Here is a 230,686-nt window from a genome sequence, read left to right on the forward strand (position 1 = left end):
CCGCGAAGGCAAGCGCATACGGGAGTATTGGTTGCACCAGGAGCACGGCGGCAGCACCTACAACCGCAGCGATCGGCTCGACGATCGCCGAGAGCTGCCCATACCAGAACGAACGGAGCGGGCTGAACCCCTCTCGCCGGAGAGGCATCGCAATAGCCAACCCCTCTGGAACGTTTTGTAAAGCAATGCCGATGGCGAGTGCGATCGCTCCGCTCGCTAGTGAGAGCGCCAAGGCGGGATCCATCACCCGCGCTGCGGCCCCAAACGCCACACCGACTGCAAGGCCCTCGGGAACATTGTGCAAGGTGATCGCCAAAATCAAAAGCGTTGTCCGTCGCCAGGTTGTCGAAACCCCTTCGGCGGCTTCGCGAGGGAGGAAGAGATGTAGGTGCGGAAGGTAACGGTCCACGACGCGGAGTCCAATGGCACCAACGACCAAGCCGATGGCAGCCGGAAGCCAAGCGATCGAACCGTTCTGCTCTGCCACCTCCATAGCTGGGATCAAAAGTGACCAAACGCTTGCGGCAACCATGACCCCGGCAGCAAAGCCGAGCATAGCATCCAGGAGCCAACGCGGTACGTCACGCCGGACCAGCACAAGTGCAGCCGCTACCGCTGTTGCCCCCCAGGTGAGCAGACCACCCAAGAGCGCCTGCATCAGCGGATCAAGTGACAAGAACCAGTCAAACATCGGCCTGTCCCTTCTCAGCCTCTCTTCGCAAAATCAAAGATATATATTCGTCTAAACTAATACAGCAGTGAACGCAACCCTGATTGCGACCCGTGCGCTTGCGCTACGGCTTCCGCTCGTCGCGAGTCATCCGCTGCCCGATCCACTCCTCGGCGAGTCGTCGGGCATCGTGCCAGATCTCCCAGAGAGGCAGACCCGTCCGTTGATGAATCGCGAGACAATCGCGGTACTCCGGCACCGCATCAACCACGCGCCCGCCGAACACCTTCAGCTTGACAGTCACCTCACCCCAGCGCGTAGCGATCGGCACGAGCACACGGTCAAGCTTTGTCCGCTCAATCGGCACTGCACGCACCCCGAACGTCGTTGAATGCTCAAAAAGGACCCGTTCGAGCGCTGGCCGATCAGCTGCCCGACAGATGACGCTGACTTCGACTGCGGGCCGCGACCGCTTCATCACGATCGGAGTCAGGTAGACGTCCAGTGCACCGGCTGCGAACAGTCGATCCACAAGCGGCTCCACAAACTGCGGATTCATGTCGTCCAGGTTCGTCTGAAGCAACAACTCAGCCTCGTCCGGATGAGGCGACACAACCGATGCTTCACCGAGCCAAAGCCGTAAGGCATTGGGCCAGGGGAGCTCGCGCGCGCCAAATCCATAGCCGACACGTTCCGGGCGGAAGGGCGGCCATTGGAAACGCGCCAGTGTCACCAGGAGTGCTGCGCCAGTCGGGGTCACGAGTTCGGCGTCAATATCAATTGGCACCGTTGGTACCGCCGCGCTCGCCAGAAGCGCAGCGGTCGCGGGAGCCGGAACCGGCAAGCGGCCATGTGCTGTCTCCACCCAGCCGCGACTCATGGGCAACGGCCCACAGGCAATCTCCTCTACTCCAAGGAGTTCAAACCCCCAGATGACACCGACAATGTCAACAATCGAATCGACAGCACCCACTTCGTGAAAGTGCACCTGCTCTACCGGCACCCCATGAACATGCGCCTCCGCCTCAGCCAGGCGTTGAAAAACAGCTAGCGCCCGCTGACGCACCCGTGGAGGAAGCGCGGAGGATGCCAAGAGTGCCCGAAGGTCATTCCAGTCACGCGCTGGCTGCGGCTCCTCTACCAGTATCCGCACCTGTGTCCCGCGAAGTCCACGGCGGACAACGGGCTCAGCAACGATGCGGTATCCCTCGAGATCGAGTGTCGCAGCGAGCTGGCCGGACAGCTCCTCGACCGCCAGTCCGACATCAACCAGCGCAGCGAGCAACATGTCGCCGCTGGCGCCCGAGAATGGGTCAATCACGGCGATTCGCACATTTTACTCCTCCGAGGCCCCACGCACGAACCCGATCCTGCTCCGCCCACGCCGCGCTTCCTCCTGCGCCCGCAACTGACCGCAAGCAGCGGCGATCTCCACGCCTCGCGAGTAGCGGACCGTGGCTGGGATACCATAATGCTCGAGAACAGCGCGGAACCGCTCGATCCGTTCCGGCCCGGGGCGACGGAACAGGGGCGCGGCAGGTGTTGGATTGTAGGGAATCAGATTCACGTGGCAGAGCAACCCGCGCAAGCGGCGCGCAAGCTCTGCAGCCGTGCGTTCGTCGTCATTGATCCCCTCGATCAGGACGTACTCAAACGTGACGCGTCGGCCGGTCTTGGCAACGTAGCGTCGGCATGCCTCCAGCAGCTCAGCGATCGGCCAGCGCCGATTCAACGGGACAAGTTGCGAACGAAGTGCATCATTCGGCGCGTGAAGGGAGACAGCGAGCTTGACTTGGTAGGGTTCCTCGGCAAGCCGGTCGATGAACGGTACCATTCCCGCCGTAGAGAGCGTGATGTGACGAGCACCGATGCCGAGCCCTTGCCGGTCGTTGACGATGGCGACGAATCGCATCACCTGGTCATAGTTCTGGAACGGTTCGCCCATCCCCATGACGACGATGTTCGAGAGGCGCCGTCCGCGCTCGCGCGCGAGGCGGGCGGCATAGACTACTTGGCTCACTATCTCTCCAGCATCTAAATTCCGGATCAACCCACCCAGCCCTGTCGCACAGAAACTGCACCCAACAGCACATCCAATCTGGCAGGAAACACAGACCGTGGTGCGATCAGGGTAGAACATCAAGACTGTCTCAACAAAATGGTCGTCGGTCGTCCGAAAGAGAAACTTCACCGTCTCACCATCATCAGTGATCCGACGTCGCACTTCCGTCAGACCACTGATCGGTAGTGTTCCAGCGAGCTCGGTCCGCATCGCCTTGGGCAGGACGGTCATCGCATCGTAGTCGAGTGTCAGCTGCTGGTAGGCCCAGTGGAACAATTGCCGTGCGCGGTAACGCGGATACCCTTGTTCCTCAGCCCAGGCCTCCAACTCGCGGAGCGTGAAGTCATGCAGCGTTCGCAAACGAGTTCGCCGCTGCTTCCCTTCTGTTCGTTTTCGCTCTGTTGCTGTCTGCGTCTGCATCGGATACGTCCACCTCGATGGTCTGTTCACTATCCCATCGAGTGTATCAACTCACCCTGGCCGTCTGTAGTTGGTCGAGTTCTGTTCGCCAGCGCCGAATTCGCCTCTCTAACGCCTCCGACTCGAAGGCCGCAAGGTAATATGGCAACCGGTCCCCACGAGCCCGATGCCATTGCCGGTAGGCCCAATCCACGAGCGCAATATCCAGTCGACGACGCAACCAGAGGGCACGCCACCCGACGGTCGTGAGCATCCGAAACTGCCGAGCACGCCGACTCCAGGGGCGCGTCAAGGCCTCAAGATCGTCTGGTGTTGCGAGTCCTTCACTGACGGCCTCTTGGAGATAACGCTGTACGTCGCGGCGACGTCCCCGAGCGGCAACAACCGCCACGATTGCGAGGAGAAGCGCTCCCGGTAGCAGAATCCCGAAAGGATACCCGACCAAGACCAGGAAAACCAGACCGACACTCTGCGTTGCCGCCGTGGCCACAGCAAGGCCGTTCCACAGTGCATGAAAGAACATCGCTCCCGCCAGGCCTCCGAGGGGTGCCAGAACGCGCAGGGGGAGAGATCGTGTCGACCGTGCCAGACCGCAGCCAAGTCCGGTTAACGCGGTGTAGAAGGGATGGCCAAAACCAGCCAGCAGCCCACGGATGACAAAGAGTGCTCCCGTTGCCACGAGCCCTTCTTCAGCAAGTGTCATGAGATAATACGCAAAATCCTCGACGACGGCGAAGCCGAGTCCCACCAACCCCCCGTAGACGATCCCGTCAACAACATCATCGAACTCATGCCGTGCGAGGGCGAACAAGAAGAAGAGAAAAGCGCCTTTGGCAAGTTCTTCGGTGACAGGGGCGAAGATCACGGCGCTCGCCGCGTCACTGATCGCCCCACTCGCTCCGAACAGTCCGCGAGCGATCAGATCAAGGACCAGTGTGGAGAATCCGCCAGCGAGTGTTCCAACGCCCGCACCCCAGAAGAAAGCGATCAGCAGCAGCCATGGAGGTTCGTGCTCAAGCGGATCGAGCCAGAGGAGAAACATCGCATAAAGCGGCGCAACGATGACCGCGAGCACCCCACCGATGAGCACAGCCTCAAGAGATGCCCCGAACACGAGCAGGCCGACGATACAACAGGTGCTGAGCAATACCAGGCCGCCCAGGCAACCGACTGCAATGTTCCAAATCGGTACTCCGACTTGCGGTGTTCCGACTGACACCATACACCTCACGGAAGTGCTCACAGCGTGCTCGATTGCGGTATATCGTAACAGCAGATCGAGGAGTTCGGTCGATCGTCGGAGCGCGATCGCCTAGCGAGGAGAACTGAGAGAGATGCAGGGACACTTGGTCGAGCGCGGTCTCGCATTGCTTCAAGAGATTCCAGAAGTCTGGCCGTCCAAAGCACCAGCACGCATTCATCCGATTTATGACGACCTGAGGACAGCGCTGCGGACGCCGGACGTGCCGTTCGCGTTCCGTTTCCTGGCACACTGGCCGCCGTACTTGGCCTACACCATTCGTCAGTTCAGCCCCTTCGTCCGCTCACGCGCTTTCGAGGATGCTGCGGATACACTCCGTGCCGAAGGAGCGTCGGCATTGGCTCAGACGCCGCAGAATCCCGCCTTCGAGTCGGTTCGTGCGCTCGTCTTGCGTGAGCACTACCTGGCTCCCAAGGTATTGCTCATCCTGACTGCCTTTGCGGTAGGACTCCGCGGACGGACCAGCGAGACAGCACCGCCCCTGGGCACAACGCTGCCGACCCCGGAACCGATTCCGGTACGACCGGCTGAGCTCCCGCGTGCACTCGACGAGCGGATCACTTCCCTGCCAGAAATTGGTTTGAGAAGTGGCAAGGCACAAGCGCTCCTTGACGAACTCGCTGCGCTGCGCGGCATTCCGTCGCTTGACGACCTCAGCCGGGTGCTCGCCGTACAGGATCTCGGCGCCCTGAGCGCGCTGAACGGGTTACGGCGAACGCTGCATGCAGACGCCTTAGAAGCGACACGGCACCTGCTTCTCGAACGAGCAGATCGAGCTACTCGTCGGCTGACGCTACCCGGGAGTAAGGTGCTTCCCGACTTCATGGTGCCGCACTCCGCGCTGCCGGACATCGAGGCAGTCGTTACCGCACTCCAAGCGATCGCGCTGGAAGTCCTCATCGATGCCACACTGGGTCGGGTGGCCATGGACGGTGCGAGTGCTGCACAACGCTCCCCCTACCCGATCACCGTGGGGGCACAACAGGACACAGGCGCGTGAACGGCACTGGCCAAGCTGCAGTTGTCAAGTAATTGGCCACGAGCAGAATCAACACGATCCAAGACAAGCGTCGCAGCATGGCCGCGGCCGCCCTGGCTCGCGCACGAAGCACTGCACCACTCTGTCCTGTCAGTGCCACACTGCTTGCAAGGTCAACAATGAAACTCAGCGCAGCCACTGGGAAGCCAACGAGAGCCCAGCGAGTACTGAGTAATGCACCAGAGTGCATGGCCAGACCGGCCACGATTGGTCCCGTTCAGCCGAACCCCGCTACGCTCTAGCCGCTACCACCCAAGACCGCTTGCCCGAATGAAGCCACCCCGTTCTCTGAACAATCTGACGTCCCCATCGACTCAGCCAGCCAAGCGGGAATGCCCAGACACCGAGTTGCGCGGCTGCCACTGCAAGCAGAACCAGGCCGACAAGTGTCCGTAATAGACGGCCAGGAAGACTGGGGAACGTCACTCCGACCAGGATCTTTCCCGCGCCAAGTGCCACCAGTATCCCAAGGACGGCAAAGAAGGTGCTTGCTCCAAGAGCAAGTCCGAAGGCACGCCAATATAGCCCACCTTGGGACTGGGGCCTTGACACACTCGCGCCGGTACGTATCAGGTTGGTGCTTCCTGGGGCGGGACGACCAGACTAAGACCTTGACACAGTCGCGCCGGTACCACAAGGTCGCCAGGAAGATGGGGAAAACAAATGTGCCAGTCCAGCAAGAACAGCAAGCGGGAAAGGCAGCCCGACATCGAGCGGGGCTCATGCAAATCGCTGATAGTGCACGGAGGCCAATCAGTAGGTAAGCAGAGCCACCATGCCAACAAGGAACGCCGCGATCACGAACATGAGCAGGGTACTCCAGTCTGCGGCTCACCTCATCGTGTCGCCCCCACACGCATACCGACCGACACCGCGTGATCCGCTTCTCATGGTCTAACTGCGGCGAGAGACATCACTTGAAACCACTCGTCTATCATTCCTGCATGGACAGGAGCTCAGAAAGTTGATTTCATTCTACCCCTTGGGGGTATCACGAGAGGGGGTCATGGCGTGGACATCCGAACACTCCAACGGCCGCTCAAGCAACGCTATCGCGAGGAACCCGACGCAGCACGCATCATCTTACGCGCGGTCGCACAGCAGTTCGACTCACCGCTCCGTTGCCGTATCGAGACGACCGGTGGCACAGTGATCAGTGAAGCTCACCCCGGGGTTGGCGGTCCGGGGATGGCCAGCTGCTCCGGCGATCTCTTGCTCGCTGCGCTGGCAGCCTGCGCTCAAATTACCTGCCAGATGGTCGCCAACGCTCTTGCCATCCCCATCGAGCACGTCAGCGTGACAGCCGAAGGCGATCTCGACCTTCGCGGCACGCTTGGTCTCTCGCGTGACGTTCCGGTAGGCTTCCAGGCGATTCGCCTCTGGATCGATCTTCGAGCCCCAGAGGCAACACCGGAACAGCTCGCGAGTCTCCGCGAGAAGACCGAGCAGTTCTGTGTAATCTACCAGACCCTTCGGCAGCCGCCGGAAATGACGGTGCACTGGCCGAGCAATTTCACTCAGCCATAGAGCTCAGCCAAGCGCTCGATGGTGAAGCCAGGTGCCTGACAAGCCTCAATGATCCGACGCTCCCGCGCCTCGACTTCTTTGGCTGCACGATACAGTTCCGAGGCGATCTCGAGCGGGATCTGGATGACGCCGTGCTTATCTCCATGTAGCAGATCACCTGGATACACGGTCAGACCCCCGACCGTCACTGGCGTACCAAACTCCACCACATGGACATACGCATGAGAAACCTGCACTTGGCCGGCAAAGAAGTGGAAACCGAGTCGCTCTACTTCGTCGAGATCACGGACACCACCATTCGTGACGGTTCCGATGCACCCCAGCGCACGATGGATATTTGCATTGACCTCGCCCCAAAAGGAACCGACCGGGGGATCATCAAGGTCTTGAATCACGACGATCCGTGGCTCCGGGATCGTCAGAATGTACTCCCACATCGCACGGCGCGGCACAGCCTCGCCCGGTTGGGGTGCTTGCGCGGCACGGATCTTGGCCGTGACAGCATAGCCGACCATCGTCCCGAGGTGAGGAAACATGCATTTGATGCCTGCGTCCATAAACCCAATGTTACGCGGTCGGACATTGAACGTTTCAATCGCATTGGCTACCGTCGGCGTCGTGAGCGTCTGCAATGCTTTCAGTACCTCCGGTGCGAGCGGCGCTTTCGGCATCGCTCTCCCTCCTCGCTTCGGACCCTTCCCTCGGCGCGCATCATACTGGAGGTGCGACAATCGCGCATCCATCAGGACTCGTCGAACCGATCCGTTCGCAGTAGGATGCGGTGCGGATAACGGTACACCCGCGGAGGGATGTCATGGAGGTCGCCCAGCTTGTGGAGCTCGCTCGTCAGAACCTCGCAGCGCTTGGTATCCCGGTGGCCAAGGAGGAACTGGAGCGCGCCGGTGAGGGTGGATTCTTCGCGACAGCTCTGGCCTTTCACCAGCTACTGGAGAACCAGTCAGCGGACGACGAACCCCCCGATCTCTTCGGCGAGCGCTTGCTTGTCACTCCCGAGCCACCGACTCCGCCCGCGGTCGTGAATGGCACTGCACCCGACATCCTGACACTGGCCGCCGCTCTCCGCCGACGCGAGACGAGTAGCCGCGAACTCGTCCAGCAGGCACTTCAGCACATCGCGCAGCGGGATGGTGAACTCAATGCATTCCAGCTGGTCCTGCCAGAGCAGGCGATGCTGCAGGCCACGCAGGCCGACGAAGAACTTGCTCGCGGGGTCGATCGTGGACCGTTGCATGGCCTACCGGTCGCGCTCAAGGACCTGATCGACCTAGCCGGCACGCCGACGACTGCTGGATCGGCCATCCTCGCCACCACACTCGCCGAGCGTGATGCAACTGTGGTCGAACGCCTCCGCGCAGCAGGAGCGATCATTATTGGCAAAACGCGCCTTCCAGAGTTCGCGTACTCCGGCGCTTCCAACAACCCACACTACGGTCCGGTGCGAAACCCTCGTGCTCCTGAGCGCGATAGTGGTGGCTCGTCCAGCGGCTCGGCCGCAGCCGTCGCCGCTGGAATGGTGGTTATGGCCATCGGTTCCGATACTGGCGGCTCGATTCGCATTCCGGCAGCATACTGCGGGCTGGTCGGTCTCAAGCCGACCTACGGTCGCGTCAGTCTCCTCGGGGTCTTTCCGCTGGCTTGGTCACTCGATCACCTTGGCCCGATCACCCGCACCGTCACCGATGCCGCAGTGTCGCTAGCCGCGATCGCTGGTGTTGACGCCCGTGACCCGCGTACCCGCGACCATCCACTCCGCGACCTGCAAGCAGCCGCCGCAGCAGATCGGATCGAGGGACGTATCGGCATCGTGCGCTCCTTCGGCAGTGAAGAGGCGCTCGCCGAGCCGGCAGTGATTCAGGCCACGAACGCCGCTGTTCAGACACTTGCAGACGCTGGAGCAGAACTCGAGTGGATTGATCTCCCCGAACTTAGCCAGCTTCGTATCCTCAGCGCGACGATCTCGCAGCTTGAAGCTGCCGCAGTGCATGCTTCCACGGCACGCGAGCGCTGGTCGCGATATGGCGACTTCTTCCGGCTCCGCCTCATCGGCTGCTTCGCGTATCCTTCCTGGGCTTATCTTGCTGCCCAGCGACTGGCCAGGCGTGCACGGACGAGCCTCCAACACATCCTCGATGCGCGGCGCCTTCACTTCCTCGCATTGCCCACCGCTCCATCCGTGGCACCACCGCTCGGCCAGTGGTCGCCGCGCGCGAGCTGGTTGACCTCGCCGTTCAATCTCCTCGGCTGGCCGGTTATCAGCGTGCCGGCAGGCCAAGACGACAGTGGACTCCCGATCGGGCTCCAGCTTGTCGCGCGCCCCTGGCGCGAAGACCTGGTGATCACTGCCGCTCGCATTGTCGAACAAGGAGCGAAGATTGGGTCGTGACGCAAGAGGCCTCAACATCAGGTGACAACACGAGACCTGCCACAGTCGCTGAAGCCGTTCACGCAGCGAGGCGAGAGCTCCACTGGCTACCGGATCCCAGCCAGAACTTCCCCACCGCATCTCAGCGGCTCAAGCAGCATGTGCAGAACGGGAGCGCCCCAGAAGAGGTGCAAAGGCACAATCCGAATCACCTAGAGAAAGAACGCGCCGAATCACGTGAATACGTACGGCCGTGGATAGCCGCGCCCCTCACTGCCTCCTCACGAGATGAGTTGGGGTGCGAGAATCACCGGACGCCCTTTCCATTTCCAAGGCTGTGGGTCATACTTCAACCGAGCGGTGCTCTTAGCTCGTCCAGAAGAGGATCGTCTCTTGGCACCGCTCACCGGTCGGTTCGACGAGGGAAAGGGAGGGTCACAATGCCGTACGAACTCCCACCGCTTCCGTACCCCTACGACGCGCTCGAGCCATACATCGACGCTCGCACGATGGAGATCCATCACACAGGGCACCACGGTGCTTATGTACGCAACGTGAACGCCGCACTCGAGAAGCATCCGGAACTCCCGGCAATGCCGATCGAGGAGCTTTTGCGTCGCATCAACGAGGTGCCAGAAGACATCCGTACGGCCGTGCGCAATAACGGTGGCGGTCATGCGAACCACACCATCTTCTGGCAGATCATGGGGCCTAATGCCGGCGGGGAGCCAACCGGTGATCTTGCGCAGGCCATCACCGAGACCTTTGGCAGCTTCCAGCAGTTTAAGGAGCAGTTCTCCGCTGCTGCCGCTGGTGTGTTCGGCTCTGGATGGGCATGGCTGGTACTGGATCAGAATGGAAAGCTCCAGATCATCACCCGGCCCAATCAGGACAGCCCATACATGGACAACCTTTATCCGGTGATGGGACTCGACGTCTGGGAGCACGCGTATTATCTCAAGTACCAGAACCGGCGGCCGGAATACATCGCGAACTGGTGGAACGTCGTGAACTGGGACGCAGTCGCCCAGCGTTACCGCGAGGGGCTGAAGCGCTAAACCGCACCTCCACAGTGACGCGGGCGCCGGGAGCATACTCCCGGCGCCCGCATCTTGCTCTCCCCGGGAGACCGTTTATGACTCAACGAGTTCGATTGGTCGCAAGTTTGCTTCGATCTCCGCGCGCAGTGGCTCCAGGAACGGTGGTAACGAAAGTCTTTCGCCAAGATGCTCAACATCCTCGTCCGTCGTAAAACCTGGACCATCGGTCGCCAATTCGTAGAGTACGCCACCTGGCTCTCGGAAATAGAGCGAACGGAAGTAATAGCGGTCGATCTGCGGAGTCACTGGTATGCCAGCCCGCGCGATCCGCCCGCGCCAGGCACGATGCGTTGCATCGTCCGGCACCCGGAATGCCACGTGATGGACGCCTCCTGCTCCGAGTTGTGCCCGCGGCAGATCCGCACGCTCTTCCACCACGACCACTGTTCCCGGTCCCCCAGGACCGGTCTCGTAGATTGCCTGACGGAACCCAACAGAGCGCTCTTCTCGTGGCCGGAAGCCGAGGACCTCCGTCAAGACATGTACCGTCGGCTCGAGAGCCCGGACAACGATCGTCACTCCGAAGATCCCCTTGATCTGGTAGCTTGCTGGCACTGGTGAACGTTCCCAGGGTCGGCCCCCTGGTACACCGCCATCAACAACAAGCGCGAGTCGCTGTCCCTCTGGATCGCGGAACAGCAAGGCCTCACACCCCGCATACTCCCCAGGCTCGATCCCAGGAACACTGTGTCGATTGAGCCACTCACTCCACCACGCTAGTGCTTCACGGCTGTCAACCCGCAACGCGATGCGGGCGATGTCACCGTGCCCCGGTTGATGTGGCGGAAGATGCGACCAGTCGAAGAACGTGACATCCGTCCCTGGACTTCCAACCGCATCGGCATAAAACAGGTGATACGCTGACACATCGTCCTGGTTGACCGTCTTCTTGACAAGTCGCAGACCGAGTACCCGCGTATAGAAGCGCAAATTCTCGGCCGCTTGTCCAGTGACAGCCGTGACATGATGGATTCCCAACAATGCAAGTTCGTTCATCTCTGTACTCCCTCCCGGGTAACGACGTATGTCGAGTGTACCGCTCACGCCAGTCGCATGCCGTCCAGTACCCAGCACTACATTGCCCCCTGTTCATGGCTGTCATGGCGACAGGGGCGAATCAGTCACTCAGTTCCTTGTCCAAAGTGGCATCCCGCTGCTCGCCACACCTGCCCTCGACTGAATCGATGTCAAGGGATGCACTCTCCAACCTCCCGGGGGACCATCGCGTCGCTTCGAAGGCAGCGCTCCCTTTCCCACTGCACCGATCGCCATCCGAGCAGCCAGGGAGACACCTCTCGCGTCGCACCAGAACCAGACGGACACTGTGTTCCCAGCATGCAACAGGCGCTGTATCACGAGCGACGTGTCGTCGATGCAGGCAAGGCAGCCCGGCTCAAAACCCTCTGCAAGCTCTTCTACGCTCTCTCACCTCGCAGAGTGCCAAACCTTTCAGTATTCTCGCGAGATTGTTTGGTGACCGCCTGCCATCGAGCAGTGCACCTCATACCGTGAGCTGGTCGCGGCCGCTCATCACGAAGCCGACACCTTCGTGCAGCCTGGGACGACGCATCGTACAATGCCGTTATGGAACCTAGCCTGATTCGTTTGGGCGCATTTCGGTCATGGTCGCCAAGGAGAATCACCTGCCTAGCACTCGCACCCTGGCGAGCATATGAGTACAATGGCTTCAGCATTGCTTTCGGATGGTCAGCAAGATGGGATAGAGGGGATGGACAAGAAGAATCCTTGCTCACCGATTCCGGTCCGTTCTCGACATCCGGCGGTGCGAGCATGGATTTATCTCATGCGCATCGCCTATCGCACCGAGCGGGAGTCCGCCGCACACGCCTACGAGCATGGTCTCACGTTCGCCCAACTCGATGTGATCTTTCACGTCGGGAAATGTCCCGGCATCACTCAGCAGGAACTTGCGGAGCGGTTGCTCGTGACACCTGGGAATGTCACCCAACTCCTTCAGCGAATGGAGCGTCTTGGGTTAATCCGCCGTGTCCCTGAAGGACGGGCAAAACGCCTCTACCTGACCGAAAAGGGGCAGGACTATTGCGACCGACTGCTGCCGCGTCAGGAGCAGCTCCACATCCAGCAGTTCTCGGGCTTGGCGCCAGAAGAACAGGAGCAGCTCCTCCGCTTGCTGATGAAGCTCGATCGCGCGCAGCGGCGAAAAGTTCGCGCGTTCCGCGAGGCGCAGGAACAGCTCTATCAGGAGCGTTCACACGCCGCAAATGGCTGAGCGGCTCGCCGCTCAACGAGAATCGGATCACCGGGCTGCACGATTCCCGTTCGGAGGACGACCGCGCACACTCCACGCCGCCCGTAGAGCGCCTTAACGAGTTGGGGATGGTACACCCCGACCGTACTACAAGGCTTGTTTTGCGCTGTCACCTCGAGCACGACCGACGCTCCAATGAGGAGGCGATCACCAGGCTCTAGATCGCTCAGATCCCCCAAACCCTCCACGGTCAGGTTCTCACCCAGGAAGCCCGGCTCAAGCTGAATTCCGAGCGTCTCATTGACCTCGTCCAACACTTCTTGGGCCACAATGGTGAGTTGACGCGTGTTCGGTTCTGGATCGCCACCCTTCTTGTGACGATTTACTGGTCCCGCATGGTAATCCCCAACCACCCCATCCGGGCCGACTTCAATCACCAACCGTCGATACTTCGGCACCCCACCCTGTGGGCTAGAACAGACCGCTACGACTCGCCCCCGCTTGCCCACTATTGCATCGCTCATTGTGCTCTTCCCCTCCTCCCAAGTCTGTTGAGTGCCTCCTCCAAGGCTGTCATTGCTTCACTCATCGCACGATAGATCTCTGTCACCTCGCCGCGCGGCTCGACCCGTCGCCAATCCGTCACATCTGCCCGTGCGAGCTCGTCGAGTGATCGCCCGGTGACCCGCGCCAGCGCGACGAGCGCTGCCCCCCGCAATGACGCTTCCGGATCTGGTGCGAGCACAAGAGTGTGTCCCACCGCGTCAGCCACAATCTGCGTCCAACCCGGTGTTCCGAGTAACGCATTTCCGCTCGCAATGAACACGTCAATTCCTGGCTGAATGCGCAGGAGAAGATCAACGACGGTCGCGATACGGCAGGCGATCGCCTCGAGCGCAGCACGGAGGATCGTAATGCCATCATGCCCGAGCCGTAATCCAGTCAGCGTTGCGACCGCGTCTACTGGCCAACGTGGACTTCGCTCCCCGGCAATCGTCGGCACCCAGAGGAGTCCGCTCGCACCAGGCTGCTGTTGGCCAACGAGTTCCCAGAGCTCGGGCTCAGGAGGAAGGACAAATCGACGGCGGATCCAGTCGACAAGATCACCCCCTTCGCTCAGGGCACCACCAGCAAGGACGAATTCGCTGTCCAATCGGTAGAGCCAGGTACCCCAGGGCGGTTCGACTGGACGACCACGCCAGAGGACACGCACGGCGCTGGACGTCCCAATCATGATTGTGGCGCGATCAATCCCAATGCCAGCGCTCCCAACGTTGCTGCACGCACCGTCACCCCACGCCGGGTACCATAACGCCCTGGCGAAGCGTGGCCACCGCTTCCGAAACCGTTCGCTGAGCTCCTGTGGGGCGTCGTTGATCCGCGGCAACTGCGCCGGATCGATACCAACTCGCTCAGCCGTTTCGTCGTCCCAGGCGAGTCGATGCGTATCGAAAAGCCCTGTCCCAGACGCCATGGAGAGAGAGGTACACAGGTCACCTGTCCATCGCGCCAGCAAGAAATCGGGGAAGGCGCACCACCACCGGGTCGCGCGCCAGCACTCTGGCTTTGCTTCCCGTAACCAGGCAAGGCGTGCCACGGGATAACTTGGGTGCAGATAGGCACCGGTTCGGCGATGGTGAGCCTGTGCATCGAGGTCGCGTCGCAGGCGCTTCGCAACATCGCACGCACGTGTGTCCGCCCACATGGTAACGGAGGTCGTTGGACGCCCCTGTTCATCGATCCCCATGAGGCTGTGCCAGAAGCAACTGATCCCGACCGCCGCAACTTGTCCGGTCGCTTTCGCCTGTACGATATCGAGGAGTTCCTCGATCCGCTCTGCGAAGAGGAGGGGATCGAGTTCCGCGCGCCCGTCCGGCCCCGTCTCCAAGCGATACGCAACCCGGCTCAGTGTTCCCTCAATCAGCTGCCCAGTTCCGTCGAACAGTCCAGCTCGGGCAGAGGAACTTCCAATATCCAGTGCGAGCACGGAAAATCCAGCGTCCGCAGCCTGCACGGCTGCTCACCCCTCGTTCACCCACTCTGGGCCTGCAAGACGACGTACTGCTGTCGCTCGTTCGCCGAGTGCTTCCATGAGCACGCGCAACGGAACCTCAAACTGGGGATGAATCAGGTCAGGAGCCAGCTCCACCAGCGGGACAAGCACGAACGACCGCTCGTGCAGCCGCGGGTGAGGCACAACGAGTTCTTCACTCGCCATGACAACCGCATCATAGAGGAGCAGGTCGAGATCAAGCGTCCGTGGGGCATTTGGGAACAACCGTTGTCGCCCCGCCGCACGCTCGATCTCCAGGAGACGATGCAAAAGCTCTTGCGGCTCGAGCGCTGTCTCCAGGATCACCACCGCATTCAAAAACCACGGTTGATCACGATAACCGACTGGCTCGGTCTCATACAGCGATGAGACCGCCGTGACCTGGCCCAAGGTGCGCAGCTGCCCCACGGCTGTACGGAGTGTCGCCCACCGATCACCAAGATTACTCCCGAGCCCGATGTAGGCTGTCACCATGTCCCACGCACCACAGCATCGGTCATGCGCACCACCCGCACCATCTCACGGACATCGTGCACCCGGACGATGTCGGCACCGTTCGCAATGGAGAGTGCGATCGTCGCTGCCGTGCCCTCTAACCGATCCTCAGGAGGCGTCCCGAGTACGTACCCGATTGTCCGTTTGCGTGACGTGCCCACGAGGATAGGACGCCCAAGAACCGTCAAGTCGCGCAAACGGCGGAGCAGGAGCAAATTGAGTTCCGGCTCCTTCCCGAAGCCGAAGCCAGGATCAATGATGATGTGCTCCCAGCGCACCCCAGCCACAAGAGCTCGCTCGATCCGGATCGCCAGATCCCGGATCAGGCGCGGAACGAGTTCGTCCGCCCGTTGAATCTCCAGGTCGTGCATGATGACCACCGGTACACCAGCTCGCGCCGCGACAGCGAGCATATCCGGATCGCCTGCCAGACCGCGTACATCGTTGATCATCGTTGCCCCGGCTAACAGCGCTGCCTCTGCGACGACTGCCTTGTTGGTATCAACGGAGATCGGGACATCAGGCAATGCTTCGCGGATCGCTCGGATCGCTGGGATGACGCGCCGGAGCTCCTCTTCGGCCGGTACCGGAATGTGTCCCGGACGGGTCGACTCCCCTCCCACGTCCAGGATATCGGCACCAGCCTCGACCATCGCCCGAGCTCGGCGGACGACTTCGTCCAGGCGATCGATCAGACCGTCACCGCTGAACGAATCCGGAGTCACATTGATGATCCCCATAACGAATGTCCGACGTCCCCAGGGCCACTGATCAAACGGTGGGGCATCGACGCGTGGCACCTCCACGGTTGTATTCACCATCACACGACCTCCGCCGCATCGCTACCAGATGACCTATTCGCCTGCTCGCTCACGTCGAATCTCCACCCCGACACGCTCTAAGACGGCACCGGCGATCGGGGGAGACAGTTTCCAGACGCGCACCAGGACGGCGCGGATCGCTGGATAGTCCAGGAGCACTCGCTCAGCAATCGCCTCGGCGACCGTCTCTAGGAGCTGACGCGCTTCCCCTTCGACGATCGCTTTCACGGTATGGTACAGCGCACCGTAGTTGACCGTCGTTCCGAGCACATCGCTCTGCCCAGCACGAGCCAGGTCGAGTTCGACCTCCAGATCGACAGCAAACCGCTGACCAAGACGGCGCTCTTCTGGATGCACGCCGTGGTATGCATAGAACTGCATGCCACAGAGCAAAATTCGATCACTCATTCACCGCTCCTCAGTCGACTCGTGCGTACTTGCACGCGGTTTTTGCTCCTCCGGCAACTCAAGAGATGACGTCTGTGACGCTGGAGCAGAGGACATTGCGGCGACCGCCGTACGCTTCGGGAGACCGATCCCGGAGAACGCCGTCCAGACCATTCCCAGCCCCAGGAGCCCAACAACAAGACTCCACCAGAAAGTCCAGCCGAATGGGATGGGCAGCATGCGGAAGAGCAACACGACCGTTGTCCCCACGAGCATTATCAGCCAGAGCGTTAACCGCCGCTCAGCGCGCAGCGCTGGGAATGGCAGCAGTTGGACAAGTGCGATACCGACAAGAACTTGACTCAAATAGAGCACCGCGATGTAGAACCCAAGCACGAAGAGCGCAGCAGGCAGGCCAACCACGGTGACAGCCAGAACGATCGCCAGGATCGGCACCCCAACCAGCAGGCCGACTCCCCAAAGCAGGCTTGCAAGCGGCGCAACGCGCAATGTCTCGGCCACACGCGCTGTCTGACGTGGCAAGGCAAGCACGAGGAGCGTTCCAACAACAAGCGCCCAGGCGAGCCGCAAAAGAACCGTCCCGATCCACTCCAACGCCCGACGCGCAAAGCTCTCACGCTCGCGCTGTTCAGCTCCGGGAGTCGGTGTGTACTCCTGCGGTCCAGCGATACGTGCACCCGGTGCGATACTGGCGGGCTGCGGCGCGCGATAGCGCAGTGCACCACGCACGTCTGCATGATCACGCAGCTCAACCCGATCAGCCTCGATGTCGATGTCCCCCTCGATCTGTCCGTTCACAATAAGTGTCCCCACCGTTCCCTTGACTGATCCACGCACCGTGCCATCGATCGTGACCGTACCCGCCCCGATGATCGCCACATCGTGCCCGATTGTCGCCGTCCGTCCGACGGTCACCGACCCCGCGCCAAGCACCGCGAGATCCCATCCCACGGGTGCCGTGACGTCGATCTCCCCACCGGCCACGCGCACGCTGCCAGCGACCGGTCCGGTGACGCGGATGGTTCCAGCTGCTGCCGTGACGTCACCGCCGACGCGCCCACTCACAATGACGGTGGAGCCGGCAGCGAAGACATCCCGGGTTACCTCACCACCAATCTCGATGGTATTCCCTGCAGCGTAGAGATCGTCGTTGAGTCGCTCGCTGGCTCCAATAACCACTGATGAACCAGCGAGCAACTCGGCCGCCACCACCCGCCCTGGGAGTACCGCGACGATCGTCACCAACACCAGAGCAATCCAAAATCCTACAGACTTTCGCATTGCAGACCTCCCGCTGGCTGGCCCGCCCTTGCCCGATGATACGCGAGCAACGCGACCAGAGCCGTGAGTGGCTCAACCGCCGAATCTCTTCGCTTGTTACCAATCCGTGAAGGTTCTCCCGACTGCAGCAATACCATGAACGCCCAGAGAGCAGGCGTTCATGCTTGGCGACACACAGTGTCCAGCCACGTTATGACAATGAGGGGGCTAACAACACACGAGGAGCAAAGCGGGAAGCACCCGGTGAGAAGCCGTGGGCCGGCAGTGGAGCACTGCCGGCCCACCTGTTCCCGAAATTCTGCGGCGTTAGACGTCACCTTCGCGTACGCCAAGCGCAGCCTGCGCTGCCGCGAGCCGCGCAATCGGTACGCGGTACGGCGATGCTGAGACGTAGTCGAGTCCTACCTCGTGGCAGAAGCGGATACTTGCCGGATCACCCCCGTGCTCACCGCAGATACCGAGCTTGATGTCCGGCCGAGTAGCTCGCCCACCATCCCGCGCGATTTCGATAAGCCGGCCCACACCAGCCCGATCTAGCGTCTGGAACGGATCGGCTGGATAGATGCCGTGCTCCAAGTAATACGGCAGGAACCGGCCAGCATCGTCGCGCGAGATACCGAACGTCATCTGCGTGAGGTCATTGGTGCCGAAACTAAAGAACTCCGCCTCGCGCGCAATCTCGCTGGCTGTCAGGGCTGCGCGTGGCACCTCGATCATCGTCCCGACTGAATACGGAATTTCTCTTCCGGCTGCCTCGAACATCTCCCGGGCGACACGATCGATGATCTCGCGCTGGAGCATGAGCTCGCGCACATCTGAGACCAATGGCACCATGATTTCCGGATGTACTTCGATACCTTCAGCAGCACACTGCAAGGCAGCACGAAAGATGGCGCGGGCCTGCATCTCGGTGATTTCTGGCGCCGTGATCCCCAGCCGGCAGCCCCGGTGACCGAGCATCGGGTTCGCCTCGGTGAGTGCCTGGACTTTGGCGCGAATCGTCTGGGGCGCCACTCCAAGTCGCTCCGCCATGGTCGCGATCTCTTCCTCCGTCTTGGGGAGGAACTCATGCAGCGGAGGATCAAGCGTCCGGATGGTGACCGGGAAACCAGCCATCGCCTTGAAAATACCGATAAAGTCCTCGCGCTGCATCGGCTCGAGCTTGGCCAAAGCTGCACGCCGCTCTTCGGGCGTCGCGGCCATGATCATCTCCCGCATCGCCCAAATGCGGTCGCCCTGGAAGAACATGTGCTCGGTACGACAAAGACCAATCCCTTCGGCCCCAAGCTCCCGTGCTTTGGCAGCGTCCTCCGGTGTATCCGCGTTCGCGCGCACACGCAGCCGGCGGAACTGGTCTGCCCAACTCAGGAGTTCGGCCAGATCGCCACCCACGCTCGGTGGGATCGTCGGGACCTCGCCGAGCAGTACCGCGCCCGTCGAGCCATCAATGGTGATCACGTTGCCCCGTCGGACGACAAGGTCACCAACACGAAACTCCTGACGCTCGTAGTCCACGATGAGTGCCGAACAGCCGACCACGGCCGGTTTTCCGATTCCTCGCGCGACGACTGCGGCATGACTCGTCATGCCGCCCCGTGCGGTCAGGATGCCACGCGCGGCCAACATACCGTGGAAATCGTCGGGTGAAGTCTCAAGGCGCACGAGAATGACCGCCTCACCGCGGTCACCAAGCAGCTTCGCCTCGTCCGCATCAAAGACGACCTTCCCACTCGCCGCACCTGGGCTGGCCGGCAGCCCCTTGGCAATCGGCTCGCCCTTCCAGGAGGGGTCGAGCATTGGGTGGAGGAGTTGATCGAGATGTTCCGGGGAGACACGCAAGACAGCTTCCTGCGGCTGGATCAATCCCTCATGCACCATGTCAACTGCGATCTTGACCGCAGCTCGTCCCGTTCGCTTGCCTGTCCGGGTTTGCAGCATCCAGAGCTTGCCGCGCTCGACCGTGAACTCAAGATCTTGCATGTCCCGATAGTGGCGCTCCAGCCGATCCGCGACTTCGAGCAACTGCTCATATGCCCCACGCAGGAGCGGATCTTTCCCCATCTCCTGGATTGGTTGCGGTGTACGGATACCGGCAACAACATCCTCGCCCTGCGCGTTTGTCAGGTACTCGCCAAAGATCCCCTTCTCACCAGTGCTCGGATTCCGCGTGAAAGCCACACCAGTCGCCGAGTCAGGCCCGAGGTTGCCAAAGACCATCGCCTGCACATTGGCTGCCGTGCCGAGATCGTGCGGAATCCCGTGGGCGTTTCGATAGTCAATCGCGCGCCGATTGTTCCACGACTCGAACACCGCCAGGATCGCCCGCCGAAGTTGATCAAACGGATCCTGCGGGAAGTCCTCACCAGTTGCGCGACGCACGATCCCTTTATAAATCTCGACCAAGTGCTTCAGTTGATCGGCTGGGATCTCATAGTCTTGGAGCACGCCGATGTCGCGCTTGAGCTCGTCCAGCGCATCTTCGAACCGCTCCGAAGGAATATCGAGGACAACCTTACCAAACATCTGGACAAGACGGCGATAACAGTCGTAGGCAAAACGCTCATTGGCAGTCATCGCCGCCAGACCACGCACTGTTTCATCGGTGAGTCCGACATTCAGAATGGTATCCATCATGCCTGGCATGGAGAACTTCGCCCCCGAGCGGACCGAAATGAGGAGCGGTTGAGCTGGATCACCGAAGCGGCGTCCCAACTGTTGCTCGATATCGTGCAGTCCGTCCAGCACTTCTTCCCAGAGCCCCTCCGGCATCCTCCGTCCGCTCTGTAGGTATGCGACGCAGGCACGCGTACTGACCGTGAAACCGGGTGGCACTGGGAGTCCAATTCGCGTCATTTCGGCGAGATTCGCCCCTTTGCCACCAAGCAGGTCACGCATCTGCGCACTGCCTTCGCGGAAGAGGTAGACCCAGCGCCGGCCGGTCGCGACGGATACCATGGCGCTCCCTCCCTCTCTCGATCTCGCCTACTTCCTGTCCTGTTCGACGAGTCGAACGTCTCGCTCTTTCCTGTTTAACCGTCCGTGACGAGCTTGGCAAGACTAGCCAAGAGGATCTTGTTCCCGTGGCGCTTGAACTGCACAGTTACTTCCTGGTCACCAGCCTGGTCCTTTACCGCGAGCACCACACCATCGCCGAAGATTGGATGGAAAACTCGCTGTCCTGGTACGAACCGTGTCTGTGCTCGAGGCGGGGTGGGCACCCGCACGCTGCGCTCCGTGCGAGTTTCCCCCGTCGTACCGCGACCTCGGTCAAGACTGCCTGTTCCACGCACTTCCTCGATGACTTCTGGCGGAAGCGCTTCCAGGAAGTGCGAGGGAAGATTCCGCTCGCGGAGGCCAAAACGGCTGCGCAACTGAGCGTAGCTCAGATACAGACGCTCCTTGGCACGTGTGATGCCTACGTAGAAGAGTCGTCGCTCCTCCTCCAGCTCTGCCTGACTTTCCAGCGAGCGCGCATGCGGGAGCATCCCCTCTTCTACCCCGATCAAGAAGACTACAGGAAATTCCAGCCCTTTCGCCGTGTGCAGTGTCATCAGGCTCACATGATCGCCAGCCTGCTGTTCGTCCACGCTCGTCACCAGTGCAGCCTCTTCCAGGAAGAGTTGCAACCCTTCCCGCGCCGGGAGTTCGTCGTACCGTTCGAGAACCGCGCGGAGCTGGACGAGGTTCTCCCACCGTTCGCGCTCGTTTGGATCGCTTGCCTCGCGGTACCGCTGTGCGAGTCCGCTCCGCTCCAATGCCAGGTCGTACACTGCACTCAACGGCCGGTCAACCAGAGCTCCTCGCAACCGCACCAACTCGCCCCACACCTCGCGCAAGCGTTTGCTGGTCTGAGCAGCAAGCTCCGGCGGCTCGCGATCGAGCTCTCCCACGAGCGCCAGTAAGGCATCGGCCGGAGAACGGCCGTGGCGCAGACCCCAGTGCTCCAGCTGCTGCAGTGTCTTCTCACCGATCTTTTGCCCGAGCGTCGTCTCGCTCAACACCCGCCGCAAGCTGATCCAGTCGTGGGGATTGACCAGCACCCGCAAGAGTGCCAGCGCGTCTTTCACTTCCTTCCGCTCATAGAAGCGGACACCCCCGACAACCTGATAGGGGATCTGCCGCCGCACGAGCGCCTCTTCAAGCGGACGGCTCTGGGCATTGATCCGGTAGAGCACGGCAATGTCCTGGTAGCGTGCCTCACCGCGCGTTACCAACCGCGCGATCTCGGTCGCGACAGTCTCTGCTTCGTGCTGCTCGTCCCAGCAGGCGAAGAGCCGAATCGGTGGTCCCGGAGGGTTCTCGGTCCACAACCGCCGCTCAATGCGGAGCCGATTCGCCCGGATGACCGCATCGGCTGCCGCAACAATCTGCGGCGTCGACCGGTAGTTGCGTCCCAAGCGGATGACCACGGCATCTGGGAAGTCCCGCTGGAACTCAAGAATGTTCCGGATATCGGCCTGCCGCCAGCTATAGATTGACTGGTCAGGATCGCCGACCGCACACAGATTCCGATGGCCCGCTGCCAGCGCTCGTACCAGCAAATACTGCAGGTGATTCGTGTCCTGGTATTCATCGACGAGGAGATACCGCCAGTGTTCCTGATATCGCGCCAGGACGTCAGGATGCTGGTCAAAGAGCTCCACAACGAGGAGCAGGAGATCATCGAAGTCGACTGCCTGGGCACGCTGGAGCAGCTGTGCATAGCGCTCGTAGACTCGAGCGGCAACCTCGTCCCAATAGCTCTGCGCCTGCTGCGCGAAAGCACTGGGGGGAAGAAGCAGATTCTTGGCACGGGAGATCGTGCTGAGCAAGCTCCGCGGCGCAAAGCGCTGCGGGTCGAGACCGAGTTCCTTTAAAGCCTGCTTGACGAGCGCCAGTTGATCATCTTCATCGTAAATCGTGAAGGCTGGGTCGAGCCCGAGCCGTCCCCCATGGCGTCGAAGAACTCGAACACAGGCACTATGGAAAGTACCAGCCCCCACGAGCTCGGCCGGACCAGTTCCGAGAAGCCCCTGCAAGCGCTCCTTGACCTCTCGCGCCGCCTTGTTTGTGAAGGTCACAGCAAGGATCTGCTCGGGACGTGCTCGGCCAGTGGCGATCAGATAGGCCACACGATGTGTCAGCACACGCGTTTTGCCGCTGCCGGGGCCGGCCACGACGAGCACCGGTCCCTCGGTCGTGGTAACCGCTGCCTGCTGCTCCGGATCAAGCCCGGCGAGGATCCGTTCCGCCTCAGAGCACGCGGTGGCAGCATCCTTGTGGTGCCGGAACGGCCCCTCGTCTTCGCCGCTGCGGTGCGCGTCCCGTTCAAGCGCTCCCCATCTGTTCGGCGGGGCCGTTCGCTCGGCCTCCCCACGCCCTTCAGGCATGAGCGGTACCTCCGGTCTGGACGGACACGTTCGGTCGCCGGTTGCTCCGGCTCGGACTTCGAGGATACTCGGTACGGGCCTCTGTTGCCGCCCGAATTTCGATTCCATCCACGGTCTGGCAACACGTGTGAATGGGAGAGCCACTACCGCCACCCTGGTTATAGTACGCGTTTCCCCAGAAGCGTTCGCGACCCGCGACTTGACAGGGCTCCGGAGACGCGCGTATTATCGTGACGGTCGCCGAGTTCATTCGTAAAGGGAAAGATCGAACAGATGGATAGAGTCGTAGCGACCTGCGATGAAGCCGTCGCCGATATTCCAAATGGCGCATTCATCATGATCGGTGGATTTGGGCCACCAGGTATCCCGGTGAACCTCGTTCAGGCGCTTCGTCGCCGCCGTTTGCGCGATCTTGTGCTGATCTACTGCGGCGGGGGCACAGAGGAGGATGGCATCGGCGGCTTGATCGCCGATGGTGCAGTACGCAAGCTGATCACCTCGTACCCTACCCATCCCGGCGCATCCGCTGTGCGAGAGCGTTATCTCCGCGAGGAGATCGAGCTTGAAGTCCTTCCCCAAGGGACATTCGTCGAGCGGATCCGTGCAGCCGGAGCCGGTCTCGGCGGGTTCTATACCCCGACCGGAGTTGGTACCGAACTTGCGGAAGGGAAGGAAGTACGGATCATCGACGGACGTGCGTATCTCTTCGAGTTGCCGCTCCGGGCTGACTACGCATTGATCAAGGCCTACCGGGCCGATCGCTGGGGCAACCTGACGTATCGCCGCACGATGCGCAATTTCAATCCGATCATGGCCACGGCAGCGAATATCGTGATCGCGGAAGTCGATGAACTGGTCCCTGTCGGTGGGCTTTCGCCCGAGGAGATCGAGACTCCATGCATTTTTGTCGATCGAGTAGTCGTGGTGCCACGTGAGGAAATCCGCCGCGTGGCACGAGAGTCACGGTGAGGTGGACAGCAATGCCCTTGACTCGTGAGGGAATCGCCTTTCGGATCGCGCGCGACCTCCCTGACGGGAGTTTCGTGAATCTCGGTGTCGGCATTCCCACACTTGTCGCCCGTTTCGTTCCACCCGATCGGACCATCCTTATTCACAGTGAGAACGGAATCCTGGGAGCCGGCCCCAAAGCAGCTCCGGGGGAAGAGGATCCGGATCTGGTGAACGCCAACGGCGACTACGTCACGCTCATGCCGGGTGCCAGCCTCTTCGACCATGCCCTCTCGTTCACGATGATCCGCGGTGGGCATCTGACACACGCTGTGCTCGGTGCGCTTCAAGTCTCGCGTCGTGGGGACCTGGCGAATTGGCGAATACCTGGGCCGCGCGTTCCTGGGGTCGGTGGGGCGATGGACATCGCCGTTGGTGCACAACAGGTCTGGGTGGCCACGACGCATACCACCGATCAGGGAGAGCCGAAGATCGTCGAGGAATGCACCTACCCACTTACGGCAGCGCGCTGTGTGCGGCGGATCTACACCGACCTTGCGGTGTTGCGGGTTGAGGGCGAGCACCTTGTCCTCGAAGAACTCGCTCCCGGCGTGACGGTCGAGGAGGTGCTCCAGCGAACTAGCACACGACTCACCGTGCCGGATGGAGTTCCGACCATGGAAGTCCCAGCCGAGTTCGCGGGCATCCCGCTGCTCGCCTCCTAATACGTGCGTGCGGAAAGTCGAGCCAGACTCGACGTGAAAGGGGAAGGGGAAAAGACAGAGATGAGTGCTTCGCCGATGATCATCCAGGAAATCGATCGCGCCCTTGATCGGATTAGAGCCGGCCTTGCGCCAGACGGTTTCGAGCTACGGGTTGAACGCGTATCCGAAGATGGCGTCGTGGAGCTCGTACTCCAGGCTCTCCCCGACGCGTGTCTTGACTGTCTCGTTCCCGATCAGCTGCTACACGCGATGCTGCAACAATGTATTGCGCCCGTCTATCCAGAGCTACGCGAGGTGCGGCTCGAGAAGCGGTTGCCAGAGGAGGGATAGCCATGCCGGTACTTGTCGACCCGACCGGTCAAACGACTCAGCTAGTGAAGAGCCGTGCGCCACGCACGAGACGCTCCTTGCGCGGCGCGCGAGTCTGCATGATCGACAACGGGAAGAAGAACGCGGACCTCTTGCTCCAGGCGATCGGTGCACTCTTGCGCGAGCGCTACGGAGTAGCTGAGGTGGTGATGCACCGGAAGCCGAGCATTTCCGTCCCGGTCGAACCGCAGGTGGTCGCGGACCTCAAGACCCAGTGCGACATCGCAATCGCTGCGGTCGGTGACTGAGGATCCTGTAGTGCGGCCAGTGTGGCCGATGCGATTCGCTTCGAAGAACAGGGTGTACCGGCTGCGGCCATCATCACCGACGCGTTTCGAACCACGGCAGATGCGATGGCACAGACGCAGGGGATGCCGGGTTACCCATACGCCGTGATCCCGCACCCCGTGAGTAGTCTGAGCCCAGAGGAAGTGCGACAGCGCGCTGAGCAGGTGCTGCCGGAGGTGTTGCGGCTGCTTGGTATTGAGGAAGGTGTCGAGGAGGCGGAAGATGAGCGTGCAGCCGACAGCTGAACCAACGCTGGAAGCCGTACGGCACGCTCGCGAGGCGATCGAGTACTGCTACGAGCGCAGCTGGACGGACGGCTTGCCTGTTGTTCCACCAGCTGAGGAGTTCGTGGAAGAGTTCTTGGCTGTCGTCGACCGCGATCCCGAGGAGGTAGTGATCGAGCAGGAACATCTTGGTCGCAAGTGCACGGTCCGTCTCGCTGCCGCCAACGCCGTGATGGCCGGTTGCAAGCCAGAATATTTCCCAGTTGTCCTCGCTGCGCTCGAAGCGCTGAATCGGCTGCCAGGTAGCCGCGGCCTCCTCCAGAGCACGACAGGACAGGCTGTCTTTGTTGTCGTCAACGGTCCCATCAGAAACCAGCTCGGCTTCAACACAAAGGACAATCTGTTCAGCCCTGGCGACCGCCCCAACGCGACGGTCGGGCGCGCCATTCGGCTGGTGATTATGAACGCGCTCGGCATCCGGCCACACGAGTTCGATCAAAGCACACACGGGCAACCGGGGAAGTTCAGCCTCTGCATCGCCGAGAACGAAGAAGAGAGTCCGTGGGATCCACTGCACGTCGAGCGCGGTTTCGCACGTGACGAGAGCACGGTCACGGTTGGCCTCGTGCGCGGTACGATGCAGGTCGAGCAACGCGACTCCAAAGAACCTGAGGTGATCCTGGAGACGATTGCCGACTCCATGTCCTACGCCGGAACCTACTTCCCGACACCACGCGGGCATGCTGGGATCGTCGTCATGGGGCCCGAGCACGCGCAGCTCATCGCCGCGGCAGGCTGGAGCAAAGCGCGGGCCCGCGAGTACCTGTGGGAGCATTTCGGTCGGCCAGCAGGCTTGCTCCGCCGTCTCGCTAAGGGGGCACTGCTCGATCCTTCACTACCAGACGATGCCTTTGTCCGCTTCGCGCACAGTCCGGAGACAATTCTCATTGTCGTCGCGGGAGCACGAAATGCGGGCATTTCAACAGTCTGCCCGACATTTATTGGGCAGCAAGTGACGGTACCGATCCGCATGAAGTCCACGTTCCACTGAACGCCCTTCGCTGTCACGCCAGGTAGAGCACCTGGAAGGAATCCGCATGACCAGCGAGTATTGGCTGGAAAGCATGCTTGCTGTTGTAACGAGGCCGGGGCAAGGTAAGAACGAGTGCGGAACGCGAATCGCACGCGGTCTCGCACGACATGGAGCTCCGGCCGACATCAACGATTTGGCCAAGGAACTCCTGCAAGCGAGACTCGATCAGCCCCGGAGTCGCGGTGACGACACCTGGCGGATACCCGGCGAACTCGCTGCTGCTCACGGCGTCCGATATGGCAGTAAGGCTCCTGTGGACGGGCTGTTTCCGGGTGATGAGCGACTCTCGCATGTGCACGGTCGTTGTCTGATCGGTGTCAATTGGAACGATCCATTCTCTCCGAACCGAGCAGCGCTCACAAACAGAATTCTCCCCGGACTTGATCATGTCATCAGCATCGGCTCGCTGGCGAGGTGGCGAACCGCTTCCCGCGGCCCGATGGACACGACCACGAAGAGCGGCCTCCTCAACCTGACACAGCACATGGTATCCGAGGGAGCTTCATTGAGCATGACCATAGGTATCCTGTTGCCAACCGGCATGTTCCGTCCGCGCATCTTTCGGGCCCAACTTGCCCTGTCTTGTCGTGAGAGCAGTTGTTCGGGGCTGCTCGACTCCGCGGAGAGGGGGAAACTGGTCGCGTCTCCCTGGCGCCGCCACGTGAATGCCGCTTCCGGTATCCCACTCGATCGGAGGGGCAGCAACTCAATGAGGAGCATCGTGGAGTCCACGGTCGGCAGCGGAAGGATGAAGGTTGAACTCCACAGGAGCGATTGTCGCAGTCGATCGGAGGCGAGAGAGAGGAGACGATGAATTCACAGCAGTTGTGCAACCTTCACGGTATGGTCGCGCTCGTGACTGGTGCGGGTGGTGGTTCCCGGGGCGGACTCGGGCCGGTCATTGCGCGTACGCTCGCTCGAGCTGGTGCGAGAGTCGCCGTCAACGATCGTACCGCGGAGTGGACACAGGCAACCGTCGAGGAACTCCGGCAACTTGGTCTCGACGTCGAAGGTTTTCCAGCTGACGTGGCTGATCCTGAGCAGGCCGATCGCTTGGTGCAGAGCGTGATCGCACGCTTCGGACAATTGGACATCCTCGTCAACAAGGCCGAAGCGCACGGCAGCGGTCACCGTTCTGATCAGGTGACGGACGACGAATGGGAACACGCGCTCGCAGTCAACGTGCACGCTCCGTTCTACCTGAGCCGCGCCGCGGTCCGGCACATGCGGACACGCCGGTTCGGCCGGATCATCAATGTCTCCAATATTTCGGCGATCCGGACAAGCGTGCTCAACGGGGTTGCCTACGTCGCAACCAAGGAGGCACTGTACGGCTTCACGAGGCATCTCGCAATCGAAGTTGCTCAGCACGGCATCACGGTCAATGCTCTTCTCCCTGGCTTCATTCTCACGCCAAAACTTGCCGGTGAATGGCCGGCAGAGCGAATTGAGAGGCTCGCAGCGACGGTGCCGGCCTTACGCGCCGGCACGCCGGACGAGGTAGCAGCACTTGTTGCCTTCCTCGCCAGCCGTGAGGCCGATTACATCACGGGAGCTGCCATCCCGATCGATGGAGCGGTTTCCGTCGTACCGGGCGGTCGCGCTGCTCCCGAGTCAGCATTCGTATGACAGGAGCTGATCGATGGCACGACTAGCAGGTATGGTCGCGCTGGTCACCGGTGCCGGAGGCGGTGAGATGGGCGGTGGCGGCGCAGGCATCGCCCGTGCTCTTGCCGCAGAAGGTGCTGTGGTTGCAGTGAACGATTTGCACAAGGAGTACGCTCAGGCAACTGTCGAGCAGATCATCAGCAGTGGCGGAGAAGCATTCAGCGTACCTGGGGACGTGTCTGACCCTCGACAAGCGACCGCGATGGTGCGGACGGTCATCGAGCGCTGTGGTCGCCTCGACATCCTGGTGAACAACGCGGCCCGATTGGGTCGCTCTCCAGCCGTCGAGCGGATGTCGGACGACGAGTGGCTCAGCTACCTTGCAGTGAATCTGTCCGGCCCGTTCTACATGAGTCGTGCTGCCTTGCCGCAGATGATGCAACAGGAATATGGTCGCATCATCAACATTGGCTCGCTGGCAGCGCTTCGCTCAAGTTTGAACGGTGGTGCTGGATACACGACATCAAAGCGCGGGCTCCTCGGCTTGACACGCCAAATGGCTGCCGAGTTTTACTCGTATAACATCACAGTGAATGCCCTTTTGCCTGCAGGTATTCTGGGAGGTCGCATGCGGGCCGATATGGGGCCGCAGGCGGATGCACTCGTCCGCGCTCGACGCTGGGCACTTCCGGACGAACTTGGGAAAATCTGCGCCTATCTCGCAAGCCCAGAGGCCCACTTGATCACTGCAGCGGTGATCGTTGTGCCCGGGGTGAACGCGACCGGTCTTGGCGATTTTGCCCAGTACCGCGCTATGGCGAAGCAGATCGGCAAAGACATTGGCGAATGAAGAGGAGAACGTGGGGCATTCGCCACTCACGAATGCCCCGCGTTCACGACCTGATGACGCCGGCTGCGCACTGCGAGGCTGACCAATCAGCCGCTCACCACCTCTGGTACTGTTAGGGTCTGATCGCTCTCTCGGTGGAGATCGCCAGCCACGAGGAGCTCGAGTGCGGACCCTTCTGGCTCCATTGACGCAGTGTGCCGTTGCATGGTACACTTTGCCGCGGGTAATGGGCCGGTGTAGCTCAACGGTAGAGCAGGGGACTCATAAGCCCTTGGTTGGTGGTTCGAATCCGCCCACCGGCACTCGGCGAGCGGCGCAAGGCGCGCCGCTCGCCGCATTTCGCCACTCTTTCGGTGGGCACCATGCTTTCGCACTTCGTCCCGAAAGGGGATGACCTTGTCGCGGCAACCCGCCGCACTCAGCGTTCTTCTGCGAGCCGTCCGCACCGCGCTCGAACGTGCCGGCCTTTCTCCGACGGAGCGGATCATTGTCGGGTTCTCCGGTGGGCCAGACTCCCTTGCTCTCCTTTGGAGCCTGCACCATTTGGCGCAGCAGGGTCACGGACCAGAGCCGATACCAGTCCATGTGGATCACCGCCTGCAGCCGGGGTCCGGCGCAATGGCCCAACGCGCCGCCCTCCTTGGAGAAACACTCGGGCTCACGGTCATGGTGCGCCAAGTGGAGGTCTCTGCCTGGCCAGAGTTCCGTGAAGGAGGAGTTGAGGCTGGAGCTCGGGCAGCGCGCTATGCCGCGCTCGCTGCCGTCGCGCGGGAGCAGGGAACTCCCTGGATTGCGGTCGGGCATACACGTGACGACCAAGCGGAAACACTTCTCCTCCGCCTCCTGCGCGGTGCTGGCCTGGACGGGCTGGCGGCAATGCGACCCATTACCGAGCTCCAGATACCGCTCAATCCCGCACATCGCGACTTCATGACCGTGCATCTCCTCCGCCCTCTGCTTGAGCTGCGGCGTTCCGTTGTCCAAGCAGCGCTCGCCTTGCTGGGATTGGTGCCAATTCAGGACCCGACGAATCAGCTACTCGCCTACGAGCGCAATGCGATTCGCCAGCGAGTCATCCCCGTCCTTGAGCAACTGCGGCCGAACGTGATCGACACGCTCGCGCAGGTTGCCGAGCAGCTGCAGGACGAGGTGAGCTTCTTATGGGCCAACGCACTGGAGGCATACCGCCGCGTCGCACGCGAGGACCAGGCATTTGTTGTGATTGACAGAGGACGCTATCGCACGCTGCATCCCGCGCTGCAACGCCGTATTCTCCAACTTGCCGTTCGCGCGGGTCAGGATCCGACCTGGTCCTTGCCGCGCGAACGGCTACAGGCCCTCTGGAACGCACTTCTGCAGGGCCGGCCGGGTGTACGGATCGAGCTTGGCCGGGGCTTGGGCGCACTGATCAGTTACACTGAGGCTGTCCTCGGTCCCGCGGATCGGATCGAGGACTACCTGCGACAGCGCTCCGGGCAACCACTGCTGCGACCGGGGACGGTCATCGCAATCCAGGGCGCAACGACGGTGCAACTGGAGAACGGGTGGATCCTTTCCATTCGCCAGGCCCCAGCTTCCGGGTGGTTTCTCCGGACCCGGAGACCGGGCGATCGCCTGATTCGACGGCAGGCTGTGTCACCAGTTCGTTTGCAGGATTGGCTCGTGAATCAGAAAGTCCCGCGCTTTCTACGCGACTGGTTGCCACTCCTCGCAAACGATGGGGACATTTACTGGATCGTCGGGTCGAACGGCTGGCACTACGAATCCCCCGATGGGACGCTCGTTGTCGACTTGAAACGGAGCGAGGAGGCAAGACAGGTGAGCGAGACAGCACAGGCTCCTGCGGGAGAACTTGAGCGGGTGCTCATCGACGAGGCGACTCTGCAGCGTCGGGTGGCTGAACTTGGTGAGGAAATTGCTCGGGAATATCGTGGAAAGCGTCCCGTGCTCATCGGAGTCTTGACAGGTGCTTTCGTGTTCATGGCGGACTTAGTACGCCACATGCCGATCGAGTTGGACATCGACTTCATGGCCGTATCAAGTTATGGGCAAGCAACGGTTACTTCTGGCGTTGTGCGTATCATTAAGGATCTCGACCGTCCTATCGAAGGACGGGATGTGCTGCTTGTCGAGGACATCATTGATAGCGGCCTGACGCTCCAGTACCTCCTCGATGTTCTCCAGCGACGGAACCCCCGTAGCCTGCGGGTGGCGGTTCTGCTCCGGAAGCAGAAGCCTGGGGCAACACAGGTGCCAGTCGACTGGGTCGGCTTTGATATTCCGGACGAATTTGTCGTCGGCTACGGGCTGGATGCTGCTGGACGATTCCGGAACCTGCCCTTCATCGCGGTTTACCGAACCAGCCAATAACAGGGTCTTCAGCAGGCGTCGCGTCAAACCGTGCTCACCTCTTTCTTTGTCTTCCTCGTTTACCGGTGAGCTCGACCCTCACCTTCTGCCCTAGCGACCGCTTTTGGCTACGTCGGTGCACCCAAGAAGCGTTTGTCATCGTCCCGGAATCTCCTTCCTCATGCAGTACGGCTCGATGCCGACATTACTCTTCGAGGTCTGTACACCAGTGTAGCCCCTCACTGGTGCTGCGGAGGGCAGAAGCTCTGAGACGCGTTGGTTGAAGGAACCTTTCTGTGGCACTCCTGAAATCCAGGTCGATAGTGCGCTCTCGCCCGTTTGTCTGAGTGACGCCTCGTGAGCGGACGGCGAGGAGAGAAGCGTCCGGTGGTCGGGCAGTGCTTGCTATAATCGAGACCGCCCGCGACATCGCTCGGCATGGCGGGCCGAGGACAGTGGAGGCTACCCCGATGGCAGATAACAAGTGGCTCCGGAACGGCTTCGTCTGGATGATCCTGATTATCGCTGCAATCGCGGTTTGGGTCACATTCGTCCAGGGAGGCCGCAGCGGCTCGTCGATCACGACACAGGAACTGGCTGCTGATATCAAGGCTGGCAAGGTCGAGCAGCTGACCATGAGCAGCGGCTCGGACGAAGTGCAGGTCCACTACATCGGCTCCAACGAGGTGCGCACGCTGCGGTTGCCGACCAATGTCGATATCTTCGAACTCCTCCAGACGTACGGCATCGATCCGAAGAGTGTGTCAATCCGTGTCAATCCTGCCAGCCAGTGGGGGAACTGGCTTGGCACACTCACGTTCCTCTTGCCGACCCTCTTCCTTATTGGCGTGATCATTTTCATGATGCGACAAGCCCAGGGCACGAACAACCAAGCACTTTCCTTTGGCAAGAGTCGCGCGCGTGTCTTCACCAGCAATCGGCCGACCGTGACCTTTGACGACGTTGCCGGTGTGGAAGAGGCGAAAGAGGAACTCCAGGAAATCGTCGAATTCCTCAAGTACCCGGAAAAGTTCGCCGCGCTGGGAGCTCGCATCCCACGAGGTGTGCTGCTTGTGGGCCCGCCTGGGACAGGGAAGACGCTGCTCTCCCGCGCGGTTGCTGGTGAGGCTGGGGTGCCATTCTTCAGCATTAGCGGCTCCGAGTTCGTGGAGATGTTCGTCGGCGTCGGAGCCAGCCGTGTCCGTGACCTCTTCGACCAAGCCAAGCGCAATGCGCCCTGTATCGTGTTCATCGATGAAATTGACGCGGTTGGTCGGCAGCGTGGTGCAGGGCTTGGCGGCAGCCACGACGAGCGCGAGCAGACGCTCAATCAGATCCTGGTGGAGATGGACGGCTTTGATTCGAGCACCAATGTCATCGTCCTCGCCGCGACGAACCGTCCCGACGTGCTGGATCCGGCCTTGCTTCGCCCGGGCCGCTTCGACCGGCAAGTCGTCCTCGACCGTCCGGATCTCCATGGGCGACTGGCGATTCTCAAGGTGCACACCCGCGGGAAGCCGCTCGAGAGTGACGTTGACTTGGAAGACCTGGCACGACAGACACCAGGATTTTCCGGAGCTGATCTCGAGAACCTTGTCAACGAGGCTGCCATCCTTTCCGCGCGCCGCAACAAGAAGACGATCGGGCGACGCGAGCTCTACGAGGCGATCGATCGTGTCGTCGCGGGGCCAGAACGCAAGAGTCGGCGTATCAGCGAACGGGAGAAGCTGATGACCGCGTATCACGAGGCTGGACACGCCCTGGTGGCCCGTATGCTGCCACATGCCGACCCGGTGCACAAGGTCTCGATCGTGGCGCGCGGCATGATGGGCGGGTACACACGCGTATTGCCTGAGGAGGACCGCTTCTTCTGGACAAAGAAGCAGTTTGAAGCCCAGTTGGCGGTCTTTATGGCTGGCCTTGTCGCGGAAGAGCTCGTGTTCCAGGAGATTTCGACTGGCGCAGCGAACGATATCGAGCGAGCGACGACGCTGGCTCGGCGAATGGTTACTGAGTTTGGCATGAGTGAGCGGCTTGGCCCCCTGGCCTTTGGTCGCAAGGAGGAGTTGATCTTCCTCGGACGGGAGATTGCCGAGCAACGCAATTACAGTGATCAGGTCGCCTACGAGATCGATCAGGAAGTCCGACGTTTGATTGATCAGGCCTACCAAACGGCGAAAAACATCCTAATGCAGCACATGGACAAGCTGGAGAAGATCGCCACGCTGCTCGTCGAGAAGGAAACGATCGAAGGCCACGAGATCGAGGCGCTCTTCGACGAGCCACGTCCGCGTCCGGAGCTCGTTGGCCCTCCGGTTACGAAGCCCGCAGCACTCATGCGGACGCCGGAGCCTACACAAACCGACGTCGCACCCGAGAGCCGGCCAACACCCGCACCACAGATTCGACCGCAGCCGGCATCCTGAGTTGTGATCCGACGTCGCCAAACTCTGAAGGGGTGGGTCGCGGAAACGTAACCCACCCCCCGACGTTATTGATCGAGCGGCAACGGGCAATCGACGCGGATGACTTCCTCGTACGAGAGCCAGACGGTCGTAAGCACCGGGCGATACTGATAGTTGTGAAACAGCCGCTGCGCGTCACGCGCGGTCAAACGGACCAGTCGCCCATTGCAACTCGGCCGTAGGTAGTAACGTCCTTCCTGGTCACGGAATAAGAGTACATGCGGTTGGCCGCTGCGCCGGCCGACAAGCTGGAATGAACGCTTCTGCATCGGCGGCCTCCTTCCGACCAGCAGCAACCGGCACGCCAGCGAGGTGTGACGGACAGAGCATTCGAGTCGGATCGCGGTAGAAGCAAACTGGAACAAAAGAGCGGTGGAGGCAGGGGGACTCGAACCCCCGACCTCGACAGTGCGATTGTCGCGCTCTCCCAACTGAGCTATGCCCCCACGTTCGCCATCGAGAAGTCTACCCCGCTCATGCACGCAGTGTCAAGGCCGACGTTCGTTACTCTTCCAGCCTGGACTGAAAACAGCCTACGCTGCTCCTCGGCATGCAAGCCGGGAGTGTGCGTAGCGAGCAGCGCACCGTGACGACTTCCTCAACCGATTGCCACGTATTACAACGAAGTTTTGTGGTCACCATTTCGTCTGGTCCACCCTGGACAAGGGACGGGCAGCTGTGTATACTGGTGAGCGACAAGGAAATGCGGGAGTAACTCAGCTGGTAGAGTGCCGGCTTCCCAAGCCGGTTGTCGCGGGTTCGAATCCCGTCTCCCGCTCCGCTTGTCCTGGAACCCGGTAGGTTCCAGGTTTTTGTGTGCCCAAATCTCGCCTGTACCCTCCACGGAGCTCGCTGACCACTGCGGCCAACCAACGCCGCCTGAGCCCCTCCTGAGCGTCAGCATCCACTGATCCGGACGGCTTCCTCAATCTCCTACCGCAAAGATCACGTCATCGCCAAAGCGCTCTCGCGTTCCCTTCACCCCGCTCCCGCCAGCACCTTCAGCACAACGACGCGACTCGTTCAGTTCTGGTGCACAGCTGCCACGACTGTATCAGAACTCGTCGCGGGCCCCGCTGCGCACGCTGGCAACACCATCACGGACCAATCCTTGTCGGCGCGGAACGCTCGGCCAATGACTGTGCCCGGATTCAGGCAATCGCCTCGCGGTTGCTAGCAGATCTTCGCCTCGCGGATTGCCCTCGCAGATCTTTGCTTGCGCGAAGACGATCCTCGGCCTGCAGAATTGAGTGGAAAATGGCTCTCACACGACCGGAACGCCTCGGGGCCAGCCCTGCGAAGAGCAAGGGACTTCCACCCCGCACCTGCAGCTCTTCCTCCTATGAGGAACCGCCCCCGGTCGCAGAAGGAGGCAAGGCTGGTTACCTCACGCGGGGGCGACTGCGTCTTCCAGCACCTCGGCTTCCCAATACTCACGCTGACGAACACCGTGAACACGAAAGACGAGAGCCCTAGCGTGTTTCTTTGTTCTTTCGAAAGTGCTAGCAGTCGCGCCCCAACCCTCGTGTTCCAGCATTGGGTATTCCCAGTCAGCGTGCGGTGCACTGAGAACCGCTTCCCGTGTGTGCTTGTTCGACAGCGGATTGTCGCAGACGCTGGCTCGCCACCATGCGCCAAATCAGACAACTGCCTGACATGCACAGTTCTCTGCACATTCACTCTTGCGCATCATAGTCCTGTATGCTCGTTCAGCGCATCGCCGCAACTCGTGAGGCTTCGACAGTAGTCTTCTCTCTCCCCCGAGCGATCCATTTCGCTGTGCAATTCCGTTTTCATTGAGTGCTTACGTTGAGGAAATCGCTCGAGCGATCGCAGCAGTCAAACGTGCGATTCCATTTTTATTGAGTGCTTACTCATCGCTCACTGGTGACGATCGCAATCCCTTGATGCCTCAAAATGCGCCTTTACACACTCTGTGCCATACTCCCAAGGTGAGCACGATGCCGGTGGGCTTACCCTTGATCGCTTGGGGTGGTCGACACAGCGGAGGATCACAGCCATGACTCAGCCGGTTCTCCTGGTGGCTCGTGACGGCTCCATCGTCACACTCACCTTGAACCGCCCGGCGGTGCGCAACGCACTTGACCGTACTCTTGCTCATGCTCTTGAGTCGACGGCCCGCGAGCTGGCTCGTGATCAGACGCTCCGCGCGGTCGTCCTGCGCGGAGCACCTCCAGCCTTCTGCGCCGGTGCTGATTTGAGGGAGCGCCTCGGATTGTCACCGGATGAGCGTGCCGCACACACTGAGGCAATCGCCGCCGCCGTCGAAGCGCTCGCCGATCTTCCAGTTCCCACTGTGGCCGCAATCAGTGGTGTCTGCCTCGCTGGTGGAGCGGAATTGGCCCTGGCCTGCGACCTGCGCTTCGCTGATACCACCGCGCAGATCGGCTTTCCTGAGGTCCGGCGTGGAATCTTTCCGGGAGCAGGGGGGATTCTTCGTCTGCCGCTCCTGATCGGTCCAGGTCGAGCAGCAGACTTACTCTTCTCTGGCCGTACGCTCGACGCCCACGAAGCCTATCAAATTGGCCTTGTTGACCGGCTTTGCCAACCAGATCAGCTCGACGACGCCATCGCCGAATGGCTTGCCGAGCTTCAGCAGGCAGCGCCAGGCGCAGTACGCGCGGCGAAAGCTGCGCTCCGCCGCGCGCTCACGACCGACGCAGTCACCCTCGCGGATATCCGCTCGCTCCGTCGCTTGCTGGACGCGAGTCCCGAGTATGAAGAAGGGCTCCGCGCCTTCGCTGAACGTCGCTCCCCACGCTGGAGAAGCACACGTCTCACTCCACCTCGAACGTGGTCTGAAGATCGTTGACGACGAGTGTGTAGGCGCCGGGTTCAAGCTCACCCAGATCGACGCTCGTCGTGAACGGACGGAGTACCTGCGCACACATGAGACCCCGTGGTCGCTCCCACTCCAGCTGCACCGTTACTTCCTTCCCAACAATCGAGATGATCGGGTGTTCCCCAAGCTCAGCACACGCGTCTGGCAGATGCCCCTGGATCTCAAGAATCACATGACGCGGCCTTTCGTCCACATTTCGTATCTCGACCTGTTCGACAGAGGCGAGTCCGTAGTCCAACGCTCCTGTTCCCGGCTCACCCACCGAATTCTCCTCCGGGCGTGGAGAGAGCTCCACGCCATTGAGTTCGACAACGAACCCTCCGTTGACCGCGAATCCGATTGGAATGACCACCTGCTCATCGCGGAGAACCTGGGCACACATCACACCGAGGGGCCGCTCGCCCCAAACCGCAATGCGGATCCGCATGCCTTCACGGGTGACAGCATAGCGCACCTCCGTGCATGTGTCCGGAACAGTCAGGTCGACCACCAACTCCGTTTGATGAGTGTCTACCGGATGCAATGTCGCATTGCGAATCGTGACATCGACCCGCTCCGTGGACGGTGTCGGAGTCGGCTGTTGTGTCGCACCCTGGGTTGGTGAGGAAACAACCGGGTTTCCTTCTCCTGCGGCAGGAACTCTACAAGCAAGGAGTACCAAGGATACCGCAAGAAGCAGCGTCAAAGGGACTACTCGTTGACGATCCACCGTTTGTACCATCTGACCCCCCTTGCACTGTTGTCCAAAACAGAGACGAACAGGCAGCAGCGAGAGTTCCCAAAGCGAGAGCCGTAGAGCGCGTAGGCTCCTTGCCCACGCCCCATTTGCGTGCTAGCCTGACCAATCGCGCGGAAGGAGGCAATGCGATGCATACCCATACGATCACTATCGGCGGCTATACGCTCGAGGCACTGATCGATGTTGAAGGAGTATTCTTTCCCTTATCTATCGTCTTTCCCAATGTCCCGGAAACTGCTTGGGAGCCTTTCCGCGCATGGTATCCGGACACCGTTTCCGGGTCAGATAAGCTCTACACGCGCGTCGCTTGCTACCTGATCCGCGGTTATGGTCGCACCATCCTGGTCGACGCTGGGATCGGGCCCGGACCAGCACCACTCTTTGGCCATGCATGCGGCGCCCTTCTCGACGAGCTCGCACGCCGCGGTCTCACTCCAGACGTGATCGATACCGTGGTGCTTACGCACTTGCATCCCGATCATGTCGGATGGGCCACGCGAGATGGACAACCCACCTTTCCCCGAGCTCGCTATATCGTCAGCCATGCCGAGCTAGAAGCGTTCCACCGCGATGACGTCCGGGCAGCGATGCACGCCATCGTTCCAGGGTATCTCGACCAGTGCCTCGCTCCACTTGAGGGCGCCGGGGTTCTAGAGCCCGTCGAGGATCCAGTCGAACTCTCCCATGGGCTCAAAGTCGCCCTTGCTCCCGGGCATACACCAGGACTGCTGCGAGTGGAACTCGGTGATGCAACGTCTGCCGTCTGGCTGGTGGCTGACGTATTCACCCATCCCGCACAGATCACGTATCCTGAGTGGTGCTCGGCGTTCGACATGATTCCGGAACTTGCCATCGCGACGAGGAAAGCTGTTGTCGAGCGCGCGACAACCGAGGGAATTCAGATCCTCGCGAGTCACTTCCCGCCGGTGCCCGGTCTCCTGCATCAGGATGGGGCGAGCATACGGTGGGAACCAGTGTCGCGTTAGGACACGGCAGCAAACAGCTCGCTCACGGCACTACTCGCAAGGAGCAGAAGCACCAGCGCAGCGACAAAGATGACAGTCACGGCCAAGAGCTGTACAAAGGCCGCGAGGTCGTACGTGAGTGATGCTCTGCTCCGACGGCCGGACATCATCCGAGTTCCTGTCGGTCCAGGCCCGGTATACCGTTGGAACAAGAACTCAGCGACAGCACGCTGGCGAAGCTGCTCGTCGTACGCTCGTCGTTGCACGGGATCACTCAACACAGCATAGGCCACGTTCAGCAACTTGGCACGCTCTTCCGCGATACGGCGCTGGTCCGGGTCACGAACACGATCGGGATGGCAGCGGCGCATCAGCTCGCGATAGGCATACCGGATTTCCTCCGCAGTCGCAGTGACCGGAACACCAAGGACTCGGTAGTAATCAAGCGTGGGATCAAAGCCGTTCGCGCTCACCATCGCACCAAACCGGCCCTGAGCAGTACCGTCTCGGTTATTCTACTTCTGATAGTCACCTGGAGAGCACTCATCTCGGCACTCTCACTGACCTGAACAGCCATCGGACGCCTTCCGACATTGATGAACGTCTTAGCGCAGCACAAAGAAAGAGCGGAATACACCACTCACTCCACCACAACGCGAGTTGATGCGCCTTTTGCCCAAAACTGAGGCGTAGCGAAAACCCAGCTCATCAGCCTCCAAAGCGCCCACGTGCGTGAGCACGACGGCGAACCGCCATTGCGTTCTCGCACGGCCGCTCTCGTGTGGCACAGCACCGATCGTCCTCCAGCCCCGAGCGTCAGGCTGGCCGCGTAACACTCCACGTACGACTCCCGTTCTACCTATCCCGCACGTGCTGCGTTCGGCCTGAGTAGACATCATGTGCTCGGACAGGACCTTTCCAAAGCGGCTTGGCGCGAGGGCCCTCACCCACAGCTTATCATCTCATCACCTAGTCCCAGACGGCAGATTTCACCTCTTGATCGCCAGTGTGATGAACCGCGCGTGGACTATACTGCGCTGATCCGATCAGACGGTAGGGCGTTAGACAAGCTGTCCTAACCGACCCGGCCAAGACACGGCCATCTGTCACCAACGTCTCGCGTGCTGAGCAGAACACTGTTTCTGGTGAACACGGTGATCAATAGAGCGGCTAACCGGCTACGCCGGGGCCAGTTGTGCCGAACCACACCCTGCGCGACAATCTCCCGAAAGAGGTGTGGCTGTGACGGTACCGCCACAGGTTCTCGCCAAAGCGTCACGCTTCGGTGGCCTCGATCCGATTGGAGCCGTTGCGGTTCTCCTCTCCGCTCTTGGCTTCGGAACGCTTGCCACCTTGACAAAGGTCGCCTATGCGGAAGGGGTTTCTGTTCCGGCCCTCATCCTCTGGCGCTTCGGGTTCTCGGCGCTCCTCGTTTTCCTGACGCTTCCCCTTGAATGGTGGCGACGAGGATCTTTGGTCGGAACACAACCGTGGACACGACATCGCATGCTCCTCGTGCTGCTCGCTGTCGCGTGCTTTACCGGCAACACGACCCTCTACCTCGTCGCCTTGCAGCGCATCTCAGTCTCCACTGCAGCGATCCTCTTTTACGTTTACCCCCTCCTGGTAGTGGGATTCCGGCTGCTTGGATGGCGCGAGGTGCCGTCCATCCGCCAACTGATCGCCATCGTCGCCGCGCTTAGTGGCACAGCAATCACGCTCGGCTGGCGCTGGGGTGGGATTGACCCCTTCGGTGCGATCATGATGATCCTTTCGGCCTCGTTGTATGCCGGTTATATCGTGTTAGCACACCGTGGATTTCGGGATGCCTCACCGGTTGCGGTCACCGCTTGCATTTTTTCCGCAACGACTCTTTTCGCGCTCCTCTTTGTGTGGTCCAGCACTGAGTCGCTCATGATCACCCTCCCTGCACTGGCACCGGTACTCGGGATCGTCGTCTTCGCGACGTTCTTGCCGGTGCAATTGTTCCTCATCGGCACTGTCCGGCTTGGCCCCACTCCGGCAGCCATCCTCGGCACGTTTGAGCCGGTTGCCTCCGTCCTTGTTGCCGTGCTCACACTTGGTGAACGGCTGAGTGGAGCGCAGCTCGTCGGTGGGCTACTTGTCCTTACAGCTGCGATACTGGTGCGCGGAGAAGAAGGAAGGAGACTGGAGTGACCGAGTGGGCGATCGACTGGGCGTCCGTCCGTGACGAGGTGACGCGCCACCTGCAGGCGCTTATTCGGTTCGAAACAGTCAATCCACCGGGAAACGAGACAGCGCTCGCAGAGTACCTGGCCACCGTGCTCGAACGCGAAGGGATCCCAGCCGAGGTCATCGAGAGTGCGCCCGGGCGCGGCAACCTTGTCGCGCGCATCCGTGGGAGCGGTCGGGCACGTCCCTTGCTCCTGATGGCTCACAGCGACGTTGTCAGCGTCGAACGCGAAAAGTGGACGCGTGACCCGTTCGGCGGTGAACTTGTCAACGGTCGTGTGTGGGGACGCGGAGCAGTTGATACCAAGGGTCTAGTGGCCTGTGAACTCGGTGTGATGCTGCTTCTGCGACGATTAGGATTGCCACTTGAGCGTGACCTGATCTTCGCTGTCTTTGCAGATGAGGAGGCGGGTAGCCAGTTCGGCGCTTGCTGGATGTGGCAACACCGGCGCGAACTCATTGACGCCGAGTACGCCATCAACGAAGGAGGCGGGATGGCGCTGGAGCTCGGCGGGCGCCGTTTCTACCTCTGCCAAACCGGAGAGAAAGGGGCCGCACGCTTGCGTCTCACCGCGCGAGGCGAGCCCGGACATGCCTCGATGCCAATTCCGAACACGGCAATGCAGCACGCGGCACGCGCGATTCTCACCCTGAGTACTCATACCTTCCCAACGGTGCTCACACCAACCGTCATTCGGCTTCTCCGAGAACTAGGCGAAGCGCTGGGCAAACCAGTCCGCGAGCAAATCACAGCTGTGCTTGCCGATCCAACCTGGGAGCGGCTCGCTACACTGCCGCTCGGACCCGCCGAGCGGCGGCTCTTGTACGCGATGACACGCAATACGGCGGTTCCGACGATCGTGCACGGTGGGCATCGTATCAACGTCATTCCCTCTGAAGTCGTTGTGGAGGTCGATGGCCGGATTCTTCCAGGCCAAGATCCGGAGGCCTTCGCTGCAGAGGTGCAGCGACTCGTTGGCCCCAACGTTGAGGTCGAGTTGACAAGCCGCGGCCGAGGCCTCGAGGCCGAGCCTGACTCTCCTCTCTTCCGAACTATTTGCGAGACGATGGCCGAACTCGACCCCGGAGCACGAGTTGTACCCTATCTCGTACCTGGTGGGACCGATGCCAAGTGCCTGCCAGGAATCAAGGTGTACGGCTTCATGCCGATGCGAGATCACCCCGAGGAATTCGATCTCGCTCATGCTCATGACGAGCGCATTTCCGTTTCGACGCTTGAGTTCGCCACTCGGGCGCTGTTCGAGATCGTCATGCGGTTCTGCGCTCCACAAGCCAGGAGGCGGTGATGCCGCTCCTTCTCCTCTTCGATATCGACGGGACGTTGCTTCGCGCTGGTGACCCGGTACACGCCGAAGCGATGCGACTCGCACTTTTCGAGTTCGTTGGCGAGCCGGTAGCACTCGACGGCATTCCCCTTGCTGGCATGCTCGACCGGCAGATTGCTCGACTTGCACTCCTGCGCCACGGGCTTGACAATGAGACGATCGAGCACCTCTTGCCCGAAATCTTGCAGCAGACAGGGAAACATTACGCAGAGCGTGTCCGTCGCGGTGATCGACGGAGCTGGGTCCTACCGGGCGTACGCGACCTCCTCCCCCGGCTCTGGCAACAAGGGCATCTTGCCGGTGTGCTCACCGGCAACACCGAGCTCGTAGCGCGGACGAAGCTGGCCGCTGCAGATCTCGACCAGCTGCTCCCCTTTGGCGCCTATGGCGACCAGGCTGAGGAGCGACATTCTCTCGTCGCCCACGCCCGGTTCACAGTGAAGATCCGGTATGGGCTAGATATACCACTTGCACAAACGATTCTGGTCGGTGACACCCCACGAGATGTCGCCGCCGCATTGGAGAGTGGCGCAAAGGTCCTTGCTGTCACAACCGGCCGTTTCGGTCCTGAAGAGCTACGTACCGCCGGCGCGTCGACCGTCCTTCCCGACCTCGCTGACGTCGACCGTGTGCTCGCGACACTGCACGAACTCGCTGCACGTCCGTAACTGCACTCAACCGTGCTACCGAGGTCAGCCGGTAGATGAACACCGAATCCGTTCGCTGCGATGGCGACGCTTGCATCGAGGACGTGCGCACAGGTATCGTCGTGCGGGAACGACACATGCAACCCTGAGGGAGGGAACCCACGATGGCAGAGACGCATCCGTTCCGACTGCACCCCGACGAAGTGGCCCGCCAGGCGCGCCTCTTCTTCGGTGAACAACTCGGCCTACCACTGGTACGCGATTTGGCTGGCTTTCTGCGTTTTGAGGACGTGCACGGTTTCGTCGAGATCGACATCCGTGGTGACGCCAACAACCAGTCACGGGTCACCTTCCAGTACCAAGGCTATGAGCAAGAGGTTCATCAATTTCGCCGTCTTCTCGCCGAGCAGGCTGAAGAAGAAACGCGCCAAGGCGAGTGAACGGGACGACGATGCTGGTCACGCCGCATGCTGCGGCGTGACCAGCGAGTGACTCTGGGCCGAAAGGCAGAGGCGCAATGTTCCCGATCGGTGACGACAACAGCGGCAGGCAGAGTTTTCCAATCGTCAACACAGTGCTGATCGCAACGAACGTCGTCGTGTTCCTCTACCAGCTTCTCCTGCTTGCCCAGTCCCCACGGCAACTCGAGGCGTTCGTCTTCAAATACGGAGCCATCCCTTTCGAACTCACGCGTGGCATTGACACGCCACCAACCGTTGACTTCCCGATCTACCTCACGATTTTCACGTCGATGTTCCTGCATGGTGGTTTTGCTCACCTAATCGGGAACATGTGGTACCTGTACATCTTCGGCGATAACGTTGAAGACTCGATGGGCCACTTCCGGTATCTCATCTTTTATCTCCTCGGGGGCGTTGCTGCTGCATGGACACAGACGTTCCTTGATCCATCCTCGCGCATCCCGATGATCGGCGCCTCAGGAGCGATCTCCGCCGTGATGGGGGCGTACCTTGTGCTGTATCCAGGAGGGCTGGTGCGAACGGTCGCCTTCTTTGGGTTCATACCGATCTTCTTTTACCTTCCCGCGATCATCCTCATCGGCCTTTGGTTCATCCTCCAGTTCTTCGCCGGCTTGGCATCTCTGGGCGTACCGACCGCCAACACTGGAGGCGTGGCGTACTGGGCACATATTGGCGGCTTCATCGCCGGGGTCGTCCTCGTCTGGCTCTTCCGGAACCCAGACCGAGTGGAACGACAACGGATCGCACGCCGTATGCATCGCGCTTTTCAACGACTCGAACGAGGATGGTGATGATCAGGTGGGACGATACGGGTCGCCCGTTCATGCGCCAGGAGCCACGCTTTGCACGCCAAACCGCCTGCATAACCGACGAGCTCCCCGTGTGTTCCGACGACCCGATGGCACGGCACAACAATCGGGAGGGGATTGGCACCGACTGCCGCACCAACGGCGCGTGCCGCTCTCGGACGCCCCAGATCACGAGCCAACGCCGCATATGACCGTGTTTGTCCGTACGGGATCGCCTGGACAAGTTCCCACACGCGAAGTTGGAAGGGCGTTCCCAAGAGATCGAGCGACAGATCGAAGCGGTCTCGGGCCCCTGCAAAGTACTCTGCTAGCTGTTGCACAGCGTGCGCTAGGAACGTATCGCTCTCACCTGGGGCAATCGTCATCTTTCCGGAAGCACCGAGTTGCCGCTCAATTCTGCTCTTCAGCTGCGCCGCATTGCTCCCTGGCAGCACCAGACCAAGGAGCCCCCGTCGCCAGCTATAGAGACGAATCGGTCCGATTGGACTCTCGAACTCCGTCCAGAGGACTACCTCGTTCGCTCGCACGTGAGCGACCTCAATAGTGCTGATGCGCGTGCTGGTGCAGTTGCTCCCTCACCCTTTCGGCCGGTGTCCGCACTGCCAGCCAGGCTGCAAAACCAGTGGTCAGCGGCACAGCCGCGATCAATCCCAGACTCCCCACCAATGTCTGCACAATCTCTTGAGCGACGATCTCGCGATTAACCGTCCAGAGCAGTGGCTCGTCGAGTTGGCTGAAGAGCAGGAGCAGTGGCAGTGCTGCACCAGCGTACGCAAGGACGAGTGTGTTCACCGTGGCCGCAATGTGGTCGCGGCCGACCCGCACGCCGGCAGAAAAGAGCTCCCAGCCGCTAAGAGCCGCGTTAGCACGCCGCAACTCGAAGACGAGTGAGCTCTGCGACACAGTAATATCGTCAAGAACACCGAGTGCACCGACGAGCATTCCAGCGAGCAGCAAACCGCGCGGACTCACGGCACGGTCACCAAGCACGACTTGGAGAAAGCTCGATTCCTCATCTGCCAAACCGGTTAATCCCGCAGCTTCAGAAAAGAGCGCGGCAAGAAGGCCTGTCAGAAGGAGGCTCACACTCGTACCGGCCATCGCAGCAAGCGACATGCGTCCAACACCATGCGTGAGGAACAAGGTGACTGTGAAGACGACAAACGACACGGCGATCGCTACCGGCACCGGCGGGTACCCGCGAAGAATGAGCGGCACCAGAACCCAATTCAGGACGACGAAGGTGAACCCGAGGCCGAGAAGGGCCCGCAGCCCTTTCCACCGCCCGAGCGCCACGATCGCCCCGGCAAAGAGGACAGCCAGCACTGCGAGCGGCGTCGAGCGGTCGCGATCCAAGAGGGTATAGGCACGGCTGCCATCTGGACCGGTTGAGACAGAGACATACAAGCGATCGCCCGGCAGGAAACGCTGCCCAGCAGTGTTCAGATCACGGACACCGATCGTGATCTCGACCCTCTTCCCTTTCTCAGGGCCACTCGTCAACTCCACGACCAAGCGCTGGTACGGCTGTGTCACCGGGCCAACTGTCGTGACCCCCTCCTCAAGTATCTGGACAACCCGTGCCGTGACAGTGTGGGTTGACGCCTGGTTACCCGGCGTTTGCGCACGAATCACCGCCGTATGTGCGAACCACCAACACAGCAGGACAGCGAGAATGAGCCACCGCACACGCATCCGGGATCGCCCTCACTCATAGCGCAACGCCTCGACGATCGACACCCGCGATGCCTGGCGTGCTGGGACATAGGCCATCAACAGGGCCACGCCCAACGCGAGGCCGCTGAAGAAGAGCAGTTGCCCCCACGGAATCACCAGCGAGAACCCTTCGAGCCCACCAGCCAAATCTTGTTCTCCAGTGACAACGTTCCGCGCTAGCAGCACCCCGAGGAGAGCACCACCAACGATCCCGGCACTGGTGACCAATGCCGATTCCAGGAGAAAACCGAGCGCCACCATCGCTCGCCGATACCCAATTGCTCGCAGTGCGCCGATCTGGTGCCGCCGTTCAATCACAGCACGATAGGAGACCACCCCAAGCGCGGCAATACCAACGATCAACCCGAGTGCCATAAACCCCTGAATGATGCGGATGAAACCGCGGATAATCCCGGTCGCACGACCGATCACGTCCGCTGTCGCCTCAGCCTGTGCACCATACGGAAGCAGCGCCGCTTCGACGTGCCGCGCGAAACTGCGCGCGTCGCTGCCCGGTATCAGCCGCACCGAGTATTCGATTGAGGATGGATGCCCGAAGACCCCACCGACGGTTGACTCCGAGACAAAGATGCCGAACAGTGACGAAACACGCCCGTCAATCACGCCAATCACACGGACCGTGGTTGTCTCCCCGCTGGCATTGTCACGGAGCTCGAGTTCGAGCGGCTGGAGTACCCCATCTTCACCCCGGAGCTCCGGCAGATAGAGATTCGCTGGATCACCACCCCGCTGTTGCAACACGTTTGCGTCCACTATTGCAAGTGAAGGATCGCGGGCCACGGCTTCCCAAGCCGCCCGGTCGGTCGCGTACTCTGTACTACGGAGCTGGAGTGGCGCGTCCACATTCCGAGCAAAGTCCATATCGATTCCGCGTACCGGATAGCGCGCCCAGTCAGCTTCACCCACTGGCCGTACGCCCACGCGCGGCCAAGGGACGCTGAACGCGCGGCCAGTGGCGCTTATCTGGCTGGTATCGATACCCTCGTCTTGTAGGACTTGGAGTAGGTCGGGGATCGGCGCAACTCCGATCTGTGAGATCTCGACGTCCCAACCGGCATCGGCGTACTCACCGGTGAAGAGCGCGACGACATTAGCGTAAATCGTCGACATCACCACAAGCGCAAAGACGATCAAGCTGAACATCGCGACCGTGAGGCCTGTCCGCCCGCGCGAGGCCATCGGGTAAGCCACGGCAATCCGCACCGCCGGAAGCCAACGGCGGAAGGCACGGCCCAACCGCCCCACAAGCCCGACGGCGACTTCGATATTCCACACCAGGAACACCGTCAGCGCAGCGACCATCATCAGCCCAGAAAGGACAAAGAGCTCGAAACCACCGCTCATGGAACCGAAGAGCCGCTCATGCCATGCATCTGGCAGAAGCCAGTAGACGAGCACCAGCAGTGCGGCCACGCTGTAGAGTGGTCGTGGCGGCACACCGAAGCGCCGAAGCACCGCTGCCAAGCTCAGCGGGAGAAGCGACATGCCAAGTCCGAACCAGCCGAGACTTTCCCGCGCAAGACCAAGCCAGCACAACCCCGCACCTGCAATCGTCCCTAGTACCCCTGCAACGAGCCAGCGCCGACTCGCCCGCGGGAGTTGCGGTTCTGGAAGATCACGGACAGCCGCTACGATATTCAGTCGGCTCACCCGCCACGCCGCAACGACAACAGTAACGTACGTCACGACGATGCCCAAGAGATAGGCCAGGACCACATCGCGTAAGCGCCAGGACGGCTCGATCGTGAAAAACTCACCAACCAGCTGTCCCATAAAGCCTGCAATCGCGTAGGCCACAGCAACTCCCGCCACTGCGCCAACCAGAGCAGAGATCAGGTTGTAGCCCATTCCCTCGAGGGCAAAAAGCGCCACCAGATGCCAGCGCTTCATCCCAAGCGCGCGCATCGTTCCCATTTCGGTCTTTCGCTCGGCAGCAAGGAGCGAGAAGATCAAGAAGATGAGCAAGATTCCGGCTGCCACCGAAAACGTACCGGAAAGCAGAAACAGGTTCGTGAAAGCCTCACCCGCCTGCTCGGCTTGCTGAACCGCTCGCTGCTTCACCGCAACCGCACGATAGGGAGTCTCGGCCAGAACGTCATTCACGGCTGCGGTCACTGCTTCGCTGTCTGCAAGCCCATCGCGATTGCTCAACGCGACAAAGCTCACTTGACCAGAGATGCCGAGCAACTGCTCAGCTCGAGTGAGCGAGATGACCAGTCCGCCGGCATCGCCCACATTCAACGTACCGGTCAAGAAGCTGTCCGGAGCAATCGCCGCGACCCGTACCTGCAATGGTTGCCCGGCGAGGAAGAGCTGGAGCTCGTCGCCAATTTCTGCATCCAGGCGCTTGGCAGCCTCAGCGCCGAGCACGACCTCATCAGCAGCAAGACGTGCCAGATCGAGTTGACGGCCTTCACGGTCGGTCAATCCTCCGATTGCAGCAAGCCGTTCCGGCGGGACGCCCATCAAATTCAGCGCCGGCTCACTCTGTTTGGTCCTGAGGTCAATTGCCGCCACCGGCTGCCAGAGCACCGGCACGACGGCGTCCAGCCGTGGTTCGCGCTCGCGCAAGCGGTCGAGTTCATCCCCGACTGTGGAAGGCAAATAGACGCCCGGCTGTGGGCCAGCAAAGCGCGTATCACCGCTCGCTTGGACAACAAGTTCATCGACCGGACCAGTGAGCCGGAGTACCTGGCCGGTAATGCTCTCTTGAAGAGTCGTCCCGGTAGTCAGGGACGCAGAGAAGATCAGCGTGCTCAGCATGAGCCCAAGCACGATTAAGACCGTCTGTACTGGCCGCCGTGGGATGTTGCGCAGCGCCATCCGCCCCAGGACAGGGCGCCAGAGCCACAGGCCACCAGTCAGCACAAGGACGACCGCGAAGGCACCGATCAGAATGCGCAGCACGAGGTCGAGCGAGACGCCAAAAATCTCGTTCACCAGGCACCTCACTCTCCACCATCGGCTACCTGAAGCTGCACCAGGCCGTCATCAATGATGATGCCATCACGCATGTGGATAATACGGTCACACATTGCCCCGATCCGAGGATCGTGCGTCACAATGACGAACGTCTGCCCGTTCTCTTGATTTAAGCGTCGCATCAGTGCCATCACCTCGTCGGCTGTTTCGGTATCAAGGTTCCCGGTCGGTTCGTCAGCCCAGATAATGTCGGGCTGGTTCACGAGTGCCCTGGCAATGGCAACGCGCTGTTGCTGGCCACCGGACAGCTCCGCCGGCTTATGCCCAGCCCGATCGACAAGGCCGACCTGTTCAAGCACTTGCATTGCGCGGCGTCGTGCCTCGCTTGGACGGGCCCCTGCCAGCAGCGCTGGAAGTTCCACGTTCTCGAGTGCAGTCAATACGGGAATCAAGTTGAACAGCTGAAACACAAATCCCATATGCCGCGCGCGGAACCCCGATCGGACATCGTCCGGTAACTTCGCGAGCTCCTTCCCCGCGATGAGAATCCGGCCCTCATCGATCGTGTCCAGACCGGAAAGACAATTCAGGAGGGTAGTCTTGCCACTCCCTGACGGTCCCATCACCGCAACCATCTCGCCCCGGTAGACCGTGAGCGAGACACCACGCAACGCGGGAACCTTGACCCGTCCAGTGTCGTAGACCTTGACAACACCCGTTGCTTCGACGATGGGCACTCGCTCACGTTCACTTGTCGAGCCGAGAGGATGCAGCACTGTCGCCATTGTGTGGTCTCCCTTCGCCAGGCGCACCGCGCCAGAACAGGGAGATGGTACCACGATCAAGTCCACACGCCGAATCGGTCACTCCGAGGAAACACCGTACTGAGGCCTCCTTGCGATACCTGCGCCTCATGACTCGCAGGCGGGCCGTCTCTCCCTTCTGTGTTGGATGGGAAAAACCATCGTGGAGGGCGAGCAGCGGTCATTTTCGCCGTTCCTGAGAAACCCGGCGAAACTCCTCTGCACGCTCGACGACATCCTCGATCCGTCGGTCAAATCCGGACCACGGAATGACGAGCGGTGTGCCGTGCCGCTGGATCGCCTCCTCGGCAGCCTCTCGCTGATCAGGCGGCAGATCAACGATAAAGCGCTGTGGACGATAGACGAGGATGACCAAGATCGGCTGGCGTCCGACAACTTTCCCTTCGACTCGCTTGACCTCTTCCCACCTCAGCCGCCCAACTCGCACCGGCGATCCACGATCCACAATTCCTTCTTCATCCACTTCAATGACGGGTGTGCGTTCAAACCCGAACAGGACGGCGAAAGCCGCCGCGAATCCGAAGAAGATTGCCATCGAGACAGCGAAAAGGCGCTCAAGTCCTGTCTCTGCATTGAGCGCGAACCAGACCGCAGCGACAGCGAGCACGGCAGCAACCACCGCGGTCACGAAGGCGCGGAGGCGACTCCGGCGTACCACCAGTGGTTCGAGTGTGTCGGTCGACTTCGACTCCATCCTGACCGTCCCCAAGGGCATTGGCACGATGATTGTCACGCCCAATGCCAGACGGAGCAAGCACCAATACTCCCCCTGACAGCGTGCCTTCGCCGCGGTATCCTCGCTCCGTAACCGAGAGGATTGTCGCCGGATGTTGCCAATGCGTGAGCGGATCGCTGAACTCCTCACAGAACTCATGGCTTTGCCCGCACCCACCGGCCGCGAAGAGCCGGTGCTTGCTTGGTTGGAGCGAGCATGGGCTCCGCACGTCGAACGACTCTGGCGGAGTCGCGTTGGGAACGTGCTTGCTTTCGTGGGCGGTGCCGGACCGCGGTTGCTGTTGACTGCCCATGCCGATGAACTGAGCTTCGTCGTCCGCTCGATTGATCCAAGTGGGCTCCTCTGGCTCACTACGGGGCAAGTCCGCGGGGAGCCGCAGGAGCGCTTCCCGGTTGGTCAACCGGCGCTCGTCCTTGGGCGCGATACCACCGTTGAGGGGATTTTTGTGCTCGCCACTGGACACGTGGTGCCGGAGGAGCGCCGTCAGAAGCCGGTCACCTTCGCCGATCTCTTTGTCGATATCGGAGCAAGTTCTCGTCAGGAGGTGCTCGCACGCGGCATCACCGTCGGGGCAAGTGTGATTTGGAATCCTCCCGCGCGACGGTTGGGCACGCGGATCTACGGGAAGGCCATCGATGATCGCGCTGGCCTGGCACTCCTCACCGCACTGGTGGAGCGGCTCGATCACCAGCAGCTCGGTTGCGCCCTCTATCTCGCCGCCACTGTCCAGGAGGAGAACGGTCTGCTCGGCGCGAGTTCGCTGCGAGCGGATATCGACGTCGACTGGGCCGTGGCCCTCGATGTTGGTCTCGTTGGCGATCTTCCGACCGTCGGTGAGCAGTGGATGCCCGCAGTGCTGGGGGGTGGTCCACAGCTCGTCCACAAGGATGCTGCCACACACTACGATCAGCGGCTGCTCTGGCGACTCGCTGATCTCGCAGTTCGGAACGGACTACCCGTTCAGCATGTCGTGTTCGATCGCTACGGAAGTGATGGCGCGGCGCTGATCCGCCAGGGTATACCCACCGCACTCCTGACGGTCGGCACACGCCACACACATGCACCGTTCGAGGCTGTCGACCTTACGGACCTGGAAGCGACACTGCTCCTGCTGGAAGCGCTCGTCCGCAATGGGCTAGCCGAGTAAGACACGATCGCACGAGAGACGGGCGGGTGGGCCGTGCCACTATCCGCCCGTGCGCTCATGCGACGCTGCGATCGTTTCTCACGATCGTCCGTTAGGGAACGAGTGCCTCACCCCCATCGACGCGAATGACATTGCCAGTGATCCAGGTCAGTCCCGGAGTACTCAAGACACGGATGGCCCGGGCGACGTCCTCGGGGCTCGTCAGACGCCCACTGGGATTTCGCCGTTCTGCCTCGCGCAGCATCTCATCAGCGCCGGGGATCTTCGCCTGCGCTGGCGTTGGCGTCACCCCTGCCTGGATGGCATTGACAGTGATCCCGTAGCGAGCCAGTTCCACAGCCAGCTGGCGCACATGAGCCTCCAGTGCTGCCTTCGCCGCTGACACAGGCCCGTACCCACGCCACACGCGCGTTGAGCCCTCGCTGGTCATGGCGAAGATCCGCGCGTCGCGGTCGAAGAGTCCGGCATGGAACAGGTCTTGCGTCCAATAGACGAGGGAGTTTGCCATGACGTCAAGCGTCATCTCCAGCTGTTTTTGCGAAACTTCTTGCCCCGGATCCTCGTCGATATACGGACGTAACGTTCCGAAGGCCAGCGAGTGCATCAGGACACGGACGCGGGCACCGCGCTCTTTGAGCGCCTCGGCCACTTGCCGTCGTGTCTCCGCATCCGCAGCGTTCGCATTCACGAACAACGCTTCAACTCCGGCCGCTTCGACGTCGGCCTTGACCGCTTCGGCCATCGGAAGCGTCGCCCGGCGATCCAGGTGGACACCGCAGACATGCATACCAGCGCGAGCGAGCTCCCGTGCCGTCGCCGCACCGAACCCGCTCGACGCCCCAAGGATCACCGCCCAATAGCCTGTGAAGCCTTCGTTCCCCATGCTGCCCTTCCCGTTTTCTACCACCCGCTTCCTTCGGCTCGAGTATCGGCACCAACAGCGACCGGCGTCAACTCACGTTCCCTTTCTGCATCTGTCCACGCGCTTCAGGTACAAAGCGCACGCGCACCAGCGTCCCCCCACCTGGCGCCGGGCCGATCTCCAGCTCACCGCGAAGATCGACCTCTGCGAGCGTTCGAGCGATCTGCAATCCCAAGCCCCGTTCGCGCAAAGGATCGAAGCCAGCTGGTAATCCTCGTCCATCGTCTTCGACCTCAAGGACAGCACGCTCTCCTTCGCTCCGTACCCGAACGCTCAGCCGTCCCCCTGAACGGTCAGCAAAACCGTGTCGCACCGCATTGGTGACGAACTCGTTCAGCAGGAGCGCGAGCACGGTCGTCTGCCGCGAGGAGACAGCAACGTCGTTTCCGTCCACCGACCACTGGACAGCCAGTTCGTCACCATACAGCGAATGAACCGCCTGGGTCACCACAATACGTGCCAACTCGACAAGTGGCACTTCTGGGAGTTCACGACCGCTCAGAAGATCATGGACGACGGTCAAGCTGCGGATCCGGCTCACCGCATCCTGTAAAACTGCTCGTGCTTCGGGACCAGCTCGCCGGGCCTGGAGTGAGAGGAGCGCTGCAACCGTCTGGAGGTTGTTGCGCACGCGATGGTGCAACTCGCGGAGGAGCGTCGATGCCCGTGCCAACCCACGCCGTGCCTCCTCATAGAGCTCCGCGTTCTCGATGGCGATTGCGGCGGTATCGGTGAAGGCGTGCAACAGGCCTGTCTGCTCCGGAGCTGGCCGACCGGCGGAGTACAGCAAACACAGCGCACCAACCGCACGGCGGCCTGTGATCATGGGAAGGACGTACACTGCGAAGTCTCTACCAATCGGATCTCGCCACACTGCTGCTCCGCCGTCAAGGACGTCATGAACGGCTGACCGAAGAGGCTGCTCCAGTTCACTCGCCTCGCGTGCAAACCATTCTGCCGGAGCGGCGCGAAGGAGCTCCAACTCACCGCTTGCACGTGACTGCCGATAAATGGCGACTCCTCTCGCGCCGGACAGCTCAAGCGCTCGCGCGGCAATCGTCCCCAGCAACTCCCCAAGATCGAGCGTCGAGGCGATGGCGCGCCAGAGTTGCTGCAAGAGTTCCAACTGCGCGATGCGCCGCCGCAGTTCTGCATCTGTCTCGCGATAAAGCAGTGCGTTCTCGATCGCGATGGCGATCTCACCCGCCGCTGTCTCCAAGAAGTCGATCTCCTCGGGCCAGAACTCACGCGGCTCCAGCGTCAGGACGTTCAGTACGCCAAGCAGGCGTCCCGGTTGGCGGGAGAGGAGTGGCACCGAGACCTGACTGGCAAACGGCCGGTCATCGACGTGCGGATAGTCAACGTAGGCGGGATGACGAGGTGCATCGAAAGCGATCTGCAGGCGTCGGGTCAGGGCAGCCTGTCCGGTGATCCCAACGCCAAGCGGCAAGGTGAACCGCCCTGGTCGATCAGGAGCAATACCGTAGACCGCCCGCAGAGTCAACGTGCCGGAGGATTCGTCATAGAGGAAAATTCCGCAGGAGTCGACCCGCATCGTCTCACGGAGCACGCGCGTCACCGTGCTGAGCATCTCGTCCAAATCGAGACTGCTCGTTGCCGCGCGCGTGATCCAGTGAAGCGCTTGCAACCGACCAACCGGCCCGGCCAGCACGCGCCGGCTCGGGTCAACTGGCGCCTTCAAAAGTTCGGCAAGTGTTTCCCATTCGTTGTCCAACATGGCGCATCGTCCAGCCTTCAGTGTTCCCCTCCATGGTACAATCCGCTGCGCGGACGCGTCTGCATGCGAACGGACGTGGTGTGGTGCAGCTCGACGGACAAAGAGGAACCGCGAGCCCAATGCTGGCCCAGGAACTGCTCGGTGTTGTGACCGACGGGAGTTTTAGTCAAGGTCTTCGGGTGCGATTGCTTGACCCTGCCGCGGTCGAGCGGCTGCGTGTCGGAAGCTTCGTCGTCGTCGAGGGGGACGAACACCGGTACTTTGGCATGGTAACCGACCTCGCACTGGCGACGACCGACTCCGCCCTCACTGCCGATCCGCCGTTACACTCTCCCTTCCTGCATCGTGTGCTCCGCGGCACGCATGCCTACGCCACTGCCGAGATTCGCCCCTCACTCGTACTCCAGGCAGGCAGCGAGCAGCCGCAACCGGCACGAACAATCCCTCCGCATTTTGCCCGCTTGCGCCAGGCAACCGCCGAGGATTTTGCCTGTGTCTTTGGCCGGGAAGACGCGACCCACTTCGCGCTTGGCACCCCACCCGCGATGGATATTCCTGTGCCCCTCGATCTGGAGGAACTTGTCAAGCGCTCCAATGGCGTCTTCGGGCAGAGTGGAAGTGGCAAGAGCGTTTTAACACGTCTCTTGCTTGCTGGTCTGATCTTGACCGACTGTGTCTCCGTCCTCCTCTTCGACATGCATAACGAGTATGCGCGTGCACCGAGTGATCAGCCAGAGCTCATTGGACTCGCCGAGTTGTTTGGTACCACACGTGTGCAGGTCTATACGCTCGACGACCGCACCGATCGGAGTGCAGCGGCGCGGACGATCCAGATTGGCCTTGACCAGATTGAGCCAGAAGACATCGAGCTCCTCGCCGAAGAGCTCAACCTCAACCCCACTTTCGCCACAGTAGCCCACCATCTTCGCGCCAGTTTTGGGAAAGGCTGGATCAGAAAGACGCGCGAACTCGACGCTGACGGCGTCAAGGAGTTCTGTGCCCGCACCGGCGTCGCCGAGTCCTCAGTGAACGCCTTGCGAAGCAAACTGGCACGCCTCGTGCAACGTCCCTACATGCAGGAGTCGCTCGACACATCTATCATCGACGAGATCATTGCCAAACTCCAGAAAGGTACGCACATCATCGTCCAGTTCGGGCGCTACGATTCCTTCCTTGACTATATGCTGGTCGCGAATCTTCTCACTCGGCGTATCCACGAGCGCTATACCGAGGAGGTGCTCGAGGCACAGCGGTTCGGGAGCGAGATGAGCATCCGCCCGCTGGTCATCGTGCTTGAAGAAGCGCACAAGTTCCTCACACCGGAGGCTGCGCGCCAGTCGATCTTCGGGACTATCGCTCGCGAAATGCGCAAATACCGTGTCACACTCCTGATCGTCGACCAGCGTCCTTCGAGCATCGACCGTGAGATCCTCTCCCAGCTCGGTACCAAGATCATCGGCCCATTGAGTGATCAGCAGGACATCGAAGCGGTTCTCACCGGCGTGGCCGATCGTTCCGGGCTCCGCAATCTCCTGGCCAATTTGAGTCCACGCCAGGAGTGCGTGATCGTCGGTCATGCGGTCCGTATGCCGGTCGCGATCCGCACACGTGAATATCGCCGTCACGAGCTCCTTGATCTTGTTCGCGCTCGAACCGGGAAAGCGACCGATGAGAGTCGGCTGCGACTACTGATCGGTGAGTGAGGGCTGGGAAATGACCTTACGACTCTTGCACTTTGCAGACCTTCATTTAGGAGTCGAAACGCACGGCCAGTTTCGGCCGGAACTCGGCTACAGCTCGCGTGTCCAAGATTTCCTCAACGCGTTCGATCAGGTCATCGAGACCGCGCTTACCGAGCGCGTCGATGCCGTTCTCTTCGCCGGAGACGCGTTCAAGAATGCCGAGCCAGGCCCGACGCTGCAGCGTCACTTCGCCGCCCGGATTCAGCGACTCCTCGCTGCCGCTATCCCCACTGTCCTCTTGGTCGGGAACCATGATCGCCCGCGGAGCCCGTCCCGGTCAACGCCGATGGACATTTATGCAGCTCTCCAGCTCCCCGGCATCATCGTCGCCAGCCGGCCTGACTTTCTGAGGGTGCAGACGCGGCACGGGTTGCTCCAGATCGTGGCTCTTCCCTGGATGCCGATGCGTCAGCTCCTTGCAGACGACGAACTCAGAGCGTTACCGGAGCACGAGTTTGAGCGCCGCTTCCGAGAGATAATCAGTGCAAACGTGCAGGCTCTTCTGACTGCGCTCGATCCGGCTCACCCAGCTATCTTCCTTGCACACCTCACGATGGAGGGAGGACGCTTGGGAAGCGAACGCAACGTGCTCTTGGGAAACGACCCGCTGTTCGCCCTCGACGAACTCGGACTCGACCGTGCACCAATCGATTATGTGGCACTGGGACACTTGCACTCGCATCAGGTTATCCATCACCAGCCCCCAGTCATTTACGCTGGGAGCATTGAGCGTATTGACTTCGGCGAGGAGCGTGAGGAAAAGGGCTGTATCATCGTCTCTATTGAGCCGGGTACTCATCCACGCCAGGTGACGTGGGAGTTCCGCCCACTGCGTACGCGCGCGATGTGCACCGTCCGGTTCGAGGTGACCAGTGAAAACCCGATGGAGCAGATCCGTTCCGTCTTGGAACGTCGCGCTAGCGAACTTCGCGACGCGATCGTCCGCCTCTTTGTGGTCGCCGCTCCCGAGAGAGCCACTGGGATTCGCACCAACGAGATCCGCCGTTGGCTACTCGAACTCGGGGCAACCTACGTCGCCGGAATCGTGGTCGAGACCGAGCGCAGCATCCGGCCCCGCGTGGACGTCACACGCGAGACCCGGAACGATCCGGTTGCGTTACTCGAACGCTGGGTACGGCTCCGCCAATTATCCGACGAGTTCGCGAACGCCGTTCTGTCCCGCGGCCGCGAAATCATCGAGCGAGTGGAGGCAAACGACTTCCTCAAAGACAAGGTCGCCGATTAGAGATAGGTCTGGAACCAACGCAGCTCTTGCTCGAGGTGTTCGATCCGGTGACGTGGGCGACCACTGCGCGTGAGGTTGTGTCCTTCACCGGGGAAACGCACAAGTTCCACCGTGCGGCCAAGTCGGCGTAGCCAGGCGAAGAGTTGCTCGGCCTGTTCGATCGGGCAGCGCCAGTCCTCCTCTGCATGAAGTAAGAGAAGCGGTGTCCGGATGTTCGGCGCGTAGGTGAGCGGAGAGAGGCGCCGATAGCGCTCCGGATCCTCCCAGGGTGTCGCTCCGAGTTCCCACTCGTTGAAGTAGACACCGATGTCACTCGTCCCATACATACTGAGGAGATTGGAGACACAACGCATCGAAACGGCCGCCTTAAAGCGGTCAGTATGCCCGATGATCCAGTTTGTCATGTAGCCACCGTACGACCCTCCACAGACGCCCAGTCGTTCCGGATCCACCCATCCCTGGGCCAGCACGGCATCAACGACAGCCATGAGATCAGGCATGTCCGCCTCGCCCCATGCACCGCGCGTACAGGCAAGAAACTCCTCTCCATACCCTTGGCTCCCGCGTGGATTTGCGTAGACAACCGCAGAGCCACGAGCTGCGAGCACCTGGAACTCGTGGCAATAGACCCAGCCATACATCGCGTGCGGGCCACCATGGATGGACAAGACAAGCGGACAGCGCTCCCCTTCTGACATTCCGATCGGTCTCATCACCCAGGCATGGACCAGCTGCCCGTCGCTCGGGCTTGGCACCCACAGCTCTTCAGGTGTTGCGAGATCAACCTCGCACTTCCACTCAGCATTGGGATCGAAGAGTGGCCTCGCTTCGCTCCCGTCTGCTGCCAAAAGCCAGACCGTCCCCGGATCATGCGGATCAGCAACCGTTGCGGCAATCCACCGCCCGTCCGCGTTGAGGCTGAAATCAAGGACGCGTCGCTGGCCAGCGAACAGACAGTCAGGGCTTCCTCCTTCCACCGGGAAACGGTAGAGATGCACCGCCCCACGTTCACTCACCTGCGCATAAATCCATCGCCCATCCGGTGACCAGGCGAGCCCAGGGCGCGTCGGACCGAATGCATCAGTCAAGAGCGTATCTTCCAGTGTCGCATCGAACCCCTCCGTGAGGCACAGGAGTTCATCGCCATCGGGCTTAACCGTCCAGAGCCGCTTGTGCCGAGCCGAACCTGCCCAAGCCTCCAGGTGGCCGACGGCAGCAATCCTGTGTCCGTCCGGCGACCAAACGGGGCGCTGCAGCGCCACGTGGCTTCCTGCCACGACCGGCCGGAGTTCACTCACCTGTCCTTCCGCATCGAGTGCCAGGAGCCAGAGCTCATTCGCTGCATTCCACTCACGCTCCGACGTCCGGTTCGACACAAAGACAAGGGCTTTGCCGTCAGGTGACCAGGCTGGCCAATCGTCATCCCAGCCGCCGTCAGTCAGTCTGCGAACTTGACTATCCCGCAGGTCAACAAGCCAGAGGTGACTACGCCGTTCGTGCAGAAATCCGCGTTGCCCATCAAAGCGATAGTGCAACGCAGTGAGCCGCACCACGTCGGTCTCCGGCTCCGGCTTCCCCTCGGCCTGCACTGCTCGCGTGACCACCACCAGGCGCTCACCGTCCGGTGCCCAAGCGAAACTCGTCACCGGTTCGGCAAAGCGCGTCAGCTGACGCGCCTCGCCGCCATGGCGCGGGATCACCCAGAGTTGGTCACTGCCTGACCGGTCAGACACGAATGCAAGCCAATCGCCGCGGGGAGACCAGCGCGGCAGTGTGTCTCGATCTGTTCCCGCAGTGAACGGCCGCGGCGACTGGCCAGCACGATCAACCAACCAGATCGCTGACCGGTATTTATCAGCTGCAAGATCCATGACGCTGACAACACAAGCGATCTCGCTTCCGTCCGGCGAGATTTGCGCATCGCTGACCAGACGCAGTGTCGCCAAATCGTTCGGTTGCACCCGCCGCGGCATAACCCTGCACCGCTCCTTTCACGACCGTTCGCAGGCCGTACAAGCTCTCGACACTTCCTGCGGGAACTCGTAGGTTATGTCCGCCCTTCAAGCCCCTTCTCACGCAACACCAACTCCCGGAGCTGCCGTAGTATTGCCGAGCGACGCTCCGTATACTCCGCCTCGTCTAATTCTCCGGCCGCCCGCGCCTCATCAAGCCGATTGAGCTCGGCGGCCAGCTGGAGCCGCTCGTCCGAGACTCGATCGCCATCGTCCGGGCTGACGGCGGGCGATCGCCGTCTCCGCAGCGCGAGGAAGGCCAAGGTGCTAGCCGCGATGACGCCAAGGAGCCCCACTGCAATGGCGATGCTCGGCCCGAGCGGTAAGTCAAGCAAGAACCCTGTCCGTGGCAAACCGCTCACCTGCACCACGTGCGTGTCACCGACGACCGGCGCATCGACCGCAAGCACGCGATAAGTCACGCCGCTGACTTCAACCGTTCCCGTGTCGATCAAGCTGCGCGAACTCAAGCGGTATGTTCCATCGCGGACGAGCACGCGGAGCGTTCCAGTCGGCATCGCTGTACCGATGGCAAGCGTCGCGCGTGTTCCTTCATAGCGAACGGTGTAACTCAACACCACCGTCTGCTGACCGGGTGGTAGTGGGCCAGTCGTCAGGAGCACACCATTTTCAAGGCGCGGTTGCCCATAGTTAAAGCCAGGTTGCGGGCTAATCTCCTGCGCTCCCTGAGGGAGAGGAATTCGCAAAACGACACCGTTTGTGTCACCAAGATAGGTACGGTCGCCACCATTCTCGACGATGACAATATCCATCACGTCGACCGCGCGGAGTTCTGGTGATGCGCCAGCGATGACAATCGACCGGGAGTTCACGCGCACCGCGTTCGCATCGTTCGTCGTGTCGTACACGGTGAGCTCAACAGTCTGCTGCGGCTGTTGGTTGAGCTGCACCATCGGGCTGACGTACTCTACCCCGGCATAGCGCACCACAAGGAGATACGCGTCCTGATCACCGGTTGCGAGCCCCTCAAACGCGAACGAGCCGTCTTGACCAACCTGCGCCTGACGTTCCTCCGCGAGTTGCATGCCGGTGAAGTGGCGAAGTGTCACCGTCAGACCAGCGACGCTTCCCCCACCGGGCGTCCCGTTCTGGACACGACCGGAAATCGTCCCAGTCTCTTGAGCTTGGGCACTACTCCATGTGACCGCAAGCAGGGCAAAGACACAGAAGAAGACCGCGTGCCGAAACCGCACCGCTCAGACTCCTTTTTGTCTCCTCGACCGGACCTGGACAACCTTAGTCGGCAGCGACCGGAAGGGCACGTGCTGCCGGCACCGTTGCCGCTGTGTACGCGCGATCCAAGACTTCGATGAGATGGAGCACCGGAACGCGCAAGCCACGCGCCCGAAGCCCCGCCTCAAGCTGGAGCATACACCCTGGGTTGGCCGAGACAATCACCTCTGCCCCGGTGGCAAGCGCGTTGTCCAGTTTGCGTTCCAGCAATGCTGACGCCATATCCGGTTGGAGCAGGTTGTAGATCCCCGCCGAGCCACAACAGAGTGCTGATTCAGCCATCTCCACGAGCCGGAGCTGGGGGATCGCGCGCAGGAGCACGCGCGGCTGCTGGGTGATCCGCTGGGCATGCGCAAGGTGACAAGGCTCCTGGTATGTCACGGTCCAGGGCAGCGCTCCCGGTTGAGCCGTCAATCCACGCTCGACCAGGAACTCCAGCACATCACGCACTTTGGCAGCGAGCGCTCGCGCCCGCTCCGCGTAGCGGTGATCGTGATTGAGGAGCTCCGGGTACTCCTTCAGCATCGCACCACAACCAGCGGCATTAACAATGATCGCATCCAGGTACGGAGACTCGAGCGCCTCGATATTACGGCGCGCCAACTCGCGACCGAGCTCCGGCTCACCACTATGCACGTGAAGAGCGCCGCAGCACTGCTGGCCGGAGACAAGGACAACATCGAACCCGTTTCGGGTCAGCACGCGGATTGTCGCCTCGTGGACATGCGCATAGGCCGTGCTCATCACACAGCCGGTGAAGAGCGCTACCCGACCGCGCCGCTCGCTTTCCGCTGGGAAAAAACGCCCATCAGGCACGACAAACTGTTCCGGGATGGTCGGAAGCATTGCTTCAGCATGCTCCAGGCCCAAAACACGGAGAGCACCACTACGTCGGACAAGCATCCGCAAGGGGCTCCGCTGATACCAACGCAGGAGTTTGTTCGCCGCCCGGAACAGCCGCATGTCGCCGAGCAGGACACGGAATCCAATGATGCGGAAGAGCCTCTCCCGCAGTGACTGCGGACGATGTTGCACGAGCTGCGCCCGCGATGCTTCCAGAATCTGCCCGTAATGCACGCCACTCGGGCACACCGCTTCACAGGCACGACAGTTCAGGCAGAGGTGCATTTCCTCAGCAAAGACCGGATCGAGCAGGTCGAGTCGCCCCTCGGCAACCGCCTTCATGAGCCAGATCCGCCCACGAGGCGACGAGCGCTCCCGCCAGGTCATTCGGTAGGTCGGACAGGAAGGCAAGCAAAACCCGCAGTGCACGCACTGGCGGATGAGGTCGAATGACGGTACGTCGCGGCCGCTGAATCCGCGCACACGCGTCGACTCCGGCACGGTCACCATGGTCGCCTCCTGTCCATCCGCGTCAGAGCAGAGCGATGAACCGACCCGGATTGAGCGTCCGCTCCGGATCGAACGTTTCCTTGAGTCGCCGCATGACCGCCACACCCTCGGGATGCCGTCCAAAAACGTCGTATCCGGCCTTGACATCCCCTGGCGCGGCGAGCATGGTCGCGTGCCGGCCGTACCCAGCCAGGCGCGTCCACGCACCACGGAGTTCCTCGACCGTCCCCGCCACGGTCACGTAAGCCAGTCCACTTCCCACATCCAGGACCGCATCCTCCAAGGCTGAACCCCACTCGGTCACCAGCTGGGCAGCGAGTTCGCCGAGTTGCGATGGCAATTCCCCGATGCGCACCCGCATCACGTTGGCGAGCGGTGTTGCGCCCAGCTTTCCCTGCAGCGATGACCAGAAGCGGAGCGTCTCCTCGTGCTCGAGGATGCGGGCATCACTTGTCGCGGAGGCGGCTGTCTCACGCAACCGCTCGGCCTGTCGCAGCACAGCACCCTCTGGCCCTTCACACCGTGCGGCCAGTGTCCATCGCGCCATCCCAATGAACCGCTCCGCCGTGACCGGAGCGAGTACGACAAGTGCGGTTGGGGCGAGCTGGGAACCGCGCACAGCGAGCGCGCCTTCCATCGCCTCCTCAAGCGAGGGGAAAGCAACAAGGAGCGTTCGCTGTGCTTCCGGCGACGGCAACAGCTTGAAGTTGGCGCGGACGATGACGCCAAGTGAGCCGAGCGCACCGAAGTGCAGCCGCATCATGTCATAACCGGAGACGTTCTTGACCACCATCCCGCCCCCGCGGGCAAGAGTACCGTCCGGCAGCGCGACGGTGATCCCGATGATCAGATCTCGCAGACTGCCGTACCCAAAACGCCGAGGGCAGCCGAGACCGGTTGCCACCAGCCCACCAATGGTGATCCGCTCCGGGTCATCGGCATCAAGCGGGAGCATCTGGCCGTGCTCGCTGAGGATCGCAGCAAGACGCGCAAGCGTGCAGCCCGCCTGCACCCCGATGGTGAGATCGTCTGGCTCGTAGTCGACAACTGCCGCCAGCCCCCGGAGATCGAGCGCCACATCGTAGCGCTCCGGAAGATTGCCGAGTCCCATCTGCCCGCCGCCACCCCACGGGACCAAGGCCAGTCCAGCGGCCGCACAGAGCGCGAGCGCTTCCGCGACCGTCTCTGGCGAGGCGAGTTCAAGCGCGAGGCGCGGAGGTATACCGTCGACGATATAGTTCGAGGGATCAGAGGATCTCCCGAGTTCCTCAAGGCGCTGGAGTGCCGTGTCCGGCGCAAGCCGTGTCGTTCCTGTCATCCTGCCTCACCTCAGACGTATTCCAGGCCGAAGCGCTGCGCCAGCGCCTGCTGACGGAGCAGCGCCACCTCACCACAGCGGAATCCGGTCGGCAACACCTTCTCGGGGTTAAAGAGTTCGCGTGGATCGAAACTCCGTTTGAGTCCGGCCATCGCGCAGAGGTCTTCCGTCGTGAAGACGAGCGTCATGTAGTCGCGCTTCTCGAAGCCGATACCGTGCTCCCCGGAGAGGGTGCCCCCGACATCAACGCAGTAACGGAGGATCTCGGTCGTGCACTCGAGCACCCGCTCCACCTCGCCGGGACGGTGCCGGTCAAAGAGGACCAAAGGATGCAGATTCCCGTCCCCGGCATGGAAGACGTTGGCTATAGAGAGGCGGTACTCGCGACTAAGCTCCTCGACCCGCCGCATCGTGGCAGGTAGCTTCGTGCGCGGGACAGTCGTGTCGACAAGGTAGTAGTTGGGCGCAAGACGTCCCATCGCACCGAATGCCGATTTGCGGCCCAGCCAGAGGAGGTCGCGCTCCTCCTTCGTGCGCGCGACGCGGACTTCCCAAGCGCTGTGCTGCCGGCAGAGCTCGGCGACTCGACCCGTGTTCTCTGCAACAATTTCTTGTAATCCATCCAGTTCGACAAGGAGCACGGCCCCCGCTTCCCGTGGATAGCCGGCATGGAACGCGTCTTCCACCGCCTTGATGGTCAGCTGATCCATCATCTCGAGCGCAGCCGGTAGCACACCTGCCGCAATAATCGCCGAGGTCGCGTGTGAGGCTGACTCAATATCCGGGAATGCAGCAAGAAGGACACTGACCCCCTCCGGCAGGCGCGTGAGGCGGACCATCACCTTGGTGACAATGCCAAGCGTGCCTTCCGAGCCGACTAAGACACCTGTGAGATCGACCCCCGGTGTTTCGGGTACCGGCCCCCCAGTCCAGATCCGCTCGCCATCCGGAAGGACGACTTCGAGTCCTAGGATATGGTTCGTTGTCACCCCGTATTTCAGACAGTGCGGCCCACCGGAGTTGTTCCCGACGTTACCGCCAATCGTGCAGGCACGCTGAGAGGCCGGGTCCGGTGCGAAGAAATAGCCACGCGGCTGGAGCGCAGTACTGAGCTCCAGGTTAATAACACCTGGCTCCACGATCGCGTACCCATCTCGTTCATTGACCTCGAGAATGCGGTTCATCCGAGTAAGGACAATCAGTATGCCACCGCGTAGCGCCAGAGCACCGCCAGCAAGACCGGTACCAGCGCCCCGTGGAATAACTGGCAGCCCGACCTCGTTGGCCAGCCGGACGACCGCACTAACTTGTTCTGCTGTCCGTGGCAGTACCGTAAAGTCCGGCCGGTGATGGCCAGCAAACACCTCGTCCGAGGCGTCGTACTCGTAGACCAGGAGCTCGTCCGGATCATCGAGCAACCCATCGGGCCCGACGATCTCGAGCAAACGGGTACGGATCGCTGCACGGTCCATGGGCATGTCCTCCTGCGGGTCCGCTCCCACTCCGGCGCGAGGTACCGAGTCGACGCCGAAAGTTGACTCAAGTATGCGCCGCGACCGAATGCGACGCAATCGTCTGCCAGCGCGAGCAGTGGGCGCTCGTCAGTCTGATTGGGAAAGTGCCGAGGAACCTACCCACCCACCGGCCCCACCAGCCCCGATTCTTGAGGCAAGTAAGAGAACTACAACGCGAGAGGATGTTCGGCAGGTCAGTCGGCGGCAAAACACGCTAGACTCACGCATTGAGGGGTCAGATCTCCGCAGCTTTGTTGCCTGGGGACAGCCACCAGAAGACGGGCAGGCTGGTTCGCTGGATACACTGCGGAGAGCAAACCGTGACGACGTAGGAAGGAGTGATCCGTGTCGGCTGGACAGTACTGGATCCTCGTCGGCTCACCGGAGAATCTTGAGGCAACGCGCGCCCACGGTTTTCGTCTCCAAGGCTTTAAGTCGCGACATCGCAAGAAGGCCGAATCGATGCGACCGGGCGACCGTTTGGTCTATTACGTCACTGGTGTGCAAGGGTTTGCTGCGACTGTGACGGTGACCTCGGACGCCTTCGAGGATCACACACCGATCTGGACGAGTCGCGGCCCAAAGAAGGCGAGCGAAGACTACCCCTGGCGCGTTCAGATCGAGCCCGATATCGTCCTGCCACCCGGCCTAACTGTTCCGGCAGAACAACTCGCACCCCTGCTTGAACACACCCAAAAGTGGCCACCCGAGCACTGGCGGCTCGCTTTCCAAGGTCAGCTGCATCGCATTAGTGAACGCGACTTTACTTTGATACGCCAGGCGCTTGCCCAGGCTGCTGCAGTGAGCGAAGGGGTGCAACGATGAAACGAGCCGTCCGTTTGGCCAAAGCACTGTCCATCGCCTTGCTCACAATGGTCGTCAGTATCGCAATCCCGGGTTTGCACTTCGTGCTCGGTCCACTCTCACCATTGCTTGGCGGCTTTGTCGCTGGCGCCGTCTGCCGACTCCGCGGGGAAGAAGCCGTGCTGCTTGGCGTGTTCGAGGCACTCCTCGCTGGTATTGGCGTTGGTATTCTCCTCCCGGATCTTGCTCACCTGACTCTTGGTGTGGCAACGCTCTGGTTCTTCGGTCTTTTTGCAGCAGTGTACGCTGGCCTCTTGGGCGGCGTTGCCGCCTACATCAGCGGAAGACAAGCACGAACACGTGGCTAACATCCGGAGGAGTCGACCAATGGGATATTGCCCACGTTGCGGTGAACACTCTCCTTATCGGGAGGACGATCTGAACCAGCTCGCCGAGTTTCCGCCGGTTCGGATACCGATCGGTTCACGAATCGTCCCGCTTCCGGCTGATCTTGAAGATGGAGCGATGATCCGCTACGCTGGCTGCCTCTTCACTGTCCGGCGGAGCGGCGACCGGTACGAGCTCCTCTTGGCACGGGTCGGTCACAGCTGAGCAAGGGCTTACCAACGGCCCGTGCCGCTTTCTCCTCAAGCAGCCAAAGTCTGGTCGGCGGCGCCTTGCGGTCTGTGCACGCGTTTCCGGCACGAACGACCGTGATACGTTGTCGCGCCCGTGCACACACGCGTGGTTCGCCGGCATAGCCACGCGGAGGAGTGCGTCAGCTGCCCACAAGAGAGCACTCGTTCCACTTCTGCTCTCGCAGTCATCAGACCGGGAGCGCGAGCGCCTCGCGCCCCGGTGGGCAGCCATCGCGGGATCATACGAACATGGTGCGGCACGAAACCCATCTTTTGCAACGTCATCGCCGCGGGCACGCCAGCACAAACGCTGATACAGAAAGAGCTATGCAGATGCGAGGAGGAGATCGCCGCTGCAAACGCCATCCGACGGCAAGTGACAAGAAAAACCCCAGCCGAAGAGCTGGGGTACAGCATGGTGGAGATGGGGGGAGTCGAACCCCCGTCCAGAGCGTTCAGCCGAGGATCTCCTACAGGCTTAGTCGGTGTTCTCCTGTCGCTGCCGGGCTCCCACCGACAGGATCCCGGTCAGCCGAGCCAGATCAGACTTGACCTCGCCCGCACTGGCGCTTGGACGAGGGGCACCCCGGCCTTGCGACGCCCGCTCCGAACCCGCCGGGGAGGGGTTCGGGCAGACGTGGCTGCGTTAATTACGCAGCCAGAGCGAGTTCGCGCTCGCCAGTTACTTTGCTGCCCCTTTTTACGAGTTCCTGGGCGACCTCGGCCTGCAATCCCCGCACCTACGGCCCTGTCGAATCCAGTCATCCCCACGAGCCGTACTTGCGAGCGCATCAACCATTATAGCCAACCAGACACCCATCGCACAAGTGCCCCCCGTGCTCACAGGCTCGTCAACGGCCACGGGTAGGCATTGCTTGCTCCCTCCGATCTGAACGGGGAAGAGGCTCGATCAGGGCAACCGTCTCGCCGACCACGTTGTGTCTTCGCGAGGCGCAGGTGCAACGCCGTTGAGGCAGGTGTTCCATTGAAGCCGTTGTTTTTCCGGGGCCGCGACCCGACCAGAGTCTTGCCCGCTCAGAGTTCCGCGATCAGAGCCCCATCACCGTTGCACTCCTGCCTCCCATCCGATCCCGAAGCCGCCCCTCGTCCAAACCCACTCCGGTGATACTTCGTCCTGTACTGCGGAAACGGATTGCCGTACGTCCCGCCTACGCTTCGCACGTACTACACACGATGATTGACCATGACCGAAAAAGTGACCCACCCGCAATCGTACCGACCCCGGTGCCTCACCGGGCTGGTGAATGGAGACGGCGCAGAGGTTCCTATGCCATTCACCAAGGAAGAGGGATCCACACTCATCCGGTGCATCAAAGACGCATCACCGCGGACGGAGCGCTCGCTCAATCTCACGCCGCGCCTCACGCTCAGCGATCGCCTCTCGCTTGTCATACTGCTTCTTGCCACGAGCCAGTCCGAGGTCGACCTTCGCCAGACCTCGTCGGATGGCGAGTCGCAGCGGCACCAGGGTATACCCCCGCTTCTCCAGCTTGCCCCGCAGGTAATCGAGTTCGTGCTTGTGGACAAGCAGCTTGCGTGGCCGTGTGGGATCGTGCTGGTGCTTTCCACTCGCCCCGGGATAGGGACTGATGTGCATCCCGATGAGCCAAAGCTCACCATTTTCGATACGGGCGTAAGCATCCCGAAGATTCACTCGCCCCGCCCGAATCGACTTAATCTCCGACCCTGTGAGCTGGATGCCTGCTTCCAGCTCCTCCTCGATGAAGTAGTCGTGGTATGCCTTCCGGTTGACTGCGATAACCTTTTCCGCTTCGCGGCTCTTCGTCTCCTTGCTCATGTTCCCATCATACCTCGCCGAGGCGCGTGTTGACAGACACCACACTGCGGCAAGGCGAACTCTGGCGGACAAATGGTGCGCCACTCTTGTCCCCGGAACGGTGCAAACTCAACTGCCAGTCAGTACCTCCACCCCGCGCACCTCTACCGCAGGAGAAGTTTAGATCCGTCCGCCTCCTCAATCGCTCGGGATCGATACCGGAAAGCGGTGGAATGATGAGGAACGCGCACACTTGGCGCCTGACTTCAGATCCACCGGAGTTCCTCGTGCCGTCCTGCCGCGAGGCACGCATCCACCGGGGCACTATCACGGTCTCCACCCTAAGAACCTCAATCCCTCTGGGAGCTTCGGCATCGCTCTTCACAAGCGAGTCTCAGAATCACGGCCAACGCGCTCGGGTCGACGACTGCAGCCCGGTTGCGCCTTCACCGCATCCGGGTACACTAGGGCGGGATGCAGGGGACGACCGACCCGTACGAGATGATCGCCGAGTATTACGACCTCGAATTCGCCGACTTCACAGCAGATGTCGAGGTCTATCTGGCCTTTGCCCAACGGACCGGCGAACCGATCCTCGAGATTGGCTGCGGGACAGGCCGGTTGCTGCTTCCGCTAGCCCAAGCCGGTTACCAGGTAGATGGGGTTGATCGGTCACCGGCCATGCTAGCCCGTGCAGCGGAGCGGCTCAAAGCAGCTGAGCTGCAGAGTGTTCGCCTCTTCCAGACTGACGCCGAGGATTTGCACCAACTTTCTGACGAGAGCTATCGCTTGGCAATCGTGGCGCTGAATGGTTTCCTGCACCTCCCAAATCGTGCCGCGCAGCAGCGAGCTCTTGCGGAGCTCCACCGCGTCCTACAGACCGGTGGACTCCTCTTGCTTGACGTTCTTCATCCCACGCCCCACCAACTTCGCGCCCTCGAGCAGCCTCTCGCCTGGGATGCATCCTGGGACTTACCCGATGGTAGCCGACTCGACCGCTTCACGAGCCGCACCGTTCACCCGGCCGAGCAAATGATCGTCACCACCTTGTTCTACGACCGCACAGACAAGACGACCGGGCAGGTGACGCGCCAGGTGGCACGCTACATCCTCCGCTACGTTCATCGCTTCGAACTGGAACTCTTACTCGAACTCGCTGGTTTTGCCATCGAGGCGATTTACGGGTCGTACGAGCTCGAGCCTCTTTCCGACGAGAGTCCACAGATGCTCGTCGTCGCCGAGCGGCGGCCTCGCTCGGTATACTCGCTCCGCGTCGAGACATGAAGGTCCGACGGAGGCGAAAACGGTGATCCACGGTGTGGAGATTAAGCGGTTGGTCACGCATGTCGACGAGCGCGGCTCGCTCACCGAACTCATTCGTTGCGATGATCCGTTCTTTGAGAAGTTTGGGCAATGCTACGTCTCGGTCTCCTGGCCTGGGGTCATCCGCGCCTGGCACTGGCACAAGAAGCAGACCGACTATTTCGTCTGCGTCAAAGGGATGATCAAGGTACCGCTCTTTGACCTCCGGGAGGACTCGCCAACCTACCGCGAACTCAACGAGTTCTATCTCGGTGACGATAACCGGATCGTCCTCAAGATTCCACCGGGAGTGGCCCATGGCTTCAAGAACATCGGGACTGAACCCTGCTACCTGCTCAACTTCCCTACCGAGCCGTACGATCCGGAGAATCCGGACGAATATCGCCTGCCGTATGACACGCCCGAAATCCCGTATTCCTGGGACATCAAGTACCGCTGAGGGCAGCCTGTGGTGATCACACGCTCTTATCCAGACCGCCTCGAGATTCGGCCAGCCGAACGTCCAGTCGATGTGGTTGTTCAGCTTCCCGGCTCAAAGAGCCTGACCAACCGAGCCCTCGTCCTCGCCGCACTCGCGGACGGCACGAGTGTCCTCGAAGGGGCGCTTCTCAGTGAGGATAGCCTGGTTATGGTCGAGTCGCTCCGGCGGCTCGGCATTTCGGTCGAGGTCGATGAGACCTCTGAGCGGATGATCGTGGCCGGACAGGGAGGAGCAATTCCCGCTCAAAGGGCGGAACTCTTCGTTGGCAATTCCGGAACAACGGCGCGGTTCCTCACCGCAGTGGTCGCACTCGGACACGGCGACTACGTCGTGGACGGGGTACCGCGCATGCGTGAGCGGCCAATCGAGCCCCTCCTCGATGCACTGCGGCAGTTGGGTGTGGACGCCGTCTCACTGGCTGGTACCGGGTGCCCTCCGGTACAGGTGCGGGCACGCGGAATTGCGGGCGGCACCGTCCGGATGCGCGGGGATGTTTCAAGCCAGTACCTCAGTGCACTCCTGATGGTCGGACCGTACACGCGGGAGGGGTTACGGATCGAACTGGAGAGCGAGCTCGTCTCGATCCCGTACGTTGAAATGACGCTCGCCGCGATGGCCGACTTTGGCGTGCGCGCCTGGCGCGAGAGCGACCGCGTCTTCGTCGTCCCTGGAAAACAGCGCTATCATGCTCGAACGTATCCCATCGAGCCCGATGCCTCGGGAGCCTCATACTTTTTTGCCCTCGCAGCAGCGACGGCCGGCCGCGTCAAGGTGCCGCATCTTGGTAGTCGCTCGCTCCAAGGCGATGTGCACTTTGTCGACCTGCTCGAACGGATGGGTTGCCAGGTGATCCGTGAACCGGACGCGATCACTGTCATCGGGCAACGCCCGCTCCGTGGCATTGAGGCGGACATGAACGCTATCTCCGATACTGTCCCAACTCTGGCAGCCCTCGCCCCGCTCGCCGATGGGCCAGTGATGATCCGAAACGTGCAGCACATCCGCTACAAGGAGACAGATCGCATTGCTGCAGTTGCGAACGAACTCCGTCGGCTCGGTCAAGAGGTTGACGAGTATCCGGATGGCTTGCGGATCACCCCACGGCCCGTTCGTCCCGCTATCGTCCACACGTACCACGACCACCGCATGGCGATGAGCTTCGCCGTGCTTGGCTGCGCGGTGCCCGGGATTGTGCTCGATGATCCCGGTTGTGTCGCCAAGACTTTCCCTGACTTCTTCGAGCGACTCTGGGCAGCCTTAGGCGCCCGCTAGACGCGTGCTGCGCGATTCATCAGATAGCAGTCAGCGAGGACGAGTAGCAACATCGCCTCTGCGACCGGAACGACACGCGGGCAGATTGAGGGATCGTGTCGCCCTTCGACGACGATGGTCCGCTCGTTGCCAGAGATGTCCACTGTCCGCTGCGGGCGCGCGATCGACGATGTCGGCTTGACCGCGAGCCGCACGACAATCTCTTCACCGGTGGAAATACCGCCCAACATCCCGCCGGCATGATTCGTCAGCGTCCGCACCCGCCCGTTTTCTATCACAAAGGGATCGTTGTGCTCATGGCCGTAGAGCCGCGCCGCAGCAAAGCCATCCCCAATCTCGACGCCCTTTACTGCCGGGATGCTGAGCATCGCATAACCGATCAGCGCATCGAGTTTGTCCATTGTCGGCTCACCGAGCCCTGGCGGTACGTTCACCGCCCGCACCTCGACGATGCCACCGACGCTTGTCTTCTGTTCCTTCGCCTCAAGGATGGCCGCAACCATCTTCTGTGCGGCGACTGGGTCAGGGCACCGTACCGGGTTGCGATCAATCTCCTCACGGTCGAACGTTTCAATCGTGATGCCAGCGAGCTCCCGGACGAACGCAAAGACTTCAACCCCTGCCACCGACCGCAGGAGCTGCCGAGCGATTGCTCCTGCCGCAACCCGGCCCCAGGTCTCCCGAGCACTCGAGCGTCCGCCACCGCGGTGATCGCGATGCCCGTACTTGACCCAGTAGGTGTAATCGGCATGCCCGGGACGGAAGACATCGCGCAAGGGCTCGTACTTGCTCGAGTCCGCATCGGCATTGTAGGTAATCAGGGAGATTGGAGCCCCAGTGGTCTTCCCCTCAAAAACGCCGGAGAGGATCGTCACCCGATCGCGCTCTTGGCGCGGCGATGTGACCTCGCTTTGTCCTACTCGACGACGGTCAAGGTCACGTTGAATGAGTTCCTCATTTAATTCCAGCCCAGCTGGACAACCATCGACTATAACACCCAAGGCTGGACCGTGCGATTCACCCCAGGTCGTCACCCGGAAAAGTCTGCCGAACGTGCTGCCCATTGTCTCTCTACCCCTCCATCCGGTCTGCCCGACTCACGTACCACCCGGATCCGCGAGCCAGCGCCCGTAGATCTGATAATCCAGCTCCGGTACGCGCCGGAAGCCGAACCGCTCGTAAAGCCGACGGCTACGCTGATTGCTCCCCTGGGTACTGAGTGCGATCCGATGAGCTCCGCGCGCCGCCAGGACACGTACTGCCCACACCAACGACTCGTATCCGTACCCTTGCCCTTGGTAGAAGGGTGACACAGCAAGCCGATCCAAATGTCCCCAACCGCGCAGACGCGTAACACCCACGTAGCTCACTGGCGTCCCGTCGCGTTCGCGGCCAAGATAGACGTCGACACGTGGGTCACTCATGTACTCGTCGAATTCCTCTACGCTGTTCCACCACAGCCAGTCGAATGCCTCGTGATCGAGGTCGAGCAGTTCTCCCAGCGTAAACGGATCATCTGCATCCACCCGCTCAAAGCGCAACCGTGATGGACCTGGTGGTACGGTGTAAAGCACCATCTCGTACACGAAGATTTCCTCGAGCAGCTCGAAACCCGTCCGCTCATAGAACACCGGTGGACGCCGCTCGTATTGTTGCGCGGAGACGAGCAGTTGCTTCCCTTGTGCAGTCGCAACATCAGCAAGCGCATCAATCAACTGATAGGTGAGTCCGCCACTGGTCACTTCGAGAAGTGCGACAATCTCTTCGCGATGCCGCCACGGACCGGCAAGCACATATTCACCTGTCACTGGTGCCCACAACGACAGGCCGGGTGCATCGCGCACGAGTTCGGCGACCTCCTCCACACTGTACCGACTTCCCCACTTCAGCCGGAGACGTGGGAGGTCGTCGAGGACCAACGGGACAATCAGGGTTGACTCGACCATTTCTCTCCGACCAGCATCACGGGCACTCAGCGCGCTGGGTGCGATCCATCGATCCAGACACGCTCCAATCCGAGGATACCCAAAGGGGTCACCGGAAGGTCGCGAACCCGCGGCGCGACGAGCAAGTATTCCACGTCGAACGTCAGCGGGAGAACGACCGCCTCATCAAGGATGGCTTCTTGGGCAGCGAGCAATGCCTCCCGCCGCTCGCCTGGATCCAGAGTGTACCGAGCTTGCTCGACCAAGCGCTGGACCCGCGGGTTTTCGTATGCAATCGGGCGCGCAGGGCTGTCCGTTGCGAACAACGCATCAAGGACCGCCTCAGGGTCGGGATAGTCCGCGACCCAGGAAAAGACGAAGATCGGCAGCCGTCTCGCATCGAGATCGTCCAGATAGTCTGGCCAGTCCAACTGGAGAACTTCGACGTCCGCGCCGAGTTCCTGTTCCCAGACGCGGGCGAGCATGATTCCAAGTCCGCTGCCAGCACTCACAACCTCCAGCTGGAGCTTGCGCCCGGCCAAGAGTGCTCGCGCAGCCTCCGGATCGGTGGGCAACGTCGCAGCTGTCCACGGGCTTCCTGGCATTCCTTCTGGCACGATTCCCTCGGCCAGCCGCACCTTCCCTTGGAGTGTCACCTGGGCCACCTTCTCCCGGGGAAACGCTTGAATCAATGCACGCCGCACGGCTGGATCGTCGAGCGGCGGCACAGCCGGGTTCAAGAACACATAGGTCCCAGCGAAGAGCGGCTGCACAATCAAGTGGTCACGGTAGGGCGACTCGGGCGCGCTCACCCGATCCACCGCCCAAGCCGGGACGGGAGCGACATCGAGCTGACCACGCTCGTACTGATTCAGCGGTGAAAGCGCCCCTGCGCCAATCGCAACGCGCACCTCGCGGAGGTACGGTGGCTGTGGCCGGTATCCAGGATGTGGGCCGAGCACCAGCTCCTCGGTGTCCCACCGCAATAACCGGAATGGACCGCTCCCAACGGGATGTCGCCACCACTCGGGCCCCTGCTCCACATTGGCTCGTTGCACCACGCTTGCGACCGGCAAGGCCAAGCTGAGGAGAAATGTCGCGCGCGGTGCCTCCAAGTGCAGCCGTAGTGTCCGCTCATTAAGGAGCTCAACTCCCGGAATTTCACTGCGGCGGCCGAGCAAACGATCTTCAGCACCAACAAGATCACGCAGCATCCCCCAGGCCGGTAGTCCCCGCCCGTCACCCCCGTTCAGTGCTGGATCGCACGCCCGTTCCAGTGAGTACTTGACATCAGCGGCGGTGATCGGTGTTCCGTCGTGAAACGTGATATCGGGTCGTAGCCGGACGGTGTAGGTACGCCCATCGGGAGAAATCTCAATGCGCTCGGCGAGCTCCGGAACGGGCCGAAGCGATGGGTCAAAGCGGACCAAGCCTCGGAACAGCTGCTGGACCACAAAGGCAGACTCAACGTCGCGGACGAGCGCCGGATCGAGTGTGAGTGGCCCATCAGGCGAACCGACCACGGTGAGGACCTGATTACCCACCAGCGGTGGCGGCTGAGGCGCCGCTTGTGCCTCGAGGATCTCTCCCGGCAGCACCGGCGTTACTGCTGGAGTCGCAAGGGCCACTCGGGGAAAGCCATCCGGTGAGGAAACTGGTACCGAGGACGAATCCTCTGGTGTCGTAACTGGGCCGGCCGGAACAACAAGCCGACAGCTCGCCAGAACGAGCAGCAGGAGAATAATAAACAGCGTCAGCCGACTACGCTCGTGGGCCTTCATCGCTTTTCTTCCGAGACGCACGCTCCGTGAGCACTGACAAAATTCGCACGACGACGTCGTCTACCGTCAGCAGACCGGTATCGAGAACGAGATCAGCGTGCGCCCGTGCCTCGGCTAACCGTTCTTGCTCAAGCCGGTAGAGCCACTCGGGCCAGTCGTGGCCGCGTCGTTCCCGCACCGTCTCTAAGCTCGCATCGAGGTAGACCAGGAGATCTGGTTCTGGTCGACGCCAGAGATCGCGCACGATGGAATGTTCCTGCCCAACGACAATGGCCTCGATGCCACGACGGGCGAGCTCAGCCGCGATGGTCGATTTGCCAGCCCCGCAAGGGCCAACGAGGACAACACGCATCGAAGACTCCAACCCTGACGTTAGGGGAAGTGTACCGGGTTCCGTATACCCCTGTTCCTCACTCGGGCAGGGGAAAGCAGAGTGCGAGTCGCCGGATTGGCTGCACCATTCCACCGCTGTGAAGCTTGAGTGCAATGATCGTCATATCATCCTGTGGATTTCCGCGGTCAGCCGTCAGCGCTGCCGCGAGGAGACCGTCAGCGACTTCCTGCGCCGTCCGCTCCGGCCACGCCTCCTGCTGGGCATAGGCGACAACATCAAACGGTTGCTGCCAACGCCGACCGGCATGCGCAACACCGTCACTCACCACGATGGCAACTAACCCCGGCTCGAGCGGCCACTCGGTAACCCCTGGTCGGGTATGCCGGTAGACACCAATCCGTCCGCCCGTGGAAGCGACGACCTCAATACCACTGTCCCGGACGAGGACGAGCGGTGCTTCACTATTCCGTGTGACGACGAGCGTGCGGCTGGCAAGATCGACCGAGACAATGTCCAGTTCGGCCGAAACGCGTCCACCGCGCAGTGTGTACAAAAAGTCATGTGCCGCCCGTGCCGCAGCTCCATCGCGCACACCCTCATTCAGTAGGCCGATGATCCGCCCAGCGATCTGGAGGCTCAACAGCTTGGCTGCACTTCCGGAACCCTGGGCATCCACCAGGACGACCGAAATGCCGCCACCCGGTCGCTCAACGAGCTCCACGGTGTCGCCGCTCTCGCGACTACCCGCCCGGTGTGTCTTTGCAATGGCGAGTTCGATCGTGAGTGTCACGACGATCGAGAAACTGATGCCCGACCTTTGTAGTTTCGGGTGTAGTACGCCGCAAATGCGTCATCGCGCCGGGCCCGCCACCAGTCCTGCCGTGCACAATACCATGCGACCGTTTTCGCTAAGCCCTCAGCGAACGAAATACGTGGGCGCCAGCCGAGAGCCGCAAGACGACTCCAGTCGACGGCATACCGCCGGTCATGGCCCGGACGATCAGCCACATGGACAATTGTCTCAGGGTCCGCCCCGAGAAGCTCCACCAGTGCGCGCGCAACCGCGAGATTTGGCCGATGCTCGGAAGCCCCAATATTGTAGACCTGCCCTGCTTCACCGTGCAGGAGCACCATCCAAATGGCACGGCAGTGATCATCGACAAAGAGCCAGTCGCGCTCTTGCAGACCGTCACCGTAAATGGGAATCGGTTGCCCGCTGAGAAGATTCGTGATGGCCAGCGGAATAAACTTCTCAGGATACTGGTAGGGACCGTACGTATTGCAACCGCGGGTGATCAGGACTGGAAGGCCATAGCTGGTCCAATAGGCATAGGCAAAGTGTTCGGCGGCTGCTTTGCTTGCTGCATAGGGATTCCGCGGACGCAGCGGATCATCTTCTTTCGCCGCGCCATTCAGCACTTCCCCGTAAACCTCGTCGGTACTCACATGGAGAAAGCGGGCAACACGAGCACGGGTCGCATGTTCCAGGAGCACCATCGTTCCCCAGACATTCGTCTGGACGAAGGCCGCAGGTTCGAGGAGCGACCGGTCAACGTGGGTCTCGGCCGCGAAGTTCACGACCGCCTCACAGCCGGCTATCGCTTCGGCAACCGCATCCGGATCGGCGACATCGCCTTGGAGAAAACGAACCCGTGGATCGTCGAGCACTCCCTCGAGGTTGAGAAGGCTTCCAGCATACGTGAGCTTGTCGAGAATCACGATCTCGGAAATCCCACAGGCCAAAGCCAGTCGGACGAAGTGACTGCCGATAAATCCGGCACCACCAGTCACCAGTAAACGACGAAACGGCGCTGTGGACACCGACACCCTCCCTGTTCAGCGTGAGCCTAGCATCTGCACGGCATAATGAGCAACCCACTGGTACCGACCATCACGCACTGGAGAGAGTTGTCCAAAAAGGAGCTGTTCTGACCGCTGGGGGACATCAGAACCGACAACAGCAAGGTGGCTTGGCACGTATAGATTCCCCCATTCCAGTGTCTTCCATGAGAGGTCTTTGCCACCACAGCTCGGTAGATGCCCCCAAGCGTGGCAGCAGCCCATCGTGAGAAGCGGAGCACCCGTCACCCTTGTGAGTTGCTCAGAGCGGTACCGGAAGGAAGCGCCCCCACGTTCAAGCCGCTGTAGCACGGCGGAAAGAGGGACAAAGGTTTGCAAACTCGGGTATTGACAGGTAGAGCCGTTCGTACTACATTGGAGGTAACCAGTAGTACTCGCCGCAAGGACGGCCGGCCGAAATCAGAGCGGGACGAGAGTACTACCGAGTGCGGGTCGGTTTGCATACGGGAAGGGAGTTTCGCCGTGAAGTGGAAGAGCTGGAAGATTCGCTGACACGTCCCAAGGAGACAAGGGGCCACTGATTATAGACACCCTGGCCGCTCGGAATTCTCAGCGGCACAGGGTGTCCTGCTGCTACACTCTGCGATCTCTGAAGTTAAGACTTTAGCACCTACAAGTCCCGGCCATAAAGTCCCGAGAGATAGACACCATCGTCGCCACCAATACCTCACCTGAGGAGCCTGGAAAATCAGACCAGATCGTGGTAAACACAGGATCGGACTAATTGACTCGAGAGAACGCATGACGAGTCCACAAACAGTCACCGATCTTAAGCGTTTTCTGCCGTTTCTTCTTCTTCTCACGACGGCGAATGCTACGGCGTTCATCTTTGCAACGATTTATTTTCCGGCAGAGATCAGTTTTCGTTCGCTCCTTACGGCCGCCATTCTTCTGGCCCTTGTTATTCTGGCTGAGCAGCTGGCTATTGATCTTCCAGTGCCGCACGCGAGAATTACAGTATCCGTTTCGTCAGCAATTAACTTCGCTGCTGTGTTGACCCTTGGACCGTCTCTTGGGATCGCCGTCGCCGTTCTCGGTACGCTCATTGATGACCTTATCGAGCGTAGGGAACCGATCAAAATCCTGGTCAACATGAACAATTTCGCCTTACAGGGCATCATCGCTGGCCCAATGTACTTCTTCATGGCAGAAGGAGAATCACCTCTTGCGAATCCGCGTAACTTCTTTGCTATGCTTGTGGCCGCTGTTGCATCCTCCAGTGCCCAAACTGTCCTCTTAGCCCTTCTCCTCTCCATCGCCACCGGTACCAGTGCGTGGTATCTCTGGCGCTCAATGGCCCGCGGCCTTCTCGTCGAGTTCCTCGCCTTGCCCGCACTCGGCAGCCTCTTCCCTCTCCTCGCCCGCGAGCACCCACTCGCGTTGGTGCTGATGGTAATCCCGCTGCTTGGCCCCTACCTCGCCTTCCGCGACTACCGACAGCTCCACCATGAAACGCAGAGCACCTTCGAACTCCTTGCTGACCTCTTGGATCGCCGCGATCCCTATACCGCAGCACACTCCCAACGCGTCGCACAGCTCGCAGCCCTCATCCTTGACGAGTTTCCAGAACTCACCGTCGAAGAACGCGAAGCGATCGTCTCTGCCGCTCGCATTCACGATCTCGGGAAAGTCGCAACCAGCGACCTTATCCTGCGTAAACCAGGACGTCTCTCCGACGATGAGTTCGCAGTGATCCAGCGCCATCCGGTCGATGGAAGCGAGATCCTGCGCCATTTGAGTCCCTACCGGCATATCGTTGAAATCGTTCGGCACCACCACGAGCGCTGGGATGGTCGTGGCTATCCGGACGGACTCACTGGCGAGGAGATTCCTTTCGGCTCGCGCGTCATCGCAGTTGCAGATACGTATGACGCCATGACCACCGATCGTCCCTACCGGCGTGCGCTCACGCACGAAGAGGCGATGGCTGAGCTCCGCCGTGGTGCCGGATCACAATTCGATCCCGCTGTTGTCGCTGCCTTCGAACGCGCCGTCGCGCGCGCGAGCGCAGCCGTGCGCGAGAAGGCAGCAGTTTCTCTCTCCTAACCGCGTTCAGCGCTTTGTCTGTTGACTCTAGCCCCGCACAGCGCTGCCGGGTGTCGGTCTCTGTTCCGCACCGCGTGACCTTCTCGGCTCCACACCACGAAAGCGCCGTCATCCGTGTGGCGGCGATCTGTCCTGATAGGCGTCTGCGCTGCGAGACCCTCATTTGCTAGGCTGAGGATGAAAGGGGCAAGTGATGCGCTTCGATGTCTTCACGATCTTCCCATCGATGTTCACTGGCTTCCTCAACGAGAGCATCCTCAAGCGCGCCCAACAGGCGGGACTCATCCAGATCGCGCTCCACGATATTCGCGCCTGGGCGACCGACAAACATCGCACGGTCGATGACACGCCCTACGGCGGCGGACCGGGCATGGTGATGATGGCACCGCCCATCGTCCACGCAGTGGAAAGCGTGCTCGGAGATGCGCTGGCAACAACCCCCATCGTCATCTTGAGCCCGTCTGGTGAACTGTTCACACAGCAGGTCGCTCGAGAGCTCGTCCAGTATCCGCGCCTCGCGTTGATCTGTGGTCGCTATGAAGGGATCGATGACCGCGTGCGCATTATCCTTCAAGCGCGCGAACTCTCAATTGGTGACTATGTTCTGACCGGTGGGGAACTAGCAGCAGCAGTGGTGATCGACGTCGTCAGCCGGCTTGTCCCCGGCGTCATCGATCCTGAATCGCTTGCGGAAGAGTCCCATAGTTCCGGACTGCTCGAATATCCGCAGTACACGCGCCCGCCAATCTTCCGCGGTCTTGCTGTCCCGGAAATTCTCTTGAGCGGGCATCACGCGAAAATTGCTGAGTGGCGGCGGATGATGGCGCTCTGCCGGACAAAGGCACGTCGCCCTGAGCTCTTAGAAAGGGCTTCGTTGACGCCGCGTGACCATCAATTACTCCAGCAGTGTCCACCAGACCCGTTTGCTCACCTTGGCTCGATTGTCAAAGAAACCACTGAAAGGGGGTCAAGTGCCACCGACTGAGCCGCGCTCACTCATCGGGTGGATCGTCATCGGTTTTCTGGCGGGCTGGCTTGCCGGGCTTTTGACGCGTGGCCGCGGATTTGGATGCCTCGGAAACGTCGCAGTCGGACTCGTCGGCGCCGTCATTGGTGGCTATCTCTTCCATCTGCTTGGGCTCCGCGGGCCAGCAGGGTTTGTCGGCAGCCTGCTCGTCGCACTGGTCGGTGCCGGTGTACTTCTCGCTCTTGCCAACCTGCTCCGCCGATAGCCCACTGAGGGGTCCGTCAGTGCTTCCCACTCCACTCGTCCAGCTGCAAGAAGTGACCAAGGTTTACCGTGATGGGCAGCGCGAAGTGACGGCACTTCACAACGTCACGCTTGAGATCTGGCCAGGAGAGTGGGTGGCAATCGTTGGGCCATCTGGGTGCGGCAAGTCGACGCTCCTGAACCTGGTTGCCGGCCTCGATCGGCCGACGAGTGGCCGTGTTTTGGTTGACGGGATCGATCTTGCCACGCTTGACGAGGAAGGCCTGGCACGCTGGCGACGGACGCACGTTGGCTTCGTCTTCCAATTCTTCCAGCTCCTTCCCACACTCACCGCACTAGAAAATGTTCAACTCCCGCTCATCCTCGCCGGCAGTGCCCAAGCCCGGCAGCGCGCTACGGAATTGCTCCATCGGGTTGGGCTGGCGCACGCTGCACATCGCTTCCCGAGTGAACTCTCGGGCGGTGAACAGCAGCGGGTCGCAATCGCGCGAGCACTGGCTAATCAGCCACGACTCCTCCTCGCGGACGAACCGACTGGTAATCTCGACAGCGCGAGTGGCGCAGCTGTTTTGGAACTCTTTGCGCAGGCGTGGCAGGACGGCACCACTCTTCTCCTCGTTACCCACGATCTCACCATCGCTCAGCGTGCCCAACGATTGATCGAACTACGCGATGGCATCGTTGTTGCTGACACACTTCTGCGTCGCTGACAAACAAGACCGGGCCGGCGCAACCGGCCCGGTCCACGTTGCCTCATCCGCGCAGTTTATTGACGTCGCCAGTCGGCGATATTCCAGAGATCGGACGCCCAAGTTGATGGCTGGTAGCCGGTCAAGTTCTTTGCAGCCGCCGAAACCTCATTGCGATGCACAAGCGGAATTTCGACAATATCAGTCACACTGATCCAGTTGATCTGTCGGAAAAGTTCCGTCTGTTTGTCTGGATCCATCTCCGTAGCAAGCTGGTCGAGAATCTTATCCATTTCTGGATTTTGATAGCGTGTGATATTGATCCCAGCCCAGTTATTCGCCTTCCGTGCCACCTCACGAGAGTGGTAGCGGCGTGCCCAGTTGAGTGGGAACGGATTCGACGGCCCATTGGTATACATCTCAATATCTGCATAGAAGTGACCGTAGGTGTCAGGGTTACCCGGATCAGAGGAGAAGAAGACGGAGGCGTCAATCGACTTGAGCTCGACCTTGAAACCGATCTTCTCGAGCTCCGCCTTGACGATCTCCTGTGTTCGCTGCCGGATCGAGTTGATTGACGTCTGGTAGAGGATCTGGAGCGGCTTGCCGTTATACTCGCGCACACTGTCGCCGTTCGAGTCCTTGGCTCCCGCCTCGTCAAGCAGCTGGGCTGCTTTCTCCAGGTTGAATTCCCACTTGAGGTCAGGATGCTTGAAGCGTGCCGGCGCGTTCAGGTTGTTAGCCGTCACTTGCCCAGCTGGACCGTAGAGCTGCTCCGCGATGACATCACGCCGGATCGCCAGTGCGATTGCCTGTCGAATGTTCTTGTTTGTCAGGAACGGATGTGGAACATCTGGCTCAGCCCGCGCACCGTCCTTCTCAGTGTTTGGATCGGCAAAGTTGACCATGATCCGCTCGGCAAACGCACCTGGACCAATGACCAGCTTCCCTTGCCCTGCTTTCTCAAGCTGGAGGAGCACCTGCGCTTCAACCTGCAGGTTCCAAGCCCAGTCCACTTCACCCGTCTGGAGCACCGCCCGTGCGGCGCTTGTCGCGTCGCCTCCGCCCTTGAGCTCGACGCGATCGAAGTACGGCTTCCCGTCCTGCCAGTAGTCCTGATTAATCTCGTAAACGACGACGTCTCCCGGCTTGAACTCGACCACCTTGTACGGCCCGGTGCCGATCGGCTTGAGGTTGAATTCCGCGTTCCGCGCCTTTTCGCCCTTAAACTCGCGGAGTTTGTGCTCGGGCAAGATCAGCCCAAAGTCTCCAACAAACGCTTCAAACCACGCCGGATTCGGCTGCTTGAAATTCACCTTGACCGTGTAGTCATCGACGATCTCAACACTCTCGATCGCACGGTAGGATCCGATGGTCGTGGCTGTTGTCTTTTCGTCGGTGATGTACTCCCACGTGAACTTCACATCCTTTGCAGTAAACGGCTCGCCATCATGCCACTTCACGTTCTTGCGCAACTTCCAGATGACCCAGCGTCCTTCTGGATCGAGCGTTCCCTTTTCCACAGAGGGAATCTCCTCAGCCAGCCGCGGGACGAGCTTGTCCTCAGCATCAAAGTAAGCGAGCGCCTCGAAGACGACGTTTGAGGCGTCGAAATCCTTTGTCCCTTGCGCAAGATGCGGATTCAGGATGGTTGGTGCTTGCCACCACAGAAGGCGCAACGTACCGCCACCCCCGCGCTGCGCCGCCGGGCTCGGCGTTGCTTGAGCCGCTGGTGTGACCCCCGCCTGCGTTGGCGTGGCTGCCGCAGCGGGGGTCTGTGCCGCGGGCGCAGCGGTCGGGGTTGCCTGCTGTGCACCCCCACATGCGGCGAGGAGCGAGGCGATCGCTGGCGCCGTGAGACCAAGCGCTGCCGCCCGCCGGAGCACCTCACGCCTCGTCACCTGCCCGGCTCCAATTTCTGCCTGAAGACGCTCAAATTCATTCATTGCTTCTCCTCCTCTTTCAACCCCGTACACGCCCCTCGCGTGTCGGATCCGGCACCCCGTCAGCGCTATTCTATGATCGCGACCCAGAGTCGCAAGCCCGGAACTGTCAAGTTGCGGGCTTTCTTCGAAGTTGCTCGTGCAAGGCCGGCCGTGCCGTAGGGCGCTGTTTCTGTGACGGGGCACCCTTGCTCCACGCACAATGTGTTCCCGCTCTACAATCTGTCGACGAATGAACGGACGGTGCTGATGCGGCTAGCCCTGGCACTCGCATGTGCTCTCCGCGCACTTGCAATGCGGCGAATCCGCACGCTACTCGCAACAGCGAGCATCACGCTCGCGGTCTTTACGCTCGTTGCTATCCACACAACAGGCCTCGCACTGGTTGAGGCACAGCGACGAACCTACGCCGATACCGGCCAACCAGACATCGCGGCGAGTATCCCCGGCCTCACACCCGGATTGCTCGCGACACTCGCTCGACGACCAGGCGTTCAGCTCGCGGAAGCTCGCACCGTGCAGACCAGTCGTCTCTCGGCCGGTGATCGCTGGCTCCCGGTCCGTCTTGTCGGCATCGATCGGTTCTCGGAGTTCCAGCTTGACCGGCCGCAGCTCGTCTCAGGACGTTGGCCAGAGCACGGTGAACTTGTGCTTGATGTCTCGGCGCAACGTCTGCTCGGAGTTCGAGAAGGCTCGCTCGTCGCGCTACAGGCCAATCCTGCCGATCCCATCCGCTACGCTCGCGTGAGCGGCTTTGCCTGGGTCCCTGCCCGCCCCGACGCCACCCTGCTCAACCAAGTGACGGCCTACCTCCCCGAGCGTGATGTCCGCCAGATCCTCGGAACAGATGCTGCTAACACCCTCCTCGTCAAAGTCATGGAACCGTCACTCGCAGGACAGGTCGCCAGTGAGCTCCGACGTTTCCTCGCTGCGCGCCACGTCACCAGCTATGGATGGACGGTGCGCGACCCAACATCGTTTCTTGGCGCACGCGAACTTCGAACCCTTCTGCTGCTCCTTCAGGCCTTTGCCGGGCTCGGAACGCTCGTTGCTTTCTTCATCGTTGCGCACACGAGCGTCGGTCTTCTCACCGAGGAGCGCCCGCACCTCGGCACGCTCCGAGCGCTGGGAGCGATTCGCCTCCAAATCGCAGTCCTGTACCTTGTTCCTTTCGTTGTCCTCGGTACAGCCGGGAGCCTGCTTGGGCTCTTCCTGGGTTTGTTCGGTGGCCACGTGCTGAGCTCCTATCTTGCGCACCTCGCCGGACTCGTTGTCCCACCCATTTCGCTTGCCCTGACCTCGGTGCTCCTCGCCTTTGCGGGAGGATTGGGGATCGCACTGCTCGGGGCTGTGCTCCCTCTCCTCATAAGCACTCGGACACCTGCCGCACAGCTGCTCAGGAGCCATCTGGTGCAACACGTTGCCCCGCCACGTTGGCTGACAAGGCCGACGCGGTGGCTCGCGCACCGCTCACCCCTCCTGGGGATGAGCGTGCGTGACCCATTCCGTCGGCCCTTGCGCACTGGTCTAGCAACGGCGGTGAGCGCAGTCGCTCTGGCAGCGCTCTTCGCGAGTCATCTTGTTGACCACTCACTCCGCGTCACAGTAAACGAGTTGTACAATCGTTACCAAGCCGATGCCTGGCTACTGACCAACCCTCCAGTGCCCCCCATCTATGCACGGCGCCTTCAAGCAGCACCCACGGTGCAGCACGCAGAACCTTGGAGCATGACGCAAGGAGCGCTCGGCTCCATACGGACCGACATCTGGGGACTCCCCCGCTCGACGGCCGTGTATCAGCCACGCCTCATCGCTGGCTCGTGGCTCACTCCATCACAACCGCCTGCGGTGGTTCTCACGAGCAATCTCGCCGCACGGATCGGTGCTCGCGTCAACGACGTGTTGGCTCTCGATCTCGGAGTACGACGCGTACCCGTCCGCGTGGTCGGCATTGTGGACGATGAGAGCACCTATCTTGGGGCAACTGCGCTGGGCAAAGTTTTCATCGATCGTGACGAACTTGCACTCCTTCTCGGCCGCGACGGCCGAACGGCACTCTACGCTATCCGCTTCTGGAACGCGCCTCCCGCCGTTGCGGCAACCGCCCTGGACGCGCTCGAGCGACGGGAGCGGGCAGTTCGACCAATGACGCTGCTGATGGCCGAGGACCGCGCAGCAACCGAGCGTGTCCTGGCTGTTCTGACCGTACTGGCACGCACTGTTGTCCTCGTCGTAGGAGCGGCAGCTCTCTTTGGCGTCGCGAACGCGCTCCTCCTCGACGTGACTGAACGCCGACGGGAGTTTGGCGTTCTGCGTACCATTGGGGCAGTGAGAGGCAGCCTCTTCGCGATGCTTGTCACCCAGGCATTCGTCATCGTTGCCAGCGGCACACTCCTCGCAGGAGCGCTTGGCCTCAGCATGGGATGGATTATCCTCCACTTTGTGAGCGCACAACTCTTCTTTATTCCGCCCCACCTGGACCGATGGCTACTTGTGCTTGCCGCGGGAACTGCGATTCTCAGCGCTGCGTTCGCCGCCATCGTCCCAGCGGTCGTCGCCACTCGCCTGCGCCCTGTCGAGGTTCTGCGCTATGAATAAGCGTCGCCGGTGGCTGATTCTGTTCGTGCTCGGCCTCCTCGTCTTCGCGGTGATCGTGCTTGCCTGGTGGGTGCACCGCCCCAGCGAGACACTCTGGACAGTACGACGTGGCGACCTGACCGGATCGCTCGAAGTTCCCGGACGAATTATCTCGCTGCGCACGGTCTCAGTTCGTGCGACGTTCGACACGCGCGTCCAAATCCTCCCTGTCACACTCGGCGACATGGTCCTCGCCGGGGATATCGTGGCCGTTCTCGATGACACGTCACTGAAGGCACGTCAGAAGCAGGCAGAACAGCAACTCCGCCAAGCCGAGGCAGCTCTGGCGCAGGCCGAGGCAAGCGAGGCACCGCTCGACGTTCGGCTACGTGCCGAACAGCAACGGCGCGAAGCTGCTGACGCCGATCGTGAAGCGACCGCACGCCTGGCCGAAAAGTATGTCCTTGCTCCACTCGACGGGATTGTCACGGAAGTCATCGTCACTGAAGGAGCTCCGGTGGGGACAGGGAGTGTCCTCCTCCGTCTTGCCGATCTCCATGCTCTTGGGGTCTCAGCGACCGTCGATGAAGTTGATGTCCAATATTTCGAAGCAGTACAGGACGTGCGCGTGACCGTTGATGCGCTGCCCGGATGGGAGGGGCGGGGAAAGGTCGTCGCAGTGGGCCGGTCAGCAACGCAACAAGCTGGCGTTGTTGGTTTTCCGCTCACTGCCCGCCTCGTCGATACAACAGAGCGTCTCCGACCTGGTATGACCGCCACGATCCACCTCGCCGCGGTGCTCCGACAAAACGTGCTGCTCGTTCCGGAGCAGGCAGTACGGGTCGTGGGTGAACGTGCTTTTGTGACCGTCATCCACGACGGGAAGCGTGAGGAGCGGGAAGTCACGCTTGGTCTCCGAAGCGGTGGTATGGTCGAGGTGGCCGTTGGGCTGGCGGAGGGTGAACAGGTCGTTCTTGCCCCGTAGGAATGAGAAAAGATGGCTAGGACATGTGGGCGCCAGACTGCCCTTTGGAGGTGCTGCCGCTTTGCCGATCTGATTCCAAGAGAGCGGAAGAGGCACACATCGGAGCACTCAACGACATGACCGTCAGCACGCGGAAAGATTCTGTTCTGACGATTCCGCAACCGGCAAACCTGGAGGAGGCGGGACTTGACCTCCAGCTTGTGGTCGAACTCGTGCTCAAGTTCCTCTACGCGCACGGCTCTCAGACGGCACGCGATCTCGTGGATGCGCTCTGCCTGCCCTATGCGGGATCGCTGGAGCGGGCACTCAGCCAGGCCAAGCGTGAGGAACTTGTTGAGGTGACCGGCAGCAACGGAATCGGCGAACTCGCGTACCGGTATGCGCTCACCAGCAAAGGGCACCACCGCGCGCAGGAGTACTTGGCACGGAACGGTTACATCGGCCCAGCCCCGGTACCGATCGAACAGTACCGATCTGTTGTCACTGTCCAGAGCCTCCGTACCATCCCTGTAACGCCGCAAGCGATCCGACGGGCCCTCGGACGGCTTGTCTTCTCTGAACCCGTGCTCGACCAGATTGGGCAAGCATTGAACAGTGGCCAAGCGATCTTCCTCTTTGGAAAGCCCGGTAACGGCAAGACTGCGCTGGCGCAACGTGTGGTAGCCATGTACGGTGGTGCTGTTTTTGTTCCCCACGCCATCCTGGCCGATTCGCACATCATTCGCGTCTTTGATCGGCACCACCATCATCCCACACCTGAACAGCCAGCTGGCGACCGCCGCTGGGTACTCTGCGAGCGGCCGCTGATCCAGGTGGGTGGAGAGCTGACGCTTGAACAGCTCGATCTGATCTACGACGAGCGGAATCGCTTCTACGAGGCGCCACTACAGCTACGAGCGAACAATGGGGTGCTCCTGATCGACGATTTTGGCCGACAGCGGGTCTCGCCACGAGCTTTGCTCAATCGCTGGATTGTTCCACTGGAACAGCGGATCGATATCCTTACCCTGCACACTGGCAAGCAGATCGAAGCACCCTTCGAGGGGCTGGTGATTTTCTCGACGAATCTCCAGCCAACCGACCTCGTCGACGAGGCGTTCCTGCGACGGATTCCAAACAAGATCCATCTCGGAAACCCAACGGTCCAACAGTTCGCGGACATTTTCCGTGCGCAGTGCGAGGAACTCGGTATACCGTTCGATCCACAGGGACTCGCTTACCTCTTGCGAACCTACTACGTCGGAAAGCGGGAACTCCGCGCTTGTCATCCACGCGACATATTGCGCGCCCTCGTTGGCGCGGCGCGTTACCTCGGCCGCGAACCCCGCCTGACCCCTGACCTCATCGATCGCGCCTGCCGGAGCTACTTTATACACCCCTGACATGCAGCCTTCAGCGCTGCTCTACTCTGGCCGGCAAAAAGAGACGGGATGACGCTCGCTGGCGCCATCCCGGCAACGATTCTGTCTTGGCGTCCTCGCTCAAGCCGTCGGCCGCCGGACTGCCGCTTCCGGCAAGAGCGGATGAGAGTCAGCCGGCCGCCCTAGCGCAATCGACTCCTCAATGAAACGCCGCAGGAACGGTGGCAGGCGGAACGCAGCCCAATGAATTTCCGGCGAGTAGTACTGACAGTCATCAATCCCGCGCGCACGCAGACGGTCGGCGACCGTCTCCATATCGAGTGCAGCCGGATCGACATCGCGCGAGGCAACGGTGAAGCTCCAGTAACTGTCGTATGACTGCACCATCGTCAAATAGGTGCGGACAATGGGAAGCACCTCGCGCAGGTGAAGATGTGTCGCCGCTGTCTGGATCGGGAGCAGCATTGGGGACTCTGTCTGCTGCACCACCAATCCACCGGGTGCGAGCATATCGGCAAGTCCGTGGTAGAAATCGGGCGAGAAGAGGACCATCCCGGGCGTGTCACCCAGCGGATCCGGTCCGTCGACGATGATCACATCGTACGTTGCCGGTCGCCGCTCGACGTAGGCGAACCCGTCCTCGAAGCGGAGCTCGACCCGCGGGTCGTCAAACGCTCCCCGATGCACACCCCAGAGGTGGGCACGGCAGGCTTCGACGACTTGCTCGTCGATCTCCACCATCGTGACGTGCTCGACAGGATGCTGCAGAACCCGACGCAGCGCGCCGCCATCCCCCCCTCCAATAATGAGCACCCGCCGAGGATTCGGATGCGCAATCATGGCCGGATGCACAAGCATCTCGTGGTAGCAGAACTCGTCGCGCTCCGCCGTCTGAAGCACGCTGTTCAGCACCAGCGCACGACCGAAGAGGACCGTTTCGATAATCGCAATCTCCTGATACGGGGATGTACCCCGGTACAGGACGTCGCGCACCTGCAGGAATACCCGTTGGCTTGGAACCTCCGGGTCGTCGGTATGCCAGAGTCCTCCGTCAATCAACGATCATCCCCCTACTCACCTGCAGCACTTCCATCCGCTGCGGCTGGAACCGCTCCCGGAGAACCGGGATCGCCGCCTCAGGATCAGTGTGCTCACCGCACGTGAAAACATCCACCGCCGCATACCCGAGCTCCGGCCACGTGTGGATGCTCAGGTGCGACTCCGAGAGGATCGCAATCCCGCTCACTCCGTTGTACGGCTCCCAGGGAAAAACCTGCAGGTCGCGCAACGTCGCATTGGTTGCCGCGACTGCATCGCGGATGGCCTCTTCGACCGCCTGCAGGGAGTCGATGTTCTTGCAACCCCAGAGTTCGACAATAACGTGTCGACCCAGGCTCTTCACTCCCCACGGACCTCCGTTTACCTGAGAACGATCACCCCCCAACAGCCCGTACCAACCTCACGGGCAACAACAGTAGAGTGTATCACCCCTCCCCCTGTTCTGCAACCCCACTCGCAGACTCCAGCACAACGACTCTCCTCGTCCCCAGTGTCTGAGCTTCTCTCGGCGCAACAGCCACCGCTATCCCTGATCTCACCATCGCATCGTATGTCTCTCTGTGCACAGCGCACTAACCCAAAGACTTGGCCTCATACGACGCCTACCACTCCAGAGATTCACGCCACTGGAACTCGCCCCCTCACCTCGTGGCGGGCACGCGCTCGAGCACACCAACCAGTTTTGGGTCCCATCAGGAATACCGGCACGACCTCCAGCGTTCCACGGTACCGTCACCGCGGCATGATCCCGGCATTACCGACTGCCTCCACTCCGACTCGAGCCAATGCCTCTCAGTCCGATGAGCGGATCGGTGCCTCGACCGCGATGCCCGAATCGCGCAGCATGCGGAGCAAGTCCTCCTCACCGAGGATCGGGACACCGAGCTGCTGCGCCCGCAGATACTTGCTTCCTGGTTCCGCGCCAGCGACGACATAATCTGTTTTCCGTGAGACGCTCTCGGTCACGTGCGCACCGGCGCGTCGCAGGAGCTCCTCCGCTTGGCTGCGCGTGAGTGTCTCCAGCCGGCCGGTCAGCACAACCGTCTTACCAACAAGTGGTCCGCGTGCTGGTACCCGCGCAGGCGCTTCTTCTTCAGCCATCCGCACCCCAAGTTGTCGGAAACGCTCGATCATCTCGCGGTTCTTCGGCTCACGGAAGAACTCATACACCGACTGGGCCACGGCGGGGCCGAAACCAGGAATCTCAAGGAGGTCGTCAATTGTCGCTTGCATCAGACGGTCGATCGAGCAGAAACGCTCGGCCAAGAGCTGCGCATTCCGCTCACCAACATGTCTGATGCCGAGCCCGAAGAGAAAGCGAGCAAAAGGCCGTTGCTTGCTCGCTTCGATTGCCTTGCGTAGGTTCTCAACCTTCTTGGGCCCGAACCCCTCCAGCTGAAGTACCCGGTTCCAGTCGATCGTGTAGAGATCTGGAAGCGAATGCACCAGCCCTAAGTCGACAAAGAGGTCGGAGATCTTTTCACCAAGACCCTCGATATCCAACGCATTGCGCGAGGCAAACTGGCGGATCGAGGCCTTCAGGCGGGCTGGGCAATTGGGATTTGAGCAGTACCGGTCCACTTCCCCTTCCAGCCGCACCGTATGGGCGCCGCAGACGGGACACTGCTTTGGGATCTCGATTGGCCGCTCATCGCCATCGCGGCGCTGGGGAATTGTTGCGACGATCTTCGGGATTACATCACCACGGCGCTGTACCACCACCGCATCACCGAGCAAGAGTCCTAAGCGACGGATCTCGTCCTCGTTGTGCAGGGTTGCACGCTCAACAATGACACCACCGATCTCGACCGGCTCCAGGATGGCAACCGGTGTCAGTTTTCCGGTCCGCCCCACACTCCAGATCACGTCGCGGACGATCGTCGTCTTTTCATGAGCAGGGAACTTGTAGGCGACTGCGCCACGTGGCTCGCGTCCGACCACACCGAGCGCCTGGTACAGGGCTCGATCGTTCACCTTGATGACGACACCGTCCGCTTCAAACTCGAGAAGATCGCGTCGCTCCTGCCAGCGATGGCACTCCGCGATGACTTCATTAATTGAGTGGCAGAGCCGGTAGTCCGGAACGACCGGGATCTGGAGCTGGGCGAGAAAATCCAGCGCCGCGTGGTGTGTTGTCGGAGGTTCTGTTCCTTCCCAACGGCCGATGTCCCAGGCGGCAAAACGAAGTGGCCGCGAGGCAGTGACACTCGGATCGAGTTGGCGAAGTGAACCAGCCGCGGCGTTCCGTGGGTTCGCAAACAGGGAGAGCCCTTGCTCACCACGCTCACGGTTGAGTTGCTCAAAGTCCTGCACGTTCATATAGACTTCGCCACGCACCTCCAACACACGCGGCAGTTCGACACCCGGAGGCGGGTAGAGTCGGAGCGGGATCATCCGGATGGTACGGATGTTATTGGTTACATCCTCGCCGGTGTAACCATCACCACGGGTGGCACCTCGGACAAGGACACCGTTCTCGTACACAATCGAAACAGCCAGGCCATCAACCTTCGGCTCGGTAACGAACTCGATGTCGGATCGGTTGCTGAGACGATACACGCGCTGGGCCCAGGCACGGATCTCACCGTCGGAGAAGACGTTCGCGAGCGAGAGCATCGGGATTTCGTGCTGGACAGTCGCAAACCCTTCGGCAGGGGGTGCACCGACACGCTGTGTCGGCGAATCTGGCGTGATGAGCTCCGGGTATTGCTCTTCCAGCCGACGGAGTTCGAGCATCAGCGCATCGTATTCAGCATCACTGATCGTCGGTGCATTGAGAACGTAGTATTCGTAGTTATACCGATGAATCAATCGCCGGAGTTCATCGACCCGCCTGCGCACTTCGGGCGGAACACGATCCTGTGTCGTCGCTGACTGCTCGGCCATGCTCGCCCTCCCTTGGGAGATCTCCCCCTGCGGCCAGTTGCGCAGGCGAGTATACGCTGATCAATGGCACAGCGCGCAGCAACACGAGGGGATTGGACGAGCGTCGAGTACTATACGAGCGAGGTGCGGGTGAGGAGTGCGGGATGGCAAGTGAGCCCGTCACCACAACATACGAGCGATTGCGGGACCGCGCCAAGCGAGTCCTGCTGGCGCGGGGTGGGGTTGCCAGCGAGGAGCAGATGATTACGGCACTCTTCGGCTCGGTCGGAAATCGCCGACTTTGGGCACCTTTCCTTGCACAGCTCCTCGAGGCCGACAACGAAGTAGTACGACGCCCGGATGGGACGTGGGCTCTGCGGAACCGGCCATCGCCGCTCGACGAAGGCTGGCCGCGCTCGTTCGTCGCACTCGATGTTGAGACGACGGGCCTCAAGCCGACCCGACACCGTGTGATCGAGATCGGCGCCGTTCGGTACGTGGATGGGCAGTGCGTGGAGCGCTTCGCTGTCTTGGTCAATCCGCACCGGCGATTACCAACCTACATCGTCCGGTTGACTGGTATCCGCGACGAAGACCTCCTGACGGCCGCACCGTTTGCTGATGTGGCCGCGGCACTGCGTGCTTTCTTCGGTGACAGCGTCGTCATCGGCTACAACGTTGGCTTCGATCTCGACTTTCTCAACGTTGAGCTGCGGCGGATCGGCCACGGACCACTCCCCAATCCCGCGCTCGACGTGCTGCCGCTGGCACGAGCACTGGGTGTAAGCAATGGCCGTTACGATCTCGATACGGTCTGCCGGGCATTAGGGATCGCACGCCCGGTGCGACATCGTGCACTGCCGGACGCTGAGGCAACTGCGACGCTCTATTTGTGTCTGGTCGAGCGAGCCGAACAGGCCAATTTGCGGGCACCGAGCGACGTCCGTACCGAGACAGCACGCCGGCCGGTGGTCGTGGAAGCGGTCGCCCGCGGACGGGCAGTCTTGGATCGTCGCTTGCTCGACGGCGCGCCGGAACTGCCCGGCGTCTACCTCATGCGTGATGCGCTCGGGCGCGTTCTCTACGTAGGGAAGGCACGAAATCTTGCACAGCGCCTGCGTTCGTACTTTGCGCAACCACTCGGCTACACACGGAAGATGGACGGACTGCTCGAGTCGGTGACCGAGATCGAGACGGTCGTGGTCGGCTCCGAGCTCGAGGCATTGCTGCTGGAGAGCCAGTTCATCCAACGCTACAAGCCGCCGTACAACACTCAGCTGCGGAACCATGAAAGCTATCCATACATCAAGGTCGAACTTGGTCGGCCCTGGCCACGCGTACTCCTCGCCCGCCAGCGTGAGGGTGACGGTGCGCTGTACATCGGCCCCTTCCGCAGTTCGGCCGCAGCACGCTCAGTTGTCGAACTCCTCCATACCGTCCTTCCCTTGCGCACCTGTCATCGTTCGTTCCGCGATGCACGCTCGTACGGGCGGCCCTGTCTCCAGCTCACGCTCGGACGCTGTATCGGCCCATGCACTGGGCGGGTTGAGTCTGACCAATACCGCGCGTTGGTTGAGATCGCCGTGCAGTACTTCGCAGGAAACACCCATCCAGTAGTAGAGCGCACTCAGCAGTTGCTCGCGGAGGCAGTAGAGCGGCTGGACTTTGAGCGCGCAGCGCGCCTCCGTGACCTCCTGCGGCGAAGCGAGGAACTTGTGCTCACCCACCAGTTGGTTGCACACACGATGACTGGGCACCCCTGTGTCATCGTCACCCCCTGTCCAGAGACAGGAGACCGTGCATTTTTACTGGTGGTCGGTGGCCGTCTGTGGGCGCGTATCCTGGCCGATCGGGAGGAGAGCACCACCGATGTTGCCGCACGCCTCCAGGCGTCTCGGGAGCGCGCCCGGCGAGCACCGCCGTGGACACTCGACCAAGAAACGCTGGACACGACCGTCATCCTGGCCCGCTGGTTGCAGCGCCATGCTGGCGATCCAACGGTCGTCGTCCTGGCAGAACCAATCGACTGGGAGGCAGTCGTCCGCTACGGTCGGCAACTTCCAGAGAGTGCTCTCGCCGTGCATGCACCGCTCGAGGAGTGAGCCCGGCGGTTGAGAGAAGCAACGCAGCATGGACTGACGGGAGAGGAGCGAGATGTGAGCGAAGAGCGATCACGAGCGGAGGAACGCAGCCTCGAGGCACGACTGGAGGAGATTGCCCAGCGCGTGCGCGTGTGCACACATTGTGATCTCTGGCGAACCAGGACGCACGCGGTGCCGGGCGAGGGCAATCCCCGGGCCGAGGTCATGTTCATCGGCGAAGCTCCGGGGTACCACGAAGACCGGCAAGGACGGCCATTTGTGGGGGCAGCTGGCCAGTACTTGAACGAGCTCCTCCAACGAGCCGGCCTGCGGCGGGAAGAGGTGTACATCACCAATGTCGTGAAGTGCCGACCTCCGGGGAACCGCGATCCGTTACCAGACGAGATCGCTGCCTGTGCGCCCTACTTGGATGAGCAGCTGGGCGTGATCCGGCCACGTGTGATCGTGACGCTCGGCCGCTACTCGATGTCCCGCTGGTTTCCTAACGAGAAGATCTCGCGCGTGCACGGTCAGGCACGCCGCGTCGGTGACTATGTCGTGGTCCCCATGTATCATCCCGCAGCGGCACTCCATCAGCCAGCATTGAAGGAGTTGGTGGAGAAGGACTTCGAGAAGCTCGGGGAGATCATCACCCAGGTGCGTGCGGAGACCGCCACGACTGCTGACGATCAGCCCGAAGAGAAGCCCCAGCAGATGCGTCTCTTCTGAACCGCTGCTATACTGCGTACGGACGTGCGAACGGACGCAGGGGGACGCCATGGCGCAAGCGCGGACACGGGGTCGGCAGCGAGCGGCGGAATCCAAGCGAGATGCCGGTTCGGTGGTTTCCCACGTGCTGCGGCATCTCACACGGATTGGTCATGGGGTCGTGATGGGGATTCCGCGGCGGCTACCGCGAGATCTGGCGGCGCTGTTCCTGGCGACCGTTGGCGTTCTCCTGGCCCTCGCGCTCTTTGGCCAGGCAAACGAGACAGGGCTTGTGGGATGGATTGCGACTGGGTGCCAACAGCTCTTTGGGCGCGGCGCACTCATCGTGCCACTCACCTTCTGGTGGGGTGCTCTCGAGCTCGTGGCCTCAAGTTCTCGCCAGGCGACGGTCCGCCGCGCCATCGGGTTTGGCCTCTATGCGGCCGGTGCTCTAGCACTACTTGATGCGAGGGCGACCGATCGTGTCGAGGAGGCTGGAGGGTATATCGGGGCAGGCATCGCCACACTGCTGCGGCTCGTCGGCGGTGAGGTAGGGCTTGGGCTTCTGGCACTTGCGCTCGGGCTGGCGGGGTCAACTCTTCTTGCTGGGGTGGACTTGCGGACACTGGGGGCGCGTGGCGTTGCACTGGGACGGGTGCTGTCCGGCCAACTCGCACGTCGCCGACGTGGTCCAGAGCGGAGCGCGGTGCTCGAACCAGGTACTGCCGTACCAGGGCATCGGATGGAGGAGACGACCAACCAAGAACCGACGCCTGCCGTCATCACCCCACCGCGACACACAAGCACGAGCCGCGTGCGTAGCAAGCGCGGGACGGCCGACGGCCGACCGCGCGTCGAGCGGCCAGCTAACCGGGAACCTGAATTGGCGAGCGACGAACAGGTTGCATTCCCCACACGTGGCGAGGATGTGCTCCCGGATATTGGACGGCTGCAACGCTACGAGGCGAGTCTCCCCGACCCAGAGGAGCTCCAGCACAAAGCCGCGATCATTCAGGAGACGCTGGCCAATTTTCGGGTCGATGCGCGGGTACGGGAGATCTATCCAGGGCCGGCTGTAACACTCTTCACCTTGGAGCCAGGCCCTGGTGTGAAAGTGCGGCGGATCACCGAGCTGCAAAATGACCTCGCGCTGGCGCTTGCTGCCCCAGCGATCCGGATTGAGGCCCCGGTACCCGGGATGGCCCGCGTGGGAATCGAGGTACCGAACGCGGCAATTTCGACCGTCGGGCTCCGCGAAGTGATCGAATCACCAGCGTTTCAACGTTCACGGGCACGGTTACCGCTGGCACTCGGACGCGATGTACACGGTGAGTACGTGATCGCCGACCTCACCCGGATGCCTCACCTTTTGATTGCTGGTGCGACCGGATCGGGGAAATCGGTCTGCATCAACGGCATCATCGCAACGTTCCTCCTCACACGCCGGCCCGATGAACTCCAGATGCTGCTGATCGATCCGAAGAAGGTGGAACTCGCTGGTTATGACGGTGTGCCGCACCTCAAGCGACCAGTTGTGACCGACATGGGGTTAGTGGTGGGCGCACTGCGGCGCGTTCTCCAGGAGATGGAGCGGCGTTACGAACTCTTTGCCCAGCTCGGGGTGCGCAATCTCGAAGGATACCGGTTACGGCGCGAAGAAGATGCCTCGTTGGAACCACTCCCCTACCTGGTTGTGATTATTGACGAGCTCGCCGACCTTATGTTGACGACCCCTGACGAGGTCGAGACTTTACTGGTCCGCCTCGCACAGATGGCTCGGGCAACCGGCATCCATCTTTTGATCGCGACCCAGCGCCCATCGGTCGACGTGCTCACCGGGCTTATCAAAGCGAACGTCCCGGCACGGATTGCCTTTGCGGTCACCTCCCAGACCGATAGCCGTGTGATTCTCGATATGCCGGGCGCTGAACGTTTGCTCGGTCGTGGCGACATGCTCTACCTCCCACCGGATGCCGCGCGCCCGCTCCGGGTGCAAGGTTCCTTCATCGAGGATCGCGATCTGGAGTACGTGGTCGAACACTGGCGACGGCTCTATCCGGAACCACGTTATGACCCGACGTGGCTCGATCTTGAAGAGGTGGGCCCGGAGCCCAGCCGAGGCGACGATCCACTGTTGGAGCAGGCAAGGCAACTGGTCCGGCAGCTCGACACGGTGTCGACCTCGCTCCTTCAACGGCGACTCCGGATCGGCTATAACCGGGCTGCGCGGATTATGGAACAGCTAGAGGCCGAGGGGATTGTTGGTCCCGCTGAAGGGGCGCGCGGCCGTTTGGTCTACCTGGGGGAGGAGTGAGCGGCAAGGGCTTCTTCGCCAGTTTGGTATACTGGTGAGCGTGAACGCGCGTTTTGCCGGACGGCGACTGAGGTGACTGTGCGCGCACGGGGTCCGGCCGAGCCGATTGCTCGGCTCATCGAGGAACTTGCCAAACTTCCCGGAATCGGTCCAAAGACCGCATCACGGTTGGCGTATCACCTGCTGCGTAGCCCGCGCGAGGAGGCATTGGCACTCGCGCAGGCCATCGTTGAGGTGAAGGAGCGCGTCCAGCTGTGCTCGCGCTGCTTCAATTTGTCAGATGTGGATCCTTGTCCGATCTGCTCCGACCCAACGCGGGACCAGCAGACGATCTGTGTGGTCGAGGATCCGCTGGATGTGCTCGCGCTCGAGCGGACCGGTGCGTATGACGGGGTCTATCATGTGCTGCACGGCGTCATCTCGCCGGTGGACGGAATCGGGCCGGAGCGCCTGCGTATCCGGGAGCTCGTGCAGCGCGTGCGGGATGAGCGCCCCAACGAGGTTATCCTGGCGCTGAACCCGAATATTGAGGGAGATGCGACAGCAATGTACCTGGCACGTCAGCTCATCCCGCTGGGAGTAACAGTGACACGTCCAGCAAGCGGTCTCCCGGTCGGTGGCGACCTCGAGTATGCAGACGAAGTGACGCTTGGTCGCGCGCTCGCTGGACGACGCGCGCTCTGAGAGGACAAGGAGGAGGACCCGGCGTGCTGTGGCGGTGGCCTCAACGGGCAACGGGTGATCGGCCGGGTCAACTCGCGATCAAAGGTTACGACCTTGTCAACTTGCCGCACGCGTTCCGGCCCTGGTTGCTGTGGAGCGTTCTCGGCAGTGCATTCGGTGGGGTGGGAAACCGAGTCTTCGTCAGTCACCAGCGGTCACTCGCCTTTGCCCAAGTTGTCGCCGAACCGGGGCGCGACCACTGGTTCATCGTCCGGCTGGTCACCCAGGCCGGTGTCACGGATGGCGGTCGCGAGCTCCTCGATCGGATCGCCCGAGAAGCGGGCGCGCGTGGAGTGATCCGCCTGCACACACTCGTCGCGGAGCACCCAGACGTGCTGGAGTGGTGGCAGCGAGCCGGATTCACCCCGTTTCGGCGCGTTGTCCTGCTCGCGACAACGGCCGAAGGGCGTCACGCCCCCCCGAAGGGGATGATTCGTGTGCAAGAGGCGGTCGACGCATGGGAGGTGCAACGGCTCTACGAGCGGCTCACGCCGCGACCGGTGCAGTATGCGGAGGCACGAAACCGTGCGACGTGGCAGGTCGGTCGGCGCGCTGGATGGCGGGTGCGAGGATTTTTGCTCTCGAATGGGCAGGAGACAACAGCCTATTGTCGTGTGCGCTCACGCGGTCAATGGCATCTCGTTGAGGTACTCGCGTCGGATGATGCGGCAGACGATGCAGTCGGTTTGGTGTGCTATGCGATTGGGCAGAGCGCAAGGCCGCAGGACCAGGTTCTGCTTGTACTTCCCGAGGAGACTCCCTGCATGCTCGCCGCGTTCGAGCGCGCGGGATTTCGGACACACGAGAGGAGAGTCTGGCTCGCACGCTATACCGTTCGACGGGTCCGAGTGGGGACCCTGGCAACCGATGCAGCACGTCTTGCCGCTGTGGCTGACGCGCGGCGCGCGTTCTACCGGCGTGAGCGCCCAAAGGTCGCCGTCGTCGAACGCGCGACATCACACTGAAAATCGATGAAAGAGGAGGACGAGTACGCGAACCGTGACGAAGCTCACAACAATTGTTCCAGCAGCGCCGGAGCAGACCATCACTGACAATCTTGAGGATCTGCTCGCGGTCTTGCCTCCTGATATCGTCGAAGCGCTCCAGCAATACAACAACCCGGAGGACCGGGCGAAGTTGCTGGAGATCGTCCTCGACCTCGGCCGTCGTCCGGAGGCCCGGTTCGAGGATCGCGAGGTCTACCTCGCCGAACGAGAGGTGACGCGTGAGGATATCGCGTACGTCGCCTCACGGATCGGGCGCTTCGGGGACGATAACCGTGCTGGGATCGAGCGGACACTCCATCGCATCTCCGCGATTCGCTCCCGCTCTGGTGAGATCGTCGGGCTTACTTGCCGGATCGGGCGCGCGGTCTACGGGACCGTCACTATTATTCGCGACTTGATTGAGTCCGGCGAGAGCATCTTGTTGCTTGGGCGACCCGGCGTCGGGAAGACGACGATGCTGCGTGAGACGGCCCGGGTATTGGCCGATGACTTGCGCAAGCGGGTCATCGTTGTGGACACCAGTAATGAAATCGCCGGAGACGGCGACATCCCTCATCCGGCGATCGGACGCGCGCGCCGAATGCAGGTACCAACGCCGAGCCTCCAGCATGCGGTCATGATCGAAGCGGTGGAAAACCACATGCCGGAGGTGATTGTCATCGACGAAATCGGCACGGAACTGGAGGCGGCTGCCGCTCGGACGATCGCTGAGCGTGGTGTCCAGCTGATTGGTACCGCGCATGGCAACACGCTCGAGAACATTATGATGAATCCGACGCTCTCTGATCTCATTGGCGGAATCCAGTCAGTCACCCTGAGCGATGAGGAAGCGCGGCGACGCGGGACGCAAAAGTCGATCCTCGAGCGCAAGGCTCCACCAACGTTCGGAGTCCTCGTCGAAATCCAGTCGCGCAACCGGGTGGCCGTGCATCGCGACGTCGCGGCAGCGGTCGACGCAATCCTGCGCAACCAGCCACTGCGGGTGGAAATCCGCGAGCGGAATCCCGATGGCACGGTGTCGATCTGGTACGAGGAACTGTACGGACAGGAGCACCGCGCAGAGCGTTCGATGCTACCCTCAGGACCGCGACGCACCTACCAGCGGATCCCAGGTGCACAGCCGCCTAGCCGACCGACGACTGCACCCGTACCGTCAGCTTCTCTGCCTGCGGTCACTGCTGAGTCGTCCCGGCGGACTATGCGGCTCTTTCCGTTCGGCGTCAGTCGCAATCGCCTCGAGCAAGTGATCCACCAACTTGTACTTCCGGTGGAACTCGTGCGTTCACCGCGGGAAGCGGATGCAGTCGTGACGCTAAAGAACTACTTCCGGAAGCGGCCGCAAGTGCTACGCGAGGCGGAGCAGCGGGGCGTTCCGGTGTATGTGCTGCGCAGCAACACAGCACAGCAGATGGCGAATCTCTTCCGTTCGCTGTTCCCGGATCACTTCATCGAGCAAACCGACACGGAAGAGACGGATGATGGGGACGGCTCCTTTGCACCGCAGGACCGCATCGCGGCGGCGATGTACGAGGCCGAAGCGGCAGCGCACCAAGTCCTGCAGGGAACACGCGACCGGGTCGAACTCCGTCCCCAAGAAGCCTGGATCCGCCGTCTGCAGCACCAGCTCGCTGAGCGCTACAACCTCGCCTCGCGCAGCCGCGGACGCGAACCATTCCGCCGGGTGGAAATCTATCGCGAGGACGAGGGCTGGTGAGTTGGTTTATCACCTTCGAGGGGCCAGAGGGCGCTGGGAAGACAACACAGTGTCACGCACTGGCGACCCGGTTGCGTGACCAAGGGTACGACTGTTTGGTCACTCGCGAACCCGGCGGAACGCCACTTGGCGAGGCCATCCGAGAATGGTTACTGGGCAGGAACACGTTGCGCGCCGAAACGGAGGCGCTCCTGTTCACCGCTGCGCGCGCCGAGCATGCGTGGGAACGCATCCGTCCGGCCCTTGCGCGTGGCACGATCGTCTTGTGCGACCGCTACGTGGATTCGACGCTGGCCTACCAGGGGGCAGGTCGCGGGTTGGATGAGCGCTGGTTGCGCGAGCTCCACCGCGTCGCGACCGGAGACCTGTGGCCGGACTTGACCGTGTTGCTTGACGTGCCGGTCGAACTTGGCTTGGCACGTCGTCGGGCAGCCGGTGAGACATTGACACGTTTGGACAGCGAGCTGACGAGTTTTCACGAACGGGTCCGAGCCTGGTACCACACGGCGGCACAGCGCGAGCCGACCCGCTGGCGGGTCATTGACGCAACGAAGGCACCGGAAACGGTGGCTGAGGCCGTCTGGGTAGCGGTTGCGGAGTTCTTGGAGCAGAGGAAACGGACGGGCCGATGAGCTCGATGAAGCTCGTCATCGCAGTGGTACAGGCGCGGGATGCTGACAAGCTCCTTCATGCCCTGCAGCAAGAGGGCTTCCGCGCCACGCGCATCAGCAGTACCGGCGGTTTCCTTCGCGAGCAGAACGTCACCGTGCTGATCGGTGTGGAAGCCACACGACTGGAACAAGTCTTGCGCATCATCAAAGCGAACTGCTATACGAGAACGCAGTATGTCAACCCGCTGTTACCGATCGTTGAGTCGGGTGAGTTCTTTGTCCCACAGCCCATTGAGGTTGAGGTGGGTGGGGCCAACGTCTTCGTCGTTCCTGTCGAACGGTTCGAGCGCATTCCCTAGAACAGGAGGGTGAGGTCACGCGGTGGAGCAGTTGATCGCGCAAGCAGTGCACCTTCTCCTCGCGCTTGGTGGCGCGTACTATCTTGCACTCTGGTTTGCTCTCGTCGTCTGGACGTTTCAGGATATCCAGACGCGAACCCGGAGCGTCATCGCGCAGATTTTTGCGACCCTCCTAGTCGTTCTCTTCTCGGTTCCTGGAGTTGTCCTCTACTTGCTCATGCGGCCACGTGAGACGCTTGAAGAGCAATATGAACGCGCCCTGGAAGAGGAGTATTTGATTCAGGATTTGGAGGCGACCGACCGCTGTCCATCCTGCCGCCGACCGGTGCAGGAGGAGTTCCAGTTCTGCCCCTATTGTCGCACCGCTCTCAAGCAGCTCTGTGTCAGTTGCGGACGGCTTCTGAGCTTGGACTGGCCACACTGCCCATACTGCGGCGCAGCGCAACCAAGTGAGGAACCGGAGTTCGTTGTCCGCGAACGACGGTCACCGCTTGAAGCGGTTCAGCGAGCGTTGGGACGCACCGTGCCGCTCCGTGAACATCGGACAGAATCGTCTCTTCCAGAGGAGCCAGCGTCCACGCTTCCTCCAGGCTGGTCGCGCAGCGAGGCACGAGCGGAGCCAGAGACCGACCAGCTACCGCGCGCGTGACTGGGATGCGGCACGGTCATTTCCACGACTCGGCTGCGCCTCGGGACGGATTTGGAAGTTGAACTTGCTTCGGAAGGCTTCGTAGAAGTTCGTGCCAGACAGGATCACGAGGCGAAAGAGCTGTGTGCCGCGCGTGACCCGAATGAGGTCCCCACGTTGCAACGCAAGCACGGGATCACCATCGATGATAAGGCGCGCCTCCCGGTCACTCAGATACACCTGCTCGATCGTCGCCTGCTCCGGAACCACAAGCGCGATGCGGATCGGAGAATGAGGGCAGATGGGCGTGACCGCGAATCCGTGTACCCCTGCCGTCAGAACTGGGCCACCAGCTGCCATACAGTACGCGGTACTGCCCTGTGGAGTGGCCACGATCATGCCATCACCCGGATAGGTGTTGACAAATTGGCCATCAATGTAGAGCTCCAGCTCGATCAGTTGGAATCCGGCGCGGACGACCACGTCGTTGATCGCCCAGGCCTCCACGATCACTGCACCGTTCCGCTCAAGTTGAACCGCGAGTGTCGGTCCCTCTTGGACGTGATAATGGTCACTGATCAGATCGGTCAGCGCACGTTCCCAATCCTCTCGTTCAACCAAGGCTAGGAAGCCCACCCGCCCCACATTGATGCCCAGAATCGGTACTTCAGGGTAGGCATGCGCAACACGCATAATCAGGCCATCACCGCCAATCGCAATGACAACCTCGCGGTCTCGCCAGGACTGGGCGAGTACTTCCTCGTCCGCAACGTCACAACCCCGAGCAACGAGCCAGTCGCGGATCTCCCGCGCGAGGAGCGCTGCTTCTGGCTTGCCATGCGCCGCGATTACTCCAAAACGTCGGGCCATCTCGGTCGCTCCCCCTCCCGGCTCGGAACCGGTACACTGAGCACCGGGCGGACATCCATCCGAATGGTACTTGAGGGAAAGGAAACGACGAGTGTACTGGATTGAAACCTATCGACTCATCGCTGTTGTGCGTTTAGACGATCTCAGCTGCGCGACCGAACTCACGGGAGCACTCCTTGAAGGGGGTGTCCGGGTACTTGAGTTCACCTACACGAATCGAGAAGCCGGCCGCGCGATTGAAGAGGTGCGGCGTCGCTTTGAGGGAACCTGTCTTGTCGGAGCGGGGACAGTGCTCGATGCAGAAACAGCGCGGCAGGCAATGCTGGCTGGCGCACAGTTCATCGTCACCCCCACTCTACGGCGCGAGACGATCGAGATCTGCCGCCGCTACTCGGTGCCGAGCGTCATCGGGGCTTTCACACCAACCGAGATCTTGACGGCATGGGAGTGGGGCGCTGATTACATTAAAGTCAACCCAGCCAGCCTCGCTGGTCCAAGCTACTTCAAGGATGTGCTCGCACCGCTCCCCCAGGTAAAGCTCATCCCGTCGGGAGGTGTCACGCTGGAGACCGCGCCTGCCTTCCTTGCCGCTGGTGCTGTGGCGGTCGCGGTCGGTAGCCACCTGGTTGATCGGAGGCTGGTCGCCGCGCGTGATTGGGTCGGTCTTCGCGAGCGCGCACGCCAGTGGGCCGAACTCGTCGCCCGTTCCGGCGGAGAGGGTCTTCGGACATGAGCCAAGACGGAAACGCACTCGACCATCGCCGAATCCGCCTGGTCCGAGCCGAAGCAGTCGTCCTGCGACGACGAGATCTCGGCGAGGCGGATCGTATCTTAACGCTTTTTACCCGCGAGCTTGGCAAACTGCGGGTGGTCGCCAAGGGAGTACGTCGCCCAATTAGCCGCCTCGGCGGGCATCTGGATCTCTTTACCCGGACACAGGTGCTGCTGGCACGCGGTCGCGAGCTCGACGTGGTGACACAAGCACAACTGCTCGAGTCGTTTATTGGCCTTCGTCACGAGCCATGGCGAGCCGGCTGGGCGGGGTACCTCGCCGATCTCACCGATCGCGCGACAGTCGACGCCGACCCGCAGCCGGCGTTGTATGACCTCCTGGTTGACTGTCTCCGCGCGCTGGCCGACTGCACCGACTCCTTTGCGATCGTTCGGCGCTTTGAGATGCGTCTCCTGGTTCTGCTGGGCTACCAGCCAGAACTCTCGGTCTGCCCACGCTGCAGCAGACGCCTTATACCCGGATCACTCGCGTACGCTCCAGATCAGGGCGGGGTACTTTGCGCAGAGTGCATTGGCAGTACCGCGAACGAGATTCCTGTGAGCGTGGGGACGGTCAAGGCACTGCGATTACTCCTCGCCGACCAGTGGCGCGAGGTGGCAAACCGAACGTTAAGCCAGTCCTTACGGACCCAACTCGAGGCTGTCCTCCGTGCCACACTGGAGGCGCATATCGGCGGACCACTTCCCTCGGCGACGGTGGCGACGATCCTCGAGCAGCGAGGAGCAAGCGATGAGCGTCCTGCTGCACCCCGCTCAGGAACGGGCGGCTGAGCGTGCCCAAGAACTTGCCCGGCAATATGGCGTGGAACCGACCGTCTTTGTGGTTCTGGGGTCGGGACTCGGAGGGTTACCGGAGAACGCGCGCGTCGTCGCGCGTGTCCCACTCGACGAGGTGACCGGGATCACGGCAGTCACGGTCGCCGGGCATACCCGCGAACTGGTCTTGGCTCACTGGCAGAATGTTGCAACGTGGTTCTGCCTCGGGCGATATCACCTCTACCAAGGGCTTTCCGCGACAGCGGTCGCAAGCCCAATCGTCATGTTGGCACACCTGCCGGTACGGTGCGTCGTACTGACGAATGCGGCCGGAGGACTTCATCCGGCGTATCAGCCTGGGGACCTCGTGCTGATTCACGATCACCTCTTCCTACCCGGGTTGGCAGGACAACATCCGCTGATCCCACCTCCCGGGCTCGTTCGCTTTTTCAGTCTCCGTGATGCGTACGATCCAAAACTTCGAGCTGCAGTGCGCCGCGTGGCCGAGGAACGCGGACTCATGCTCGGCGAGGGTACATATGCGATGGTCGCAGGCCCGACGTTTGAGACGGCGGCTGAGCTCCGGTGGCTACGCTTGGCTGGTGCTGACCTCGTCGGGATGTCGACGGTACCAGAAGTGATCATGGCACGGGCGCTCGGTCTGCGGGTACTGGCGATCTCTGTCGTCACCAACCGAGCGATCCCGGATGAGCCCCACATTCCCACACACGAAGAAGTGGCGGCGGTCGGCGAACGAGCGCGCCCACAACTCTTCGCCCTGCTCGAGGCGATTCTCCCACTGCTGGCGACCCTCGAAGGATGAGCAAAACGAAATCGGAGGACCCTGGGCGCTGAGTCCCCCCTTCCGCCCGGCTCCCCGTGACCGAGCCTCGTTCAGCACCGGTGCCTACTGGATGGGTACGCTGCCGCCCGATGACGTCCTTCCCGAAAGACAGTCAGGCAGTGCCATGAGGCGGCAGAGACCACAGCTGAATGGACAACTCCCGTGCCTCCCACCGTTTCGGCCGCTCGGCCTCCCCCGAGTCCCGAAGCGTTCCTTTCACGCATCGTCTCTTCCAGCAGGCAAACGCGTCAACTTTTCCGACTACAAGCGTGCAGCATCGTTGACCTCGGCGAGCACGCGCTGGTCACACCGCCCCGATCACGGGTGCGACAAATCTCCAAGCCAGAGTCTTAGCACACCGGATTGTCCCGATGGGTTTTCACGTGATGAACGATCCACTCCGGTCGAGCCCTGGAGTGGCAGTACCCATAACTTTTCGTGTGCAGGGCGAACCATTCAGGTGCGCTCAGGATCACCCGTGGTCGGTGACCGGTCATCGGCACGCTAGGCACAGGCCCAGGAACGTCAACCTTTACTCGTTGAGGCGGCCTGCATGCCGCTGGCTGTGAGCGCACGGAGGCAACTTCCTTGCGGCCTGGTGCGTCGAGCATCACACCAACGGGCCAGTGCGTCACCCACGTCGGAACGATGTACAGGAGACGTCTCACCACATGAGGGAGTCACTGATGATCCGCAGCCGCTGCTCCTCAGAGTGAGATCAGCGCCATCTCTGGGTGATTGGTGACGCGTCTCCTGTACTGTCCGACTCACCCAACCCGGACGGAGTGGGACACGCACCGAGGAGGTGCGCCACGCGAGTACCGCTGGTCCTCCTGACGACAACCATGATCCACTGGACGGTCGCAGTGGTTACTCCTCGGCTAGCCCCTGCGCAGTGGTTCCCGGTTTCACAAGTGGAATTCCTTCCTTGCAAAGCGGGCAATCTGCAGGCAACCAGCTTGAAATCTCCAGCCGCAACAGCGCAACCAGCGGAACTCCAACGTCCACCGGCTCGATTGAGCGGTCAACGAGGACCGCCACACCGACGACCTCGACGGGGTGTTCGGCGAGCGCACGCAGTGTCTCACGCACCGAGCCGCCCGTTGTAAGCACATCGTCGATCACAAGCACACGCGTTCCCGGGACGAAACGGGTTCCGCGGCGGATGACCCGGCGCGCGCTTCCCTCGGCCTCTCGCTCGGCATAGGCCGCTTGCACACCCAACTGGCGTGCACACTCGAACGCGAGCAGAATACCGCCAGTAGTCGGTCCGACTACCGCCTCGATGCTGCTCCAGGGTAACCGGGCAAGGAGCTCGCGGCAGACTTCCTCCACCCGTCGTGGCCAGCGTAACAACGCGAACTTCTCCACATAGCGGTCGCTATGCCGCCCTGACGCGAGGAGGAAGTGACCGTCCAGTAACGCACCAACCTCGCCGAGCAGACTCATGAGCTTCTTCGTCGTTCCTTCGTCGGCTAACACAGACACCAGCCACACCTCCGCTTCAATGCTTCCGTCTTCCGGCGGGATCAACCGAGCGGACGCCCTATAGCACCTCTGCCGTCCTGCTCCTCGCACAAGCGCGCAGGCGTGCGCCCTTCAGCCGTCGCGCAATCCTTGATGACACGGCCAGCAACACGATCCGATGCGGAGCCAGATCCCTCGTTGCACCTGGCCTGAGCGCTCTTCCCGGTGCCGACCTGCAGCGCACCGTTACGGAAGGAAGAAAAAGCCGACCGCTAGCCCCGCATAAACAGCCAAGAGCATCGCTCCTTCAAGCCAGTGTGAGCGGCCATCGACGGCAATCAGCGAAGAGACCAGTGCCGCTCCCAAGAGTGCGACCAGTTCGTAAACATTGAAGACAAGGGACATCGGCTGGCTCGTCGCAAGACTCGCGAAGATGAGCACCGGCGTCACAACAAGCGCGATTTGCAAACTCGACCCATAGGCGATCCCAAGACTTAAGTCCATCTGGTTCCGGCCAGCCACTTGGACAGCAACAAAGTGTTCGGCCACGTTCCCAACGAGTGGCACCAGGACGACACCGAGAAAGAACTCGGAGACGCCAGTCGCCTCGACCACTGGCTCAACTGCACCGACCAGCACCTCGCTCATTACCACGACGCCAAGTGTGGCACCTGCCAGGACGGCGATCGCGCGCGGCAACGACCAGGTCGCATGCGCATGCTCGGTCACCGGGCCACCCATTCGCAGCGTGTACACGAGGTACAGCACGTAGATCACCGCAAGGACGACCGCAAGGCCAATACTCATCCACTCGACCGCTGCGCCGTGCACCGGTGTGGGGCCCAGGGTGAAAAGCCCGGGGACGAGCAGCAGCACCACTGCGAGCGTCATCATTGTGGCGCTAATGCCGGCCAAGTGCGCATTGAACTGCTGGAGCCCGTGACGAAGCCCTCCAACCAGTAGACTCGCCCCGAGGATGAGTAGCAGGTTTCCAAGAATGGATCCCGAGATCGATGCCTTGACGAGTTCGTGTAGTCCAGCACGTAGCGCGGCCAGGGCAATGATCAACTCCGCAGCGTTCCCCAGTGTCGAATTGAGCAGACCACCAACAAAAGGACCAGTGCGCGCTGCTACCTCTTCAGTCGCTCGACCCAGCAAGGCGGCGAGGGGTACCAGTGCCGCCGCCGAGGTGAGCAGAACAGCCAACGGTGGCGCATGCAACACCTCGAGGACGACGGCGACCGGCACGAGCACGAGTCCAGCGACCCACCAACGCATCGGTCCCCCTCAGGCAAGAGCCGACACCGTTTCCCGAGTGCGGTACGCGGGCAACGGTTGCACCGTGTACGTCGTACAACCGAGCAACGCCCGCACCAATGCCCGTGCCGTGTCAAGCGAGGTCAGACACGGCATGCCGCGCTCCACCGCCGCACGCCGGATCAGGAAGCCATCCTGGATGGTCCCCTCGTCCTGTCCCGGCGTGTTGATCACCCCGCGTACTGTCCGATCAAGGATCACTTCAAGGACATCCGGATGCCCATGCCCAATGTGGCGCACCACCAGTTCAACCGGGACACCACGCGAACGAAGATATGCTGCTGTCCCTTCGGTTGCAACGATGGGGTAACCAAGCTCGGCCAACGCGCGAGCGAGTTCGACGCCGGCCGGCTTGTCCTCGTCAGCGAGGCTGAGCAGGACCGGAGCTCCGCGCGGGATTGCGAGTCCGGCCGCCAAGAACGCTTTGGCCAGAGCCGCCTCGAACGTGCGGTCGATCCCCATCGCCTCACCGGTCGACTTCATCTCTGGGCCGAGCTGCACATCTACACCGTGCAACTTGGCCATGGAGAAGACTGGCGCCTTCACCGCCACCAGTGGCTGGCGTGGCCAGAGTCCACCGCGATACCCCTGCTCGGCGAGCGTCTGGCCAAGCAGGATTCGCGTCGCAACCTCGACCATCGGCACTCCGGTCACCTTGCTCAAGAAGGGGATGGTCCGTGAGGCGCGCGGATTGACTTCCAGGACGTAGATGGTTCCCCCGTGCAACACGAACTGGATATTCATGAGTCCTCGCACGCCGAGCGCGAGCGCAATCTCGGTGGTATAGCGAACAAGCGTCACGACGTGCTCGTGCGGAAGCTCAACAGCCGGGTACACTGCAAAGCTATCCCCAGAGTGCACCCCTGCACGCTCGATGTGCTGCATGATTCCGGGGATCAACACCTCGCGCCCGTCGGCGAGTGCGTCGACCTCGAGCTCAACTCCACCGAGATACTTGTCGATCAGCACCGGACGGCCACTGGCGAAAGCACCTGACGTCGCCAAATATCGTTCGAGCTGCTCGCGCCGGTACACCACCTCCATCGCTCGCCCACCGAGGACATACGACGGCCGAACGAGCACGGGATACCCGATGCGCTCGGCCACGGCGAGTGCCTCCTCAAGGCTCAGCACGCCAGCGCCCGGTGGCTGCGGAATACCCAGCTCTCGGAGGAAGCGTTCGAACCGTCGCCGGTCTTCTGCAATGTCGATCGCCTCCTGATCAGTGCCGAGAATCGGCACCCCCGCCGCTGCGAGTTCCCCAGCAAGGTTAATCGCTGTCTGCCCACCGAACTGCACGACGACTGGTGGAACCGCGTCGGGACGTCCAGCTGCCTCATGGAGCAGCACATCCAGCACTGACTCGGCATCAAGCGGGACGACGTAGAGCCGGTCGGAAGCATCGAAATCGGTCGAGACCGTCTCCGGGTTGTTGTTCAGCATGATCGCTGCGACACCTGCCCGATGCAGTGCCTGTGCCGCTTTCACACTGCAGTAATCAAATTCGATCCCCTGTCCAATCCGGATCGGCCCCGCGCCGATCACCACCGTCTTCGGAGGCGGGAGCGGTGGCGCCTCATCCTCATCCTCATAGGTGGCGTAGAAGTACGGCGTCTCGGCCGCAAACTCGGCAGCGCAGGTATCGACGAGCTTGTGAACCGGCACGATGCCCCAGCGCCACCGGAGCTCCCGCACCGCCTGCTCTGTGGTATCGCGCAGGACAGCAATTGTGCGGTCACCGTACCCAAGCCGCTTTGCCTCCCAGAGGAGATCCGGTGTGAGTTCATCACCGGCGAGGGGCGCTTCGAGAGCGACAATTCGCTGGATTGCCCGAACGAACCAGGGATCGATCCCGCTGAGGGCGCTGACCTCATCCGGGTCCCAACCGCGGCGAACCGCAGTAGCGACCGCCCAGAGCCGTAGATCGGTCGGCACCCGCAGCGCGCGCTTCAGAGCCTCCTCGTCCTGCCACGTTGGATCTTCCCACAGTAAGTCGGCCTGATCTGAATCAAGGCCACGCACTGCCTTCTGCAGCGCTGCCTCAAAGCAGCGGTCAATGGCCATGACCTCTCCAGTCGCCTTCATCTGTGAGCCCAGCGTTCGATCGCCATGGCGGAATTTGTCAAAGGGCCAGCGCGGAATCTTGACCACACAGTAGTCCAGGGCTGGCTCAAACGAGGCCATGGTCTTCCCCGTCACCGGATTGGGCAACTCATCAAGGGTACGTCCAATCGCTAGCTTGGCCGCGATCCGGGCAATCGGGTAACCTGTGGCTTTCGAGGCTAGGGCCGAGCTCCGACTCACCCGCGGGTTGACCTCGATGACGTAGTACTGGTCAGAGTGAGGATCGAGTGCGAACTGAATGTTGCATCCGCCGACAATGCCGAGGGCCCGAATGATTTTCAGTGCGGCACTGCGCAGCATTTGATAATCACGGTCGCTCAGCGTCTGTGAAGGTGCAACCACGATGCTATCGCCGGTGTGCACGCCCATGGGGTCGAGGTTTTCCATATTGCAGACCGTGATGCAGGTATCGTTCGCGTCCCGCATCACCTCATACTCGATCTCTTTCCACCCCAGAAGGCTCCGTTCAACAAGCACCTGGCCGATAGGGCTCGCTGCGAGGCCACGCTGGACCAGGGCACTGAGTTCCTCACGAGTGAAGGCAATCCCGCCACCTGTCCCACCGAGCGTGAAGGCCGGCCGCACAATAAGCGGGGGTGGCACTTCCTCGGCAAAGCGCAGCGCCTCGTCGACACTGTAGGCCGTCACACTCTCCAGCACCGGCTCGTTGATCTCCAGGAGAAGGTCCTTGAAGAGCTGCCGGTCCTCCGCCTTGCGAATCGCCTCAAGTGGCGTCCCCAGGAGCCGCACACCGTACCGATCGAGCACTCCCGCCTCAGCGAGCGCAACGGCGAGGTTCAGCCCCGTCTGGCCGCCAAGTGTGGCCAAAAGCCCCTCTGGACGCTCGTGCGCGATGATCCGCTCGAGTACTTCGACCGTCAGCGGCTCGATGTAGACGGCATCAGCCATGTCCTCGTCGGTCATGATGGTCGCTGGGTTGGAGTTGACGATGATGGTGCGGACTCCTTCCTCGCGCAACGCCCGGAGAGCTTGGCTTCCGGAATAGTCAAACTCGGCTGCTTGGCCGATGACGATCGGTCCCGAGCCAATGACAAGAACGCTGGAAACAATTGGTCGGCGGGCCATCCTTACACCCCCTCTCCGGCGAGGAGTACTGGCTGCGTCATGCGCGCCTGCCAGCGCTGCCGCACCAGTTCTAGGAAGGCATCAAAGAGGTCCTGACTGTCTTGCGGCCCTGGTGCTCCCTCCGGGTGAAACTGGACGCTCAGTACTGGCAATTCCTGATGCCGGAGGCCTTCCACCGTCCCGTCGTTCACGTTCACCATCCAGACCAGCCAGCCCTGCTCGGTCGGCACACTGGCTGCTTCGACGCAGTAGCCATGATTCTGCGAGGTGATACGGACCCGACCAGTGAGGAGATCTTTCACTGGATGGTTCCCCCCGCGGTGCCCGAAGACGAGCTTGGTCGTCTTGGCACCAGCCGCGAGTGCAACGAGCTGGTGGCCAAGACAGATGCCGAAGAATGGCACGCCAGAGTGCGCAAGCTCGCGCACCGTCTCAACCGCTTGGCGGGCCTGCGTTGGGTCACCCGGACCAGGTGAGACCACGACCCCGTCCGGATCGAGTTCGAGCACCTCAGCTGCCCGAGCACCATAGGGAAGCACAGTCAGTCGCACACCACGCCGGCGAAGTGAAGCAAGGATGTTGTGCTTCACACCGCAGTCGATCACGACAACGTGTGGTGCATCCGCTGGGCCAAAGGTCGCACGCTCTCCTCGAACAGCAGGCACAACATCTTCTCGGTCTGGTGTCCAGGCACGACGCGCCATCTCGCAAAGCTCTTCGTCTGAGAGGCCGGTGCGGTCGCTCACCAGTACGGCCCGCATTGTCCCGTGCAGGCGCAGATGCCGAGTGAGCGCCCGAGTATCGACCCCGGCGAGTCCAGGGATCCCCCAGCCCTCCAGGTACTCGCCCAGCGTGCCCTGCGCGCGCCAGTGACTCGGCTGGTCGCAATACTCGCGCACCACCAACCCAGCCACCCAGGGGCGCCGTGACTGTTCATCCTCATCGCAGATACCGTAATTGCCGATCAGTGGGTAGGTCATGCAGACGATCTGCCCATAAAAAGAGGGGTCAGTGACCACCTCTTGATAGCCAGTCATGACAGTGGTGAAGACGGCTTCGCCCTCAGCGTTGCGGCGCGCCCCGAACGGGGTGCCCGGAAAGATCCGGCCGTCCTCCAAGACCAGTGCACCAGTCCGCGAAGTGCGTATCGACATAGACCACCTTCCCTCCGACGATTGTCAAGAGCACGCGCCCGTGCAGTGTGAGTCCCAGGAGTGGCGTATTCGCGCTGCGCGAGCGCAGCGACTCGCGCGTGACCTGCCAGCGAATCTCCGGATTGAACACCACAACATCGGCCGGGGAACCCGGCCTGAGTGTTCCTCCTGGCAGGCCAAACAGTCGCGCTGGCTGACAAGAAAGGAACTCGACCAGTTCGCCGAGCGTCAGTGATCCAGCGCGGACAAGGCGCAGTAAGAGCGGAAGTGCCAGCTCGAGGCCAACCATGCCGAATGCGGCACGACGGAGATCGCTCGGCTTATCCTGCTGGTGATGCGGCGCATGATCGGTCGCAATGAGGTCGATTGTGCCGTCGCGCAGGCCGGCCTGCAAAGCCAACGCATCTTCTTCTGGCCGCAAGGGTGGATTCACCTTGGCGTTCGGATCTGGACACGGTCCAGCTCGTTGGACCTCCTCTTCACCGGCAAACCGCCGCACCCCAGCCACCCACTCATCGGTCAGCAACAGATGGTGCGGGGTCACCTCGACCGTCACACGCACGCCATCACGCTTCGCCCGCCGCACCATGGTGAGCCCTCGCGCTGTCGTCAGATGCAGGACGTGCAGCCAGCCACCGGTCAAGCGCGCCAGTTCCAGATCGCGCAGCAGCACGATCTCCTCCGCCGCGGCCGGGATCCCAGGGAGGCCAAGTCGCTGGGCAATCGGCCCTTCGTGTACCACCCCACCCGCCGCGAGCGTCCACTCTTCGCAGTGCACCATGATGGGTCGCCCGAGCGTACGGCTCGTCTCCAGCGCCGCCCGTAGCACTCGTGCACTCCGCGTGCTGTCACCGTCGTCCGAAAAGCCAACTGCGCCTGCCTCGGCCATCCCAACGAGGTCGGCTAACTCCTCTCCCCGGCGACCACGCGAAATCGCCCCGACGGGGTAAACGCGCACCGGCAGCTCCCGTGCCCGTTCGACAATGTCACGCACGCGTTCTGGAGTGTCCAGTGGAGGATCCGTGTTGGGCATGCAGCAGATCGTGGCAAAGCCACCGGCTGCCGCTGCCGCAGCACCTGTCTCCAACGTCTCCTTCTCGGGAAAACCTGGATCACGAAGATGCACGTGCACGTCGACGAAGGCCGGAGCGACGATCAGCCCCTGCACGTCCATCACTCGCGCGTCATCCGGGATCGGGAGGTGCGGCTCAAGCGCAACGATCTTCCCGTCACGAATGAGCACATCCGCACGCTCATCGAGCCCCTGTGTCGGGTCGATGACGCGGCCACCACGGAGCAGGAGTGCAGGAGCCCATAAAAAAGGCCTCTGGATTCGGGCTGAATCCAGAGGCCCGCTCGCCTGCCGCATCTGAGGTTGTGGACTACCGCTACCCTGCACGCCTCACCAAGTCGCGTCCGTACGCCCTCTCTCCGGCACTCAAGGACAAATTGTACCCTAGCATGCTCGTGGTGTCAAGACAATGTTCGAACGTCCAAGTGCAACAGCGCCCTTCGCATCAAATCAGGGCAATACGCAAATCCCCATGACGTGGGGAAAATGAAGCCTCATTGGGGTTGGAACGTCACCACCGAAACGCAATACCAGAACACAACCTCCTGCGACTCCCTGAGCAGGCATTCCTATGCGAACGCCAGTGGACAGGTTCGGCATACGTCGGGGATTTGGGCCGGCCGTGGCAGCTCCCACCCACTTCGCCGCAGCAGCCGCCAGGTCAACCAGATCGAGAGCCCCACCACATTGCAGTAGCAGCCCCGCCACTCTGCGACCGGCCGCAGATCCGGATCCTGAATGGCATAGCCGCCTGCCTTGTCAAATGGCTCACCCCGCGCAATGCTCGCCGCAATGTCCGCCTCCGAGTATGCACGCATCCGCACCCAGGTCGTGGTGTGATCCACCCACAAGCGTGTTCCCTGAGCAACCGCCACCCCCGTGATCACCCGGTGCCAGCGACCGCGCAGCAGCTGCAACATCGCCCGGGCTTCCTCCGCTGTCTCTGGCTTCCCGAGCAGGCGACCACGGAACACCACGACCGTATCTGCGGCCACCACCCAGTCCCCTGGCCGACGTTGAGCGACCGCTGCCGCCTTGTGTCGCGCCAAGGCACGCGCCACACGCTCCGGATGCGGGTGCTGCTCCGGCAGCGGCTCCTCAACCGCCGCTGGATCGATCTCAAAGGGCACACCAAGCCATGCCAGGAGTTCGCGGCGCCGGGGCGAAGCGGAGGCGAGGACGAGCGTCACGGCAGCCCCTCGGCCAGCTCAAGCGTCGCAACCGACTCGATGTGGTACGTCTGTGGGAACATGTCGAGCGGCGTCACGTCGACCAGACGGTAACCGCCATCGACCAGCTTCCGGAGGTCACGCGCCAGCGTTGCCGGATCGCAAGAGACGTAGACGATTCGCGGTGGCCGCAGTATGAGCACGCCGGTGATCGCCTCCGGTGCACAGCCAACCCGCGGCGGGTCGAGGATGACCACGTCCGGCCGCACGGCCAACTTACCCAGCACCTGCTCGACCTTCGCCATCACGTACTCGACATTGTCGAACGGGTCGAGGTTGACTTGGGCATCTGCCACAGCCGAGGGCGACTCCTCGATTCCGATGACACGTGCTACACGCGGCGCCAGGAAAGCAGCAAACGTCCCGACCCCTGCATAGGCATCAACAACGACCTCCCGACCGGTCGGGGCGATCCGCTCCAACACCAGCTCAACCAACCGCTCGGCGATCGCGGTATTGGTCTGGAAGAACGAGCTTGCCGAGATGCGGAAGCGATAGCCTTGCAGTGCTTCGTGGTAGTACGGCTGGCCCGAAGGAAGTTCCGGATCAATCTCGTGAACGTTCGGATGCACAAGAAGATCGCCGGTGTTGACACCGTACCGGACCATGAGCTGGTGCTTGACGTGTGCCTTCCCCTGCAGCCGCTCAAGCACCTCGTTGATCTTCGGATGCATAATGAGGCAACGCGCGATCTGGAGAAACCGGTAACCATGTCCCGGCCGGGAGATGTAGCCTAGGTTACCCTTTCCGTCGACCGAAAACCGCGCGTGGTTGCGGTACCCGTAGGGGCTCGGCGAGGGGATCGTCGGTGAAACAGGTGGATCCTCGAATTTGCCAATCCGCCGGAGTTGCTGGCGAACGACGTGTTGCTTGAGAACGAGCTGGTGCTCGTATCGGATGTGCTGCCACTGGCACCCACCGCAGACGCCGAAGTACGGACACGGCGGGTCGACTCGCTCCGGCGAGGGCGTGCGTACCTCGACGACCCGTCCCAGGGCGTGATCTTTACGGTCACGCTCGATTGCAACAAGCACATCCTCACCAGGGATCCCGTACTCGACAAAGACAACGCGACCGTCTTCGCGGCCGATCGCTGCACCCTGGTAGGCCATCTCCTCAAGGTGGAGCTCGATCGTGCGGAGCGTCCGCGGTGTCGGGAGCGACTCTCCCATAGCGAACCTCCTTCGGGGATAGTGTACTGGCCGCGCCGGTTACTGCCACGCCCTTGTCCGCTGCTCGTCCCTCTGCCGACAGCAGCCGTACGCAAGCACGATTCCCCAAAGCCAGCTTGTCCGCAGAAAGCAAGCCAAGTAGCAGACGGCACAGCCCCGCTTGGCGAACTCTGGGGACGCTCCTCACGGAAAGCGCCTCCGTCGCACAGCCGGGCCGCATACTTGACCTTGGCAACCAAGGCCTCGAGAATCGGTCGCGCACGACGCGAGGATGACTGAGAGGACCGTGATGATGAGCGAGCCATTGACACAAACCGTGATCGCGATGGATCTCGTGCCCTTCCGTTTCGGCCCAGGCGCAACGGCAGAGGTAACGGACGAGCTCCGCCGCCTCGGTGCACGGCGCGTCCTCTTGGTGGCCGATCCCGCGCTCCGGCGTCACGGTCTGGTAGACCGTGTCGAAGCGGCAATTCGGGACGCTGGGGCTGAAGTCACCATGTTCGACCGCGTTCACATCGAACCCACCGACCGCTCGCTCCGCGAGGCGATCGAATTTGCGCAACGTATCCGCCCCGATGCCTATGTGTCGCTTGGTGGCGGCAGCACGATCGATACGGCTAAAGCGATGAACCTCTTCACGACGTATCCAGCCGACCTGTTCGACTACCTCAACAAGCCGATTGGTAAGGGGCTTCCGGTTCCGGGTCCCTTGGCACCTCACATCGCCCTACCGACCACTGCTGGTACAGGCAGCGAGACGACCGCAGTGATTGCCCTGGAACTTTCCGAGCGACGGCTGAAGACAGGGATCTCGCACCGGTACATCCGGCCGACGATCGCGATCGTTGACCCCCTCAACACCGTCACCTGCCCGCCAATGGTCACCGCCTTCGCTGGGCTGGATGTCCTGTGCCATGCGATCGAGTCCTATACCGCGAAACCGTATCATGTCCGGCCACGCCCAGCGAGCGCAGCAGAGCGGCCCGCGTATATCGGATCCAACCCGATTGCCGACCTGTGGAGCGCTCAGGCGATCCGTTGGGGCGCGAAGTATTTGCGTCGGGCCTTCTTCGCGCCGCTTGACTTGGAGGCGCGCACCTTCATGGCGATGGCCAGCCTGACAGCTGGGATCGGCTTCGGCAATGCGGGTGTGCACATCCCGCATGCGATGTCGTACCCAATCGCAGGGATGGTTCGTGAGTTCTTCCCACCGGACTACGATGTCGACGAACCGCTGATCCCCCACGGCCTCGCCGTCGTTGTGGGTGCGCCTGCCGCATTGCGCCTCACGGCGGTTTCCTGGCCAGAGCGTCACGCGGAGGTCGCAGCGATGCTGGGGATCGATACGCGCGGCATGCCGGTGCGCGCCGCCGCCGAGGCTGTCGCCGAGGCCCTCCTGCAGCTTCTGCGCGATCTGGGCTTGCCAAGCGGTCTTGAAGAACTCGGATTCAGTGAAAAGGACATTCCAGCACTCGTCGAGGGCACGCTTGCTCAGCAGCGCATCCTGGTCAACAGCCCGCGACCGGTCGATGAGCGTGCGCTGACCGAAATCTTTCGCCAGGCGATGCGATACTGGTAAGGGCATCCTGAAAGGGACGCTCGACACGCACGATGCTTGGTCCACCTGTACCACCCAGGGATAGCCCCTCTCTCAGCGGCGCGGTATGCATGTGTGGCCGGCTACCCCCTGCCCTACAACAGCTTTGCGGCGGCAGCCCTCAGCACCGCAGACGAGCGGATCACGTTGTGTGGCCGTCTCGGATCTTGCCAACTGGCCCGAACTGCGCGGCGACATTGGAACTCACCGCGGCTTGCAGTCTTGGCATGGGGGACCGCGTCAGCACGCGCCCGCACAGTGCCGAGAAGACACAGCGGACGCTTCTTGAGAGCAACGGCTAGTCGTGACATGAGGTGTTATCGCCCTGCCCTGAGTGGTACATTTGATCATCTGCACCCCCTTGGTGCAGACAACGCAGACACTCGGGCGAGGGGAGGCGCACGATGGCTCACCCCAGGAGATGGATCGTTATCCTCGCGGCGACTTCCGCCCTCATTCTGGTAGCCTGCAGCAGTCCGGCTGGAACTCCGTCACCAGCGCCCAGCGCACCGACCATCACCGCAGCTACCGCCGCAACGGCAGCGGCAGAAAGACCAACGCTGACCCTGTCACTCCCGACTCCCACTCGCGCCAGTGTGCCGCCCGCGCCCACTGTGGCTGTCCCCTCCCCAACCACTGCAAGCCAGCCGGAGACAGCACCCCGCGATCGCTGGGCCATGGCCTGACAAGGTATTCAGAGTGTTGCCATTCACGGACAATCCTACGACTCGTCCGGTGCGTTGCTCTCGGACATGCACCTTCTCCTCGAGAAACCTGATCGACTTCGCGCACGCATCTCCTTCCCTGACGGGACCGAAATGGAAATGATCCTTATCGGTGAGCGACTCTGGCTCCACTTCGGTGGCACTTGGGTGGAGGCACCAAGCGGCACGATGAACGAATCTGTCGCGCAGGCGTTCGTCTTCGAGGACCGCATTCTCGACGACTCGGGCAGCACACCCACCTTCCAACTGGTTGGAGAGGAAACCTTGGACGGTGAGCAGACACAGGTGTGGCAGGCAGCGTTCACCCAAATGGGCGGTCGCTCAACTGTCTGGGTCGGCGCGGACGATCTCCCACGACGACTCGTCTGGGAAGATAACAATGGTCGCGTTGACGTGCGTTACTCCCGGTACAACGAGCCGTTTGGGATCTAACCGCCCACCTCGTGATTCGAGTGATACCGAACGAACTCTGGGAGCCTAGCAGGACAGCGCCCAAACGGAAAACGCTCTGACTCGTCGATCGCAAGCGCTATCGGATGTCCGACCACAGTTGTGTCCCCTTCGTCTAGCGAGCCCGAGCTCCGACCAGCGTTGGAGCGCGTCCGCGACCAGGCTGGTAGAGACCCAGCGAGATCGAGTACGTCGACAGCGCGCCAGTACTCGTGCGTCGGCGACCAGGACGGTCCAGCTCCCTCGGGGTGTACTGCGAGGACAGGCACGGACGCAACCTTGACAAGGGTAGTCTGACGGTCAACAATGATGAAGAGGCCGATCGGTCGGTGTGTGCACCTTGACAGGACGTACGAGACGGCGGCGAGTGCGAGCGTCTGACTGGGCATAGGTTCGGTCCGCTCGTCCACACGGGGGAACACCGGTGAAAGTCCGGGGCTGTGCCGCAACTGTGACGTCGCGCTAAGTAGCGTGGCGAAGCCAGGTCTACCGTCGCCGCCGTGTCCGACCCGCCTCGAGCTAAGGGGGGAGGACGCCAGTGATCTGCTGTGCCTCAACGCAGTGAACCACCGGCAGCCCGCCCCGCGCGGGCTGTTTCCGTTTTTCCCGATAAGCCAAAGAGTGCGGTTCGGAGCCGACCTCAGCTTGAAGGGGGGTTGGAAAGATGCGTCGTTTCGTCATGGTTCTCGTGCTGCTCATACTGGTACTAGCACCCACGGCAGGTGTCTCAGCGCATCAACTTGATGCTGCACGAACTTTGGCTGGAGCCACCCAATGGCTGCTGAGTCAGCAACGGCCCGATGGTGGTTTCGCCGGTTTCAGTGGTGAGAGTGACCCAGGAATCACCGTCGATGCAGTCCTGGCTCTTGCAGCAGCGGGGATGAACCCCGCGCAGGTCCGACAAGAAGAGGGCAGAAGTAGCATCGAATACCTCCAATCAGTGGCAGCACAATATGCTGAGCACCCTGGTGGTGCAGCGAAACTCGTACTCGCTGCAAAAGCGTCAGGGCAGAATCCTCGCTCCTTCGGTGGAGTCGATCTGGTCAGACGACTCGAGCAAGCCTTCGATCCAACAACGGGGCTCTACGACCAGCAACTCTTCAGCAATGCGTATGTGCTCTTGGCACTTTCCGCTGCTGGTGTTCGCGTGCCAGACGCTGCGATCGGCGGAATCCTGGAGCGCCAAGCTGCTGACGGCAGCTGGGCTTGGAACGGCAGTACAGAACCAGGCACTGGAGACTCCAACACGACTGCTCTTGTTGTCCAGGCACTGGCAGCACTCGGCCATGCTGACCATCCAGCCGTGCAACGCGCTCTCCAGTACCTGCGCAGTGTGCAGGCATCCGATGGCTCCTTTGCCTATCAACCAGCTGATACCTTGGTTGGCGATGCGAACTCGACCGCGTTGGCCATCCAGGCGCTTCTTGCTGCTGGCGAGGAACCGCAGTCGCCGACATGGCGGTATGCGCTCGACGCATTAGCGCGTTTCGCTAATCCGAGCGGTGCGCTCCGCTGGCGCGACGATGCCGCTGACGACAATCTGTTCGCCACCGTCCAAGGGATCCCAGCACTCGCTCGGCAGCCCTTCCCGCTCCACGGAACGGTGCGGCCACCGCTTGTGGCACGAGCACCTCTGACGACCGAAGAGCCGGGTTGCCGCTTCTTCCCGGAGACGGATCAGAGTCTCTGCGGGCCATTTCTTGAGACGTGGGAGCAGCTCGGCGGACTACCGAACTTCGGATACCCGTTGACACGCGCCTATTATGATCCGGCACTCGGACTCGTCGTCCAGTACACCGAGCGGGCACGCTTTGAGCTCCACCGTCTTCCCGACGGGCGTGAACTCGTACTGCTCGGTCGGCTCGGTGCGGAATTGGCACCACCGCGACCGCGGGAAGCCTTCGCACCAGCCGAGCCGAAGGCATCAGCAGACTGCGTTTACTTCGCTGAGACACAGCACAACCTTTGCGCTGGCTTCCGTGCCTACTGGGAGCACTTCGGTGGGTTGAGTGCCTTCGGTTATCCGCTCAGTGAAGAGTTTGTCGAGAACGGCGTGGTCGTTCAGTACTTTGAGCGAGCCCGCTTTGAATGGCACCCAGGTGTCTGGCCAGAGCGGTTCGATGTGCTCCTCACCCGGCTCGGCGCTGAGATCGTCGAGGAAGGCTCGTGAGAAGAATGCGGCCCCTCTCCCACCTCTTCCTTGCGCTCCTGCTCGCCCTCGTACCATTGGCGGGGGCGAGCAGCCCACCTTCGCTCGCCGAGCGGCCAAACGGTGCTGGACTCGTCGTGCGCTTTGGCGACGGACGCGTCCTCACAGCCTATGTACAGTTTGACGAACCAGCAATCACGGGGATCGAGCTCCTCCAGCGCGCTGGCATTCCAATCACTGTCGCCCCGTTCGGGGGGCTAGGGCTGGCTGTCTGCGCAATTGATGGAGAAGGTTGCCCAGCAGAGGACTGCTTTTGTCAAGCCAAGCAGCAACCGGCATGGTTCTGGCATTACTATGGGTTAAACCCAGACGGTCGTTGGGCGCTCCATCCGGTCGGCGCGTCAAACCGTCTCTTGAGAGACGGCGATGTCGATGGCTGGTCGTGGACGAGCGGCGAGAGCGGACTCCCGGCGGTGACCATCGATGACATTGCGCGTGCGCACGGCCTCGAGCGGACAAGAGAGCCATCGCCAGTGCCGACACCAGAATCAGGGGTACATGCAACTCCAACACCGCTGCCACCACTGCCTGCTGGGTCACCCACCACGCCCGCGACGCTCATAACCCCGACGCCGTTTCAACCATCGACCCCGCAAGCGACTCCAACCGGGCCCCCACGCGTAGTACCGACGCCGATACTCCCATCTGCCACCGCTACCGTAGTCCCGAGTGTTCCGTCGCTGCCGACACCTGCACGTCCATCGGTACCACCCTTGTCTCCGGTCGTCGAGGCGACGACTCCAAGCCAGCTCACCGTGCCCACGGTAACCCCACCAACGACACCGGAGAGCAATGCAAGCGGTCCACCCTGGATAGCCATTGCCTTCGTTGGTCTAGGTGCGTTGGGCCTCGCTGGGACCGCATTCCGTCTCCGCTGGAGGAAGAGGCGATGAACGGGGCACTCTGGCTGGCCTGGGCCACCCTCATGGCACTGGCGATCTCGGTGACGCGGAATCCCTTCTACCTGGCGCTTGCCCTGCTGGCAGTACTGACCGTCCGAACCGCCGTCGACACGACACGCCCGCTGGGCCGAGCCGCCCCACGGTTCGCAGTCTTGGCAGCACTTGTCCTGATCGGTTGGAGTACGGTTGTCAACGTACTTCTTGCGCACGTCGGGGATCGGGTCATCACACGGTTGCCGCCTTGGCCAGTCGTCGGCGGGCCACTGACGTTCAATGCCCTCTTGTATGGGGCACTCACAGGCATTGCGCTCGCCACCGTCCTCATCGGCATAAGCCTTCTTCATGCTGTCCTAGACCGTCATGAGGCGTTGCGGCTCGTTCCGAGGAGACAGCGCGTGCTCGCGACGACGCTCGCGATTGCGCTCAACGCACTTCCGACGTTCGCTGCAGCCGCACGTGATGCCGAAGAGGCAATCCGGCTCCGTGGGCTCGCTCAGCAGCCGCTTGTGCATCTCCGCATGCTGATCAACGCTGTCCTGGTACGCGGTATGGACTACAGCGTAGCCGTAGCCGAGACGCTTGAGGTGCGTGGTTTTGCTGCTGCCAGCCGTCGCAGTCAGCGCACACGGCTCGGGTCGCTCGCATTCCTCGCCGGGGGGGTGATCGCCATTGGTGGGAGCATCGCCGGATCGGGGATCATCCTGGCATTGGGTTTGAGCGGTCTTGCCGTAGGGCTGGCAGGTGCAGCATTTTCTGCTCTGCCGGGAGTGCGTGCGTTGCCGTGGCCCTGGTCAGCACGCGTGACGGCGCTCCTACTCGGACTCATCGCGGCAGGCTTCGTCTGGGCGTTACGCGATCCGGCCGCTGATCTCACCTACTCGCCCTATCCCACGCTGCACTGGCCCGGCTTCTCACTACTTGCCGGTGCCTCGTACCTCCTCCTGGCCGCTCCGGCATTCGCGTTACGCGGAGGACGATCGTGATCGAGGTGATCGAACTCCGCTACCAGTATCCCGCCAGCCAGTCCCCCGCGCTGATCGCGCCGCACTGGTTCGTTGGAGAGGGCGAGTTTGTTCTCCTTGCGGGTACTACGGGATCCGGGAAGACGACCCTGCTCCGCAGCTTGGTCAGTCTCGTACCGCACTTCTATGGTGGTTGGTTTGGGGGCCGCGTTGTCATTGGCGGTCGCGACACACGCTCCCACCGCCCAGCTGACCTCGCCGACCTGGTCGGTTACGTGAGTCAGGAACCGGAGGCGCAGACACTGCTTGACCGCGTCGCTGACGAGGTCGCCTTCGCGCTCGAGAATCTTGGCTATTCCGCCGGGGCTGTTGCCGCGCGGGTGGAAGAAGCCCTTGATCTGCTTGGGATTGCACATCTGCGCGAGCGGCCTATAGAGTCGCTTTCCGGCGGAGAGCGGCAACGCGTCACACTGGCTGCAGCACTCGCGCTCCGCCCACGCGTCTTGCTGCTCGATGAGCCGACCTCCCAACTCGATCCGTGGGCTGCCGAGTCGGTGCTCGAGGTCCTCCGCCGGCTTGTCGACGAACTCGGCGTAACGGTTATCCTGGCAGAGCACCGGCTCGATCGTCTGCTGGGCAGTGCGACACGACTCACAGTTCTCGAGAAAGGGCAGCTGCTCGCCGATGGGCCGCCCGTTGAGACTGCCGCCCTTCTTCCCGATCCACCTGTACTCGTCCAGCTCAGTCAGGCACTCGGCTGGTCGCCACCAGCACTCACAGTCGCTGACGCCAAGAGACGCCTGGGACGCCACACGTTCCCGTCCCGGGCCAAAAGGTACGTCGCCGGCGGAGAAGTGGTCTTAACGCTTGAGGGTGTCACCTGTCAGCGTGGCGATCGCGTCGTGCTCCGCGACATCGACGTCGTGTTCAGACGCGGCAGCGTCACTGTGATTGTGGGACGGAACGGGGCGGGAAAGACGACGCTGGTGCGAGCTGCACTCGGGCTTGAACCTGTCCAGCGCGGCCGAGTACGGTTGTTTGGCTATAAGCCGGGAGAGCCGGCATTTCGCCAACAGCTGCGCAGGGTGGCCTACGTGCCGCAGTTCCCCGGGGCTCTCCTCCTTGCGACGCGACTCGCCGACGACCTCGAGCTGGCACGTCGGAGTCGTGAGTGTGCTCACGATGCCGTCCAGGCTATGGTCGACATGTTCGAGCTTGCGCCACTCCTTTCTGCCCACCCGTTTGATCTGAGCAGCGGGGAACGCCAGCGTGCCGCGCTGGCAGTCGCACTCATCGGCACTCCAGACCTGATCGTCCTTGACGAGCCGACTCGGGGGCTTAACCTGGCTGTCAAGCGTCGGTTGGTGAAAGAGTTGCGTCAGCGCGCCGCTAGGGGGGCAACGGTCATCATAACCACACACGACGTCGACTTCGCAGCGGCAGTTGCCGATCGTATCTTGCTTCTCGGGAATAGCACCATCATCGCGGAAGGGGCACCAGAGCAGGTACTGGGGGAGAGTTTCGCCTATGCCCCGCTCATCAGTCGGATCTTCGGCCCCGCGTTCCTTGACCTGGAGGATGTACTCCACGTGCTTGCGGCGGTGTCTCCACCGCTCGATTGAGCAATCGGCTATACTCTGGGCGTCGATAACGTCGATAGGATACGCCAGTGAAACTCGTCATTGCGATCGTGCAAGCAGAAGATGCAGATCGGCTCGTGAGCGAACTGGTCGACGAGGGGTTCCGGGTGACACGAATCGCAAGTAGCGGCGCGCTCCTGCGACGTGAGAATGCGAGCTTGCTCCTTGGCGTTGAGGAGCGGGATATCCCGAGGGTCCTGTCGATTATCCGACGCACCTGTCGCCAGCGCAAGGAGATTGTGATCCCCTACGCCCCCGCAATGGAACCGGGGCTTCTCTGGCTCCCCGAGAACTTTGAAGTGGAAGTCGGCGGTGCGACAGTTTTCATCCTTCCCGTCGAGCGCATGGAACGGATCGATGGCTGAGTAGCGCAGGGAAGCCTGGTCAACGGAATTGTCAACTCGTGACGCGTTCGGGACAAGAAAACATGACTGGTTCGTTGGGTGGTGACGGTTACCGGACAGCGATCAGGAGGGGAAGCGGCCAACTGCCGCGTGTGAGGAACGATTGACAGCCCCGATCTCACGCGGTAGGATTGACCAGGACTCGAACATGGGTTCTACCTCCAACTCGACGAGCTGAGGAAGGCGGCGACGCAGATGGATCGGCAGAAGGCACTCGAACTCGCGATCTCTCAGATTGAGCGGACCTTCGGCAAAGGTGCGATCATGCGCATGGGTGAGGATGCGTCCAAGCTCCAGGTGGATGTCATCCCGACCGGAGCGATCGCACTTGACCTGGCGTTGGGGGTTGGTGGGATCCCACGCGGGCGGATCACTGAGATCTTCGGACCAGAGTCAAGCGGGAAGACGACGCTGGCGCTGCACGTGATCGCGCAGGCCCAGCGAATGGGCGGCATCGCGGCGTACATTGACGCCGAGCACGCATTCGACCCGGTCTATGCCGAGCGACTCGGGGTCGACCTCGACAACCTCCTGATCTCACAGCCCGATACCGGGGAGCAGGCGCTAGAGATCACCGAAACGCTCGTTCGCTCTGGCGCAGTCGATGTGGTGGTGATCGATTCGGTTGCCGCGCTCGTTCCTCGCGCCGAGATCGAGGGGGAGATGGGTGATGCGCACGTTGGGCTGCAAGCACGCTTGATGAGCCAAGCACTACGCAAGCTGACCGGTGCGATCAGTCGTTCCAAGACCGCGGTCATCTTCATCAACCAGCTTCGGATGAAGATCGGCGTCATGTACGGTAATCCTGAGACGACGACTGGCGGCAACGCGCTCAAGTTCTACGCCTCGGTGCGGCTCGACATCCGCAAGGTCGATGCGATCAAGGAGGGGAACGAGACGGTCGGCACGCGGGTGCGTGTCAAGGTCGTCAAAAACAAGGTTGCGCCACCCTTCCGCCAGGCTGAGTTCGACATCATGTACAACGAAGGCATTTCGGTTGCGGGGAACTTGCTCGACGTGGCGACCGATCTGGGAATCATCCGCAAGAGCGGTGCATGGTACTACCTCGGTGAGGAGCGACTGGGGCAAGGCCGGGAGAATGCCAAGGCATTTCTGAAGGCAAATCCGGAACTGATGCGCGAGATTGAGCAGCGTATCCGGCAAGCTGCACCCGAACTCCGTGGACGCATGCACTACGATGGAGGCGCAACGGAGGAGCCGGAACCAACGTTGACCTCGCTCTTCGACGAATGATACGCTCAGCGTAACTCAGAGATCCCGAGCGAAGGGCTAGTCCGGTGACGGAAAGTGCCCTACTTCGCGTCGAAGGCCTGACGAAACGCTTCGGTGATCGGCTCGCAGTCGACGGTATCTCTTTCTCGCTTCAGCCGGGTGAACTGGTCGGACTTCTCGGGCCGAACGGCGCAGGCAAGACCACAACAATCTCCATGATTGCTGGCTTAATCCGGCCCACTGCCGGCCGGATCTTTCTTTTGGGCCGGCCACTCGAGGAAGATCGCACACCTCTCCGCCGTGTGGGTCTCATGCCGGAGGTCCCTAGCTTCTACCCATATCTGAACGCCCGGCAGAATCTCGAGGTGATGGCACGTGTCTACGGAGCAGACCTGGGTGAAATTGACGGACTCCTGAAGACAGTTGGATTGACTGAGCACGCCGGGCGCCCCTTCCGTACCTACTCTCAGGGGATGCGCCAGATGCTTTCGTTGGCCAACGCACTGCTCGGCGATCCGGAACTCCTCTTGCTTGACGAGCCGACCAACGGACTCGATCCGCTTGGTCAGCAGCGCGTTCACCAACTCTTGCGCGACCTTGTCGCGCGTGGTAAGACGGTCCTCCTCTCCAGCCACTTGCTGCGCGACGTACAGGAACTGTGTCAACGCGTCCTGATCATCCATCGGGGCAAGCTCATTGAAGACAGCCCGATCGAGCGATTACTCCGCCCCGGGGAACTCCGCGTCCTCGTTCGCACCGTCGCCGACGACCGCGCATTTCTCCTGCTGAGTGGGCCAGCTCGGCCAGAGTGGATCAAAAGTGTCGATCGCCACGACGACCACTTGGAGGTGCGACTTTCCCCGGAGTACCTGCCGGAGCTCAGTGTGTTCCTTGTGCAGCACGGGCTGTACCTCCGTGAATTGCGTCCACTCGAAGGTGACCTCGTGACGGCCTTCTTCCAACGAACGAGCGACACGAGATAAGGGAACAGCGATGCGTGGACTGCTGGCAGCCGAAGTCCTCAAGGTCACCCGCCGACCAATGACGTGGATCGCGCTGGGCATCCTCCTCGCCATCATGGCGACGCTGCGCATCTTGTTGATTGCGGTCTCCTTTGTCCCTCTGCCCGCGGCGGACCAGCAACCCATACCTGTCAATCCCTTTGTCGACCTGGTCACCTTGCCTGGCGCAGTCGCTGATGCATTGAACTTCCTCCCTTCGACCGGAGTCTTCGCTCTCCTTGTTGTCGCTGCAAGCACGGCCGGTACGGAGTTCGCTTGGGGAACGATCGTTCCGCTCCTCTGCCGTGGGGCGTCGCGTAGTCAGCTCGTCCTGGCGAAGGCAGCCGTGACGATAGGGCTGGTTGTCCTCTATCTCTTGCCAACGGTCGCTCTTGGCCTCCTCCTCGGCGCGGTGGCATCGCAGCTGCATGACGGTTCCATCCCGCTTGAGTGGATCCGCGAGCGCTGGCTTGATCTTCTCTTTGGACTCGTGCGGTCCTTCTGGGCGACTGTCCCCTATGTTCTGGCTGCGACCGCGTTGGCGATCCTGTTCCGCTCCTCTGCTCTGGCCATGGGCACTGTGCTGGCGTATGTCATCGTCGAGCAAGTCGGGTTCGGCATGTTCCAACTGCTTCGTCCGATGCTCGCTAACACGACTTGGTCGTGGATCGCCTCCATCATCGACTGGATACTCCTTGGAGCCAACGCGAACGAACTCACGGGACTGACGACGCGCACCTTCCTCGCCGCATCAGCTCAATTGGGAGAACTCCCTGCTTCTGAGGCACATCCCTGGCGCGCGGCACTCGTCCTCGCAGCCTATGCAATTGGCTTTCTCGCCCTCGCGCTTGCGGCGATCCGTCGCGACGTAGGAACGCGCCCAGCGAGTTCTTGACCCCCAACCAATTTGACATTGGCACTCTTCCCCGAAAAGCCCTCACGGCACGAGGTCGACGCGTTTCGGTAGCACAATGAACAGTTCTTGAACACCACAGGACTGTACACGGTCACTGTACCTTTTCCCCTAGTAGCTCTTGACGTGTAGATTCTTCTCATAATGTACGTTCTCATGTATTGTGAGATTTCTGATCACATGTTAGAGTCATGCAGCTGCGATTTACTTTGTCCTTGTTGGTTTGATCTCTCTGTCACGCCAGATCTCGGTTGGTGTGGCACTGCACTCGTGTTCGATATTCAGCGTGGAACGTCCGATGGCGTCGACCTGTCAGGACGGGCAGTCATCCTTGCCGCGACGGTTCCGGGGCCGTTCATTGACGGCAATCTGACGGTTCGGCTCAACGTCGATGAGCAAGCTTCACCCAAGCAGCGCCGCGAACTCAAAGCGATCCTCTCGGGCCAGAAAGCCAGGCCTCTAGACGGGTTGGGGCCACTCATCCCAGACAATTCTCCCAACGAAGACCCTTCCCATTTCCTGGCAGCGTGGAGAGACGATCGATGTCCGTCTCGGCGACGTCGCTATTGTTCACTGTTCTCCCCGCTCGCATCCGTCTGGCCAGCTCACTCGTGTTGTCGCCGCCGAGGCGACGGGAGCCTTCGACGTGGCAGAAGGACAGCCAGCCAAGACACGCGGCACCGTCTTCCCCGATCCCGACATGCGGCAGTGGAACGGTGACTCCGGCAGGATGAGCCGCTTCACTTGGCGTGGTGAAGCAACCGTTCTCCACTTGAGTAGCTGTTCGTCTCACAACGTGGTGGTACGCCATGGCCGGTAATGTGCGAACGAGTCCCCACCTTCCTCTGGGCTCCTTCCGCAGGCAGCAGGTGCCTGTCATCCTTGCCCTGGTGCTCCTTGCGACCGCGAGCTGGTCGATACTGCTCCGGTGGCCGACGGATCCCATGAGTGATGGCCTCACGATGGGCCTCGGACCAGTCATGTTTCTCCTCATCTGGCTCGTCATGATGGTCGCCATGATGTTCCCGGCAGCCACTCCGATGATCGCGATGTTCGCGCGTCTTGCCTCCGAACGACGGGGAGGCGGCCAGCCGTTTGTTCCGACGTGGCTCTTCGTCTCTCCCTATCTCGTCGTGTGGCTGCTCTTTGGCGTCGTGGTCTACGTGGTGGCAGTACTCAGCAAGTGGCTGATCAGTCTTCTCTCCTTGTCCCCTGCCACGATTGTTCGATTCGGTGGCGTGCTGCTTCTCACCGCCGGTGTCTATCAACTCACGCCACTGAAACGAGCCTGCCTCACCAAATGCCGCTCCCCCTTTCACTTCCTGCTCGCACACTGGCGCGATGGCTATCGGGGCGCACTCACACTCGGCCTTCGCCACGGCCTGTACTGTCTGGGCTGTTGCTGGATGCTGTTCGTCCTTCTTCTTCCGCTGGGATTCATGAACATTGGAGCAATGGCCCTTGTCACGTTCTTGATCGTCGCGGAGAAGGCGCTTCCCTTCGGACGCATCGCGCGCTTTACTGGTGCGACGGCTCTACTCCTCTACGGCACGCTTGCTTTCGTCCGTCCAGAGTTCCTCCCGACCATGCCGGGACTGTGAACGTCCAGCAGACGAAAAGGCGCCGGGCGTTTCCCCCGCGCCTTTCTGCGCGCGCAAATGCCCCACAGCTGCTTGTCAGGAGCCGACACGGCGTGCTGTGTAGTAGCGTGGCCCGTAGTAATCGCCCCAGAGGTCGCTGATCGTCACACCGGTGGCATAGTTCTCGGCATGGATGAAGCGGCCGTTCCCGATGTAGATGCCGACGTGGGAGAGTCCCCACTTGTACGTGTTCTGGAAGAACACCAAGTCACCCGGTTGCAGATGGTCAGGATCAACGTAGACACCGCTTACAGCCTGCGCCTCGAGACTACGCGGGAAGCCACCACCAAGCACCTGGTTCACCACAAAGTAGACGAAGCCGGAGCAGTCAAAGCCAGCTGGAGTTGTACCGCCCCAGACGTACGGCCGACCGAGGTACTGCATCGCCGTCGCGACGACTTGCTCACCCACGCTGCTGGTTGGTGGCGGCGTCGGCGCTGCATCAGCACTGGTTTGTGCGGGAACCGCAGCAGGTACGCTGGCCTCACGATCGGTGGGCGCGAGGTAGCCCCCATGCACCCAACCCTGGAGTCCACGGTAGTCGACTTGCCACCAGGTAATTCCCTGGCCGTCGGTCTGTGGGCCGCCGATAACCCGCATCACTGTCCCTTCGGGCGCGACGGCCGCGATCGGCTGATCGTACCCCGCTCCATGTCGCACGTTCACACCCTGACCGTCGGTGTTCACCACTTCCACATTTCCACCGACACGAATCGCCGGTGAATTCGAGATCGGCTGGACCTGTGCGACAGCTCCCGCGGCTCCAGAGTCCGCGTCTCCCGCGACGACCACAAGATAGGCTGCCGCCGCGAACCCATCCTGTCCCTCGTACCGAATGGGAATCCACTCAGTCCCGGAACTATCACGCACTGGAGCGCCGGTCGCCACGGGCCGCGCACCTTCGGGCATGATGGCAAGCACCGCTCCATCCGCCCGCGCCTCTGCTCGGAGCCGCAACCCATAGCCGCCCGTGCCACTGACCTCGAGCGTATCGCCCGCTGTTGCCACCGCGCGAGCGAGGTAGTCTGCGAGTACCCATCCATCCAGACTACCTGCCTGCACCCGGTACCATTGCGAACCGTCTGCAGCTGACTGTGGTCCCTCCAATACCAGAACCCGCGCCCCTTCGGGCAGCCCCCCAATGCGTACTGCACTGAGACCCGGGCCGGAACGCACGTTCACTCCGTCACCGTTCGTCCCAGCTACTTGGCCGAGCGCACCGATGACAAGATCGTTTGCCGCGAGGACTGGGGAAAGCGTGACGAGTGCAACAAGAAACGCGAGAAGCGAGGCGATCCACCATGACGGGAGTCGTCTCTTCCCCAACCGAGCTCCCCTTCCCAGACGCTCGTCGAGATCCGTCGCGCCCCGGGCCACTGACCAGACGCTTCGCAGGTGAGCGCTACCGCGCTTCCCTACGATCCCCCGTACGGACGGGATCCCGCCGTCCCCGTCCGGTCGCCCGCAGACTACCACGCCTCGTCACAGCTGTCAAGATGAGAAATGGGAGATTCGTCCAGCTTCGGCAGGGAAAAATGCGTGATTTCAGGCCCGCGCATGATTTTCACCAGCTCGGACGTGCCGCACCGGCACACCGCGCTCGGCCAAATACTGTTTCGCTTCCGCGACCGTATAGCGGCCGAAATGGAAGATGGAGGCAGCAAGGACCGCATGTGCCCGGCCGATCGTCAACGCTTGGTAGAGATGCTCGAGCGTTCCCGCACCTCCGGAGGCGATTACCGGAACTGGAACGGCCTCGACGACGGCGCGCAGGAGCTCCAAGTCATACCCACTTTGTGTGCCATCTGTGTCCATACTGGTGAGTAAGATTTCACCAGCACCAAGCGCGACCCCGCGCTGTGCCCACTCGATCACGTCGAGCCCAGTCGGACGCCGTCCCCCATGCGTGTAGACCTCCCAGCCTCCATCCGGGCGCCGGCGGGCGTCGATCGCCAGAACGACGCACTGGCTTCCAAACCGCTGCGCGCATGTCCGAATGAGCTCGGGGTCCAGCACTGCAGCCGTATTGACACTCACTTTGTCCGCTCCGGCCCGCAGCAACCGGTACATGTCCTCCGGTGTCCGCACGCCACCTCCGACAGTCAACGGGATGAAGACCTCCTGCGCCGTCCGCCGGACAACGTCGACCATCGTCTCTCGTCCCTCAGCAGAGGCCGTGATGTCGAGGAACACGAGCTCGTCGGCACCTTCGGCATCGTACCGGGCAGCGAACTCAACCGGATCTCCCGCATCGCGCAGGTCAAGGAACTGCACACCTTTGACGACGCGTCCCGCTGTGACGTCGAGGCAAGGAATAATACGCCGCTTCAGCATCAGCTGGCCGCCCCTTCACCACGTTCGGCCCGTTGTCGTTGCTGAATAAACTGTTCGAGTTCTTGCTGCGCCTGCTCAAAACGCAAACGTACCCGTTGTTCGAGGAGACGCCACAATTCGGCCCGCAATTGCCGGTCGATCTCGCGCAGTTCCTCGAGTGCAACATCGATGAGGTCGATCCGATAACGGAGTTCGCGATCGACTGCCGCCAGGCGCTCGAACTCCTCGGTCACCCGTTGCGCTCGCTGGTCACCGACAGCGGCCAGATCGCGCAGTGCCTGGTCGAACTGCTGCCGGAGCTCATCGACCCGTTCCAAGAGCAGCTCGTCCCGTTCGGTGCTATGACTGCGCACGCGCTCAATCTCAGAACCAAGCCGCTGCCCAACGGCTCGGAGTTCCTCGAGCTGCGAAGAAAGCGCCACCAATTCCTCCCGCAGGCGCTCGACTTCCTCCTCGAGTCGCGTATCGTGCGCAGCGCCTTCTTTTAGTTGCACCTGCAGGGTCTCGATGACCTGCATCGCCTCGGCAACACGTCGTCGCACGTCCTGCTCCACGATCCGGATCGCATCGTGAAGACGCGTGACTTCACGCCCCAGCCGCTCGACCTCGGTTGTGACCGCCTCAAGACCTCCACGCAGTGACTGGTCAGTGGCCGAGAGTCGCTCGATGTGCGCAGCGAGGTGCTCGATGAGGACGCGCAGCTCGTCGTAACGCCGCGAATCTTGGCCGGTATCTTCACGTTGGCGTCTGACAGCCTCCAGGAGTTCTGTGACCTGGGCCTGGAGTGTGCGAAGGGGACGGGCAAGGTCGTCGACGCGCAAGGACAGCTCGGTCAACTGTTGGCGGAAACGCGCTTCTTCGAGCTGCCGAGCTTGCTGGGCCTGCTGTGCCTCATGACGGTGTTGCTCGAGCGCTTGCCGTTGCTCAGCCCAGTCTGCTTCCGCAGCCTTGAGCTCTTCTTCTAAGCGCAGCAGTCGGGCGGCCAGCTCGCGGACCCGATGACGCAGCTCGTCAAGCTGGCTCTGCATGGCCTGTTGCCGCGCCTCCTCACGACGCCGCCGCTCTTCTTCCCGCGCTTGTTGGATGAAGTCCGGATTGTCGGGGCGCCGCTCCATGTCACACTGCTCCCCCGGCGACAATCCAATCGTCCGGCCGCTCACACCGCAGGCGTCCCTCGTAGAGAGCCCGCCCGACCACGACTGCTTCCACACCGCGAACTTGAGCGAGCGCCTCAAGATCTGCTCGACTACTAACCCCACCGGAGGCAATCACTGCGACTCCGAGGCTCGCCAGTTGAGCCATCAACTCAAGGTTTGGGCGTGTCAGCATGCCGTCACGGGCGACATCTGTCGCGAGGATGCGCCGCACACCAAACTGCACCAGGCGCCCGACGAGATCGACCGCGCGCACTGGTTGCAGTGTCTCCCATCCATGCGTCGCCACCCATCCATCGCGCGAATCGACGGAGACCACGAGGCGCTCGGCCCCGAAGACCCGTACTGCTTCTGCCACGAACTCCGGCTGCTCGACCGCTGCCGTCCCAATCACCACTCGTGCAACGCCGGTCATGAGGAGACGCTCGATCGTCTCCAGCGAACGGACGCCTCCCCCAACCTGCACCAAGAGCTCCGGAGCAGCTCGAACCACCTGCTCAACGAGCCCAACCTGGAGCGGCTGCCCAACACGCGCTCCGTCAAGATCCACAACATGCAGCCAGCGCGCGCCGCACTCCGCCCACAGGCGGGCGACACGCAAAGGATCGTCGCTATAGACCGTCTCTCGGGAGAAATCTCCCTGGACAAGCCGGACACACCGCCCGCCCCGGAGATCAATCGCTGGGATGACGATCACGTGCTCGCCTCCATCGCGGCATTGTGCTGCGCGCGCTCAACGATCCGCACGAAGTTCGCGAGCAGCTGTAGTCCCCAGCTTCCACTCTTCTCGGGATGGAACTGCGTCGCCATGACATTGTCACGAGCCAGTACACTCGCGAAGCGGACGCCGTAGTCAGTTTCGCCAAGCACCCATGTCGGATCTTGCGGCTCAGCGTAGAAGGAGTGAACGAAATAAAAGTCTGTTCCGTTCGGAATTCCTGCAAAAAGCGGGTGGGGACGATGCAGCCAGACCTCGTTCCAACCCATGTGAGGAACCGTAACGTCACTGGGCAGCTGGCGAACAATGCCCGGAACGACCCCGAGGCAGCGGTGCTCGCCCCCCTCGTAACTCACTTCGAGCAAGACCTGGAGACCCATACAAATCCCCAGAAACGGAATCCTGCGCTGAATCGCGCTCAGCAACGCCGGCACGAGCCCGAGTGCCTGAAGCTGCCGCATCGTGTCGGCAGCAGCGCCAACACCGGGCACAATGACCCCGTCAGCCTGCTCGAGAAGCACCGGATTGTGGCTGACGACGACCGGAGCGCCGATCCGTTTGAGCGCGTTGACCACGCTAGCGAGATTCCCCGCGCCGTAATCGACGACGACGATTGCCATGCTGCTCCTCGCGCTCTTGTGTTCATGCACGCCCGTCGAGCGCATCCAATGTCACGCCAACGCTCGAGGCGAGCGCACTCAGATTGTAACCGCCTTCTAAAATGAGCACGAGCCGCCCGCCGCACCACTCCTCGGCCCAGCACCGCACGCGCGACGCCATCGCCGCAAAGCCATGCTCTGTCACCGCCATCGCCGCCAGCGGGTCGGCGTAATGCGCGTCGTAGCCCGCTGAGACAAGCACGAGCTCAGGTCGGTAGGCCGCGAGCCGCGGCTCGATGTCACGGTCGAACACCTCAAGATACACACGGTCGTCACTGCGTGGTGGGAGTGGAATATTCAAGGTGTATCCGCGGCCAGGCCCCTCACCAATCTCATCGGCACGGCCTGTTCCAGGGTAGAGTGGCCACTGGTGGATCGAGACAAAGAAGACCCGATCGGTCCGGTAGAACGCCGCTTGCGTACCATTGCCGTGGTGGACATCCCAGTCGATGATGGCGATGCGTTGCAGTCCATGTCGCTCAAGTGCGTACTGCGCCGCGATCGCAACGTTGTTGAAGAGGCAGAATCCCATCCCGCGATCTGGTTCAGCGTGGTGACCAGGTGGGCGCACGAGGCTGAAGGCGCGTGGCACTTCACCAGCCAGCACCACATCGACCGCCTGAATCGCCGCTCCGACTGCGAGCCGCGCGACATCGAACGAGCGCGAGGTCACGACCGTATCAGCATCAAGCCATCCGCCGCCACGCGCCGCGAATTCGCGCAACTCGCTGATGTACTCCCGTGTGTGCACAAGCGCGATCGTCTCCTCGTCCGCCGGATCAGGCTCAAGGATGCGTCGATCGTCGAGCCGCGCCGTCCGCTCGAGGTAGCGGAGGATCGCTTCCAACCGCGCGGGGCGCTCTGGATGATCGCCGGTTTCATGCTCGAGAAAGATGCGTGATGTTACAAGCAGCGTCTGGCTGTCCGCCTTCACTCCGCCACCTCGTTGGTCCTTCGGAGAAGTTCGAGCATCGCGTCATGAATGAGTCCATTTGAGGCAACGCATGTTCCTTGGTCGAACTCGTACGGGTGCCCAAAGTAGTCCGTCACACGTCCGCCAGCTTCTTCCACAAGCAGCACGCCTGCAGCGGTATCCCAGGGTGACAGCTCCTGTTCCCAGAAGCCGTCGAACCGCCCCGCCGCAACATAGGCCAGGTTCAACGCAGCACTACCGTCCCGCCGCACTGCACGGGCGGTCAACGTGAACCGCCCAAACGCCGCCAACGCCTGACGACGGCGTTCTCGATCGTACGGGAAACCTGTGGCCAAGAGAGCGCTGCGGAGCTCCTGGTGGCCTGAGACGCAAAGCCGCTCCCCGTTCAGGAAGGCACCCACTCCCCGCTCTGCGAGAAAGAGTTCGTCCAGCACTGGTTGGTACACCACACCGAACTCTGGTGTCCTATTGCGCAGGAACGCAATGGAGACGCAAAACATCGGGTACCCGTGGGCGTAATTCGTGGTGCCGTCAAGCGGGTCGATCACCCAGAGCGCGGGGGCATCGAGCGTGCCCTGCTCTGTCCCCTCCTCAGTCAAGAGAGCGTGGTCAGGAAAGGCAGCACGGATTGTCTCCACAATCAGTCGCTCACTCGCCAAATCGACCTCGGTAACAAGATTGACTGCGCCTTTGTAGCGAATCTCACGGACTCGACCAATTCGCTCGCGGAGCAGTCGCCCTGCTGCCAACGCAGCAGCGACTCCCACGGCACGGATCGTCGCCATCGCCTGCATCACCTCTCACGGTACCGCTGTCTGTATGAGCGTGCGGGTGACCAGCGGCAGCTGCGCCTGCACATCGAGGTCAAGATCTGCCCGCACACCGCGCTGCGCGAGATAGTAGGCGGCTCCTGCAATCATCGCTGCGTTGTCCGTGCAGAGAATCGGCGCTGGATAGCGCACGGGCACAGGGCTGAGTTCGTGCAACCGCTGCCGGAGCGCTGCGTTGGCGGCGACTCCACCGGCGAGGAGAACCATTGTCGCGCCGAACTCTCGGGCAGCACGAGCGGTCTTTTCGGCGAGCACGTCGACCACTGCTGCTTGGAATTCAGCAGCCAGATCAGCAATCGGGACGTTCGGTCCGTATTCCGGCGCCACATATTCCGGAAACGGCTGCCGCGTCGTGACGCGACGCGGTGGACGACGCTGATACTGTTCCAGAATGCGCAGCAGTGCGGTCTTCAAGCCGCTGAAACTAAAGTCATAGCTGTCACCCAGCCATGCCCGCGGCAAGCTGAAACGTCCCGGACGTCCTCGCTCCGCCGCCTTCTGGATCGCCGGTCCACCAGGGAAACCGAGGCCAAGCAAGCGCGCCGCCTTGTCGAACGCCTCGCCTGCCGCATCGTCGAGCGTTCGACCAAGCAGGATATAGTCCCCATGCCCGCGCATCAGGACGAGCTCAGTGTGTCCACCCGAGACGATGAGGCAGACAAGCGGGAAGGACGGTTCTTGCACCTCCTCCTGTCCGGGGAGTGTCAACCAGTTCGCGTAGACATGCCCCTCCAAGTGATTGACCGGGATGAGGGGCTTCTCCCAGACAAACGCCAGTGTCTTGGCGACATTGACACCAACCAGGAGTGATCCGGCCAGGCCCGGCCCTTCGGTCACGGCCACCGCATCGATCTGTGAGGGACCAACCTCTGCCTGCTCGAGCGCAAGGTCGATGACCGGAACGATCGTCGTCACATGGCGCCGTGAGGCGAGCTCCGGCACCACACCACCGTAGCGCTCATGCAGGTCGACTTGCGAGCGGATCACATTGGAGAGGACAAACCGCCCATCCCGTACAACTGCTGCTGCGGTCTCGTCGCACGATGTCTCGATGCCGAGGATAATCACGCCGCTTCCTCCAGGATTTCGATCCCCTCCGCCGCGAGTCGGGCAAGCAGCTGGTCACGCAGCTGGAGCAGGTGCTGCCGATAGTTCGGATCCCGCAGTGGTGGCGAAGTCATGATGTACGCGTCCTCTGCGTTGTCGCTATAGTAGCGTGGCCGGACACCGCGGCGCGTGAAGCCGTACTTGGCATAGAGCGACTGAGCCGCCACGTTGGAAACACGCACCTCGAGCGTCACAAATTCGGCACCGCGACGCATCGCCTCACTGATTAACGTGAGAAACAGCACCTCACCCAGTCCCAGCCGCCGGTGCTCCGGCGCCACTGCAATAGTCGTGACGTGCGCTTCGCCATAGATGACCCACATGCCAGCGAAACCGACGACTGGCTGGGTACTCGCACGCGGCCGAGCCATGCGGAGCAGCCGTGCAAGCGTTCCGCCGCTCACAGCCGGCTCGGGTTCTACGTCAGACGGGCTCACCTGCCAACGCAAGACAATGTAGTAGTTCCGATCCGGCTCGCGGAGCTCGCGATAGTAAGCCGACTCCGGCCACGGGTTCGTGAAACAGCGACGCTCCACCTGAGCGACTTCCGGAACGTCGTCGCTCCGCATCGGTGCCAACAGATACCGCCGAACCTCGCTTTGCGGTTCGGCGCTTGGTAGTTGCGACGCTTCCTTCACGCTCTTACTCCTGACCGGACCGGACCTCGTAACTCACCGGCAATTGTACCGGAGGGACGATCTCGGCTCCGCCGCCGTGCACGTAGATCGGCTCCAAAGCAGCCACCGGATCAGCTTCTCCTGCTCGCCAGCGGTGGAAGGCCAGTTCGGCAATCCACGCTGGACGCAGCTGTCGCAGGCTAGGCGGTGGCAAGATGATCGCTGGGCGCCCCCGCAACAGCTGCTCGTGCTCACCAGGGAGTGCCCCAGCGAGGACAGTCTGGCTCATTAATCCTTCTGCCAGCTCTTCGATCCGCACTGACCGCAGGGACGAATCGCGTACCCAAGCCACTCCTTGCCGCCGGTAGTCCGCGTAGACCACACGGCCGCGTCCTGCAACAACGAACGCGCGAATTGGACGCCCGAGCGCCGTATGAGGATAGGCGAGTGCATCCAGGGTAAGCACACCGAGGAGTGGCACATCGAGTGCGTAGGAGAGCGCCTTGGCGATGCTCATCCCGACTCGCAGTCCATTGAAGCTTCCTGGCCCGGTCGTCACAGCAACCGCACCCACGTCGCGGATGCTCCGCCGGTTGTCCGCCAGCAACTCTCGGATCCGCGGGAGGACAGTCGCGGTATGCTCTCGCCCGGCGTCGTACAGGAGCTCGCCGATCACGCTCCCGTCATAGAGTGCCATCGCCACCTGCTCCCCACTGGTCTCAAGTGCGAGGAGCAGCTGACCGCTTCGTCCCACCAACGACCTCCTTTCGGAGCGCTTCAACAATCGCTCGTCCCCGCTCACCGAACGGATAGAAGGCGAGTCGCCGTTTGGTCTCCGCAAGCGGCTCGAAGCGGATGACCACATAATCGTCGACCCAACTTGCAGGTAACCGCTCCGACCATTCGATCACCACGATGCCGTGCGGATCGCTGAGGCAGTCATCCAGCCCAAACGTCGCCAATTCGCTCGGCTCCTCGAGCCGGTAGAGGTCGACATGATAGAGCCGCACAGGACTCCCGTCGGGGAGTGTCCCGCGATGCTCCATAACAAGAATGAAGGTCGGGCTCTGCACGTACTCGCGAACGCCGAGCCCGCGTGCGAGGCCCTGGACAAATGTGGTCTTGCCGGAGCCAAGTGGTCCCTGCAGCAGGAGCACATCACCACCCCGCAGCTGACGAGCAAGCGTCGCTGCGAATTGCCGGGTCTGGTCCGGACTATGACTCACCAAATCGAGAGATGGCATGCGCTCGCTCATCGTGTTCCTCCACTCGTCATGGGCGGCCGCCATTGTGTCCATGGGCGCACGCGCTCAAATGCTGCCGCTGCCTGGAGGACGCGAAGGTCCTCGCGCCAGCGGCCGACAATCTGCAGACCAATAGGTAGCCCATCACGCGTGAACCCGCATGGGACGCTTATCGCCGGCTGACCTGTGATATTGAACGGGTAGGTGAACGGTGTCCAGCTCAGATACGTCGTCGGATACCCCTCGATCACACCTGGATGATCCGCTCCCGCCGCAAAGGCAGGTATTGGTGTCGTCGGGCTCACAACGAGATCGAACCCTGTGAGCTGGCGTCGCACTCGCTCGGCATAACGGTTCCGCTCTGCCAATGCCCAAGCAACGTCAACACCCCGCCAGGTTTGTCCACGCTCGACAACTGCCAACCGGCCAGGATCGAGGAACTCCCGCACCCGCTCCAGATCTTCACGATGGACAGCGGCCATGGCCGTCGACCACAGGACATCGAGGATAGGATATGGATCCTCCAGTGGCTCCTCCAGTTCTTCGACGACACAACCGAGTTCTGTGAAGACCGCGACCGCTTCCTGAACCACCCGTTCGACTTCTCGATCCACCGGCACATCACCGACGCGCCGGAGCCAGCCGACACGCGTCCCCTGCAGTTGGCCGTCCAGCGCGGTAAAGTCGACCCCGCTCGCCGGCAAGGAGTGCCGATCGCGTGGATCAGGCCCGGCCATGACCGCGAGCATCAGTGCTGCATCCGCAACCGTTCGCGCCATTGGCCCAACATGTGCGAGGAGCTCCACTGCACTCGGCGGATAGTATGGCACCAACCCAAACGACGGTTTAAACCCGACAATGCCGCAGAACGAGGCCGGGATACGAACTGAGCCCGCCCCATCCGTTCCCTGGGCAAGCGGCCCCATACCGGCGGCAACGGCCGCTGCTGCCCCACCACTGGAACCCCCAGCGGTACGTTCGAGCTGCCATGGATTTCGGGTCGGACCAATCAGCCGATTGCCCGAATCGCCTTTCCACCCCAGTTCCGGTGTATTCGTTTTGCCAAGCAAAATCGCTCCCGCAGCGCGCAGCCGCTCGACAATCGGAGCATCTTCCTCGGCGATGCGGTCTTTCCAGAGCAAGGAGCCGCTGGTCCAACGGACCCCGGCTACTGGGGTTACGTCCTTGATAGAGACCGGTACCCCAAGAAGAAGCCTCCGGTCGCCATGCGCATACGCGTACTCCGCCTCGACCGCCTGCCGTCGCGCCTGCTCCGCTGTGACCGTGAGAAACGCCCGCACCACAGGATCGAGCCGTTCGATCTGCTCGAGCACTGTATCGATGACCTCGACTGGCGAGAGCGCACGCCGACGATACTGCTCCAAGAGCTCAGTGGCGGACAGGAAACAGAGCTCCAGCTGCGCCGCGTTCACCGGGCTCCCTCCTTTCTCAGCAGCGGCCCGACCGGATGCTAACACGCCTTGCGATCAGGATGCTCGGAAATGATCAAAGCCACGCGCATCGGCCGGGCGAAGACGCCCGGCTGCGTCACGCAGCTGGACGGTTGGTCCGGCAGCTCCAGCCTCGACGAGTTCGCCGATAACGCGGGGTGGCAACAAGCCGATCCGGGTGAACGTGCGGGCCACACGCGCGAAGACCGTTGGTGGCGCGCTGAAGAGCAACTCGTAGTCGTCACCACCGCGGAGCGCCACATCTTCCCAATCCGGGAAGGCCCATTTCACCGCGTGCGGCACCGGCACACGCAGGAGATCGACAATGGCCGAGACTCCGCTCGCCCGGCAGAGTTTCTGCAAGTCTCCCAGGAGGCCATCGCTAATGTCCATCGCCGCACGAACGCCACAGCGCCTCAGGAGCAGTCCTTCACGCACCCGCGGCTGCGGACGGTGGTAGCGTTCCTGCATGATCGGGTTCCCATCGAGGGTCTTGAGCCCACGTTCGAGAACCCGAAGTCCAGCAGCCGCCAGACCGAGCGGCCCGGTGACTCCAATGAGATCGCCGGGCCGCGCTGCATCGCGCCGCAACAGTGGCCGACCGTCACGGGGTACTTCCCCAATCAGCGTGACCGAGATCGCAACGCCAAGCGGCGACCGCGTCGTATCACCACCCACAATCACCACACCATACCGACGAGCAAGTTCACGAGCGCCGCGATAGAAGTCGAACACATCGCGGTCCCGTTCGATCCCACGGAGCGCGAGATCCACCACTGCCAGACGTGGTTGCGCTCCCATCGCCGCGACATCACTCAGGTTGACTGCCAGTGCCTTATGGCCGAGCGCGGCCCAGTCTGTCCATTCCAGCCGAAAGTGGACGCGCTCGATCAGTGTGTCCGTGGTGATCACGAGCTCGTGACCTGGGCGTGGCTGCCAGACTGCAGCGTCATCACCAATCCCAATCCGTACCCGCGAGCATCGGTCACTCACGAGCCGGGCAATCTGTTCGATCAGCGTCTCCTCTCCGACCTCCCGCAGCACGCGACCACCACTTGTCATACCGTTTCTCCTCCTCGCTCTCCCAACCGCTGCTCACTGAGGGCACGGTAGACCGCGGCAGTCTCCCGTGCTGTTCGCTCCCACGTGAACTGCCGTGCACGCTCCCGTCCCGCCTGCGCGAGCACTCGGCGACGCTCTTCATCCATCACGAGCGATTGGATCGCCGCTGCGATGGCCAGGGGATCGGTCGGCTCAACCAGGACTGCCGCATCACCAGCGACTTCGGGAAGTGCCGAGCAGTTCGACGTGATGACTGGTGTCTCACACGCCATCGCCTCGAGTACCGGCAGGCCGAACCCCTCATAGAGCGATGGATAGATGAAGATCGTCGCCGCGCTGTACCAATAGCGGAGTTCCTCAGGTGGCACGTAGCCGGTGAACCGCACACGTCGGGCAAGTCCCAGATCCTCGACGCGCCGATAAATCGGGCTGTCCAGCCAGCCGGCTGCTCCGACGACGAACAGTGGCCAAGGGAACTCCGGTCCGAGCTGGGCGAATGCCTCCAGGAGCGCGATCAGGTTCTTGCGCGGCTGCACTGTCCCGACAAAAAGAAGGAATCGCTCCGGTAATCCCTGCTGACCGCGCCAGCGCTCGAGTTCCGCATCGTCGATGCGCCGCCAGTCCGCGTCGATGCCGTTTGGGATCGTCGATATCCGTTCCGGAGCAATCCCGTACGTCCGTACGACATCACGCCGCGTCGTCTCCGAAACCGCGATCACCCGCCGGGCGCGTCGGACACTGAGCCCTGTCAGCAACCGGAGATACCAGCGCTTCGCGGCCGGATAATGCTCAGGGAAATACACGAAGGCAAGATCATGCACCGTCACCACGCCGGGTGGCGCGAGCGCCAGTGGCAACACATGAACGGGGCCGTGGATCACGGTACAGTCACGCGTCGCCCACGGTCCGACCAGCTGCTCCCAGGCGATACGCACAGATGGCCGCTCGGTCGGCCAGTGTGTGACACGCCAGGCGACGGCAGGCGGGAACTCCGCGTGCGCAGCCCGCCAGACTGTGCGCGAGGTGTAGGCGATCATTTCGAGATCGGGTGCGACCGCTGGGAGATACTGAAGCAACGCCTCGATGTACCGGCTGACGCCGGCACGCCGGTAGGTCGCTTGGCGACTTAGCAACGAAGCTAAGAGTCCAACGCGCACACAGCCCCCCACGCGATTCTACCGACCGCGAAATGCGCGTGCTGCTGCGACCGAACAGAGCGGAGAGCCTGATATACTGATGCAGATGTGGAACCGTCCAACATCCGGTTCTCGGATCCTGATGATGGCAGAAACCGTTTCACTGCCGGAGAGTATCGAACAGTTCATGACGTTCTATCCGTTTCAGTTCGATCCCTTCCAGTTGCAGGCGATGCTCGCTTTTCTGGAAGGGCGATCCGTCATGGTCGCCGCGCCGACCGGGACTGGGAAGACGGTTGTTGCGGAGTTCGGGGTCTATGAGACGTTCCGGCGCGGTGCGAGGGTGATGTACACCACACCGATCAAGGCACTGAGTAACCAGAAGTTCCGCGATCTCCGAGCAATCTACGGTGAGAACGTCGGTCTTTTGACCGGGGACGTGACTGAGAACCCACGTGCGCCGATCCTGGTCATGACCACTGAGGTCCTGCGCAACATGCTGCTCCAGACGCCGTGGGAGCTGGAAAGCGTCGAGTGTGTCATCTTCGACGAAATTCACTATCTCGCCGATCCCGAGCGCGGTACGACCTGGGAAGAATCAATCATCCTCTGCCCAGAGCACATCCAACTGATTTGCCTTTCAGCGACCGTTTCCAATGCCCAAGAGATCGCCGACTGGATCAGCCGCACGCATCGGCCAATCGAACTGATCGTCCACACGGAGCGAGCGGTGCCGCTCGCCCTCTGGTACTTCTACGATAAGAAGCTCCGTCTCGTCATCGATCACCACGGCCGGCAAGTCGCGGACTACTCAAACGTCGGCGGAGAGATCCGTGCGCTCATGAGCCGTGGCGGCCTCACTGCTGAGCGTCGGCGTGAGGCTGAAGAGGCCGAGCCACCACCCTGGGAGATTATCCAAGCCCTTGCAGCTGAGCACATGCTGCCGGCCATTTACTTCCTCTTTAACCGCCGGGACTGTGAGGATTACGCGACGCGCCTGGCGATGATGCGCGTGAACCTGGTGCGAGATCGCACGACCCGACAACGGATCACCCAGGTCGTCGAGTCTTTTCTGGCCAGTCTCCGTCCGGAAGACCGCGAACTTGGGCAAGTACAGACAATCGTCCAGCTCGCGAACAAAGGGATCGGCTTCCACCATGCCGGGTTACTCCCGGTGCTGAAACAACTCGTGGAGGTGCTCTTCACCGAGGGGTTAATGAAGGTCGTCTTCGCGACCGAAACGCTGGCCCTCGGAGTCAACATGCCGGCACGGACCGTCGTTATCGGCCGCATGACCAAATGGGACGGCCGCCGAAGGCGTCTCTTGACCCCCAATGAGTTCCAGCAGATGGCCGGCCGGGCTGGTCGCCGCGGTATCGACGAGCGCGGCAATATCATCGTCCCGTACAGCCCCTGGATCACCTTCAAGGAAGTACTGGCCGTTGCGACTGGGGAACTCGAGCCGGTTCGTTCCGCGTTCACCATTCGTTACAACACGGTACTCAACCTCTGGGATCCACCCCGCGGCGACCGCGTCCGCCAGCTCTTCCAGGAGAGTCTTGCGCAGTACCAGGCGGCGCAGCGCGTCCGCATGCTTGAAGAAGAAATCCTGGAAATCGGTCGAGAAATCGAGGCGATTCCGCGCGGATGCCTCATTGGTCTTGATGGAGACGAACTCCTGTATGACTATCGCAACGTCGTCGCCCAGCTCAACCACGCCAAGAGTCAGGAACGGCATCTTGAGCACGATCTGGCACAACTGATGGCCGACCTCGACGATCGCCCCTGGGCGGTTCCTGCTCGCCCCGTCCTTCGGCGCTTGATCCGCGAAATGGCTCCAGGCACGCCGTTGCATACCCGCGAGCGGGGCTGGGTGCTGTTCCTGAATCGGCTCCCCTACGGCGGGATCGCGCTCGTCCTGACACGCGAGGGTGCGGCCGAGCTCCTCACCGAATATCGGCAGATCGACTATGTCCCGCACGATATCGAACCGGTACCAGTACCGGAGGCGCTCGCCCAGCTGTCCGAGCCAGTCAGCGACGTGCGTGGAATGGTGAGCGATGAAGCGCTCGCTGCGATTTGGCACGCCGTCGATCAGCGAGAGCTCCCCAATCTCGACGCCATGCTCGCCGAGTACCGTCGCCAGCTCGAGGAGCGGATGGCACCAGAGCGGCGCCGGCTTGAAGAACGGCTCAGCGCTGTCCGACAAGCGGTCCACGAGTTGACCCAGCAGCGCTTCCAGCATCTTTGCCACGCTTGCCACCGGCGCAAGGAACATCAGCGCAACCTCCAACGCATTGCTCGGCTCGAGCAGGAGCGCGCCGAACGAGAAACCCAACTTGGGCGCGAGATCGCTGCCGAGGAGCGGCGTATCCGCGAACTCCTGCGTGGTATCCGGAATGTGCTCGAGTATTTCGGCTATTTGCACCGAGGGTATCCGACCAACAAGGCTGATACCTTGGCGGACATCTTTGACACCAATGGACTGATTCTCTGTGAGATGATCGACCGAGACTTCTTCAAGGGGCTCGATCCCCCGGATATCGCTGAGGTCTTCTCCTGGTTTGCCTTCGACCGAGAGGCACGCTTCGCCAATCACTTCACGCTACCCACGAAGCTTGTGCTCCTCCGACGCCGGCTGGAGAGTTTGGAGCAGGAGGTCTTCGAGATCGAGCGGCGCAACGGTCTGGCGCTCTCGACCGGTCACCACGAAGGGTTCTACGGCGCAATGCGCGCGTGGTGCAACGGCGCCACGATGGCGGAACTCATCGAGCTGATTGAACTCAGCGAGGGCGATCTCGTGCTGACCTTTAACAAGACGCTCGACTTGATGCGACAAGTCCGCGAGATGCTGGAGAAACTCTACCCCGATCATCCGCTGCGCTGGTCTATCGCAGCGGCCGAAGCTCTCGCTCGCCGCGACATCATCGAGCAGTCGCTCATGATTGGATTGTTACCCCCCGTCGGCACATGAGCCGGGGGCGTACCGAAGCGAGTGAGTCGACCGGCTCTGGATCGAGCCAGACCTCCCGCTGGAAACGGCGCGCAAAGGCGGCCAACCAGTGGTGGAGAACCTCGTCGAGTTCGACCCGGTACCCAAGAAGTCGCGCCAGCGAAGTCACACCTCGGTCGGGAATCCCACACGGCACGATCCACCCGAATGGTTCCAGGTCGGTCGTGACGTTGAAGGCGAACCCGTGATAGGTAACGCCGTGGTGGATCGCGATTCCGATGGCAGCAACCTTCTCGTGACCAACCCAGACACCCGGATGCGCCGGGTCCAATACCCCCCGGATCCCATAAGTCGCCAGCACGTCGAGGATTGTTCCCTCCAGTTGCTCCACGAAGCGGCGCACCCGGCGTTGTCCCTCGCCCAGGCGAAGGATGACGTAGGCAACGAGCTGCCCCGGTCCATGGTATGTCACGTCCCCACCGCGGTCAGTCACATAGTACGGAATGCCGCGCGCCGCAAGCCAATCGAGCGGGATTCGGAGGTGATGGGTACCGCCGCGCCGCCCCGTCGTGAACGTCGGCGGGTGCTCAAGCACAAGCACAGCATCAGGTATCTCCTCGAGCCGACGAGCGCGAGCGAGCGTCCTTTGGAGGTCCCACGCGGCGCGGTAGTCGACTTGTCCGAGGCGCAGCGCAATCACTGGCTCACTTGGCACTGTCCCCCACTCCCTGCTGAAGCCGGCGTGCTCGGTACCGCTCGTACTGCTCTTTTGCATGATAGGACGAACGAACGAGCGGGCCGGCCTCGACGTAGACATAACCGAGCTCTTCCTCACCGATGCGGCGCAGCTCCTCAAACTCCTCGAGCGTGTAATAGCGATGCAGTGGGTAGTGACGTGGCGTTGGCGGGAGATACTGGCCGATGGTCAGGATCTCGACACCAACCTCGCGCAAGTCCTGCAGAACGGAGACAAGCTCGTCCCAGGTTTCCCCCATCCCTACGATCACGCCCGATTTCAACGCAATGTCCGGATCCATCGCCCGGACCTGCCGAAAGAGTTCGAGGCTACGGCCGTAGTCGTCCCACGGCTGGATACGCCGGAAGAGGCGTGGAACCGTCTCCACGTTGTGCGCGATCACCTCCGGTCGTGCCTCGACCACCGTACGGAGTGCCTCCCAGTTCCCCTGAAAATCCGGGATGAGGACCTCAATCCCACAGGACGGAAGACGCGCACGGATCTCTCGGACTGTCGCGGCGAAGATCGCTGCTCCCCCGTCTGGGAGATCATCCCGGTTGACAGAGGTGATCACAGCGAAGTCCAACCCGAGTCGCTGGACTGCTTCCGCCACTCGACGCGGTTCGTCCCAGTCGACCGTACCCGTGCGCCCCCAGCGGACATTACAGAAGCGACAAGCTCGCGTGCAGCGGTCGCCCAAGATCATGAATGTGGCGGTCCGCTGATTCCAGCACTCATAGATGTTCGGGCACCGCGCCTCCTGGCAGACGGTATGGAGCCCCTCCTGGAGGACAAGACGGCGCAGTTCTACGTAGTTCGGCCCGTGCTCGCGACGCACGCGGAACCAGTCGGGCTTTTTCTGGAGGAGAATCGGCTGCCGTGCCATTGTCATTCCGCGCCTCCTTCCCCCTGTCGCGGTCGGAGCTCCAGTTCCATGAGCTGGTGCTCGATATGCCCCATGTAAAAGGGTCGCCCGATTGGGCGGAAACCAAGTTTCTGATAGAAACCAAGTGCGTGTGTCTGTGCATTCAGAGTGACGATACGCGCTCCGTGCTCGCGGGCCCATCGAAGGAGAGAGTGCATCACTGCACGCCCGACGCCCTGACCACGATAGGGCTTACGCACCGCGACCCAGGCGATCTGCGCTTCGTCACCCCAGAGTGATACCCGCCCGGTGCCAACCGCCTGGCCGTCGATCCAGGCAAGCACGTTCAGACTGTGCTCGTCTTCCGGGAAGTCTCGTACCCAGGTCGTCAGGTGTTGCTCTTGGTCGAACACTTCCCGCCGAATCTCGTACACCAGCTCGAGTTCTTCCGGTGTACGCACTGGCTCGACGTCTACCGCGTGCAATTCTGAGGAGAGCCGGGCATCTGGCTCAACGCTGGTCATGGGAATTCCTCGCTCAGCAAACGCGCGAACGCCTCATCAATGCGCTGCCGCTCCTGCTGAAGCCACCGAGCTGTGCGCTCGAGTTCGCTGCGACTCGCTTCGAGTGCCCTGGCAACATGCTCTGGCCCGGTGCCTCCTGGATGCTCTCGTGCTCGGACGGCATCCCACACCGTGCGGGGGAAGACAATCTCGGCGAGACGGGGGTGGAAGCGGACGAGCTCGTCGGCGGCTAGCTCACCAAACGTCTTCCCTTCGGCAATGCAGTAAGCGACCAGTCGGCCAACCGCCTCGTGAGCGTCGCGGAACGGCACACCGGCGCGCACAAGCGCGTCGGCGACATCTGTCGCCAACGTGAACCCTTGCTCTGCCGCCGTGTGCATTCGCCCGCGGTCGATGCGAAGCGTGCGCAGCATCGGCGGGAGCACACGGAGGAGCAGGGCGACAGTGTCCAAAGCGTCAAAGACACCTTCTTTGTCCTCTTGGAGATCCTTGTTGTAGGCGAGGGGCAAGCCTTTCACGACTGTGAGGAGGCCCATGAGGTGCCCGAAGACACGACCACTCTTGCCGCGCAAGAGCTCTGCGACATCTGGATTCTTCTTCTGCGGCATGATCGATGAGCCGGTTGCGAACGCGTCGTCGAACTCGATAAAGCCGAACTCGCTGCTTGACCAGAGCACCAGCTCCTCAGCGAGTCGCGAGAGGTGCGCCATGACAATGGCGAGGTCAGCGAGGAACTCGAGCGCGAAGTCCCGGGCAGAAACGGCATCAATGCTGTTCTCGAGGATACCGTCCATCGCCAAGAGCTCAGCGACAAACGCACGGTCGATCGGGTACGGGACACCGGCCAGCGCTCCCGAGCCAAGTGGTGAGCGGTTGACACGCCGATAAAGCTCCTGCAACCGAGCCAGGTCGCGCGCCAGCATCGCGACGTAGGCGTGCAGGTGATGAGCGAGGAGAAGCGGCTGGGCACGCTGGAGGTGCGTATATCCTGGAAGCACCACGTCGCGGTGTTCGTTAGCCAGGTCGAGCAGGGCTTGACTGGTCTCGACAATCCCCTCACCGACCTCGAGAATGGCCTCACGCATCCAGAGCCGGAAGTCCAGTGCCACCTGATCATTGCGACTGCGGGCCGTATGGAGACGCCCAGCCGCTGGGCCGATGAGCTCGCGCAGTCGGCGCTCGACACTGAGATGGATGTCTTCGTCGGCCAGGCGGAACACAAAGCGTTCCTCTTGGATCTCCTGGAGGATTACGCGGAGCCCCTGTGCAATCGCCCGAGCATCCTCCAGGGGCACAATCCCTTGCCGCGCCAGCATCGTCACGTGGGCGAGGGATCCAAGGATATCGTGCCTTGCCAAGCGACGGTCAAAGGGAAGCGACGCGTTCAGCTGGTCAACCAGCTCATGGGTCGGCTTCTGAAAGCGCCCACCCCAGAGTTTCGATCCCCCGCTCATTCCGCTGTCTCTTTCCCGAGGGTAATAACAGCGATGCGTTCCGCTCCGGTGTCATCCACATCCATAACCAGCGTGCGGAGGACGGGAGCGGTGACATCATGCCCTTCCGCCACGAGAACGCGATGCAGCGCCACTATAGCTGTCTCCAACATCGGGTCGTCCGGCTCGCGCGTGGTCAGCCGCTGCAATGCCAAGCTGGGCCACAGCACAAGACGCACCACCGGCAGATGGAACCACCGCGCACCGAGCCGAATAAGCTCATAGGCAAGTGCCGCGATCACTGGGATCAATGCCACCCGCGAGACGACCCGCCAGACGAGTGAGGGCCAGCCGAGGAAAGCGAAGATCACGACCGAGAGGGCGACGACAATCAAGAGAAAACCCGTCCCACAGCGAGGGTGCAGCACACTCTGGGGACGTGCCCCCTCCACAGTCATCGGGAACCCACGCTCCCAGGCGTGAATCGTCTTGTGTTCGGCACCGTGATAGCCGAAGACGCGGGCAATGTCCGGCGTCCGACCGATCAGAGCAAGATATCCGAGCAAAATACTGAGGCGAATCGACCCCTCGACCGCGTGGATAGCCCAAGTGGTACTGATCCACCGATCAAGTAGACTCGCAATGCCGAGCGGCAGCAAGAAGAAAAGCCCAACAGAGAGCGCAAGTGACAGAGCAACTGTGCCCCAGAGGAATCCGCGGAACGATTCAGAAGTAGAACGCTGCTCCTCGGTACTGAGCTCCGGATCATACCGGACAGCCACCTGTGCAGAAAAGACAAGCGCGCGGATACCAAGGACAAGCGTATCCCAGAGCGCAAAGACCCCTCGGACAAATGGCACGCCGCGGAGACGCGCTGCCCAACGCTGCGGATCGAGCGGCTGCTCCCAGACCGCAATCCGCCCGTCCGGTAGACGCACGGCAGTTGCCATATGGCGGACGCCGCGCATCATCACGCCTTCAAGGACTGCCTGGCCTCCGTAGATCGAGCGCTCGCCCGCCACATTCTCGCCCCGCAACAATTCCGATACACCACGCCGATTGTATCACCTCCCGCCGGGTACGCCGGCGATGTCACCGCTCTGATCAGGTGATCCGCAGCTCAGATCGACGCGCCGGGGAGTTCCTACGCGGGCTGCTACCAGAATCATCAGAACTACGTGGCCTACCGCAGCTATGCGACCAAGTCTCTCCCCCACTCTCGACTAAAGTGATGACTCTTTGTCGCAGAGCGCGGTCGACCGAGTATTCGTCACCAGCGGTTGCCTTCACCGAGACTGCCCCTGTTTTACCACTCCGCTGATCAGTGCTCCCGGTGCAGAAACGGTGCTCGTTGTTCCGTTCTCGTAAGGCAGACTCTCCCTCGTCATCGCAGCTCTCCTCCTCCGACCGCTTGAAGGCGCTTTCTCACCACGATGCACGCCACGCGGAACAGTCCCGTTACGAACGAACCTGTGCGCACGCTATCGCTCTCCACCAACTGAGGCGCCGGCACTCGTCGCTGATTCGCCGCTCGTAGAGAGTGGTACGCTGCCGATTGCCTCAACATCTTCCGCTGCGAAAGGCATCCGTGCTTCTGCACAGCAGACGGAGTGCACGTCCCCTCCACGCACCGTGCACCGACACAACTTGTCTTCAGACTGGGTTACCTGTTCCCGATTGCTGAACGGTGCGAAGCATGCTAGGCTACCCCCGAGGCTGGGATCTCGCGTGGGAGGGTGAACGATGCGCGTGGAACCGCTGATTTTCGAACTTTCAAAACCAGGACGGTCTGGCACATCAGTGCCCGAACTCGACGTTCCGGAATCGACGCTCCCTGAGGAGCACCTCCGCTCGGAATTACCCCTCCCCGAGGTGAGTGAAATCGACGTCGTCCGGCACTTTACGCGCCTCTCCCAGCTGAACCACGCGGTCGATATTGACTTCTACCCGCTCGGCTCCTGCACCATGAAATACAACCCAAAGATCAACGAGGTTGTGGCACGCTTTCCCGGTTTTGCGCATCTTCACCCGCTTCAGGATCCACGAACCGTCCAAGGCATCATGAAGCTCATGTACGAGCTGCAGCAATTCCTCGCTGAGATTGCCGGCTTTGATGCCATCTCACTGCAGCCCGCCGCGGGCGCCCACGGCGAGCTCACGGGAATTCTGATCGCGCGGGCCTACTTCGACGCCCGGGGTGAGCACCAGCGCCGGACCGTGATCATCCCGGATTCAGCGCACGGGACGAACCCAGCCACTGCAGCCATGGCCGGCTTCCGTGTGGTCGAGGTCAAGTCGGACGCACGTGGGAATGTCGACATCGACCAGCTCCGCCAGTTGGTCGGCCCAGACACCGCAGCAATCATGATCACCAATCCGAACACACTTGGTCTGTGGGACGAGAACATCACGGAGATTGTGGAACTGATCCACAGCGTCGGAGGACTCGTTTACAACGATGGTGCGAACTTTAACGCTCTTCTGGGTATCGCTCGCCCTGGCGACTTCGGTGTTGACATCATGCACTTCAACCTCCACAAAACCTTCTCGACGCCACACGGTGGGGGTGGCCCAGGCAGTGGGCCAGTTGGTGTCAAGGCGCACCTTGCCGAGTTCCTCCCCGGGCCGATCGTCGTCCGGCGGCCGGGCGAAGACCCGGAGTACACCTGGAACTGGCCCGAACGGTCAATCGGCAAGATTCATTCGTTCCACGGTAACGTGGGGATGCACATCCGGGCATACACCTATATCCGGATGCACGGGGCAGAGGGGCTGCGCCGTGTCAGCGAGAATGCGGTGCTGGCAGCAAACTATCTCCTCGCGCGCCTCCGCGACGTCTACGAAGTCCCCTACGACCGGACGTGCATGCATGAATTTGTGCTCTCGGCTGTCCGTCAGAAGCGTCATGGCGTCCGTGCCATGGACATCGCCAAGCGCCTACTCGACTTTGGGCTGCATCCACCCACCGTCGCATTTCCTTTGATCGTGCCAGAAGCCCTGATGATCGAGCCGACGGAAACGGAGAGCCTGGAAACACTCGATCGCTTTGTGGCTGCCCTCCGACAAATCGCCGAGGAAGTTGAGCGCGATCCGGAGTTCGTGCGTCAGGCTCCGCACCAGACATTCTACAAGCGACTCGACGACGTCCGAGCGAACCGAGAACTGGATCTCCGCTGGCAGCCAGAACGAGCGACGGCCCATGCGTCCTGATCTGCGGTATACTACCCGCCTGAATCCCAGGGAAGGAGAGAGTCATGGACAAGAAGGCATTAATCGATGGACTCAACCAGGACTTAGCCGGTGAGCTTCAGGCAATCATTATGTATATTCACTATGCTGCGGCTGCGACCGGGGTTGATCGCATTGAGCTCGCTGAGTTCTTCGAAAAGGAGATCCAGGATGAGCTGCGCCACGCGCTCTTTCTGGCAAACAAGATTACGGCCCTTGGGGGAACGCCGGCTGACGAGCCGCTACCCGTGCCGAAAGCGGGCTCGAACCGTGAGATGATCGAGCGTGTGCTTGAGGCTGAGGAGCGGACGATCGGGAACTATGTCCAGCGGATGAAGCAAGCCGAAGAGTTCGGCGACTACGGTCTGGCCAACGATCTGCAGGACATCATCTCCGACGAAACGCGCCACAAGGAAGAGTGTGAAAAGCTCCTGCGCGGGGTCGCCTGAAACGCTCTTCTGGTCTATGCTCACTGGCTCGCCTCGCTGAGTCCCACTGCCCGGCGAGCACGGGCCAGCGCATCGCTGAGTTTCTGGTGTTCCACGGCCAATGTCAGATCTCCCCGGGTTCGCTCGAGGACACCACGGACCATATCGGTGGTCCGACGGAGGCCATTCGTCACTGCATCGGGATAGTCGACTTGCACGAGGACGCCGTAAATCTCATCCATCACCTGAAGCACCGCCTCAGCTCGGGCAAGGTCACCAGCGCGGATCACATCCATGATGTGGCGTCGAAGCTCGCCACAGGCTTCACCAAGCGCGTTCAGGTACACCGCATCTTCGACCTGCAGGGTTTCAGGACCTGGGAGGGGCTGGCCTGCCACCAGGGCCAGAGTTAGGCTGGCTTCGGCAAACTCTTTGTGAGCATCCTGGACGTAGCCAGACCAGTAGATCGATGGGTAATCAACGAGGTGGGCGGTCAACGCATCCTTGATGCGGCGAGCCTCTTCCAGCATGGCCTCAGCCTGGTCGAACTCCCCGCGGTGCACCGCCCGCACCGCGTTGGCGCTCAGACGGGTAATCTGGCGTGTCTCGGCGAGCGCACGCTCCCGCGCACTATTTACCAGGTCCAGCCGCGCCAGCACCCGCTCCGTGATCCGCGTGATCTCCTCCGTCCGCATCGCCCCTCCCTCAGCCTCCACACACTAGCTAGCCAGCCGGGACAACGATAGCAAGAGGAGCCGTAGCACGCAGAGACCCGGGCATTACCGCCCAGCGAGCCGACGTTCCACGAGCCGACGGACCCGCTCGTGCACAGGCGGGTGCGTCGAGAGCCAGCTGGCCGTACGCCTCTCCTCGTCATGAGGCGCGACAATCAGGAGTGGCCGCAGGCCCTGCCACCGCCGCCCTCCCTCGGACGGCATCTCCCAGAGTGCTTGATCCATCTTGACAAGAGCGGAGGCCAGCGTGCGTGGGCTTCCCGTCACGAGGGCCGCGATATGGTCGGCGATGAACTCCCGATAACGCGAGAGCGGCAGAGCGAGCAGCACCCTGATGACGGACAGGAACCGAGAGTCTGCGGCAGCCAGCAGTGGCCCCAGTTCGAGCGGCAATGCCACACAGCCAGCCTGCGCCCCGAGGCCAGCACGCAGACAGCCGACTCGCACCTCATCGCTCCCCGAGAGTCAGGTGGTGATCCGACCGAGCAGTCCGGTTAGCCAGGCGTAGAGGGCCACAATGGCTGACACCAGTGCGCCGAAGGCGAACGTGAGAATGGTCACACTGTTTGCCGCTGTCAAGAGCGCTGCATCGTCATTCTTGAGGTAGCGGTGCACGGGCTCGTGGGCCAGCATGCGTTCCAGCTCGGCCGAGTCTAGGAGTTCTGGCAGTCCACGCGTCACCGCGACGACGCTCCGCTGCACGCCACCGGCTGTGAGCCTGTAGCGAATGGAAAACGCGTGAGGCACGGACGTCTCACTACGACCGAGACGCGGAGCTGGAATACCGGAGAGTAGCGCCAGCCGCCCCCTCCGCTCGCGGAACGGCGCGAGTTCCACTGCCGCCTCCCGCACTCCTCACGCGCGGCAGGCCAGCTGCGGACTGAGCGCCATCCAGCCGAAGAACAGGACGCTGCCGCTCCCAAAGACGGCGAGGACATCGAGACCAGTCGAAGGGACAGGGCCAGGCCGCACCAGCGCAGGAGCAGCAGGAAGACGACGAAACAGGCTATCAGCCCGCCATCGATACTCCACCAGAGTAACGCAGCGACAATTGCCCTCAACGCTACTGTGCGCTGGCCATGCTTCAGCTGCCGAAACGAGTGTATGGTGCAATCCAGTTTGTCTGTCCGAGCCGACTACCATGCTGGCACAGCAGGTCGATAGGTAACGGCAGTCGAGCAAATCACACGATGGTGAAGGCATCGTGGTCAACTACTCGACACAACAAGGTCGAAACCCGGCCACCTCTCACGCGCCAGGTTCGACGGACCACCATCACCACTTGTCAGGCGAGCGGTGCGACACGGCTCACCACCCAGGTAGCGAGACCGTAGGCGTCTCACACTTCACCCCACCCGTCTTCCGCTGGAACCCGAACTTTTTGGGACACTTGACGACACTTGTTACGACCGCATAGACTTGGCTTAACCAGAAAGTCCTTTCATGTGCGACCCAAGTCCTAGGCATCGCTGACCGACCAGCTCCGCTGATCGGTCAGCGAAAGAAGCGCACAGATGGGGGAAGGGATGGAAGCCACGCAGCTCGCGCTTCGCAGTAGTCGTGGGTTCACGTGGCGACGTTGGAGTAGGCTGTCCGGACTTCTCACTGTGCTTCTCGTCCTGAGCTTTCTTCCAGGGAAGGCCTTCGCTGCGGAGTCGCTACCCGATCTCACCGTCTCCGCCCTCCGTATCCGTTCTACTGACCAGTACGGGGTCTACCAGGTCGAAATTCGCGTCACCAACCGCGGTAGGGCTCCCAGTGGTGCGACATCCGTGAGGCTCATGCTGCGGTCAGCCAGGGACGGGGCTGAGACTATCGTGGCGAGCGAGCCTGTCACTGCATTGCAGCCACGCGAGTCGATCCGTATCGAGACGACGGTCCAGCCCAGTGATCCAGCCAGCCGCCCGTACCTGGTCGCAGTCGTTGATCCGGACAATGCGATCGCTGAGCGACGGGAGACGAACAACCGGCGCTCGGCCCGTCTGCCCAAACCGCGCGGGACTCCGCCGAGCGACGGTAGCATGCCATCCGGTGGTCAGCTTCAACTCGGCTTAAGGGTGTCGCCACTGGATCCAGCGGTGAACGGGTGTGCCGACATCACGGCTGGGGTGCACCGTGACTCTACCGGTGTCCCGAATGTCCGCGTGCTCTACGGGACAGCTTCGGAGGATCAAGAACCCGCCGAGTGGCTGGTACTCGGTACGACTAATTCGTATGGCTACGTGCCCCCTCAGCGAATCTGTGGGGATGGGTCCTCACGTGTCATACGTCTCTTCACTTGCGCTGACACGAACGCCAATGGTCGCTGTGACACGAATGAGCCCCGAGCACAGCCCGCTTGGATCTACTTCGGCTTGCGACAGGAGCTGCGCCGGAGCACCCAAGCACAGCTTGTCGGACAACCTGTGGAAGTCACGTACTGTGCTTGGCTTGGTGGCAGTCCGCTTCCAAACCTTCCGGTGATCTTTCTTGTGAGTCTGGAACGCAAAGGTTCGCAGGTGACGGACTCTGAGGGCTGCGCGCGTTTCAGCTTCCAGCGTGACACGGTACCGACGGGATGGTGGCGAACAGTCTCGGTTGCCGCCTGCGCCGACTTGAACCGCAACGGAGAGTGCGACAGGGGTTCCGGATCAAGTGACGAGCCTTGGCGTGAGACGGAGGTGGCATGGGGCACGATCGACGAGATTTACCTCTCTTCATGGCCTGGACCTGTCTTCAGCTATCTCCGGACTGGTGAATCTCGCGTAATTACCGTGGAGGTTCTGTTAGTTCCAGGTGGTTCTGGTACCGTTTGGGGTGGAGTCGCCGGGCAGCAGGTGATCGCGGCCTGGAGCGGCGCTAACAACGGGTATCAGGTGGGGGAGACCGATTGGGAAGGGAAAGTCACATTCCAGTACCAAGGAACGAACCCTGGTGAAGATGAGATCATCCTCTGCTTGGATCGTAATCGGAATGGCCTTTGCGAGGCGACCGAACAACGCTTGGAATACTTCCGCTCCAGCTGGATTACCGGCGCGAGCGTGGAGGCCGTCGGCATTGCCGTGGACGGGGATCCGGCAACGCCGTGGACGACGGGCGCATGCAGCACTGAAGGTCCGCTCAGCCTCCGCGTACGCGCTGAGGGTGGCCCATCTGTACCGCTCGTGGTGCAGGTTCAGGACGGTACTGCCCGCGTGGCACTCGACTGCAGCGGGGTCGTCAAAGCGCGGCGGTACTGGGTGGGAAACTACGGTACGACGTTGAGGGTGTTCGTCCAAGAAGGTGGGCCTGGTGACACATTCCAGGTTCAGCTTTGGCTCGACCGTAACGACAACGGACTAGCCGAAGATAACGAACTCTTGGTGGTCGAGCAGACGATCACCCTGACCGAATGAGCAGCGGCTCGCTAAAGCAAGGCCGTGGATCCTGAATGGGTTCACCGTGACTGGCTCCATTTTGGGAATCGCGAGCCACTGCAGGCTCTGTGGCCCAAGACGCACAATGGTCCTTCCGCAATGCTCGGGTGGCCATGAATGGTCACCCGAGCGCCTTCGCCCCCCTGCAGCCGAGTCACTCCCGGAGGAAGGAGACCGGATCTGCAACAGCCCGTGAGCGGAACCACCGTCCGAACCGTTGGCACGCGCACAACTGCTCAGTTCCCATAACCAGCACGGATTGTCCTCGAACAGAAAGAGAGCTCAACCGTAAGGCGGGCTGATACCCTCATTGTGCGGGACAATGCCGCACAGTCCTCGCCAAGTCGGTGCGGCATTCCCACTCCGTGAGTTCAAACGACTCCCACTGCACCGCGCGAAGGATGCGGCAGGGTCGAACGCTGTGTCTGGCAGTGTGTCGCTTGGGGCCTCACGGTCCCCCTGAGGGACATCAGCTGGCCGTATCGGGTCACCCAGCGTCACCTTGTTGACTGATGACCGGGTGCCTGCTATCATGTGGATGATTCCTAATGCGTGTAGTGCTTCGCAATTCAGGGGTACTGTACCCGAGTAGGGTGCATTAGTAGAGGAGGCGACGGCATGACGGAGGTTTTGCAGCCGGACCGCGTGCTCGATTGCAGCGGCTTGCTCTGCCCGCTGCCGGTGATCCGCACCTCCAAGGCGATCAAGGAACTCGGTATCGGGCAGGTACTGAAGGTGATTGCTACCGACCCAGGCGCACCAGCCGACATGGAGGCCTGGGCACGCCAGACTGGCAACGAGCTGATCGATGCCCACGAGGAAGACGGCAAGTACGTCTTTTTCTTCCGTCGCATGCGCTGAGTTCGAGAGGAGGAGGCCATGGCCCGACGCGATCCTGACGCACCGAAGCGACTGGCCATCATTGCCAGCAAAGGGACGCTGGACTTTGCCTATCCTCCCTTCATCCTCGGCTCGACAGCCGCGGCCATGGGCTGGGAGGTTGGCATCTTCTTTACCTTCTATGGGCTACCACTCTTGTTGCGGAACTACGATCCCAAGGTCAGCCCGCTCGGTAATCCAGCCATGCCGCTCAAAATGCCCTTCGGGCCCCCAGGTTTCCGCCAGATCTCCTGGCCGATCCCTGCCATCGTGGAGGCACTCCCGGGCTTCTCGCTCCTGGCAACCTCACTCATGCAGGAAACATTCAAACAAAAGGGCGTCCCCTCACTCTTGGAGCTCCGCCAGATGTGTATTGACGCTGGTGTCAATCTGATCGCCTGCCAGATGACCATGGACGTCTTCGGCTTCAAGAAGGAGGACTTCATTCCGGAATGCACCGTTGGCGGGGCCGCGACCTTCCTCGAGTTTGCAGGCGACGCTGATGTCTCGCTGTTCGTCTGACGGGGGGATGGACGATCGTGAGCGAGGAGACCAAGAAGATCCTGTATGTCCAAACCCACGGGGTAGACACCCCGGAGCGAAGTGCGACGCCCTTCTTCTTGGCCGCTGCCGCAGCGGCCATGGATATCGAAGCAGCCATTTACTTCACGATGAATGGCCCGACGTTGCTCAAGAAGGGCGTCCCTGAGACGCTCGTCGTCCCCAAAGCCGGAGGGGGCGGCGCGAAACTCAAACACTTCATCGATCAGGCACTGGAGCTGGGGGTCAAGCTCTACGTCTGTCAGCCGTCACTGGACCTCCACGGCCTCACGATGGATGACCTGATCGAGGGAGTACAGATGATCGGCGGAGCGGCCTTCAACCTGATGGCATTGGAGGCCGATGCAGTGGTGGCGTTCTAACCATGACGCGCGAGGCACCGTCCTTTGCCATCGTCCAGAGCTGCATCCTCCCGCTCGACCTCCATTACCGGATCGAGCAGCATCAATGGGTGTGCGTCGAAGCTGACGGGACGGTGACACTCGGTTACACCGACGTCGCTCAGACGGTCGCTGGCCGCATTCTCCACGTCACCTTCCGTCCAACCGGGCGCCACTACGCACACGACGCCACGGTCGCAGTGGTCGAGAGTGCAAAGTGGCTTGGTGCCTACCGTACACCAGTCAGTGGCCTTCTTCTGGAGACGAACGCTGCCCTACTCGAGGATCCCGAACTCGTCAACCGGAGCCCCTATCGCCGAGGCTGGCTGGTGCGGCTCCAGCCGGATGATCTCGAACATGATCTTGCCGACCTGCTCACGGGGCACGAGGCGATCGGGGCCTATGACGCTTTCATGTCACGCCGCGGGTTGGACGATTGCGTGCACTGCGCGGGGTACGAGCTGCCATGACACGCCTCCGTCTTTTCACCCACCCGATCTGTCACGGCTGCACTGAAGCACTGGCTTTGGTGGAACAGCTCATCCGGGAGGAGCCGGAGACGGAGGTCGAGATGGTCAGCCTGGCAACACCGCAGGGACGTGCTCTCGCCCAGGCAGCTGGTGTTGTCATCGTCCCCACCATCGTCGTAGACAGCGAGCGATTCGTCGGTGTGCCAAGTTGGGAAGAGCTGCGCGCACTCGTCCAGCGCGCGAGCCGCATCGGAGGTGCCGTATGAGCGTCGCGACGTGGAGCCCCACAAAAGCGAGCCAACGCTATGCGGATGTCGCGGAGGAGACCAAACGTCAGCTCTTCGAGGAAGTGAAGAGTGACCCGCGTTATCCGGATTTCCTCTATGGCTGTTACGAGTGTGGAATCTGCGTCTCCGCTTGTCCCTCGGCTCGCTTCTACGACTTCAGCCCACGCGTCATCGCTCAGGCGTTGGCGCGTGAGGACGTCGACCGTTTCTACGAGATCGTGATGGAGGATATCTGGAATTGCGCCCAGTGCTTCTCGTGCGTCCGCTGCCCCCGCGGCAATAACCCTGGCGGGCTCGTCACGTTGATGCGTGAGGTCGCCGTCCGGCATGGCCTGGAGCAAGCCCAGCAGGCACTCCAGGGTTACTCGCGCGTCATTTACAAGATCATGCTGAAGGGTAACCAGGTCTCCCCCGATATGTTGCAACCGGACTTCTTCCCCGACTGGGGTCCGTGGGTGCGCGAGTTCAGCCGCAACATGACCGCTTGGCGCAAAGCAATCCCGGTCGACACGCTACGCAACGTCACCGACGCGGCGTGGCGCACCGACGACAAGACCCTGCGCGAGCTCTACACCATCTGGTTTGAGACCGGAAACATGGAGGTGATCCGCGAGGTCGACGAAGGGCTCTACGAGCTCCTGGTCGAGATCATGGAAGAAGAATTGGAGGCAGCATCATGAGCGAACACGTGATCCCCTTGGCAGAGCTGCGTGAACGCAAGGCACAGGTCGTCCGGCCGAACCCCGAAGAGGCTCCACGCCCAGACCTCCGTGAGGAACTTTTTGAACTCGAGGCGCGTGGGGAGCTCATTGTCCAGCGTGTGCCGGAACCCTACGTCGAAGTGACCACCAAGTTCGGTCGCACAAAGAAGGTGCCAATCGATCATTTGTGGCATCATAAGTCATGCGGTCAATGTGGTCACATTCCGGGCTACACGACCTCAATTCTCTGGCTCAATCGACAGTTTGGGATCGACTATCTCGATCCAACCGATCAAACCTCCTGCACTGGCTGGAACTACTATGCCTCGGCAACCTCGAATGCAGTGGCCCAGCTCCTGGTGATGTGTCGCAACTTCGCGGCCGCCTATGAGACGGGCTACTACCCACTCATCCACTGCGGCACGAGCTATGGTCACTACAAGGAACTCCGCGAGCAACTGGTCCACCACAAGGACCTCCGTGACCAAGTCCGACGCATCCTGGACAAGCTCGGGAAGCCGCTCGTGGTGCCAGAAGAGATTGTGCACTACAGCGAGTGGGTGCACGTCATGCGCCACCGCATCGCTGAGCGGCAGGTCATCGACATGCGCAATATCACCGCCTGTGTGCATCCGGCTTGTCACTACTACAAGATCGTCGCGGAGGATGCAATTTACGATCCGGACATTTACGGTGGCCAACGTACTGCGACCGTCACTGCGCTCCTGCAGGCCCTGGGCATTACCGTTGCCGACTACTCGACCTGGTTTGACTGCTGCGGTTTCGGCTTCCGGCACATCCTGGTGCAACGTGATTTCACTCGCTCCTTTGCCGTCCTCCGCAAGATCGAGGTCATGAAGGATGAAGCCAATCCCGACATGACGGTCACGCACGACACCGGCTGCGTCACCACCCTCGACAAGAGCCAGTTTGCCGCCAAGGCCCACCAGCGCCGCGTCGGCGTCCCGGTGCTCGCCGATTCGCAGGTTGGCGCACTGGCCATGGGCGCGCATCCCTTCCGTGTCCTCCAGCTGCACTGGCACTCCACTGACTGGCGCCCGCTGCTGGAGAAGCTTGGCATCGACTGGCAGCGCCACTGGGCCGAGTTTGAGGAGGACCTGGCAGCAATCGAGCGGGGCGAGAAACCCGGCCTGACCTGGGAAGATGCTGAACAGCCAATTCTGACACGGTAAGGGGGATGCTGTGCGTGAGAACGGACTGGCAGTGTTAGTGATCGGTGGTGGCCCTGGCGGGCTAGAAGCCGCCCGCACCGTCGCTGCACTTGGTACCCCAGTGGTGCTGGTGGAGCGACGACACCGGCTGGGAGGAACGCCGGATGCTGAGCATTACGCAAAGCTCACCCACCACTTCCGTGATGCCGAGGAAGCCCTTGGTGAACTCATCGCTGCTGTAACCTCCCAACCGCTGGTGGAAATACTCACGCGGAGCGAAGTGACCGCGTGTGAGGGAGAAGTCGGCAACTTCCGCGTCACCATTCGCACTCCGGAGGGGATGCAGGAACGGACGGTTGGCGCCATCATCGTCGCCACCGGCTTCCAGCACTTCGATCCGGGGCGGGAGACCCAGTTGTATAACTACTATTCTTTCCCTGACGTGGTCACGCTGAGTGACATGGAGGCGATGCTCAAGGCCCACCAGGTCGTTCGCCCTTCCAATGGGCAACCACCGGAGCGAGTGGCCTTTATCCAGTGCGTCGGGTCACGGGATCGCCAGATTGGCAACGAATTCTGCTCCAAGGTCTGTTGTGGTATCGCCTCGAAGCAGGCGATCGAGATCAAACAGCAGCTACCCAACGCCCGCGTGTTCATCTTCTACATCGACATGCGGATGTACGGCTACTGGGAAAACGAGCTCTACTGGCCGGCCCAGGAGCAATACAAAGTGAACTATGTCAAAGGGATCGTCAGCGAGATTCTGCCCAAAGGTGATCGTCTCCTCATTCGGGGTGAGGACACGACCATGGGACGACCGATGGAGATCACGGTCGACTTGGTTGTGCTCTCGGTCGGCATGGAACCCAGTAGTGGCACACGCCAGATGGCTCGTCTCCTGGGGATCGCGCAGAACAAGTACGGCTACATCGAAGCAGGCGGCCCAAGCGGGCTTGATCCGGTCGCCACTTCGCGCCCCGGAATTTTCGTCGTCGGCGCAGCAGCACGGCCAGCTGATCTCGACGATACCTTCGCGACAGCGGGACTCGCAGCTGCACGGGCAGTCGCTGCACTGCGCCAGGCACCCGTTGCTGCGGACTGAGCAGTCTTTCGCCGAGAGGAGGCAGATCATGGCGCAGCGGACAGAACCAACCGTGAATCCCTTCATCCGGTTCATGGCAAGTGGCGCTGGCCGCATCCTGCGCATCGTTCTTGGTGTGATCTTGATCCTTCTTGGGGTCTTTGTGCTTCCCGCTCCCTGGAGCTGGATCATGGAGGCGATTGGACTGATCCCGATCGCTGCTGGTGTCTTCGACTTCTGCCTCTTGGGTCCACTATTCGGGGTTGGCTTCTGGGGACGAGACATCCGCGGTCGGACGTAAGGAGACGACGATGAGCCAGCCCTTGCGGCCAAGCCACCTCATCAAGCCGAAGACTGGTCCTGATGATCCGGAGCTCCAAGAAACGCTCCAGGAAGGGCTGCAGCAAGTCGCCCCGGATGACATCGTGCAGCTGACTGCGGAGCTGCTGGCACGACGCCAGCGGCTGCTTCCAACGGTCTTTGCCCTGGCCAGCGGCTCTCCCTGCGAGCCGGAGACTCTTCACGTCCTGGCCAACTCACTGACCCCAACCGCCAAGCAGGCCCAGGCAGCAGCCGGTCTGCTGCAGCACCTCCACAGCTGCGAGGCGCTTCCAAAACTCCTCACCGAGGAAGCACCGGTTGAGGAGCGCTTGCGGTACTTCCTCACCGCCTGTGGAACGGCCGACCGGCGTCTGGCCTTAGAAACGGCAACTGGGCTACTGCACCTCGCGACACCGCGCCGCTATTGGCTCTGGACGCGCTGGTTATGGGACGTCGAGCACCGTACCGGCATCCTGCCCTTGCTGGCCTCCACAACGCACGCCCTCCAAGGAGAAGACGTCGGCATCCAATATCGCCACCTCGGCGCGCTCGTCGCGATGGGAGCGGAACTCGGCCGGAACAGTGGCCTTCTCTCGGCCGAGCTGGCCGATGATCCGGAACGCGGCCCCTTTGCGACGGACGCTTTCCTGGCGATCGCCTACAGCGTCTACCTTTACGGCATCACGAACTGGCGGCTGAGTCGCGAGTTCAACCGGCTCCTTCCCTCACTGCCGGATCTGGCCCGGCGACTCTTGGGCTTACCACGCCCTGCTCGAGCGCAGGTGTGAGAGGAGTCACCAGATGGATCCGAGTCTCAAGAAAGTTGCGGAAGTCTGGGAACGGGAAACAGCGATCGTCGAAGGGATGGACATCTCTGGTCCCTGGAACCGTATGTTCGGCCAGCGGGTGATCTGGGACTATTCACCCGATCTCATTGAAGAGATCGCCCAGCTGCCAGGAGCCGAGTCATTCGCCTGGTGCTACCAGTGTGGCAAGTGCGTGCCTGTTTGCCCTGTCGACGTGGTTGGCGACTATGGCCCGCGCAAGCTCTATCGGCGCGCCCAGACGGGCATCAACTTGCTCGATTCTCCCGACCTCTGGCTGTGCACGACCTGTGCCAACTGTCTACGGGTCTGCCCGAAGCTGGTCGACATGGTGCAGATCATGCCTGCAGCGCGGGAGCACGCCATGCTGACCGGGCGAGCGATTCCGGCCGAGCTGCAGGAGGCACTCGAGAACACCGCCATATACGGAAACCCACTCGGCCAACCGGCCCGCAAGCGGGAAGCGTGGGTGAAGGATGCCGGCGTGCCGGTGCCGATCCTCCACCAGATCCAGCGTCCGGTTGAGTGGCTCTGGTGGGTCGAGTGCTATCCCTCCTACCACCCACGGGGGATCGATGCCTCCATTGCCCTGGCCCGTATCTTCAACGCGCTCGGGCTCGATTTCGCCATCCTGGGTCGGGAGGAGAAGTGCGCCGGAGACTCCCAGCGGCTGGCGGGCGAGCGCGGGCTCTTCGAGATGCTGGCAGAGGAGAATATCCGAACCCTTGCGAAGTACGAGTTCCGGCACATCGTGGTCACTGACCCCCATGCGCTCAACGCCTTCCGCAAGCACTATCCAAAGCTTGGCGGGCAGTACGACGTCTGGCACTATACGACGCTGCTGGCACGCGAGCTCCCCAAACTGCAGCCACTCCTGACCAAATCCTTACCCTACCGGGTGACCTTCCACGACCCCTGCTATCTTGGTCGCCACAACGGCGAGTACGACGCGCCGCGACAACTCATTCAAGCCTTGCCGGGGGTGGAGTTTGTCGAGATGCTCCGCTGCCGCGAGAACTCTTACTGCTGTGGTGGCGGTGGGGGCGGGATGTGGTTGGACAGCTTCGCCGCCGGCCACCAGCGTCGCCGTCTCTCTGAGGAGCGCGTCCTCGAGGCGGTCAGTACCGGTGCAGACACCCTGGTTGTTTGCTGTCCATATGAAGTGTCGCGCTTTGAAGATGCCGCCAAGTCGACTGGTGTCGAGGGACGCCTGCGCGTGCGCGATATCGCGGAACTGCTGGCAGAAGCAATGGGGTTGATCGGGGAGGATGCAGCATGACCATTGTCGTGGTGATGGAGCAGGTACCGGACGTCGTCGAGGAGCTGGCGATTGCTCCCTCTGGTACCGACCTCGACCGGGATGCGGTCAGCTACGTCCTGAACGAGTACGACGACCACGCTTTAGAGGAAGCGCTGCTTCTCGCCGAAGCAAGCGGCGACGAAGTCGTTGCAGTTGGTATCGATACTACCGGTGAGCTTGATCAGACACTCTACACCGCGCTCGCCAAGGGAGCTCGGCGGGCTATCAAGCTGACCGGCGACTTTGAGGGGACGTGGCTAAGTACGCGGGCTGCCGCGCGGCTGCTCGTGCCGGTCATCCAAGAACTCGGGCCACGCCTGGTGCTCACGGGCGTGCAGGCTCCGGACGATCTCGACGGCCAGCTCGCGCCGACGTTGGCCGCCTTGCTCGGCTGGCCGCACGCCAGTGTCGTCATCGGAAGTGAGCTCGTGGACGGTGTAGTGCAGGTACGTAAGGAACTGTGGGGTGGCATCACGATGACGCTCGAACTGGAGCTCCCCGCAGTGCTCGGCGTCCAGGCCGCGCGCCAGGCACCACGATACGTCCCCATCAGCCGCGTGCGGCAGGTGATGCGTGAGGCCAGCATCGAGACCCGCGAGGTCGAAGCACCGGATGGGCTGGTCCCGGCGGTCACCACGCTCCGCGTGCCGGAGCAGGCGGGTCGAGCCGAGATATTGACGGGCAGTCCAGCTGAGATCGCCGACCGGATCATCGAACTCCTCCGGGCACGCGGCCTACTCTGAGGGAGGGAGTCGACAATGACTCAGCGAATCGCAGTCTTGGTCGAACACCTGGAAGGCCAGCCGACGGATGTCACGTTCGAGTTACTTGGCCTGGCACGGCGCATCGCCAATACCGACGGTGCGAGCGTCCAGGCATATCTTTTTGGTGAGCGCGTTGGACACTTGGCCGAAAGTCTACCAGCTGACAGCGTGACGGTGGTCGAGCATTCGGCGCTCCACCATCTTGCACCCGAGCCGACCGCACGTGTCCTCGCTGCGCTACTGCCGGCCGATCTGCCGCGCCTTCTGCTCGTCCCCAACACCTCTCTTGGGATGGACGTAGCCGCCTGGGTTGCCGCAGCCCTCGAGTGGCCGCTTGTCGCCTACTGCCAAGCACTCGAGCACCGCGGGAGTCGGCTGGTTGCAACCGCCCAGCTCTTCGGCGGCAAGATCCTGGCTGACGTCACGCTCGATGAACGACCCACGGTAATCGCAGCACTCGCTGGCGCCTTCGCGGCCGACGCAGTCAACCCTGGCGCCCCGGGGAAGATCGAGCGGCGTGATGCACCTGCCGAACTCGCCGCGCTCCGCACGCGCTCCGTTGTCCTGGAGCGACCGGAGGCAGCAGACGTGGACATCACCCGGGCCGAGAAGATCGTCGCGGTGGGTCGCGGCATTGAAAGCAAGGACAATCTGGAGCTCGCCGAGCAAGTGGCACAGGCACTGGGCGCAGTGTTGGCTGCATCGCGTCCACTGGTTGATGCCGGCTGGCTCCCGCGCTCGCGGCAAGTTGGGAAGTCAGGACTCAAGGTTAAGCCGAAGCTCTACTTTGCGCTCGGTATCAGTGGCGCTCCCGAGCATTTGGAGGGAATGAAGGACGCCGAGCTGATCATCGCGGTCAACAAGGACCCCAAGGCGCCGATCTTCGGCGTGGCCGACTACGGAGCGGTTGCGGATCTCTTCGAAGTGAGTGAGGCACTTCTGGAGCGACTGGAGGGCTGACGCCGTGCTGACGACACCAGAACGGATCGCTTTCGTTCTCCTTGCCCTCGCCTCGCTCCTGCTCACCGCGCACGGTGTGTCTCGCATCGTGCGAGCAATTGCCCGCGGTCAGGGCCGTCCGAACTGGAGGCTCTTCTTCCACCGTGTCATCCCGGTGAGCCTGGACATCCTGCTCCAACGGCCGATCTTCCGGACACGCCCGTTGGTCTCGCTGTTGCACGCAGGAGTCTTCTTTGCCTTCGTCTTCTATGGGCTGGTCAATATCCTTGACCTTCTCGAGGGCTTTACCGGCTTTAGTACGCTCCACCGGAGTGGTGTCGCTGCGCTCTACAACCTGATCGCCGACCTGCTGAGTGTGGCAGCACTCGCCGGGATGCTGGGGCTGCTAATCCGACGCTTTGGGCTACGGCCGTTCCGCTTCAACCAGCGCGTGTTGCTCCTGCCAAGTGTCCGCTTCGGTATCTCACGTGACTCAGCGATCGTCGGCGGCTTCATCCTCCTCCACGTCGGCTCACGCTGGATCGGCCAGGCTGTACGGGTGGCAGAAAGCGGGCAGCCCGATTGGAGCCAGCCGACAGCGAGTTTGGTCGCAACACTCTTCCATGGCTGGAGCGAGGCAGCGCTTACGACGGCAAGTCATGTGACCTGGTGGTTGGCACTCGGCCTGATTCTGGCCTTCCTCCCCTATTTCCCGTACTCCAAGCATATTCACCTCTTTATGGCGCCACTCAACCTGATCCTCCGAGAAGCGCGACCACTCGGTCAGCTTGAACCGCCGCCCAGTAGTGACGGAACCATCGGTGCTGAGCGCCTCGAGCAGCTCCGCTGGTATCAGCTGCTCGATGCCTACGCCTGCATCATGTGCAATCGCTGCCAAGATGTTTGTCCGGCCCATGGCACCGGACGAGCGCTGAGTCCGGCGGCGCTCGAGATCAACAAGCGGTACTACCTCAACCGCAACCTCGCGACCTTCGCCGGAGGAGCCACTTCTCCCCCACTGTTAGAGATTGCAACGTCGAAGGAAGCTGTCTGGTCTTGTACCACGTGTGCTGCCTGCGTGCGCATCTGCCCAGTAGGCAACCGCCCGATGCTCGACTTGATCGACATCCGCCGCGCACTGGTGAACCGCGGCGACCCGCTTGACCCCAATCTTCAAAGCGCCCTGGAAAGCCTTGCCCGGTACGGAAACTCCTTTGGCAAACCTGCCCGCCAGCGTGCCCGTTGGGCGAAGGAACTTCCCTTTTCGATTAAGGACGCGCGGAAGGAGCCGGTCGAATATCTCTGGTTCGTTGGTGACTTCGCTTCCTTCGACCCACGGATGCAGGAGAACACGAAGACAGTCGCCCAGCTCTTCCAGGCGGCTGGGCTCGACTTCGGGATCCTCTACGAGGACGAGCGGAACGCTGGCAATGACGTGCGACGGGTCGGCGAGGAAGGGTTGTTCGAGATGCTGGTGGAACAGAACCTCGCCGCCCTCAAGAAAGCGCAGTTCCGCGCCATCGTCACGACCGATCCCCATACCTATAATGCGCTCAAGAACGAGTATCCGGCTTATGGCTTCCAGGTCCCGGTCTACCACTACACCGAAGTGCTGGCCGAACTGCTCGAACGAGGAATACTGCGCGTCCAGCAACCGCTACGTGCCGCGGTGACCTATCATGACCCCTGCTATCTTGGCCGTTACAACCGGATCACCGCAGCACCGCGCCGCATCATCCGGGCACTCGGCTTGGAGCTCCGTGAGATGCCGAGACACGGTGAAAACACCTACTGCTGCGGGGCCGGCGGCGGCCAAATCTGGATGGACAGCGGCGGGCAGGAACGACCAAGTGAGCAGCGGATCCGTGAGGCAGTCGCGCTGGGGGACGACCTTCGCTATTTCGTCGTGTCCTGCCCTAAGGACATGGCGATGTACAGCGATGCGGTGAAGACGACCGGCTATGAGGGTCGCCTCACCGTGATCGATGTGGCACGACTTGTCGCTGTCGCCATTGGGATCGACGGCGTGGAACGTGAGGCTGCACCGGTCGAGTCGGAGGCCCGATGAGCGAGCAAGCGAGTGACGTGATCGCCCAAGAATTGGCACTCCGCTTCCGGGTCCTCGCCCGGGCGCTGGATCGATTCGACCGGCTCGAGGGGGAACGCGAGTTCGTCGGCTGGCTCGCTCAACTGGCAGGCGATCAGCGGACACTAGAGGCGCTCAGTACTACCCTTACCCTGCAGGCAGTCCAGGCGGCAGCGGAAGAGGGAAACTACCGGCTGCTCCGGCTTCTTGGCACCGAAGAGGCGGTCTCGCTCGCGAGGCTCTGCGACGCCAGCGGTCTCGACCGTGCGTCACTGTACCTTCGGCTCGGGCGGCTGGCTCACGCGGGACTCGTCATCCTGGAACTCGACGGCGAGTCGGTGCGGTCGACGCCGCTTGGGCGAACCCTCTCGCACTGGCTGGGCACCGTGATCACTGAAACGCGCGAGCGCATCGCCGAGTGGCTAGAACTGGTCGGGAGCACGACGTCATGAGCTTCACCTGTCCCTATTGCCGCCTACGCGCCGACCGGGGAACGATGCATGCGCACCTGGCGGGAGTGCACGGCGACCAGATCACCTTCAGCCTGCATGAGCGCTCCGGATATACCCTCGCCACGGTCACCTGCCCGCTCTGCTGTGCGAGCTGGGAGCAACCGATCCGCAAGGCGCGACGAGATCCGCGCTTTCTCGAGGAATACGCCTATGAAATCCGGCTCGTTCTCTTTGATCTGCTCTTGCACCACCTGCGCGGTGAGCATGGAGAAGGAGGAGGGGAACAATGAGCGACGTTCGTGGCTGCAGGGTTCCGGAAGATCTCTACTACTGGCCCGAAAAGCATGTCTGGGCCCGTCCGGAGCCGGACGGAACAGTCACGATTGGGATCACTGACGCAGCACAACACTTGGCGAAGACGATCATTAGTGTTACCCCCCGCGGAGTGGGGCGCAAGGTGCAACGTGGTAAGAGCGCCGGGACGCTCGAGAGCGGCAAATGGGTCGGGCCGGTGACCTCGCCAGTGTCAGGTGAGATCGTGGCAGTTAACGAGGACGCGATCGCCAACCCAAAGCTCTTGAACGAGGATCCCTACGGAGCCGGCTGGTTCGCCCGTATCCGGCCGGACGACTGGGAGGGAGAGGCAAAACTCCTCGTCACCGGCACGCAGGCGGTCGAGGCCTACCGCCAAGTGCTCGAGCAAGAAGGGATCAGCTGCGCGTGATGCAGGACGAGCGTGTCCGCGTCTATCGGGGGTGCATTCTCCCGCTTGACCTCCTCTACGACGTCGAGCACGACGTCTGGGTACGGCTGGAGGGAGAACAAGCCAGGCTCGGCATGACCGACCCGGCGCAGACCCGAGCAGGGAAACTGGTGGCAATCCGCTTCAAACGCCCGGGGACAGTCGTCGAGCGGGGGCGCGCCCTGGCAACCATTGAGAGCGGCAAGTGGGTCGGCCCCTTCCCTGCCCCTTTCCGCTGCGAGATTCTTGAGACGAACCAGTCCGGCTTTGAGCGCGATATTCTCTTAGCCAACCGCGACCCCTACGGGGAGGGTTGGCTTCTCCTCGTCCGGCCGTTGGCCCCTGAGCAGCTGGACGACCTTCTGCCGGGCGAAGAGGCGTTCCAGCGTTACCGCCAGCGAATTGACGAATTGGGACTCACCTGCTTCCGCTGCGCAGAATGAGTGAAAGGAGACACTCATGCGCATTCGCGTCGTTGACCTCGGCCTCGTCAGCCCCGTACGCTCCCAAACGGTGTATCATGCAGTCGGCTACGCGTTCCGGTCGGATGCGCCACCCACCATCCTCCTTGTGTCAACGACCGACCCCTACGTCTCGATCGGCTATCACCAGGACGCCGAGCGCGAGGTCGACCTTGAGTACTGTCGGCAGGCTGGCCTGCCGGTGATTCGGCGTGAGGTCGGTGGCGGAGCAGTGTATCTCGACCACAACCAGGTCTTTACCCAGTGGATTTTCCCCCGGGAACTTGTCCCAGTACGGGTCGAAGACCGCTTCGCCTGGTACGTGCGCCCGCTCGTCGAGACCTACCGTCAGTGGGGCATTGAAGCGACGTGGCGACCGATCAATGATATCCATGTCCGCGGTCGCAAGATCGGGGGAACGGGTGCAGCCAGTATTGGTGACGCAGAAATCCTTGTGGGTAGTCTCATGCTCGACTTTGATACCAAGCAAATGGCACGAGTGCTCAAAGTTGCCTCCGAGAAGATGCGCGATAAAGTGTTCCAGAGCCTCGAGGAATACATGACCACAATGCGGCGCGAGCTTGGTACCATGCCGGATCGCGATCAAGTGGTCCACACCTATCTGGAACAGTGTTCAGCTGCACTTGGTGCGGAACTCGAGTTTGGTGAGCTGACGCCAGAAGAGGAGGCCGTTGCCGCTGAACTCGATGCACGGTTTGCCTCCGAGGAATGGCTCTACCAGAAGGGTGGCCTGCGGGAGTCCGGGATCAAGATTCATACCGACGTGCGCCTCCATGAGGCAGCGCTCAAGGTGCCGGGCGGACTGATCCGCGTTATCGTCCGCACCCATGGCGGACGGATCGACGATGTCAGTCTCAGTGGCGATTTCACCCTGTTACCTGCACTTGGCCTCGCCGCGATCGAGCAGGCGGTACGCGGCCTGAGCACGCGGCGCGAGGAACTCGCCGTCCGCATCCGCGAGGTCTACCGCGCGCTGGGCCTGCAGTCACCCGGTGTCACCGCCGAGGACTTCGCACAGGCGATCGCTCAGGCAGCCCACTCTGCGATCTAACCCTGCAGCGCTCGTCGAGCAGCTGGTCGTGCAGGGTGTGGTTGGTCCTTGCACATCGATCAGGTGCGCCGGCACTGTGACTGGCGCCTCTATGGTAGCGAGTGCCAAGCGGGTTCGGGCAGGAACCATGAATCGTGCCTCGACGGAAGCTGCATCAGTGCACCATCGGGGCAGAATGTCTCGCAGCTAACGCGGGTGTCTCGTCACGCCAGGGCGGGTGTACCTCAGCCTGTCGTCGCACAAGGACGATAAACCACCTTCAATGGGAGAGTGCCCTCCGTGAGATAGGCACGTTCTTCGGCAGAGCGACGAGTGCGTCGCCGGGGCACGACCCGCTGAGCGCCTCCGATGAGGCTGCCTCCCCTGCCAGGAGCATTTGCCATGCGTAACGTTTCAGTGCGGGTGCTTCAGCAGGTCAGCAAGACCTAGTCCATCACGCCGCCCAGTCAGGTGCCAGTCCTCCTCGCGATGATTGCAGTCATGCTGTGCGGTCCGTCCCGCTGACGATGTGCGTGAGATGCTGATCATCCCTGATAGGGGCTCTCGCCATCTCGTTGGACTTACTAGGCAGGGAGGCGCGTCGTTCGCGGACTTCCCGGTGGTCATGACGCCGTCGCAGACGCCCCCACACGCGAATGATCAAGCCCGCCGCCAAGTCCGGTCCAACGTTGTCCAGAAGGACCGGTGACGTGCTGTGTCCCGGAACGCTCCACCAACTCCGACTGAGGCCGGCCCGGCCTCGTGACGGCTATGCGATCCGCTGATACTTGACCTGGCCTTGCTGAGCATCCCGGCTCGCGAAGCAAAGTTCCGGAGGCACTGTCCCCCCGACAGTAGCCTCCGACGCGTATGCCAAGGCGTCCGCAGAAGTGCCGACTGCCATGAGGAAACCAGCATGCCCGTGCACCGCGTCCACAGCAAGCACGCGCTTGGTAACACGAGGTGCTCGGAGCTCCCCGCGCGGAAGGCATCCGGCAGCCGGTTTCTACCCCCTCCAACCCCTGGAAACGCCCAGCAAGATTGCGCGAGGCGTGCGGGCGCTTGCCAACCGGGAATCTCCTAGCGGGTGCACTCTAGAGCAGAACCACGCGCAGCATTGCCGGCTGAATCGTCAGAAACGCTCCAGTCTCATACCGTGAACGGACGGCAGACGTGACCGCTCTCACTGCGAGGGATCATCCTCTTTCTGCACCGTCATCCCACGAAGCGCAGAGGGCGCCTCAGCAGCGACCGCACTGCGTCAACTGAACACCAGTTGACGACCGATCGAACAGTACTCGACCGCGCGGCGGTACCCGCTACTGCGCATACTCCGAACATCTGGTCCGTGCTGACAGGAACGTCGGCCATCGCGATTGACCGCCGCGGCGACTGTTGCCGAAAGTGGGTCGCACATCAAGGGAAGAGAAGGAGAGCACATGCTGAACGAGCGAGCACTGCGCCCCCACTGGAAATCGAGCATGGCGCGATATCTCATCGCTCTCCTGCTCACCCTCGGTCTTTCCATTGGTCAGCTCGGATTCCTCCCGCAGCCCGCGGCAGCAGCCAGTTGCGCGACGAGCAGCCCACTGTCCGGCACGTATCTAGTCACGGTCTGCCTTACGCAACCGGTGCACGGTGCGCTCCTCTCCGGCACCGTGACAGTGACAGCGAGCGTCTCGGCGACCGGCGCTGCACCGCGCGTGCAACGCTTGATCTATACCCTCGACGGAGCCCCTCTGCTGACTGAGTTTTTCGCTCCGTACACGTTCCGGCTGCCCACTACACAGTGGGCCGATGGTCAGCACACACTGGCCGTCAGTGCCCTAATGAGTGACGGGTTCAGCAGCGCAGCAACGAGTATCACACTCTTCTTCCAGAACGGGGTCACCAGCACACCGGCAATCCCCACCGGCTTCCGACCCACCACCGGTACCACGCCACCCGCTGGCCAACCCTTCCGTATCGTTGCTGTCGGCGACGGGGGTGATGATGGGACATACTCGGCCCAGGTCGCCCAGCTCATCGGCACGCTTCAGCCGAATCTCTTACTCTATCTCGGCGACATCTACGAGAAGGGAACGTACACGGAGTTTCTCAACTACTACGGGGAGAACAGCGAGCTCTTCGCGGCTTACCGCCCGATCACCAACCCGATCGTTGGGAACCACGAGTACGAGGGGGGTATCGCTGAGGGCTATCTCCGCTACTGGCAGAGTCCGCCGGACTACTACAGCGTGAATGCCGGCGGTTGGCACCTCATCGGGCTGAACTCGACGAGCCAGTTCGGTCAATTCGTCCCGGGCACACCGCAGTACGAGTGGCTCCTGCGTGACCTTCAGGCGCACCGCGATAGCTGTACCATCGCCTATTTCCACCACCCGCGATACAGCATCGGGCCGCAAGGCGACACGCCAGCACTCCAGGACATCTGGACGCTCCTGTACCAGTTCGGGGTGGAGCTCGTCCTCGTCGGACACGACCACAATTACCAGCGCTGGCTCCCGCTCGATCGCAATGGACAGATCCATCCGAGCGGTATCGTCCAAGTCGTCGTCGGCACCGGCGGCCACGGCATCCGCGCCTTTGTCCGGAACGACAGTCGCGTCGCCGCTGGCTTCGACCGACCACCCTCAGCCTACGGTGTCCTGCGCGTCTCGCTCTCCGCAACCGGAGCCGACCTCGCTTTCATCGATCTCCAAGGGCAAGTACGGGACAGCACGACCGTTTCCTGCCGCGGGCCCAACGACACGAGTGCGCCCACGACGCCCACCGGTCTCCAGGGAACACTCTTCTCAAACCAGCAAGTGAGGCTCATGTGGAACGCGGCGGCGGACGATTACGCCGTCACGGCCTATGAGATCATTCGCAACGGGACTGTCATCGCAACTGTGCCAGGGAGTGCGCGCTCCTACGTCGACACCGGCCTCCAACCTGATCGGACTTACACCTACCAGGTCGTCGCTGTCGACGCAGTGGGCAACCGCTCAGCTCCCAGCCTACCAACACCGATCGTCACCTCAACAGCGCTGTTCAGTGACGACTTCGAGTCCGGGACGCTCAGCCGCTGGACGACGGTAAACGGCTTGACGGTGACAACGCTTGCACCACACGGAGGACAATACGCCGCCAGAGCGCTCTCGACGAACGGGAATGTTGCGTTCGCTGTCGTCCAGCTATCCTCGTCACAGTCTGATACCACGACTGAGGTCTGGTTTTCCCTCACGGCGCGTGGGAAGAACGACCAATTGACTCTCGTCCGTTTTCTCACCGGAAGCGGAAGTCCGATCGGCCTTGTTCAGATCACCACAAACGGACGGCTTGCCTTCCGCAACGAGGTCGCCGGAACGACGACGACAACCGGCATCACTGTATCCACTAACGCCTGGCACCAGTTGCGCGTCCGCCTCGTGACCGGTACATCTGGGCGCGTGGAACTTTGGTACGACGGTGTCCTCATCCTCAGCGCACCGCAGAACCTCGGCAGCAGCACTTTCGGCCGCCTGCAGATCGGCGAGCATCTGACCAAGCGAACCTTCGACGTCCACTTCGATGACGTGCGAGTTGCCCCACCATCCACATCGCCCTCCGATACCACCCCGCCGGAGACGACGCTCACCGGTACGCCGCCCAAACTGACCAACGAGACCACTGCCACATTCTCCTTCACAGCCAACGAAGCGGCCACGTTCCGCTGCAGTCTCGATGGTGCACCTGCCCAGCCGTGCACCAGCCCGGTCACCTACACGAATCTGGCCATCGGAATCCATACCTTCAGCGTGACCGCGACGGACCTCGCCGGCAACATCGATCCGACCCCAGCAACCTTCACGTGGGAAGTCGCTGCGCCGAGCACACCCGACACGACGCTCGTCTCCACCCCGCCCACGCTCACGAACCAGTCGACGGCGAGCTTTTCCTTCATTTCGACCGATGCCGCTGCGACATTTGAGTGCCAGCTGGACACTGTGCCGGCCATGGTCTGCAGTAGTCCCTGGGTCCTCACGGGTCTGAGCGAGGGAGCTCATACATTCAGCGTCCGGGCCATTAATGGCGAAGGCGAAGCCGATCCGACACCCGCGAGCTGGAGCTGGAGGGTTGACCTCACTCCGCCGCCAGCGCCGACTGATGTCAGCGCCGTCGCGACGAGTGGCACACAAGTCACTGTCACCTGGTCAAGCGTGAGCGATCCAAGCGGTATCAACGGATACGATGTCTACCGTGACGGGACACTCTTCGCGCGCCTTGGGCCAGTGACGAGTGTCAACGACAGCACGGTGCAGCCAGCTACCACCTATCGCTATACCGTGCGTGCCCGCGACAACGCTGGCAATATCTCCCCAGACTCTGCCGTCGCGACCGTCACCACATCGACGCAGCGACTCTTTGAGGACGACTTTGAGACCGGAAATCTCATTCGCTGGTCAAGCGTGAATGGGCTCACCGTGACGAACGAGTTACCCTACACCGGTTCCTATGCGGCGCGCGCGCTCTCTACAAGCGGCACTGCCGCCTACGCGCTCGGCACGCTCTCACATTCGACGAACGAACTCTTCTCCCGCATCCGCTTCCAAGTGGTCACCCAGGGCGCCAATAACGTCTACCTTGAGAAGTGGCGAAGCGGGACGACCTCACTCGGTGGCATCTACATCACAAGCACGGGCCGACTCGCCTTCCGAAACGACGTGACCGCCCAAAGTCAGATAACCACGACGCCAGTGACGACCGGCGCATGGCACACCCTTGAGGTGCATCTCCGTACCGGAAGCAATGGGCTCATCGAGATCTGGTACGATGGCGTCCGCGTTCTCCAAAGCTTCCAGAACTTTGGCACGAATGCCCTCACGCAGATCCAGCTCGGCGAGAACAGCACAGGCCGAACCTTCGACGTCCGCTTCGACGAGGTCGTCGTCGATACTGGCCCAATCGATGCTCCTCAAGATACGATTGCACCGGAGACGACACTCACGAGCACTCCGCCAGCGACGACCAGTGACACCAGCGCGACCTTCGCCTTCACCGCTAACGAGCTCGCCACCTTCCAGTGCAGTCTGGACGGCGCACCCACCCAGCCATGCACGAGCCCCACCACTTACACGGCACTGACAGTGGGCCCACATACATTCAGCGTCGCCGCTACTGACGTCTCTGGCAACACCGACCCAACGCCCGCGACCTACACTTGGGAAATTACCGCCACCCCAACAGCACCAGAGACAATGCTCATTTCTACTCCACCCGCACTCACTAATGCCCCGGATGCGACCTTTTCCTTCAGTTCAGACGATGCTACGGCGACCTTCCAGTGCCAGGTGGACGGCACTGCCCCTGCTGCATGCTCCAGCCCAACGACCCTCACCGGGCTTTCCGAAGGGAACCACACTTTTGCCGTCTGGGCGGTGAACACTGCCGGGACGGCCGATCCCACCCCCGCCAGCTGGTCGTGGACCATCGACCTGACGCCACCTGCTGCACCCACTGGCCTCACTGCAACCAGTGGCAACGGACGTGTCACCCTCAACTGGACAGCAGCAAGCGACGCCAATGGGCTCGCAGGCTACGATGTGTTCCGAAATGGGACTCTGCTCACCTCGCTCGGGGAGACGACAACCTATACCGACACCACTGTGCAACCGAACACGACGTATGAGTATCGTGTCGTTGCGCGTGACCGAGCAGGCAACACTTCCCCACCCAGCGACCCGGCCACGATCACTACAGGGTCCATTGTCCTCTTCGCAGATGACTTCGAGTCCGGTACGCTGGGTTCCTGGACGACAGTGAGCGGGCTGACCATAACGACCAGTTCTCCCTACTCGGGGAACTATGCCGCTCAAGCGCTCTCCACGAGCGGCACCGCTGCCTATGCGCTCGTGAGCCTCCCCAGTTCGGCGAATGAACTCTTTGTTCGCGTGCGCTTTTTCGTCGCCTCACAAGGCGCGAGCACTGTCTACCTGGTCAAGCTGCGTACCTCCACGGGTGGGTCGCTCGGTGGAGTCTACATCTCCAGTACCGGACGACTCGGCTTCCGCAACGACGTCGCTGGCCAGAGCACCACGACTACTACAGCTGTCACACCAGGAAGTTGGCATACGCTTGGCGTGCACATTGTGGTGGGCACGAGCGGTGTCGTCGAACTCTCGTATGACGGCACGTTGATCGCCACCATCAGTGGAAACCTTGGGACGACGGCGATCGGGCGCTTCCAACTCGGCGAGAACAGCACAGGCCGAACCTTCGACATCCGCTTCGACGAGGTTATCGTCGATACACAGCCGATTGCAGGCTGAATTTGCTGGGATCTTGATTCCCTCAAAGGTGCTCTGGGCCGGTAAGGAAGCGCACCACATCCAACGCGTGTTTGGTTTCTACGCGAAAGGTCGAGCTGATGCACCACTCCCGCCGGCTCGTTCTCATTCTCGTCCTGACGTTCCTTGTCGCTGCGTGTGGACGGAGCGCTGCGCTTAATCTCACCCCCACCGACTTGACAACACCCGCGGTCACCTCCCCGACTCCGGTGACCCCGGCGATCCTCTGGGCGGTCGGCGACGTGGCCACCTGTCGCTCCCAGAACGACGATGCCGTCGCCGCGTTCCTGGCCGGGCAGACTGGGACCATCGCACTGCTCGGTGATGTGGTCTATGAGCGTGGTACGGTCGAGGAGTTTCGGAACTGCTTCGACCCCATCCTCGGTCCCTTGAAGGAGCGGATCCGACCCACGGTTGGGAACCATGAGTATGGGAGCCGTGACGCCGAGCCGTACTTCGACTATTTCGGGGCTGCTGCTGGCTTGCCGGGTCAGGGCTGGTACTCTTACGAACTTGGTGCCTGGCACATTGTCGTCCTGAACTCCAATTGCAAGGCAGCCGGCGGCTGTGGTCCAGAGTCACCGCAATACCAGTGGCTCAAGCAAGACCTTGCCGCCCACCCGAGCCTCTGCACCCTCGCCTACTGGCATCATCCACGTTGGAGTTCCGGCGAGCATGGCAACTTCGAGTCGATGCAGCCAGTCTGGGAGCTCCTCTATCAGCAGAGCGTCGACGTCGTCCTCAACGGCCACGACCATAATTACGAGCGTTTCCAGCCGCTGGATGCCGTTGGTCGGCCCGATCCGGAACATGGCATCATCGAGTTCGTCGTCGGCACGGGTGGTCGGAGCCTGCGCCCGCTCGGCGATCCTCTTCCGGTCAGTGCAACCGGCTCCGACGATACCTATGGGGTTCTTCAGCTCGAGCTGTATCCGGACCGCTTCACTTGGCGATTTGTCCCGGTGTCGCGTTCGGATTACCAGGATCAAGGCAGTGCTCGGTGCCACTGAACGCGAGTGACCAGCAGCTGGCCGTCGATCGAGTCCGGTCTGACTATCCACTGCCCTGTGGGTGACGTCAGAAAGCCTCTACCCTGGAACGGTCGTGCTGAGACGACCAAGTGAGGGACGGAATGTACGCGACCTATGTCATGCGCGAGGTGCAGCCCGCCATGCGCTCAGGGATTCTTGCCAAGGCAGCCAAAGAGTTCTGGCCTCTCTTGCAGAAGGCGCCAGGGTTCCGTGGCTTCTTTCTCGTTGAGGGGCCAGGACAACAGACACTCGGCATCGCCTTTTGGGAGAGTCAAGAGGACGCTGAGGCCTTCCGTGCGACCTTAGATGCGTGGCAATCGACGCTGGACAGCCTTGGCAGCACGATGATCGGCCGAGGTTCCGGCGACGTGATCGAGATCTGACGGCCACACGTCGTGCGGGAAAGCACCCCACAGCGCTTAGCCCACTGAGCCGGCCGTATAGGGTCGCGACACCGGCGCCGAGAACTGTGCAAGAGCTGACAATGCAAGGAGTAGAGCGATGTACGGCACTGTCTTCCACATGCATGCCAAGCCTGGGCAGGAACAGGCAATCCGCCAGCTCTTTGAAGAGTGGGATCGGGAGCGCGCTCCCCGGGTACAGGGTTTCCAGGCCGGGTATCTCTTCAAGCCTGATCAGCAACGTGATGAACTGATTGGCGTCGCCATCTTCCGCGATCGCGAGAGCTACCGAAAAAATGCAGCTGATCCAAAGCAAGACGAGTGGTTCCGCCGCTTACGCGCTCTCCTCACCGACGATCCGGTTTGGGAAGACGGTGAAGTGATCGAAGTTACCCCACGCGCGTAGCATAGTGAACCTGGTGTCCCGACCCTGCACAGGCTCATGGCTGGCCCGGAGCCGAGGCCCCGGGCCAGTCGTCATCCTTTAGAAGATTCACTCACCGCCGAAAGTCAGGATTCCCTGCTGACATACCTCTGCACTCACTATCCGACCATGGTCGATTGGGATTCGACACGGTCGATCAAACTCGGTGAGTCTCATGAGCCACGCAGAAACGTGGGAATAACTTTCCCACCAGCCAGTGGGCTACGCACCGCAGTTCACGTGCTACGGCTCGGCAATCTGCGGTGCGGCGATCGCGGCCTTTGGTCCACACCCGAACGCATGCTGGTGTGGCCGAGCACCGTCGCGAGCGTTTGCTGGTGCAGCGCGGGCCCGCGATCCTCCACCCACCTCTCCTAAGGCCTCAGTTGTTTCCTTTCTGCGCAAGAGCGCATGCAGCGCACTCGGCTTTGCCATCTCTGTCCGTCTTCCATCGGGCAGACACGCTTGGTATGGTTCAGCGTGGGGAATGCGGGGAGCCTCAGTTGGGACACTCATGGCGCGGCGAGTAGCGGACTGGCTGAAGCAAGCGGAACGGGACCTGGCGCTGGCCGAGCAGGCACGAGCAACGGGTTGGCATGAGTGGGCCTGCTTTGCCGCACACCAAGCCGCAGAGAAGGCGGTGAAAGCGCTCTATCAGCAGCTTGGTCTCCTTGGTTGGGGTCACGTGGTCGCACGCCTTTTGCAGGAACTCCCGGAGGAACTCCGGCCGCCGCCAGAGTTGATTGAGGAGGCACACGAACTGGATACGTACTACATCCCTACTCGCTACCCGGATAGCCACGCGGCCGGTGCTCCCTTTGAGCATTATTCAGCACGACAGAGTGAGCGAGCAGTGAACTATGCCCGTGCCATCATTACCTTCGTTCGCCATCACTTGGCCGAACCGTCAGACAGTCGATGAAGCCGTACGGCGCTGGGCAGCGGCGTTGGTGCGGAAGCACCCGGTACCGCGCATCCTCGCAATCGGCTACTTTGGCTCCTATGCGCGCGGTGATTGGGCCTTCGGCAGTGACGTTGACCTCCTTGTCATTGTTGAGGACGATCCTACCCCCTTCATCGAGCGCGCACTGCGCTACCAGACGCTGTCACTGCCCGTCCCAGCAGATCTTTTTGTCTATACACGGGACGAATGGCAGGAAATTCAAGAACAACCATCCGGCCGCCACATCGCTCGTGAGGTCGTCTGGGTCTGGCCAGAAGATGAGCAAGGGCAGACGGGAGAGGCAAGGAACGACGAGCGCGCGACACTCCCCTCAAGCGAGGCCGACAGCGCCGAACCGTCCCGGTAAGGCACGGCTGCGCGCCCGACCGCGGACGTTCACCGACGCGGAATTTCTCGTGCAGACACGCCTGCCACTCCGTGGAGTGGCTCTCTGCCCCCATCAGCGAGAGAGCGCGTGTTAATTGCCTTAGAACGCTCGTACGACAACGGCCTTCGAAGCCCCCTGCGACCTCGGAGTTGACCGGCTGCCCGACTGCCCCGAGGCAGCTCGCATACCCTAGCCATACCTGGTCGACGTCGGCCCGCTGTTCCCCTCTGGCTGCTCCCCTGAGCCCCTGCAGGAGTGATCATTTCGCCCACTTGCATCATCCTGGTGGGCAGAAGCCAGGAGATGCCCTCGACAGCATGCTGCGCTCCCGCCCCGCCACAAGCAACGGAAGAGAGGACACTGACGATGACGAATTGGCCCTTCCCATCACGCTCGCAAACTCGGTGAGGAGAGAGACGCAATGACTGTCCACACCGCAGCCAGTCTTGAGAGGTGCGCCTGGACGATTGTGCCGTCTTGCAGTCCGCCCAGAGAATCGACCGAGACTCGACCGCCATCGGTGACGACTGAACGATTGCGACATCCGTATGAGGTGGTGCTCGTCTTGTTGCACACCGCGCAGGACAGAGCACCACCCTGCTCGAGCCGTTTGTGTACGGAGACATTGCACGATCCGCCATTCCGCGGCGACCCCACACCCATACCTGCATCGGTTATGAAGCACTGCTCTCCCATGGAGACGAGCAATAAGGTACAGGCCCAGCTCTCTCCACCCCCCACGGCGTGACGTCTCATACGCGGACCTGACAAGCCCACCTGTTGGAGCCCACCCTTAGACGCAAGGCGCGTCCGATTGTCAAAGTGTTTGGCAACCAGAAAGTTTGTTCGCGCGTTAGATAGGGAGTAGCTCTTTTTCTCCCTGGTCTTTCTGGTACGGAAGACTGCTGCGGCAGCCTCAGGCGAAGGAAAAACCGGCACGATACGGATTCATGGGCGTAGGGCTCTCCTGCGCGCAAGGAATGAGCGATGGAGCAGCACTCTCCTCTGCGTACCCGGCATCCTCGGAACCTTCCGCGGTTGTGGCTCTGCATTGCGATCATCGTGAGCAGCCTCGCGCTGGTTCAACCTACCAGCGCCACGGAGGCGTCCCGATCTGACTTCCCGCCAACACTCGCGCAATTTCCGGATCCAATGCACAATGGGGCCGGGATTCACGCCCTCTGTCTCCAACTCTTTCCCGACTCTTCCCGCGAACGTCTGAACCTCGGCTTGATGAACAACGCCAAAGAGGACCTGACGCTGCGACTGCCAGCGATGGTTCTGGATAGGCCGATCGCCAGCGGGCAGGAGCAACGTTGAGTCTTTGGCGGTTCGGCCCGACAGAGCGGTTGAGTCGCGACCTTCATCGAGCCGTGCACCGAAGGCCAGGCGCACATTACCTGTGGCTTCGAAAACGATTTCTTCACCCTTCCACAGCATCGAAAGGTGCTGTACTCCGATAAGGGACGGATCGAGCTCCTTGAGCAACGTCAATCGCTCCTTGCACGCTCTCTGCCAGTGGGGTGTGAGTTCTACGAGGAGGTCAGGGGACGCCCACTCTCGATTGACTGTGGTGTTCAGAACAACGCGCTTGCCTGGAGCACCGACCAGCCATGGACCTTAACGGCTGGTCGCCTGTCATGGGAGATGATGACTGGACAGATCCAGGTTGGTGACGCTGACTTCGTCCGCCGTGAGCCGGCCCAGATACCGATCACGCGTGACCCCGGCAGTGCCGGCCTCACCTACGCCGCAATGGGTCATTCATCACTGCGCCGGCCCGTGCCCGACCGGCCAGCCAATCCACACCACGTTGGATGCACGCGGGACGATCGGCGTGGATCCCAGTCTCGACCGCTACGGCGTCACGTCTGTGGATACGCGGACTTCTTCTGAGTTCAGCGTCGCCAGCGTCTTTTGGGAGTTTCTGGAGAGACCCGGATGGCAGCTGCGTGACGTTGGGGTGCTCTCGAGCTATGGGCCACGCGGTGACGCGAGCGAATCGCTCCTTGGAACACCCGTCTATGACGCTGTCCGAGTCCCTGGGACTTGGGTCGTCGGTCTCCCGATCACAGAGCCGTTCTGGACCCACGTTCCCGTTGGGGGACAGCCTCGGTGGGTTCTCGTCCAGTGCTTTGAGCGCCGCAGTCTCACCTACACCCCTGACAACCCAGAGGGATGGCAGGTCGAGTTCCCGAACTCGGGACTCCATTACCTCGAATGGCGCTATGGCTACGTCCCTTCGACACCAGATTGGGCAGCCCCATGGTGGGACTACGACGTGATGCCGAAACGGTGACGGTAGTACTCGATGCGCGCGCTCGAAGTACTGCAGTGGGACTACCACTTGATGTCGAAACGGCGACCAGAGGCTGGCCCCGCTGCAAGGCAAGCCCCAACAACGTGCCAGTCGGGGTAAAGGAGATCCCATCCTCCCCCTGCCGGCCGAAACTGGAGCGTGGGATGTCAGACCATTCCAAATGTTCGCTGGTGGGCGAGCGGAGCCGTGGAGCGCCTGAGCCTGGCTGCGTCCCTGTGGGAGGTCACGCGGGAGCCACGATCCTCGTCTTCCCCGCTGGTTTACTTGACTTGTGAACACCGCAGGAGGAGCTCTCACCCCGGTGCCGGCCAGCACCCCCGGTTGAGAACCGAGTGCGTGACGGGGCCAGCTTCCTTGCGCATGAGCCATCGTCCCTAGGGTCCGGAGCCACTACGGTGCCCACGGCTCTCCCATTGCCTCCGGCCGTTCTCTACGCCCGTCGCGCGCGCCAGAGGAGGAAAACAACCACGAGTAAACCGAGGAGTCCGAACCCGACAGCCCCCACGCTGAGCACGCCGACTGCCAGCCAGAGGAGGAGATCCCCCATAGCCCCGCCATCCGGGACCGGCCGCTGCCACGCCGTCCGTTCAGCATTTGCATCGAACGATGAGACCATCAGGTCGGTGGCGGTGACCTCCGCTTTCTCCCCACTCCGGAGCATCACTTGCTCACCACCATGCTTGGGACGGAGCTCCACCGCCCCATCGACAACCTTCACGACGGAACGCTGTCCGTCCTCCTCCAAGACCAGTTCGGTCTCTTTGATGCTTGTCGCCGCTTGACTCATTTCCACCTCAAAGCACTGATCTGTGAGGATGCGCTTCACATTAGCCCAGAACCGCCCGAAGATGATGCGAATCGCCCTGCAGGTCTCAGGCCGGGGAATTTCGACCGTCGATACCCCATTGCTGCGGAGTTCTAACGTGGAGAGGTCGGGGAACCCAATAATCGCTACTGAAGAATACCCAACTTTGATCTGTGCTCCAAAAGGAATCATTGTCTCAAGGTCTGCCTGCTCCCAGGCATCCTCATCTGGATAGACGGGATTTCCGTTCGCATCGTACCCGAGCGGCCGCCTGATCAGGACCTCACCGTGGAGGTCAGTGAACCGCACTCCCGAGTCCTGCGGCGGCTCGACGACTGACGATAGGGGAGGACTCCAGGGTGTTGGGGAAGGACTCGGGAGAGGCACCGGCGTCGGTGGGAAGGGTTCGCCAAACGTTTACACATAGGCAACACGCCTCTCAGTCCGCGAAGTTACTCCGTTCTCGGCAAATTCCAACACCAATGTCAGGGTCTGACCACTTTGGCCTATTGGAGCCTCGAAGCTGCCCTCAACCCGATCACCCGCGGGCCCCTCCCCCCGCGGTGGGAGGTCCGCTCCTACAAAGGCAAGTTGCACCGTGCGCGGCGGGTCCCACCGGAACTCGGGATCGGGAGCCGAATCAGCCCAAACAGAGGATACTTACATAAACGCTGATCAAGCGTAGAATCTCATCGCGCTGCTGCACAGTGCACTCAGCGACAAAAGGGATTGTCGTCCCCGGCACCAGCTCCGCCGGTGGGGCTGTCCACTCGCACCAACGGTAGACGGAACCGCGGATCGGACCCTCGCCGGTGCAGGTAAAGTCCACCTCGAGGTGCGACAGGTACCTCCCCAGCTCCCCCGGGCTCCCAGGTTCAAGGTCCCGCCACAGGTGCTCCTCGGGACACTGCGCTGGCGGAAGTCCCGGCCCATCGATCCGCTCCACCCGTTGCAAGCGCCAGAGCGGAGCGGCGACCGCCGACTGTGGTGCCTAGCACGATGCAAGGATAACCAGTGCGAGCGTTGCGACCACAACAAGGCTGGATCGGCCCACGATGCCCTTTTCTCCACGTCACCGGAGGCGTTCGTTGCTGACCCACACTTTAGCCGCAGCTGTTATCGCCTGCCAGGTGTCCAAACCACAAGAGGGTCAGCGGGGATCGCAAAACCAGCCTTTTCGGCCAGGGTACGAACCCGACCGCGCTCAACGCCGAGAGCTCCCCACTGGGGCTGGCGTGCCAGGTGACGGAGGCCCTCGGCGCGCTGGTTGCGAGCAGCACTGCTCACGGGGGTATCGCAGTCGGCACAGACGCCACCCCCTCAGCAGCCACGTCGCACGTCTGTCCCCTGGTGCCGGAGGAGAGACTTGAACCCACACGCGGTACACCCCCAGCGGTTTGTGGGGCCGGCCCAGGTCGGGCGGAAAAATCCGGAACCGCCGGGACGGGAAGCCGCCGCACCCGACCTAGTGCGGTGGCATCTGTTTCATTGCTTCCTGCAGGAGCCGACCGCCTTCCTCGAGTCTAGAAGCCGCCACGCTAATCCTGCGTGCATCGAGATGATCGATACCGTAGGCGAAATCATCTGCAGCCAGGCTGAACTGCTCGAGTGCACTCACGTAAGTCTGGTGAAACGCAGCGAATCGCGGCGGTGGAGTGAGGTTCCGGGCTTCTTCATAAGTCGACTTCCAGATAGCCAACTCGACAGCAACTTTTGCACGCCAAGCAGGAGTGAAGATGACGTAGGGGTCGCTTTGCGCCTGCTCGAGAGGATCGGACAACCGCTGCAACGAGTCCTGCATGCGCTTCGATTGGCCCAGGACCACGGAGAGATACTGTAGTTCCTCTGCCGAAAGGCCAGGAGTCGGTGTCGGCTCAGGAGTAGGGGTAGGTCGCACCGGAGTTGGGGTCGGTGTCGGCTCAGGAGTAGGGGTAGGTCGCACCGGAGTTGGGGTCGGTGTCGGCTCAGGAGTAGGGGTAGGTCGCACCGGAGTTGGGGTCGGTGTCGGCTCAGGAGTAGGGGTAGGTCGCACCGGAGTTGGGGTCGGTGTCGGCTCAGGAGTAGGGGTAGGTCGCACCGGAGTTGGGGTCGGTGTCGGCTCAGGAGTAGGGGTAGGTCGCACCGGAGTTGGGGTCGGTGTCGGCTCAGGAGTAGGGGTAGGTCGCACCGGAGTTGGGGTCGGTGTCGGCTCAGGAGTAGGGGTAGGTCGCACCGGAGTTGGGGTCGGTGTCGGCTCAGGAGTAGGGGTAGGTCGCACCGGAGTTGGGGTCGGTGTCGGCTCAGGAGTAGGGGTAGGTCGCACCGGAGTTGGGGTCGGTGTCGGCTCAGGAGTAGGGGTAGGTCGCACCGGAGTTGGGGTCGGTGTCGGCTCAGGAGTAGGGGTAGGTCGCACCGGAGTTGGGGTCGGTGTCGGCTCAGGAGTAGGGGTAGGTCGCACCGGAGTTGGGGTCGGTGTCGGGGTAACTAGCTGCGCTCCACGCGGGGCATGTCCCTCACCCGTGGGCCTTGACTCCACTTTCGCTTCAGCCAGTGGGGTGGCAACGCAGACTATTCCAACAGTCTTGCTTGTTTTCGTCGAGAAACTGTTGTCGAGGACCAAGAAATACTGGTGACCCCTTTGAACCCGGACACGTACGACGTTTGTCCCCGCCAGTCGAGGCTCCTCGATAATAGGCTTTCCAGCGGTATCCAACACTTTCACATTGATATCATTGTTGCCGCCCGTGACCGTGATAGTACACGTCAATGCGGCATCGTAGTCGACAGGAATGCCAACTTGGTAGACTTGCTTAGGCGGCACCACAACCTCTCGCTTCAGAACCTCTACAGCTGTTGGCGTTGGGGTACCTTTATCAGGCTCTACCAACCCAGCCAGCACCAGCAGCCAAGTACAAGTGACACACACGGCTGAGAGGCTCAGCAGGCCAGTAACAAGGATGGTTAGCAGGAGATGCTGCCGGGCCCAGGTTGCAATTCGAACAATGCTTGAACGAGAGTTCATCGAATGCCTCCCATGCGATCGGGATTGTACAGCAACACTGACGACATGTCGCTGACTGGCAACATTGCGATTCCTACCCGGTTTGGCAGCACCCGGCAGACCCCCGCTTGCGCTCGCACTCCGGTCGCTTGAACATCGCCACCGGCGCCGGCCAAGTGCAATGCACACGGGACGCGGTTAGTACTTCGACCGAGGTTAAGATCAGCAGCCACAGGTAGTAGCACCCAGGGAAGCGGAGCGGCTGGTAGAACCCGGCGGGCAGTGGCTCCCGGCGCAGCGGCTCAGTCGGCGACTCCAGCGTGATCAGCACGCCGAGTGCTTCCTCCTCACATCCCATCGCGCCCCGAAGATCACGCACCTGCGACAGCACACTAACTGCGCCACTCTTGACCCGCAACACGACCTTCTTTGGCTCCCTGCTGTCATAGTCGACGAGGTAAAGGTAGCCATCGACGCCGCGGGCTGCCCCTTTGCGCTTGTCCTGGGCCGGAGGGGCATCGACCAGGCCGAGCGCCCACCACGCGAAATGGCGGAGGTCGCACTGAGCCGTGGGGCGTGCGCTAGGGAGATCCCTCGGCTCGCCGCGCCGCGCGTACTGGTGTAGCTCATTGCCGAACTCGTCCCGGAGCCAGCGCTCGATGCGGTCGATGACGAGGTAGGTATTGTTGATCCAGCGAAACCGCAGCCTCTCGGCTCCGACAATGGCGGTGCCACACCCACAGAAGGGATCGAGCACCAGATCATCGGGATGAGGGCCGACCTGGATAATCCGTTCCAAGAACGCCTGGGACCTCTGGGTGAGGTGGCCAAGATTTTCTTTACCGATCACTGAGAGGATGTGATCACAGATGTATTGGAGCAAAACGCTAGGTTGCTTTTCCGGATAGCACTTGTAAGACGGGATGCCACTCTTGGTACAAGCAATGCGACCGGCCCCCTTACCATCGATCATGGTCACCTTGTTTTACTCCCAATAATAGTCCCGATAAACTTTGAGTCAGTTACCCTGTAATGTAGGCAAGTCATAACTTATACCTAACTTACCGGGTATAACGCTGAAGAATCACCGTTAGAGTCACCGTTTGCCTATAAGACATCCTCGTTCTTGATTCGCTCAGCAATTGGCACGTTCCGGGGGTTACTGCAAACCACCGGTGACCAAGCGTCTTCAGCCCCACTCTTAGCGGGGTCGTACAGTGCAGTGGATTCCAAATCGGCAACAGGAAACGAGTTCTTGATACTGCCAAGATTCATTTTCGCGATGTCCTTGGCAAAGGTCATGTCCCGTGGAATATTGGGATCGGAAGTTGGGATATAGGCTTCGCATTCCAAGGCCGGGAGCTATCAGCGGCAGAAGGGCGGCTCCAGCTTCGAACTCCAGGGCCCCACTTGCACCTCCTCTGTAATGCGCCGGGCGGACAAGAAGAAAAGTATCTTCGCTTCGGAGTATCGCGTCCAGATGACAAGCTTAGTCACCGCTGGATAGCGTTCCGCATCCGAGTGCAGATGGCAGCAGATGAGAGCGATGTAGGGGCAATCAACCCGGGCCACGATAACACGGGCATCCGGGATCGCTAGCAGTTGAAGAGTTGGGAACGCACCACCACGAGCAGACGTCCAAAACAGTTAGGTGCCACCGCCTGAAACCGAACGCCGGTTTTCTCTCACCACCGAATGCAGTATCAGTATCGTGTGGCTCTCCTCACCCGACAAGAGGTACGGATGGGACTCATGAGGAGTAGCTGACTACCATACTAGGATCGGCTATACTATAGGTAGCATAGGTGGACTACGCTTTCCCCAAGCCTGTACTTCGCTAGCCAGCCTCCCGGTGCTCCACCGGGAGGCTCCCCTCTTCACGACTCGCCCTCAACCCCTACTTTCCCTGTTCCCCCGGCCCGGGCCGGACGATCACCTAAAGGGGTTGCGGCACAGCGTATCCGTACAATCCACTTTCTAAAGTGAAAAACCGCAAGCCATTGGGCAGAACGAACTGCAACCTGCACGGAGCTATTCCCCGCAGACGACGGAAGCGTTCCAGCAGCACAAGCGATAACTCGTAGTCCGGCTGAAGGAGGGGCTGACAGTGGTGAGGGGCAAGCGGGTCTTCGTTACGACGCTGGGGATGATCTCCGACCTTAGCGAGGTGACGCGCCGCTTCCAACGGCTGCTCGCGCAGGCGCGGCTGCTGCGGGTGCGCTTCCACCACCTCCGGCACACCACGGCGAGCCCGCGCCTAGGCGAGGGATGCGTCCGAAGGTGTGGCGAGCCTCTTGGGCCACAGCACAGTCTAGCTCGCGCGCGACACGGAGAGCCACGAGCCCGCACGCACGGTGACGGAGCCCCTCGCCGCACTGGTTGCGAGCAGCACTGCTCACGGGAACGTCTTCGCCGGCGTCGGCGTGACCCCACGCTGACCCCACACCACACGTGTGTCTGCTGGTGCCGGAGGAGGGACTCGAACCCACACGGGGTACACCCCAGCGGTTTTTGAACGGCGGGTAAGCCACGCGAGACTGTGTGCAGAGATATACGCTCCCAGCGTCCAGCGACGCTGGGAGCCTGTGACGGTTACTCGTATCCTCACCCTGGCCCTGCTAACGGAACGGGTGTTTGTTCTCCGCGATTCTTGCTAACTGGTCGCCACGCTCATAAGTACCACCGCCATACAGCCAAAGAGCAGGAGGCTGAACAACACAAGGAGGACAACGCAGCCTATGATGATAGCAGATGTCCTATCGCCGCCAGAGTCTAGGCTTGCCGACAGCCCATCTGATGGCTGTTGAAATATGTCTCGAAGCATGTGCTGACCGACGCCAGCCACCGGCCCGCCACTCTCGACGTGATCCTCGTCACTGGCCTGCGTCGTACCGTCGGGGGCAGAAACATTCACCTCCTGCTCCCGGTGGGATCCGATCGTACGGTATAGCTCAGACCAGTGGTTGCCGAGTTCCATCAGAGCGCAGCTCACGATTTCAAAGTCGCCTGTCGTCCCTAACTCGTATAGTTTAAGTTCGCGCCCATTCACCACGAGGTAGTACGGAGCATGCAACGCGAAGGCATACGAACGAGCCTGATTAAGCACCCTGTCGTTGAGTGGTTCACGTGGTGCCTTGGCCTCGATCACCACCAGCGGCTCGTTGCTGTCGGCCGAATTGAGCACCCAGTCAGCTACTGCCTCCACTTGCTGCTGCCCTGCCTGGATAACTACCGGCACCCTAAGAGACACCTGGCGCAGCTCGTAGCCCAGGAAGTCGATGAGGGGAGCGATGACCTTCATTTCAACCTCCACCTCGTTGCGAAACTCAAGGTCGTGCAGGTCACGTAACCACTTGACGAATAACGTATGAACTTCATTCGTGGGCAAATCAGGCTGGGGCCTGCGTGCAAGGACTCTCGTCAGTGAATACTCAAGTTGTGTTAACTCGCGTGGCGTTTGGTTTGGCTTCACTTGCTCCCGTAGCTGCAGCGTTACACGAGACCCTTGAGGAGAAAGCCAGTGAATCAGGAGAATTTCCGCTGCTGGTCGCTCGACTGAGAGAATTGAATCAAGCAGGACATAGTAGGGACCACCGAAGTATCCCGCCTGTAGCACAAGCGCATTCCCGCTTAACTTGGCGCTCACCCGAGCTCCCGGTCTCAGCTCGAAGTGCGGTAGGCCACCGTCATAGATCAGGGTCACTATAACCCTCCCGCAACGTCTCAAGTCTGGTCGTGGCTAGGCCAGCAACAATGATAATGCAATAACTGTGGATTCCCACAGTTGCGCCTATCGCTCGAATAGCATCGCACTCACAGCTGTCGGTTCGGGAATCGCGACGTCACGACTCCTCTCCGAAAACCATACACATCGACGGCCTCCCACACCCCTCATCCACAGGCGCATCGAAGATCAATCATATAGAAACCCACCAGAAAAGAAAAAGCCAAACTCTCACGACATCCACGTAGCTGTGACAGCTTTTCTGGTGTGGTCTACATACCGATGTGTGGTGTTGTGCTTAGTACATGTTGCTTCATCGACTCAGATGTTTTTCGGTGCTGATTATGCTGAACCCCGTTCAACGGCCTCTCTCGCTTGACAACGGGAGGTGTCACCCCCACGTGCGGATACACTGTTCGGTATCCCGTCTTCTCTCTGCGAATGAATAGTTCTCTATCCCTGCCCACAAACTCACGCGTCGGCGTTAGCTGTTGGTACTGCCCACAATGCTGCTCGAAACGGTCGTGATTCCACCGGTAGACCTCGCTGGCGAGTTGCTTTTGCTTCTCTACGAAGAGTTTAGGAGCCTCTTCCGACTTTCTCCATAGGCGCACCAGACGACCACCATCCAGGAACAACCACCACCGGGCCAATAAGCCGCTGTAGCAGGCGGTGGCAGTCGCCGAGTGGGCCGCAGATTGTTCTGGACGGTTCGAGACGGAGATCGCTCTGGGCGGTCCGAGACGGGATGGAACCCGGCGATGCTCGACTCCTACAACCGGAACTCCAAAGGCGCCGTTACTCATGGCGGGCGAGCGTTGGCCCTAGCCCGCCAACTGGGCGAACTGGTGCTGCCCAGCGCCGACCTGTGCCACTTCACTGCGCAGCCTCGGTGCAGCCCGCGCGCTCCTGCACGACCTGCGCCAACTGGTGGCAACCTCGACGAGGCGCGGCTGCATCTGGGCTCTGGTGCGCCAACCACTGCCGGCAAATGGCCGGCGCCGAGCTGCTTGAGACGCTTTGCTGCGTCGGGTAGCCCACACAGCCTCGGGTATACTCCGGTCGGAGGGACGGATGGAACGGAGTGCCGACTGGCTGGCGCAAGCTCAGGCCGACCTGGCAGCAGCCCGACTCATGTTCAACAACGGTTTTCACGAGTGGGCCTGCTTCGCTGCCCAGCAGGCCGCCGAGAAGGCAGCCAAGGCTGCTTTGCAAAGAGGCGGGCGCGACACCTGGGGGCACAGCGTCGCCACGCTCCTCCTCGCGCTGCGCGACCTGGCGGTTGTCCCGGACCCGCTTGTGGACGCCGCGCTTGAGCTGGACAAGGCGTATATCGGCACGCGCTATCCGGACGTCCACCCGGTGGGCGCGCCGCACGCGCTCTATACCCGCGGCGAGGCAGAGCGGTGTCTCAACTATGCGGAACGAATCGTCGAATTCTGTGCGCATCTGGTCGCCGCACTGGACCAGGGATGATCTGATCGCGCACCTGCGAGCGCGCGTGCGGGAGCTGGCGCGGCTGCTTCCGGTGCGCCGGGCGGTGCTCTTTGGCTCCTGGGCCAGGGGACGCGCGACGGCCCGGAGCGACGTGGACGTCCTCGTGATCTACGCTGATCCACCGCGCGCTGACGCCCATGCTGTGGTCTGGCGGGCGCTCCGGACGCCCGGCCTGGAGCCGCACGTTTACGCCGAGTCGGAAGCGGCGTCCATCCAGGAGACGCTCGAGCGGATGACCGCGGGCGGCATCGACCTGCTCGATTCACCACTCAAGGCGGAGTAATGGCGATCCGTTCCCCGATTCCTGCGGTCGGGTCCTCCAGCCGGGCTCCGTGTGGGTTGGGAACCACCAAGTGGAGGTGATCGTGCTGGTGCAAGGCCTGCGTTGGGCAGTGGCCGGGCGCGATGGTGTCATAGTGAGGGTCGACGTTGGTTAGCGTGTGCCCGGACTAACGCTCGTTGGATGCTGAGATACCACGGTGTATGAAGCGCGCGAGCAAGTGTGCGTTGGCATCTGGAACTCCGGGGCAAAGTTCCCGCTAGGCTGTATCACCGTGAACCTGGCCCCGGCCGATATCCGCACGGAGGGGCCGGCCGATGGCCTGCCGATCGCGTTGGGCATCCCGCTCGCCTCCGGTTAGATCGGGGCCAATCACGATAGCGTGCTCATGATCGGCAAGTCCCATCGCTCTACGGCACCCATGCACCACACTGCCGTCGAGCTCCCAATGCTTTGTCTCGTACAGGAACTGGGGCTGCGGCGAGCATTCGTGCCGAGGTGACGCGACGCTTCCAACGGCTATTCTCGTGGGTGGGGCTGCCGCGGGTGCGCTTCCATGACCTCCGGCACACCACGGCCAGCCAGCGCCTGAGCGAGGGATGCGTCCGAAGGTGTGGCGAGCCTCTTGGGCCACAGCACAGCCCGGCTCACGCGCGACACGGAGAGCCACGAGCCCGCACGCACGGTGACGGAGCCCCGCACCGCACTGGTAGCGAGCAGCACTGCTCACGGGGGTATCGCAGTCGGCACAGACGCCACCCCCTCAGCAGCCACGTCGCACGTCTGTCCCCTGGTGCCGGAGGAGGGACTCGAACCCACACGGGGTACACCCCCAGCGGTTTTTGAGACCGCCGCGTCTGCCGTTCCGCCACTCCGGCGCATTTTCCTTAAAAGTATAGCGCCTCTACCCCATAGCGTGCACCCTCCAGGGGCCTGAACCGCAACGGTGCACACCCGCCGACCGCTACCCACCGGTATCTCACATCACCGCTGCGCCCCTCGTCCCAGTCTCGGCACGACAACGCCGAACCCTCCTTCATCAACGTTTGCACTCGTCACACGACACACGACTGACGAGTCCAACTATACGTCGACTCATGGTGCTTCGCTCATGACGATTGTGGACGGGTAATAGCCGCCCTCACCGCGCTTTTGGGCCCTACCAAGAGCCGATCTCACGCTGCTTACAGATGGTCTCGCCGTGCTCCCGCTCGCCGCAGCGATCACGAAGCACCTGCCAGAACGGACTCACTTCCTGCTGTGCAGCACCAGATCGCGCGTTGTCTTGTGACTGCACCAACGCCCGGTGTCGTCAACCCAGCTGCCGTTCTACGACATCCGCTGCGCGCCATCTCCAGCTCTCGAGGATCGTTCTACTGCCAACGGCCAGCACCGATTGCTGCCAAGGGTGCCAAGACTGGTCTTGGCCAGGATTCCAGCATGTGCAGCCCACTCGCTTGAGGAACTCTGCCACTGACAACGACACATCTCTGCTTTGGAGAGCTCGAGCCGCTGCACCTCCCCGCCTCTCCAATCACCGTCCTTCGACCACGTTAGTCCTTGCACATTTTTTTGGTTATGGCGCACCACTTCCACATTCACTGTCCCTGGCTCACCGCCACCCTACTGCCTAAGGCCACGCCGCGACGCTATCCGATCACCCGGGCCTACAGGCGCAGATGTGGAAAGCCCCCTTACCACACCGCCACCTTACACCCGCCGCCTTCCGCCAGTGCCCGGCAGCCTAGCACGACACGTTATGGCTCGTCAGGTGCGGTGAGGCTCTTGTCTCTCCAGCTTGGCCGTATGGCGGCTCACCGAGTCACTCCCGAGCACACCAAGCGCCTCGGCCGCACGTATTGCGAGCCACAGCATGGCCAGATCGCCGACGCGATCCACGTGTAGCCCAGTCAGCGCCTCAACGCGCCGCAGTCGGTACACAAGTGTCTGCCGATGAATCCCCAGCCGGCGCGCCGTCTTGCTCCACGACCCCTCACACGAGAGAAACACTCGAAGCGAGTCGAGGAGTTCGGTTCCGTGAACGGTATCGTACTCACGGAGTGGTACGAGCACCCGGCCAACGAGCTCCTGCGCCGCCTCCAAGGTCAGTGGCCATCCTCCCGCACCGTCCCGCATCTCGGCATACCGCACAAGTCCCGCCCTACCGACTTGGACAGCCCACCGGGCCTCGGTGAGGGCCTCGGGCACACGCACCAGGGAGCGGATCGGGTCGCTCCAGCCGACGGGCATGCTCGGACACGAACGGACAAGTGCCTCCGCAACCGCTGGTCGGTCTGGCAGCAGGATGAAAAAGTATCCGTCGCGGCGCAGCACGGCGGGCGGCACTGACGCTCGCTCGAGTGCGGTGTGGAGCTCGTTCAGGGTGAGGGCTTGTTCGGGCACAGCGGCCACGGCGAACGGTGGCTCAGGAAAGCCGTACTCCCGCACCAGAAGATCCACGGCCAGGTCAGGGCTGATCCGCCGGTCGGCCAGCTGCGCAAACAGTTCCCCGGCGAGGCGCTGCTGCCGCTCCCGCTCCGCAGCCTTCCGCTCCAGCGCCAGCGCGATGACGGTCGCCGCGTGTCGCAGCACCACCACGTCGTGCCCGCGACGACGATCCTTCGGCATCACCACCAGGAATGCGCGGCCTCGAGCCGGGACAGCGAGTGCGATGGCGCCTGGCTCAAGCCCGGGCACTTGCACGACCGCGGGAAGTTGGCCCTCTGGATACCGTTCGACGGCCCGACACACCTCATGGAGCAGACGGGCCGGCGGTTCGGCGGGCGGCACAAGCTCTCGTCCGGTCACCAGGTCGAGGACGACGAGTCGCGCCGCGAGGATCCGCTCCAGGCGTGCCCGAAGCTCCGCCTCGTCCAATGCTCCCTGCATCACCAACCGTGCTACCTCGTAGATTTGCAGGGTCCGGCGCAAGCGTTCATGCTCATCGCCGCGGTTCGCGTCGGCAACGACGCGCGAGACAGCAACGAACGGCACTTCGTACGCGGTGAGCAATACCGGAAGCCCCCACCGGTCGGCTGTCTCCAGCATGGCATCGGTGAGCGGCGGTGCGCGCATTCCCTCGCAGATCATGAGACCGCTCAGCTGCGCCCGAGCCAGGCGTTCGACGTAGGCCACCTGCCCGGCCTCGTCGCGCGGAATCCCGATCCCCACCGTCATCACCAGCTCGCCGCCGCAGAGCCAGACCGTCGGATCCTCCAACTCACAGACATGCGCCCAGGTAATCGGCCGATCCAACCCCTTCTCGCCAGCCACGAGCCGCGTCCTGAGTTCGGGATGTTCCAGGAGCTCTCGCACCGTAATACCCATCGCCGGCCGTCCCTGCTACCGACGCACTTGGATTCGACGTCTCTCCTCTAGAGTGAAACCATACCGGATGGTTTCCTGCAACTGTCGCACGGTTGCTCGTTCCTTCTGGCAGCTGTGGCATTGCGCTCGCATTGGAGCCAGCTCACAATGGCATTGTCGCCGGTCGAAACGGCAGCCTTGACCGACGTCCGAACATTCGAGACCGAGTCACGAGGAGTACAAGAGTGACCGAACCTATTAGAAGTGAGCGCGCAGTTACAGCCTGCTCCGAAGCCGTCCTGCCGGCACCGCGCGCCGCAGTCTGGCAACTTCTCCTGGATATCCCACGGTCCACTCGCTGCCTTCCGGGAGTGCACGACGTCGAACAGGTTGACGAGCGCACCTACCGCGGCACGGTACGCTTCCGTGCCGGATTCCTCCCCTTGACCTTCCAGGCCACCGTCGAGCTGAGTGAGCTCGTCCCGCCGGAGCGGATCCGGCTTGCCGCACGTGCGATTGATCCCCTCACCGGTGAGGAGGTCATTGCCAGCGCGCTGGCGGAACTCTCCCAACTCGAGGGATCACGAACCCTGCTCCGGTACGCCTTCACGATCGAGAACCCCGGATTGCTTGGTGGACTCGGGCGCCGCATGCTGGAAGAGGTCAATCGCCGAATGATTCAGCAGTTCTTGCAGTGCATCGAGCGGGAACTCGTCACGGCGGACAAGCTCTCAAGCGACTGCTGAGCACCGCTCGCATGAGTTGATAAGGAAGAAGGAGGTAAGCCATGGCAGCATATGACGTCCTCGTTATTGGCGCCGGGAACCTGGGTCTCTGGACGGCCTATCACTTGGCCAAGCGCGGCGTCCAGCGCATCGCCGTCTGTGAACGCTCCTGGGCTGGCTATGGTGCCACAATGCGTTCGGCCGGCATCATGCGTCAGCAAGGTGGCTCAGAGACAGCGGTTAAGCTGGGCAAGTGGTCTCGCGAGTTGTACCAGCAGCTGGGAGCCGAACTCGGTGTGGACAGCGGCTTCCGGGAGGTCGGCTACTACGTCGTGGCCTCGAGCCCGATGGAAAAGGCGGTGTTCCAGCGGCTGGTCGAATTGCGCACGGCAAACGGCATCCCCAACGAGTGGCTGGAGCCCGAGGAACTCTGCACGCGCGTTCCCTACGTCGATTGGAGCCGCTTTGTCGGTGCAACCTACACACCGACCGATGGCTATGTCGAACCAGCGATTGTGATGCGTAACATCGTCATGGCTGCGCGTGCTCGGGGTGTCGAACTCTTCGAGCAATGCGAGGTGCGCGTGATCGAGCCACTCCAGAGCGGCTATCGGGTCGAGACGAGTCGCGGCGTGTTCGAGGCCGAGCGGATAGTGAACGCTGCTGGCCCGCGCGGTGCGCGCCGCATCGGTGAACTCCTTGGGATCGATGTGCCAGTGGCTGCGTCGCGGCACATGGTCGTCTCGTTTCCCGAGCGGCCTGTGGAGATACCCCCGGCCTTCCCGATGATGTTCGTCCTCGCCTCCGGCTTTTATCTGCGCCCGGACGAGCAGGGAGTGCTCCTCGGCTTCAGTAACCCGCTCGAGCAAGCAGATCCGAGCGACCGCTTCCTGCTCGATTTCGACTGGAACTATTTCGAGCGACTACGGCCGGAGTGGGAGGCCACCATCCCCAGCCTGGCTGGCAAGACGATCGGCCGGGCTTGGACGGGCTCGATCGACTACACGCCAGATCAGCTGCCGATCATTGATGAGCCCCGCTTCGGCTTCTATGTCTTAGCGGCTGGCGGGCACGGAATTATGTGGGGCCCCGGGCTGGGAATGAAGATGGCTGAACTGATCGTGGAAGAACGCGTCTCGGAGCTCCCAGCAGAAGAGATCCGGCTCAGCCGATTCGCCGAGGGACAGCTCGCCGCCGACGCAATTCACCTGCCCTTCCCGCACTGAACGTCGCACGCAGTGGGCTGTCCAGCGCGCCAAGTGAGTAAACTCCCAGCAGGAGCATCACGGGGGACGCGGCAAGCTGGCGTCCCCCCGCCATGGGTTCCACGAGGAACATGCTTGGGCAGTGTCTTCATGCGACGGTAGCGGTTGCACTTTTATTCACCGCCTGCCAAACACCGGCGGCGGAACCCTAGTCGCAGAACGATCCTCTGTTGACTTTCGTCACCACTCGTCATGACTGCGCGCCCCGCGGCGCTGGCGCTTTAAGCAAAACAGCCTGGAGAACTAGGCTCCGCCCTCCCGTATGAAGGATGCACTCAAGCAGCAAGCGTCCGCGGCCACGCGTCGTTTCGCCAGCTTGCTCCCAAATACGGAATGCCCTCAATCGCTGGAAGGTCACTGGCAGCCGTACGTGAACACTGGCTCCCGCAATGACCGTTCTGGAGATGAGCCCCCGCTGCCACCCACTGGCATGTAGCCGTCCAGAGCAGCCTGACTCACGCGGGCGTCAGTACTCTAGCAGGTCCCCCACTCGGAGAACGCCAGCGCTTGGCACAGTGCCAACACCCTCCTATGCTCTGGCACAAGGCGTCCGAGAACGACAACCACAAGGAGATCCCAGGAGCAGAGAGCAGCGAGCTCCGATGAACCACTCGCAAAGCAGCGCCACGACCAACGCCCTTGCAGCCTTCCGCCCCCCCACCGATCGCTTTCATCAAAACGTATGAAACAGAACGTTTCGGCTTGGACAGTCGACATATTGCCTTGATGATTCCCACCACGTATTCAATACGTAGTATCCGGAAGAGACAGCCGGTATGGAGCAGGATACCGATTCGGCAGCATCAGTGCTGACGCGACGACGGAGGTGAAGCGTGGACCCTCGCACTGCAGCGATCGTCCCCACCCTGCCTGGCCGATTTTACTGGGATCCCGACCTGTACCGTAGCGAGAGCGAGGAAATCTTCGCCCGTCTCTGGATGTGCGTGGGGCTGGCCGCATCCTTACCGCAGCCGGGTGACTTTCTCACCACCGAGGTAGCTGGCGAGCCACTCCTCGTCGTCCGTGGGCAAGACAGGGAGCTACGCGCCTTCCTCAATGTGTGCCGCCACCGCGGTGCGCGTCTCTGCACCGAGCCCTGTGGACACCTCACCGGCCACGTCATCCAGTGCCCCTACCACGCCTGGAGTTACGCGTTGGACGGCCGGCTTATCGGCGCGCCCAACATGCGGGACGCTGCCGGCTTCGCAGCCGACGCGTACGGCCTCCACCCCATTCCGCTCGCCATCTGGCACGGGCTCATCTGGGTCAACTTGTCGGACGATCCACCGCCGGTGGAGTCGCAGCTGGTGCCGCCAATTCTCGAGCGGTTCGGCGAGACGGAGACGTTCGAGCGCTATCGTATCGGTGACCTTGCCGTCGGCGCGAGCATCACCTATGACGTCGCCGCCAATTGGAAGCTCGTGGTGGAGAACTTCATGGAGTGCTACCACTGCGCCGTCGTCCACCCCGAGCTCAGCCGCCTCGTCCCCAGCTTCCGGGCCGGCCAGGCCTATCAACAGGGGGTCGGTGCAACCTTCGCCGAGGGAGTGGAGACGCTGACCCTGACCGGCAGGCGCACCCGACCCCTCCTGCCGGGACTCCGACCGGAGGACGACCGCACGTACTACGGACTCGTCCTGCGTCCCAACGTCTTCGTCAACCTGCACCCGGATTACGTCCTGATCCATCGGCTGGAGCCCCTCGCACCCGACCGCACCCGCATCGTCTGCGACTGGCTCTTCGCCCCCGAGGTCGTCAGCGCGCCGGACTTCGACCCCAGCGACGCGGTCGAGTTTTGGGACCTCGTGAACCGGCAGGATTGGGAGATGTGCGAGCGCTGTCAGCTGTCGATGCACTCCCGTGCCTACGCCGAGGGCGGCATCTTCGCCCCGATCGAGGCGCATATCCGCCGCTTTAACGACTGGGTGTTGGAACAGCTCGGAGTGGCCGACAACTGACGCAGCACGGTGAGGACGAGCGTGAGGCAGATCGGTGAGGACGGAAAGGATGGGGAAGCGATGCCCACGTATGACGTCTTGATTATCGGCGGCGGCAACCTCGGGCTCTGGACGGCCTATCACCTCGCCAAGCGGGGCGTGCAGCGCATTGCCGTCTGCGAGCGCTATTGGGCTGGTTTCGGCGCCACCACCCGCTCGGCCGGAATCGTGCGTCAACAAGGCGGCTCGGAGACCGCAGTCAAGCTCGGCAAGTGGTCGCGTGAGCTCTATCAGGAGCTCGGGCGCGAGCTCGGCCTGGGGAGCGGCTTTGTGGAGGTTGGCTACTACGTCCTGGCCTCGAGCCCAGAAGAGCGTGCAGCCTTCCAAGACCTCGTCGCGCTTCGCCAGCGTTGCGGGGTCGAGAACGTCTGGCTGGAGCCTGAGGAGGCCGCCCGGCACGCCCCCTTCATCGATTGGAGTCGGTTCCTTGGTGCCACCTACACCCCGAACGACGGCTTCGTTTACCCGGCGATCGTCGCCCGGAACATCACGCATGCCGTCCTGCGCGCGGGTGTGGCGCTCTTTGAGGAGTGCGAGGTCCTGGAGATCGAGCCGCTCGAGAGCGGCTACCGCGTGCGGACGAGTCGCGGTGTCTTTGAGGCTGAGCGGGTGGTCAACGCTGCCGGCCCGCGTGGTGCCCGGCGCATCGGCCAGCTCCTCGGCATCGATGTTCCCGTCTCGGCTGCCCGCCACCAGATTGTCAGCTTCCCGACTCGCCCGCCTGAACTGCCACCGTCTTTCCCGATGTTCTTCGTTCTCGCCCAGGGCTACTACGTGCGGCCGGACGAGCAGGGCGTCCTGCTCGGCATGAGCAACCCCGAGGAGCAGCCTGATCCGACCGACCGCTTCCTCCTGGAGTTCGACTGGGACTACTTCGAGCGGCTCAAGCCGCACTGGGAGGCGACCGTCCCGGCGCTGCGCGGCCTGCCGATCGGTCGCGCCTGGACCGGTTCCATTGATTACACGCCGGATCATCTCCCGATCATCGACGAGCCGCGGTTTGGCTTTTACGTCCTAGCCGCTGGCGGCCACGGCATGATGTGGGGTCCGGCACTGGGGATGAAGATGGCCGAACTGATCCTGGACGAACGGGTCACGGAGCTCCCTGAGGACGAGATCCGGCTCGCCCGTTTCCAAGAGCCCAGCAAGGTGCGCGATACCATCGCGCTCCCCTTCCCGACGCGGTGAGGTGATGAGGGTCACGACTTGCGAGGAGGAGCCAACATGGCAGACCGCATCGATGCACTGCTTCGTTTCCTGTTCCACCAGCAACGGCTGCGCCGCCGGGAGCTCTTGGTAGGAATCGCCGCAGCCGGGGCGATGGCAGCCTGCCGGCAAGCTGCCACACCGACACCCGCCCCAGTAGCGTTCGGTACTCCCACACCCTCAGGGGCTGGAGCCACACCACCAGCCACCGCAGCTGATACACTGCTCGTCCCCGGTTACGACGACCCCAACCGTTGGAAGGGACGCACCCTCGTCGTCACCTCCTGGGGCGGTGCACTCCAGGACGCATTGCGAAAGGCGATCTATGAACCGTTCTCCCGCCTGACTGGTTGCCAGATCGTTGAGGACACGACGGACGAAGCCAAACTCCGCACGATGGTTGAGTCGGGCCGCGTTGAATGGGACGTGGTCGACGTTGGGACTGAAGCCGTCATCCCGATGGGCCGGCTCAACCTGCTCGAGCCGCTTGACTATAGCAAGATCGACACCAAGGACATTTTCCCGGAACTGGTGCTCGAGCACGGTATTGGCTATTACTACTACTCCACTTGCCTGGCCTACCGGAAGGACAAGTTCCCGCAGAAGCCACCGAACAGCTGGGCCGACTTCTGGGATGTGCAGGGCTTCCCGGGTGTGCGCGCCTTCCAGAAATACGCGCAGTGGGGACCGATCGAGGCGGCTCTCTTGGCCGACGGCGTGCCGATTGATCAGCTCTATCCGCTCGACATCGACCGTGCCTTCCGCTCCCTCGACCGGATCAAGCCGCACGTTCGCGTCTGGTGGGAGGCCGGCGCCCAACCGGCCCAGCTCTTGAGCGACGGCGAAGTTGATCTGACCGACGCCTGGATTGCCCGTATCCAGTTCCTGATTGAGCAAGGCTCGACCGTCCTCGGCTACACCTGGAACCAGGGACGCCTCTCCAGCGACTCACTGGTGATTCCCCGCGGCTCAAAGAACGTCGATGTGGCCCACGACTTCATCAACTTCGCACTCCGCCCAGAGATCCAGCGGGGCTTCGCCATGATCTATCCGGACGGTCCAGCCAACAAGCGGGCTTTCGAGGCGCTGCCGCCTGAGCGCGTGGCCGTCCTGCCCAGTGCGCCGCAGAACAAGGCGCTGCAGGTCTACCCTGATTACCAGTGGTGGGCAGAACACCTCGACGCCGTCGTCGAACGGTGGAATGCCTGGGTTGCTGCTTAAACTGCACACGTTCCAGCACTCCCCGGGCCGGGCTCGTTGCGAGCTCGGCCCGGCTCCCGTGCTCGTCGGCGTTCTGCCCTGACAACACCGCGCCTCCAGGGTATTGGGTAATCAGAAGAGACCAGCCAACCTGGCATCTGCTATGATCCTTCTCAGGCAAGCGGGAAGAGTCGGGAAGGGACCAACATGTCGACTGACCTGCTGATTACCACAACGACCGCTGTGGAGGGACGGCCGGTCAAGGAATATCTTGGGGTGGTGACCGGCGAGGCGATCCTCGGCGCCAACATCTTCCGCGATATCTTTGCCAGCATCCGCGATATCGTCGGTGGCCGCTCGGCAGCGTACGAGAAGGAGCTCCGCAAGGCGCGCGAGATCGCCTTCCAGGAGATGGCCGAGGCCGCCCGGCAGCTCGGCGCGAATGCGGTAATCGGCGTCGATATCGACTACGAGACGATCGACATGGGCGGCGGCAACATGCTGATGGTGACGGTTTCTGGGACAGCAGTGCGGATCTGAGGGGGTCCGAGGAACGCGCTCTCCGTCCGAAACACATGTCGGCAAGCCACTCTGAGCGTCGGTGCACCGGCGCGCGGCAGGGCAGCCGCCTCTCCCCGTCAGATCACCCTGGAGGACCACCTTACCTTGCATTCGCCCCTGAACAAGTGGCAGCACTCGCGTCCAGGCCATACCATGACCACTTCAACTGAAGGGTGAGAGAGAACGCCCGGATAGTACCGACCGTACTAGGCATTCTGCTTCGCAACGGACCAATCAACGAGCAGGCTCATGCGCATCCCGGGCACCCAATGCTCGCGCGGCAGTTCGGGGGTGCGCCGTTGCCCTATCCCCCAAAACGCGACGACACGCGCCGATAGCTACTGTCCTTCCGTGGCGCTGGTCTCCGTGGCCACGCTCACCGCACTCTGCCAAACGCCACCGCCGCCTCTCGCCGCGTTGGGAAGGGGCTCCAGCGGGCGCTTGCCCTCTGCTCAGCTCAGCAGCTCGGCGATCCGACGATGCGCTTGGCGGAGCGACCACACGACCTGGTTCTGTCCACGCAAAAGATGCGTCCGTACGCGGTGCCAACGATCACTCCCCGGCGCAAGCCGCGGTAGCTCAAGCGCAGCCGCCACCTCTGGGACTGGCGGGATCGGTTCGGCCGGATCATGGCGGAAGCGGCCACGGCGCACGTAATTGACCGGCACCAGGTGGCGCGCCAGCGCTCGCTGTGCCCCATTCATCCGCCGTACCTCCGGATCGTCGACCGGGCGATCCAAAAGGGTCGCGGTGTGCTCGTAGAACCGGTCAAGTGTCGTCAACAAGTTCCCCGCCGCTTGCAACGCCGGGCGAAGGTCGAACGCCTCACCGGCTGCTTCCTGGTAGCGATAGAGCGCAGCTTCGATCTCCCGGACCGTGGCTCGGAAATCGAGCGGATGGATCGGCGCATTGGCGAGGCGCAAAACGACCGCTGCATAGACGCGGATGTCCCGCAGAAGCACGTCCGGGTCGGCGACCTCCATCGTATCGCCCTCGGTGTGCCACACGATATTGCCGCCGCAGCCTCCAACCCGATAGTATCCCTTCGCCTGACGGAGCTCATCCGGCATCGTCGAGGAGAGCATGAGGCACCCGGTGATCCCCAAGTTCGTGAACGAGTAGTCGCCGGCACGCGGTGGGCGGGCCGTGGTGGCCTCCTTGCCCGTCAGGTCACGGATCGCGGTGCGCACCAGCGCCGCTGCCTCGGCCATGGCGGCAACGTCCCGATACTCGCTCGCCTCCCGGCAGCCAGGTGAGTCGCAGTTGACATGGGCGACGCAGTTTGGCACCAAGTCCTGCGCATGCGCGTCGGCATACCACGTGGAGCCAGCGTAGCGACCATGCGAATGGCCGGACCACCAGGCGATACGCACCGTCCGCGCCAAAAGCTCACGGTGCTGCCAGAAGACGCGGGCCAGCTCCAAGAGCGCAGCGTCGCCAGTCGCATTGTCCCCGACCCCGACGTGCCAGGAGTCGAGGTGTCCGTGCAGCAGCACAAACTCATCGGCCGCCTGCGTCCCGGGGATCTCAGCGACGAGCACCGGAAGAGGGCGCCACTCCGTCTCGACCATCGTGCTCACGGCCACCGTAACCGGTCCCTGAGCGGCCAGGGTGCGGAGCGCTTCACCGTCAGGTCGGGCAATCGCGAGCACCGGCACCGCTGGCACTGTCCCCTCCGCATCAAGGTCAGGCGACCCCCAACTGGTGGTGGCGATCCCTTCGTGGATTGCGTCGCCGGGGTGAACGAAGACCACGGCAAGCGCACCAGTGGCCGCCCAACGCACCGCCTGCGCGGCAAAGCCGAACCCCTCGACCAGCACCACCTTACCGCGCAGATCGGGAAGCTCCGGCGGAAGGGCAGCGCCAAAGAGCTCGGCCGACTCACCCTGCCCGGACATGACGACCAGCTCGCCGATCAGCTCGGCACCACCGGTTGAGGGAGAAAAGGCGAGCGTCTTGGCGCGCAGGGGACGCTCACCGGGTCCGACCACACGGAGCGTCGCGTAGACCGGGCGGGAGATCAAGCAGGTCGGCCAGAAGACACGAAAAGGGATGCCCCAGCGCTCGAGTCGGTCCGTCAGGTACTCGAGCGCCTGCCGTTCCTCAGGGCCGCCGGAGAACCGGTTAAGAAGCGAGAAGGTCTCCACCACGCCCCACGGCTCGTCGAGCGAGACGGCAGCCAAGAGACGACGTTCGACCTCCGGGTCGCGCCAGGCGGTGTGCATCCTCCACCCCTTTCCTGGTGTGGCCCGTGACCGGGCGATCTCGCGGGGATATCCTAACTGATCTCGCACAACTGCTGCATGAGACAGTGCTCACGCGTTCCCAGCACCCGGAATCGTTTGCTCCGCTACGGGCAGGCGGGAATCCGGGGGCAATCACACATCCAGCTGCGCGGGACTGAAACCCAGGCGGGACAAGACGCCGCTCGCTGAAAGCCCGGCGAATTGCAACCTCACAACACCTTCACGACACCCGCTGCTCAATCCCTCAGGCCCCCTAAAGGGAACTTGAGTTGGAAACGTGGACACGAGACATCACATGCTCGACCTTTGACGTGTGTCAGCGCGCGACCCCACGTTCGGAGACCACATGCCCGGGAGTTGACGTGCGCCAAGGTTGCAGCCCGGGGCTGAAAACCCCGTTTCCATCCACTAAGCCCCGGAGGTGGCTGGCACGGAACCTTGTCTCCCGGGCAGTATCCCCCACGCCGTGGAGGGACAAATCGGATCCGGCTTCAGCCGACATCAGGATTGAGCTCGGTCGTTGACGGCCGGGCGAGGTGAATGACCAACGCCGGTTTCACGATTGAGTCCGGCCGTCAACGGCCGGGAAAGATTCGGAGAGCGGCGTTGGGAGGGAGCCCGGCCGTTTGTCGTCAGGCAGCAACCAAGAGCATCCCTCTTGCGGCCGCGGTGTGCCCGGGGATGCCGGGCGAGGCACCGACCCACGCTGCCGGCCAACACGACCGAGTACCACAGCGCTTGGTTCCTGCTCGTTCGCTTCGCCAAACGGCAGTCCAGCGACGCATCCCCATCCGCTACTTCCATTGACAACTGGACGGAGCGGTCGTAGAATACGTACATATGTTCGTATTTGCTCTGAGGGAAAGGGAGTAAGGGGTGCAGCAACCGTTTGCTTCCGGTGCCGATCAAGACCGTTTGGCGAATACCGGCCACGCCGCTGCCCAGCGGCTCAGTGGCACGGTACAGGCCCAGCACGCAGCAGGAGAAGGCCACCCACCAGCGCAGGACCGTTACCGCCTGACGCCGAACGCTGCCCAGTCTCTGGACGGTCAGGAACACGCGACGCAGGCCGTTACAGACGCCAGGACCCGCAGCTCCTCTAGTGATCCTCCCCACGAGACCAAGAGCGGCCGCACGCGCCGCACCGGCACGGGCAGTGGACTCCCGCCCGACCCGATCGAAGAGGGGTTTCTGGACGGCCTGGCCCGCCTGGCTCAGCGCGGCGACCGCCAGCTACGCGACCGGCTCTACGAGCGCTTCTCCCCGTATCTGGACCGTGTTTGTGCGTCCCTGGCTCGCCGGGCCTGGGTACGCCTGGCAGAGCTGGACGATATCCGCCACGAAGGCTACCTTGTTTTCTGCACACTCCTCACCGATTGGCCGGGTGAGGAGCGCTTTGCCGGCTTTCTCTTTGCGCACTTTGCACGACGCCTCACCGCCGCCGTCCGGCGGTTCGAGGGGCTCCGTCCGCGCGGCCCGCTCGCTCCACCGCCGACGTTGGATGCCACGCTGGACGACGGCGCAGCAACAATGGCAGTGCTCGAACTCCTGACCGGCCTGGACGCCGCCGAGCGCACGTTGCTGGAACTCCTGCTCACCGGCTACAGCCTGCGGGAGGCGGCAGCGCGTCTTGGCATCAGCGAACGAACAGCGCGCCGCCGCCTCCGTCGGCTTGGTCGGCGGCTCCGGGCCACTCCTGGCCACCCCTGACCGGGTGGGCCGCCGGTCAGCCGGAGCACGGTGACCAGTCGCTTTGCAACCAGCACCGCCGCACCTTTTGAGCACCAAGCCTGCCTTGGAGCGGCGTGGCACCGGCTCGCTGCTGAGCCTGCTCGAGCCATCAGCCGCCCATGCGGGCCGGAGCGCGCAGCCTCCACGGCGCCCTGGAGCCGAAGCGCCGGCTCGAGTTTGGCGGACGCTGTCTTGCAACGGGTAACACCCGCACACCTGGCAACAGGACGAGAGTGACGCCAACAGCAGCGTTGCGCGCTACTCAACAGCAGGAGTCTGTTCTCAACGTTGCTCGCACAGGCACGCTCCCGCGCCTCCTCGTCCTGCCCTGGCAACCGTCCCCAGCGGCGTCCCTGCTGACCTCGAAGAACTCCGGTCGGGCGCTCGGCGGGTCAGGTACGTTGCTCCAGGCGTCGAGACGCGCGTCGTGGCAGGTCGCAGGGCAGTGGACAACGCCCGCCACTTCACGCAACCGCGCAACACGAGCACTCCCGAAAGGGATCATCGGTCATTGGAGTGGCCTCCATGGATCGGGCTCAAGGAGCTGCTTGCGGTGCCACAACCCAAGCTCGGCCCCCCGTTAGGGCCAAGAGCACCGACCCAGTGCCGCGTGGCTCCGCCTTCACGGAGCAGGCCGCTTTTCGGCACGGCAGAATCTTCTTCGCCAGCGACATGACAGCGTGTGCGACATCGCGGGGACGTGTCGGGAGATGTACGGACATGCGATTGACTCGGCACGTTGTTCGTTGTATAAGGTGAGAGAAGAATGCTGACCTGACCGTACGTACCGGGGGACGGTCGCAGGTGCGTATGCGTTGGGTCGGTGAGATGGCAAGAAGGAGGTGCGGGTATGAGTCTTTTGCGACCGTTACGTCCTGCCGCTGACGGGGAACGGCGGCGCTGGCGGCTGGGTGGCCGAGGGGTCGCGCTCCTGGTCGCAGCGGCACTGGTGGTGGCAGCGGTGCTCCCGTCGGCCGCGCAGAGCGTCTACGACTGGATCATCGCTGGCCACCGTGTGCCGAATCTCCCGCCGGAGTCGGCCGTGGTACCAGCAGCTCCCAAGCCGGGGTGCCGGTACTTCCCGGAGACGCGGCACAACCTGTGCGGTGAATTCCTGGCCTATTGGGACCGCACGGGCGGGCTGATGCAGCATGGCTATCCGCTCACGGAGGAGTACTATGCGCCCGAACTCGGCGTGACCGCGCAGTGGTTTGAGCGCGCCCGCTTCGAGTTCCACCCGAACAATCCGCCGCAGTTCCGAGTGCTCGAGGGCCACGTCTCGCGGGAGATCATCATCCTGCTCGCCCAGCGGCAACAGCTGACACCCGCCCCGACCTACACGCCGTACCCGACCTACACGCCGTACCCGACACCGACGCCGGCACCGACGGCGACGCCGACCCCAACCCCGACACCGACCCCAACGCCGCTGCTTGCCGTCCTGCGTATCACTGATCCGTCGGGGAACCCGGTTATCGGCCCCAAGCTGACCGTGAGCGGTTTTGGGGAAACGTATGTGTTGCCGATTCGGGACGCTAGCGGGAACCAAATTACCAACGGTACGATACCAACTTCATGGAGGGTGAGCTGCGATACCAATTTCAACCCTGGTACACCGCTGTCCATTATTGAGTATGAGGAGATCAATGCCGGCTCGACATCAGATATACTGACGATGACCGGGGCCACCGGGCTTGCTGCCAACGCATCGTATCGAAATATCACTGCAGATCCCTTTGGCGATGCGCAGGTGAATGTGACCCTGAACACAACCCCCGCTGAGGACGGTGACGTCCTCCGTATTGAGTGCTGGTCTGGGAACTATCCGGGACTAATCAAGCTCGCCGAGGTGCGCGTCATCTTCACCAAGCTGACACTGACGCTCCAAGATCTGGGCAATCCGAACGACGCCCGGGTGCGGGGCACCCCACAAGTGGGCCCAGCCGCCGACGGCCGCCTCGTCGCTCGTGTGCTCCGCGGTATCACGGGGATCAACGGGGTACCGCTGATTTTGCGTAGCGTGAATTCGGATATGGCCGCAGTCGATGATTACATCTTCACGAACACCTCTACAACATGCCCGTACAACACCGATGTCCAAGTCTTAGGTACAACCACGACGGTCGGCCCAGGCGCGGGGACGTTCCAGCAGGATGTGTACTGGCAGTGTGATGGTGGCGCCAGCACTCCCGAAGCCGGCGTCTTCCGCGTCTACTGGGACGCGAATCAGAATGGTGTCCCCGACGATATCTATGAGGGGGTTTCGCAAGGCAGCGGCACCCCGATCAGCTGAAGTCGTCGGGTCACTTTCATCTCAGGGCAGGGGCCGGCTCCTGGGCCGGCCCCTCCGTTTCACCCCACCTCGACGAGCTCCATGTCTACGCGCCGGGCGTGGCGCACGTCGATCCCCTCCCACCGCTCACTGAGCCCTACCACCTGCACCAGGCAGTCCTCGCCAACCCCCGCATCGATGTCCCGAAACGCGACCACCGCCCCGCTCCGCCAGAGCTCCCACAATGCTGCGGCGAGCGTCCCTCCATCCCGCGTCTCCGCCCCACCACTGTCCCGCAGCAGCGGCGGCGCAAGCTGCACCGCAAACTGCCAGCGCCGCCGCGGTAGCCAGACTCCCTCACTCGCGCTTCCTCCACTTCCCTCCCCCACCGCCCCACCGGCCAACGCCCAGAGGCCCACGACCGCTGGCGACCAATCGGTGACGCCACTAACCGCAACCGTGGCCTGAAGCGCAGGAGACTCAAGCGGCATGGTGAACCGCTCTTCCAGCACCACAAAGCCGCTCGCTGCCCCACCACCCACGCTCCGCCAGCTCCCCCAGCTCCAACTGGCCCCAGCATCGGCACTCCAGCCCACTCGCGCCTGCACCGCGCTCGCACCGCCCTCACCCAGCCAGGCGAGCGCCGCACCGACCCCAAGCCAGGGCACACTCGGCAGAGGGAGCCCCACCGCCAGCCCACTGGCCACGCGGAAGCTGCTGCGCAGTCCCGGAGAACCAGGACGGGGGACGGCTTGTCCGACGAGGAGTCCGTTCGTCCCCACCTGCACGAGCAGGAGGTCCGCGTCTGGGTGTCGGCCACCGACAGCCACCGGCCAGCCAGCCCCACTATCCGTCCACTCCTCCAGCAGGTACCACGGCTCCTCGCGCTCCCAATCCAGCACCAGCCCCTGCAGGGTGGCGAGTCGGCCCGGCGTGGCCCAGAGCTGCCACCGTCCGCTCACGGCGTCCTGGAGCACCACCCACAAGTACCCCCCGGCACTCGCTGCCCCACGTGTCGCCAGCCCCCGTGGTCCGGTCGGCGTCCAGCCCCGGACCGACCCGGTGGTATCGGCCCGGTGCACTTGGCCACTGAGCCAGGTATAGAGCGCGGTGCCGTGCCCGACGAGGAAGGCACCGTCGTCTTGGTTCAGCAGTGGCGTGAAGGTGAACAGGAGCTCGGCCGTGGTGCCTTTCAGGCGCCAGAGGGCGGTACGGGTCAGGGCCCAGACGAAACCAGCATGGCTGGCAAGCCGCCGCACTGGCGCGTCAAGGAGGAGCGTCGTGGAGCTCGTCGCCGCAGTGTAGCGGAGCACGCGGTCGTCCTGCCCGGCCGTGGTGGGCACCAGGTAGCCCGCTTGGCCATCGGTCGCGATGAGCCGTGCCGTATTCTGGTAGAAGCTCGTTGTGTAGGTGTTGGCCACAAGGTCGATACTCGAAACCTGCGCAGCAGACCCGTGGGTCAAGAGCAGCCTGGTGCCCATCTGGCAGGCATCGACGACCGCGGCCGCGAGCGACCGCACTTCAGTCAGCCCACTGTAGCCGCTCCCCGGCGTTCCGGCGAGCCGCCACTGCCGATTGCCCGCGACCAGATGCACCTCGGGTGCTACGATGCCGCTCCAGGCTGGACTCCCGCTCGGCCAGTTGGCCGGCGCGGTCGCCTCCACCAGTCGCGGTCCGGCGCGCAGCCCTTGCCCGTCCCAGACCGGCCAGGCGCCCAGGGAACTCCAGTACCGATCAGCTGCCCGCTGGAGTGCCTGCCCGGCCCGCGTAAAGCTCCGTACCACGACCCGTACCGGCCCGCTCGGCCGACGCGCCAGTGTCTCCCGCCGGTAGGTCCCGGGCAGGACCACGAGCGGGATTCCCGCCAGTTCCACCTCCATGCGTCACCTTCCCTTCAGGCACGCGTCTCAATGCGGCTGCCCAATGGCGCACGTCAGCACGCTCGCCAACCGCGCGTTGCTGCGTCACACTGGCTGCGACCAGAGATCGATCACCAGGCACCGCAGCGCGCGGACACTCTTGCGCACTGGCCTGCGCGGTGGGAATGGCAAGACCAGGCAGCAGACCGCCGGAGGCACGGTCTTTGTGTGTCTGCCAAGGCGTGCAGCGTCGAACCGCGGCATGCTGCCCAGGTCGGTCTCGGCTGCGCAGTCTGCGCTCTCCCCTACTTACCAAGTCGGCGACCGCTGCGCCACGCGGTACGCTCAAGCTTCCACGGCACCGCCCCCCGGTTCCCCACAGGACTGGGAACTCCCGGTCCACCGCACAGCCGAGGTCGCCCGCGCTCCAACGCACGGGCGGGATCGGCCACATGGTTCAGTCGATACGACCATTGCATCCCACGCCACAAAAGTCAGGCATCTCCTCCGCCGACCTCCCCGCCCCAGCGACCCCTCTTGCCGCAGCGGGCACCGACTTCGGGCGCATGGCCTCTCCGTATCGCCCCGCTTGCCAGCGTGCGCCATCCTTGTTCACGGACCTTCAGCCGTCCTGCAGCGACCGCTTGGTCAGCGCCCGGCATCCTGGTGAAAGACCCGGCGGGAAATCGGAAGGCCCACGCGCAGGCCCGTCCAGCCAGCACCCCATGATCTCCCTCTCGCGCTGGTTCCTCCCTCCCCAGGCCCCCTCTCCCCCTGGTTCTGCCCTCACCCCCTCGGCCCTGGCGACTGTCTTCACCCCTGCCCGCGTCCCGTATCTGCCTCCCGAAGCGCCCGTGACCACTCTCCCACTGGTTCTGCCCTCACCCCCAGGCCCCCTCTCACCCACGGGTTCTACCCTCACCCGCTGGCCCCCTCTCCCACACTCAGTGGGAGAGGGGGCCTTCCCTCACCCCCTGCCCCCTCTCCCACTGGTTCTGCCCTCACCCCCAGGCCCCCTCTCCCGCACGGAGCGGGAGAGGGGGTTGGGGGTGAGGGGTGTCTCTGCAGGAGGAAGCTGGTTCCCCCTGTCCCGCCAGATGGGCCACGGGTTGGGAGTGAGGGTGGTTCTGACGGGTGAGAGAGGTTAGCGGGTAGAGGGGACCGGCTGCAGCGGGGATTGTGGAGTGCGGGCAGAAAGGGAACCGCTGTCGATCCGCTCTCTGACCGGCGGTGAAGGAGGGAACGGGATCAACGAGCCGACGGCGTCGGGTGGCTGACGACTCCCTAAGGTTCAGCAGAGGACAATTGGCTGAACTGGAGTTCACCAGTCTGGATCATTCTCTCTCACTCGTGCGCAACCGCCGAGCGGTTCACTCGGGTCTTGACGGAAGTGCCCGATGGATCCGCTCGAGAACCTGTGGCAGGTCGTCAAAAACGTCGTGGTTCTCGAATCGGAGGACGGTATAGCCGAGAGCTCGGAGGTACTCGTCCCGGTACTGATCGTACTCTTGCTGCTGCTCATGCACTGGGCCATCGACCTCTACCACAAGTCGAGCAGCAAGGCACACGAAATCGACGATGTACGGACCCAGCTGGTGCTGGCGGCGGAACTTCCAACCGGCGAGCTGGCGATTCCGCAGAGCGTTCCAAAGACGGCGCTCGGCCTCTGTCTGTCGAGCCCGCAGCTCGCGCCGCTGCAACCGGCGATTCTCTCGTTGCTCGTCCATCCACATCTCTGGTGTGTGCAATCCGTTGGAACGCCCGCTAGCAGAGCCGTCTTGATGCCGGTGCGAGGACGCTGCTGGGCGGAAGCATAGCAGATTGCGACGCCTCTGTTTGTACCCGCCAGGTCGGTCACCACTGGCTGAACAGCGCAACGTGCTTGTCGTGCAGGCGCGTTCCAATCTCTGGCGATCTTGACCCGCGGTGGTGTACTGGGTCCGCCTCCTTCACCAGGTGCCGGAGATACTGCCCCTACCTGCCTGGCTCTCGGGATTACCCTCAAGGCCCTACTCCCACGCGTTCTGCCCTCACCCCTTTGCCCCCTCTCACCCACTGTTTCCGCCCTCACCCCCTGACCCCCTCTCCCACACTCAGTGGGAGAGGGGGGCTTCCCTCACCCCTTAGCCCCCTCTCCCGCACGGAGCGGGAGAGGGGGTTGGGGGTGAGGGTTGTCTCTGCGGGAGAGGGGGTTGGGGGTGAGGGTTGTCTCTGCGGGAGAGGGGATTGGGGGGTGAGGGTTGTCTCTCCGGGAGCGCGGGTTGGGGGTGAGGGTTGCCTCTCCGGGAGAGGCGGCTGGGCGCGAGGGGTGTCCCTGCAGAAGAAAGGTGGTTCCCTCTGTCCCGCCAGATGGGCCACGGGTTGGGAGTGAGGGCTGTCTGTGCGGGATGAGGGTGGCCTGCGGAAGCGGGAATGGGAGAGTGAGGGTGGTTGCAACGGGAGAGGGAGGTTGCGGGATGGCGGTGACCTTCGGCAGCTGGGTTGGGGAGCGCCCGCAGGCGAGCGAAGCAGGGAGTATCAGACGCGCAATGGGTAGGGTAGGCTCATGAGATGGAACGACACCGCGGGGTGTCGGGCAGCCGAGACCCCGCCATCGATTAGTTCGCGGTGATCCCCTGCAGTTGCGCCACCGCCACGGTCGAGAAGAGCGCTAGCCCCACGTACCAGCGCACCCGCCACCGTCGGGCGTTCTTGGTCTCCAACGCCCCCACTTCCTCCACCGTGATTCCGCCGTTTTCCAACCCCATCAGCCCACTCGGCCCAAACTTCACGGCGTAGATCGAGGAGAGGTTCGTCCCCGACCCCAGCGTCTCGTCGTCCGGCACAAAGTCGTCCACCAGCACCGGGATACCATCGTAGGTGACAATCCGCTGCCCGAACTGATCGATTTCGCTTTCCAACACCGTGCCGCTGCTGCGCCGCAGTTGGGCCAGCTTGCGCCGCGTACGCTTGGACATGAGCAGCGCGTCCGGCTTGCCCGGCTTGACCAGGTCGATCAGCTGGTCGAGGAGCTCCAGCGTGAGGCTGCCGCCGTTCGGCCCAGGCTGGATCGTCTGGCTGGCCGGCACGAGCTTGCGCAGCCCATCGAACTGTTTGGGGTTGACCACGCTGTTACCCCGGTAGAAGGCCTGCAGGAAGGCATGGGCCACTGCCTTCGCCTTCTGCTGCAGCACCACCGCCTCGAGCTGGTTCGGATCGCGGTAGGTCTGCAAGAGAAAATGATCGATATCAGCGTCCCCACCGAGGATCTTGAGCCCGGTCGTGACCTGCTCAAACGTGGGAGTCGATTCTGTCCAGGTATCACCGACATCGTAGAACTCGGCGGCCGGGAGGGTCGCTTCGCGGTTGTACGTCAGCCCGGTCCCAACGACCTCCATGAACGGCAGCCGCTGCAGCACCGGCGACTCCATGACGATCGTCTCGATCACCCCACGTAGCAAGAGGTCATTGGTCAACTTGGCCGCTTCTGCCTTGGTCAGTGCCATCGGTCTCCTCCTTCCTCGACAGCAACGCTCTCGACTTCCGCTGCCGCAGCAAAACGCGCCTGTACGCCTGACCCATCGCCGGGCCAGTAGTGCAGTGCCGGATCGATTGCAACGGCACCGCAGTCCGCAGCTGCCCAGGCAACACAAGGCGGGAATTGCCGGCGATGCAGCCTCTGGCGCCCGCGGTTGCCAATGACGCCCGGGCACACCACTGACAGCCCGGTGCAAAACGCTGTCTGAATTCCCCACGCCCCGGCGGGGCTCGCGCGCAACCCGGTGCCCCCGGCTGTACTCCCCACGCCCCCAGTGGGGGTGCCGCGATTCAGCTCAGTCGTTCACGAATGGGCCGGTGGTGGGCGACAGGTCGATTGCCCCTCCCAGTGGCGGTGATGTGTCCGATGGTGCATGATGGTCCCGGCAAATGTGGCCGGGGCGCAACCGCGGACCCGCGGCATCATGTGCCCAGGGCTTGACGTGCCCCGGGTTCGCAACCCGGACTTTCAACCCGCAGCCTGAATTCCCCACGCCCTGACGAGACTAACGTGGAACCTGGTGCCCTGGGGCTGAATCCCACCCCCGGTGGGACACATCCGAGCCGACTTCAGCCAGTATCGGGATTCAGCCCAGGCGTTCACGAGCGGGAGCTAGTGGCCAATCGGTACCGCCGTCTCATTTCAACCCGGCCGTTCATACGGCTGGGCGCATCAATCGGCCGTTCACGGCTGGGCTGGCACGGACCCCTGCAATGCATCACAGGGTTGGCATTCTGCGCACCGCAACACATGGACCAAACGGCTGCGGGCCGACGCAGGAGCGCTCAGACCATGCCAGGGAGGGTCTCAGGCCGACCAGGCCTGTAAACGAACGCTCAGGCGAGGAACCCGAGGAGCCGCTTCTGCCTCGGCCGCTCGAGTCGCCGGTGAGTGACCACCCGTAGTCATCGCGAGCGCTGAGGTCGCCTGCCTCATGGCACCGACCGTGCTCGCATACAGAGCGAATGACGCTCGGGAGGTCACGCTCGCTGACGAACAGAACGCCAAATTCGACCTGCCAGGCGAAGGCTTCGCCGAACTCCTGCGCGCGCCAACGGGAACGTGCCCCCTTCACACGCCCGATCGCCGTTGCCAAGGCGTCGCGTGTGGGGACAGGACACGACACGGTGGACCTCGTCACGAGAGCCGCCAACTGCGTGCCCGACCACCCCGTGGCGATGTGCCGTGCGCGCGACTGTGGACCAAACGATCCGTTCACCCTCAGGGGAGCTGAACGGATGACGCTCTCGCGTTGACCACATCACGCGGTCAACGCGACGCCACTATGGCACAGCTCCTCCATTCTCGCCCAGCCGGCCATCCACTCGCTGCAGTGCTACCACGGCAGCCCATGTTCTCCCAGGGCAAGAGGCCTAGCGATCAGGGGCGGCGTATCTCATCCCCCGCTCACCCAACGCGGACAACCCGCACGCTGCGCGGGAGCGCCGCGCCAGCACGCTCACGGGCGCTTCGCACTGCAGCCAGCGCTGCCATCAGCGGCTCGGTCGGTCCTTGGTGGCGGGCCTGCACGGTGACCACCTGTGTCAGCAGCGTCTCAACGGCTGCGGCGAGGAGATAGGCTTCCTCCGCTGGGTCCGTCAGCGGCAGGGTTTGGTCGGGCTGGGTGACGAGCTCCCGGGCAAGGTGGCAGCGCAGCTCGACCGTGCCGATGACTGGCTCACCCAGCAGCAACGTCCCATTCCAGACAGCCCAATGATCGAGCGGCCGTCCCTTGACGAGCACAGCCCAGACGCGCCGCACCGTACTGGGCAGCGGGAGTTGGTCGGTACCGGCTGCGGCCAACGTGACGGTCCCCTGCCGTGGAGCCAGAGCATCAAGCTGCGCGAGCGCCGTGACGAGTGCTGCATCCAGGTCGGCGTCGGTCACGGCCGTCGGAGGAACCAGATCACCGAGCCAGCGACGGAGCGCCAGCCGGGCCTCAGCCAGCGTCAGCGTCATTAGTCACACCCCTTCCCTGACCACCGGTCGTCCACCGTGGCCCCCGCTCAGCTAGGCGGCCTTCCAGCACCGCGGCTGGGCAAAAACACTGTCCGCAGCAGTACCTTCGGCAGCCGCAGCGGAAGGGCAAGACCAGGAAACGGTACTGGTCTCACCTGATGCTGGAAGACTCAGGGACACCCATGGACCACATCGGAGCGCTACGCAGGAGCATCGAGTGCGCCTGCCCGCAAAACGGTCCCGAGCTGCTCGAGTGCATGGTCAGCATCGCACTGGAGCTCCAAGCGGAAGCAGAGAGCGCAGCAGACGATTCGCATCCCGTGTCGTGCATGGTGCACGTGGGCTGTGACGTCAAACCCACGCTCTCGCCGATCAACTGGCGCACCAGCGCTTGCCACAGCGCGATGGCATAACGCGCAGGAGAGGGCAACAGCGCGTGCATGGCGCGGCGAGCATCTGCGTCCTGCACTTGCCCGTCAGAACTCACAGACCGGCGGCACGCTCCGCCTCGACGCGCTGGAGCTCCGCCTCCGGGTCAAGCGCCCCGAGCTCCCGGGCCGCAGTCAGCCGCGAGCGGATGCCAGCTCCCACCAGGGCCACCTGGACACGTGCCGCCCGCTCGTCGTCCACGGGGAGCGTCGGTCCCCAGACCAGCTCGACGGCACGGACGCCGTGAAACTCGGCACCACCAAAACGCTCGGCCAAGTCGAGCACCCGCCAGGCACGTTGGCGCAGTGCTCGTTCCCAAGCCCGCCGCTTGCGTTCCACCTTATGGACTAATGGTTGCAGCTCCAACTCCAAGGCCGCGCCGGAAAGGTCCCGCCCGTGGTCGCCAAAGGCGGCTCGGGGGACCTCAGCCAGGTCATGGAGCACCTGGAAGAGGAGGCGCACGTACTCCAGATGGAGCGCGACGCCACCGCCACTCAACATGTCGAGGAGATAGGCACGGCTGCCCTCGGGCAGTTCCCAGATAGCCCCCTCCTCGGCCCGGATCCCCTCGCTGGCCGTCACGTTCTCGAGCACGACGATCGGGTTGCCGCTGACCTGCAGGATGCGTGAAAGGACGGTCATCCGCCGATTGATCTCCCGGCAGATGTCGATGAGATCAGCCAGGTCGCTTTCTCCCCAGACGTCGCCCGGGATTGGGGAATTGGGCACGAGCACGTAGGGAATCCACCCGTAGGGATTGGGCCCGTCATGGACGACCTGTCCGCCCACGAGGAGTCGATAGCCCTCGGCCGTCCATTCCTCGCGCACCGTCACCCACCCTTCCGGACCCAGCGCCGGGAGCTTGAGCCCAAACACCTGCTCCACCGCGCCCAGCGTCAGCGGATACTCGTGCGCGAGCGCCACCACCTCACGCACGTCATCGGGACGGGACGCAACGACCAGCTGTGCCGGATCGACCGCAGTCACGCGCGGGCGACGACGTTCCTGATCCCACGTCACCTTGAAGGCAGCATCCCCCAGCACCGCAGCATCCAGCGCCGCTGCGTAATCAAGCCCATGCCAGTCACTCTCCCCGGCCAGCTGGGCCAGGTAGCGCTCTGCCGCCGCCGATTCCGGCACGCTGTAGCGCACTGGTCGACTGAACAGGACACTGGTGACCTTACGCACCAAGGCCCGGGCGTAGTTCAGGACCAGGCGTGTCTCCCCAGGACGCGGTCGATCCGGCCACTGCCGACCTTCCCAGAAAGCCAGATACTCACGATAGCGCGCCCAACGGGCCCGATCGGCCGCGGTGGGCTCCAGGGGCACTGGGTCCATCAGCGTCTCCTTCCTTCGGAGATCCGGTCAACTGGCAAGGGCCGCACGCGATGCCGCCGCCGCGGCGCCCTCTCCCGGCAACTCCTTCTCAACCCGCCATTCCGATCCCGCCCGCCCGGCGCGACCGGGATAGCGGCAGCAGGCAACGCCGCAACCTGGTCGTCGCGATACCGGCCCAGAAACTCATCTGCAGGCACCACTCTCAGCCCCTCACCCGCAGGGCCACCCCTGTCCCCGCTCCGGTGGTTGCCCGCTCACTCCCGGCCGCGCTCCTGCAGGCTCTCCTCACCCCCGTCTTTACTCCTGCCAGTTCCCCGCACCGCCATCACCGCTCCCGTCGGCTCCCCTCACCCACAACCCCCTCTCCCGTAGGCTCCCCTCACCTGCAACCCCCTCTCCCGTCGGCTCCCCTCACCCCCAACCCCCTCTCCCGCAATGTGCGGGAGAGGGGGCGAAGGGGGTGAGGGTGGTAACCGCGAGAGGGGGCGAAGGGGGTGAGGGTGGTAACCGCGAGAGGGGGCAAGGGGGTGAGGGTGGCAACCGGGCGGGAGAGGGGGGTGAGGGTGGTAACCACGGGCAAGGAGACGAGGGTCGTGCCGGGGCTAGGGGTGAGGGCCGGGACCACTCCCCACCCGCCCGCGGGCCACCCGCGGGCGCCAGTCCTCGTCGTCGAGACACGTCGTGAGTGCAGCACTCACCGCCAGGTCATCGTGCGGCTCACCCCACCAGCGGAGCAGTCGTCCCGGCCCCGGAGCAACGACTCCCTTGAGGCTGGCCAACTCGGCCAGGAACGCCTCCGACAGCGCCGCGAGTTCTGGCGGCGTCGCCGGATCCAGGGCGTAGTCACGGTAGCGACCACTCTCAACCAGCCCAATGAAGGCCCAGCCCAGTTCTGACTTCACCCGTGGGCTGAAGACAATCGGTCGCACCCGCTCGCCGAGGGCCTGTCGGAGGAAGCTCGCCAGCCCCGCCCCGATGCCGGTGGCATCGACCACCACCCGTTCAGCGCGCCACGCCCGGGCCAGTCGCACCAACTCCTCGTACTGCCGCACCTGCCGCAGACCGACCCACCGTGCTCGCCACACCGCCTCATAGCGCGGCCGCTCACCGGGGACGATCCGCACCACCGTCAACGCTGTCGCATCACGGCGCACGGTCGGATCGGTCCGGAGCTCCTCCTGGCTTGCCTCGTCTTCCCCCGCGACGTCGACCAGCAGCGCGTAGCGCTCGCCGGCACGCGGAGCGAGCAGTCCGGCATGAGTACCGCGCACCAGGGCCAGTCGCTCCGGCGGGAAGAGACGACCCTGACCGGCCAACTCCTCCAAACAGTACTCAGTGCGGATAAATGGATGCCCTGGGCCCAACTGGGCGATCCGCTCCTCGACGTGGACCTTGTAGGCTGGCAGCGTGGCGGCCACCACCGTCCAGGGGACGCGCCAGACACGCCGCTGCCCGTCATCCTGTTCGAGCGCCTCGAGATAGCGCAGCTCCCGAGCCAACAGCGAATCGGCGTCCCATGGCGTGCCGAGGTAGAGGGCGGGAGCGCCGGTCGAGGCGGCCATCGGAGCAAAGGCGCTATCCCACCGGTCCGGCCGGATATCCTGCGCCTCGTTGGCCACCAAGAGGAGCGATGCAGTCAGGCCTCGGACGTTCGCGCTCGGTCCAGCAGAGACATAGCGCACGACGGCGCGTCCCAAGGTCACGCTGCTGCCACTGACCTGAGGCATGAGCTCGAGCGCTGTCAGGAGTGCTGCCAGCCGCGGCGAGGTGAGGACCGCCCGCAAGCGTTCCCGTGCCACGACACCTTGCGGCCGCCACGAAGGGAGTGCCACCACAATCTCACCCCCGCGGCGATGATAGCGGAGCAGCAGCCAAGCCAAGAGCTGCGCCAACGCCTCGTCCTTCCCCGACTGCCGGCTGAACAGCCACACCTGCGCGTGCGGTACCGCACGGTCCCCCCGCGCCCGGCCCACAACCATCGCCGCCGTAGCCACTACCGGCCCAACTTGGTAGGCACGGAGGGCACGCTCCGGCAGGAGCTGGTGCGAGAACGCGACCGGATCAGCCAGAAGGCAACGCAGAACGTGCTGGGCAACGGTCATCCCTGTCCTGACGGAGCGGCGAACTCGCGCCGGAGAAATCGCGTCGTCTCATACGCCCCAGTCGCACCCAGTCCCAGGAGAAGCGTCGCCACAGCCCAGCGCACCACCGGCTCAAGAACCGGCATGAATGGCAGCGCTTCCGCTGCACCGGCCACCAGCCCGGCCGCCACCAACGTCGCAAGCGGCGCATACCGGGTGGGCAACCCGACCCGCTTTGCCGCCTCGACGACGAGTGGCACCAGCACCACCGCAGGGACACCCGCTACCAGCAGCGTCTCGGTGAAGAACGGTTCGGTCATCGCACCCCCTTCCCATCCTCCTGCACCGTCCACCGTGTCACCACAGCAGCCCGATACCGCCGACAGCAACAACCCGCAGGGCGACGCGCGTGCAACGCCTGCCCCAGAGACGAAGCGGTGCAAACCGGAGTGGCCGCCCACCGTGCCGCGCCAACGCACAACTCTTGCTCCACCGCCCCAGCGCGGTCGGTCACCGTCGGGTTCTTCTCAGGGCACCATCGGCAGGAAGCACCGCGCATCACGCACCGCGCACAACCGCATCATCTCCTCCATGTCATGCGCTGCCCGCCCCGACGCCACGGCCCGTCCTGCTGCTCACTGCCACCAGCGGAGGAGCAGCTCCAACACTACCGCCCCCACGACGGTCGTGAACAGTTGGTCCAGCCGCCGCTTGACGTCGGCAACATCGCGGGCCAACTGCTCGACCATCTGACGGGTGACGAGCTCATAGGCAGTCTGGGGCCGATCAGGCAGCGGCTGCTCACGGCGGCCGCTCACGACCCGCCGGAGCTGGTCGATCCCGGTCGGTCCTCCCTCCATCACCCCGCTCCTCGCGCATCGCGTGCGCACCACGCCGAACCAGCGGCCCGGACACCACCGCAACCCCATCGAGCTCCATGTTCGCCGCCCGCACACCGCCTGACCACGGTGGCCGCCCGCGCCTACCATCACCGTGCCGAACCGTGAACGGCACCACCGGCGGGACCGCGCTCAACTGCGCGCTGCTGGCGCCTCTACCTCGCCCGGCCGTTACCGGCCGATTCGTCTGCCCGGCCGCGTTTGGCACAGGGATTCGGGCGGCGAAGAACGACTGGTTGATCCGGCCCCACCGTGACCAGCCGGTTCATGCGCCCGACCATGATCGGTCGGTGCACTGCTGCGACCGCATACGACCGGGTGATGCGCCCGGCCGTGAACAACCCCCAACCCGGTACACGCCGTCTCTCGTCAGTTCCCGTCCACGGGGGCTTCGGGAATACAACCCGGGATTTCACCCCCGGGCCATTGCACTCCCCCGCCACCCGGGTTTCCAACCCGGACGTAGTTCATCCCCCGCCCCATCCGGATGTCATGCCCCGTCATGCTCACCGCCCGCCCTCGCCCTCCCCGAGCCCGAGCTCCACCAGCAGTTGGGTCAATGCACCAGCCAGATCATCCGCCTTCCGACCAGCCAACAGCCGTTGGGCCCGCAGTGCCCGCACCTCCACGTCGATGAGCCGCGCCACATGGCTCACCAGGCGGCGCGGATCCGGCTCGGCCAGCAGCACCTCACCTAACACCTGACGCAGTGCCTCGATCTCTCGTTCGAGGTCGTCGGTTGCCGCCTCCGCCCGTAACAGAGCCAAGATCCGCTCCGCCAACTCGGCTCGCTCGACCGGTACTTCCACTTCCTGCGACTCGGGCACTGTGCGGCGTTGGCTCGCAGTGCGTCGGGTGCGGCGACGCGCGCCCACCGACTCGCTCACCCATCACCTCCCTCCGCGCGCCGTCGGGCCAAAAGCTCGGCACCGAGCCGCCGCAACAACACCTGCTGCCCCGGCGGCAATTCGTCGTGCCGCTCCAAGCAGGCACGCTCAAACCACTGCACCAGGTGTTCGTGCCCGTCCTCACACTGCTCTCTCTGCTCGCTACTCAGGGGATACCCAAAGAGTTCCAATCCGCCACGCTGCTCACAGAACGTCAAGAAATCGCCCCGTACCCACTGCCCCGTCTCTGGGAAAAAGCGCCCCGCGCGCACTGCCAAGAGCGCTGCCACCCGCTGCTGAAACCCAGCAAAGCCGCTGGCCAAGAGCCGCCGTGGACACCGCTTCCCGCTCCAGCGCTGGTGCGGCACCACCCGCTCGGGGCCGAGCTGGAAGGCCTGGCAGAGCACCGCGGCCAGCTGGGCACCATGCTCTTGCGTCCGCTGCCAGTCGGAGCCAGCGTGCACACAGAGTTCAATGGCCAGCGAGCTTCTGTTTCCCGGCCCGTTCGGGCCGTCCCCCGCATGCCAACCGATCTCGGTGGTGGGGAGCAACTGCACCACCTCCCGGTCATCAACCACAAAGTGGAAACTCACCCCTTCCCGGCCGCCCCCCGCATGGACGAAGCGCCGATGCGCCTCGGCATCAGCCCCCGGCGCTTCGTTGGCCGTCTCATGGATCGTGATCCACTCCGGCCGCAGCGCCAGCCCCGGCCGATTGCCTCGTCCCCGCGCCACCCAGTCGATGCGGAGCGAGATGCCAGGAAGCGGTTCCTCCGCGTGCCGGGTCACGAACGCACGCAGTGCTGCCGTATAGGCTGCGGGATCATTCCCGTCAGCGGCCGGCGCCCACCGCGGGACGATCGCCTCCACTATCTCCGCTCCCTGCCGACGATAGACAAAGCCGGGATCAACGAGCCGCCGGGCCAGGTCGCGGAAGCCTGCTTCCCAGGTCGGGTACCGCCAAAACTGCCCGCGCCCGGGCACCGAGACTGCATCCCCCTCGCCGGTGCGGCTGGTGCGGGTGGCACCGGGATTCTTGAGGTCATACCTCGGCACCAGCCCCACCGTGCCAAAGCGCGACTCGTGGTGGAAGATCGCGAGCGCAAAGAGCGGATCCACACCCTCGCTCGCCACCGCGGCCCAGCAAGCGTCTGCCTCACTGGCAGCGGGAGAGCCTGCCGCCGCGAGCACCGCTGCGAACCGCTCCCGGCTGATCCGCGGCAGGACTCCGACCACACACAGTTCCCCACCCATCACAACCCCTCTCCCTCGCAGCACACTGCCGACGGCACACCCAGCCGTATCGTCGTCCAAAGCGATGCTGCCGCGTCACTGACCCGGCGCGCCAGACCGAGTGGTCGTCTGCCCGCCGGAGCGAGCTCGGCAAGCGGCCGCTGGCCACCCCACCGCGGGATGCACGAACACCCACGAATCACGCAGCCCCGGTCATCGGGGCCCCACGGCTGGGGGCAGGACCGGCATGACTGTGCGGACATCGCTCTGTGTCGTCACGCCACGCGGCATCCAGAGCTCGTGACCCCCAGACCCTCAGCTCCCCCGCCCGGCAATCGCGTGCCGGATTTTCTCGAGGGGCGAAAGGCGAGCCACCGCTTCCCCCTCGACCCGCCGTGGTGCGCCTGCCGCGACCGGTGTCCCAGCGTTGGCCTCTGCAAGGAGCCGCTGCCGCAGCTCCACCGCGCGCTCTGCACTCGCAACAAGCGCCTCCAGCGTCTCCCCCTGCACCAGCTCCGGGAGCGCCTCCGGATACGCCCGCAACACAAGCGACCGCAACAGGTCCAGCGGCACGCTCGCCGTCAACGGTGCCGCGCTGTCAGGAATGCCGCCTGTCACCGGGTCCCCTGTCAGGGCGCCCTCTTCCCGGGTAGTGCGAGACTCCCCCAGCGCTGCTGGCTCCCCACGCGCCGGCGTCCCCTCTTGGTGCACGCCCGCTCGTCCGGCCAATCCCGACCCCTGCCCCAGGACATCCTCGCCCGTCCGTGGCCTCTCGTCAGCGTCCCTCCCCGGCTCGACGTTCACGACGTCTCCCCGGCTCTCCACCTCCGCGGTCTCCAGTCCACCGTTGTCCCGCATGGCCTCTTGGGTCATACCACCGTCTCCTTCCCACCCTCCATTGGCCGATGCCCCGTGAGCGCAACGGGGGCATACAGCCGCGCCACGCGCCCGGGTGAAGCCCGCCGTGCTGCCGGGAGTCCTCCAGAAAGGTGCCTCCATAAAAAAGACACAGCAGAAGCGAGGCAAAAGCGGACAGGGGGTGGTGTGAACGCTCAGCCGCGGACACTGGACCCACGGGAGATCCCGGCCCCGAGCGGACCGGGAGCGGTGCGAGAGCGCAGCGAGCTCCGTGCATGCCCTGCTGCGGCCATCCCATCAGCAGGAGCAGCACCGGGTGAACGTGAAGCTCGCCCGTGCGACGGGTCCACCACAGACTGCGAGGATGATCCAGCAACCCAGAGCCAGGCAGTCCGCCCCGGGGAGCATTCGACGGCGCCTCCCAAGGGAGTTCGCCGAGTGGTGGAGGCGGACACGACGGGACCGGATGGGCGGGAACGGATCCGGGGCCGGGATGAGGGAGCTGGCAAACGTGCAGCGCACCTGGCCGGACAGAGGTTGGCGGCGGGCACACCGCGCACGCCCCGGCAGGGCCTGATCAGTGCAACGAGTGAGCTCGCTGACGCGCTTCCCCGGGCACGGTGCAGCCGCACGTGTCCTCTTGGCAGGACACAGCTTCCGTCCCAGCAGCGGCGCAGTCGCTGCAGTCCGCCGGCGACCAGGCCAGCGCGTCTGCTCCCTGCCGTTCCCGCACGCCCCGGCCCCAAGGTACACTCCCGCTCCACGCGTGATGACCGCGGCACGCCACAGGCGGGCAGCATCCGGCGTCCCCCACGCGGCGGCGGACATTGCAAATTCCCGGGTTCCTCAACCGCGCTTTCCCGATCATATCGCAACGCCTTTCACGGCGCCCGTCAGCCCTTTAGCAATCGGGATGGTGGCCGGCGCAACGCCCGCTTCCCCCACCACGCACGGCAGCGCTTCACGGTGGAGCACCCCACCGGTGCTCCACAGCCGGGTGACCTGCCGCCCCGAGTGTGACGCGCGTGCTGCTGGACGTTACCGTCTGGTCGGCAGAAACCCTGACGGGTGTTTGGGCACCCACCGTACGCCCGCATTCTCTCGGCGCAGCAACGCTGCCACCTGAAACCCTGGAGGTGCCCGTCCACCGCGTTGCCGCCCCATCGCCTGTCTCTCGCCCGGCTGTCACGTGCTGCCAACACCCCGGCAGGCGCCGTCCTCGGCCGCCCGGCCTGCATCGGCGATGGACAGGATGTCAATACCGTTGCCGCGATCACCCCACACCAGGCCATGCACCACTCCGTCCATCTTGCCGCAAGGCGTCGTGCACGACTCAAACAGCACCGAGTCCGCCCATGGGAGAAGCGAAATCCAGTGACATCCTGCGCTCCTCGCTTGCCCTCGACCGACACACTCCCCCTCAACGAGCGAACAACGGGGCGCTGCACTCGTGCCTCCCAGCGCGGGTGCACCACCTCTCTCCCCATCTTCGGTCCAGTGCAGCGTGCTACCCAGCCGTTCGCGTCGGTCCGTTAGCCCGTGTCTTCCTGGTCCGCATTCCCCGAGAGGACAAGCCAAGCCGCTTCCACACGGCTGGCTACCCCAAGCTTCCGGTAGGCCCGCTCCAGGTGTGTCCGTACCGTCCCGATCCGCACCCCAAGCTGGAGAGCAATCTCCTTGTTGGTCAGTCCCTGCAGTGCCAGCTCCAGGACGTCGGCCTCGCGCCGCGATAACCGGTACTGCACTACCAGCCGCTGCCGCAGATCCACCGGCAGCAGCGGCACGTCGGTGGTGGCTGCCCCGACTCGGTCGTCCCCAAGTCCTGCCCCGGCTCCGCCGAGAACACCCTGGCCAGACACTCCAGGAGCTCCCGGAGGCATCGCCTTCTGCCCCTGTGGTGTCAGGCCAGCGCTCTCCTCCAGTCGGCCCGGGCCCGGTGGATCGAGCTCGTCGAGCGCCACCTGTCGGGCCATGCGCTGTTCCTCCCGCACAACCAGGCTCGCTGGATCACTCGGCACCAGCAGCGCAGCGCCGAGCAGCCCCAGCATCGCCACCAGCGGGCCGCCAATCGTCGGCACCAGCCCCTCACTCGCCGTCGTCAGAGGAATGCCCAGGCCGAGCGCGAGCACCATGACCCCAAGCCCCACGGGATACGCCCGCCCCCAGCCACGCTCCTCCCCCAACCGCGTCCACCACCCGACATCCAGGAATGCCCAGCAGCCGACTGCCGTGGCAGCAACCAGCGCCGCGCCCCGACCCACGACCCATCCCACCAGCGACAGCGCCAGGAGAAACAGCCCAGCTCGCACGGCCGGTCCAGCCTGCCCCAACCCCGCCAGTACTGCGGCCAATGGCAGCAGGAGCAGATACGGCACGACCCCCACCCCTCCGCCACCCAGACCGGGCAGCAACATCCCATAGGTCAGACCGCCAGCCAGATAACAGGCCCCAACGGCCACGAGCGACCGCAACCCAGGCCACGAGACCGGCAGCGGACCCGGCCGCACCAGCACTCCCTGCCCAGCAACCAAGAGTCCCGCCAATCCACCAGCCACCCGCAGCAGCGACCCCGGCGTGGTAGCGTCCAGGAGGAGCAGCGGCAGATTGGCCAGCGCCGCGCCCAGCGCCACCGCCCACGCCCGGCGTCTCCCCTCAAGCCGCCCCAGCTCCCATCCTGCTGCCGCCACCGGGAGGGCCACCAGGACCCCACCAAGCAGCAGCGTGAAGAGCGCTGCTCGACCACTGAGCCCCACACCAAGCAGGCTCACCGCCGCCACGGGTAACCCACCCCAGCGCGCCACGGCAACCAGCTGACGGCGTGCTATCAGCCCCACCACAACGAGCCCCGCACCGTGCGCCAGCGCAACCCCGGTACTCGTCCCCGGCCCCGCCAGATGCTGCCCGACCGGGCCAAGCGGCACCAGGAGGATCCAGCTCATCGGCAGCGCCACGGCAACCCCAGTGCGCACCACCGGACGGAACTCGCCCGGCCCCATCCCGTCTTGCTCTCCGCCGTCGGTCATGCCCGGGACCGCTCATCCCAAAGCGACCGAACACTGTCTCCGAACAATACAGCAGGGAAGCCGGGCCACCCCCGAGTATACGCCAGCAGTCGCACCCCGACCAATCGTCGCCAACCGCCACGCGACCGGCGCTGGCCCACAGGCCAGAACGGTCGGTGCAACCTGCTCCTCCGTACGCACGAGGCATTACTCCTGTGCCCCCGCAGTTTCCCACGACGCCAGACACAGCGCACCGCTCTTCACACCAGCCTCTCACCCAGGGTCCAGCAGTGCTACCCTCTTCCTCGGGGCCGCTCGCCTCCTCACCGTGCTGATCCAGAGCCCTCGAGGCCACAGGTGGCCCACCAAGCCGGACACGGTGCCTCCATGCCGACCACCTCCCCTGTCCTCCCACCGGCACCGCTGGCCGCACACCCGGCACTCTGCGACCGACCAACTCCCACCCTCACACCGTCGCTCCGGCACTCGCCTCCGTTCCCGGCCCCGTCCCCCGCTAAGCTCCCGCCCCGCCCTCTCCGCTGCTCCCTGCGCCCAGCCCGACCACCCACGCTCGGTCCCCCAGCCACTCCCTTTGCTCCCTACCCCCCACCTCCCCCAAAACACTCCACCGTCGCGCAGCCCACGCCCACCTGTTCCCCCTCTCCCTCGCACCCCGTCACACGTCCCACTTCTCCCCCTGTCGGTCATGCGACGGACAGTCCCACCACCCCTGGGGCCCACCGCACCCGCCTCCCCTCCCCCGATGTCCGTCACACGGCGGATACCATTCGCCCGAACTTGCCACTACGCTGGGAGAGAGCAATGGCGCCGTTCTCTGGAGAGGGCCTGCCACCGCGCGGGTCAACACCGTTGCGCGGCGTCAGCGGGTGGCTGTGCATCCCCGTAGCGGCCGCCAGGACCCGAGGAGCAGTGCAGTCGGCCGGCACGGCAGGAGACCGCTTTGGACGCCGCTCACCAGCCGCTCCCGGCTCTGCCGGGCCCACGAGTCGGTCGTTAGTAGCGGGTGGGGAAAGGGGGTGAAAACACCGCCGCGGAGCGAAGGTCAGCCCTCACCGGTCGCCCCAGCCACCATGGCGGCGCACAGCGGCAGTGACGACGGAAAGGGGGACAGTAACGCGTGCTTCGTCGCCTTCGTCGGGCCACAGATCCAGCACCCGCGTGCGCACGGCGGACGGTTCACCGCCAACCTCGACAGCAGCGTGGCGCGCAGCTGGAACGACCGGTCATTGTGCTTTGCCGTGTTGGTGTAATCGGGAGGTGTATGATGCGGAACTCGACCCGTCAGGACAGTCTCCCCACCCTCCGGCGTGCCACCGTGCGCTGGCTCCTCACCCTCGCTCTGGTCCTCAGCGCCGTTGCCACCCTCTCCTTCCCCACCCAGGCGGCAACCTTTAACGTCGCCGCGTGGGTGGTCGATGTGAACCCCAACGACAACCAGTGCTCGCTCCTGGAAGCGTTAATCAACGCGGCCAACAACGAGCCGACCCACGCCGATTGCCCGGACGGTGAGCAAAACCAGGTTGACGTCATCCAACTCCCCGCGGGGACCTACTCCTTCCCCGCGAGCATGCCCGAGGGATGGACCCCACTGGTGAACGCCACCACCGGACCACTCCGCCTGGTCGGCGCCGGGGCCGCCTCGACTATCCTGGACGGCTCGGCGAACGTCGACGGCCTCACGCTCTTCGACGTCGACGGCGGGCAACTGACCCTCGAAAACCTGACACTGCAGCGTTTCACTGGCGCGTCCACAGGGCCGATTCAGGTGCAAAATAACGGCACGCTCACGGTGCAGTCCGCCGTCTTGCAGGGGAACAGCGCGCCAGTAACCAACGGCGGCGCAATCTGGGCTTCTAACGCCACGGTCACCATCTCCAACTCCACCTTCTCCTCCAATCAAGCAGATGAATATGGAGGTGCGATCTACGCAAACGACGCCACGGTCACCATCTCCAACTCCACTTTCACACAGAACTCGGCCGGCGAGGGCGGCGCGATCGCCACTTATTTTGGCGACGCTGATGTCAACATCTCCAACTCCACTTTCACACAGAACACGGCTAACGCGGAGGGCGGTGCGATCGCCGCTTTGGGCCACTATGGTAGCGCCACGTTCACCATCTCCAACTCCACTTTCACACAGAACACGGCCAACGTGGGCGGCGCGATCTCCTCAGACGCCTACATTGGTAGCGCCACGGTCACCATCTCCAACTCCACCTTCAGTCTGAATCAAGCATTAAACCAGTGGTATTGGGGCGGCGGTGCGATCTACGCAGGGGAAGACGCCACGGTGACCATCTCCGACTCCACTTTCACGCAGAACACGGCACCAGAGTACGGCGGTGCCATCTTCGCGTATGCAGCCAACCTGACTGTTTCTGGCTCCACCTTCAGTCAGAATCAGGCAGATGACTCGGGCGGGGCATTCTATCTCGGAGGAACCACGGTACTCCGGCTCACCAACTCCACCCTCTCCGGCAACAGCACCGCTACCACGGGCTCAGGTTCCGCTATCGGAATCGGCATAGCTACCAATGTGCAGGTGGACCTCGCCTTCGTGACGCTCGCCGACCAGACCGGCAGCCCCGCCCTCGCAGCTCATTACCAATCGGACCGCGGACAGCTGCGGCTGCGCAACACGATCCTTGCTAACCCCCAAGTCAACGAGTGCGGCTCTCTTGCCCAAGTCACCCTCACTGCCGGAGGCGCCGTCCTGGCTGACGATGCCACCTGCACTGGTGCCTCCGTCATTCCGACCCTCCGCTCCACCCTCGGCAACCTGGCCAATAACGGCGGCCCCACCCTCACCCATGCGCTCCTCACCGGCTCCCCCGCCATCGACGCCGTCCCGTCCGGCCAGTGCACCGACTGGAACAACACTCCTGTCACCACCGACCAGCGCGGCCAACAGCGCCCGAACCCCGCAAACACTCCGTGCGATGCCGGCGCTGTCGAGGTCGCCTCTTCCCAGCCCACCCCCACCCCAACACCCGGCCGCGTCGAGCTTACCCTGCAACGCATTCGCCTCTCCCGCCCCGCGCCAGACACTCTCCAACTGAACTTCGTCCTTCGCAACCTCGGCCGCGACCCGGCCCCCGCCACGACCATCCGAGTCCTTGTCACTGACCATCCCCGCCGCGGTACCACTACGCTCCTCGCTACCCTCCCAGCCCCCGCCCTCGATGGCCGCTCCAGCCAAACGCTCTCCCAGTCCCTCACCTTGCCTCAAGACCCCTCCGCACGCTTCCTCATCCTCATCGTTGACCCAGACAACTCCATCCCCGAACGGAACGAGCGCAACAACCAGCGCACTGTCCGTATCCCCCGCTTCCGCCCATAACCCTCCCACGCGCAACTCTGCCCCCGCCTCCCTCGAGGCGGGGGCAGCACCCTCCCACTCCCCCGTACCCTTGCAGAACCGCAACCCAACTACCAGGCTTTCCCCCCTGCGCCTCTGATGCCCTCGCTCTGCCGTCACGCCGGTGGCTCCGCGCTGCCGCACCCCTCATGCCCGCCGCAGCGCCGGAGACATCAGACCCAGCTCACACTCCATCGTGCCCGGCAGCAACTCGTCCGGGTCACACCCGACCTCCGGTGCGAACCTCCTACGATGTCCTCCCTACACGCTGCCTGCCAACAAGGTCAACCGCAGCCCCATCACCACCGCGCTTTGCCCTTTGCCGCCCCACAACCCACCCCGACGCCTGAGCCACAGCGCATCACAGCCCAACAAA

The 230,686-nt window shown here is 62.5% G+C and carries 198 protein-coding genes, 4 tRNA genes and 1 other RNA gene (1 of these 203 running past the window's edge); 107 read left to right on the forward strand and 96 right to left on the reverse strand.

Going from position 1 to position 230,686, the window contains the following annotated elements; all coding sequences use genetic code 11:
• From NET03_RS03890 to NET03_RS03905, 4 genes are all read right to left on the reverse strand, one after another.
• Nucleotides 1-691: the 5' portion of a ZIP family metal transporter gene (locus tag NET03_RS03890; protein ID WP_252127585.1), read on the reverse strand. The gene continues 134 nt to the left of window position 1, outside the view; only the first 691 of its 825 coding nucleotides appear in the window; the start codon lies at nt 689-691; its stop codon lies beyond the left edge, outside the window.
• 103 nt (nt 692-794) lie between these two features.
• Nucleotides 795-2,003 (reverse strand): nickel pincer cofactor biosynthesis protein LarC, encoded by a 1,209-nt coding sequence (gene larC, locus NET03_RS03895; RefSeq protein WP_252127586.1) that lies wholly within the window; start codon nt 2,001-2,003, stop codon nt 795-797.
• Nucleotides 2,004-2,006: 3 nt separating this feature from the next.
• The gene (gene rlmN, locus NET03_RS03900) at nt 2,007-3,152 is read right to left on the reverse strand and encodes a dual-specificity RNA methyltransferase RlmN (protein ID WP_252127587.1); all 1,146 of its coding nucleotides are present in this window, start codon (nt 3,150-3,152) and stop codon (nt 2,007-2,009) included.
• Nucleotides 3,153-3,198: 46 nt separating this feature from the next.
• On the reverse strand, nt 3,199-4,374 hold the full coding sequence (locus tag NET03_RS03905; RefSeq protein ID WP_252127588.1) for a PrsW family intramembrane metalloprotease: 1,176 nt from the start codon (nt 4,372-4,374) through the stop codon (nt 3,199-3,201).
• Between the two features lie 112 nt (nt 4,375-4,486).
• Between NET03_RS03905 and NET03_RS03910 the strand changes: the two genes are divergently transcribed.
• Entirely contained in the window at nt 4,487-5,413 is a 927-nt protein-coding gene (locus tag NET03_RS03910; RefSeq protein WP_252127589.1) for a halocarboxylic acid dehydrogenase DehI family protein, read from the forward strand.
• Here the strand turns inward: NET03_RS03910 and NET03_RS03915 are convergent.
• Both NET03_RS03915 and NET03_RS03920 read right to left on the reverse strand, forming a co-directional pair.
• Complete coding sequence (locus tag NET03_RS03915; RefSeq protein ID WP_252127590.1) at nt 5,379-5,657, reverse strand: hypothetical protein; 279 nt, start codon at nt 5,655-5,657, stop codon at nt 5,379-5,381. The two genes, NET03_RS03910 and NET03_RS03915, sit on opposite strands and share 35 nt — an antisense overlap.
• A 26-nt stretch (nt 5,658-5,683) precedes the next feature.
• Nucleotides 5,684-6,004 carry a hypothetical protein gene (locus NET03_RS03920; protein ID WP_252127591.1) on the reverse strand — a complete coding sequence of 107 codons (321 nt, stop codon included), beginning with the start codon at nt 6,002-6,004 and terminating at the stop codon, nt 5,684-5,686.
• A 459-nt stretch (nt 6,005-6,463) separates the two neighbouring features.
• Here NET03_RS03920 and NET03_RS03925 point away from each other — a divergent pair, with 459 nt between their 5' ends.
• A complete protein-coding gene (locus NET03_RS03925) occupies nt 6,464-6,979 on the forward strand; it encodes an OsmC family protein (RefSeq protein WP_252127592.1) in 516 nt (171 codons plus the stop codon).
• Here NET03_RS03925 and NET03_RS03930 read toward each other — a convergent pair.
• Nucleotides 6,970-7,650: an RraA family protein gene (locus NET03_RS03930; RefSeq protein WP_252127593.1), complete on the reverse strand. Its 681-nt coding sequence runs from the start codon at nt 7,648-7,650 to the stop codon at nt 6,970-6,972. The two genes, NET03_RS03925 and NET03_RS03930, sit on opposite strands and share 10 nt — an antisense overlap.
• Nucleotides 7,651-7,793: 143 nt before the next feature.
• Here NET03_RS03930 and NET03_RS03935 point away from each other — a divergent pair, with 143 nt between their 5' ends.
• Entirely contained in the window at nt 7,794-9,383 is a 1,590-nt protein-coding gene (locus tag NET03_RS03935; protein ID WP_252127594.1) for an amidase, read from the forward strand.
• Between the two features lie 419 nt (nt 9,384-9,802).
• Nucleotides 9,803-10,420, forward strand: coding sequence for a superoxide dismutase (locus tag NET03_RS03940; protein WP_252127595.1), 618 nt, complete (start codon nt 9,803-9,805; stop codon nt 10,418-10,420).
• Nucleotides 10,421-10,495: 75 nt separating this feature from the next.
• Here the strand turns inward: NET03_RS03940 and NET03_RS03945 are convergent, their stop codons facing one another.
• Nucleotides 10,496-11,458: a ring-cleaving dioxygenase gene (locus NET03_RS03945; RefSeq protein WP_252127596.1), complete on the reverse strand. Its 963-nt coding sequence runs from the start codon at nt 11,456-11,458 to the stop codon at nt 10,496-10,498.
• Between the two features lie 685 nt (nt 11,459-12,143).
• Between NET03_RS03945 and NET03_RS03950 the strand changes: the two genes are divergently transcribed.
• Nucleotides 12,144-12,713, forward strand: coding sequence for a MarR family winged helix-turn-helix transcriptional regulator (locus NET03_RS03950; protein WP_252127597.1), 570 nt, complete (start codon nt 12,144-12,146; stop codon nt 12,711-12,713).
• Here NET03_RS03950 and NET03_RS03955 read toward each other — a convergent pair.
• The 8 genes from NET03_RS03955 to NET03_RS03990 all read right to left on the reverse strand — a co-directional run bounded on the left by NET03_RS03955 (nt 12,683) and on the right by NET03_RS03990 (nt 23,119).
• Nucleotides 12,683-13,216: an MOSC domain-containing protein gene (locus tag NET03_RS03955; RefSeq protein ID WP_252127598.1), complete on the reverse strand. Its 534-nt coding sequence runs from the start codon at nt 13,214-13,216 to the stop codon at nt 12,683-12,685. The genes NET03_RS03950 and NET03_RS03955 overlap by 31 nt on opposite strands.
• Nucleotides 13,213-14,706 carry a gluconokinase gene (locus tag NET03_RS03960; RefSeq protein ID WP_252127599.1) on the reverse strand — a complete coding sequence of 498 codons (1,494 nt, stop codon included), beginning with the start codon at nt 14,704-14,706 and terminating at the stop codon, nt 13,213-13,215. The genes NET03_RS03955 and NET03_RS03960 overlap by 4 nt, the downstream gene beginning before the upstream one ends.
• 6 nt (nt 14,707-14,712) lie before the next feature.
• Nucleotides 14,713-15,219, reverse strand: a complete 507-nt coding sequence (gene folK / locus NET03_RS03965) for a 2-amino-4-hydroxy-6-hydroxymethyldihydropteridine diphosphokinase (RefSeq protein WP_252127600.1) — start codon at nt 15,217-15,219, stop codon at nt 14,713-14,715.
• Nucleotides 15,213-16,061, reverse strand: coding sequence for a dihydropteroate synthase (folP, locus tag NET03_RS03970; protein ID WP_252127601.1), 849 nt, complete (start codon nt 16,059-16,061; stop codon nt 15,213-15,215). Before folP ends, folK begins: the two co-directional genes overlap by 7 nt.
• A 33-nt stretch (nt 16,062-16,094) precedes the next feature.
• Nucleotides 16,095-16,469, reverse strand: coding sequence for a dihydroneopterin aldolase (gene folB, locus NET03_RS03975; protein ID WP_252127602.1), 375 nt, complete (start codon nt 16,467-16,469; stop codon nt 16,095-16,097).
• Nucleotides 16,470-17,750: a DUF8173 domain-containing protein gene (locus tag NET03_RS03980; RefSeq protein ID WP_252127603.1), complete on the reverse strand. Its 1,281-nt coding sequence runs from the start codon at nt 17,748-17,750 to the stop codon at nt 16,470-16,472. It lies immediately after the preceding gene.
• 306 nt (nt 17,751-18,056) lie between these two features.
• Entirely contained in the window at nt 18,057-20,705 is a 2,649-nt protein-coding gene (gene ppdK, locus NET03_RS03985) for a pyruvate, phosphate dikinase (protein ID WP_252127604.1), read from the reverse strand.
• Between the two features lie 74 nt (nt 20,706-20,779).
• Nucleotides 20,780-23,119 (reverse strand): ATP-dependent helicase, encoded by a 2,340-nt coding sequence (locus NET03_RS03990; RefSeq protein WP_252127605.1) that lies wholly within the window; start codon nt 23,117-23,119, stop codon nt 20,780-20,782.
• A 273-nt stretch (nt 23,120-23,392) separates the two neighbouring features.
• Between NET03_RS03990 and NET03_RS03995 the strand changes: the two genes are divergently transcribed.
• From NET03_RS03995 to ftsH, 10 genes are all read left to right on the forward strand, one after another.
• The gene (locus NET03_RS03995; protein WP_252127606.1) at nt 23,393-24,088 is read left to right on the forward strand and encodes a CoA transferase subunit A; all 696 of its coding nucleotides are present in this window, start codon (nt 23,393-23,395) and stop codon (nt 24,086-24,088) included.
• Nucleotides 24,089-24,099: 11 nt separating this feature from the next.
• Nucleotides 24,100-24,792 carry a 3-oxoacid CoA-transferase subunit B gene (locus tag NET03_RS04000; protein ID WP_252127607.1) on the forward strand — a complete coding sequence of 231 codons (693 nt, stop codon included), beginning with the start codon at nt 24,100-24,102 and terminating at the stop codon, nt 24,790-24,792.
• Between the two features lie 75 nt (nt 24,793-24,867).
• Nucleotides 24,868-25,122: a hypothetical protein gene (locus tag NET03_RS04005; RefSeq protein WP_252127608.1), complete on the forward strand. Its 255-nt coding sequence runs from the start codon at nt 24,868-24,870 to the stop codon at nt 25,120-25,122.
• 2 nt (nt 25,123-25,124) lie between these two features.
• A complete protein-coding gene (locus NET03_RS13510; RefSeq protein WP_286207139.1) occupies nt 25,125-25,694 on the forward strand; it encodes a UGSC family (seleno)protein in 570 nt (189 codons plus the stop codon).
• Complete coding sequence (locus NET03_RS04020) at nt 25,672-26,724, forward strand: hypothetical protein (protein ID WP_252127611.1); 1,053 nt, start codon at nt 25,672-25,674, stop codon at nt 26,722-26,724. The genes NET03_RS13510 and NET03_RS04020 overlap by 23 nt, the downstream gene beginning before the upstream one ends.
• A gap of 852 nt (nt 26,725-27,576) precedes the next feature.
• A complete protein-coding gene (locus tag NET03_RS04025) occupies nt 27,577-28,395 on the forward strand; it encodes an SDR family NAD(P)-dependent oxidoreductase (RefSeq protein ID WP_252127612.1) in 819 nt (272 codons plus the stop codon).
• Between the two features lie 13 nt (nt 28,396-28,408).
• Nucleotides 28,409-29,224, forward strand: a complete 816-nt coding sequence (locus NET03_RS04030; protein WP_252127613.1) for an SDR family NAD(P)-dependent oxidoreductase — start codon at nt 28,409-28,411, stop codon at nt 29,222-29,224.
• 230 nt (nt 29,225-29,454) lie between these two features.
• Nucleotides 29,455-29,526 (forward strand) — tRNA-Met (locus NET03_RS04035).
• A 94-nt stretch (nt 29,527-29,620) separates the two neighbouring features.
• Nucleotides 29,621-31,594: a hypoxanthine phosphoribosyltransferase gene (hpt, locus tag NET03_RS13750; protein WP_353655773.1), complete on the forward strand. Its 1,974-nt coding sequence runs from the start codon at nt 29,621-29,623 to the stop codon at nt 31,592-31,594.
• A gap of 449 nt (nt 31,595-32,043) precedes the next feature.
• Nucleotides 32,044-33,999, forward strand: a complete 1,956-nt coding sequence (gene ftsH / locus NET03_RS04050) for an ATP-dependent zinc metalloprotease FtsH (RefSeq protein ID WP_252127614.1) — start codon at nt 32,044-32,046, stop codon at nt 33,997-33,999.
• Nucleotides 34,000-34,064: 65 nt separating this feature from the next.
• On the opposite strand, the gene NET03_RS04055 is transcribed toward ftsH, so the two are convergent.
• Both NET03_RS04055 and NET03_RS04060 read right to left on the reverse strand, forming a co-directional pair.
• Nucleotides 34,065-34,307, reverse strand: coding sequence for a hypothetical protein (locus tag NET03_RS04055; RefSeq protein WP_252127615.1), 243 nt, complete (start codon nt 34,305-34,307; stop codon nt 34,065-34,067).
• A 104-nt stretch (nt 34,308-34,411) separates the two neighbouring features.
• A tRNA-Ala gene (locus NET03_RS04060) sits at nt 34,412-34,484 on the reverse strand.
• Between the two features lie 259 nt (nt 34,485-34,743).
• Here NET03_RS04060 and NET03_RS04065 point away from each other — a divergent pair.
• Both NET03_RS04065 and NET03_RS04070 read left to right on the forward strand, forming a co-directional pair.
• Nucleotides 34,744-34,816 (forward strand) — tRNA-Gly (locus NET03_RS04065).
• A gap of 1,242 nt (nt 34,817-36,058) precedes the next feature.
• Nucleotides 36,059-36,871, forward strand: coding sequence for an enoyl-CoA hydratase/isomerase family protein (locus NET03_RS04070; protein WP_252127616.1), 813 nt, complete (start codon nt 36,059-36,061; stop codon nt 36,869-36,871).
• Here the strand turns inward: NET03_RS04070 and NET03_RS04075 are convergent.
• The gene (locus NET03_RS04075; RefSeq protein ID WP_252127617.1) at nt 36,837-37,622 is read right to left on the reverse strand and encodes a hypothetical protein; all 786 of its coding nucleotides are present in this window, start codon (nt 37,620-37,622) and stop codon (nt 36,837-36,839) included. The two genes, NET03_RS04070 and NET03_RS04075, sit on opposite strands and share 35 nt — an antisense overlap.
• Nucleotides 37,623-37,768: 146 nt before the next feature.
• On the opposite strand from NET03_RS04075, the gene NET03_RS04080 reads away from it, so the two are divergent.
• Nucleotides 37,769-38,626 carry an MBL fold metallo-hydrolase gene (locus NET03_RS04080; RefSeq protein ID WP_252127618.1) on the forward strand — a complete coding sequence of 286 codons (858 nt, stop codon included), beginning with the start codon at nt 37,769-37,771 and terminating at the stop codon, nt 38,624-38,626.
• On the opposite strand, the gene NET03_RS04085 is transcribed toward NET03_RS04080, so the two are convergent.
• Nucleotides 38,623-39,081 carry a J domain-containing protein gene (locus NET03_RS04085; protein ID WP_252127619.1) on the reverse strand — a complete coding sequence of 153 codons (459 nt, stop codon included), beginning with the start codon at nt 39,079-39,081 and terminating at the stop codon, nt 38,623-38,625. The two genes, NET03_RS04080 and NET03_RS04085, sit on opposite strands and share 4 nt — an antisense overlap.
• A gap of 766 nt (nt 39,082-39,847) precedes the next feature.
• Between NET03_RS04085 and NET03_RS13755 the strand changes: the two genes are divergently transcribed.
• The 5 genes from NET03_RS13755 to NET03_RS04110 all read left to right on the forward strand — a co-directional run bounded on the left by NET03_RS13755 (nt 39,848) and on the right by NET03_RS04110 (nt 44,085).
• The gene (locus NET03_RS13755; protein ID WP_252127620.1) at nt 39,848-40,783 is read left to right on the forward strand and encodes an EamA family transporter; all 936 of its coding nucleotides are present in this window, start codon (nt 39,848-39,850) and stop codon (nt 40,781-40,783) included.
• The gene (locus NET03_RS04095; protein ID WP_252127621.1) at nt 40,780-42,126 is read left to right on the forward strand and encodes a M20/M25/M40 family metallo-hydrolase; all 1,347 of its coding nucleotides are present in this window, start codon (nt 40,780-40,782) and stop codon (nt 42,124-42,126) included. The genes NET03_RS13755 and NET03_RS04095 overlap by 4 nt, the downstream gene beginning before the upstream one ends.
• Nucleotides 42,126-42,833, forward strand: a complete 708-nt coding sequence (locus NET03_RS04100; protein WP_252127622.1) for an HAD family hydrolase — start codon at nt 42,126-42,128, stop codon at nt 42,831-42,833. Before NET03_RS04095 ends, NET03_RS04100 begins: the two co-directional genes overlap by 1 nt.
• Nucleotides 42,834-42,976: 143 nt before the next feature.
• Nucleotides 42,977-43,252 carry a hypothetical protein gene (locus tag NET03_RS04105; RefSeq protein WP_252127623.1) on the forward strand — a complete coding sequence of 92 codons (276 nt, stop codon included), beginning with the start codon at nt 42,977-42,979 and terminating at the stop codon, nt 43,250-43,252.
• A 77-nt stretch (nt 43,253-43,329) separates the two neighbouring features.
• The gene (locus NET03_RS04110; RefSeq protein WP_252127624.1) at nt 43,330-44,085 is read left to right on the forward strand and encodes a rhomboid family intramembrane serine protease; all 756 of its coding nucleotides are present in this window, start codon (nt 43,330-43,332) and stop codon (nt 44,083-44,085) included.
• Here the strand turns inward: NET03_RS04110 and NET03_RS04115 are convergent.
• The 5 genes from NET03_RS04115 to NET03_RS04135 form a co-directional block, all read right to left on the reverse strand.
• Nucleotides 44,061-44,630, reverse strand: coding sequence for a methylated-DNA--[protein]-cysteine S-methyltransferase (locus tag NET03_RS04115; RefSeq protein ID WP_252127625.1), 570 nt, complete (start codon nt 44,628-44,630; stop codon nt 44,061-44,063). The genes NET03_RS04110 and NET03_RS04115 overlap by 25 nt on opposite strands.
• A 10-nt stretch (nt 44,631-44,640) precedes the next feature.
• On the reverse strand, nt 44,641-45,798 hold the full coding sequence (locus NET03_RS04120) for a YibE/F family protein (protein ID WP_252127626.1): 1,158 nt from the start codon (nt 45,796-45,798) through the stop codon (nt 44,641-44,643).
• 12 nt (nt 45,799-45,810) lie between these two features.
• On the reverse strand, nt 45,811-48,780 hold the full coding sequence (locus NET03_RS04125) for an ABC transporter permease (RefSeq protein ID WP_252127627.1): 2,970 nt from the start codon (nt 48,778-48,780) through the stop codon (nt 45,811-45,813).
• Between the two features lie 8 nt (nt 48,781-48,788).
• Nucleotides 48,789-49,547: an ABC transporter ATP-binding protein gene (locus NET03_RS04130; protein WP_252127628.1), complete on the reverse strand. Its 759-nt coding sequence runs from the start codon at nt 49,545-49,547 to the stop codon at nt 48,789-48,791.
• Between the two features lie 199 nt (nt 49,548-49,746).
• The gene (locus NET03_RS04135; RefSeq protein ID WP_252127629.1) at nt 49,747-50,280 is read right to left on the reverse strand and encodes an STM3941 family protein; all 534 of its coding nucleotides are present in this window, start codon (nt 50,278-50,280) and stop codon (nt 49,747-49,749) included.
• 133 nt (nt 50,281-50,413) lie between these two features.
• On the opposite strand from NET03_RS04135, the gene NET03_RS04140 reads away from it, so the two are divergent.
• A complete protein-coding gene (locus NET03_RS04140) occupies nt 50,414-51,469 on the forward strand; it encodes a M42 family metallopeptidase (RefSeq protein WP_252127630.1) in 1,056 nt (351 codons plus the stop codon).
• Between the two features lie 91 nt (nt 51,470-51,560).
• Here the strand turns inward: NET03_RS04140 and NET03_RS04145 are convergent, their stop codons facing one another.
• Together NET03_RS04145 and NET03_RS04150 are read right to left on the reverse strand one after the other, a co-directional pair.
• Entirely contained in the window at nt 51,561-52,352 is a 792-nt protein-coding gene (locus NET03_RS04145) for an enoyl-ACP reductase FabI (protein WP_252127631.1), read from the reverse strand.
• A 67-nt stretch (nt 52,353-52,419) separates the two neighbouring features.
• Nucleotides 52,420-54,129: a sensor histidine kinase gene (locus NET03_RS04150; protein ID WP_252127632.1), complete on the reverse strand. Its 1,710-nt coding sequence runs from the start codon at nt 54,127-54,129 to the stop codon at nt 52,420-52,422.
• Nucleotides 54,130-54,248: 119 nt separating this feature from the next.
• Between NET03_RS04150 and NET03_RS04155 the strand changes: the two genes are divergently transcribed.
• Together NET03_RS04155 and NET03_RS04160 are read left to right on the forward strand one after the other, a co-directional pair.
• Complete coding sequence (locus NET03_RS04155) at nt 54,249-55,832, forward strand: helicase HerA domain-containing protein (RefSeq protein ID WP_252127633.1); 1,584 nt, start codon at nt 54,249-54,251, stop codon at nt 55,830-55,832.
• 10 nt (nt 55,833-55,842) lie between these two features.
• Nucleotides 55,843-57,117 (forward strand): metallophosphoesterase family protein, encoded by a 1,275-nt coding sequence (locus tag NET03_RS04160; RefSeq protein WP_252127634.1) that lies wholly within the window; start codon nt 55,843-55,845, stop codon nt 57,115-57,117.
• Here the strand turns inward: NET03_RS04160 and NET03_RS04165 are convergent.
• The 5 genes from NET03_RS04165 to NET03_RS04185 form a co-directional block, all read right to left on the reverse strand.
• Nucleotides 57,114-59,090 carry a S9 family peptidase gene (locus NET03_RS04165; protein WP_252127635.1) on the reverse strand — a complete coding sequence of 659 codons (1,977 nt, stop codon included), beginning with the start codon at nt 59,088-59,090 and terminating at the stop codon, nt 57,114-57,116. The two genes, NET03_RS04160 and NET03_RS04165, sit on opposite strands and share 4 nt — an antisense overlap.
• A 74-nt stretch (nt 59,091-59,164) precedes the next feature.
• A complete protein-coding gene (locus NET03_RS04170) occupies nt 59,165-60,343 on the reverse strand; it encodes an SHOCT domain-containing protein (RefSeq protein ID WP_252127636.1) in 1,179 nt (392 codons plus the stop codon).
• A gap of 43 nt (nt 60,344-60,386) precedes the next feature.
• A complete protein-coding gene (locus tag NET03_RS04175; RefSeq protein WP_252127637.1) occupies nt 60,387-61,736 on the reverse strand; it encodes a (Fe-S)-binding protein in 1,350 nt (449 codons plus the stop codon).
• A gap of 22 nt (nt 61,737-61,758) precedes the next feature.
• The gene (locus NET03_RS04180; RefSeq protein WP_252127638.1) at nt 61,759-63,054 is read right to left on the reverse strand and encodes an FAD-binding oxidoreductase; all 1,296 of its coding nucleotides are present in this window, start codon (nt 63,052-63,054) and stop codon (nt 61,759-61,761) included.
• An 11-nt stretch (nt 63,055-63,065) separates the two neighbouring features.
• Nucleotides 63,066-64,526, reverse strand: coding sequence for an FAD-linked oxidase C-terminal domain-containing protein (locus NET03_RS04185; RefSeq protein ID WP_252127639.1), 1,461 nt, complete (start codon nt 64,524-64,526; stop codon nt 63,066-63,068).
• A gap of 387 nt (nt 64,527-64,913) precedes the next feature.
• Here NET03_RS04185 and NET03_RS04190 point away from each other — a divergent pair, with 387 nt between their 5' ends.
• The 3 genes from NET03_RS04190 to NET03_RS04200 are packed head-to-tail and all read left to right on the forward strand — an operon-like array spanning nt 64,914 to nt 65,984.
• Nucleotides 64,914-65,393: an EVE domain-containing protein gene (locus tag NET03_RS04190; RefSeq protein ID WP_252127640.1), complete on the forward strand. Its 480-nt coding sequence runs from the start codon at nt 64,914-64,916 to the stop codon at nt 65,391-65,393.
• Nucleotides 65,390-65,740, forward strand: a complete 351-nt coding sequence (locus tag NET03_RS04195; RefSeq protein ID WP_252127641.1) for a hypothetical protein — start codon at nt 65,390-65,392, stop codon at nt 65,738-65,740. The genes NET03_RS04190 and NET03_RS04195 overlap by 4 nt, the downstream gene beginning before the upstream one ends.
• Before the next feature lie 19 nt (nt 65,741-65,759).
• Nucleotides 65,760-65,984: a hypothetical protein gene (locus NET03_RS04200; RefSeq protein WP_252127642.1), complete on the forward strand. Its 225-nt coding sequence runs from the start codon at nt 65,760-65,762 to the stop codon at nt 65,982-65,984.
• Nucleotides 65,985-66,426: 442 nt separating this feature from the next.
• On the opposite strand, the gene ssrA is transcribed toward NET03_RS04200, so the two are convergent.
• Nucleotides 66,427-66,779, reverse strand: a transfer-messenger RNA (tmRNA) gene (gene ssrA / locus NET03_RS04205).
• A 573-nt stretch (nt 66,780-67,352) separates the two neighbouring features.
• Nucleotides 67,353-67,829: an SsrA-binding protein SmpB gene (gene smpB, locus NET03_RS04210; protein ID WP_252127643.1), complete on the reverse strand. Its 477-nt coding sequence runs from the start codon at nt 67,827-67,829 to the stop codon at nt 67,353-67,355.
• 453 nt (nt 67,830-68,282) lie between these two features.
• On the opposite strand from smpB, the gene NET03_RS04215 reads away from it, so the two are divergent.
• The 3 genes from NET03_RS04215 to aroA are packed head-to-tail and all read left to right on the forward strand — an operon-like array spanning nt 68,283 to nt 70,884.
• Nucleotides 68,283-69,092, forward strand: coding sequence for a class I SAM-dependent methyltransferase (locus tag NET03_RS04215; protein ID WP_252127644.1), 810 nt, complete (start codon nt 68,283-68,285; stop codon nt 69,090-69,092).
• 22 nt (nt 69,093-69,114) lie between these two features.
• On the forward strand, nt 69,115-69,570 hold the full coding sequence (locus NET03_RS04220) for a dTDP-4-dehydrorhamnose 3,5-epimerase family protein (protein WP_252127645.1): 456 nt from the start codon (nt 69,115-69,117) through the stop codon (nt 69,568-69,570).
• A gap of 9 nt (nt 69,571-69,579) precedes the next feature.
• Nucleotides 69,580-70,884, forward strand: a complete 1,305-nt coding sequence (gene aroA / locus NET03_RS04225) for a 3-phosphoshikimate 1-carboxyvinyltransferase (protein WP_252127646.1) — start codon at nt 69,580-69,582, stop codon at nt 70,882-70,884.
• Here aroA and aroC read toward each other — a convergent pair.
• Genes aroC through rfbB form a run of 6 tightly spaced genes read right to left on the reverse strand, consistent with a single transcriptional unit; the run spans nt 70,881 to nt 76,745 of the window.
• On the reverse strand, nt 70,881-71,948 hold the full coding sequence (aroC, locus tag NET03_RS04230) for a chorismate synthase (protein WP_252127647.1): 1,068 nt from the start codon (nt 71,946-71,948) through the stop codon (nt 70,881-70,883). The two genes, aroA and aroC, sit on opposite strands and share 4 nt — an antisense overlap.
• A gap of 33 nt (nt 71,949-71,981) precedes the next feature.
• Complete coding sequence (locus NET03_RS04235; RefSeq protein ID WP_252127648.1) at nt 71,982-72,830, reverse strand: GNAT family N-acetyltransferase; 849 nt, start codon at nt 72,828-72,830, stop codon at nt 71,982-71,984.
• 26 nt (nt 72,831-72,856) lie between these two features.
• On the reverse strand, nt 72,857-74,590 hold the full coding sequence (locus NET03_RS04240) for an ABC transporter substrate-binding protein (RefSeq protein ID WP_252127649.1): 1,734 nt from the start codon (nt 74,588-74,590) through the stop codon (nt 72,857-72,859).
• Nucleotides 74,571-74,942, reverse strand: a complete 372-nt coding sequence (locus NET03_RS04245) for an AAA family ATPase (protein ID WP_252127650.1) — start codon at nt 74,940-74,942, stop codon at nt 74,571-74,573. The genes NET03_RS04240 and NET03_RS04245 overlap by 20 nt, the downstream gene beginning before the upstream one ends.
• A 58-nt stretch (nt 74,943-75,000) precedes the next feature.
• Nucleotides 75,001-75,714 (reverse strand): PP2C family protein-serine/threonine phosphatase, encoded by a 714-nt coding sequence (locus NET03_RS04250; protein ID WP_252127651.1) that lies wholly within the window; start codon nt 75,712-75,714, stop codon nt 75,001-75,003.
• A complete protein-coding gene (gene rfbB / locus NET03_RS04255; protein WP_252127652.1) occupies nt 75,711-76,745 on the reverse strand; it encodes a dTDP-glucose 4,6-dehydratase in 1,035 nt (344 codons plus the stop codon). Before rfbB ends, NET03_RS04250 begins: the two co-directional genes overlap by 4 nt.
• A 780-nt stretch (nt 76,746-77,525) precedes the next feature.
• Between rfbB and NET03_RS04260 the strand changes: the two genes are divergently transcribed.
• The 4 genes from NET03_RS04260 to NET03_RS04275 all read left to right on the forward strand — a co-directional run bounded on the left by NET03_RS04260 (nt 77,526) and on the right by NET03_RS04275 (nt 80,771).
• A complete protein-coding gene (locus NET03_RS04260) occupies nt 77,526-78,830 on the forward strand; it encodes an HD-GYP domain-containing protein (RefSeq protein ID WP_252127653.1) in 1,305 nt (434 codons plus the stop codon).
• 193 nt (nt 78,831-79,023) lie between these two features.
• Nucleotides 79,024-79,815: a tRNA (guanosine(37)-N1)-methyltransferase TrmD gene (gene trmD, locus NET03_RS04265; RefSeq protein ID WP_252127654.1), complete on the forward strand. Its 792-nt coding sequence runs from the start codon at nt 79,024-79,026 to the stop codon at nt 79,813-79,815.
• A complete protein-coding gene (locus NET03_RS04270; protein ID WP_252127655.1) occupies nt 79,802-80,062 on the forward strand; it encodes a GlsB/YeaQ/YmgE family stress response membrane protein in 261 nt (86 codons plus the stop codon). The genes trmD and NET03_RS04270 overlap by 14 nt, the downstream gene beginning before the upstream one ends.
• A gap of 19 nt (nt 80,063-80,081) precedes the next feature.
• Nucleotides 80,082-80,771, forward strand: a complete 690-nt coding sequence (locus NET03_RS04275) for an ABC transporter ATP-binding protein (RefSeq protein WP_252127656.1) — start codon at nt 80,082-80,084, stop codon at nt 80,769-80,771.
• 56 nt (nt 80,772-80,827) lie between these two features.
• Here NET03_RS04275 and NET03_RS04280 read toward each other — a convergent pair whose 3' ends face one another.
• Nucleotides 80,828-82,696, reverse strand: coding sequence for a peptide ABC transporter substrate-binding protein (locus NET03_RS04280; RefSeq protein WP_252127657.1), 1,869 nt, complete (start codon nt 82,694-82,696; stop codon nt 80,828-80,830).
• Nucleotides 82,697-82,942: 246 nt separating this feature from the next.
• Here NET03_RS04280 and NET03_RS04285 point away from each other — a divergent pair, with 246 nt between their 5' ends.
• The 3 genes from NET03_RS04285 to NET03_RS04295 all read left to right on the forward strand — a co-directional run bounded on the left by NET03_RS04285 (nt 82,943) and on the right by NET03_RS04295 (nt 87,637).
• Nucleotides 82,943-85,291 carry an ABC transporter permease gene (locus NET03_RS04285; protein ID WP_252127658.1) on the forward strand — a complete coding sequence of 783 codons (2,349 nt, stop codon included), beginning with the start codon at nt 82,943-82,945 and terminating at the stop codon, nt 85,289-85,291.
• A complete protein-coding gene (locus NET03_RS04290) occupies nt 85,284-86,255 on the forward strand; it encodes an efflux RND transporter periplasmic adaptor subunit (RefSeq protein WP_252127659.1) in 972 nt (323 codons plus the stop codon). The genes NET03_RS04285 and NET03_RS04290 overlap by 8 nt, the downstream gene beginning before the upstream one ends.
• Before the next feature lie 116 nt (nt 86,256-86,371).
• Entirely contained in the window at nt 86,372-87,637 is a 1,266-nt protein-coding gene (locus NET03_RS04295) for a DUF8689 domain-containing protein (RefSeq protein WP_252127660.1), read from the forward strand.
• 99 nt (nt 87,638-87,736) lie between these two features.
• On the opposite strand, the gene speE is transcribed toward NET03_RS04295, so the two are convergent.
• The 3 genes from speE to ligA form a co-directional block, all read right to left on the reverse strand.
• A complete protein-coding gene (speE, locus tag NET03_RS04300) occupies nt 87,737-88,675 on the reverse strand; it encodes a polyamine aminopropyltransferase (protein ID WP_252127661.1) in 939 nt (312 codons plus the stop codon).
• Nucleotides 88,668-89,018: an adenosylmethionine decarboxylase gene (speD, locus tag NET03_RS04305; protein WP_252127662.1), complete on the reverse strand. Its 351-nt coding sequence runs from the start codon at nt 89,016-89,018 to the stop codon at nt 88,668-88,670. The genes speE and speD overlap by 8 nt, the downstream gene beginning before the upstream one ends.
• Before the next feature lie 449 nt (nt 89,019-89,467).
• Nucleotides 89,468-91,561: an NAD-dependent DNA ligase LigA gene (gene ligA, locus NET03_RS04310; RefSeq protein WP_252127663.1), complete on the reverse strand. Its 2,094-nt coding sequence runs from the start codon at nt 91,559-91,561 to the stop codon at nt 89,468-89,470.
• 143 nt (nt 91,562-91,704) lie between these two features.
• Here ligA and NET03_RS04315 point away from each other — a divergent pair, with 143 nt between their 5' ends.
• The 9 genes from NET03_RS04315 to NET03_RS04355 all read left to right on the forward strand — a co-directional run bounded on the left by NET03_RS04315 (nt 91,705) and on the right by NET03_RS04355 (nt 101,706).
• Complete coding sequence (locus tag NET03_RS04315; RefSeq protein WP_252127664.1) at nt 91,705-93,642, forward strand: exonuclease domain-containing protein; 1,938 nt, start codon at nt 91,705-91,707, stop codon at nt 93,640-93,642.
• Between the two features lie 54 nt (nt 93,643-93,696).
• Nucleotides 93,697-94,350 carry a uracil-DNA glycosylase family protein gene (locus NET03_RS04320; RefSeq protein ID WP_252127665.1) on the forward strand — a complete coding sequence of 218 codons (654 nt, stop codon included), beginning with the start codon at nt 93,697-93,699 and terminating at the stop codon, nt 94,348-94,350.
• Between the two features lie 49 nt (nt 94,351-94,399).
• On the forward strand, nt 94,400-96,643 hold the full coding sequence (locus tag NET03_RS04325) for an FtsK/SpoIIIE family DNA translocase (RefSeq protein ID WP_252127666.1): 2,244 nt from the start codon (nt 94,400-94,402) through the stop codon (nt 96,641-96,643).
• 72 nt (nt 96,644-96,715) lie between these two features.
• Nucleotides 96,716-97,327, forward strand: coding sequence for a recombination mediator RecR (recR, locus tag NET03_RS04330; RefSeq protein ID WP_353655774.1), 612 nt, complete (start codon nt 96,716-96,718; stop codon nt 97,325-97,327).
• A 23-nt stretch (nt 97,328-97,350) separates the two neighbouring features.
• A complete protein-coding gene (locus NET03_RS04335) occupies nt 97,351-98,331 on the forward strand; it encodes a hypothetical protein (RefSeq protein WP_252127668.1) in 981 nt (326 codons plus the stop codon).
• Nucleotides 98,332-98,365: 34 nt separating this feature from the next.
• Nucleotides 98,366-100,087 (forward strand): R3H domain-containing nucleic acid-binding protein, encoded by a 1,722-nt coding sequence (locus NET03_RS04340; RefSeq protein ID WP_252127669.1) that lies wholly within the window; start codon nt 98,366-98,368, stop codon nt 100,085-100,087.
• The gene (tmk, locus tag NET03_RS04345; RefSeq protein ID WP_252127670.1) at nt 100,084-100,719 is read left to right on the forward strand and encodes a dTMP kinase; all 636 of its coding nucleotides are present in this window, start codon (nt 100,084-100,086) and stop codon (nt 100,717-100,719) included. Before NET03_RS04340 ends, tmk begins: the two co-directional genes overlap by 4 nt.
• A 5-nt stretch (nt 100,720-100,724) precedes the next feature.
• Nucleotides 100,725-101,057 (forward strand): cyclic-di-AMP receptor, encoded by a 333-nt coding sequence (locus NET03_RS04350; RefSeq protein ID WP_353655783.1) that lies wholly within the window; start codon nt 100,725-100,727, stop codon nt 101,055-101,057.
• 22 nt (nt 101,058-101,079) lie between these two features.
• Entirely contained in the window at nt 101,080-101,706 is a 627-nt protein-coding gene (locus tag NET03_RS04355; RefSeq protein ID WP_252127672.1) for a double zinc ribbon domain-containing protein, read from the forward strand.
• Here the strand turns inward: NET03_RS04355 and NET03_RS04360 are convergent.
• Nucleotides 101,692-102,555 (reverse strand): NAD(+)/NADH kinase, encoded by an 864-nt coding sequence (locus tag NET03_RS04360; RefSeq protein WP_252127673.1) that lies wholly within the window; start codon nt 102,553-102,555, stop codon nt 101,692-101,694. The genes NET03_RS04355 and NET03_RS04360 overlap by 15 nt on opposite strands.
• Before the next feature lie 91 nt (nt 102,556-102,646).
• Here NET03_RS04360 and NET03_RS04365 point away from each other — a divergent pair, with 91 nt between their 5' ends.
• Genes NET03_RS04365 through NET03_RS04375 form a run of 3 tightly spaced genes read left to right on the forward strand, consistent with a single transcriptional unit; the run spans nt 102,647 to nt 104,926 of the window.
• Nucleotides 102,647-103,288, forward strand: a complete 642-nt coding sequence (locus NET03_RS04365) for a bifunctional 4-hydroxy-2-oxoglutarate aldolase/2-dehydro-3-deoxy-phosphogluconate aldolase (protein ID WP_252127674.1) — start codon at nt 102,647-102,649, stop codon at nt 103,286-103,288.
• The gene (gene recO, locus NET03_RS04370) at nt 103,285-104,118 is read left to right on the forward strand and encodes a DNA repair protein RecO (RefSeq protein ID WP_252127675.1); all 834 of its coding nucleotides are present in this window, start codon (nt 103,285-103,287) and stop codon (nt 104,116-104,118) included. Before NET03_RS04365 ends, recO begins: the two co-directional genes overlap by 4 nt.
• Nucleotides 104,078-104,926, forward strand: a complete 849-nt coding sequence (locus NET03_RS04375) for a purine-nucleoside phosphorylase (protein ID WP_252127676.1) — start codon at nt 104,078-104,080, stop codon at nt 104,924-104,926. The genes recO and NET03_RS04375 overlap by 41 nt, the downstream gene beginning before the upstream one ends.
• 891 nt (nt 104,927-105,817) lie before the next feature.
• Here NET03_RS04375 and pyrE read toward each other — a convergent pair.
• From pyrE to rlmD, 7 genes are all read right to left on the reverse strand, one after another.
• Nucleotides 105,818-106,435, reverse strand: a complete 618-nt coding sequence (gene pyrE / locus NET03_RS04380; RefSeq protein ID WP_252127677.1) for an orotate phosphoribosyltransferase — start codon at nt 106,433-106,435, stop codon at nt 105,818-105,820.
• Between the two features lie 225 nt (nt 106,436-106,660).
• Nucleotides 106,661-107,692: a calcium/proton exchanger gene (cax, locus tag NET03_RS04385; RefSeq protein WP_252127678.1), complete on the reverse strand. Its 1,032-nt coding sequence runs from the start codon at nt 107,690-107,692 to the stop codon at nt 106,661-106,663.
• Nucleotides 107,693-107,701: 9 nt separating this feature from the next.
• Complete coding sequence (gene carB, locus NET03_RS04390) at nt 107,702-110,941, reverse strand: carbamoyl-phosphate synthase large subunit (protein ID WP_252127679.1); 3,240 nt, start codon at nt 110,939-110,941, stop codon at nt 107,702-107,704.
• Nucleotides 110,942-110,943: 2 nt separating this feature from the next.
• Nucleotides 110,944-112,095, reverse strand: coding sequence for a carbamoyl phosphate synthase small subunit (locus NET03_RS04395; RefSeq protein ID WP_252127680.1), 1,152 nt, complete (start codon nt 112,093-112,095; stop codon nt 110,944-110,946).
• On the reverse strand, nt 112,004-113,464 hold the full coding sequence (locus tag NET03_RS04400) for a dihydroorotase (RefSeq protein ID WP_252127681.1): 1,461 nt from the start codon (nt 113,462-113,464) through the stop codon (nt 112,004-112,006). The genes NET03_RS04395 and NET03_RS04400 overlap by 92 nt, the downstream gene beginning before the upstream one ends.
• Before the next feature lie 272 nt (nt 113,465-113,736).
• The gene (locus NET03_RS04405) at nt 113,737-114,357 is read right to left on the reverse strand and encodes a Maf family protein (RefSeq protein ID WP_252127682.1); all 621 of its coding nucleotides are present in this window, start codon (nt 114,355-114,357) and stop codon (nt 113,737-113,739) included.
• Nucleotides 114,354-115,568: a 23S rRNA (uracil(1939)-C(5))-methyltransferase RlmD gene (rlmD, locus tag NET03_RS04410; RefSeq protein ID WP_252127683.1), complete on the reverse strand. Its 1,215-nt coding sequence runs from the start codon at nt 115,566-115,568 to the stop codon at nt 114,354-114,356. The genes NET03_RS04405 and rlmD overlap by 4 nt, the downstream gene beginning before the upstream one ends.
• 292 nt (nt 115,569-115,860) lie before the next feature.
• On the opposite strand from rlmD, the gene NET03_RS04415 reads away from it, so the two are divergent.
• The 12 genes from NET03_RS04415 (at nt 115,861) to NET03_RS04465 (ending at nt 129,205) form a co-directional block, all read left to right on the forward strand.
• Nucleotides 115,861-117,147 (forward strand): hydroxyacid-oxoacid transhydrogenase, encoded by a 1,287-nt coding sequence (locus tag NET03_RS04415; protein ID WP_252127684.1) that lies wholly within the window; start codon nt 115,861-115,863, stop codon nt 117,145-117,147.
• Nucleotides 117,148-117,983: 836 nt separating this feature from the next.
• Nucleotides 117,984-118,322 (forward strand): LolA-like protein, encoded by a 339-nt coding sequence (locus tag NET03_RS04420; protein ID WP_252127685.1) that lies wholly within the window; start codon nt 117,984-117,986, stop codon nt 118,320-118,322.
• Nucleotides 118,323-119,004: 682 nt separating this feature from the next.
• Nucleotides 119,005-120,510 carry a prenyltransferase/squalene oxidase repeat-containing protein gene (locus tag NET03_RS04425; protein WP_252127686.1) on the forward strand — a complete coding sequence of 502 codons (1,506 nt, stop codon included), beginning with the start codon at nt 119,005-119,007 and terminating at the stop codon, nt 120,508-120,510.
• Between the two features lie 5 nt (nt 120,511-120,515).
• The gene (locus NET03_RS04430) at nt 120,516-121,442 is read left to right on the forward strand and encodes a hypothetical protein (protein ID WP_252127687.1); all 927 of its coding nucleotides are present in this window, start codon (nt 120,516-120,518) and stop codon (nt 121,440-121,442) included.
• A complete protein-coding gene (locus NET03_RS04435) occupies nt 121,439-122,434 on the forward strand; it encodes a CbiQ family ECF transporter T component (protein WP_252127688.1) in 996 nt (331 codons plus the stop codon). Before NET03_RS04430 ends, NET03_RS04435 begins: the two co-directional genes overlap by 4 nt.
• Nucleotides 122,431-124,035, forward strand: a complete 1,605-nt coding sequence (locus NET03_RS04440) for an ABC transporter ATP-binding protein (protein WP_252127689.1) — start codon at nt 122,431-122,433, stop codon at nt 124,033-124,035. The genes NET03_RS04435 and NET03_RS04440 overlap by 4 nt, the downstream gene beginning before the upstream one ends.
• 47 nt (nt 124,036-124,082) lie before the next feature.
• Nucleotides 124,083-124,418 (forward strand): cyclic-di-AMP receptor, encoded by a 336-nt coding sequence (locus NET03_RS04445; protein ID WP_252127690.1) that lies wholly within the window; start codon nt 124,083-124,085, stop codon nt 124,416-124,418.
• 234 nt (nt 124,419-124,652) lie between these two features.
• Nucleotides 124,653-125,711 carry a recombinase RecA gene (recA, locus tag NET03_RS04450; RefSeq protein ID WP_252127691.1) on the forward strand — a complete coding sequence of 353 codons (1,059 nt, stop codon included), beginning with the start codon at nt 124,653-124,655 and terminating at the stop codon, nt 125,709-125,711.
• Between the two features lie 44 nt (nt 125,712-125,755).
• Complete coding sequence (locus tag NET03_RS04455) at nt 125,756-126,673, forward strand: ABC transporter ATP-binding protein (protein WP_252127692.1); 918 nt, start codon at nt 125,756-125,758, stop codon at nt 126,671-126,673.
• 10 nt (nt 126,674-126,683) lie between these two features.
• On the forward strand, nt 126,684-127,586 hold the full coding sequence (locus NET03_RS04460; RefSeq protein ID WP_252127693.1) for a DUF2705 family protein: 903 nt from the start codon (nt 126,684-126,686) through the stop codon (nt 127,584-127,586).
• A 198-nt stretch (nt 127,587-127,784) separates the two neighbouring features.
• Nucleotides 127,785-128,324: a DUF1326 domain-containing protein gene (locus NET03_RS13760; RefSeq protein WP_353655784.1), complete on the forward strand. Its 540-nt coding sequence runs from the start codon at nt 127,785-127,787 to the stop codon at nt 128,322-128,324.
• A gap of 89 nt (nt 128,325-128,413) precedes the next feature.
• Complete coding sequence (locus NET03_RS04465) at nt 128,414-129,205, forward strand: DUF2182 domain-containing protein (RefSeq protein WP_252127694.1); 792 nt, start codon at nt 128,414-128,416, stop codon at nt 129,203-129,205.
• A 75-nt stretch (nt 129,206-129,280) separates the two neighbouring features.
• Here NET03_RS04465 and NET03_RS04470 read toward each other — a convergent pair whose 3' ends face one another.
• The 14 genes from NET03_RS04470 to NET03_RS04535 all read right to left on the reverse strand — a co-directional run bounded on the left by NET03_RS04470 (nt 129,281) and on the right by NET03_RS04535 (nt 142,511).
• Nucleotides 129,281-130,570, reverse strand: a complete 1,290-nt coding sequence (locus NET03_RS04470; protein WP_252127695.1) for a C40 family peptidase — start codon at nt 130,568-130,570, stop codon at nt 129,281-129,283.
• Between the two features lie 219 nt (nt 130,571-130,789).
• Complete coding sequence (gene hisF, locus NET03_RS04475) at nt 130,790-131,578, reverse strand: imidazole glycerol phosphate synthase subunit HisF (protein ID WP_252127696.1); 789 nt, start codon at nt 131,576-131,578, stop codon at nt 130,790-130,792.
• A complete protein-coding gene (locus tag NET03_RS04480; protein ID WP_252127697.1) occupies nt 131,578-132,693 on the reverse strand; it encodes a coiled-coil domain-containing protein in 1,116 nt (371 codons plus the stop codon). Before NET03_RS04480 ends, hisF begins: the two co-directional genes overlap by 1 nt.
• A 1-nt stretch (nt 132,694) precedes the next feature.
• Complete coding sequence (hisA, locus tag NET03_RS04485; RefSeq protein ID WP_252127698.1) at nt 132,695-133,429, reverse strand: 1-(5-phosphoribosyl)-5-[(5-phosphoribosylamino)methylideneamino]imidazole-4-carboxamide isomerase; 735 nt, start codon at nt 133,427-133,429, stop codon at nt 132,695-132,697.
• Nucleotides 133,426-134,070: an imidazole glycerol phosphate synthase subunit HisH gene (hisH, locus tag NET03_RS04490; RefSeq protein ID WP_252127699.1), complete on the reverse strand. Its 645-nt coding sequence runs from the start codon at nt 134,068-134,070 to the stop codon at nt 133,426-133,428. Before hisH ends, hisA begins: the two co-directional genes overlap by 4 nt.
• Nucleotides 134,071-134,092: 22 nt before the next feature.
• On the reverse strand, nt 134,093-135,043 hold the full coding sequence (locus NET03_RS04495) for a histone deacetylase family protein (protein ID WP_252127700.1): 951 nt from the start codon (nt 135,041-135,043) through the stop codon (nt 134,093-134,095).
• Nucleotides 135,040-135,837, reverse strand: coding sequence for an inositol monophosphatase family protein (locus NET03_RS04500; protein ID WP_353655775.1), 798 nt, complete (start codon nt 135,835-135,837; stop codon nt 135,040-135,042). The genes NET03_RS04495 and NET03_RS04500 overlap by 4 nt, the downstream gene beginning before the upstream one ends.
• Nucleotides 135,838-135,843: 6 nt before the next feature.
• Nucleotides 135,844-136,941, reverse strand: coding sequence for a tRNA (adenosine(37)-N6)-threonylcarbamoyltransferase complex transferase subunit TsaD (gene tsaD, locus NET03_RS04505; RefSeq protein ID WP_252127702.1), 1,098 nt, complete (start codon nt 136,939-136,941; stop codon nt 135,844-135,846).
• On the reverse strand, nt 136,938-137,618 hold the full coding sequence (gene rimI / locus NET03_RS04510; protein ID WP_252127703.1) for a ribosomal protein S18-alanine N-acetyltransferase: 681 nt from the start codon (nt 137,616-137,618) through the stop codon (nt 136,938-136,940). Before rimI ends, tsaD begins: the two co-directional genes overlap by 4 nt.
• A gap of 4 nt (nt 137,619-137,622) precedes the next feature.
• Nucleotides 137,623-138,351, reverse strand: a complete 729-nt coding sequence (gene tsaB / locus NET03_RS04515; protein WP_252127704.1) for a tRNA (adenosine(37)-N6)-threonylcarbamoyltransferase complex dimerization subunit type 1 TsaB — start codon at nt 138,349-138,351, stop codon at nt 137,623-137,625.
• Nucleotides 138,317-138,853 carry a tRNA (adenosine(37)-N6)-threonylcarbamoyltransferase complex ATPase subunit type 1 TsaE gene (tsaE, locus tag NET03_RS04520; protein WP_252127705.1) on the reverse strand — a complete coding sequence of 179 codons (537 nt, stop codon included), beginning with the start codon at nt 138,851-138,853 and terminating at the stop codon, nt 138,317-138,319. Before tsaE ends, tsaB begins: the two co-directional genes overlap by 35 nt.
• A complete protein-coding gene (locus tag NET03_RS04525) occupies nt 138,850-140,274 on the reverse strand; it encodes an amidase (protein ID WP_252127706.1) in 1,425 nt (474 codons plus the stop codon). Before NET03_RS04525 ends, tsaE begins: the two co-directional genes overlap by 4 nt.
• Before the next feature lie 54 nt (nt 140,275-140,328).
• Nucleotides 140,329-141,354, reverse strand: a complete 1,026-nt coding sequence (thiL, locus tag NET03_RS04530) for a thiamine-phosphate kinase (protein WP_252127707.1) — start codon at nt 141,352-141,354, stop codon at nt 140,329-140,331.
• Nucleotides 141,351-142,511 (reverse strand): glycosyltransferase family 4 protein, encoded by a 1,161-nt coding sequence (locus NET03_RS04535; protein WP_252127708.1) that lies wholly within the window; start codon nt 142,509-142,511, stop codon nt 141,351-141,353. Before NET03_RS04535 ends, thiL begins: the two co-directional genes overlap by 4 nt.
• Nucleotides 142,512-142,632: 121 nt before the next feature.
• On the opposite strand from NET03_RS04535, the gene NET03_RS04540 reads away from it, so the two are divergent.
• A complete protein-coding gene (locus NET03_RS04540) occupies nt 142,633-145,464 on the forward strand; it encodes a DEAD/DEAH box helicase (RefSeq protein ID WP_252127709.1) in 2,832 nt (943 codons plus the stop codon).
• Here the strand turns inward: NET03_RS04540 and lipB are convergent.
• The 5 genes from lipB to NET03_RS04565 are packed head-to-tail and all read right to left on the reverse strand — an operon-like array spanning nt 145,430 to nt 150,023.
• Complete coding sequence (lipB, locus tag NET03_RS04545; protein WP_252127710.1) at nt 145,430-146,158, reverse strand: lipoyl(octanoyl) transferase LipB; 729 nt, start codon at nt 146,156-146,158, stop codon at nt 145,430-145,432. The genes NET03_RS04540 and lipB overlap by 35 nt on opposite strands.
• Nucleotides 146,148-147,071: a lipoyl synthase gene (gene lipA / locus NET03_RS04550; RefSeq protein WP_252127711.1), complete on the reverse strand. Its 924-nt coding sequence runs from the start codon at nt 147,069-147,071 to the stop codon at nt 146,148-146,150. The genes lipB and lipA overlap by 11 nt, the downstream gene beginning before the upstream one ends.
• Nucleotides 147,068-147,568: a GNAT family N-acetyltransferase gene (locus tag NET03_RS04555; RefSeq protein WP_252127712.1), complete on the reverse strand. Its 501-nt coding sequence runs from the start codon at nt 147,566-147,568 to the stop codon at nt 147,068-147,070. Before NET03_RS04555 ends, lipA begins: the two co-directional genes overlap by 4 nt.
• Nucleotides 147,565-149,022: an argininosuccinate lyase gene (argH, locus tag NET03_RS04560; protein WP_252127713.1), complete on the reverse strand. Its 1,458-nt coding sequence runs from the start codon at nt 149,020-149,022 to the stop codon at nt 147,565-147,567. Before argH ends, NET03_RS04555 begins: the two co-directional genes overlap by 4 nt.
• Nucleotides 149,019-150,023 carry a DUF1385 domain-containing protein gene (locus NET03_RS04565; RefSeq protein WP_252127714.1) on the reverse strand — a complete coding sequence of 335 codons (1,005 nt, stop codon included), beginning with the start codon at nt 150,021-150,023 and terminating at the stop codon, nt 149,019-149,021. Before NET03_RS04565 ends, argH begins: the two co-directional genes overlap by 4 nt.
• 721 nt (nt 150,024-150,744) lie before the next feature.
• Between NET03_RS04565 and gcvPB the strand changes: the two genes are divergently transcribed.
• A complete protein-coding gene (gcvPB, locus tag NET03_RS04570; RefSeq protein ID WP_252127715.1) occupies nt 150,745-152,211 on the forward strand; it encodes an aminomethyl-transferring glycine dehydrogenase subunit GcvPB in 1,467 nt (488 codons plus the stop codon).
• Nucleotides 152,212-152,255: 44 nt separating this feature from the next.
• The gene (locus NET03_RS04575) at nt 152,256-152,678 is read left to right on the forward strand and encodes a ferritin-like domain-containing protein (RefSeq protein WP_252127716.1); all 423 of its coding nucleotides are present in this window, start codon (nt 152,256-152,258) and stop codon (nt 152,676-152,678) included.
• Nucleotides 152,679-152,698: 20 nt separating this feature from the next.
• Here the strand turns inward: NET03_RS04575 and NET03_RS04580 are convergent, their stop codons facing one another.
• The 4 genes from NET03_RS04580 to NET03_RS04595 all read right to left on the reverse strand — a co-directional run bounded on the left by NET03_RS04580 (nt 152,699) and on the right by NET03_RS04595 (nt 154,423).
• Nucleotides 152,699-153,352: a translin family protein gene (locus NET03_RS04580; RefSeq protein WP_252127717.1), complete on the reverse strand. Its 654-nt coding sequence runs from the start codon at nt 153,350-153,352 to the stop codon at nt 152,699-152,701.
• A gap of 84 nt (nt 153,353-153,436) precedes the next feature.
• Nucleotides 153,437-153,838 (reverse strand): M48 family metalloprotease, encoded by a 402-nt coding sequence (locus NET03_RS04585; protein ID WP_252127718.1) that lies wholly within the window; start codon nt 153,836-153,838, stop codon nt 153,437-153,439.
• An 18-nt stretch (nt 153,839-153,856) separates the two neighbouring features.
• Nucleotides 153,857-154,228 carry a M48 family metallopeptidase gene (locus NET03_RS04590; RefSeq protein ID WP_252127719.1) on the reverse strand — a complete coding sequence of 124 codons (372 nt, stop codon included), beginning with the start codon at nt 154,226-154,228 and terminating at the stop codon, nt 153,857-153,859.
• An 18-nt stretch (nt 154,229-154,246) separates the two neighbouring features.
• The gene (locus NET03_RS04595; protein ID WP_252127720.1) at nt 154,247-154,423 is read right to left on the reverse strand and encodes a hypothetical protein; all 177 of its coding nucleotides are present in this window, start codon (nt 154,421-154,423) and stop codon (nt 154,247-154,249) included.
• Between the two features lie 494 nt (nt 154,424-154,917).
• On the opposite strand from NET03_RS04595, the gene NET03_RS04600 reads away from it, so the two are divergent.
• From NET03_RS04600 to NET03_RS04735, 28 genes are all read left to right on the forward strand, one after another.
• Nucleotides 154,918-156,765: a CARDB domain-containing protein gene (locus tag NET03_RS04600; RefSeq protein WP_252127721.1), complete on the forward strand. Its 1,848-nt coding sequence runs from the start codon at nt 154,918-154,920 to the stop codon at nt 156,763-156,765.
• 639 nt (nt 156,766-157,404) lie between these two features.
• Entirely contained in the window at nt 157,405-157,647 is a 243-nt protein-coding gene (locus NET03_RS04605) for a sulfurtransferase TusA family protein (RefSeq protein ID WP_252127722.1), read from the forward strand.
• Between the two features lie 18 nt (nt 157,648-157,665).
• Nucleotides 157,666-158,187, forward strand: coding sequence for a DsrE/DsrF/DrsH-like family protein (locus NET03_RS04610; protein ID WP_252127723.1), 522 nt, complete (start codon nt 157,666-157,668; stop codon nt 158,185-158,187).
• Between the two features lie 17 nt (nt 158,188-158,204).
• The gene (locus NET03_RS04615; protein WP_252127724.1) at nt 158,205-158,588 is read left to right on the forward strand and encodes a DsrE family protein; all 384 of its coding nucleotides are present in this window, start codon (nt 158,205-158,207) and stop codon (nt 158,586-158,588) included.
• 2 nt (nt 158,589-158,590) lie between these two features.
• The gene (locus NET03_RS04620) at nt 158,591-159,076 is read left to right on the forward strand and encodes a biotin/lipoyl attachment domain-containing protein (RefSeq protein WP_252127725.1); all 486 of its coding nucleotides are present in this window, start codon (nt 158,591-158,593) and stop codon (nt 159,074-159,076) included.
• Nucleotides 159,073-159,342 (forward strand): thioredoxin family protein, encoded by a 270-nt coding sequence (locus NET03_RS04625; protein WP_252127726.1) that lies wholly within the window; start codon nt 159,073-159,075, stop codon nt 159,340-159,342. Before NET03_RS04620 ends, NET03_RS04625 begins: the two co-directional genes overlap by 4 nt.
• The gene (locus NET03_RS04630) at nt 159,339-160,043 is read left to right on the forward strand and encodes a 4Fe-4S dicluster domain-containing protein (RefSeq protein ID WP_252127727.1); all 705 of its coding nucleotides are present in this window, start codon (nt 159,339-159,341) and stop codon (nt 160,041-160,043) included. The genes NET03_RS04625 and NET03_RS04630 overlap by 4 nt, the downstream gene beginning before the upstream one ends.
• The gene (locus tag NET03_RS04635; RefSeq protein ID WP_252127728.1) at nt 160,040-161,257 is read left to right on the forward strand and encodes a heterodisulfide reductase-related iron-sulfur binding cluster; all 1,218 of its coding nucleotides are present in this window, start codon (nt 160,040-160,042) and stop codon (nt 161,255-161,257) included. The genes NET03_RS04630 and NET03_RS04635 overlap by 4 nt, the downstream gene beginning before the upstream one ends.
• A 10-nt stretch (nt 161,258-161,267) precedes the next feature.
• Entirely contained in the window at nt 161,268-162,338 is a 1,071-nt protein-coding gene (locus NET03_RS04640; RefSeq protein ID WP_252127729.1) for a CoB--CoM heterodisulfide reductase iron-sulfur subunit A family protein, read from the forward strand.
• A 28-nt stretch (nt 162,339-162,366) separates the two neighbouring features.
• Entirely contained in the window at nt 162,367-162,618 is a 252-nt protein-coding gene (locus tag NET03_RS04645) for a YgaP family membrane protein (RefSeq protein ID WP_252127730.1), read from the forward strand.
• 10 nt (nt 162,619-162,628) lie between these two features.
• Complete coding sequence (locus NET03_RS04650; RefSeq protein ID WP_252127731.1) at nt 162,629-163,426, forward strand: hypothetical protein; 798 nt, start codon at nt 162,629-162,631, stop codon at nt 163,424-163,426.
• A 13-nt stretch (nt 163,427-163,439) separates the two neighbouring features.
• A complete protein-coding gene (locus NET03_RS04655) occupies nt 163,440-164,741 on the forward strand; it encodes a (Fe-S)-binding protein (RefSeq protein ID WP_252127732.1) in 1,302 nt (433 codons plus the stop codon).
• Nucleotides 164,738-165,505 (forward strand): electron transfer flavoprotein subunit beta/FixA family protein, encoded by a 768-nt coding sequence (locus NET03_RS04660; protein ID WP_252127733.1) that lies wholly within the window; start codon nt 164,738-164,740, stop codon nt 165,503-165,505. Before NET03_RS04655 ends, NET03_RS04660 begins: the two co-directional genes overlap by 4 nt.
• A gap of 15 nt (nt 165,506-165,520) precedes the next feature.
• The gene (locus NET03_RS04665) at nt 165,521-166,486 is read left to right on the forward strand and encodes an electron transfer flavoprotein subunit alpha/FixB family protein (protein ID WP_252127734.1); all 966 of its coding nucleotides are present in this window, start codon (nt 165,521-165,523) and stop codon (nt 166,484-166,486) included.
• Nucleotides 166,487-166,490: 4 nt separating this feature from the next.
• Nucleotides 166,491-168,533, forward strand: a complete 2,043-nt coding sequence (locus NET03_RS04670) for a heterodisulfide reductase-related iron-sulfur binding cluster (protein ID WP_252127735.1) — start codon at nt 166,491-166,493, stop codon at nt 168,531-168,533.
• Nucleotides 168,530-169,003 (forward strand): hypothetical protein, encoded by a 474-nt coding sequence (locus tag NET03_RS04675; protein WP_252127736.1) that lies wholly within the window; start codon nt 168,530-168,532, stop codon nt 169,001-169,003. The genes NET03_RS04670 and NET03_RS04675 overlap by 4 nt, the downstream gene beginning before the upstream one ends.
• A complete protein-coding gene (locus tag NET03_RS04680; RefSeq protein ID WP_252127737.1) occupies nt 169,000-169,293 on the forward strand; it encodes a hypothetical protein in 294 nt (97 codons plus the stop codon). Before NET03_RS04675 ends, NET03_RS04680 begins: the two co-directional genes overlap by 4 nt.
• Nucleotides 169,290-169,727 (forward strand): glycine cleavage system protein GcvH, encoded by a 438-nt coding sequence (gene gcvH, locus NET03_RS04685; protein ID WP_252127738.1) that lies wholly within the window; start codon nt 169,290-169,292, stop codon nt 169,725-169,727. Before NET03_RS04680 ends, gcvH begins: the two co-directional genes overlap by 4 nt.
• Entirely contained in the window at nt 169,727-170,188 is a 462-nt protein-coding gene (locus NET03_RS04690) for a biotin/lipoyl attachment domain-containing protein (protein WP_252127739.1), read from the forward strand. The genes gcvH and NET03_RS04690 overlap by 1 nt, the downstream gene beginning before the upstream one ends.
• A gap of 16 nt (nt 170,189-170,204) precedes the next feature.
• On the forward strand, nt 170,205-171,278 hold the full coding sequence (locus NET03_RS04695; RefSeq protein ID WP_252127740.1) for a lipoate--protein ligase: 1,074 nt from the start codon (nt 170,205-170,207) through the stop codon (nt 171,276-171,278).
• 1,418 nt (nt 171,279-172,696) lie between these two features.
• Nucleotides 172,697-177,547: a fibronectin type III domain-containing protein gene (locus NET03_RS04700; protein WP_252127741.1), complete on the forward strand. Its 4,851-nt coding sequence runs from the start codon at nt 172,697-172,699 to the stop codon at nt 177,545-177,547.
• Between the two features lie 98 nt (nt 177,548-177,645).
• Nucleotides 177,646-178,575 carry a metallophosphoesterase family protein gene (locus tag NET03_RS04705; protein ID WP_252127742.1) on the forward strand — a complete coding sequence of 310 codons (930 nt, stop codon included), beginning with the start codon at nt 177,646-177,648 and terminating at the stop codon, nt 178,573-178,575.
• 122 nt (nt 178,576-178,697) lie between these two features.
• Nucleotides 178,698-178,979, forward strand: a complete 282-nt coding sequence (locus tag NET03_RS04710; RefSeq protein ID WP_252127743.1) for an antibiotic biosynthesis monooxygenase family protein — start codon at nt 178,698-178,700, stop codon at nt 178,977-178,979.
• 118 nt (nt 178,980-179,097) lie between these two features.
• On the forward strand, nt 179,098-179,403 hold the full coding sequence (locus NET03_RS04715) for an antibiotic biosynthesis monooxygenase family protein (protein WP_252127744.1): 306 nt from the start codon (nt 179,098-179,100) through the stop codon (nt 179,401-179,403).
• Nucleotides 179,404-179,935: 532 nt separating this feature from the next.
• A complete protein-coding gene (locus NET03_RS04720) occupies nt 179,936-180,343 on the forward strand; it encodes a HEPN domain-containing protein (protein WP_252127745.1) in 408 nt (135 codons plus the stop codon).
• Nucleotides 180,282-180,731, forward strand: a complete 450-nt coding sequence (locus NET03_RS04725) for a nucleotidyltransferase domain-containing protein (RefSeq protein ID WP_252127746.1) — start codon at nt 180,282-180,284, stop codon at nt 180,729-180,731. The genes NET03_RS04720 and NET03_RS04725 overlap by 62 nt, the downstream gene beginning before the upstream one ends.
• 1,008 nt (nt 180,732-181,739) lie before the next feature.
• Nucleotides 181,740-182,072, forward strand: a complete 333-nt coding sequence (locus NET03_RS04730) for a hypothetical protein (protein ID WP_252127747.1) — start codon at nt 181,740-181,742, stop codon at nt 182,070-182,072.
• 517 nt (nt 182,073-182,589) lie between these two features.
• Nucleotides 182,590-183,051 (forward strand): hypothetical protein, encoded by a 462-nt coding sequence (locus NET03_RS04735; protein ID WP_252127748.1) that lies wholly within the window; start codon nt 182,590-182,592, stop codon nt 183,049-183,051.
• A gap of 451 nt (nt 183,052-183,502) precedes the next feature.
• On the opposite strand, the gene NET03_RS04740 is transcribed toward NET03_RS04735, so the two are convergent.
• From NET03_RS04740 to NET03_RS04760, 5 genes are all read right to left on the reverse strand, one after another.
• Entirely contained in the window at nt 183,503-184,186 is a 684-nt protein-coding gene (locus tag NET03_RS04740) for a FecR domain-containing protein (RefSeq protein ID WP_252127749.1), read from the reverse strand.
• Between the two features lie 1,156 nt (nt 184,187-185,342).
• The gene (locus NET03_RS04745; RefSeq protein WP_252127750.1) at nt 185,343-186,677 is read right to left on the reverse strand and encodes a hypothetical protein; all 1,335 of its coding nucleotides are present in this window, start codon (nt 186,675-186,677) and stop codon (nt 185,343-185,345) included.
• A gap of 274 nt (nt 186,678-186,951) precedes the next feature.
• A complete protein-coding gene (locus tag NET03_RS04750) occupies nt 186,952-187,830 on the reverse strand; it encodes a DNA methyltransferase (RefSeq protein ID WP_252128137.1) in 879 nt (292 codons plus the stop codon).
• Nucleotides 187,831-188,793: 963 nt separating this feature from the next.
• Nucleotides 188,794-189,087: a hypothetical protein gene (locus NET03_RS04755; RefSeq protein ID WP_252127751.1), complete on the reverse strand. Its 294-nt coding sequence runs from the start codon at nt 189,085-189,087 to the stop codon at nt 188,794-188,796.
• Between the two features lie 423 nt (nt 189,088-189,510).
• On the reverse strand, nt 189,511-190,560 hold the full coding sequence (locus NET03_RS04760; RefSeq protein WP_252127752.1) for a type I restriction enzyme HsdR N-terminal domain-containing protein: 1,050 nt from the start codon (nt 190,558-190,560) through the stop codon (nt 189,511-189,513).
• Between the two features lie 1,095 nt (nt 190,561-191,655).
• On the opposite strand from NET03_RS04760, the gene NET03_RS04765 reads away from it, so the two are divergent.
• The 3 genes from NET03_RS04765 (at nt 191,656) to NET03_RS13765 (ending at nt 192,719) form a co-directional block, all read left to right on the forward strand.
• Entirely contained in the window at nt 191,656-192,057 is a 402-nt protein-coding gene (locus NET03_RS04765) for a HEPN domain-containing protein (protein ID WP_252127753.1), read from the forward strand.
• Between the two features lie 25 nt (nt 192,058-192,082).
• A complete protein-coding gene (locus NET03_RS04770) occupies nt 192,083-192,361 on the forward strand; it encodes a nucleotidyltransferase domain-containing protein (protein ID WP_252127754.1) in 279 nt (92 codons plus the stop codon).
• Between the two features lie 196 nt (nt 192,362-192,557).
• The gene (locus tag NET03_RS13765) at nt 192,558-192,719 is read left to right on the forward strand and encodes a magnesium chelatase domain-containing protein (protein WP_353655776.1); all 162 of its coding nucleotides are present in this window, start codon (nt 192,558-192,560) and stop codon (nt 192,717-192,719) included.
• 430 nt (nt 192,720-193,149) lie between these two features.
• Here NET03_RS13765 and NET03_RS04775 read toward each other — a convergent pair.
• Together NET03_RS04775 and NET03_RS04780 are read right to left on the reverse strand one after the other, a co-directional pair.
• Nucleotides 193,150-193,236, reverse strand: a tRNA-Leu gene (locus tag NET03_RS04775).
• 889 nt (nt 193,237-194,125) lie between these two features.
• Nucleotides 194,126-195,685: a PucR family transcriptional regulator gene (locus tag NET03_RS04780; RefSeq protein WP_252127755.1), complete on the reverse strand. Its 1,560-nt coding sequence runs from the start codon at nt 195,683-195,685 to the stop codon at nt 194,126-194,128.
• A gap of 224 nt (nt 195,686-195,909) precedes the next feature.
• Here NET03_RS04780 and NET03_RS04785 point away from each other — a divergent pair, with 224 nt between their 5' ends.
• The 6 genes from NET03_RS04785 to NET03_RS04810 all read left to right on the forward strand — a co-directional run bounded on the left by NET03_RS04785 (nt 195,910) and on the right by NET03_RS04810 (nt 202,597).
• On the forward strand, nt 195,910-196,410 hold the full coding sequence (locus NET03_RS04785; RefSeq protein WP_252127756.1) for an SRPBCC family protein: 501 nt from the start codon (nt 195,910-195,912) through the stop codon (nt 196,408-196,410).
• A 41-nt stretch (nt 196,411-196,451) separates the two neighbouring features.
• Nucleotides 196,452-197,615, forward strand: coding sequence for an NAD(P)/FAD-dependent oxidoreductase (locus NET03_RS04790; protein ID WP_252127757.1), 1,164 nt, complete (start codon nt 196,452-196,454; stop codon nt 197,613-197,615).
• An 872-nt stretch (nt 197,616-198,487) separates the two neighbouring features.
• A complete protein-coding gene (locus NET03_RS04795) occupies nt 198,488-199,612 on the forward strand; it encodes an aromatic ring-hydroxylating oxygenase subunit alpha (protein ID WP_252127758.1) in 1,125 nt (374 codons plus the stop codon).
• Nucleotides 199,613-199,633: 21 nt separating this feature from the next.
• Nucleotides 199,634-200,839 carry an NAD(P)/FAD-dependent oxidoreductase gene (locus NET03_RS04800; protein ID WP_252127759.1) on the forward strand — a complete coding sequence of 402 codons (1,206 nt, stop codon included), beginning with the start codon at nt 199,634-199,636 and terminating at the stop codon, nt 200,837-200,839.
• 36 nt (nt 200,840-200,875) lie between these two features.
• Complete coding sequence (locus tag NET03_RS04805) at nt 200,876-202,078, forward strand: ABC transporter substrate-binding protein (RefSeq protein ID WP_252127760.1); 1,203 nt, start codon at nt 200,876-200,878, stop codon at nt 202,076-202,078.
• Between the two features lie 186 nt (nt 202,079-202,264).
• On the forward strand, nt 202,265-202,597 hold the full coding sequence (locus NET03_RS04810; RefSeq protein ID WP_503008008.1) for a heavy metal-binding domain-containing protein: 333 nt from the start codon (nt 202,265-202,267) through the stop codon (nt 202,595-202,597).
• Between the two features lie 473 nt (nt 202,598-203,070).
• On the opposite strand, the gene NET03_RS04815 is transcribed toward NET03_RS04810, so the two are convergent.
• The gene (locus NET03_RS04815; protein WP_252127761.1) at nt 203,071-204,843 is read right to left on the reverse strand and encodes a M28 family peptidase; all 1,773 of its coding nucleotides are present in this window, start codon (nt 204,841-204,843) and stop codon (nt 203,071-203,073) included.
• An 897-nt stretch (nt 204,844-205,740) separates the two neighbouring features.
• Between NET03_RS04815 and NET03_RS04820 the strand changes: the two genes are divergently transcribed.
• Together NET03_RS04820 and NET03_RS04825 are read left to right on the forward strand one after the other, a co-directional pair.
• Nucleotides 205,741-206,574, forward strand: a complete 834-nt coding sequence (locus NET03_RS04820) for an RNA polymerase sigma factor (protein WP_252127762.1) — start codon at nt 205,741-205,743, stop codon at nt 206,572-206,574.
• Nucleotides 206,575-207,445: 871 nt separating this feature from the next.
• Complete coding sequence (locus tag NET03_RS04825; protein ID WP_252127763.1) at nt 207,446-208,888, forward strand: hypothetical protein; 1,443 nt, start codon at nt 207,446-207,448, stop codon at nt 208,886-208,888.
• A 59-nt stretch (nt 208,889-208,947) separates the two neighbouring features.
• Here the strand turns inward: NET03_RS04825 and NET03_RS04830 are convergent, their stop codons facing one another.
• The 13 genes from NET03_RS04830 to NET03_RS04890 form a co-directional block, all read right to left on the reverse strand.
• Entirely contained in the window at nt 208,948-210,747 is a 1,800-nt protein-coding gene (locus tag NET03_RS04830) for a hypothetical protein (RefSeq protein WP_252127764.1), read from the reverse strand.
• A gap of 1,349 nt (nt 210,748-212,096) precedes the next feature.
• Nucleotides 212,097-212,453 (reverse strand): endonuclease domain-containing protein, encoded by a 357-nt coding sequence (locus NET03_RS04835; protein ID WP_252127765.1) that lies wholly within the window; start codon nt 212,451-212,453, stop codon nt 212,097-212,099.
• Nucleotides 212,454-213,323: 870 nt separating this feature from the next.
• Nucleotides 213,324-214,211, reverse strand: a complete 888-nt coding sequence (locus NET03_RS04840; protein WP_252127766.1) for a major capsid protein — start codon at nt 214,209-214,211, stop codon at nt 213,324-213,326.
• A 1,439-nt stretch (nt 214,212-215,650) separates the two neighbouring features.
• Nucleotides 215,651-216,202, reverse strand: coding sequence for a hypothetical protein (locus NET03_RS04845; RefSeq protein WP_252127767.1), 552 nt, complete (start codon nt 216,200-216,202; stop codon nt 215,651-215,653).
• Between the two features lie 483 nt (nt 216,203-216,685).
• Nucleotides 216,686-217,969: a phage portal protein gene (locus NET03_RS04850; protein WP_252127768.1), complete on the reverse strand. Its 1,284-nt coding sequence runs from the start codon at nt 217,967-217,969 to the stop codon at nt 216,686-216,688.
• Between the two features lie 602 nt (nt 217,970-218,571).
• Nucleotides 218,572-220,071, reverse strand: a complete 1,500-nt coding sequence (locus tag NET03_RS04855; protein ID WP_252127769.1) for a phage terminase large subunit family protein — start codon at nt 220,069-220,071, stop codon at nt 218,572-218,574.
• On the reverse strand, nt 220,068-220,370 hold the full coding sequence (locus NET03_RS04860) for a hypothetical protein (protein WP_252127770.1): 303 nt from the start codon (nt 220,368-220,370) through the stop codon (nt 220,068-220,070). The genes NET03_RS04855 and NET03_RS04860 overlap by 4 nt, the downstream gene beginning before the upstream one ends.
• Before the next feature lie 315 nt (nt 220,371-220,685).
• Nucleotides 220,686-220,910 carry a hypothetical protein gene (locus tag NET03_RS04865; RefSeq protein ID WP_252127771.1) on the reverse strand — a complete coding sequence of 75 codons (225 nt, stop codon included), beginning with the start codon at nt 220,908-220,910 and terminating at the stop codon, nt 220,686-220,688.
• A 545-nt stretch (nt 220,911-221,455) separates the two neighbouring features.
• Nucleotides 221,456-221,836: a hypothetical protein gene (locus NET03_RS04870; protein WP_252127772.1), complete on the reverse strand. Its 381-nt coding sequence runs from the start codon at nt 221,834-221,836 to the stop codon at nt 221,456-221,458.
• The gene (locus tag NET03_RS04875; RefSeq protein WP_252127773.1) at nt 221,833-223,089 is read right to left on the reverse strand and encodes an N-acetylmuramoyl-L-alanine amidase; all 1,257 of its coding nucleotides are present in this window, start codon (nt 223,087-223,089) and stop codon (nt 221,833-221,835) included. The genes NET03_RS04870 and NET03_RS04875 overlap by 4 nt, the downstream gene beginning before the upstream one ends.
• A gap of 294 nt (nt 223,090-223,383) precedes the next feature.
• Complete coding sequence (locus NET03_RS04880; RefSeq protein WP_252127774.1) at nt 223,384-223,941, reverse strand: hypothetical protein; 558 nt, start codon at nt 223,939-223,941, stop codon at nt 223,384-223,386.
• Between the two features lie 1,170 nt (nt 223,942-225,111).
• Nucleotides 225,112-225,270, reverse strand: coding sequence for a hypothetical protein (locus tag NET03_RS04885; RefSeq protein ID WP_252127775.1), 159 nt, complete (start codon nt 225,268-225,270; stop codon nt 225,112-225,114).
• A gap of 188 nt (nt 225,271-225,458) precedes the next feature.
• Nucleotides 225,459-226,949, reverse strand: a complete 1,491-nt coding sequence (locus NET03_RS04890) for a helix-turn-helix transcriptional regulator (protein ID WP_252127776.1) — start codon at nt 226,947-226,949, stop codon at nt 225,459-225,461.
• 1,016 nt (nt 226,950-227,965) lie between these two features.
• On the opposite strand from NET03_RS04890, the gene NET03_RS04895 reads away from it, so the two are divergent.
• Nucleotides 227,966-228,199 carry a hypothetical protein gene (locus NET03_RS04895; RefSeq protein WP_252127777.1) on the forward strand — a complete coding sequence of 78 codons (234 nt, stop codon included), beginning with the start codon at nt 227,966-227,968 and terminating at the stop codon, nt 228,197-228,199.
• Between the two features lie 11 nt (nt 228,200-228,210).
• Nucleotides 228,211-230,292, forward strand: coding sequence for a choice-of-anchor Q domain-containing protein (locus tag NET03_RS04900; protein ID WP_252127778.1), 2,082 nt, complete (start codon nt 228,211-228,213; stop codon nt 230,290-230,292).
• Nucleotides 230,293-230,686: the final 394 nt, after the last annotated feature.

Origin of the sequence: Thermomicrobium sp. CFH 73360, assembly GCF_023806465.1 — a bacterium.
Lineage (GTDB): Bacteria > Chloroflexota > Chloroflexia > Thermomicrobiales > Thermomicrobiaceae > Thermomicrobium.

Coding starts and splice junctions, on each gene's coding strand:
- NET03_RS03910 (WP_252127589.1), top strand. CDS start 4,487: ATGCAGGGACACTTGGTCGAGCGCGGTCTCGCATTGCTTCAAGAGATT.
- NET03_RS04625 (WP_252127726.1), top strand. CDS start 159,073: ATGACACGCCTCCGTCTTTTCACCCACCCGATCTGTCACGGCTGCACT.
- NET03_RS04180 (WP_252127638.1), bottom strand. CDS start 63,054: ATGACAGGAACGACACGGCTTGCGCCGGACACGGCACTCCAGCGCCTT.
- NET03_RS04055 (WP_252127615.1), bottom strand. CDS start 34,307: ATGCAGAAGCGTTCATTCCAGCTTGTCGGCCGGCGCAGCGGCCAACCG.
- NET03_RS04215 (WP_252127644.1), top strand. CDS start 68,283: ATGCAGGGGACGACCGACCCGTACGAGATGATCGCCGAGTATTACGAC.
- NET03_RS04025 (WP_252127612.1), top strand. CDS start 27,577: ATGAATTCACAGCAGTTGTGCAACCTTCACGGTATGGTCGCGCTCGTG.
- NET03_RS04605 (WP_252127722.1), top strand. CDS start 157,405: ATGACGGAGGTTTTGCAGCCGGACCGCGTGCTCGATTGCAGCGGCTTG.
- NET03_RS04415 (WP_252127684.1), top strand. CDS start 115,861: ATGAGCGAGCCATTGACACAAACCGTGATCGCGATGGATCTCGTGCCC.
- NET03_RS04875 (WP_252127773.1), bottom strand. CDS start 223,089: ATGGGTGGGGAACTGTGTGTGGTCGGAGTCCTGCCGCGGATCAGCCGG.
- NET03_RS03995 (WP_252127606.1), top strand. CDS start 23,393: ATGGATAGAGTCGTAGCGACCTGCGATGAAGCCGTCGCCGATATTCCA.
- NET03_RS04085 (WP_252127619.1), bottom strand. CDS start 39,081: ATGGTGAGCGCGAACGGCTTTGATCCCACGCTTGATTACTACCGAGTC.
- recO (WP_252127675.1), top strand. CDS start 103,285: ATGAGCCAAGACGGAAACGCACTCGACCATCGCCGAATCCGCCTGGTC.
- NET03_RS04080 (WP_252127618.1), top strand. CDS start 37,769: ATGCATACCCATACGATCACTATCGGCGGCTATACGCTCGAGGCACTG.
- NET03_RS04790 (WP_252127757.1), top strand. CDS start 196,452: ATGGCAGCATATGACGTCCTCGTTATTGGCGCCGGGAACCTGGGTCTC.
- folP (WP_252127601.1), bottom strand. CDS start 16,061: ATGGTGAATACAACCGTGGAGGTGCCACGCGTCGATGCCCCACCGTTT.
- NET03_RS04420 (WP_252127685.1), top strand. CDS start 117,984: ATGGAAATGATCCTTATCGGTGAGCGACTCTGGCTCCACTTCGGTGGC.
- NET03_RS04715 (WP_252127744.1), top strand. CDS start 179,098: ATGTACGGCACTGTCTTCCACATGCATGCCAAGCCTGGGCAGGAACAG.
- NET03_RS04540 (WP_252127709.1), top strand. CDS start 142,633: ATGATGGCAGAAACCGTTTCACTGCCGGAGAGTATCGAACAGTTCATG.
- NET03_RS03935 (WP_252127594.1), top strand. CDS start 7,794: ATGGAGGTCGCCCAGCTTGTGGAGCTCGCTCGTCAGAACCTCGCAGCG.
- NET03_RS04610 (WP_252127723.1), top strand. CDS start 157,666: ATGGCCCGACGCGATCCTGACGCACCGAAGCGACTGGCCATCATTGCC.
- NET03_RS04145 (WP_252127631.1), bottom strand. CDS start 52,352: ATGGGGAACGAAGGCTTCACAGGCTATTGGGCGGTGATCCTTGGGGCG.
- NET03_RS04155 (WP_252127633.1), top strand. CDS start 54,249: ATGCTGGCCCAGGAACTGCTCGGTGTTGTGACCGACGGGAGTTTTAGT.
- ppdK (WP_252127604.1), bottom strand. CDS start 20,705: ATGGTATCCGTCGCGACCGGCCGGCGCTGGGTCTACCTCTTCCGCGAA.
- NET03_RS03955 (WP_252127598.1), bottom strand. CDS start 13,216: ATGAGCGATGCAATAGTGGGCAAGCGGGGGCGAGTCGTAGCGGTCTGT.
- folK (WP_252127600.1), bottom strand. CDS start 15,219: ATGGTGACAGCCTACATCGGGCTCGGGAGTAATCTTGGTGATCGGTGG.
- NET03_RS04285 (WP_252127658.1), top strand. CDS start 82,943: ATGCGGCTAGCCCTGGCACTCGCATGTGCTCTCCGCGCACTTGCAATG.
- NET03_RS04020 (WP_252127611.1), top strand. CDS start 25,672: ATGAGCGTGCAGCCGACAGCTGAACCAACGCTGGAAGCCGTACGGCAC.
- smpB (WP_252127643.1), bottom strand. CDS start 67,829: ATGAGCAAGGAGACGAAGAGCCGCGAAGCGGAAAAGGTTATCGCAGTC.
- NET03_RS04890 (WP_252127776.1), bottom strand. CDS start 226,949: ATGACCGACGGCGGAGAGCAAGACGGGATGGGGCCGGGCGAGTTCCGT.
- NET03_RS04600 (WP_252127721.1), top strand. CDS start 154,918: ATGGAAGCCACGCAGCTCGCGCTTCGCAGTAGTCGTGGGTTCACGTGG.
- NET03_RS04175 (WP_252127637.1), bottom strand. CDS start 61,736: ATGGTGACCGTGCCGGAGTCGACGCGTGTGCGCGGATTCAGCGGCCGC.
- NET03_RS04005 (WP_252127608.1), top strand. CDS start 24,868: ATGATCATCCAGGAAATCGATCGCGCCCTTGATCGGATTAGAGCCGGC.
- NET03_RS04840 (WP_252127766.1), bottom strand. CDS start 214,211: ATGGCACTGACCAAGGCAGAAGCGGCCAAGTTGACCAATGACCTCTTG.
- NET03_RS04200 (WP_252127642.1), top strand. CDS start 65,760: ATGGGATATTGCCCACGTTGCGGTGAACACTCTCCTTATCGGGAGGAC.
- NET03_RS03980 (WP_252127603.1), bottom strand. CDS start 17,750: ATGCGAAAGTCTGTAGGATTTTGGATTGCTCTGGTGTTGGTGACGATC.
- NET03_RS04675 (WP_252127736.1), top strand. CDS start 168,530: ATGAGCGAGCAAGCGAGTGACGTGATCGCCCAAGAATTGGCACTCCGC.
- NET03_RS04865 (WP_252127771.1), bottom strand. CDS start 220,910: ATGGAGGGAGGACCGACCGGGATCGACCAGCTCCGGCGGGTCGTGAGC.
- trmD (WP_252127654.1), top strand. CDS start 79,024: ATGCGCTTCGATGTCTTCACGATCTTCCCATCGATGTTCACTGGCTTC.
- NET03_RS04650 (WP_252127731.1), top strand. CDS start 162,629: ATGAGCCAGCCCTTGCGGCCAAGCCACCTCATCAAGCCGAAGACTGGT.
- lipA (WP_252127711.1), bottom strand. CDS start 147,071: ATGACAATGGCACGGCAGCCGATTCTCCTCCAGAAAAAGCCCGACTGG.
- NET03_RS04325 (WP_252127666.1), top strand. CDS start 94,400: ATGGCGCAAGCGCGGACACGGGGTCGGCAGCGAGCGGCGGAATCCAAG.
- NET03_RS04630 (WP_252127727.1), top strand. CDS start 159,339: ATGAGCGTCGCGACGTGGAGCCCCACAAAAGCGAGCCAACGCTATGCG.
- NET03_RS04070 (WP_252127616.1), top strand. CDS start 36,059: ATGACTCAGCCGGTTCTCCTGGTGGCTCGTGACGGCTCCATCGTCACA.
- NET03_RS03905 (WP_252127588.1), bottom strand. CDS start 4,374: ATGGTGTCAGTCGGAACACCGCAAGTCGGAGTACCGATTTGGAACATT.
- NET03_RS04710 (WP_252127743.1), top strand. CDS start 178,698: ATGTACGCGACCTATGTCATGCGCGAGGTGCAGCCCGCCATGCGCTCA.
- rlmN (WP_252127587.1), bottom strand. CDS start 3,152: ATGCAGACGCAGACAGCAACAGAGCGAAAACGAACAGAAGGGAAGCAG.
- recA (WP_252127691.1), top strand. CDS start 124,653: ATGGATCGGCAGAAGGCACTCGAACTCGCGATCTCTCAGATTGAGCGG.
- NET03_RS04580 (WP_252127717.1), bottom strand. CDS start 153,352: ATGCGGACGGAGGAGATCACGCGGATCACGGAGCGGGTGCTGGCGCGG.
- NET03_RS04825 (WP_252127763.1), top strand. CDS start 207,446: ATGAGTCTTTTGCGACCGTTACGTCCTGCCGCTGACGGGGAACGGCGG.
- NET03_RS04725 (WP_252127746.1), top strand. CDS start 180,282: ATGCCCGTGCCATCATTACCTTCGTTCGCCATCACTTGGCCGAACCGT.
- NET03_RS03945 (WP_252127596.1), bottom strand. CDS start 11,458: ATGAACGAACTTGCATTGTTGGGAATCCATCATGTCACGGCTGTCACT.
- NET03_RS04850 (WP_252127768.1), bottom strand. CDS start 217,969: ATGGACCCAGTGCCCCTGGAGCCCACCGCGGCCGATCGGGCCCGTTGG.
- NET03_RS04000 (WP_252127607.1), top strand. CDS start 24,100: ATGCCCTTGACTCGTGAGGGAATCGCCTTTCGGATCGCGCGCGACCTC.
- NET03_RS04855 (WP_252127769.1), bottom strand. CDS start 220,071: ATGACCGTTGCCCAGCACGTTCTGCGTTGCCTTCTGGCTGATCCGGTC.
- NET03_RS04500 (WP_353655775.1), bottom strand. CDS start 135,837: ATGCAGGCGATGGCGACGATCCGTGCCGTGGGAGTCGCTGCTGCGTTG.
- argH (WP_252127713.1), bottom strand. CDS start 149,022: ATGAGCGGGGGATCGAAACTCTGGGGTGGGCGCTTTCAGAAGCCGACC.
- NET03_RS04235 (WP_252127648.1), bottom strand. CDS start 72,830: ATGGTCGAGTCAACCCTGATTGTCCCGTTGGTCCTCGACGACCTCCCA.
- NET03_RS04765 (WP_252127753.1), top strand. CDS start 191,656: ATGGAACGGAGTGCCGACTGGCTGGCGCAAGCTCAGGCCGACCTGGCA.
- NET03_RS04375 (WP_252127676.1), top strand. CDS start 104,078: ATGAGCGTCCTGCTGCACCCCGCTCAGGAACGGGCGGCTGAGCGTGCC.
- NET03_RS04805 (WP_252127760.1), top strand. CDS start 200,876: ATGGCAGACCGCATCGATGCACTGCTTCGTTTCCTGTTCCACCAGCAA.
- NET03_RS04750 (WP_252128137.1), bottom strand. CDS start 187,830: ATGATCGATGGTAAGGGGGCCGGTCGCATTGCTTGTACCAAGAGTGGC.
- NET03_RS03990 (WP_252127605.1), bottom strand. CDS start 23,119: ATGCCTGAAGGGCGTGGGGAGGCCGAGCGAACGGCCCCGCCGAACAGA.
- ftsH (WP_252127614.1), top strand. CDS start 32,044: ATGGCAGATAACAAGTGGCTCCGGAACGGCTTCGTCTGGATGATCCTG.
- NET03_RS04160 (WP_252127634.1), top strand. CDS start 55,843: ATGACCTTACGACTCTTGCACTTTGCAGACCTTCATTTAGGAGTCGAA.
- NET03_RS04245 (WP_252127650.1), bottom strand. CDS start 74,942: ATGCGTGTTGTCCTCGTTGGCCCTTGCGGGGCTGGCAAATCGACCATC.
- NET03_RS04480 (WP_252127697.1), bottom strand. CDS start 132,693: ATGGAGCGGCGCCCCGACAATCCGGACTTCATCCAACAAGCGCGGGAA.
- NET03_RS13760 (WP_353655784.1), top strand. CDS start 127,785: ATGTTAGAGTCATGCAGCTGCGATTTACTTTGTCCTTGTTGGTTTGAT.
- NET03_RS04350 (WP_353655783.1), top strand. CDS start 100,725: ATGAAGCTCGTCATCGCAGTGGTACAGGCGCGGGATGCTGACAAGCTC.
- NET03_RS04140 (WP_252127630.1), top strand. CDS start 50,414: ATGTTGCCAATGCGTGAGCGGATCGCTGAACTCCTCACAGAACTCATG.
- NET03_RS04105 (WP_252127623.1), top strand. CDS start 42,977: ATGGCAGAGACGCATCCGTTCCGACTGCACCCCGACGAAGTGGCCCGC.
- NET03_RS04110 (WP_252127624.1), top strand. CDS start 43,330: ATGTTCCCGATCGGTGACGACAACAGCGGCAGGCAGAGTTTTCCAATC.
- NET03_RS04460 (WP_252127693.1), top strand. CDS start 126,684: ATGCGTGGACTGCTGGCAGCCGAAGTCCTCAAGGTCACCCGCCGACCA.
- NET03_RS03950 (WP_252127597.1), top strand. CDS start 12,144: ATGGCTTCAGCATTGCTTTCGGATGGTCAGCAAGATGGGATAGAGGGG.
- hisH (WP_252127699.1), bottom strand. CDS start 134,070: ATGGCAATCGTCGTCGTCGATTACGGCGCGGGGAATCTCGCTAGCGTG.
- carB (WP_252127679.1), bottom strand. CDS start 110,941: ATGGCCCGCCGACCAATTGTTTCCAGCGTTCTTGTCATTGGCTCGGGA.
- NET03_RS03940 (WP_252127595.1), top strand. CDS start 9,803: ATGCCGTACGAACTCCCACCGCTTCCGTACCCCTACGACGCGCTCGAG.
- NET03_RS04635 (WP_252127728.1), top strand. CDS start 160,040: ATGAGCGAACACGTGATCCCCTTGGCAGAGCTGCGTGAACGCAAGGCA.
- NET03_RS04690 (WP_252127739.1), top strand. CDS start 169,727: ATGCAGGACGAGCGTGTCCGCGTCTATCGGGGGTGCATTCTCCCGCTT.
- NET03_RS04700 (WP_252127741.1), top strand. CDS start 172,697: ATGCTGAACGAGCGAGCACTGCGCCCCCACTGGAAATCGAGCATGGCG.
- NET03_RS04435 (WP_252127688.1), top strand. CDS start 121,439: ATGAACGGGGCACTCTGGCTGGCCTGGGCCACCCTCATGGCACTGGCG.
- NET03_RS04655 (WP_252127732.1), top strand. CDS start 163,440: ATGGATCCGAGTCTCAAGAAAGTTGCGGAAGTCTGGGAACGGGAAACA.
- thiL (WP_252127707.1), bottom strand. CDS start 141,354: ATGACAAGTGGTGGTCGCGTGCTGCGGGAGGTCGGAGAGGAGACGCTG.
- cax (WP_252127678.1), bottom strand. CDS start 107,692: ATGCGTTGGTGGGTCGCTGGACTCGTGCTCGTGCCGGTCGCCGTCGTC.
- NET03_RS04195 (WP_252127641.1), top strand. CDS start 65,390: ATGAAACGAGCCGTCCGTTTGGCCAAAGCACTGTCCATCGCCTTGCTC.
- NET03_RS04135 (WP_252127629.1), bottom strand. CDS start 50,280: ATGGAGTCGAAGTCGACCGACACACTCGAACCACTGGTGGTACGCCGG.
- NET03_RS04860 (WP_252127770.1), bottom strand. CDS start 220,370: ATGACCGAACCGTTCTTCACCGAGACGCTGCTGGTAGCGGGTGTCCCT.
- folB (WP_252127602.1), bottom strand. CDS start 16,469: ATGAGTGATCGAATTTTGCTCTGTGGCATGCAGTTCTATGCATACCAC.
- tsaE (WP_252127705.1), bottom strand. CDS start 138,853: ATGAGCGAGCGCATGCCATCTCTCGATTTGGTGAGTCATAGTCCGGAC.
- NET03_RS04720 (WP_252127745.1), top strand. CDS start 179,936: ATGGCGCGGCGAGTAGCGGACTGGCTGAAGCAAGCGGAACGGGACCTG.
- NET03_RS04360 (WP_252127673.1), bottom strand. CDS start 102,555: ATGGCCCGACGTTTTGGAGTAATCGCGGCGCATGGCAAGCCAGAAGCA.
- NET03_RS04705 (WP_252127742.1), top strand. CDS start 177,646: ATGCACCACTCCCGCCGGCTCGTTCTCATTCTCGTCCTGACGTTCCTT.
- hisF (WP_252127696.1), bottom strand. CDS start 131,578: ATGCTGAAGCGGCGTATTATTCCTTGCCTCGACGTCACAGCGGGACGC.
- NET03_RS04880 (WP_252127774.1), bottom strand. CDS start 223,941: ATGACCCAAGAGGCCATGCGGGACAACGGTGGACTGGAGACCGCGGAG.
- NET03_RS04835 (WP_252127765.1), bottom strand. CDS start 212,453: ATGGACGAGCAACGAGAGAATCGCCGGTTGCAGCGGCGCGAGCTGCGG.
- NET03_RS04315 (WP_252127664.1), top strand. CDS start 91,705: ATGGCAAGTGAGCCCGTCACCACAACATACGAGCGATTGCGGGACCGC.
- NET03_RS04555 (WP_252127712.1), bottom strand. CDS start 147,568: ATGACCAGCGTTGAGCCAGATGCCCGGCTCTCCTCAGAATTGCACGCG.
- NET03_RS04150 (WP_252127632.1), bottom strand. CDS start 54,129: ATGTTGGACAACGAATGGGAAACACTTGCCGAACTTTTGAAGGCGCCA.
- NET03_RS04730 (WP_252127747.1), top strand. CDS start 181,740: ATGGAGCAGCACTCTCCTCTGCGTACCCGGCATCCTCGGAACCTTCCG.
- NET03_RS04695 (WP_252127740.1), top strand. CDS start 170,205: ATGCGCATTCGCGTCGTTGACCTCGGCCTCGTCAGCCCCGTACGCTCC.
- NET03_RS04425 (WP_252127686.1), top strand. CDS start 119,005: ATGCGTCGTTTCGTCATGGTTCTCGTGCTGCTCATACTGGTACTAGCA.
- rlmD (WP_252127683.1), bottom strand. CDS start 115,568: ATGGGAGAGTCGCTCCCGACACCGCGGACGCTCCGCACGATCGAGCTC.
- NET03_RS04660 (WP_252127733.1), top strand. CDS start 164,738: ATGACCATTGTCGTGGTGATGGAGCAGGTACCGGACGTCGTCGAGGAG.
- NET03_RS04465 (WP_252127694.1), top strand. CDS start 128,414: ATGGCCGGTAATGTGCGAACGAGTCCCCACCTTCCTCTGGGCTCCTTC.
- NET03_RS03930 (WP_252127593.1), bottom strand. CDS start 7,650: ATGCCGAAAGCGCCGCTCGCACCGGAGGTACTGAAAGCATTGCAGACG.
- NET03_RS04780 (WP_252127755.1), bottom strand. CDS start 195,685: ATGGGTATTACGGTGCGAGAGCTCCTGGAACATCCCGAACTCAGGACG.
- NET03_RS04400 (WP_252127681.1), bottom strand. CDS start 113,464: ATGCGGCAGGCGAGCGGGCCTCTGGATTCAGCCCGAATCCAGAGGCCT.
- NET03_RS04395 (WP_252127680.1), bottom strand. CDS start 112,095: ATGTCGATACGCACTTCGCGGACTGGTGCACTGGTCTTGGAGGACGGC.
- gcvH (WP_252127738.1), top strand. CDS start 169,290: ATGAGCGACGTTCGTGGCTGCAGGGTTCCGGAAGATCTCTACTACTGG.
- NET03_RS04900 (WP_252127778.1), top strand. CDS start 228,211: ATGATGCGGAACTCGACCCGTCAGGACAGTCTCCCCACCCTCCGGCGT.
- NET03_RS04290 (WP_252127659.1), top strand. CDS start 85,284: ATGAATAAGCGTCGCCGGTGGCTGATTCTGTTCGTGCTCGGCCTCCTC.
- aroC (WP_252127647.1), bottom strand. CDS start 71,948: ATGGGCAGCACGTTCGGCAGACTTTTCCGGGTGACGACCTGGGGTGAA.
- NET03_RS04830 (WP_252127764.1), bottom strand. CDS start 210,747: ATGGAGGTGGAACTGGCGGGAATCCCGCTCGTGGTCCTGCCCGGGACC.
- NET03_RS04645 (WP_252127730.1), top strand. CDS start 162,367: ATGGCGCAGCGGACAGAACCAACCGTGAATCCCTTCATCCGGTTCATG.
- NET03_RS04680 (WP_252127737.1), top strand. CDS start 169,000: ATGAGCTTCACCTGTCCCTATTGCCGCCTACGCGCCGACCGGGGAACG.
- NET03_RS04665 (WP_252127734.1), top strand. CDS start 165,521: ATGACTCAGCGAATCGCAGTCTTGGTCGAACACCTGGAAGGCCAGCCG.
- NET03_RS04075 (WP_252127617.1), bottom strand. CDS start 37,622: ATGGTACAAACGGTGGATCGTCAACGAGTAGTCCCTTTGACGCTGCTT.
- NET03_RS04100 (WP_252127622.1), top strand. CDS start 42,126: ATGCCGCTCCTTCTCCTCTTCGATATCGACGGGACGTTGCTTCGCGCT.
- gcvPB (WP_252127715.1), top strand. CDS start 150,745: ATGCGCGTGGAACCGCTGATTTTCGAACTTTCAAAACCAGGACGGTCT.
- ligA (WP_252127663.1), bottom strand. CDS start 91,561: ATGGCCGAGCAGTCAGCGACGACACAGGATCGTGTTCCGCCCGAAGTG.
- NET03_RS04240 (WP_252127649.1), bottom strand. CDS start 74,590: ATGAAGGCCCACGAGCGTAGTCGGCTGACGCTGTTTATTATTCTCCTG.
- NET03_RS04810 (WP_503008008.1), top strand. CDS start 202,265: ATGTCGACTGACCTGCTGATTACCACAACGACCGCTGTGGAGGGACGG.
- NET03_RS04430 (WP_252127687.1), top strand. CDS start 120,516: ATGCGGCCCCTCTCCCACCTCTTCCTTGCGCTCCTGCTCGCCCTCGTA.
- NET03_RS04120 (WP_252127626.1), bottom strand. CDS start 45,798: ATGCGTGTGCGGTGGCTCATTCTCGCTGTCCTGCTGTGTTGGTGGTTC.
- NET03_RS04295 (WP_252127660.1), top strand. CDS start 86,372: ATGACCGTCAGCACGCGGAAAGATTCTGTTCTGACGATTCCGCAACCG.
- NET03_RS04815 (WP_252127761.1), bottom strand. CDS start 204,843: ATGCACACCGCCTGGCGCGACCCGGAGGTCGAACGTCGTCTCTTGGCT.
- NET03_RS04130 (WP_252127628.1), bottom strand. CDS start 49,547: ATGGCGACAGTGCTGCATCCTCTCGGCTCGACAAGTGAACGTGAGCGA.
- NET03_RS04620 (WP_252127725.1), top strand. CDS start 158,591: ATGACGCGCGAGGCACCGTCCTTTGCCATCGTCCAGAGCTGCATCCTC.
- NET03_RS04280 (WP_252127657.1), bottom strand. CDS start 82,696: ATGAATGAATTTGAGCGTCTTCAGGCAGAAATTGGAGCCGGGCAGGTG.
- NET03_RS04030 (WP_252127613.1), top strand. CDS start 28,409: ATGGCACGACTAGCAGGTATGGTCGCGCTGGTCACCGGTGCCGGAGGC.
- NET03_RS04260 (WP_252127653.1), top strand. CDS start 77,526: ATGACGAGTCCACAAACAGTCACCGATCTTAAGCGTTTTCTGCCGTTT.
- NET03_RS04185 (WP_252127639.1), bottom strand. CDS start 64,526: ATGGACCGTGCAGCGATCCGTACCCGTTTGCTCGAGATCGTCGGGCCC.
- NET03_RS04165 (WP_252127635.1), bottom strand. CDS start 59,090: ATGCCGCGGCGGGTGCAACCGAACGATTTGGCGACACTGCGTCTGGTC.
- NET03_RS04845 (WP_252127767.1), bottom strand. CDS start 216,202: ATGACGCTGACGCTGGCTGAGGCCCGGCTGGCGCTCCGTCGCTGGCTC.
- NET03_RS04575 (WP_252127716.1), top strand. CDS start 152,256: ATGGACAAGAAGGCATTAATCGATGGACTCAACCAGGACTTAGCCGGT.